The sequence below is a fragment of the Thermococcus gammatolerans EJ3 genome (assembly GCF_000022365.1).
Lineage (GTDB): Archaea > Methanobacteriota_B > Thermococci > Thermococcales > Thermococcaceae > Thermococcus > Thermococcus gammatolerans.
In genome coordinates this window covers 938828-1154514 of record NC_012804.1, presented here as the reverse complement: position 1 = coordinate 1154514, position 215687 = coordinate 938828, and the positions used below count along the sequence as shown (strand labels likewise).

The following is a 215687-nucleotide window of genomic DNA, read 5'->3' as shown; positions in this document are numbered from 1 at the left end:
AAGGGCAAGGAGGCAGAGATTGCGGAGCGCGTCAAGGAGTTCGCTCCCCAGGTCACCGTCCTCCAGTTTGGCGGTGAGACTCCGATAGAGGAAACCAAGGAGGTATTCGTCGAGACCCTCAGGCAGTTCGCCGAGAAGGACGTTCCCGGTGCTTTCGTCATCCACGTCAGGATTTTCGCCGCTGGAGGTCTTGCCGAGGCCCTCAAGGACGAGAAGATTAGGGAGTACCTGAGCAAGAAGGACCTCTTCGTCTACACCGTTGGCTTCGACGAGGGCAAGGTCTACGTCAACAAGATACTCCTCGACGGCGAGGAGCTCAAGCTCGAGAAGCTCGCCGAGTACCAGGTCACCCTTGAACACGCCGACCTGCTCAACCGCTCGCTGAAGGACAGGAGCGTTACCTTCGCCTGATTTCTCGGCTTTTTACTCCCCATTTTTGTCCCATAAGGCCTTTAAACGCATAACGGTACTCTTCTCGGTGTTGCTATGAAGGTTAAAATGAAAATCTTCAAAGTGCCGAGGGAGCCAGGGGCGGGAGGAACGATAATCCTTGCCATGATTGGTGGCTTACTCCTCAGCGGTGCCGACCTGAGGGGCTGGCTAATCGGTCTCGCCGTCGCTCTGTTAACGTTCTTCACCTTCGACTACGCCTTTGACTCCTATCGAGCATGGAAGATGAAGGACATGGCCATCGCGCTGGGACTCAACGGTCTGGCGTACCTCCTCCCCGCGCTCTACTGGGGGACGGTTAATGAGCTCCTAATTCCCCTCACCATCGTCGGCGTCCTCTTCACCCTTCACTTCGCTTTCTCCCGCGCCAAGGGCTGGAAGAACCCGGTAACGTATGCGCTCGGCAACCTCCTACCTGCTGTCCCGGCCCTCTTCGCTCCGGCCGTGGCGGGCAAGCCTTTCACTGACAGGGTCCTCGTCTTCTGGTTCCTCCTGGCTTACTACGAGGCCATCGGAGCGGCCTACGTCGAGACGAAGCTTGCCTTCAGGAAGTTCCCGCGAAAGTACCCCCTCATGGCGTGGCTTCCTGCATTCATTGTGGTTCTCTACAACCCCTACCTTGCAATAGCCCTCATCGAGCCAACGGTCAGGCTCGTGAGAAACCTGAAGGACACCACCTACGTGGCCAGGATAGAGGACATCAAAAAGCTTGGTTGGAGCGTCTTCAGGAGCGTGATGCTCCTCTACGTCCTAACGCTGGCGGTACTCTACCTGACGTGAGGGCCATGCCCTTCAATCCTGCCTTTGCAGAGGCTCTAGGTGGTGCCCCAAGTCAGAGTGCAGTCCGCCGGAAGAGGAAAAGAAGATTCCGCAGAGGAGCTGATTGACTCTCGAGGGTGCGGTTTTCTACTGCCTCGGGATTCTTCGGTCTGTGCAAGGATATTCTGAAAACCAAAGCCCCTCTTTTCGCGTGAAAATCTTTTTATTCGGAAAACCGAACTAAAACCGGTGATAGTCATGGTAAAGACCAGAGTTGAGAAGCTCTGCACTGACCCCGAAATTTACATCATCAGGGTCGATGATGACGAGATTAAGTACTTCGAGGCGGCCTGGTACATCCCCGAGGGGATAACCTATAACGCGTACCTCGTCAAGCTCGACGGGGCCAACGTCCTCGTTGACCTGACGAAGGCCGATTACACCGACCTTTTCCTCGAAGAGCTTAAGAAGCTCGTGGACCCCAAGGAAATAACCCACGTCATCCTCAACCACACAGAGCCCGACCACAGCGGCGCCCTTCCAGCGTTCCTTGAAGCAAACGGCCACAGGGCCCAGCTCATAGGGACGGCCTTCGCGAGGAACCTCGTTGAGGGCTTCTACGGAAAAGAGGCCGTCAAGAACTTCAAGGTCGTCAAGGACGGGGAAGAGCTCAGCATCGGTGGAAAGACCTTCCGCTTCATAACGATTCCCTGGGTTCACTGGCCCGACAGCATGATAACCTACCTCGTCGAGGACAAAATCATCTTCGGTTGCGACGCTGGCGGCGGTTACTCAATTCCAGAGACGATAGACGACAGCGACGAGGAGGTCGTAAAGCGCTACCTGCCCTACGTTACCAAGTACATCGTCACGGTTATCGGTCACTACCACAAGTACATCGTCCAGAGCATTAACAAGCTCAAGAAGCTCGGCATAGTCGAGGAGGCCAAGATGATTCTCCCAGGACACGGCCTGGCCTGGTGCAAGAACCCCAAAAGGATATTCGAGTTCTACGAACGCGTTGGGGCCGGAGTCCCGGAGAAGGACAAAGTTCTCGTCATCTACGACTCGATGTACGGCTTCGTCGAGAGGAGAATGAAAATCGTTATTGACGAGCTGAAGAAGCTCGGAAAGAAGCCCGTCGTTTACCGCTTCACCGATAAGGAGGCTCCAGCGGTGAGCGACATTCTCGGCGAGGTTCCGAGTGCGGAGGCACTGGTAATAGGCGCCTCGACCTACGAGGCTGAGATACACCCCACGATACGCTACGCCCTCCTCGAGATACTCGACAAGGCCAACTACGAGAAGCCCGTCCTAATCGTCGGTGCCTACGGCTGGGGTGGCGTCGCTGGAAGGAAGATAGAAACCCTTATAACGAGGAGCAAGTTCGACCACGTGGCGACAATAGAGAGCAAGGGGATGCCGACCGAGGAGGACGAGGCAAAGCTGAGGGAAGCCGTCAGGAAGCTCGTCGAGTGGAGTTCCTAGTTTCATCTTCTCTTCTTTTCTTGGTTTGTACTTCAAACATAGGCCATCATCAGCAAGAAAATACAGAGACTTGCAAGTTATCACTTAGCGATGTGTGGCCGGATGAAAAAGAAAAAGCTCAAAGCTCCACCTTTATCCCAGTTTCTTCTTCAACCTCCTCAAAGCCCTCCTTCATGTACTTCGCGAGCTCCTCGTCAACGGCGAAGAGAACCGCCAGGAACTCCCCGAAGTGCTCCTTCTCCTCGTTTGCTACATCAAGGAAGACGTGCCTTATCTTTTCATCCTCGATGTGCTCCGCCAGCTGCTCATAGAAACTTATCGCGTCAAGCTCGGCCTCGATGGCCCAGCGTAGGGCCTGGGCGATTTCCCTTTTGCTCAACGGCCTATCCTTCGGCAACTCAAACGGATATTTGGCCAACATGGTATCACCTCATTTCAAATCCTTAAAATCTGCTAAAAAGAAAGCGTCAATCAACCTCAAGGCTGAAGTCCTGGTAGTCCATCCAGATGCCCGTCTTCATGACCGCGTCGTACTGGGCTTTGAGTAGCTCGTAGTGGGCCTTCTCTATCCTCGCCAGCTCCTCGAAGAGCCTCCTAACTGAATCGTGCCTTGCTTCCTTCGCGGCCCTCTCGTAGAACTCCCACGTGAGCTTTTCCTGTTCCATTCCAATCCTCACGGCATCGACTTCGCTTTCAATCTCCTCAGCCTTGACGAGGAGCTTTTCGAGGAGCTCTTCGCTTACGGCTGGCAACTTGCACTCCTCGGCAACGCGCTCGAGGAACCTCTCCTCGAACTGTTCCCAGTGGTCGGCCTCTTCCTTGGCGAGGAAAAGGAACATCTTCTTAGCTTTCTCGTCCTTCGTCCGCCTTGCGAGATCGAGATAAAAGCGCATCTCTGCCTTCTCAACCTCCAGGGCTAAAGCTAAAGCCTCAAGCTCGTCCATAAAAGCACCCCCTCTATTCTTTGCCGATTAGGCCTTTGGCCACTTCCAAAACTTTCGCCGCGTGACCCTTCGCGCGGACGTTGCGCTTCTCCCAGACTATCTTCCCGTTGGGATCCAGTATAAAGGTGCTCCTAATCGCTCCCTCGTACTCCCTTCCGTAGCGCTTCTTCTTGCCCCACACCCCCAAAGCCCTGTGGAGCTCAGCGTTCGGATCGCTAATGAGCCTTACCTTCAGATTGTGCTTCTCCTTGAAGCGAGCGTGGCTTTTTGGCAAATCCCTTGAGACGCCAATCACCTGAAAGCCGAGCTTTTCGAACTCGTCTATGAGCTCGGTGAACTCCCTTGCCTCGGTCGTACAGCCGGGCGTGTTATCCTTGGGATAGAAGTAGAGAACCGTCCACCTGCCGAGAACCAGATCCTTCAGGGGCTTCTCGGTTCCGTCTTCGTCGAAGACCGCAATATTTAGATAGTTCATCCGATCACCGTTTTAATTAGGTCGCCCTAATTGATAAACCTTTCGCCACAAGCGTTAGAATCCCGATTCATTATCGGGTATCAGGGGAAGACCACGAAGATTAAGAGGGTCTCCAACCCTTTGAGTGCGGAGGAACTTCTCAGCCTTTCAAAGGACGTCCAGCAGATCATTAAGGACCGCCCTGGGTTGATAACGGCCGGCTGAGGCGCGGGGGCATAGATCTTGGTACCGGTTTCGTGAGCATCGAGAAGCTTAAGGGTATATTTGATGGCCCCCTCTCGTTGACGTTACCGTTATAGACAGGGACGAATCTTGTGGGCTTTTTAAGGAGGAAGGAAAAAGAGGCAACGTTCTGGCTCAGGTTTGGCCGGAAGTACATCTCATTAAGTATGTCCCCTCATTGACAAAAACGGAAACTACCTGGGAACCCTGAAGATTACTGGGGGCATCGGAGAGTATAAAAGGATAGAGGGCGAGAAGAGACTACTTGATTGGAGGGATTGGTATGAGGGGTAACCCCGAGATTTTCAAGAAACGAGTTGAGCGCTTTCAAGAGCTTTTGAGAAAGAACGAGATAGATGGTGCCGTCATCAGGACGCTCTCCAGTTTCATATATTTCACCGGAACCAAGTGGCTCAGGCCGAGCCTTCTGATTCCTTCCGAGGGAGAGCCGGTAGTTTTCGTCGTTAAGGAGGAGGCGGAACTCTTCAGGGAAAGAAGCTGGATTGAAAACGTGGTTGAGTACCAGCGCGTTGAGGATCTGATGGGTGGCGTCGTGGGCTGGATTCACAGGAACGGCATGGAGAGGGTTGGTCTGGAGTTCGGCGTCGAGAGGGACGCTTACCTTCTCTTCCTCAAGCTCTTCCAGAGGCTTAACCCGACGGTGGAGGTGGTTGATGTACTCGACCTCACGATGGGCCTGAGGATGATAAAGGACGACTGGGAGCTTGAGAACATTCGGAAGGCGGGGGAGATAGCGCGGAAGGGAATGAGCGTCGCCGAGGACGTGATAAAACCGGGCCTCAGCGAGCTTGAGATAGCGGCTGAGGTGATGAGGGAGCTCATGCTCCTTGGAAGTGAGGAGCCAAAGGTCTACGTCTCGACGACTCCAAGGGTTCACGCCGAACCGTTCCGCGATCTAAAGGTCCCGGAGAACGGTGTTGTTACCGTCGTTATAGGGACCGACTGGAACCACTACCACGCCAATATCGCGAGAACGTTCACCGTTGGTGAACCCGGCGGGAGGGTCAGGGAGGCGATGGACGTCAAGAAGGAAGCTTACGAACTCGCCCTACGGGAGACGAAGGTTGGCGTTGTATTGAACACCGTTGAGAGAAAGCTAGCTAGCTTCTTCAGGGAGAGGGGATTCGGCGATGCTTACATAGCCGGTTACACCCACAGCGTCGGCCTTCTAATCGAGGAACTCCCGATGCCCACGATAGTTGTGCCCACGAGGGCAGAAAAGGTTCGCGAGAACATGGTTCTGAGCATCGTCCACTCCCCGCTAATGATTCCTGAGGGTGCTATAAAGCACGAGGATACTTACATCGTCAAAAAGGACGGGCTGGAGAAGGTGACCTGACACAAAAGATTTAGGGAGAAAGGCCAACTCTTCACGGTGGTTGCTATGATAGGAATAGACCTCTCGGGCAGGCTGGCCTTCACAACGGCGTCGAGCAAGGGAATCGGCTTTGGGGTTGCGAGAGTCTTAGCGAGAGCCGGTGCGGACGTCATACTGCTCTCGCGCAGCGAGGAGAACCTCAAAAAGGCGCGGGAGAAGATAATGAGCGAGAGCAGCGTTGACGTGAGCTACATCATCGCCGATCTGACCAAGAGGGAAGACCTTGAGCGAACTGTGAGGGAACTCTCCGAGATAGGAGAGCCCGACGTGTTCTTCTTCTCGACGGGCGGGCCGAAGCCGGGTTACTTCATGGAGATGAGCATGGAAGACTGGGAAAAGGCCGTGAGGCTGCTCCTGTACCCGGCAGTTTACCTCACGAGGGCCATCGTTCCGGCTATGGAGCGTAAGGGATTCGGGAGAATCATTTACTCGACGAGCGTCGCTATAAAGGAGCCAATTCCGAACATAGCCCTGAGCAACGTCGTCAGAATTTCGATGGCTGGTCTCGTGAGAACCCTCGCGAAGGAGCTCGGTCCAAAGGGCATAACGGTGAACGGAATAATGCCCGGCATAATAAGAACCGACAGGGTGATTCAGCTCGCGGAGGACAGGGCGAAGAGGGAAGGAAAGACCATCGAAGAGGCCCTTGCGGAGTACGCGAAGCCCATACCAGCTGGAAGGCTTGGGGAGCCGGAGGAAATAGGATACCTCGTTGCGTTCCTCGCCAGCGACCTCGGTTCTTACATCAACGGGGCCATGATTCCGGTGGACGGAGGAAGGCTGAATTCCGTCTTTTGAACTTTCTTTATCTTGAACAAAAATCTTTTAAGTTCTAATCTCGAATTTAAAAGTAGAAAAATAGAACTGAGGTGAGGAGATGCCCTACGCAGGATTCGCGAGAACGACGGAGGGACCTTTAAAAACCTTTGAGAGAATAATGGAGGAACTGAAAAAGCGGGGCTTTGAGGTGAGCTTTGCCAAGCACCACTGGGCCGGTGACATGCCCTTCGGCCTCATAATAGCCGAGACGAATAAGGGCCCGCTGGTGATCAGGTGGAGCCTTGGAAAGAGGTTCGAGCTCAGGATCGAGGAGATCGACGAGGATGCCTTTGAGGATCTTATAGATGAGACCCTAGACTACATCGGTGGTGACTGAAGTATTAAACAAAACTCGAAAAAGTTAATTGCTCAATTACATAATACTGCAATTGAAGGTTTTGTTTTTCCACTTCACGGGTTTGAACCACAAACCTTATAAGGCCGAATAAACAACATAAGTTCGATGCTAAGACATTGAAAAGTGGAGGTGGTTGAGATGCTTAGCGGAACCATAAAGAGTGGAGACTGGAAGGGGGAGAAGCACGTCCCCGTTATAGAGTACGAGAAGGACGGCGACCTCGTCAAGGTCGAGGTCAGCGTTGGAAAGGAGATACCGCACCCGAACACGCCCGAGCACCACATAGCGTGGATAGAGCTCTGGTTCCACCCTGAGGAGGAGAACTTCCCCGTTCTCGTTGGCAGGGCTGAGTTCAGCAACCACAGCGACCCGCTGACCGAGCCTAGGGCGGTCTTCTTCTTCAAGACCCAGAAAAAGGGCAAGCTCTACGCGCTCAGCTACTGCAACATCCACGGCCTCTGGGAGAACGAGGTTCAGCTTGAGTGAGGTTGAAATCCTTTCCCTCTTTTGCGTTTTACGCTATTCCGGTGGAAAGGTTTAAAGGCTCGACACCGTTTGTTTTAGAGATGAGCGCTTATGCTGGAGTACAATCTACTTATGTCTATAACCGGTCCGCTGGTGCTGGTTGGAATAATCCTCATGTGGGATCTAACCCGGAAGGTCGAGAAGCTCAGACTGGGAACGCGAGGGCTATCCCTCCTTATTCTGATCGGAGGAATCCTAACGGCTATAGGCTTCGTGGCCTACGCCTGCAGGACAACACACTCATGGGAGGCCTTTCTCGTAATGTTTGGTCCCGTTCTTATAGCGTACACTCTCTCGGAGAGCGGTCTGGTTCAGCCTAAGCTCGAGATGCTCGTTCAGGCGACGGTAATGGTGGCTTCGATCGGGATAAGCGCCCGTAAGTCCCATTACGCCATCATGATGTTCTCGGCCCTCTCAATCCTGCTGATGATAGACGCGGTCGCCTTTTACCGCTATATTCCCCAGCCGCACGGAAAGATAGCGAGGATCTCCGCATGGCTCTTTGTGGCATTTACCCTCGTCAACGCTGTAAACTACGGCAGTTTAATCGCGTTCGCGATGTACTTCCTCTCCATTGTCCTCTGGGTCGGAACGCTCCTCGGCCTCGAGCTTTATCTCACGCGCATTGACGTGGACAGATCTGGCCAAAAAGCCTTATAACTGCCCTCTCAAACTCCCTCCGGTGAGAACATGAAGATCTACACCCCGGATAGAAAGTGGCCCGAGCCATATAAGGCCGTCATCGAGGAGCTGAGGAAGATAACCGATCCCGTTACCGGCGGCGATATTCTCGATTCTGGAGTTATAGCCGGCCTTGAGGTGAGCGACGACACGCTCAAGATCTGGCTCCGGTTTGAGAGTCATGCCGAATACAACATTATCGGAGAGACCCCGATAGCCTACTCCAAGATAATCGGGGATATAATGGAGCGCTTCGCCCTCATCAAGTTCAACAACGTCTACGTCTACGACCTCGGCAACAACATCGTTGGGAAGTTTGAAAACAAGAAAGGTTACAAACCGGAAGACCTCAGTCCTGAAAAGGTGTGATAGATGGGATTACTGAGCTTTCTGCGGTCCAGAAAACAGAAAGTAACAGGATCAAAGAAATATCTGCCCGGGGAAGTCAGGAAGGTCGTTCGAATCCTTGAGGACATTGATGACCCTGAAACCGGTCTGAACGTGGTTGAGGAGGGACTCGTTTACGGCCTCACAGTTGAAGGGAAACGCGTCGAGGTCTTTCTCCTAATGGCTCGCTCCACCCCCGAATGCCATTTCTGTCGAATGCTCGCCATAAACGTTCAGAACAGGATCCTGAGGGACGTTGTGGAGGCCCTAAAGAAAGAGGGCTTTGAGAGGGTTAAAGTGTACAACGAACTGGGCCTCCTGCTCGCGGAGGGGTGATCACTCCTCCAAGTAGGGTACCCTCGGCTTTCGGAACAGCTCATCTAGCTCTGCCCTTCTTTTCCTGACCTTCTCGTAGAGCTCTCCGACTCGGGGATCATCGACTTTTGACTTCAGTGCGAGCAATATGCCCTCGAGGAAGCCGAGTACGGAAACCTCTATGAACTCCTTTCCCTTTTTGCTCTCCAGACCCTCATTTAACACCAGGAACGAGTCTATGGCATTCACCAGTCCGAACTCTCCGAGTTCCTCCAGGAGTGCCTTAACCTCTTCAACCTCCGGAACCTCTATCATTCCCCTCACCCCAACTCAAAGAATCTGAGGACGTTCTCCTCGGTTATTCTCTCAACCTCCTCGAAGGTCAGAGCCCTCAGCTCGGCTATCCGCCTGATGGCGTACTCCACGTTCCACGGGTAGTTTTTCTGTCCCTTGTACGGGCTTATGTAGGGTGAATCTGTCTCAACCAGGATGTTCTCAAGTGGAACAACTTCCGCGGCCTTTCTTACCTCTGGAATGAAATCTATCCCAGTGTTTATCCCCACGAAGTGTCCGGCCCGCGCTATTTCAAGGGCCAGCTCCTCCGGCCCGCTGTAGGAGTGAAAGTAAGCATTAACGCCCGCTTTTTCGATTGCCTCGAAGACTTCCTTCTCGGCGTCCCTCGCGTGCAGAACAACGGGGAGCTCGAGCTCAACTGCTAAGCCCAGAAAGTGGGCGAAGATTTCCCTCTGGTTCCTCCTCTCGGCCTCTGTCCTCGCGTAGTAAAAGTCCAGCCCGATCTCGCCGATTGCCACGATCTCGCCGGCGTGCTCCCGTATAAACTCCTCAACCCGTTTCACTTTCTCCCAGTTTCCCCTCCTCGCCTCGTTCGGTGCGTAGCCGAGGGTTGGCTGAATGAAACCGAAGTATGGCTTTAAAGCGTCCCAGCTTTTCCAGACGTGGAACTTCCGATACTCCGTTATGGAGTCGACTATGAGCTTCAGCCTTTTCCGGCTCTCCTCAACGACCTCTGGAATCTTCCCCTTGAACATCTCAACGTGAGCATGAGCGTCGATCATCACCATCCCCATCGAAGGTTCGCCATCCATAGAAAAGCTTTTCTTCAATACGGAAGATTAAGAAAACGGTGAAGGCATTGGTAAGCTTTAATAGGGAGAGACTGGAGAGTTATCTCAGTGAGGTTGTCGATAAGCTGAAATCGCTCTCCTTCAAGGAGGCCCTGAGCTACGCGATCTTCAACGAAGAGGACGAGGCAAAATATTACGCAGAGCTGGCCCAGAAAGCCAAAAGGCCAAGCGTTAGGGCGCTCTTTCTCCAGATGAGTGATGAGAGCCTTGGGCACAAAGAAAGGCTTTACAAGCTCTTCAAAAAGCTCTTTCCCGACGAGGAGCCGGTTAAGGTAGATGCTCCCCCCGTAGAGGTTGCGCCCTTCTATCCTGAGTTTGAAAAGGTTGAAGACTACCTCCACGCCCTTGAGTATTGCATGGAGAGTGAACTCTTTGCGAAGAGGACCTACGAGATACTCTCGACCAAAGCAGAGGACGAGGAGGCCAGGGCTTTATTCGCACAGCTCGCACTCATGGAGGAGGAGCACTACGAAAGAATAAGGAAGGTCTACGAACTCGTCTCAAAGATGAAGAGGAGGAAAATATCCTTGGAAGCCCTGGAACCAGGGGGTTACCTTTTTGAGGACAGGGCGAAGGCACGCTACACATTCCTCGACGTAATCGGAGAAGATAGGGGGCTTGTGATAACACGGGAGCACCCGAAGAAGATCCGCTCGTGGATGAAAATTGACGTCCCAGTTCTCTGGCTCTCTGAGAGTGCAATGAAGATGAGCGGTGTCAGAACCCTCCCCCCCAAGCTCCTCCTTGACAAGGCAGAAGACATAGCCGAATGTGTCTCGTCGGAAAATCTCAGAGCCGTCCTCCTTGAAAGCGCCGAGTACTTACTCTTGGAAACAACTGAGAAAGACCTGATAAAGTTCCTCCTTGATTTGAGGGATCTGGCGATAGAGAGGGGTTTTTACCTTATAGTCTCCGCAGAAAAGGAAGCGTTTACACCCACGAGCTGGGCCATATTGAGGGCCAACATGGAAAGGATAGAGTGACTATTGCTTCCGCCTTCTTTTCTCCCACACCACCTTTCCGTTCCCCTTCACGACTCTGATGATGCGGTGATAGGGAATCTGTGTTTCTCCAATGAAGAAGTAGCCGTGTCCAAGCTCGATCATCTCGACCGGGATCTTCTTCTCGTTACCGTAAGCTCCCCGGTGCTCGATAACGATGTAGTAGTCCCGCTCATCCTCCCGGGGGTCGTGCTTGATCTTCGCCAGAACCTCCTTTAGAGAGCCCTTCCTCATCATACCAGCCCCAGGACTTTTTCCAAGTTCCTCCTCCACTCGGTTATTGGCCTTCCATGACCCGGCAGGCCGAAGTCCACTTCAAACTCGAGAAGCCGCTCAAGGCTCTCCCTGAGCTCCCATCCGTTCCCGGTTGGAAGGTCAACCCTTCCGACCGTTCCGTTAAAGACGGTATCGCCCGTGAACATTATTTTGGTATTCCCTTCCTCAAGGTAGAGGCAGGCACTCCCTGCCGTGTGACCCGGCGTGTGGATAAGGCGGAGTTCAAGGGAGCCGATTTTGATCCTGTCCCCCTCGTTAAGCTTCATCTCAACCGGCTGGGGCTCAAAGGGCCTGCCGTAGGCGTAGCCGAGGATCACGTAGTCGTCCCCCCGCTCGAGGGTTCTGGCGGTTATCTCGTGGGCCGCGAAGAGAACTTTAATACCGAGACCTTCCAGCCACTCTCTGAAGGCCCTGTTCCCGCCAACGTGGTCGAAGTGCTCGTGCGTGTTGAAGATCACCGCCCGCTTTATTCCCCGGAGGTAGCCGTTTTTCGTCCAGATTTCAGCATAGACGTGCCAGTTGACGCCGGTTCCGGTGTCCACTATGAGAGCCTCTTCACCACTCCTGACGAGGTAGACGTTGGAGTCCCAGCCTATGCCCCGGAGTATAACCACGCTGGGCGGTATCTCAATCGGGATTATGTCGCGAGGAAACTCTTCTATTGAGCTTATTCTCAAACCGCTCATCATACTTGATTGGAGACGCGGTTTATAGCATTGACCCTCCAAAGGATAACCAGCCAAAATATTTATTAGGGGGAGTGTCCATGTTTTACTCCAGCCGTAATAAAAGCGATGGTGATGGCTGTGAGGAAGGCTTACCTTGGCCTGATTCTGGTTCTCATCCTGCTCGTGGGGTACGTTTCCATCGGCCGTAACCCATCGAAACCTCCCAGCAGTTCCAGGGAAAAGCCTTCGATTTTCTTAAAGATCTTTACCGACTATGAAACCAACTCAACCATCAACAGAGCGATCAACGGAAACCACCTCTGGGACAAGCTCGATCCCAACCCCTGCAACGGGACAATCACCACCAACGCAACGGTTCTCAACCAAACCGCCCGGGAGAACATCGAGCTCTTCAGAAATCTCTCCGCGAGGGAGGAATCGAGGCGCGACCTGATCGGGGTTCTCCTCCTCAACGACCTGAGGGAAGACGTCGGGGGCATGATAATAAAGAAGAAATGGGCCCTCATAGGGCTGAGAGATGATATCTGCGCGCTGAACGAGCGCCTCAGGAACTTTGATGCCTACAAAGAGAAGGCCCTTGAGGTGTACGGGGAGCCAAAGTTTTCCTACGAGGATCTGTACAACCTCAGCATGGAGCTGAAGGCAATTGTTTCAGATACTTACCGGCCGTTCTCGGGATCGTGGGTTGTCGATACGAGATCGGCCCTGCTCCACTTCCTCTACCGGGGCATATCCAACGGATCGATACCTGACTACCTCTTTGCAAACTACAGCCCGGAGAAGAGCGCCGCGACGCTGAAGCGCGTTTACAATGAAATCCGGGCCGATCCCTATGCCGAGGCCCTATTCGGACCCTCGCTGGCATACCTCGCGGCGTGGTGGAAGTACGAGGACATGCACACGACAAACCACGAGGCAGTGGACGATAAGTATCTCAGGCTGTTCTGGGCCTGGTACAACCTCGTGAGGCCAGAACGCTTCGGCTGCGGATAACGAAGATGAGTACGGGTGATATGCGGTGATCCGCCACGCTCTGAAGATCCTCATCAAAAAGAGGAGCCTCGGCTTCCTGTTGGGAATGGTCTTCATAATCTCCCTCATCATGCTGAACCTCGTCTCTCAGGTCGGAACGCTCGTCGACGCGAACCTCGAATACGGCTTCAAGGAATACCGCCCCCACTCAGTTTACAGGGTTATGCTGGACTTCGGGAGAAACTCGACGAACCTGACGGAAGAGCTGAGAACTGCCATCGAGGATCTCAGGGCAGGAACTTCAAACAACAGCACGGAAAGCGGCGTTCTGATAGCGTTTTCGTGGTCCCTGCTAAAGCCCGTGAGGATTGACAACCACACGGTGAACGTCGTTGTGTACCTCTTTGAGACCCCCAAAGATCTGAGGGCGTTCGGCTTTGGAGGAAACTTCTCCAGCTCCTCCATAGTTCTGCTGAAGGAGAGGCTGAACGGAAATATCTCAGCCGGGGACGTGATCTCAAGGGTTTTCAACGGAAGTGTAGAGCTGAGGAAAGCGTACGGCATCTTTAAGGAGTATCCCCTGCTCGAGAACAAGGAGGTTGAGTACGTTCAGGTGGCGGCCCCGCTGAGGGAATGGGCCGTCAACGCCTGCATCAGGCGCGGAAACTCGCTTTTGATAAACTCAAGCGGCTACGTACTTCCCGTCTACATCGCCGTCAACTTTCGGAGCATACACCGCGATCCCAGCGTTTTGGAGAAGGCCCTAAAGAAGGAGATCCCCGACAGGATAATAAACTCAACGGTGAAGTTTTATCAAGAAGAGAGATGCAGGAACAGGCCGATGATAGTTTTTGGGGATGATTGGGCCTACCTAAACGGGACGTGGCTCTCCATAACCCCCAAGGAGCTGGAGTACAAACTAAGCCAGATCCTTTTGGAGAACAGGAAAAAGTGGTGCATGATGGGGAAGCTCATAGGACCGGAGCTTGAGAAGTCGGATATACTCACCATTGTGAAGAACTCAGGGAGCCAGACTTTGAAGTTCTTCGGCCTCTTCGGCGGACTGCTCGTTGTGTTCTACCTGCCGCTCTTCCTCATGCTGATCTACTCCGGAGCGAGCATGTTCTCCGACCTGAGAAAAGACCTCGAAGTGCTCTCCCTCCGGGGGATCAGTAGTAAAGTAACGCTAATTCAGAAAACGGCCGTCTTTCTGCTCACAATCGGAGTTTCCCTAGCTGCCTACAGGATCTTCGAGGAAACAACTGGCAGGGGCTTACCGGTTTCCGCGGAGCTTGCGGTGGTGATCCTCGTTCTGGTTTCCGTGGCGATCTCGGATAGGGCGGCCTCTTTCAACCTGTCGTCAAAGGTAATCGCTTCGGCTATAGCGTTCATGGGAGTGCTCATCGCCCTCGGATACGCGAGGATAAACGAGACCGTCCTCTTGGCCAGAGGTTACGGGGGACTCTCGATCTTTCTCGCGATGCTGACGGCGTTGATCCCGCTGCTCGGCCTGTTCGTTGGATCGCTCTTTCAGAGGATGTGCGTGTGGGGCCTCTCTTTGCTGGAGCGGCCCTTTGATACGAGATACTACTTCAGGTGGCTGAAGAACTACGGACAGGTGATAACGTTCTCCGCCTACTCCCTCTCAATCGCACTGATCCCGAGGATCACCTCAATCCACAGGGTTCTGGAGGAGATATACAGGAACGAGTACTTGGCAGTCGTTGGATATCCGGAAACTGTCTCCCTCGATATCTTCGGGAGATACCTCAGCGCACTGGGAACGTGGTTCGCGCTTTTCGGCTTGCTCTCCATCGCGGTTCTTGCGGCGCTTTCATTCAGACAATACCTCAGGATTAGCTTGTATTCGGGCATCAGGGGAATGGAAAAAACGGAAGTAAGGGGGTCGTTTCTGAAGTTCATGACGTCTCAGCTCATCTTTGTGGTCGTGCTGAGTCTGCTCATCACTGCGTTTTTGGTGGCCTTCGTGGATGCTTACATCGGGCTTGTCTACACTCGCGCCGAGATAACCTTTACGGGAGGCAAGTTCATTGTTGAGTCGCTTTTCCGGCCGCCGCACATATGGGGGTGGTGAAATGACCGTTGTCGAGTTTAAGGACGTTTTTGTAAAGTACGAAACCTACACGGGTGGAGTTTTGGCGTTAAGGGGAGTCACCTTCAGCTTGAATGATAGAGAAGTACTCCTCATCATGGGGCCATCTGGAAGCGGGAAGACAACAATCCTCAAAGCAATCCTCGGCTTAGTCCAGCCAATACACGGAACAGTCAAAGTTTTCGGGCTTAAACCAAAGGACGAGAAACGCGCTTTAGCGATCAGGCGGAGGATTGGCTACCTCACGCAGGAGGGCAGGATGATAAACGAGCTGACCGTGTGGGAGAACATCATCTTCTACGCAAAAGGCAGGGGAAGAAGCCTTAATGAAAGTTTAGTGCGAGAGCTCGCGGAGGAACTCAACATTAAAACCATCCTCGATAAGCATCCGGACCAGCTGAGTGGGGGTGAGCTAAAGAGGGCTGAGTTGTTGATGGTGCTTTCTGATGATCCGGGTCTCTTGCTCCTCGACGAGCCGACTTCGATGCTTGACGCGGAGAATTCGGAGGCTGTTGTTAATGTTCTCTCAGCGCTCAAGGGGAGGGTTCCAATGATAATCACCTCCCACGATCCAAGACTACAAAAAATCACCAACAAAACACTAGAAATAATCGGAGGAGAACTAAAAGGGGCTCGAGGGGGGACCGCGTCTTCATCTCGGGGGGAGCGAGTCCCCGTCAGGAGGGATGAATCTCTTCATCGCCCGGGTTAGCTCACTCCCATCATTGATAGACTTTTTGGTTTTCGATTCTGTATCGCCGTGTGGAAAAAGTTTTATACGATCGTGATGATTTAAGCACACCGTAAAATGGAGGGGTGTTGAAGATGGTTAAGATACTCGCTTCAAAGCTCAGGGACGTCGAGCTTATCACGGACACGGGAATCAGGCTTGGATGGGTTTACGATCTCAGCTTCGACGAGAAAACCGGGGAACTCCTCGTTATAGTCGCGGAACCGGACGAGGATCTTGACACGAGCGAGTTCGTCACTGACCATGAGGGTCTTCTTCTAATCCCAGTGAGTGCGGTACGGAGCATCGGTGAGGTCATAATCATCGATTCCAGCAAGCTGGCAGTAAAATCGAAGCTCCGGGGAATAAGACACCGTTAATAACCCTCGAAGAGCCTATTGGCCAGAAACATCGGCAGACCCGCCTCTATTATCTTTCTGGCGGCTTCTTCTACATCATACTCCACACGGTGGAACTCGATGTTGTCCGGTGGTTCTCTTTCCGTATCGATTATCGCATAGCTAGCCCTCCAGTTCCCGTCCCTCGGCTGGCCCACCGATCCGGGGTTTATTATCCTCCTTCCCTCGATCACCTTCAGCATTGGCACGTGAGTGTGGCCGACTAGGAGGTCGTCCTGACGGACGTAGCTCAAAACTGCTTTAAACTCACTCTCAGGGAGCCAGGGGAAGAGGTACTCGTCCAGGGGAGCCCTCGGGGAGCCGTGAATGAGGATGTAGCTCCTTCCTGTGTCGTCCTCAAAAAGCTGTCTCACCGGCAGTCGCCGGAGAAACTCGAGGTTTTCTATCGTCATGACCCGCTGATGCCACCGTACAGCCTGCCTCGCGTAGGGGTTGAAGCCCCAGTCCGCCCCGAAGGCAATCGCGTTGTCGTGGTTTCCGCGGACGCAGAGGAAGGTTCTCCTCTCCATCTGTCGCCTCACAAAGTCAACGACCTCGTTTGGACTAGCCCCGTAACCGATCAAGTCACCCATGCAGAGGAAAGCGTCGGCATCCTTGATCTCATTCCAGACAGCTTCGAGCGCCTCCAGGTTCGAGTGGATGTCGCTGATGAGCGCTATGATCAATGCCACCACCGAAGGAAAATGGGGGAAGGGACTTAAAACTTCATCCCGTAAGCGAAGAGGGCGATGCCCGCGAGCATGAGGCCGAGCCCGAGGGGAAGCTGGTACTCCGGGGAGCCGCTGGCCCGGCAGGCTTCTAAGGTTTCGTTGTAGTGCTCAACGCAGTTTTTAAACCTGAGGTAAGGGGCAGGGTTATCGTAAACGACCATTTCCCTGACCAGCGTCCCGTTCTTCACGAGTATTCCCTCAAGGGACCTCTGGTAGAGTACATCCCCCAGATGGAGGGTGCCGTTGAGGTAAGTGGCCTCATACGTCCCAAAATTCTCCGCGAGGGAGAGTTCGAGCCTTGTCGTGACCCTTGGGTTCACCCTGCCCGAGATCCTCATGTAGAACTCCCTGAGGGGCAGGCTGTAATCGCCTAGGAAGAGGTAGCCCCCAATATCGTATGTGACGTTTGGGCGGGTAACGTTGGAGAGGTACGTTTTGACAGTGTAGACCGTCAGGTTTCCCCTGCATCCGGGAACGTAAAAGGCCTCAAAGTGTTCCATTCTGTCAGCGACGTAAACCGGCCCTTTTCTCTGGAACCTTACGTTTCCCTTGTTAGAGAAAACGCTGTGGACTTTACCGCTACAGTTCCCTTCAAAGGCAAGAACGTAGGCGTCAACGCTTCCACCGTTTTCCACTCTGTACTCCGAGAGCTCGAGGACGGGAAAACCGGGGGACGTACAGGCGATCCCCGAACAGTTAGGTCGGCTGTACGTTGCCGTGAGAAGGAGGCCGATTAGAAAAACAAGAACACCCATGATCCTCAGGTGACCCGCCATACAGACACCCTAATGGGTTACGCCAAAGCGGTATAAAAAGGTTTTGAAAAACAGGGGAAATCATCTCCCCCTGGCCTTCCACCTGCTCCAGCGGTAGAGCGCTGCCAGAGCCTTTATGGCCCTCTCCGGCTCCGGATAGGCTGGGATTCCCTCCTCGTTGAGCCTGTCGATGGCTTCCTTGGCCTCGATTCCACCGACGATGGCAACGACGAGCGGCTTCTTTCTTCCGCTGGCGTTGTACTCACGGATGACTATGTCGGCCAAATCCCTCGGGTCAAGAACTGCCGTCTGACAGTAGAGGACGGCTATGCTGTGCATCTCCGGGTGCTCGAGGGCCGCTTTAATTGCCCCCTCGTAGCTCTCGGCACCGGCCATACCTGTAAGGTCAACGGGGTTCTTGTAGGAACCAAAGGGAGGCATATAGTTTGAGAATACCTTGAGCTCATCGAGGTCGTCGTAGAGGTGCAGGCCTGCTTCCTCGGCCGCGTCGGTGGCCATGACGCCTATTCCACCGCCGTTTGTGAGTATGACGAGGTTCTCCCCGGCTGGCTCGGGCAGATTGCTGAGGGTTCTCGCGTAGTCGAAGGCCTCTCCTATTGTAAGGGCCCTTATAATTCCGGCCTGCTTGAAGGCGGCGTCATAAATCTTGTCACTTCCAGCCAGAGAGCCTGTGTGGGAAGCGGCAGCCTTGGCACCGCGCTCGCTCCTCCCCGCCTTAATAATGACGATCGGCTTGACCTTGCTGACCTTCTTCGCAACCTCCATAAAGCGCCTTCCGTCCTTGACACCCTCCATATAGATGAGTATGGCCTTTGTGTTCTCATCAGTTTCGAAGTACTCGAGCAGGTCTGCATCGTCGATGTCGCTCTTGTTTCCTATGCTAACGACCGCCGAAAGGCCGACTTTCTCCAGGATAGTCCAGCCCATAAGGGCTATTCCCAGAGCACCGCTCTGGCTGATGAGGGCCAGCTTTCCGGGCATTACGTCGGTTGGCCCAAAGGTTGCGTTGAGCTTCTCGGGGGTGTACACAACCCCGAAGATGTTCGGGCCGAGGATCCTCATTCCATACTTGTGGGCAGTCTCAACGAGCTGCTGCTCGATCTTCTTGCCCTCAGGACCTAGCTCGCCGAAACCGGAACTTATAATCGGGAGAACCTTGACGCCTTTCTTTCCGCACTCCTCAACGACCTGGGGGACGAACTTGGCTGGAACGACTATAACCGCCATATCCACCTCATCGGGGACATCGAGGATGCTCTTGTAGGACTTGAAGACGCGGTTGCCAATCTTTATCTCAACGCCCTTGATGTTGACGGGGTATATTTTGCCCTCGTAGCCGTACTCCACGAGGTTTTTCATAATCGCGTAGCCTATCTTTCCCGGTTTCTCCGAAGCGCCTATGACGGCGATGCTCTTCGGCTTGAAAAGGGCCTCGATGTTCGGGTCAACCATTTTTATCACCTCGAATGACACTTACAGTTTTACGTCTGTAAAAGCCGTTAAAACCTTTCTCCTCTCTTTTTGCCGATGTTCAACTCGACGGACGTTAAAAAACCGCAGGTTTGAAACGGAACGTTCAGGGCCTTCCAGAGGGGAGATTAGGCTTTCAGATAACTTTTAGATTCTCCGAAAAGTTTTTAGAATAATCAATCACCTTTAGGTGGGTGTGCGGATGGTAAGGAGACATCACGACATCGGCACCTTTGAAAACCTTCTGCTCAAGTGGCTCGGCATGCTCTTTGACATGGTAGTCATAGGTCTCGCAACGATAACTATGGGCTATGTAGTCTACATGATGTTCCATCTGGTAACCGATACCATCCATGCCCTCCATGTCGAAGATGTTTTGCACCAGATAGTCCTCGTCATAATCTTCCTTGAAATCTTCGAACTGCTGACCATGTACGTCAAGGAGCATCACGTCAGCATGAGAAACGTCGTTGAGCTCGGTGTTCTGGCGATGGTGAGGAAGATCATAATAACCCCCGACTACAATCAGCTCGGCTGGCAGACGCTCTTTGGCATGGCGGCTTTAATATTCGTGATGGGCTGGATCTACGTCCAGGAGAGACAGAGAAGGACAAAGCACGAGGAGTTCCTCATCACTCATGGAATTAAGAAAGTTTAGCCGATGACGACCCTTCCCCTCCCTGAGATGTGATGAGAACCCGGTAGACGGAGGCAAACCCTAAAATACCCCTTTCCCAACTTTTCTTGGGTGGTGAAGATGGGTGTCCAGATAGGCGAGCTGGTTCCGAGGAAGGAGATCGAGCTCGAGAACCTCTATGGTAAAAAGGTCGCGATAGATGCGTTCAACGCCATGTACCAGTTTCTCTCAACAATAAGGCAGCGCGATGGAACGCCGCTCATGGATTCAAAGGGCAGGATAACCTCTCACCTGAGCGGGTTCTTCTACAGGACGATCAACCTGATGGAGGCTGGCATAAAGCCGGCCTATGTCTTCGATGGCGAACCACCCGCTTTCAAGAAAAAAGAGCTCGAAAAAAGACGCGAAGCTCGCGAAGAGGCCGAGGAGAAGTGGCACGAGGCCCTTGAGAGGGGCGAGATTGAGGAAGCCAAGAAGTACGCCATGAGGGCGACAAAGCTGAATGAAACCCTCATCGAGGACGCCAAGAAGCTCCTTGGGCTCATGGGCGTCCCAGTCGTGCAGGCCCCGAGCGAGGGTGAGGCCCAGGCAGCCTATATGGCCGCCAAGAAGAGGGTTTACGCCTCCGCGAGCCAGGACTACGATTCACTTCTCTTTGGCGCGCCAAGACTGGTCAGAAACCTCACGATAACGGGGAGGAGAAAGCTCCCGGGAAAGAACGTCTACGTGGAGGTCAAGCCGGAGCTGATAGTCCTTGAGGAAGTGCTCAGGGAGCTGGGAATTGACAGGGAGAAGTTAATCGAGCTGGCCATTCTGGTCGGTACTGACTACAACCCCGGCGGAATCAAGGGAATAGGTCCAAAAAAAGCCCTGACCATCGTCAAGCGCTCAAAGGATCCGCTGAAGAAGTATCAAAAAGATAGCGACGTTGATCTGTACGCGATAAAGGAGTTCTTCCTCAACCCGCCGGTTACGGACGACTACGAGCTTAAGTGGCGCGAGCCGGACGAGGAGGGCATCCTCAAGTTCCTCTGCGACGAGCACGACTTCAGCGAGGAACGCGTTAAAAACGGACTTGAGAGGCTGAAGAAAGCCGTAAAGGCAGGAAAACAGAGAACACTCGAGAGCTGGTTCCGGTGATCAGCTTATCGGAACCTTGAGGTTGAGCTTCTCTATTAGCTCTTTGTACCTGTTTCTTACCGTTACCTCTGTAACGCGCGCGACTTCCGCCACCTCGCGCTGGGTTCTTCTCTCCCCTTCCATTATGCCGGCTATGTAGAGTGCCGCTGCAACGAGGCCGGCTGGACTCTTTCCGCTCGTGAGGCCCTTTTCGTAGGCCTCCTCCAGCAGTTCTATTGCCCTCCGTCTGACCTTTTCACTCAGGCCCAGCTCGTCAGCGAACTTGCTCACGTAGTCGGTCGGCTTGACGAAGAGCTTCTTGGGGGTAAGGTTGAGGTGTCTCGCTATGAAGCGGAAGCTCCTGCCGATCTCCTTCTTATCGACGCGGGAAACCTCTGCTATCTCGTCGAGGGTCCTCGGGATCTTGAGCAGCCTGCAGGCGGCGTAAACACACGCCGCTATGACGCTTTCAATGGAGCGACCCCTTATGAGGCCTTTCCTGACCGCTTCTCTGTAGAGTCTTGCAGCCTCCTCTTCAACGTGCCTTGGAAGGCGGAGATTGCTGGCGAGTCTGTCAAGCTCGCTTAAGGCGAAGGCGAGGTTACGCTCGGCGGCATCGCTGACTCTTAGGCGTGACTGCCACTTTCTCAGACGGTACATCTTCTCCCTCATCAGACCGGTGAGGGAGCGGTCTATGCCTATGTCGGTTGACAGGCCTTTATCATGGAGGAGTATACTCTCGGGGGCGCCTGCACGGGCCCTCTTCTCCCTCTGGCTCGCGTCAAAGGCCCTCCATTCGGGCCCCATATCGACAACGTTTTCCTCGATGACGTAGCCGCAGACTTTACAAACGACCTCTCCCCTGCTGGGGTCGTAAATGAACTCTGTGGAACCACAGATGGGGCAGACCCTCTTCTTACTCACCCAAACACCCCCACGGCGGGCCCTATACGAGTGCCTCTTATAAATGTTCCCACTTACTTCCCGCCCTTCTTGGCAGGAACGTAGCGGAGTATCCATGCGAGGTCTTCCCTCTTGAAGGTTATTCTCTCAAGAACCCTGACGTCCTCGTCCCCATCGTTGACGACGTTTGCGTATATCCACAGGAACACGGGATCATCGTCACTGCCAAGGTGGAGGTTACGGTAAAGTATGTCAACGGTCCCGTCCCGGTTGTTCTTAACTGAGATCGCCTTCCATGTCTCGAGGCTTACCTCACCCTTCTCGTCGAGGATCTCAATTATCCTCTTGATCTCCATCTCTTCACCGTCCGCTACCACTTAATCCTGAACTCCCTTCTCGTCCTCGCGTCGATCTGAGCCAGTATCTTCTTCAACTTGGCATCGTCTATGGGTTCCCTTATCTGGCCTGCCTGGTAAAGCTGAACGAGGACGAGCTCAACCTGCCTCGCGAGCTCGGGCTTGACGAGCTTAACGCGCCCGAGCCTCTCCCTCGCGTCGGGGGTCAGGATTTTTCTCATTATGGCGTCAATCTGGGCCTGGAGCTCCATCTCCCGCTTTATTGCCTCCTCCTGGGCCTTCTGCTGTTCGAGGTACCTCTTCTGAAGTTCCATGAGCTTGCGCTTCCTGATCTCCTCTATGTCCTCCGCCATGCTCCTCACCTCCGTTTCAGGCTCAGAAGTGGAAGTTAAAAAGGTATTGGGTGGATGTGAGAAAAGGGGAGCTCAGTACTTCTTGAGCTCCGGAATCTGCTCCTCAAGCTCCTTCTTGAGCTCGGTGGCGATCTTGTCGAGGAAGCTCTGGCCCTTCGGGGTTATGACCCTTCCCTCTCCCGGAACCTTCTGGACGAAGCCAGCCGCCTCAAGCTGCTGGAGGGCCTTCCTTATGATGCTTCCGCCAGCCTTGTAGAAGTGCTCCGGGGCGTGTCCGCGGTTCTTCCTGCCTCCATACCAGGTCCTGAGCCTCTCAATTCCAACCGGGCCGTCGATGTAGACCTTTCTGAGTATGCTGGCAACCCTGTAGTACCACCAGTCCTCCTGCTCGGGAAGCCTCTCCTTGTGCCTTCCGGTCTTGACGAAGGGCGCCCACTCCGGGGGCTTTATCTCCTCAATCTCCTTGAGCTTCTGGGCGACCCTCTCGACGAGCAGGTCACCGGGAACGTCATAGACAGTCGCCATCTTTCAATCCCTCCCCTTTCTAAACTTCTTCCTGAAGTTAGCGATGTCGAGCCTGACTTTACGGACGGGCTTCTCCCGCCTCTCGGCCGACGCCTTTCTTTCAAGGCGCCTTAAATACCTTTCCCAGCCTTCCCTCGGTTTGAACAATATAAACCTTTTGCCCCTGACGTCTATCAGCTCGCTGTCGGTGAGCTCGGCTACCTTCTCCGCTATGGCCTTCCTGTCCATTCCGGTCGAGATGAGCGCTCCCTTCCTTATCTCAACCTTAAGGACACCGTCCTTCTCAAGCTGGGTGTTTATCTCCTCAATCACGCTCTCGGCGAGACCCTTCTTACCAATCCACGCTCGCGGTTCGATGTCGTAGTATCTCGCGCGGAGCGACCTTCTCACCTTACCGGGTAAGCGTTTCTCCATCTCTCTCACCACTAACCTCTCGCTGGGAATGGCCTTAAAAAGGTTGGCCTTTTAAAGCTATCTTGGATCAGCTTAATAAAGCCCCACCCATCGAAAGCCGGTGATAGCTATGAAAGTCCACCACCTCTACTCCGGCGGAAAGGACTCAAGCCTGGCCGCGTGGATTCTAAGCCAGCTCGGCTACGAGGTCGAGCTCGTAACGGTCACCTTCGGCCTGCTCGACAACTGGAGGTACGCGAGGGAGACCGCTGAAAGGCTCGGCTTTCCCCATCGAGTTCTGGAGCTTCCCCGTGAAATCCTCGAAAAAGCCGGGGAGATTGCCATAAGCGACGGCCACCCGAACAACGCGATACAGTTCATCCACGAGAGGGCTTTGGAGGCCTTAGCGTCCCTTCCCGAAGTGGAAAGGGTGAGCGATGGAACCCGGAGGGACGACAGGGTTCCGCTCCTCGATTTGCCTAAAGCGAGGTCGCTGGAGGACAGGTTTGGCGTTGCCTACATAAGGCCCCTCCTCGGCCTAGGCTACAAGACGATACGGGAACTTACGGGAAGGCTCTTCGTCGTGGAAATCCGGGAGAGCGAGGAGCTACAAAAGGCGGACTACGAGGTCGAGCTGAGGCACCTCCTCAGAGAGAGGGGTATCGACCCACTCGAAATTTTCCCGAAGAGTCACTACCAGTCGAGGGTTTTGGGGTGGAGGGAGGACGTTGATAGACCTTGAAAAAACGGCGAAGGAAATGATACGCAACGGCACCTGGGCCTTCAGGGACGGCACCTTTTATCAGGCACTGAGGCTTGGCGGCGGGAAGGCCAGAGTGGTCGCCTACGACGGGGACTTCCACTTTCCCGAGGACTGGGGAAGGAAGGAGAGGAAGGAAGCGAAGGAAAAGGTAACCTTCGTTCTCGGCCTTGACACGGATTTGGACTCCTTCTACGCCGAGATAAGCGACTCACCCTTCTCGTTCCTCATCGAGGAGTTCTACGGCCTAACGATGCCCGCATCGCCGAGCCCCTACCAGGCCCTCGTCGAGGTGATAGCCCAGCAGCAGGTGAACTTCGACTTCGCCCAGCGGACAATAGCAAATCTCGTCAAACTCGCCGGAGAACCCGTTGGCGAGCTCTACGCCTTTCCCACCGCCGGGAAGATTGCCTCCCTAGGCCTGGAAGAACTTAAAAAGGCCAGACTCGGCTACAGGGCGGGCTACATAAAATCCCTCACGGAATCCTACCTGAAGGGCGAGCTGAACCTCGAACTCTGGGACTGGGACATTGATGAGGCCATCAAATACCTCACGAAGTTCCGCGGGATAGGGAAGTGGACGGCGGAGCTGTTTTTGGCCTATGGCCTGAGGAAAAACGTCTATCCAGCGGGAGACCTGGGCCTGAGAAGGGGGATAGCGAAGATTTTTGATAAAAAGCCGAAAGAAGTTAGAGAAAGGGACGTTAGGGAAATCATCGAGCCCTATGGGAAGTGGAAGGGTTTGCTGGCGTTTTACATCACCTGCTACGACAGGAAGACCGAGATGGAGAGGAGGAAGAGATGAGCGATGTTGTGATTGTCCTTCCCCGCGAGAAGTTCAAATCCCTGAAGGGAAAAGACATTAGGGCCCTAATCGAGAGGAACCTGCCCAAAGTCGAGGAAACCCTCAGGGCCGAGAGGGAGGAGTTCCTTCGGGAGAAAATTGGAAAGCTCGAGGAGAAGCTCCGGGAAATGGAGGGTCAGCTCAACGAGCTGAGGGAGTTCTACAAGAAGGCCCTGAGAGACAAGGAGCTGATGATGGCGGAGCGCGATAAGCTGAGAAAGGAGAACGAGGAGCTCAGGAAAAGGCTTGATGAGAAGAGAAGTTCAGGAATAGTGAACGACTCGTTCACAGAGCGTGAACGAAGATGAAGCTCACAATCAAACCCGATAGAGGCTTTGGGAAGATTGAGATCGAAATTGACGAGGCTCTATGGGCCGAGATTGAGAGACTCGCGGAGCGATACAGAGTCCCCCCTGAGAGGGTCGCTGAAATCGCCCTTATAGGGGAGTTCGGGGAGTCAAAGGGAGAGCTTGAAGAGCTCGAGAGAAAGGCAGAAGAGCTTGAAAAAAGGGTCTGGAAGCTTGAAAAGGAATACGCCCCGCTCCGATACAAGGCCTACGGACTGAGCGAGGACAACAAAATCCTTGCAATCGAGCTCTCTGGCCTGATAGCTGAGAACAACCAGCTGAGACGCTTCTTGAGGCTCCCCCTGAACAGGAACATCGAGCTGAGAAAGCTTATATCCTACTACCTTCAAGGTTGAAGCGCGGATGATGACAGCGAATTGCACTGATGTTGATGACGAGGACTGGCCCTGACGCCGTCCCGGGCCGGCCGTGAGGAATCCAAGACGGGATGAGCGAAGGCGATGATATACCCTATGAGCGCCGAGCCGGTCCGGGGCGTTAAACTGCCCCAACCTTCTCAAGAACGCGCGGTATTTCAACCGGCTCAAGGGCGCTCTCGACGATGTAGCCCTTCTCCACGAGGATTCTCGAAACGAGCTCCTCTCGCGTGAAGCCGTCCAGTGTTCTGTCGCCGTAGAACATCAGCTCGGGAAGCAGGATAAGGCCAAGGTCGACCTCTGGAAGCTTTTCAACGGTTCTGAGAACGTCCCTGCCCGTGAGCAGGCCCGCCGTCCCTATGTTCCCGCCGAAGAACTCGTTTTTAACCGCCACGACGGGAATCCTTGGGAAGATTCTTCTGAGTTCTGGATAGGCCAGCTCGCCCGTCAGTATGTACGTCGGCATCTCTGGCTCGATTTCAAAGGGCCCGATGTCAAGCCTGAACTCCCCAAGCAAAGCCTTGAAGATAGGCGGAATCACGACCCTTATTCCCGTCTCCCGCCCGACGTCGAGGGCCGTCTCCTTAACGAAGATTAGCTCGTCCCTCGTTAGAGGTCTAACGTCCCTGTTGTATCGCGTCACGCCGACGGGAAAGAGCCTGACCTCGGCAACACCCATCGAGGCCAAATCTTCTATTATCTCGCCGATGTCATCGACGTTGTAGCCGGGCGTCAGGATTATGTCCGCTATGACCCTGAATGTCTCGGCGACGAGTGGGAGGAGGTCTATCAGCCTCCCCGCGAGCGGGCTCCTCATGAGGGCGATTCGCCTCTCCTTCTTCGTCGTGTGGACGGAAATCTGCATCTCGTCGAGGCCCGCTTTCCAGAGGCTCTCAATCCTTTTCTTGTCCAGCCCGACGTTTCCAGCCGTGTCGGTAACCCGAATCCACAGCTCGGGATAGTGCTCGCTCACGTAGGCAATCCTCCTCTCGAGCTCCGGGTCGTTCAGGGTGTCGTGGAAGGAAACCTTGTAAATCATCTCGGGCGGATTCTGGCGGAGGTAGCAGAAGAGGCAGTAGCTCCCGCACGGGCCCGCTTTGCTCGACGGAGGGATAACCACCAAATCGTCCCGCTCATCGACGCCGTCCAGCTCGTACTTTGTGATTCGCCTGAGCTTGAAGTCCTCGGTGAACTCGTACATGCTCGAAACTCGGGCTGGGTTTTTAAAAGCTTAGGGTGAACCAAGTACGGTGGTGGCATGATAATCGCGGTAACCGGGACACCCGGGGTGGGGAAGACGACGGTTTCAAAGCTTTTGGCGGAAAAGCTCGGCTACGAGTACGTTAGCTTAAGGGACTATGCGATAGAGAAGGGCATCGGCGAGATGAAGGGGGACGAGCTCGAAGTCGAGGTTGATGAGTTAACTTACAACTTCGAGCGAGACTTCAAGGGGAAGAACGTCGTCGTTGACGGGCATCTTAGTCATTTCCTCAACGCAGACCTCGTGGTTGTACTTAGGGCGCACCCGAGACTAATCGGCGAGAGGTTAACCGAGAGGGGCTATTCGAGGGAGAAAGTTGGAGAAAACGTCGAGGCCGAGCTTGTCGATGTAATCCTCGTGGAAGCGCTTGAGGAGAACGAGAACGTCATAGAGGTCGACACGACAGGAAAGACGCCGGAAGAGGTTGTGAATGAGATTTTAGAGCTGATTGAGAAAGGTGTTAAAAAGAGGGTCGGCGTCGTGGACTGGAGCGAGGTTTACGACGAGGTGATTCCCTACCTGAGGCTCTGACTCCTTTTTCTTTGAAACTACCGCATTCAGACCATGTACAAACCTATTCAGGCCCTAACTGCACAGGATAATCCGCACAAGCTTTATAATAGACTTTTTTTGGATAACAGTTCACCAATGGCATAGAGGTGGGGATGATGAAATTTAGAGCACTGTTTGTAGCATTTTTGTTCCTTAGCGCCCTCCTGTGGATACCAACAACGGGGGCCAGCGCCTCAAATCTAAGCGGGTACACCATCTGCGTTGATGCCGGCCACGGTGGGAAAGACCCTGGTGCAGTCGGATACGTGGTGGAGAAGGACGTGAACCTGGCGATAGCTCTCAAAGTTGCCCAAGTCCTGGAAAGGGACGGTGCGAGGGTAGTCCTTACAAGGAACGGGGACTACTTCGTCACGCTCTCAGGAAGGGTACAGATAGCGAACTCAGCCGACTGTGATATCTTCATCAGTATACACGCCAACGCCGGGCCGAGCTCGGCGAGCGGATTCGAGGTCTACCACTACTACACCTCCAGCAGGGGAAAGACCCTAGCGACGTACGTTGACGAGGAGATATCAAAACTCATCCCCCTCAGGAACAGGGGCGTTAAGAGCGCTGGCTTCTACGTTATCAAATACACCAGGATGCCCGCCATACTCATCGAGACCGGCTTCGTGACGAACTCCTATGATGCAAGCATAATAAGCGATGAGGCCTATCAGTGGAAATATGCCTACGCCATTCTCCACGGCGTCCAGAGGTACTTCGGAGTTCCCGTTCATGACCCGGTTCCAGTGGTAACTGGTGTGAGGTTCGCGGACCACGGAAGCTACTTCAGGGTCGTTCTGGACGTTAGCGAGAAGGCCAGCTACCACGTTTACTACACCTATTACTCCAACGGCTACCACCTCGTCATCCAGGTGGACAACGCCCAGCTGGCGAACCTTGGATGGGCGAGCTACAACGGATGGTACTACACATACACCGGCTCGGGCACTGCCCCGCTGATATACGCCACCCAGAGCGGAAACACAGTTTTTATCGTTGTCGAGCTCAACAGCCCGTATTTGCCATACAGCGACTTCGTCCTCTCAAACCCGGACAGAATAGTCGTGGACATCTATCCCTGATCTTGTCCTTTCTTTCTCCGCTTTTTTCTCCGCCTTCTCTTTGGGATCAACCTCACAGGGCTCCCGCAGTCGGGGCAGACTCCTCCAGGGGGCATCTCAGAAAACCGCTTTCCACAGCCGATGCAGACGTAGTTCCAGCGTATCACGCGCTTAATTCCGCGCTTGAGGGTCTTGAAGGGAATCCCGAGGGTTTTTGCAATGTTCTGGAGGTTGTAGTCGTCAGTGAGGAGGGTAGCTTTGAGCTCATAAGCCAGGGCGAGAACCTCAATATCAGCTTCGCTAAGCTCGTTGAGCTCACCCGTTTTCCTTGCGGCTTCCATAACCACCTCAACGCTCTCCTTTGATGGAACGAGCACCTTAACCTTTCCCGCGCTTATCAGGCTCTCCAGGAAGAGCCTCGACTCCGGGTCCTTGACCTCTTCAACGACCTTCGGCGTCGTGAAGCCCTCGACGTCTATCCCCTGGATGAAGATGGCGGTGTCTATTACCTGCATGGTTCAAGCTCCGGGAAAGGCTTTTTTAGATTTCCGTCGAAATGAAACCGGTGGGAGCATGAGGGTTGATTTGAACTCCGACCTTGGGGAGAGCTTCGGGCGGTACACGTTGGGCCTCGACGAGGAGGTCATGAAGTACATAACCAGCGCCAACGTCGCTACCGGCTGGCACGCCGGCGACCCGATTGTCATGAGAAAGACCGTCAGGCTCGCGAAGGAGAAAGGAGTCGCCGTCGGCGCGCACCCAGGTTATCCCGATTTGATGGGCTTCGGGAGGAGGTACATGAAGCTCACGCCAGAGGAAGCTCGCAATTATGTCCTCTACCAGATTGGAGCGCTCTACGCGTTCACGAGGGCTGAAGGCCTCGAACTCCAGCACGTCAAACCGCACGGGGCACTTTACAACGCCCTCGTTAAAGAGGAAGAGCTCGCAAGGGCCGTCATAGAGGGAATAGCCGATTTCGACAGGAACCTGATATTCGTGGCTCTCTCAGGCTCAAAACCGGCCCAGATAGCGGAGGAGATGGGCATTAAGGTGGCCCACGAGGTCTTCGCTGACAGGGCATACAACCCGGACGGAACCCTCGTCCCCCGTTCGAAGCCCGGAGCGGTTATCCATGATAAGGAAGAAATAGCGGAGCGCGTGGTCTCGATGGTCAAGGACGGCGGGGTTAGAGCAATCAACGGCGAGTGGATTGAGCTCAGGGCAGATACAATCTGCGTCCACGGCGACAATCCGAAGGCCGTTGAGATAGCGAGGCAGGTCAGGGAGGTCCTTGAGCGGGAGGGGGTTAAGGTAGTGCCGATGGGGGAATTTCTGAGATGAACACTCAGAAGAAAGCCCCGAAGAAAGAAAACATGGAAGAGTTTCTGAGAGACCTTAACTCGGCGTTTGGAGCATTTACGGAGGACTTTGACCCTAGGAAGATTCGAAAGGAATGGGAGCGTGAATGGGTGAGACCATGAACTTCAAGCCCCTTGGAGACTCGGGGTTGCTCATCTCCTTCGGAGAGGTCATTGACGAAGAGACCAACGACCGCGTTCACGCCCTCGCGGGGGCGATAGAGAAAGCGGGCTTTGAGTGGCTCGTCGAAGTCGTTCCCTCTTACTCCTCCCTCGCCGTAATCTACGATGCCAAGCTCATAGACTTCGAAGGAGTCAAGCAGGCAATCGAAAGAATTGAGTTCTCGGCTGAGAGGTTCGAGGGAAGGCTCGTTGAGATTCCCGTTCTTTACGGCGGTGAGCACGGCCCGGATTTGGAGTTCGTAGCGGAATACAACGGCCTGACTCCGGAGGAGGTCATCGAGATACACTCCAGGCCCATCTACCGCGTCTACTTCCTCGGCTTTCTCCCGGGATTCGCCTATCTCGGTGGGATGGACGAGAGAATAGCAACGCCCCGGCTGGAAAAGCCCCGCCTGAAAGTTCCGGCGGGTTCGGTGGGGATAGCCGGAGAGCAGACTGGGATTTATCCAATCGAGAGCCCCGGCGGCTGGAGGCTCATCGGCAGAACCCCGCTGAGGCTCTTCAACCCATCGAGGAAACCGCCAACGCTCCTGAGGCCCGGCGACAGGGTAAAGTTCGTGCCGATTGATGAGGAGGAGTTCAAGGAGCTCTACAAAGCCGAATGGGGGCACGAAAATGATTGAACTCCTCCGAGTTCCCTCTTTGCTGACGGTTCAAGACTCCGGCAGGAAGGGCTACCGAAAGCTTGGCGTCCCGGTTTCAGGCTACATGGACGATTACTCAGCAAGGATAGCTAACTACCTCGTCGGAAACCCCTGCGATGCTCCCCTCCTCGAGTTCCTCCTGATGGGGCCAACTATTAAGTTCAACGCTTCAGCGGTCTTCGCCGTTGCCGGTGACGTCGATGTGAAGCTCAACGGGGCTCCAGTTGATCCTTGGACTAGTTACTGGGCAAAGAGGGGCGACGTTCTCGAAGTAGGGGTGCTGAAGAGCGGTCTTTATGGCTACATAGCCTTTGCCGGAGGAATAAAGTGCGAGAAGCTTCTGGGTAGTTGCTCGACCTACGCCAGAGCTAACCTTGGACGGCCGTTGAGTGAGGGCGATAAACTTACCCTCGGCTACGCAATATTGACTGGCAAAGAGGGGTGCAGACTTCCCGAGGAGCTGAGGCCGGACTACTCGGCGGAGGAGATAACCGTCGGCGTCGTTCTCGGCCCGGATTTGGACCATTTCACAGAGGAGGGCGTGAGAATGTTCCTCAGCGAGGCCTACACAATAACGCCGGAATCGGACAGGATGGGCTACCGCCTCGACGGAAGGACGATAGAACATTCCGAGAAAGGGGCTGGGATAGTCACCGGCCCGCTCGTCCCCGGGACTGTTCAAGTTCCCCCTAACGGAAAGCCAATCGTGATGATGCGCGACGCTCAAACCACCGGCGGTTACGCGAGGATTGGCGTCGTTTCGAATGCATATCTGCACCGCCTCGCCCAGCTGAGGCCCAGTTTTAAAGTGCGCTTTAGGGAGATGAGCGTCGAAGATGCCAGAAACGAGCTCTTTAAGAAGGAGAAGACGCTTGAGGCGATAAGGCTTTTCCTTGAGGGAAGACTAAGGGCCTACAGAATAAAAGCAGGAGAAAAAAGTCTCATTGCCTTAGCCGGAAAGGTTTAATACAACCGTCCCCTTTCTCCGCTGGTGAAGGAAAATGGGGAAAATAAAAGCCATATCACTCGATATAGACGGCACGATAACCTATCGCGACAGAACCCTAAGCATCGACGCCCTGAAGGCGATAAGGCTGGCTGAAAGACTTGGCGTCCCGGTGATGCTCGTTACTGGCAATTCCGTTCCGTTTGCGGAGGCCGCGGCGGTTTTTATCGGAACCAGCGGGCCCGTCATAGCGGAGGACGGGGGCGCACTCTCCCTGAAAGGGGAGGGAACTATGAGGAAGCGCGTTTTTCTGACTGACATGGACGAGGAGTGGATACTCTGGAGTGAGCTCAAGAGGCGCTATCCCGAGGCGAAGCTGAGCTACTCCACGATGGAAAGGAAGGCCGGGCTGGTGGTTCTGAGAACGGTTCCCGTTGAAGCGGTGCGGGAGATCATCGAGGAGCTTGGGCTCAACCTCGTCGCCGTCGATTCTGGCTTTGCAATCCACGTGAAGAAGCCCTGGATAAACAAGGGCGCAGGCATAGAAAAGGCCTGTGAGTACCTGGGTATTAAACCGAGCGAGGTCGCCCATGTTGGAGATGGGGAGAACGATTTGGACGCCTTCCGCGTCGTTGGATACCGGGTGGCAATCGCCCAGGCCCCAGAGAGCCTCAAGGAGAAAGCCGACTACGTAACCGAGAAACCGTACGGCGACGGTGGGGCTGAGGCGATAGTCCATATTCTAAGGAAGTTCGGCTATCTCGGTGAGGGCGATGAGGGTTCGTCTGGCAACCCTTGAGGACGTTCACGAGATAGTTGAGGTTCACACTGCCGACGAGAACCTCAGCGGCGGCATTTACGACCGCTACATTCGGGGCGGCCCGTGGATGGCCACTGAGACGCTCGCGATTCACCTCAACAACCTCCTGCTCGACGACCAGCTTGTAGCCGTCGCAGAGCTTGACGGAAAGATCGTAGGGGAAGTCGAGGTTCTCTTTTCAGAAGAGCCCATCGGGGGAAAAGTTCGAAGAATCGCCCACATTGACGTCATTGAAGTCCATCCTGATTACCGGGGCAGGGGAATTGGGAGAGCGCTTATGGAGTTCGTTGAGGGCTTGGCCAGAGAAAGGGGAGCCGAGATGTCGACGACCCAGCCAGATGAGGATGCAAAGGGCTTCTACGAGAGGCTGGGCTTTGATGTTGAGGTCTTCGGGGGCAGGACGGTGTGGATTCCTGCGGGTAAGAGAGCCGATGATGCGAACATACGGCCACTTGAGTTTAGCTGGGAGGAGGTTAAAAACCTCCAACTGGTTGCCGGCCGTTTCCAAAGCTCTTACAGCATGTACTTTTCGGCGTTTAAGGACAACATAGCGGGAATTCACTACACCGTTGAAAGCGGAAAAGCCGGCGAGTCCTTCTACGCCTTCAGAAACCTGCCGGGAAGAGACGGTGTTGCACTCCTCCTCTGGGGCAGAATTGACGATTTGGGGACAGTTCTCGGCAGGGCTAAGGCTCTGGGCTTCGAGAGGGTACTGACCGTGCTCGCGGAGGATTTAGAAGTAGCAGACACGAGAGAGGTTGGAAGAATAGAGATACTCGCGAAGGAACTCACCTGAGGAACTCAAGGGCCAGGGCAACTTCCATCGCAGTTCCAAGGTGGAGGACGTCCTCGTCGACGTCAAACTTTGGATGGTGGTGCGGGTAGATAATGCCCTTCTCCTCGTTCCTTATTCCCAGGGCCAAAAACGCTCCCGGAACCCTCTGGAGGTAGAACGAGAAGTCCTCAGCTCCCATCGTGGGCGGAACTTCGCCGTACTTCAGGCCGTATTTTTCCGCGACCTTCCGCGCGAACCCTGCCATCTCGGGGTCGTTGATCGTGGGAGGGGTTAGTTCATCGATGCTGAGCTCGTACTCAAGGTTGTGGGCAATGGCCACACCCCTGGCAATTTCGTCCATCCTCCTCTTTATCAGCTCGCCGACCTCCCCCTTGAAGAACCGGAAGGTGCCCTTGAACTCGGCCTTTTCTGGAATGACATTGAAGGCCGTTCCCGCGTGAACCGAAGTAACGCTTACTACTCCGGTCTCGATCGGATCGACGTTCCTGCTAACTATGGTCTGATAGGCAAGGATAAGCTCTGCAAGCGCGGGCAGGGGATCCCTCGCCTCGTGGGGTGCCGCTCCATGACCCCCCTTTCCTACAAGCTTCCCGCTGAATATGCCAGCACCCGCCAAGAACGGCCCTTCTCTTATCCCTATAACACCGCTCGGAAGGTCCATCCAGACGTGAAAGCCGAAGATCGCGTTAACGCCCTCCAGAGCACCGCCTTCGATCATTTTAACAGCCCCGTTTCCTCCCTCCTCCGCCGGCTGAAAGATAAGCCTTACCCTGCCGTTGAACTCCTCGGCGTGCTCCGCTATTATCTTGCCCGCTCCAAGCAACATTGCCGTGTGGGCGTCGTGACCGCAGGCGTGCATCTTTCCGGGGATGCGGGACTTATAGGGGACGTCGTTCTCCTCCTGGATTGGCAACGCGTCCATATCGGCGCGAAGGGCGATGGTTTTCTCGCCGTCGCCGATATCCGCTATAATTCCGGTTCCAACACGCTTGATTGAGTAGCCCCACTCCCTGAGGTGCTCCTCAACGATCTTTGAGGTTCTCTCCTCCTCGTACTTGAGCTCCGGGTACATGTGAAAGTCACGTCTCCACGAGATTATCAGATCCTTGATTTTTTCCGCCTCAAAAACGGGGTTAAACGTCATGGAAACCACCAGAGGGGATTGTAACAAGGAAAATATTAACCTTTCGATAGGCATCTCATCTACCGTGCCTCTCGTACCATCCCCACTCCTTCTTAGGCCCGAAAGCTCTAACTCCCTTCTTAGCAAGCGTTATCCTGAGCTCCTTCGCGATTTCGGGCGTTATCTCACCCCTACTCTCCATCCAGTTGATTATCTCCAGCGCCTCATCGTCGGTCTCGCATCTTCTGAGGAAATCTATTACCGTTGGGTTGTAGCCGGCGAAGTTTCTCGGCTCGGCTAGCTCCTCACCCTCCTCAACGGAGCTGCGGTAAGCGTCTATTCCGATGCCCTTACCCTCTTCGAGTTCCTTTGCGAGTGCTGGAAACATCTTCCTGAACTCATCCCTGTCATATTCCTGCCACGCGAAGTCGTCAACGGGTTTTCTCTTTTCCCGGTCTTCGTCCATATCTAACACCTAACGTGATATTGAGCCTGAAGTTTATAAACCCTCAGTGGAAGGTGAGGAGTATGAAGGGCTCTTACCTCCTCATCATCCGGCTTGGAGAGGGGAAAACGGTTCGCACCAAGGGGAGAACCTTTGAACTCGAGCCGGGTTACTACGTCTACGTCGGCTCGGCCATGAACTCCCTCGAAAAGCGCGTCGCGAGGCACTTTCGGCGGGAGAAGAAGCTTCACTGGCACATTGATTACCTTCTCAGTGAGGCAGAGCTCCTGAGGGCCTACCTCATTCCGAGCGAGGTGAAGCTTGAGGAGGACCTCTCGCGCGAGGTTTCCCGCTTTGGCGAAGCAATCCCTGGCTTTGGGGCGGGCGATGTTAAGGTGAGCACCAACCTCTACCGCTTTGAGGACGAACCCGATGAAATTCTAAGAAGAATCCTCGAGGAGCTCGGACTGAGCTGGAAAATCGTTAAAAGCCAAGAAGAAATAATGGAAATACGGTGGTAACATGGGAACGGTCATCGAGGCCGTCTACGACGGCACGACGTTCAGGCCCCCGAAGAAGGTTAACCTCCATAAGAGGGCAAAAGTTAAGGTAATCGTTGGAGAGACGATATGGGACCTGCTCGAGGAGATTGAGGGAATCCCCGTCGAGGTAAACGTCGAGGAAGTGCTTGAGGATGTCAGGGAACGAAAGCGGTTCTGATTTCATAACGTTCACTGTGATGATTAAAGAATTTTTGGAGGGATAAAAATGCTTGAAATTGGAAAGGTTGAGCGCTACATTCACGAGAAGCTGAAGAAGGAGAAGCTCCACTTCGTTCTCCTCGACCCGGACGACGTTTCGCCGGAAACGGCCGGAAAGATAGCAGAGATGAGCGAGGCTATAGGCGTTGACGCGATAATGGTCGGCGGTTCAACAGGGGCCGAGGGAGAGGTCCTCGACAGCGTTGTGAGGGCTATAAAGGAGTCCTCCAGCCTGCCAGTAATTCTCTTCCCAGGCTCGCACGGCGGGATAAGCAGGTACGCGGACGCGATATTCTTCATGAGCCTCCTCAACTCGCGGAATCCGTTCTTCATAACGGGCTCCCAGGCGTTGGGAGCATTCACCGTCAAGCGCTATGGGATAGAGCCTATTCCGATGGCCTACCTGATAATCGAGCCCGGCGAAACCGTCGGCTGGGTCGGCGATGCGAAGCCAATACCGAGACACAAGCCGAAGATCGCCGCCGCGTACGCCTTAGCCGGCCAGTACCTCGGCATGCGCCTCGTTTACCTTGAAGCGGGTAGCGGTGCCCCACAGCCGGTTCCGCCCGAGATGATTGCCCTCGTTAGGAAGGTCATAGACGTTCCGCTCATCGTTGGGGGTGGAATCCGGACGAAGGAACAGGCGAGGAGGGCGGTTGAAGCGGGGGCCGACATCATCGTTACAGGAACTGCGGTAGAAAAGGCTGGCTCGATTGAGAAGGCAAGGAAAAAGCTTGAGGAGTTAAACTCGGGGGTCAAAATCTAAGGAGAAAGCCTTTAGGCTTCCGAAAGCACCTTGAATGATAACTTTCCGATCTTTACAACTTTTCTAAGCTCCTGAACGAGCTCTTTACCACCAATCAGTTCCATCCTGATCTCGGACATACCGGTTGCATCGGGCGGAAGGAAGTGTATGTCCTTAATCCTGCCGGAGACCTTGGAAAGGAGGCGGCTCAGCACGCTTCCCCTTTCTCGATAGGGGAGTTTGATGTCAACTTCGAGAATTTGCATAGCCATCACCGTTTTATTTTAAAGAAGAAGGCCTATAAAACCTTTTTCATGAGCCAAAATTATTGTTCCCCGTTAAAAATATTCTCAGCAGTTATCGAAAATCGACCGAGTGTCGTCAGTATGGCTTTTATAAAGGTTCGGAGAGAATTCATTGTGAAAAACAGCAGAAGTAAACCTATGATTAATGCCAGGGGGTGGCACCATGAAGAGGATGTTCGTCTTCGTGGGGCTCCTCCTCATCTTAGGGACCCTGATTCCTGCGGGAAAGGTGATTGCAGAAGAAAACACTCACTGGGCCAAAACATACAGAGGGGAATGTGAAGATACGGCTCGCGCGGTTGCTATTGCTCCAAACGGAGACATTATAGTCGCAGGCTATACTGAAAGCTTCGGAGCTGGTTATGGCGACGTTTGGGTTCTCAGGCTCGATAGCGAGGGTAATGTTAAGTGGCAGAAGACTTACGGTGGAAGTGACAAGGATTGGGCTGCTGCGGTTGCAGTCGCGGATAACGGTGACGTTATAGTGGCAGGCGGGACTGAAAGCTTTGGAGCCGGTAAAGCTGACGTTTGGGTTCTCAGGCTTGACGAGAACGGCAACGTGAAATGGCAGAAAACCTACGGCGGTAAAGGTTATGATGTAGCTCGCTCGGTTGCCATTGCAGAAAATGGAGACATCATCGTGGTAGGTGGAACTGAAAGCTTCGGGGCTGGTAAAGCTGACGTTTGGGTTCTTCGCCTAGACGAGAATGGGAATGTCAAATGGCAGAAGACTTACGGTGGAAGTAGTTATGATTGGGGTCATGCGGTTGCCATTACAGACAACGGTGACGTTATAGTAGCAGGCTCCACGGACAGCTTCGGTACTCACGAAGATGTTTTGGTTCTTAGGCTTGATACCAATGGTAACGTGAAATGGCAGAAAACCTATGGCGGAATTAGAGGTGATATAGCTTTCGCGGTTGCCATTGCACCGAACGGGGACATCATAGTAACAGGTCACACTAAAAGCTTTGGTGATTGGGATAGTGACGTTTGGGTTCTCCGCCTGGATGGGAATGGTAACGTGAAATGGCAGAAAACCTACGGCGGGAGTAGTGATGATGATGCTTATTCGGTTGCAATTGCACCAAACGGGGATATCATAGTGGTGGGTCGGACTTGGAGCTTCGGCGCTGGTGAAGATGACGTTTGGGTTCTTAGGCTTGACGAGAACGGTAACGTGGAATGGCAAAAAACATACGGCGGGAGTGACGAGGAGGAGGCTTATGCAGTTGCCGTTGCACCAAACGGGGATATCATAGTGGCAGGCTGGAACTTTGGCGCTGATCTTGCTGACGTTTGGGTTCTCAGGCTCCCCCCAGATGGTTCACTCTCAAACTTGCCGAGAGACTCCAATGCCCCTGTTGGAGATACGACTGTTCAACCCGGTGATTTCAATGCAAGTGTTAAAGATTCCCAAGCGCAGGTGATGGATTCGCAAGCGGTAGTACAAGACTCTGACGCTACTGTCACGACAGTGATGAGTTCGGAAACAACTTCCTCAACTACCACTACGACGTCCCCAAGCCAAATAACTACAACCACTACCATAACAGCCACTCACAGGACAACTACGACTACCACCCACCAAACAACGACAACCCACGAAACCACCACGACGAGCAAACCGACTACAACGAGCAGCAAGACTACCACAACCCCCACAACCTCCACAGCCCCAATCCACACCGGAACTACAACCCACAAGACTACAACAACCACAACGACTTCTGAGGGCGGTGGAGGCACCCATATCTGCGGTCCAGCAACAATAGTCGGTCTCGTGGTTATTACCGCGGCCGTAAGCAAAATCCGGCGCAGAAAACACCAGTAAAGGCCATGTTGCTCCAATTAATTTCTTTCCCTCGTCTTCTTGCTTTTAAACTACTTAAGAGGTGGATTTTAGGTGGATGCCCAATGGCGTTCATATTTGAAGAAAAGTGCTGGGTGAAGTTTATATATCATCTTTCCATTTTTCCAGTTAGGTGTCGAGTATGCCATACATAGAGAAGATTGAAATGAAAGGCTTCAAATCTTACGGTAACAGGAAGGTTGTCGTTCCACTTTCCAAGGGGTTCACCGCCATCGTCGGTGCCAACGGTTCTGGAAAGAGCAACATCGGTGATGCGGTTCTCTTCGTTCTGGGGGGCCTCTCTGCCAAGGCAATGAGGGCAACGAGGATAAGTGACCTGATCTTTGCAGGAAACAGGGCTGAACCACCTGCGAAGTACGCCGAAGTGGCGATGTACTTCAACAACGAGGACCGGGGCTTTCCAATCGATGAGGACGAGGTCGTGATAAAGAGGAGGGTTTACCCAGACGGCAGGAGCACGTACTGGCTGAACGGTAAAAGGGCCACGAGAAGCGAGATACTCGACCTCCTGAGCGCGGCCATGATCTCGCCTGAGGGTTACAACCTCGTCCTGCAGGGTGACATAACGAAGTTCATCAAGATGTCGCCCACCGAGAGGAGGCTCATCATAGACGAGATATCCGGCATAGCGGAGTACGATGCGAAGAAAGAAAAAGCGCTTGATGAGCTGAAAAAGGCAGAAGAAAACCTTGCCAGAGTGGATCTTCTGATCAAGGAGGTAAAGAAACAGCTCGACAAGCTGGAAAAGGAGAGAAACGACGCTCTCCGGTACCTTGACCTCAAAGAGAAGGTGGAACGTGCAAGGGTGGCCCTGCTCCTCGGCGAGATAAAGAGGCTCGAACTTCTCCTGGAGGAGAGCATGAACAAGGATTCCAGCATTGAAGGGGAGATAGAGAAAGTAGAGGCCGAGCTGAAGGCGCTGGTGAAAGAGATAATCGCCAAAGAGAGGGAGCTCAGCGGGGTGGAGCGCGAGCTTGAGGAGAAGAGCGAGGACGGAATCCTTGAGGTCACGAGGAGAATAAGCGAGGTCAAATCAAGGATTGAGATGGCTAAGAGGAACATAGAGAACGCCCGCCGCGAGATAGAGGAGGACCAGAGGAGACTTTCAAAGGCGAAGGAAGAGCTAAGGAAGGTCTCGGAGGAGATCGAGAAGAGCAAAAACGCGATAGTTCGGTGGAAAAAGAGGCGGGAAAAGCTTCTCGCCGAGATCAAGGAAAAAGAAACCGTGAGGAACGGCCTCATTGTTAGGCTCGGGGAGATAGACAGGAGTTACGCCGTTGCAAGGGAGGACTTCGACAGAGTCGTTAAGGAGCTCGAAGAGGCAAAGAAGGAAATGTACACCCGGGAGGCCGAGCTCGAAAAGTTTCGGGAGGAGATAGAGAGACAGAGATCGCTGATAACGAGGGCAAACCTCCGCAGAAACGCGCTCAAGGAGTCCATAGCGAAGTTGAAGTCGGAGATAGACGAAAAGCGGTCAGAACTTTCGAACATCGACGGAAAGATGGCCCGGATCGAGGCGAGGATACGGAAGGCGGAGAAGGAGCTGGAAGAGAAGAACGCGAAGCTCAAAAAGATCGATCCCGAGCTTGCCAAGGCAAGGGAGGAGCTCATAAAGGCCGAGGCGCAGAGGGAGGCAAGGGGGAACCGCGCCGTTGAGTTCCTAAAGAAGAGCAAGATCCCGGGTCTGTACGGCACCCTCGGTGAGCTGATAACGGTGAGGGACAGGAAATACGCCTTAGCTGTGGAGGTGGCCCTCGGCGGAAACTACGACAACGTGGTTGTGGAGGACGATCGGGTCGCCGAGAAGGCAATAAAGCTCCTTAAGGAGAAGAAGCTCGGAAGGCTCACCTTCCTCCCGCTCAACAAGATAAAGCCCCGCTCGATGAGGGAAAGGCCCTCCCTTGGAGTCCCGGCTATGGACGTCGTTCAGTATGACCCGCGCTTCAAAAACGCCGTCGCTTACGCCCTCGGCGACACGCTCATCGTTGAGGACATGGACGAGGCGAGGAGCGTCGGCATAGGGAAGGTGAGAATGGTAACGCTCGGCGGCGAGTTGCTTGAGAGGAGCGGGGCCATAACCGGCGGTCACTACAGGCCGAGGGGCAGGCTTGGGATCAACGTCGATGAGCTCAAGGCGAAGGTTGAGAGGCTCGAGCGCGAGAGGGAGGCCCTCGAAGCGGCCGTTAACTCTCTTAAGGTTGAGGTGAACGGTCTCAGGAACGAGCTTTTCGAGCTCCGCATGAGGAGGAGCGAGCTCTCAAAGGATCTTCAGGTCGCGCAGAGGGAGATGGAGAGACTCCTTGCGGAGGACAGGGCACTGGGGGAGGAGATCGAAACAGCAGAGGAGACGATAAAGAAACTCGAAGGCAGAATCGAGGAGTACAGGGGTGAGATCGCGAAGCTTCGCGGAAGGATCGAGAGACTCGAGAGGAAGAGGGAGAAGCTCAAGCGGGCGCTCGAAAACCCGGAGGCAAGGGAGCTCAACGCCAAGATCAGGGAAGTGGAGGGCCAGATCGCGAAGCTCAAGGAGGAACTCAGCAGGGTGGAGAGCAAGCTCGAAAGCCTCGATAGCAGGATAAACGAGGAACTGCTCCCGAGAAAGGCCGACCTCGAGGAGGAAATCGAAGGTTTAATCAACAGGATAAACGCCCTCCAGGCCAACATAAAGGAGAACGAAGAGGCAATAAAGCGCTTTGAGAGTGAGCTGGAGGAGCTCAAGAAGGCAGAGGAGAGCGTGAAGGACGAGCTGAAAGAGCTACGCGAGAGGCGCGAGAGGCTGAGGAACGAGATAGCTGAGCTGAGAGAGAAGAAGGACGAGCTGAGCTCTAAACTCCAAGAGCTCAGAATAGAAGCCAACACACTCAAGATAAGGATTGGACAGTATGAAGCCGAGCTCGAGGAGAAGAGGGCGGAGCTGAAACACCACGATCCAAAGCTCGTTAAATCGATAAAGCCAAACGAGATCCCCGAGCCAGAAAAACTCGAAGAACTCAAGGAAAGGATCGAGGCTATGGAGGAGGAGATACGCTCCCTCGAGCCCGTGAACATGAAGGCAATCGAGGACTTTGAGGTCGTGGAGAGGCGGTACCTTGAACTGAGCAGCAAGCGCGAGCAGGTTCTGGCCGAGAAAGAGAGCATAGAGGAGTTCATAGCCGAGATAGAAGGGCAGAAGAGAGAAGTCTTCATGAAGACACTTGAGGCAATAGCGAAGAACTTTTCGGAGCTCTTCGCCAAACTCTCACCCGGCGGGAGTGCAAAACTCATCCTTGAGAACCCGGAGGATCCGTTCTCAGGAGGTCTGGAAATAGAGGCCAAGCCCGCCGGAAAGGACGTCAAGCGCATCGAGGCAATGAGCGGCGGCGAGAAGGCTTTGACGGCTTTAGCGTTCGTCTTCGCAATACAGCGCTACAAACCGGCCCCGTTCTACCTCTTCGACGAGATAGACGCACATCTCGACGACGCAAACGTCAAGCGCGTCGCGGATTTAATAAAAGAATCCTCCCAGTCGAGCCAGTTCATAGTAATAACCCTCAGGGACGTCATGATGGCCAATGCCGACAAGATCATAGGCGTCAGCATGAGGAACGGAATAAGCAGGGTCGTCTCGCTCAGCCTTGAGAAGGCCATGAAGATACTCGAAGAGGCCAGAAGACGGAGCGACGAGGAGCACAGGGAAATGTTCGGCCATCTGGAGGGCTGAGGATGGAATCGAGGTTTGAAACCGAGATAACGCCCGTCGATATCCTCCTCCAGCTCGTCAAGATGGGGAAGGTTGACCCCTGGAACATCGACATCGTTGATCTGACCGAGAAGTACATAAAGATGCTGCGCGAGATGAGGGAGCTCGACCTCAGGGTTTCTGCGAGGGCTATCCTAGCCGCCTCAATCCTCGTCAGGATGAAGACGGAGGCTCTGCTGAGCGAGGACGAGGGGGAGGAAGAGGAGAAAAGCGAGGAAAGGATCCGGGTTGAGGTTGAACCCCTCGCACCGCCAATAAGGAGATCGGAGCGCTACTATACCTTCGACGACCTCATTGAGGCACTCATGGATGCGCTGGAGGAAGCTGAGAGGAGGAAGCCCAGGAAGAGGAAAAAGGATAACATAGAGGAGCAGGTGTTCGTTGTCGACGACTTCCGCGTCGACATAGAGAAACACGTCCACCGACTGCACGGCATAGTGGTGAAGCTCTACCGTGAAACGGGGAAGCCAATAAGGTTCTGGGATCTCGTCTTCGACCCAAGCCCGAAGATAGTGGCGAGGACGTTCCTCTACCTGCTCTTCCTCTCGAACATGGGGAAGGTCGACCTCATTCAGGAGGAGCCCTTCGGGGAGATACTCGTCCTTCCTCTCGAGGAAGATCGCAGCCGGCCAGCGTGAGGGAAGATAAAACCCTCTCGGCTTCTTTTTCACATATTTTCCCCTCTTCAATCGCCTTCTGAAGAAGGTATTCGATCATAAAGCACTGCGCCGGAAGAAGGGGATTCCTCGTCAGGGCGTAGCTCTGCTCCCTCTTGAACATGAAGTGCCAGTCAAGTTCCGCCAGGAGCATGAAACCGACGACTGCAAGGGCGTAGGTAACCCCGACAAACTCCCGGAAACTGAACCCCAAGGCAATCCATGGAACGGAATATAGCTCCTTGGCAAACACAAAAAGTATCATAAAGCTGTTCGCTATGCTGAGGTAACTCGCAGCCCGCGTTATCTTAAGTTTCCACAGAACTATTCTGTCCCGGGCTTTAATGAGGCTCTTGGTTTTTATCATCGTCCTCATTACCAGCTGCACTCTCAAGACTGGCGATAAAGTTTTCTGAAAGAGCCCTTTCCTCCCTCTTCGCAGGCCTCAGCGTTATCGCGAGTAGGGGCTCCTCGCTACCGATGTAAAGGCTCCGCTTTTCCCTGTTAAGGTAGAAGCAGTAAACACCGTCTGGAATTTCAGAGAGAAATTTAACTGGAACGGTTTCCCTCGCGAGCCTCCTGTCCGGAAAGACGCACCGGTAAGTCCCCTCCAGACCCTCAACGCGCTCCCTAATTTCATCCAGTGAAAGCCTCTCACAGTCGAGTTTGGCGCAGACGAGGCTCTTTCTCCCGTCGGTAAAGATTACGACGCGCTCGTTGACATCAATCCTCCGTGAGCGGTCGAGGAACGCCCAGAGTTCTAAATAAACTCGCTTAATGTTTCTCCGCTTGGTTAGTCTCTTCACGAGCCTTTCCTCGGCGTGCCTCGTCAGGAGCATGTTCCACCCTCCACGCCCCATTGAAAAAACCATTGTGCACATGCACATGTACCTACATATGTATGTTCTGACTAACAAAAAAAGTATTTAAGGATTCAAAGGAAAAACCGAGCGATGAAGGCACGAACCTACCTGCTCCTCTTCATACTGCTCGCACTCGTTGATGCGCTCACAACGTGGTTTGGGGTTAGAATGGGCTTTGTCGAAGCCAACGGAGTAATAGCTGAAAGGCTCGGGAGCCCCACGCTCTTCTTCGGCAGCTACGCCTTCTTCACGGCACTCGGCGCGGGGGTTATAGCCGTTTCAATCAAGCTGGAAAAGCTCAACCCGGCCTTCAAGCTCGTGGCTGTTGGAATGGTAGTTCTCAAGGCGATTCCCGCGGTGAACAACGTTCTCCTCCTTGCTGGCATCTCAAAGTCAAGCGTCTTTCTCACGACAGTCGAGCCGCTGTTGAAACTGGCCTCAGGGTGACAATCTGAATTGCCAATACTGGCTCGGAAAGCTTTTATGGTTCCCCGCCGAAGGGCCCAATATGTCCTATCTCCGCCGCGATTTAATCGAGCCCCGCGTTTACCAGGAGGTTATCTACGCCCGCTGTAAGGAGCGGAACTGCCTCGTCGTCCTGCCGACGGGCTTAGGAAAGACGCTCATAGCGATGCTCATAGCCGACTACAGGCTCTCGAAGTACGGGGGAAAAGTCCTCTTCTTGGCTCCGACCAAACCGCTGGCGATGCAGCACGCGGAGAGCTTCAGGCGACTCTTCAACCTTCCGCCCGAGAAGATTAACGTCCTCACCGGTGAGCTTTCCCCGGAGAAGCGCGCCGAGCTCTGGAGGAAGAGCGTGGTAGTAACCGCGACGCCCCAGACGGTTGAAAACGACATTCTGACTGGCAGGATTTCGCTTGAGGATGTCGTCCTGCTCGTTGTTGATGAGGCCCACAGAGCGGTGGGTAACTACGCCTACGTCTTCATAGCGAGGGAGTACCTCAAAACTGCAAAGCACCCGCTCGTTCTCGGCCTGACGGCCTCGCCGGGCAGTGACGAGGAGAAGATACGCGAGATAGTTGAGAACCTCGGGATAGAGCGCATCGAGGTTAGAACAGAGAGCTCACCCGATGTTAAGCCTTACGTCCATAGAATAGCCTTCGAGTGGGTTAGGGTTGAGCTCCCCGGAATCTACAGGGAGGTTCGAAAAATCCTGCGCGAGATGCTGAAGGATTCGTTAAAGCCCCTCGCCGATGCAGGCTTGGTCAGTTCTCCCTCGCCCGATATCTCGAAAAAGGAAGTCCTACAAGCGGGCTCGAAGATAAACCAGGCGATGGCCAAGGGGGACTACTCCGCCGGCTACCTCAAGAAGCACCAGGCCAAGGCCATGAAGCTCCACCACGCGATTGAACTCCTCGAAACGCAGGGGCTAACTGCACTCAGGAACTACCTCAAGAAGCTCCGCGAGGACCGCTCCAAGTCAAGCAGAGAGCTTATGGAAGACCCGCGTATGAGGAAGGTCATCTACCTACTCGTCCAGGCGAAGGAGCTCGGCCTCGACCATCCAAAGATGGAAAAGCTGAAGGACCTCATCAAAAAACAGCTTGAGCGGAAGCCCGACTCAAAGATAATCGTTTTTACAAACTACCGTGACACCGGTAAAAAGATAGTCGAGGAGCTCAGAAACCTAGGGGTTTCGGCGGAGCGCTTCATAGGGCAGGCGAGCAGGGGAACGGATAGGGGAATGAGTCAAAAGGAGCAGAAAGAAGTTTTAGATAGGTTCTCGCGCGGTGAGTTCAACGTTCTGGTTGCCACGAGCGTCGGGGAGGAAGGTTTGGACGTTCCGGAGGTTGATTTGGTCGTCTTCTACGAGCCCGTGCCGTCTGCAATAAGGAGCATACAGCGCCGTGGAAGAACAGGTCGTCACAGGCCCGGAAAAGTGGTAATTCTCATGGCTAAGGGAACGCGCGACGAGGCCTACTACTGGAGCTCCCGGAGGAAGGAAAAGGGCATGTTTGATGCAATAAAGCGCGTGGCAAGGGAACTCGAAAAGGCCCAGCAAAAGCGTGGTAAAATAAGGGAAAGGACCAAGGAGCGTGTTGAGATGCCCTCAAGGAGTAAGATAACCTCCCTCGATGCGTTCCTGAAGGTTGGGAAAGCCAAGAAAGCCGGAGGCGAAGTTAAGGAGACCAAAGAATCGGAGAAAAAGAACGAATCGCAGACACCGCAGATTCAAGAGAAGAGAACAGCGGAGAACAGGGACAAGGAAATCCCCATTAAGCCAATCTTTGTGAAGAAGCCGAAGGGGATAGTGATTTACGTTGACTCGCGCGAGCTGAGGAGCGGAGTGCCGAAGATTCTGAAGGAGCTCGGGGCGGAGATTGAGGTCAAAACATTAGACGTCGCCGATTACGTTGTCAGCGAGGAGGTGGGAATAGAGCGGAAAAGCGCCAACGACTTCATACAGTCAATCATAGACGGCAGGCTCTTCGACCAGGTTGAGAGGCTCAAGAGGGCCTACGAGAAGCCCGTGATAATCATCGAGGGCGAGCTCTACGGCATCAGGAACGTCCACCCCAACGCGATTAGGGGAGCCATAGCCTCTGTAACCGTTGACTGGGGTGTTCCAGTACTCTTCTCCTCGGGGAAGGAGGAAACGGCCCAGTTCATTTACCTCCTCGCCAAGCGCGAGCAGGAGGAGCGGAAGAAGGAAGTAAGGCTGAGGAGCGAGAAGAAAGCCCTAACCTTAGCTGAGAGACAGCGCCTCATCGTTGAAGGTCTCCCTAACGTCTCTTCAACCCTCGCCAAGCGCCTGCTGAGGCACTTCGGCAACGTCGAAAAGGTCTTCACCGCAACGGAGGAGGAGCTCAAAGAGGTCGAGGGCATTGGTGAGAAAAAGGCGAGGGAGATAAGGAAGGTTATCACTGCCCCCTATGTTGAGGACGAAGGGTGAAGAACTATCCGGACTAAGCGGCCGTGCACTCCCAAATTAAGCTGATGCAACTTGACATCAAATAGGACTTTGTCAAAAAGGGTTGTAGCTGTGCCCCCGGGGAGCGAAGGGGAATCACAGCTCGCCGAAGCGCTCATCCCCCGCGGTTTCCCGGGGGCGGGAGAATATACACCCACGTGCTTAAATCCCTTTTCACTCGGCAAAAGTTTAATAACTATTTAGAGTTTCTCACTACATGCGAGCCGGGGCCAAGGGAGAACTAACCTACGTGGGAGCTACCTACATAGGAAACTTCATGGATAAAGAGCTCATATTTGACATCTTCGACAGGGTAAACCGCTATTTGGTCCGGAGCGATCTTCCCGTCAGGTTTCTCTACCTCGGAAAACTCGAGGTTGGCCCCGGTTACCTCATCAACATTCCTGTGGGAGATACGCACGTCAAGGGCTATCCCCTAGAGGCCGTAATTGAGGCCCTCTATGCCCGCCTTCTCCAGGAACTCAACAAGGACGAGACCTTTCCTATGAGACGCATCTTCGGCCTGACCACGTTCCCCCTCGTCTCGAGGAACAGGTACTTCCATATGTACGACAAGTTCCTCGGTTTTCAGCAGGAGATACTCGGCATGAAGATAATGGTCCTCTCCATGAAACCCTTTGAGTCGAACAACCGTGAACTGATGGTCGAGAGGATATTCAAGGGCGTCCTCCACGAGTTAGGTCACAGCTTTGATCTCGACCACTGCACCGGGGAGTGCGTTATGAACCCCCCAGCAACGCTTCGCGAATGGGATGAAAGGCCCCCCGCATACTGTCCCTCCTGCATGAGGAAACTTCAGGGGGCGGTCTCGGCGGAAATAGTGCTCAAAAAGGGAAGGGGTCGGTAACGGCAGGGCTCTTCATCGGAGCCTCAGATAGCGAAATTCTCGTCATTCCCCTCTTCTTCACTTCAGCCTCTGATATGCGACGTAAAACCTCTGGACGACGGTTATCCACGCGAGTATTCCGACGATGTAGACGCCATATCTAACGTATTCTGCCCCGAGGAACGAAAATAGCATGAGGATTATCAGCCTCTCCGCCCTCTCGGCTATGCCAACGGCGAGCTTTCCGGAGCCAGCTAACTCGGCCCTGCAGCGCTCGTAGCTGACGAGGTAGCTTCCCATGAACGTCAGGAAGGCAGCGCGCCAGTCGGCGAGGCTTCCGAGCGCGATTCCAAAGAGCACCGTGCCGTCGCTTATCCTGTCGAAGGTCGAGTCGAGAAATGCCCCGAAGCGGCTCGTCTTCCCGGTCAGCCTCGCCAGCGTTCCGTCGAGGGCGTCAACGAGCGAGCCTATGAGGAGCGTTAAAGCCGCTAACCTCGGCTCGCGGAGGTAGTAGAGGTAAGCCGAGAGCAGGCTTAGTAGGAGGCCTATCACAGTAACCGCGTTCGGCGTTAGCCCGGCCTTTGCGAGGGGTTTAACTATCGCCTCAAGGTAGCCCCTGACGTTCTCCCGATACCTGTTGAGGACCATTTCCTTCACCCGTCGAGCTGGATTACCCTCTTCCCCCTTTCCTGCGGAATGATTTTGAGCTTTGCCCCCTCGAACTCCTTCCTGAGGCCCTCGCCGTCGAGGAGCCTGTCGAGGAAAACCGCCAGAGCGGCAACCTCACTGTGGGGCTGGTTGCCAATTGCCACGTTGTAGTGGGCCAGTTCGTAAACGTCTCTCGGAACCTTCTCGGCACCGACGACGATGAGGAAGTCCTTTCCGGCCTTCAGCTCCTCCTTAAGCTTCGGCATTGCGTCGTCTATGTGCACCCCGTACATCGTCAGGTGGACTATAACGCCCCTCTCGCGCCACTCCCTCAGGATTTTCTTCCAGCTGGGGTTAAACTCTATCTCAAACGGCCCTCCCCATCTCCTCACAACGTCCTCGACGCTCTCCCTGACGTGCTCGTCCTCGTCCGCCGAGATAATAATTTTATCAGCCCCGAAGGCCCTCGCCGTTAGGGCGACGTGGGTTGTGATCCTCTTGTCTCTCTCAGGCCTGTGACCGAGTCTTAAAACGACTATCATCTCAACCCCCGCAACCTCTTAAAGGGTTGCCAATAAATCCTTTCCGGTGATGTGGATGATAACTCTAACAACGGACTTCGGGCTCAGCTCCCCATACGTCGGCGAGATGAAGGTCGCGATGCTCCGGGTTAATCCCGACGCAAAGCTCGTTGATGTTACCCACGCGGTGACGAGGCACTCGATACTCGAGGGCTCCTTCGTCATGGAGCAGGTGGTTAAGTACTCGCCTCCCGGAACGGTTCACGTTGGAGTCATTGATCCGGGCGTCGGGACCGAGAGGAAGGCGGTTGTAATCGAGGGCGACCAGTGGCTGGTCGTTCCCGACAACGGATTGGCTACCCTCCCGCTCAAGCACATAAACCCGAGACGCGCCTGGGGGATAGACTTTGGGAGGATTAAGCGCTTTACCGGGTGGAGGATAAGCTCGACCTTTCACGGGAGAGATGTTTTCGGACCGGCCGGCGCGCTCATAGAGAAGGGAGTTTCTCCAGAGGAGTTCGCGGAAGAGATTCCCCTCGATTCGCTGGTCAAGCTCGACATTGAGCCGAGGAAGGAAGGCGACCTCTGGGTTCTGAAGGTAATCTACATTGATGACTTCGGCAACGTCATCCTCAACCTCGAGGACTACGGGAAGCCGGAGGCGGTTGAGCTACTCGACTTTGGACTTAAGATTCCCTACAGAGAGACCTACGGCCAAGTGGAGCCCGGAGAACTGCTTGCACTCCCGGGAAGCCACGACTACCTTGAGATTGCCGTCAACCAGGGAAGCGCGAGCGAGAGGCTCGACTTGGGTGTTGGGGATGTTGTTAGGGTGAAGCTGATTGGAGGTGATTGAATGAAGCGCGGTCTATTCGTCGGCCGTTTCCAGCCCGTCCACAACGGGCACATGAAAGCTTTGGAGTTCGTCTTCTCGCAAGTTGACGAGGTCATCATCGGAATCGGGAGCGCACAGGCAAGCCACACCCTCAAGAACCCCTTCACGACGAGCGAGAGGATGGAGATGCTGATAAGGGCCCTTGATGAAGCTGAGTTCCCCAAGAAGCGCTACTACTTGATTCCGCTCCCGGACATCAACTTCAACGCCATCTGGGCGACCTATGTGGTCAGCATGGTGCCGAGGTTTGACGTCGTCTTCACAGGGAACTCTCTGGTTGCCCAGCTCTTCCGCGAGAAAGGCTACGAAGTGATAGTCCAGCCGATGTTCAGGAAGGACATCCTCTCGGCGACCGAGATAAGGAAGCGCATGGTCGAGGGCAAGCCATGGGAGGAGCTCGTACCGAGGAGCGTCGCCGAGTTCATACGGGAAATCAAGGGTTGCGAGAGGATTCGTATGCTCGCGACCAATCTCGAGAAGAACGAGAAGGAGTTGCAGGCGCCGATAAGGATTCCGGAGTTTTAAGAGGGACTCGGTGCTCCCCTCTCTCTTTTTCTGCTCAGCTTCGCAAACATAGCCCCGGCCATTAAAAACAGCCCGAAGCTTACAGCGTAGGGCAGCGTTGGATGAATGCTCGCCAAAGCCCCGGCAACGAAGGGTGCGAAGAGGCCGAAGAGCTTTCGATAACTTGATATAGCCGCGTGGAACTCGCTGGCCTTCTCCTTTGGAATCAGCTTGAACATCCAGGAGCGGTAGAACGGGAACCAGAATGTGTTCCCGAAGTCGCCGACTGCGTAAACAACAAGAGCGAGCCAAAATGGAGGAGACAGGGCCATAACCAGAGCGTAGAAGGCGTTAATCAGCATGCCGACCCCTATCGCCTGGAATCCTTTCCCCTTCGGAACCCTCTCGCTGGCGTAGGTTCCTATTATCGATGCCAAACTGCTCGCGCAGGCTATCAGAGTTACCTCGAAGACGGTCTTGTGGAGCACGAAGACGACGTAGTTTATCAGCACGATTTCCGGAGCTAAGAACCAGGCGAGTGTGAAGAGCGTTTCGAACGCTATGAGGAGCTTGAACTCGCCAGCCTTGAAAGTGAAACCCTCGGGCGTTATCCTCTCCTTCCTACCGACCGAGGGCAGAAAGAACCAGATGTAGGCCACTGTGACGGCCGAAAAGAGGCCGAAGAGCAGAAAAACCCGGCGGTAGCTTTCAGGCCCAGGATAGACGTAGCCGAGAAGGTAACCCATAATCGGAAAAGTAATCAGCCTCGATATCTCGGGCAGACGGAGGTGCCAGGCGAAGATTTCCTCGTATTTGTCCTCCGGGTAAATTATCTGCTCGTAGGCGCGGTAGAGGGGATAGAGAACCGTCGAGAGCTTTTCGATGGCCCTACCTGCGAAGAGCATAATAGGGGCTATGGCTCCCTTCGCGAGGCCGTACATTACGTAGGCAACCCCATCGAGTATGTCTATCGCGATTAGGCCCTTTTTGATATCCCAGCGGTTGAAGAGCCTGCCGAAGAGGTAAGTTAGCGGAATCGTGGCGATGTTGACCGCTGTGAAGAACGCCCCAACTTCTAAAATTGAATAGCCGGTTTCCATGAGGTAGAGCGGGAAGAGCGCCCAGATTATCAGGCCAGGGGTTATTAGTGTGTGGTAGAGGATGTAGGCTTTCGCTCCCCTCGGAATCTCGCTCCAGCGCATCTGAAGCCCCGTTCAGATTCCATGCCGTGTTTAAAAATATTGGCTTGGCGGGGGAGTAACGCTTGAGGTAAGGTTTATAAATTTGGTCATCCAAATGACCAAATAGGTGGGATTATGGTTCAACCAGATGACTTTATTGTACAGCACCTCGTGAACATCCGAAACTTGCTCGGTGCCTACAACAAGCCCCACAAAAGGATGTCGTACGGTGATCTCTCATCAAAACTTACGGCGTACCTTGAGATGGGAGCCCCCGATACAGTTCTCCTGCTCGGAATACGGGGAGTTGGGAAGACTACCCTTCTCGCCCAGCTGTACTTTGAAGCCATTAAGAGAACGAGCCCGAACAACGTTCTTTACTTGTCCTTAGATAGGTTGAGGGCCCTAGGCCTGGAACTGCTGGAGGTAATCAACGCCTACAGACGGCTCGTCCAGCCCAAGAAGGCGGTGATCCTGCTCGATGAAGTTCAGTACGAAAGGGACTGGGACTTAAAGCTGAAACTCCTCCACGATGAGAAGCGGTTCCTCATAATTGCAACGGGCTCATCGGCAATCAAGCTCAGGGAGAGCCCCGACCTCGCGAGGAGAGCACTGCACAGGGAGCTCTTCCCGATGACGTTTAGGGAGTATTACCTTCTCAAAACCGGTCGTGAAATTCCTGAGCTCATGGGGAGAATCCTACGGGGACAGGAAGTTCCGATGCCTCCAGTAACGGAAGACGTTGAACTCTACGTTAGGGCCGGGTCAATGCCCATGATCCTGGAAATGGATGAGCGAGAGGTTTACGAAAGACTGAGCACCATGCTCGACAGGGTCATCTACCGTGACCTGAGGGACGTGCATGAGTTCGACACTGAAACGCTCGATCGGGCCTTCGACCTGCTTCACCTGCTTGCAACACCGAAGGGAGAGCGCTTCAGCTACGAGAAACTTTCGAAAACCCTTGGACTGGCAAAGGGGACGGTTATTAAGCTGGTGGACGCCCTTGAGAAAGCTGGGCTCGTGCAGAGAATTTCCCCCTGCGGTTCGCTCTCAAAAGCGAGGAGAAAAAGTCCAAAAATCAAGTTTATCGCCGTTCCAATCAAGTCGGCCCTACTCTTCGGTTCCGGCTTCAGCCTCGGAAAAAAAGATGTATTCGCCTCATTGTTGGAGGACACCGTAGCGTTCTATCTGTTCCTCCTCGCAAAGTCTAGAAACGGCAAGCTCTGCTACGAACCCGGCAAAGGGGGGGCTGACTTCGTCCTTGAGCTTGGCGGGGAGAAAATCGTTATCGAGGTCGGCCTTGGCAAGATCCAGAGAAAGCAGGTTGAGAGGAGCATGGACCGCCTGAATGCAAGGAGGGGCTTAGTGCTGGGCGGAAAGTACGAGTTGGGCGAGAGGATAGTGTTTTACCCCTGGCAGACATTCATTGCAGGGTTTTAGATTTCATTTTCTGATGCATTTGCATTTTACGTAAACAAGCGCCGGCTCACCCCACTCAGGATACGGGTCTATCAGCGCGATTCTCACGAAGCGCCTCGTTTCATCGTAGGGCCTGTAACTTAAATCGCCCGGCGTCTTGACCAACAGTAACTCAAAGCCCCTCTCCCTCGCCCAGTCCTCAATGAAGTTGAGGAGTTTAGTTCCGATCCCCCGTCCTCTAAGCTCCCTCCTAACTGCATCCAGAGGATTTCAAGGGCTTTTTCATTAATGGGCTTCAAGGTTATGAAGCCTAGAACCTTGCTCTCCTCAAGGGCGACGAAAGTTCTTTCCACTCTCAAATCCCGCTCAATAGCCTGAGGCCTGCCTCGTTGAACCACTCCGGCAAAGCCCTAGCCGTCTCAATGCATTCGAGCACCTCTGTTTCTGAGCGGAGCTCCTTGATGGTTATCATATTTCAAGTTCGGAGCTTCCTTTTAAAATCTGTCGAATCGTTCGGGGAAATTTTGTCGGATTTGATGAATTTTTAGTCAAGAAAAAGTATTTTAGCCAAAAAGTTGTAGAAAATTTGAGGGTTATCCATGAGGTGGCTCGCACCGCTCGTAGCCCTGATGTTGATGCTCTCCTCAACCTTTGCTTCAGCCTTGGAATTTCAGTACACGATCAAAGGGAGCTCAATGGATTCCTTTGACCCCTATTACACGCTCTACTCAGACAACCGGGTACTAATTGCAGGTATCTACAGCAAAGGGCTGAAGAATCACCTCGCGCTAATCGAAGTGACTCCCGACGGAACGGCCTTTGGGGGTGAGATGCTGTCCATATCCGTTGAGGACGGCGAGACAATAAACGTGAACCCCCTTGCCCTGCATCCGATCCTGCTGAAAGCTCCCACCGGCTACTATCTGATCGTCGAAGCCCACTCAAAGAAGACTGAAGGCTTTGACGGCATCTTGATCCTCAGGCTCGATGACGACCTGAACGTCCGCTGGGGAGAGCTGATTTCAGCCTACGTGAACAAAACCTACGGGGGAACTTCAAAACTGGTTCGGGCCCACATCTACCCGAGGGACGCCGTGCTCGATGGTAAGTACCTCTACATCCTCGCAAAGCTTGGAAAATGGGCAGTCGTCCTGAAAGTCTCGGTGGATGAAAATGTGAAACCCCTCTATGGGAAGGTTCTGTGGGCCAGGGGCATCAAAGTAACCTTTGGCCTTGAGCCGAAGGAGATGCTCGTCGATGGAAACCGGCTGTATTTCATCTCAACCAACGCCGAGACCGCAATAGGCGGGGCAAGGATAATTCTCACCGAGATGCTGACCAACGGGACGGTGCTCAGCGTTCTCAGCTACTCCCACCACCGCTCCCAGGAGGGAGGGCACTTACTCTACGCCAGCGGGATAGCCAGGGGAGGAGACGGTTTCTACATAATCGGCACGTACGAAACCGAAATCAACAGGACTTCCGTTAAGTTCCCGGCGGTGATAGAGATAGCCCGGAACGAGAGCCCCGTCTGGGGAAAGATCGTCAAAGAACCGGGCCTTGTGACAAACCGCTTCACCGTCTCCGGAAATTCCCTCTACCTCGGTGAAATAGGCACCTGGGTTGCAGGAGCGAAGAGGTTCATGGGCAGCGTCGTCCTCATCGAGATGGACGGTTCCGGATGGATAAAGCGGGCGCTCGCGTACGAGCCCGCTACATTCCGATCAATCAGTCTCGTCAGAGATATCTGGGCGAAAGAGGATACTGTGATCGGGACGATCGGACTGACCGGTTCCCGGAGCGTGATTCTCTTTGCTGTAAACGGAGACGACCCCTGCTGGAAGAACGCCGAGCTCAGCGAGGAGGATTTCGAGCTGAACTTCCATTCTGTCGATCCTAGATATTACGAGATTTCCGACGTTGCGTTTCAGGTTCTGTCAGGAGTAAGGGCAGAGAAAACAGAACTGGAGCTTAAAGCCTCGCAACTCTGCACGGGCCAGAACAAAGAAACGGATACAATGAGTGAAACAAGAACACAGACTTCCACCACTCACAGCCAGCACTCGACAACCTCAAAGAGGCACTCCTCAAGCTCTAGCACTTCTGTGACAACGACAACTTCAGCGACGTCGCTATCTGGATCCTCATCGAGCACTGAATCAGAAACTTCAAAGGGATCAGAGGGCATCTGCGGACCGGCCGCGTTCCTGTTGCTCCTTCCCTTCCTTCTGGGTAGGAGAAGGAATTAGCATTTTTATTCTTGCCCGCCCGTTTTTCTCAAGCCACGTCAACAGTTCCCTCGCGAACTCGAACTTCTTGCGCTTGCTCTCCCATACCGGTGAGTGCCTCCTAAGATAGGGCTTACTCCACTTTCCAACGATTTCGCCAAAGTCAAAGCCGACAAGGACGATTTCTCTCGCTCCAAGTTCCTCAGCTAAAAAAGCGGCCCTATCTCCATCGGTGAAGCCGCCGAAGTTGTAGATTATATCGAGGGGCTCGGCTTGAGTCGTTCCGAGAATTCTCGACAGGAACGGAACGTATGAGACGAGCTTATCTTTGTTGTCTCCGTGTGCGTGAACCACGAGGAGAGAACCCCGATCGTTGGCGAGCTTTATATCAGGAATCCTCCCGTCGAGGTCGGTAACGATTACGTCCGGAATAAGCCCGAATTCGAGTAAAGCCGTCGTCGCCCCATCGGCAGATATGAGCGTCCCGTCCGAGAAGTCGAACTCCCCTAAAGCGTTCTCAAGGCTCGGGCCCGCTCCAAAGACGTAAGCTTTCCGCCCGATTACCGCCTCAAGCTCCTCGCGGAGGATGTACTCATCTCCCTCAAGGAGTAACTCACGGAGTAGCTCGGCCGACTTCCGGTCTTCCTCGATTGAGTAGCCCATCTCCCTCACTATCCTCAGGTAAAAAGGTTTCCAGTCTTCCCACTTCATCGGGGATCCCTCAGCCTTCTATCTATTTTCAGCATCTCCCTCCACTGTTTTCCAGGCCAGTAGATTTGTCCACAGTTTTCGCAGACGTAGAACTCGTTGTAATTCTCGTAGACCTTTGAAGGAACCTTACCTTTAACGACCTCCTTTGGGACGGCCCTTATCGGCCCGTTGCATTTCGGACATCGTGCATTCGCTGGAAAGAGTTCTTTAAATTCAACGCCGAGGCGCTTCAGCTCTTCAACCTGCTCCTCAAGTGAGTTGGAGCGGAGGAGGAAGACCTTGACGCCGAGCTTTTCAGCTTTACGGGCAAGGGCCACGTCCTTGGTGAGGATTACCCTACCCTCTTTCCGGGCAACCTCGATTATCTCATCATCGTTCTCGATTCCGTAGAGGGTGTCGTGGCCGTAGAGGCGCAACCAGCGCGCTAATCTGCCAAGCATCATGTCGGCGATGAACTTCATCATCGAAAGGTATTAATGGGAAGCAGTTAAAGTGCTTCCGGTGGTGAGATGCACTACGAGGAGGTTGAGACACTTTTGAGGCGCTCCGGGGATTATCTTGAGCTGGCAAACGAGGCGTTTGAGCGTGAAAAGTATGATACTGCAGTGTTTTTGGCGGAACAGGCTCTCCAACTCTACCTAAAGGCACTCATCGTGAAATACTCCGGTGTGCGGCTCAGGACGCACTCAATAAGGGAACTGCTCAAAGGGGTGGGCGAGGCACTGGGCGCGGAGGACGAGGTGGTCGAGTTCGTGAGACAGAACAGGGGACTCCTCAGGGAACTGGAGGAGGCTTATACGGGCGCCCGCTACGAGCCGAGAATTTACTGTGAGGAAGACGCCAGAGATTTGATGGAGTTCGTCCTGAAGGTCATGGACTTCGTGGAGGGTCTCGTTGATGCGTTCGAAAGAAGAAGTGAGGAGTAGGCTAATCAGGCGGGGGAGAGAGCGCTACCTCATGATTAAGAACTACCGGAAGTATCTCCCAGCAATAAAGCGGGCGTGTGAGAAGGTGTTTGGTGAGTGCGAGCTCTACGTCTTCGGAAGCGTTCTCACCGGAAAGTTCACCGCAGGAAGCGACGTGGATTTGCTCATTAAGGTGAGGGAAGCCCCTCAGAGTCTGCGTGAGAGGGTAAAACTTGAGGTCAGAATCGAGGAACTCGCCGGCCTGCCGGAATATCATCCATTCGAGTTCCACATCGTTGATGAGAAGGGTTTCAGGCGATACGTCAATGTTCTAAAAGTTAAACCGGTTAAGGTCGAGCAACTTTTATAAGCGCGCATCCTATTTCACAACCATAAAATAATGGAGCTGGTCATCATGCTCGTTTACTTCATCGGCACCGGCGGGAGCGAGGGGATTCCGGCCCACCTCTGCACCTGCTCGACCTGCACCGAGGCGAGAAAGTTTGGCTTCGCCCAGAGAAGGCCCTCAACGCTCGCGGTAATCACAGACAACCGAAAAGCCGTTCTCTTCGACGTTGGAACCGACATCAGGGACTTTCTCAACGTCCCGCTCGAAGCGATTTTCTTGACGCACTGGCACCACGACCACATCTACGGACTCTACAAGCTCCGCTGGATGGCGAGGGGAACGGTTCTCTACGCGCCTAAGGGGAGCGCCGACGCGCTAATCCTGCAGGACCCGAAGAACCTCCGCCCGAGAATTTTAAAGCCCTTCGACACTCTCGAGGTTGATACATTAAAGATAACCACGCTAAAGCTGAATCATGGCGTTGAAACGCTCGGCTACCTCATCGAAGAGGATGGGAAGAGCGTGGCCCTGCTCTACGACACCAAAGGCCTTCCGGAGGAGACGCAGGAGTTTCTGGAAGAGAGGGCCCCGCTCAGGCTAGCGATTGTAGATGCGACCTATCCTCCGGGCTTTGACGACCCCTACCACAACAACGTTGACGAAGCGGCCGAACTTGGACTTAGATTGGCGGAGAGAACCGTTCTCAGCCACATCTCCCACAAGAACCTGCCGTTCCTTGAGCTGACCGACTACGTGAGAAAGAGATGGGGCACCCGGGTTCTGGTTGCATATGACGGTATGGTGTTTTACGTATAAGCAAAGATAAAAGAGCGAAAGGGTTTCAAACCTTTATCCCACCCATGACGAGGGCCATAACAGCTTTCTGGGCGTGCAAACGATTCTCGGCCTGGTCGAAGACGACGCTGTTCGGGCTGTCTATGACGTCGTCGGTGACCTCCTCTCCCCTGTGGGCCGGGAGGCAGTGCATGAAGATGTAGTCCGGCTTGGCGTGCTTCACGAGCTCCTTGTTGACCTGGAAGGGCTTAAATATCTTTCTCCTCTCCTCGGCCTCGGTTTCCTGCCCCATGCTCGCCCAGACGTCGGTGTAGATGACATCAGCATCTTTAACGGCCTTGACGGGGTCGTGGAGGAGCTCAAAGCTTCCGCCGCTCTCGGCCGCGTTCTGCTCCGCCCACTTGATGACCCTCTCGTCCGGCTCGTAGCCCTCCGGAGTTGCAACGACGACGTTCGCTCCAAGCTTGGTTCCGGCTATCATGAGGGAATGAGCCACGTTGTTTCCGTCCCCGACGTAGACGACCTTGAGGCCCTGAATCCTGCCCTTCTTCTCGAGTATGGTCTGGTAGTCAGCTAAAGCCTGGCACGGGTGGGAGAAGTCGCTCAGACCGTTGATGACCGGGACGCTCGCGTACTTGGCGAGGTCCTCGACATCCTTGTGGGCGTAGACCCTGGCCATTATCCCATCCACGTACCTGCTGAGAACCCTTGCCGTGTCGGCTATGGTCTCACCGCGCCTGAGCTGTAAATCGTTGGCGTTGAGGTAGAGGCCGTAGCCGCCGAGCTGGTAGATTCCAACCTCGAATGAAATCCTCGTCCTGGTCGAGGGCTTCTGGAAAATCATGGCTAGGGTTTTGCCCTCAAGAACGCGGTGCGGCTTGCCTATTTTGTTCCAGATTTTCATCATCTCAGCCGTCTTGAGAATAGTCTCGATCTCCTCCCTCGTGAAGTCCTGAAGGCAGAGAAGATCCCTTCCAGCGAGGCTAACCACCATGTGCATCACCGTTTAAGGCTGTTCCCAGAATTTAATAACCCTTTCGTCGAAGGAAATGCCGACTTTCAAAATGCATTGAGGAGAGACACCAGAAAAGTTTTCCAAATGTAACATCAAAATGACGAGAAGCTGATGATGAATGGGTCGAGTGGCATTCGTTAAAGCCTTCCTATGACACTCCGGCAAACTGGGAGGACAAACCGATATAAGCATCGTCCACCGCTTGAGTGAGGGGAAATCAACAATGGAAGGAATAAGAGTTAGACTTGTCAATTATACAAAAAAACCCCTCGAAACTGTCACCTGGGCAGCCCTCATAAGTTATTGGGACGAGTGGGAGAGCAAGGCCTTCGAGCGGATGACCGAGAATGACGTTGAGATGCACCTGCCAAGGGTTCTCGGATACGGCCACGAGAGCATTTTGGAGCACGCGGTTCTGACGTTCTCGATTGAAGGCTGTTCTCGTGTGTGTAGTCACCAGCTTGTAAGGCACCGTCTGGCGAGCTACACCCAGCAGTCAATGCGCTACATCAAGCTCAACACTGATGATGTGGAGGAGACATTTCTCATCCCTGGGAGTGTTAAAGAGAATCCAGAACTCTACGAAAAGTGGAGGGAACTGATGAGAAAGACCCTGGAACTCTACGAGGAGAGCATCAATGCAGGAGTTCACCAGGAGGACGCGCGCTTCATCCTTCCGCAGGCAGTCAGAACGAAGATAGTCGTCACCATGAACCTGCGCGAGCTTAAGCACTTCTTCGGCCTGAGGCTCTGCGAGAGGGCCCAATGGGAGATTCGCGAGGTGGCATGGAGGATGCTGGAAGAGATTGCCAAGAACGACGAACTCAGGCCGATTATAAGGTGGGCGAAGCTCGGGCCGAGGTGCATTCAGCTCGGTTACTGTCCCGAGAGGGAACTCATGCCCCCCGGCTGCTGGAAAAGGACGAAAGAAAAGTGGGAAGGGCTGGTTTCAAATAGATCCGATGATTCGTCGAAGTAACGAAATTTTTCCGCTCTTTTCTTCAGAATTGACAAAATTACAGCTCCATTGTGAAAAGATTGATAAAGACAAAGGATCAATCTGTCAATGGTGGGAAAATGGAAGGAGTCTTTGATGTTGAAATCCTTATCAGTGTCACAAACTTCGAGTTGATGTGTACCAAACTGGAAAAATGGTGGCAAAAAGAAGTTGGGGATTGCTAAAGGTAGGGCTCCGTGTAGAGAGGCCTGAGGAACAGCTCAAAGCCCGCAACGGGCATCTCGATTCCCCACTTTTCTAAAACAGATGGGTGGATTTCGCCGATTACGCCGATGGCTTTTCCTTTCACGATTACCTTTCCAACCCTGCCGGGGATGAAGCTCGGGTGCTCGACCTCCTCAAGCTCGTACTCGAAGCCGAGGTGGCGCATAACACTGTCAAGGATTTCCTTTGTGTCAGTGAAGGTAACCCTCGGCTGGGCCAGCACGACGGCAAGCTTGCTCTCGCTGACGGTCTTCGTTTCCCTGCTCTCGTCTATCAAAGTGGCCTTACCGACCTCGAAGAGCCTCTGCGGGTACTCTTCGTGGGTGTTCTGGCTCAGGAAGTCGAGTAAGCTTGGAAGGAGCCAGTTTCTAAGGGCGGACCACTTCGGGCTTATCGGGTTCTCTATCTCGACGAGCTCAGCGGGGGGATTGTTGAAGTAGTCCCTCCCGTATTCGAGGTTCATCTTTCCATACTGGGCTTCCCTGTTGGTCAGGTTGAAGGTCATAACCTCCTGGAGACCAAAGCCGACCATGAGCTCCCTAACCGCGTCCTCGAACTCGATAAACTTGTCGCCCCTGCCCTGAACCGCTAACTTAGGCTCCTCGGGCTCAATCTCGTTGTAGCCGTAGGCGATTAGGACGTCCTCTAAAACGTCCCTGGCGTGCATTATGTCGTCGCGGAATGCCGGATAGAGGAGCTTTGCTTTACCGTCCTCAAGGGTCACGTCGTACATCATCCTCTCAAGGAGGTCCTTGATTTCACCGTCGCTCAAGTCGAGGCCCGCAAGCTTCCTTATGTAGTCCAGCTCGACCTCGAAGGACTTGGGAGTTAAATTGGGCGTTTCAATCTCAAAGTCTGGATAAACGACTTTAACGCTCTTAATCCTTCCTCCGCGCTCCGCCAAAGCTGTGACAACGACATTAAGGGCAAGCATGACCTTGTTCAAATCCCAGCCGGTGACGTCGACGAAGACGTTCCTCGTTTCGGTCGTTACCCTTCCGGTCGTTTCGGAGTTGATTATCGGGGGCATCGAGAGGACTTTACCTTCGGAATCAACGAGGAGCGGATAGTAAGGCTTGTCCTTAATCAAATGCCCGTACTCCCTGCCCTTCTCGTGCTTTTCGAGGATTTCCTCCAGCGTAAGCTCCTCCTCGAAGCCGAGCGGGACGAACTTCTCGGTTTTCTCTGCCGCACGGTAGTATATTGGGGGCTTCACCTTGTCGAAGTCGAAGATACCGATGGCAACCTCTCTCCTTCTCCTCCCGAAGGTCAGAGCGACCTTCTCCTGGAGGTTAATCATCTGCTTGAGAGCCTCTTCGTCAAGCTTGAGGCATTCAACGATTGCGTAAACACCGTAGGGGCGGATGTCTTTCAGCTTCTCGTCAACGTAAACGGTAACGTCGCTTTTCTCGACCTCGTATTCTGGCAGGCCCCTCCTGAAGCCGAGCGCCCAGCGTATCTGCCTTGCTATGCCCTCGGCGCTCCAGAGGTCGGGCCTGTTGGTGTCCTTGGAGTCCGCTTTGAAGTAGATTTCACCGTTCTCCTCCCAGACGTCGTCGAGCTCGCATTTGGCGTAGAGGAAGAGGTCTTCCCACTCCTCGACAGTGAATTCTTTGCCAACGAGCCTCTCCAAATCCCGCTTTGACACGTCGAACTTTGGCATCTCCCATCACCACACCAGCTTCGCTTCCCTCAGCCAGCGGAGGTCGTAGCTGAAGAGGTAGCGGATGTCGTCTATCCCGAGCTTGAACATAGCTAACCTGTCGATTCCGATTCCCCACGCGATGACCGGGACCTCTATGCCCAGAGCTTTGGTCATCTCCTCGCGGAAGATTCCGGCACCGCCGAACTCGACCCAGCCGAGTTCAGGGTGGTAGGCGCTCATCTGGACGCTCGGCTCGGTGAACGGATAGTAGTCGGGCAGGAACTTGACTTTCTTCGCTCCAGCGATTTCCACCGCGAAGCGCTTCAGGATTCCGAGGAGGTGCCTGAAGTTGAGCTCTTCTCCAACTACAAAGCCGTCAATCTGGTTGAACTCGATGAGGTGCGTCCTGTCGAGGACGTCCGGTCTGAAAACGCGCTGGATTGTGAAGTACTTCCCTGGGATTTCGACGCCCTTGGCGAGCTGTCTACCGCTTAGAGCAGTGCCGTGTGCCCTCGGCATGAGGAGCATGGCTCTCTCTGGAGACCAGACATAGCCCCAGCCGCGCGAGCCTGCCAAACCGCGCTCGTGGGCGGTCTTAACCCTCTCAACGAGCTCCTCCTCTGGCAGGAATCCGCTCTTCGGGTACTTGAGCTGATAGGTGTCCGTCCACTCCCTCGCCGGGTGGTTCTGGGGCTGGAAGAGGGCGTCGAAGTTCCAGAACTGAGTCTCGATGAGTGAATCGACCGTCATCTCGATGAAGCCCATCTCGATGAGCCTTCTCCTTATCTTGTCGAGGAAAGCGCGGTACGGCTGCTTCTTGCCCGGGTAAATCCTCCTCACGGGGGCCTTTATATCAAAGCGTCTGAACTCTACCTCGCGCCATTTGCCTGACTTTATGAGTTCCGGCGTTAGGACGGAAACTTCCCTCTTTAGCTCTACCTTCGGAGCCAGCTCCTCGCCTGCCGGTGTAATCTCGACGGTTCTCTCGGTTACGGTTTCCTCCTCCCCGATTTTCCTCCTCTTGAGCTCCTTGACAGGAATGAGCTTCTCAATTTCCTTGACTGGGACAACGTTTTTCTCGGCGAGGAGTTTTAGGGCCCTGTCAATGGGCCTCTCCTCAGCTTCAAGCCCCTTCTCGGTTATTTCGAGGATTAGCTTGCCGTCCTCCTTCCTAACGCTTGCCCAGCCCTCCTTCCTGAGGAGGCCGACTATCGGTTTAAGCTCGTCGTCGCTGAGGACTTCTCTGAGGTCGTCGAGCGTAACCTTTCCCCTCTCGCGGAGGAGCTTTAGGGCCCTCCACTCGGGGAGGCCGATTTCAGCGTATTTCTTTCCCGTCTCGGTGAGCTTAACGACTTTCTCGCTCCTCTCGTGGAGTTTCGCCAGGCCCTTCGCCTGCAGGCCGAGGACAGCCCTCATGACCGCTACCTGCTCGAGTCCAGTAGCTTTAACGAGCTCCTCAAATTTAGCCCTTTTCAGTTCGTTAAGCTTGATAAGGGTGAGCTTCTCCTGATAGCTCAGCTCCATTCCGACACCTCCGCTTGAAATGAGGAAGGGTTTACTTAAGAATTGCGGTGGAAGAAAAGGAAGAAAAATCACTCCTTCGGGAAGAAGACGACCTTACCGGTCTTGCCAGCGCGCATGAGCTCGAAAGCTTCCTCATACTTGTCGAAGCCCTTGTACCTGTGGGTGATAATCGGGTCGAGGTTGAGCTTCCCGCTCTGGATGAGACTTGAGACGGTGTACCAGGTCTCCCAGAGGTGTCTTCCGGTGATGCCGTGGATTTCCAGGGCCTTGAAGATTATGAGGTTGTTGAAGTCGAGCGTGACATCGCGTGGGAAGAGGCCGAGAAGCGAGACCCTCCCCCCTGGAGTCGTCGCCTTAAGGCCCTGCTCAAGGGCCTTGGGAGCGCCGCTGAACTCCAGGAAGACCTCGACACCAGCACCGTCGGTTATGCTCATGACGACCTCGACTGGGTCTTCCTCGAAGGGGTTGACGACGTAGTCTGCTCCAACCTTTTTGGCGAGCTTTCTCCTGAAGTCGCTGGGCTCGGAGACTATGACCGGATAAGCACCACTTGCCTTGGCCACTGCTATTCCGAGCAGCCCGAGTGGGCCGGCACCTGTTATGAGCGTGCTTCTCCCCGCTATCGGGCCGGCCAGAACGGTATCAACCGCGTTTCCGAGGGGCTCTTGGAGGGCCGCGTATTCGGGCTTCATGTCCTTCGGGTTCTTCCAGGCGTTCTTGGCGGGAACTATTGCGTAGGTCGCAAAGACACCGTCCATGTCAACGCCAAAAATCTTGGTGTTCTGGCAGACGTGGTAGCGGTTGTGCTTGCAGGCGTAGCACTTGCCGCAGACGAGGTGGGTTTCAACGCTGATGTAGTCGCCTTCCTGAAGGTCCTCAACGCCGGGGCCGACTTCAACAACCTCTCCAGCCACTTCATGACCCATAATCTGGGGCGGCTTAATCCTGCTCTGCGCCCACTCGTTCCACTCGTAGATGTGCAGGTCGGTTCCGCATATGCTCGTCGCGAGAACCCTGATGAGAACCTCGCCCGGTCCGGGCTTGGGAACGTCAACCTCAACGAGCTCGGCGCCGTAAGCGGGTTTAGTTTTCATAATAGCGGGCATTTTCTCTGTCATGGCAACCATCCCCTACAGATTTTCGTAGATGTGCTTAGATATAAACTTTTTCTGGTAGAATGCAACCTAAATGAGTGCCCGAAGATGTCCCACTGGAGAGCCGCAATGTTGATACGTGTTCAACCGTGGAAAAGTTAATAAAAAGGAATTTCAAAAACTCCCGGGTGGAGGGAATAAAATGGCAGTGATCGTAATGACGGGCAGAGGTGGTGCCGGAAAGACCACGACCACCGCTAACCTGAGCACTTTTCTGGCGGGGAGGGAGTACAGGGTTCTGGCAATAGACGGTGACCTCTACCTTCCAAACCTCGGCTTCCACTTCGGAATGGACAACGTCAAATACACCGTTCACTCGCTTCTCAAGGACCCTAGCCTCGATCCGGAGTGGGCAATCTACAAGCACAGGGAAACGGGAGTTTACGTGATGCCAGGAAGCTCGAACCTTCACGATGTGATCGGCATTTCCCCCCAGGGCCTGAGGGATCTCGTTGAGAGGGTTAAGTACAAGTTCGGTGTTGTTTTCGTCGATTCCCCCACCGGTGTTCCCTTTGATACCCTTCCAACCTTCGAGGTGGCGGATTATCAGATAATCGTCGTGGAGATAGAACGTTCACCGATATACTCCTTTGAGACGATGGTCGAGAACGAGGTAAACAAGCTCAAGGCCCTCGGCGAGGAGTACGGCCTTAGGATCGGCGTTGTCCTTAACAAAGTTCGCGAGAGCGCCGATGTCGTAGACAAGATAATAGACGTGATAGAGAACGAGGTCGGCGTTCCGGTTCTCAGCTGGGTGCCCTTTGACGATGCGGTTCCAGAGTCGATAAACGTCGGTATCCCTGTACTGGCATACAAACCGAAGAGCGACGCCGCTTTAGCCTTTGCCGAGGCCGGAGAAGTACTTGAGGAATGGATTTTCGGCTGATTCTGGGGGTGTTGAAATGGAGTTTGAGGAGCTCGTTGAGAAGGTCGTTAAGGGAGAGGTAAAGCTCCACCAGGTTGAGAAGTACACGGACAAGAGAACCGCAACGGAAATAAGGAGGAAGGCCCTCGAGAAGAAGCTCGGCGTGAAACTTGAGCACATCGGACACTACAGCATAGACCCGGAGCAGGTTATCGGCAGGAACATCGAGAACATGATAGGCGTCGTCCAGATACCGATGGGAGTAGCAGGACCGCTCAAAATCAACGGCGAGTATGCGAAGGGCGAATTTTACATACCCCTTGCCACCACCGAGGGTGCGCTCGTTGCGAGCGTTAACAGGGGTTGTTCTGCCCTCACAGAGGCAGGAGGCGTTAAGACTACCCTCATAGACGACAAGATGACCCGCGCACCGCTTCTCAAGTGCCCCGACGCGAGGAGAGCCAGAGAAGTTGCCGAGTGGGTGAAGGAGAACATAGACTACCTTCAGGAGAAGGCCGTCAGCAAGGTCACCAGGCACGGAAAGCTCAGGGACGTTAAGCCCTTCATAGTGGGCAACAACCTCTACCTAAGGTTTGAGTTCGAGACCGGCGACGCGATGGGCATGAACATGGTAACGATAGCGAGCGAGGAGATAATGAAGGTCATCGAAGAGGAGTTCCCGGACGTGAAGTATCTGGCGCTCTCGGGCAACCTCTGCGTTGACAAGAAGCCCAACGCCATGAACTTCATCAATGGGCGCGGTAAGACCGTCATAGCTGAAGCGATAGTCCCGCGCGAGATAGTCGAGAGGAAGCTGAAGACGACGCCGGAACTAATAGCTGAGGTAAACTACCGCAAGAACCTCGTGGGTTCTGCCCAGGCTGGTTCCTACGGCTTCAACGCCCACTTTGGCAACATAGTCGGGGCAATCTTCCTCGCCACCGGACAGGACGAGGCTCAGATTACCGAAGGTTCACACGGCATAACCCTTGCGGAGGTTACGCCTGAGGGGGACCTCTACATCAGCATAACAATGCCGAGCCTTGAAATCGGAACCGTCGGAGGAGGAACGCGCGTCCCGACCCAGAGGGAGGCGCTCTCAATTATGGGCGTCGCTGGAGGAGGCGACCCACCGGGAACCAACGCCAAGAAGTTCGCGGAGATAGTTGCGGGAGCGGTTTTGGCTGGGGAACTCTCGCTCCTCGCGGCGATAGCGGCGAAGCACCTCGCGAAGGCTCACAAGGAGCTGGGTCGTTGAGGGTTTATTCCTTCGTCCTTTCTATTCTCCACTACTGCCTCCCAGGACAGCGGAACAGGTCATAGTCACCGGTTATCTGGGCTTTAAAGGCCATTCTTGCAATCTGAAGGAGGCGCCCATCTTCAGAAGGCCTCAGTTCTGTTAGCGGAAGGAGTGATGCTCCAGTTAGTGAGAGGGTCAGCTCAACCTCGGCGCCAAAGGTCTCGCATAACTCCATCGGATCGTTGAAGTCCACACGCCCGATGATCCAAATCGAGGTGTAATCATCCAGGGGTTCTGCCAGAACATAACTGTAGTACCCCCTTTCCGGCGTGAAAACCCGGTGGAGACCGTAGCCAATATCCAAAAGATCCTCCTTGGCCAGCGTAAAGGCAGAGGGGATCGCGGGCAGGCTCCTAAGGGTGATCCACTCGGCGAGCTTGGCTATGAAGAGCTCCATATCGTCAAGCGTCAATGTACCTCTTAAATCAGTCCAGTCGTTCAGGCCCGCGATTAGGAGAACATCCCACTTGAAGAACTGCCTCAGAAAGGCAACAACCTCGTGACTGTAGGCCTCCCACCACCAGCTCCTTGGGTTTGGATGGAGTTCAATGACCGAGAGCCAGCCTGCCCGGTAGATTGTGAAGTCCATACTGGTTATTTCCCTTCCGTTGTTTTGACGCGATAGTTCGGAAAGAGCACGCCGGAATAGACCCCAACGGGAGCGGGTAGTTTTATCCCGTGCCTGTACCATTCTCGGACTATTCTCTGCCTCACTTTTTCCTCAAACTCCCAGTCTATGGGCTTAAACTCCACAGCACTGGCCTTTTTAAGGATATTGATATCCTCCAGCAACTTAATGACTAAACAGGAAGTAAATGTAGTTCTCAACGCCCATCTTCCCCCACCTGCGCCCTGAAGAACTCTTCGGCCCTTTTTAGAAGGAACTCATCCTCAATCCTCCTTCCAATGCGCTTGAAGATAACCCCAACGATTTCCAAGCTGAACCATGCTCTGTCCTCCAAAAGTTCGAGATAGCACTCCTCATCCGTTAGATCAATCTCCTTCACCGCAACGAGTATTTTGTAGTCCCCAAGACTCTTTACCAGCACGTACTCCTTTTCTTCTCTCCCAGGCCTTTCAATAAGCTCGTAGAGACCATTCTCCAAGTCTAAGAGTTCTTTCCTAATTGCCGTGAGGGCTGAGGGTAGGGTTTCGAGTTTTCCGGTTTTAATTGCCTTGGGAAGCCAGTTTATGAACAGGTAGGACATGTTGTGCTCGAAGCCGAGTTTCGTCAGGTCTGTATCATCCCGGTAGCCGCATATTAGGAGTGGCTCCCCCTTCATGAACTGTTTTAGGAGTCTGATAACTTCCGAACTGAGGACGAACCACCACCTGCTCCTCAGAACGGGGTGAATTTCGAGGATTGTGTAACCCTCGACAGTGTAAATATAGAAGTCTGCATTGGTTATAGTCTCTCCTCCATCAGTCCTCAGGGGAGGGTCAAAAAGCAGTTCGCCTGAGACAACGAGCTGAAAATCCTCTCCCAAGAGGCCCTTTTCCTTGAGGTAATCTATCCAAGGATCATCCCACTCCCTGTCCCGAACAGCAACTTCAAACTCCCTCTTAAGGAAGCCTTCAACCTCCTTCGGCTCCTTATCAAACACGAAGTAAATGTAATTATCAACACCCATAGCTATCACCAAGAGCCTCAAGCGCTATTCCGTCAATTCTCCTCTTTCAATTTCATGTCACTCTTCGGAAGATCGCCGCTCTTCCTCACAACCAGAACCTTGACCTTCCTCTTTTCCTCCACTGTTTTAACACCTTTGAGGCTTAGAACGGACAGAGGATACTCAAGGAGAAAGAGCACAGCGAAGAGAACGAGCAGTCCAACTAGGAACTGGGCGAAGGCTCCAAACCTCTCCCCCAGTGCAGAGCTTAGAAAGCCAGCGAGCATGCTCACTACGAAGCTCGCAGCCGAACGGTAGGCGTGGCGCTTGGTTATCTTTCCCCGACAGATATAGCCGACCAGCGCCTCAAGGCCTGCTCTCTTCGTGACCATGAACCTGAGCTCGAACTCCGGCCTGAGGTTTTTGAACTCCATCTTCGAGAGCGCGGGAACCACGTAGAATACTTTTCCAGTGTCTCCCCTTATCTCGATGAGAAGAACGCTCTCCCCGAAATGCTCCGCAACGTACGCCGTAAGCGAGTAGCAGTCGGGATCAACGAGGCGGTTGTACCGGATCTCCATCCTAGAAAGGGCGTTCTCGATCTCCCTGGACAGCTCAGAGGGGTTGCCCCGAAAGAGAACGTAGGTCAGCCACGTGCCGGTATCGAAGTAGGTCGTGGCCGTCAGGATTTTCTTTCTCATAGTGAGTAACTCCGCAACGATGCTTTAAGTTTTATCATCCGAAACCCTTTTAAATGCTCAACTCTGTACCACATAGACTATATAGACTATAGAGAGGTGATGGAATGATCGAGGTCACCGCAGCGGCGTTCTTCATGGCGTGGGCAATAGGAGCGAACGACAGCGCAAAAGCCGTTGGAACCGCCGTTGGCTCCGGTGTCGTAGGCTTCAGGCGTGCGGTGCTGATAGTTGCGGTGTTCACAACCCTCGGGGCAGTTATCGGTCACTCCGCCGTTTCAGGAACGATAACAGAACTGGCCAGAGGCCTCTCCCCGGGAGAAGTCGCTTTGGCGCTCTTCAGCGCGGCATCTGCCGTTACAATCGCGAGCCTGTGGGGACGGCCAATCTCAACGACCCAGTCAATAATCGGTGCGCTCATAGGTTCCTCCCTTGCCCTTGGTCTCTCAGTCGACTGGTGGACGATAGGTAAAATCGTCTCGGCGTGGTTCTTTTCTCCAGTTCTTGCTTCTTTCCTTGCCATAGCGGTGTACAGGCTCTATAAACCCCTCCTTCGCAGGATAAAGTGTCTAAAGAACCTCGAACTCACCCAGAAGTGGCTCGTCTTCCTCGCCTCTGCCTTCTCGGCCTTCAACCTCGGCACGAACGAGGTCTCGAACGTTATAGGCCTTGCAAAGGCCGGCGGAATGTCCGACCCAAACGCCTTCCTCGCCCTTGTGATGGCCTTCGGGACGCTCACCTTCAGCTATGAAGTCATGATGACGATAGGAAAGGACATAGCACCCCTCGGTCCGACTTCGGCATTTTCGAGTCAGTTCGGGGCCTCGATAGCGGTCAGCACCGCAAACCTCTTCGGCCTGCCCGTCAGCTCGGGCCAGGCGATAGTTGGGGCGATAAGCGGGCTGAGCGCCTACAAGGGCGAGCACGTGAACAAAAAGCTCCTCGTGGACATCGTGAAGAGCTGGGTTCGCGCGCCGCTCTTCGCCGGAATCCTCGCGTTTCTTCTCGTCAAGCTCTTCTCGGCAGGCTTTTAAGGTCGAAGTGTTAGGCCCTTGAGAGGTGAGAGCATGGAGTTCAGGTTCGAGGTTAAGGCGCGCGACGCGGCCGGAAGAATAGGGAAGCTCACCGTTAACGGCAAGAGCATCGAGACACCAGCGATAATGCCCGTCATTAACCCGAAACAGCTCATCGTAACGCCGAAGGAGCTCGAGGAGATGGGCTTTGGAATGATAATCACAAACTCCTACATCATCTACAAGACGCCGGAATTGAAGGAAAAGGCCCTTGAGCTGGGCATTCACAGGCTCCTTGACTACGACGGGATAATCGAGGTAGATTCCGGCTCATTCCAGCTCATGCGCTACGGCGAGGTCGAGGTTACCAACAGGGAGATAATCGAGTTCCAGGAGAAAATCGGCGTCGATATAGGCACCTTCCTCGACATTCCGACCCCTCCCGACGCGCCGAGGGAGAAGGCCGAGGAAGACCTCAGGATAACCCTCGAGCGGGCGAAGGAAGCCGAAAGCATAAAGAACATCGCTATGAACGCTGCTGTCCAGGGTTCAACTTATCCGGACTTAAGAACCCACGCCGCTCAGGAGCTCAGCAAGATGAACTTTGAAATCCACCCGATCGGTGCAGTCGTTCCGCTCATGGAGAGCTACCGCTACCGCGATTTAGTGGACGTTGTGGTGGCTTCCAAGCTCGGTCTAAGACCGGACAGGCCGGTTCACCTCTTTGGAGCGGGCCACCCGATGATTTTCGCCTTAGCCGTTGCTATGGGCGTTGACCTCTTCGACTCGGCGAGCTATGCCTTGTACGCTAAAGACGACCGCTATTTGACGCCCGAGGGGACGAAAAGGCTCGAAGAGCTTGAGTACTTCCCCTGCTCCTGTCCCGTGTGCTCCCGCTACACCCCGCAAGAGTTGCGTGAGATGCCGAAGGAAGAAAGGACGAGGCTTTTGGCCATCCACAACCTCTGGGTGATACGCGAGGAGCTCAATAGGGTCAAGCAGGCGATAAAGGAGGGTGAACTCTGGCGCCTCGTTGACGAGAGGGCAAGGAGCCACCCGAAGCTTTACTCAGCTTACAAGAGGCTGCTTGAGTACCGAGACTACCTTGAGAAGAACGAGCCGATAACCAAGGCGAGTGCCTTCTTCAAGGTGAGCGAGGAAGCAATGAGATGGCCCATCGTTTACCGCGCCAAGGAGAGGGCCGAGCGGGTGGCCAAAAAGTTCCCCGAGAGGATTAGACACCCGATATTCGGAGAGATTCCAAAGTATCTGAGTTTGAGCTACCCCTTCGCCCAGAGCGAGGGCGAGGAGGACTTCACGATAGAGAAGCCGAGGAAAGGGGAAGCGAGAAAGTACGTCATGGCCGTCGCGGAGTACCAGTTCGGCGAAGGGGCGGGCGAGGCCTTCAAGGACGCTTTCGTGGAGCTCTCGCGGAAGACTGGCATGCCGAGGCAGGTAAAGGCGAAGGGCAAGCACCTCGCGACCTTCAGGGCGGAGGACGGCCTGTTAACGCTCGGCATCGAGGGGGCAAAGAGACTTCACGCGCTCCTGCCGTTCCCGAAGATGCGCGTCGTGGTCAACGAAGATGCCGAACCCTTCGCGAAGCGCGGAAAAAACGTCTTCGCCAAGTTCGTGGTCGATGCCGACCCCTCAATCAGGCCCTACGACGAAGTTTTGGTAGTGAACGAAAAGGATGAACTCCTCGCGACAGGGCAGACCCTTCTGAACGGCGAGGAGCTGAAGGTCTTCCAGAGCGGACTGGCCGTGAAGGTTAGGAGGGGAATAGAGAAGGGTTAAACAACCTTCCAGAGCTCGTCGCTGAGCGGTCTGGGGAGCGGTACTTCGTCTCCTCCCTTTATCATGATTCTCTTTTTCTCGGCGAGAAATTCCCCGATGATAGCTGCGTTTATGCCCCTAGCCAGGAGTTTCTCGACGACGAACCTCGCGTTGTCCCTAGGAACCGCCGCCAGCAGGGAGCCCGAGCTTATCAGGGCCAGGGGATTGAGGCCATAGAAGTTGCATATCCGTTCAGTTTCCTCCCTGATGGGTATCCTCTCGACGAAGATTCTGAGCCCCAGCCCGGAGGCATCGGCCATCTCGTGGAGACCGTTGAGTACTCCCCCTTCAGTCGGATCGTGCATGGCGTTTGCGAAGTCCCTCAGGAGCATTGCCTCAGGGACAACGCTTAGGTACTCGATCAGGCTCTTGGCCCTTTCAACGAGGGAGTCACCGAAAACTCCCCTGAGTTCCTCCTCCCTTTCGCTCGCTATTATTGCCGTTCCCTCGAGACCGGCCCATTTCGTCAAAATGATAGCGTCACCCGGTCTGGCTCCATTCGGCAGGACTAGTCTATCCCGCTCCACCTCGCCGAGCATCGTCCCGATGACTATCGGCCTGTCCAGGCCGGGAGTAACTTCGGTGTGTCCGCCAACGATCAACACGCCGAGCCTTCTCGCGGTTTCAGACATCTCTTTCATTATCTCTAAGAGCAGGCTCTCCTCAGTATTTTCGGGCAGGAGAACCGTCGCGAGGAACCATTGGGGCTTGGCACCAAAGGTTGCAACGTCGTTGGCGTTAACGTGAACCGAGTAAAAACCGATCCTCTTCTCGGCTCCCGTTATCGGGTCGGTGGAGGCAACGAGTACAGTTTCACCGAAGTCTATGGCCGCGGCATCGATGCCCTGTCCCGGTCCGATTATGAGCCTTCCTTTTCCCCCGCCAACGAACCTGAACACGAGCTCCTCCAGCTTTTCGGGAGGTAACTTGCCCGGTGGGAGCATGGCATCACCGAAAGAATTTGGGGAAGGAAAAGAAAAGCCTTTAGGTCCTTTAGGTGTAGTAGTACTCTCCCCTCTCCTTCTGCTCCCTGTCCTTTACGGAGCCTTCCTTGTTGGCCCTCGGTCTGCCCGTATCGGGGTCCCTGCGGAAGGTTACCCCGACTGATGCCAAGAACCTGTTCATGCCCTCGCGCATGCCCATCGGCTTGCTAGCCTTTCCGAATCTGCCGGGCTGGCCCTCGAAGACTATGAGCCTGTCGCTCAGGTAGTCCACCATCATGACGTCGTGCTCGACTATGAGAGCAGTCTTCTCGTTCTTGGCCATCAGCGAGCGGATTGCCTTCGAGACAGCTAACCTCTGCTCGACGTCGAGATGCGCTGAGGGCTCGTCGAGGAGGTAGAGGTCAGCATCGCGGAGCAGGCAGGCGGTTATGGCGACGCGTTGAAGCTCACCACCGGAAAGGTCGTTGACGTTCTTGTCGTAGAGCTCGGGAATCCCGAGCGGGTTCAGGAGCTCGCTCTTGTAAAAACTGCTCATGAGCTTGCCTGCGTCAATCTTGCTGAGGAGCTCGTAGACGGTGCCCTCGTAGTCTGTCTTGATGTACTGGGGCTTGTAACTGACGGTCAGCGACCAGTCTATCTCGCCTTCGGTGGGCTTCTCGACGCCGGCGAGCATCTTCACGAAGGTCGTCTTACCGATTCCGTTCGGGCCGACGATTCCTACCACCTCGCCGATGTAGAGCTCTCCCCCCTCGGCCTCAAGCCTGAAGGAGCCGTAGTCCTTCACAAGCGGCGGGTACTCCACGAGAATTTCTCCCTCCTGGCTTTTGCGCTCGCTCTTCTTGCTGAAGTTTATCTCGTAGGGCCTGAAGCGGACGTTTTCATCGCGGAGGTAGCCTCTGAGAAACTCGTTTATGCCGTTGCGCGTTGATTTCGGCTGGGAGAAAATACCGTAGGCGCCGGGCTTACCGTAGACGACGTGAATTATGTCGCTCATGTAGTCGAGGATAGCAAGGTCGTGCTCGACCGCCAGAACGTTCTTGCCCGACTCGGCGAGCTTCCTTATGATTTTCGCAATCCTGAGCCTCTGCCTTATGTCGAGGTAGCTCGACGGCTCATCGAAGAAGTAGAACTCGGCGTTTCTCAGGAGGGCCGCGGCTATGGCAACGCGCTGGAGCTCACCGCCCGAGAGGTGCCTTATATCTCTATCAAGGACGTTTTCGAGCTCAAGCTCCTTAACAACCTCGTCGAACCTTCCGCTCTCGTCGGCCTTCCTGAGCAGGTCGCGGACCTTCCCCCTGACGGCCTTGGGAATCAGGTCAACGTACTGGGGCTTGACGACGGGGCGAATCTCCTTGTTCTTCAGCCTCTCGAAGTACGTCTGGAGCTCGTTTCCGCGGAAGGCCTTAATCACGTTGTCCCAGGAGTCGTTATCACCGCAGAGGTTCGGCAGGAGCTGGCCGGAGAGGATTTTAACGGCGGTCGTCTTACCCGTTCCGTTGGGCCCGAGGATTCCGACGACCATGCCCTCCTTGACGACGGGGAGGCGGTAGAGGACGAAGCCGTTGATTCCGTAGCGGTGGACGCAGTCCTCGTCGAGCTGTTCTGGCAGGTTTACTATGGTTATCGCGTTGAAGGGGCACTTGTGGACGCAGATTCCACAGCCGGTACAGCTGGCCTCCTGTATGATGGGACGGTAGTTCTCCTCGTCTATGATTATCGCCTCACCGCCCATTCGGTTGACGGGGCAGACTCGCTCGCAGAGGAAGTGACCACACTTGTTCGGGTTGCACTTGTCGTAGTCGATGACAGCTATCCTCGCCATTCTCACCACCGGGCTAAGCTGAGGAAGAGGATTTTAAAGGGTTGCGGGGAAAAGTTGGGGGCTCAAGGGGTGTGCCGATAGCCGTCACGTAGGCCTTCAAAGTATCACCTCCACTCAAGAACACACTTGGAAGTTCATGGACAAATGGGCCGCGATTAGGGCTGGGGAGGTTTTGGAAAGCAAAGGAGAGGGCATCACTGAAAATTAAACTTCCTGACCGCCTCCTTGAGAAGGAGGTTCTCAACCCAGTACCTCTTTCCACCGAGCGAGCGGATCCGGTCTTTTTCAAGTTTAAGGTATTTGTAGACGTGCTGTACTCTTTTGGGAGCGAGGCCAGGGACTTTAGTCTCCGATAGACCTCTGCCCCCCTGAGTGCGCTTGGGCAGCCTCCACCAGCACTCTAAGAATCCCAATGTAAACCCCGTGTTTCTACGGTGAAAGTTACCAGCGCTCCATCTCGTAAGCTTCAATTATGCCCGCGTTCTCAATTGCAAGACTTGCCGCGTCGCTGTGGTGGGGGCCTTGATTCTCTCGATGAAGGCCTTGGCCTCTTCCTCAGTGTTTGCTGGAGAAGCATAGCCTATAAAGACGGACTTCTTTATCACGAACCTGGCAGTGCCGACGCCTTTCAGGGTTTTGTAGTCTATGACTACCTCCTCAGCGTCGCTATCAGCTTCTTCTCGTCGAGGAGCATCTCCATCGCGTCCCTCACGTCGGTGACGACAACATCGCTCGCAAGGAGCGCATCAACTGCTGCACCTTCCTTCCCGATTACACAGAAAGCCAACTCCGCCTTTTCAAGCATGGCAACGTCGTTGTTCCCGTTACCGATGGCAACGTAGGGCCTGTACCCTTCCGCGATCTCGGCCTTCTCTGCCCCGCTTGAAACCCTTTCAATTCGGACAGGAAGCCCTTTGAACTCCTCTTCCAGAGTCCCGAAGGTATCAGCGCTCAGAATGACAACGGTGCACCGGCTGGCCAGCCTTGTGAGGAGCCCCTTGACGTCCTCCGGAACCCTTCCCTCAACCCCCAGAGTGCCGTTCAGGTCGAAGAGGATGGCATTGAATTCGATTCGTCCGTGACCAGGAACGTCAACCTCCATTTAACTCACCGGTGGAAGTTGAACGCTGGCAAGAAAAACCTTTGGTTTTATTTCAACTCCAGTGGCGGAAAAAGTGAAAAGTTTAAATAGGGTATCCCATTACTCATAGCCGGTGGGGGAGTCCGATGAAACGACAATCAGTCAGGGATATTGTGGAGTCCCTCAACGACCACGACGTGCTTATACGGCTCAACACTTTTCTCCTGCTGTACTTCGGGTGGATAGGGTTTACAGTTCTCTACGATCACCTCAAATCCCACAGCAGGGACGTTACGTATCTCCTCCTTAAACTCCCCTTCACTTCATATCACTTCGTCGTCTCCACCCTTGACCTCACGAGAGAAGTCTTCCCGCTTTACCTCCTCATGAAGGGTATCTACTACATCGGATTCTCGGGCTCGATAGCGTTAACTGTCCTCTTCGTTCTCCTGTACAAGAGGGATCTCCAGAAGGCCGATGAGCTGGCACTGGGGTACCTCATTACATACTCCATCTGCGGTACAGTCTACACCTTTGCCCACGTTTATGCGCCCCACTACGTCTACCATTTACCCGGGTTCTACCCGGACAGGACTTACCTGACCCAGCAGGAATTTGTTCTGCCTTCCCTTCACAACACCGTGGCGGCCTTTAACATAATCATCCTGTGGAAATACCGGCGGGAGCTCAAGGCCAAGCTCATCATAGCCCTCAACTCACTCGTTCCTTTCGCCACCCTCCTTCTCGGTCACCACTGGATCTACGACGCCCTCTCAGGCATAGCACTGGCGATGGTAGTTGGTAAGATGGTCGAGGGAAGAAAAATCCATGTTCCATCAGCTTTCAGGAACGTTAACGTCTCCATAATCAAACATGCCACGATGCTCGGCTTCCTCGCCGGAGGCTTTCTCCTGATACTTGCCATGACGATGCCCAAGCCGTAGCGGAAAACTTATAAACCTCTCCTACTTTTTCTCCTCCGGTGCCGGGGTAGCCTAGCTCGGCAGGGCGGGGGACTCGTAATCCCCAGGTCCCGGGTTCAAATCCCGGTCCCGGCTCCACCACGTTTTTATACCCCTTTTGCGAAGAACTTTGGGTGGTTCCGTGCACCCCCTCGAGAGCGTGCTCAGGGTTAAGGGAAGCGGAAAGTTTTCAAAGAGCGAGCTCGTGGGACTGCTTACCTTCAAGCTCAGGATCATGAGCGTTGGTGAGGCCAAAGAAGCTATCTCAAAGTGGGTCGAAGAAGGCCTGCTCGTCGAGGAAGGGAATTTGCTGAGAATAAATCTCGAGGCGTTAACACAAAAAGAAGGGGAGGAGGATCTCTTCAGGGAGATGCTGTCCTTTGTGGCCTCCCAGCTGGACCTCGATGAATCAGAGGTTTTGGAAGAGCTTGAGAAGTTCTCGGGAAGGTACGGCAACCTCGACAGGAGGCTGGTTCTCTACCTCTTCGGCGTTGAGAAGGGCCTCGACATGTCCCGCTTCAGGGAGAGGCTTGAGGTTTGAGGGAGTGCCGGGGAACTTCTTCAGCTTCTGATGACAAGGATTTAAAGTCGAACGTCGATAATTCATCGGTGATGGACATGCCGGAGGAAGCCCTCATCGTTGTGGACATGCAGAGGGATTTCATGCCCGGAGGGGCCCTTCCGGTTCCAGAGGGGGACAAGATAATCCCTATCGTAAACGAGTGCGTGAGAAAATTCAGGGAGAGGGGTGCATTGATAGTCGCCACCAGGGACTGGCACCCGGAGAACCACATCAGCTTCAGAGAGCAGGGCGGCCCCTGGCCGAGGCACTGCGTCCAGAACACACCCGGCGCAGAATTCGTCGTGGAGCTGCCCGAAGACGCGGTCATAATTTCGAAGGCAACGGAACCTGATAAAGAGGCATATTCGGGTTTTGAGGGCACGAATCTGGCTGAGATACTCATGGAGAAGGGTGTTAAGCGCGTCTACGTCTGTGGGGTTGCCACAGAGTACTGCGTAAAGGCCACAGCCCTAGATGCCGTAAAACACGGCTTTGAGACTTACCTGCTGACGGACGCCATCAAGGGGATCAACCCGGAGGACGAGAGAAAAGCCCTTGAAGAGCTCCAGCGCGCCGGGGTAAAGCTAACCAGCTGCTCCTCTATCTGAGGTTCTCTTTTTCCACTCCTTCAGCAGAACTAGGGCGATGCTCAGTATTACAGGACCCAGTAAAAGGCCCTTCAGCCCAAAGGCCCAGGTACCCCCGAGCATGCCTATGAAAACAAGCGTCTCGTCCAATTCTGCATCTTTGGCAACGAGCATCGGCCGTACAGTGTAATCCGGCAGGGGCGAGACGAGGACGGCACCGTAAACCGCGATTCCTATCGCCCCGAGCAGGGATCCTTTCATGTAGAGGTAGATCGCACCCGCAACCCAGAGCATCCACCCCTCCAGGAGGGGCACGAAGCTAAAGAGGAACGTTAGAAAACCAGCTATTATCGCGGTGTAAACGTCCCCAACCCCAAAGATGATGTACCCGATGGTCATCAGAAAGCCCTTGGCGACGTTCAAGAGGAGCCATGCCCTGACAAGTGCGTCGAGGGTCTTGTCCGTTCTGTTCAAGATCTCAACTATGAACGGAGCCTGATTCTCTGGAACAAGGGACAGGATAAATTCCCTAAGCTTCTCGCCATAGACGAGGGCGTAGTAGAATGCGAAGAGGAAAACGATGAGCTGAAGGAGGTACTTGGGGACGGAGAATGTGAAAGACGAGACGTAATCCGTGAGTTTTGGCACTATCTGAGACTGCACCTGCCCAAAGAAAGTCTGGAGTGTTCCCGAGAACTGGAGCGAGGAGAGCCACGCCAAAACGTCCTTCACATTCATGTAAAATCGATTTACAAGCTTTATTGAGAGCAGAGTGAAAAACACGAGAAGGATCGTGCCCAGCCCTATCATGATCGCGGTCAGGATTAGAGCGGACTCGTGGGCCGAGAACCTCCTCCTGAGGCGCATATGGAGGGGATAGGCTATGTAAGCCAGCAGAACCCCGAAGAAGAGGGGCGTAACGAGAGGCCTAACCGTCCTCCATGAGAGGTAAAGGATTATTAGACTCACAACAGTCCAGACGACCAGCTCGATCCTTCCCCTCATACTCTCCGGGTATAAGCCCAATGGGTTATAAATGTTGACGTGGAATCAGGCGACGGTGATGAAGGTGGGGGTATTGGAGGAACTCCTCCGTGAGGCTGAGGAGCTCTTAAAGACGGGAGACACTAAGAGGGCTATGGACGTACTTCTAACAGCCTGGGCGTACCGGGAAAGCGGGATGTTAATGGCCCCAGAAGAGGCCCTCGACTATCTGAGGATCAGGTTCCCGGAGAGCGGGGAGCTTGCCTCAATCGAAGGGGGAGAAAATATAAGTACCGTAGCAAGAAGGATTTACGAAATGCTGGGAATGAAGAGTTTGCCGAGTGCTGAGCTGTGATGACTCAAACCCTCTGACCCTGAACGACCTCTATGAGGCCATCCTTCTCCTTTCTTTTCAGATCTGAGAGGTCTATCGCGCTCCGTAACGTTGGTTCCATATCCCTCGCTCCCCTCAGGAAAACGCCGACGACACCGTTCACCATCTCGTAGGAACCGTGCGGCTCTATGAGTATGTAAAGGTCATCTCCCTCGGAGAACACCGAAACCCTGCTCGTGTCCGCGAGGATTCTGATCCCGTTCTCGCCGCCCCTGCCCCAGATAGTGTATATCTCCAGGAAACCGTCGGAGTAGAATATCGACACGTACTCCGTGCACTCAACGGGACTTATAACGTACACCCTTTCATCATGTTCGACGAACACGAACCCCTTGGCCGACCCCAAGTATATCGAGCCCGAAAGGCTGTCCAGATAATGTCCCAAAATTTCATAAGCTGCCCCGTCCATACCCCATCACATCCATTCATAGGGTGGAGATGATCATAGGTAATTGGTCGTTACCGGAGGTGATGTTATGAGGATAGTCTCAGCGGACACCGGCGGGGCCCTGCTGACGGAGGACTACGAGCCGATAGGGCTCATTGCAACGGCGGCAGTGCTGGTCGAGAAGCCATACAGGACGGCGACGCTCAGCAGGGTGAAGTACGCGGATCCCTTCGACTACGACATGAGCGGGAGGCAAGCTATTAGGGACGAGGCATTGCTCGCGGTGGAGCTCGCAAGGGAAGTCAGGCCGGACATCATCCATCTCGACTCAACCATCGGCGGGATAGAGGTGAGAAAGCTCGACGAGCCGACGATTGACGCTTTAACGATAACCGACCGCGGGAAGGAAGTCTGGAAAGATCTCGCGAAGGATCTCCAGCCCTTAGCAAAGAAGTTCTGGGAGGAGACGGGAATAGAGATAATTGCCATTGGCAAGTCGAGCGTCCCTGTTAGAATAGCGGAAATCTACGCCGGCCTGTACACCGCCAAGTGGGCGATTGACTATGCGAGGAAGGAAGGGAAAGCTATCGTCGGCCTCCCGCGCTACATGGAGGTCGAGATAAGGCCCGGAAAAATCTACGGGGAGAGCCTCGACCCGCGCGAGGGCGGCCTCTTCGGGGAAATCGAGGCAGACACAGAGGGAATCGGCTGGGAGCTGTATCCAAACCCGCTCGTTAGGCGCTTCATGGTTCTCGAGGTTTGGAGGGAGTGAGGGAATACTGAACAACGTCGTTGAGGTCAAATGCGAGAAAGCCCTCTTTCCTGAGTTCTTCCTTACCCTTGAGTTCCCTCGCTACGATGCCAAACCTGTAATCCCCTTTGAGCGGGAGGAGTTCAGCCTTTCTTTCAAGGGACTTCAAAACCTTCCTCGCGTCCCTCAGGCTCAAATCCTTCCACTTCACCTCGAAGAGAATAATGTTCTTCCGGTCGTAGGTGAGGACGTCTATTTCTTCTCCTCCCCGCCACCACCTGCCGACGCGCTCCGGTTCAAAGCCAAGGTCGAGCTTTCTCACGAAGTCCAGGGCTATTCTCTCGTAGGTTTTGCCAACGAAGGCTGGAAATTCAGCTTTAAAGCGCTCAAAGGCCTTCTCAGGATTTTCTTCAAGAGTGGTATAGTTGTGGTAAACGAAGCGGAACCAGAAGTTGAAGAACTCGTCGCTTATGCGATAGGCGACTTTCCTAGTCTTCAGAGGGTTCTCGGTGGCGGGAACTTCTCTCGTCAGGTACTCGAAGTGGTTCGTCAGCTCGCTGAGGTACTTGCCGACGGTGAGTAGCTTCATACCCGTTTTGTTGCTTATCTCCTTGGGCGTAACGTAGCCGAGGCTGACCGCTTCGAGGATTGAGAAGTGAGCGCGGTAGAACCTGCCGAACTCCAGCTTAAGGACGTTTAAACCTTCTTCCCTCAGAGGGGCGAACTCGTCGAAGAACAGCGCCTTTAGGGTTTTGAGGGAGTCTCCACGATAATACCGCGGGACGTAGAGGAGGTACCTTGGCATTCCGCCCAGTGCTGAATACAGCTCAACGAAGTCCTTTGGTGAAACATCAACCAGAGAGCGCACGAAGTTAAATGAAGTCCAGAAGTCGAAGGGCTTGAGCTTGACCCACTCGTCCACCCTGCCGAAGAGGGGCTCTTTTCTATCCATGAAGATGCGCTTAATCATGCCGACGTACGAGCCAACTGCGATGAGCATGAGGTTTGAGGTCTCCTTTTTCTCGTCCCAGAGCCTCTGGAGGGAGGAGAAGAATGAAGGTTTAACCGTCCTGAAGTTCTGGAATTCATCAAAGACCACAACAAGCTTCCTCTCCTGCGAGAAGTCGAGCAGGAACTCAACCAGCTCCTCTAGGGAGCCGAACTTTGGCTTCACATATGGGGGAAGGTGGTGGGAAAGCTTTTCCTCAATCTCGCGCGAGTACTCCTCGAGGAGCAGAGCCTCGTCCTTCTCGCCAACGAAGAAGTATAGGCCTGGCTTATCCCTTAGGAACTCCCTGGCCAAGGCAGTCTTTCCAACCCTCCGCCTGCCGTAAATCACGAGGAAGCTTGAGCCTGGAAAGGAGTAAACCTCGTTGAGCTTCTCAAGCTCGCGCCACCTGTCGTAGAACATATTACCCACCGAGTATATTACTGAACGAGTAATATTTAAGGATTGCGGGGGAAAGAGAAAACTGATTAAGCCCCCCTCTCCAGCTCGCTCGGGAACTTTATCGCGTCGAAGGGGCACGTCTGGTTGCAGACACCACAGCCCGTGCAGAGCAGGCTGTCTATGCGTACCTTGTTCGTTTCGGGGTCGTAGACGAGCGCCGGACAGCCGGTCAGGAGTATGCACGCCTTACAGCCGGTGCACTTGTCCTCGATGACAACGGGGAGCTCACCTATTTCCCCGCGCCTTATGACGGGAATGACGCACTCACGCTTAGCTATTATCACGGCCGGCCCCTCAACCTGCATGGCCTCCTTTATGGCTTCTCTCGTGGCCTTGAGGTCGTAGGGGTCGACGGTCTTGACGTACTTCACTCCAAGAGCCTTGACCAATGCCTCGATGTCGATCTCGTTGAACTTCCTGCCGGTTTCGCTACCCCCGGTTCCGGGGTGGGGCTGGTGGCCGGTCATGGCGGTGGTTCTGTTGTCGAGTATCATCACCAGAACGTTCAGGTTCTTGTAGACGGCATCGATGAGGGGCTGGATTCCGTTGTGGAAGAAAGTCGAGTCACCGATTGTCGCGATTATCTTCTTGTCCGTGACGATGCTCTGCCCGTTCGCTAAACTTATGCTCGCGCCCATGACGTACTCGGTCCAGATGGCTTCGAGCGGTGGGAGGAGCGAGAGGGCGTAACAGCCTATGTCGCCATGTATTGGGACCTTGTAACGGCCGAGCTTGAGATCCCTCAGCGCGTCCAGCACGGCGCGGTAAGAGCCCCTGTGCGGACAGCCGGGGCACATAACCGGCGGTCTCTTCGGGGCGAGGCTCTCTGCCAGCTTTACCCCCTCTGGCTTCTCGTAGGTCTCTTCACTTTCTCCGATGAGCCTGAGGAGGGCGTTTCTGACGAGGGAAGGCGTTAGCTCGCCCTCAAGGGGCAGATGGCCTGTTCTCTTGCCGTAGATTGGAACGCTCAAGCCGGCCTCGTAGGCGGCTATCTTGACCTCCTCCTCGAGGAGAGGCGCGCCGTCCTCGATTACAATGGCGTAGTCCACATCCTTGAGGAAGTCGGTGACCAACTTCTTCGGTAGCGGGTGGGGCGTTGAGAGCTTGAGAACTTTAAAGTCCGCGTTGATTCTCGGGAGAACCTCCTTCACGTAGTTGTAGGGCGCGCCCTCGACGATTATTCCGATTTTACCGCTCCCCTCGACCCAGTTGAAGGGCATCGAGTTGAACTCCTCCTCAATCTTGGCGAGTGTCTCGTTGAGCCAGCGGTGCCTCTTCCTGTTGCCCTCCATGCTGGCCCTCACGTAGCGCTCGATGTCCTTCTTGAAGACGGGCTTCCTGTCGAGTTCGATGAACTCGCCGACCTCCACGTCGGCGGTCGTGTGGTTAACCCTCGTGGTTGTCCTGAAGATGACCGGGACTTTATAGCGCTCGCTCAGCTCGTAGGCGTACTTGATGAGGTCGTGGGCCTCTTGAGGATCTGCAGGTTCAAGGACGGGCAGGAGCGAGATCTTACCGTAGTAGCGGTCGTCCTGCTCCGTTTGAGATGTGTGCGGGCCTGGGTCATCAGCCACGAGGATCACGAGACCTCCCTCGACGCCTGAATATGCGAGGCTCATAAGAGGGTCCGCTGCCACGTTTAAACCGACGCACTTCATGGTTACGAGCGCCCTCAAGCCCGTGTAGGCAACTCCCGCCGCTTCCTCAAGGGCAACCTTTTCGTTGGGAGCCCACTCGGCAAAAACTTCCGGCTTGAGCCTTGCTATCGTCTCGATGACCTCGGTCGAGGGCGTTCCGGGGTAACCGGTTGCAAAAACGACGCCGCTCTCAAGGGCGCCGTAGGCTATCGCCTCGTTTCCCATGAGAAGCTTCTTCTCTCGCCTTTCACCTTTAACCTCGGTCGAATCAGAAGGGTAAGCCTTAACCGTCTCCATACAACCACCTTTCAAAGGTTGGAGGAAGGATATAAAACTTGTAGCTCGAAAAAATGCCCCAAAACCCAAAGGATTTTCACAGAATCCTCAGCGTTTCTTTCCGTAGTTTGGATCATAGAAGTACTTTCCGTGAGCCTTGGCCTGAGCATCGAGGACGCGTCTCTGGACGAGGAAAGCATAAAGGGCGTAGCCAAGGATTACTATTAACCCGACGGTTCCGAACATTTTGAGCAGCGTATAGGCCCAGAACCCAACGAATGCTATGATGCCTATAACTACCGCCGCGAAAATCCCCAGAAGTATCTTGTACCCATACCTCTCCATAAAGAGGGCAAAGTCCATGCCCACCACCGTTATAAATTCTTTTCACCGGTTGATATAAGCGTTTTGGCACGAGGACAAGGTTATTAAGGAAAACACTGAGGTCTTTCCATGAAGGTGGGAGAGCTCCTTGAACTCGTTGAGGAGGCGATCGGGGACATTAAGGTCGCGATAGTGGCCAACCAGATGAGGTCTTTTGAGAGCCCATATACAAGTCTGGAGTTCACCCAGAGGGCCGTAGAGCTCCAGGAGGATCTCAACGAGCTTGTAAGACTGCGGGATCGATTGCTAGCCCTCGATCCCGAGACGGACGCTGAGGAAGTCTTCGGGCAGGATGACCTTGAGAAACTTCTCGAGTACTTCAAACTGCTCCGGGAGAGCAAGAGCCACCTGTACTGAGGGATGGAGATGAAGTTTGGGGAGCTAAAAGTCACGATGTTCGTGCTGAGCCTTCAGGGCCTTCTAGCTTTATATCAGGGGACGAAGTTTCCTGCCGTTTACCTTCCCTTCGCCCTACTTGACTTCCTTCTCGCGTGGGGGGTTTATTCCCGCAAAAACACCGCCGTCAAGGTTTCCCTGGTGTACCTCGCCCTTGACCTCTTTCTTGCGATATTCTACCTCATCTCCGGGGTTCTGCTGAAAGGAGTTATAGCCCTCCTGGACTTTCTGGCCATCCACGACATGGTGTCCTACGTCGAGGAACTCTACCGCGAGGAGCAAAGCTTATAAGGATGTAAAGGAAGCTTTACGTAAAGGAAACTTTACATGGTGGAGGCTATGAAAGAAATCCTCCTGAACCTCATCGTGTGGACGCTCCTGGTTATCCTCGGGAGTGCGCTTTTAATCCTAGCCTCCCGCAAATCGGAGGAACCCGAGAGAAAGAGGGCAATGATTCCGGCATACGTTCTCGTCCTCACGATGGGCTACTTCCTCGGCTGGGCGACGAGCAGTAAAAAACTTCCCCTTGCCTTTGCCGTCTTTGTTTCCGGCGCGGTTCTCCTCTGGCTGTATTATAGGCACCTGGAGAAGAAAGGACACGTCCTCGAGGACGAGAGAACGTTGAGGATAGAGGAAATCGCCTCCAGAAGAACCCTTCAGGTAGCGATGATAGTCCTGGCCTTCACGACGATTTACCTCTCGATAGCCCAAGTGGAAAAGCCCGAGCTCAGGCCCGCCTTTAAGCTAACCTCCGGCCTCTTGGCGATTCTGCTACTCCTCCACTGGGGACTCATCAACTATTATTCCCGGAGGATGTAGAGATGAAGAACCGCCTGCGCGAGCTCAGGGAGGCGAAAGGGCTCACACAGGAGGAGCTCGCAAAAGCCTTGGGAGTTACGAGGCAGACGATTATTGCGATTGAAAAAGGGAAGTACGACCCCTCCCTAAGGCTGGCTTTCAAGATTGCCCGGTTCTTCGGCCTTAAAATTGAAGACGTGTTCATCTACGAGGGTGATTGAGGTGAACGGTAGGAAGGTTGCGGGCTTCGCACTGTATTTCCTCGGCATAGCCCTAGGGATAGCCAGACCGCCCGTTGAAAGGCTCGCATGCATGAAGCTCCCGAGCGGAGAGGTCTCTAAGGGGATAAACACGCCACTGCTTCTCATCGAGGTCAGCCTCATAATGGTGGGTGCACTCTTCGTGGGGCTGGGGCACCGATTCAAAAACAGACATGAACTTAACGGCTGGCTCGGAGTGGCTACTGGTCTCGGCATAGCTTTTGTGGGGGGATACGCAAGAATAACGGAGCTTTTCGCGTTTGGCGTTGTTCTCACCACCCTTGGACTTTTCGTTTACAAAATCGGGGGGCGTGAGGATGCTCGTTGAGGTTGAGAACCTTGAGAAGGATTATGGCAAGGTCAAAGCGCTGAAGGGGATAAGCTTCTCCGTCAGGGAAGGAGAGGTATTCGGTCTCATCGGGCCGAACGGGGCTGGAAAGAGCACGACCCTCAAAATCCTCGCCACCCTGCTGAGGCCAACCAAAGGAACGGCGAGGATAGCAGGCCATGATGTTGTTACGGAAGCTGACAAAGTTAGGGCCCTGATCAGCTACCTTCCCGAGGAGGCGGGAGCCTACAAAAACCTAACCGGAAGGGAGTACCTGGAGTTCATGGCGAGGCTTTACGCCAAAGACGAGCAAAAGGCCAGAAAGATGCTCCAGCTCGGCGTTGAGCTCGCCGGCCTTGGGGAGAGGCTCGACGACAAGGTCTCAACGTATTCCAAGGGAATGACGCGCAAGCTTCTCATTGCGAGGGCCCTCATGGTGAAGCCAAGGCTTGCCATTCTTGACGAGCCGGCAAGCGGACTCGACATAGTGAACGCCTACGAGATTAGAAAAACGATAAGGCGCTTCGCGAGGAGCGAAGGGACAACGTTCCTGATTTCGAGCCACAACATGTTAGAGGTTGAGTTTCTCTGCGACCGCGTTGCCATGATTGCCGATGGAAGAATCGTCGAGATCGGAACGCCGGGGGAGCTGAAAGCCAAATACGAGGCCGAGAACCTCGAGGAGGTCTTCATGAGGGCCATCGGGGTTAGTATTCCCGAGCCAGTTGGGGGTGAGGGCTCGTGAGCGATTTCCTTGTTCTGGCAAAGAAGGAGATAAAGAACCTCATGAGGGACAAAAAACTGATATTTGGCCTCATAATTGTCCCCCTCATCGTCTATCCAGCCCTCGGCAAGATGATGCAGTTCGGCTTCGAGAGCGCGACGAAGGAAACGCACGTTGCGATAGTTAACTTCGACGACGGAAAGTACGGAGAGCTTCTCATAAAAGCCCTCAACGCGAGCCCTAACGTGAGTGTAACCGTTATCACAGCCCCATCCGTAGAAGAAGCCCTAAAGCGAGCACTTCAGGAAAATCAAAACGTCCTGGTAGTGATTCCGCATAACTTCAGCGGGAGTATAGAATCCGACAGGATCGCGACCGTTGAGATATACGGCGTTTTCAAAGGGTTGAGCTCTGGGATGAGGGAGAGCGTGAGCGAGGGCAGAATCAACGCGGTTATAGCCGTTCTCTCGGAGGAGATAGCAAGGTTGAAGGTCAAGTCCCTCGGTGCGGGGAATCCTGAGGCGATACTCCATCCTATCCGGGCGGAGAGCAGATCGTACTTCATGGGCAGGATAGTTAACGTCTCTCCAACGGTTATTTCACAGGTCTTAGCTTCCCAATCCTACGGACTGCCCCTCATAGTCTTCCTAATGGTCATGATCACGTCGCAGATGGCGGCCGGAACGGTGGCGGCCGAGAAGGAAAATAAGACCCTTGAAACGCTCCTGACTCTTCCGGTGAGGAGAACCACGATAGTTGCCTCAAAGATAACGGGAACGGCCGTGATGGGCGTCATAGCTGCATTAGCTTACATGGTTGGCCTCAAGCAGTATATGGCAAGCTTTGGAACCCAGACGGGGGTCTCGCTGAGCGAGCTCGGCCTGTCGGTAACGCCCTCGGGACTGGCCCTCTTCGGCGTCGTGGTCTTCCTGACCATAGCCTTTTCGCTGAGCTTGTCGATGCTCTTAGCTGTCTTCGCCGAAGACGTGCAGAGCGCCAACACCGTCGTCAGCTCGGTTATACTGCCCCTCGCTTTCCCGGCGTTCCTGCTGATGTTCATCGACCTAACCCAGCTGCCCCCAGTTGCCCGCTACATCCTTCTGGCAATACCGTTCACACACCCGATAGTCGGCTACAGGTACGCTGTGACAGGCGAATACTCCCCAATGCTCTTCAGTGTTGCCTACTTAGGAGCCATCGCCCTCGTGACTCTCTACCTGACGGCAAGAATCTTCTCCAGTGAGAAAGTACTGACTGCAAAGATCAGCTGGGGCAAAAGAAAGCGCTGAGAGATTAGAATTGGAGAAAACGGCAGTTTGGTAGCGGGGGGAGGATTTGAACCTCCGACCTCCGGGTTATGAGCCCGGCGGGCACTCCTAGCTGCCCCACCCCGCTGCTTGACCCATTAGTTAGTGAAAGGGAGGAGGTTTATAAATCTTTCGGGCTGGGTTTATATTCCCTGAGCGCTAATCGGGACGGTGGGTCCGATGTACCTGACGAAGGAAGAGGAGCTCGTTTTGGCCGGTGAGTACGGCTACGCCCTCCAGAAAGCCATGGAGATCCTCGTAGCCCTCGGAGAGATCTATGGGGCGGACAGGCTAATCCCGATCAAGAGTGCCCAGATAGCGGGGGTCTCATACAAGAACCTCGGCGAAGCCGGCGTTGAATTCCTGAGGGACTTTCTGGAGGCAGGGGCAAAGGTTAGCGTCTACACAACTTTAAATCCGGCCGGAATAGGAGACGAAGAGTTTATGGAGAAGCAGCGTGAAGTGCTCGAGATTTACAGGAAAATGGGAGTTGAGGTGACATCAACCTGCACGCCTTACTATGGAGCGAACCTGCCGAAGTTCGGCGATCACCTGGCCTGGAGCGAGAGCTCCGCCGTAAGCTTTGCAAACTCCATCCTAGGCGCGAGGACGAACAGGGAGGGCGGCCCATCGAGTTTGGCCTCAGCCATAATCGGGAAAACTCCCAACTACGGCCTTCATCTCGATGAAAACAGGAAGGCAACCGTCCTTGTGAAGGTTGAGGCAAGACTTAAGACTTTCGTCGATTACTCCACCCTCGGCTACCATCTCGGTCGGGTTCTTGGAAACGATGTGCCCTACATAACCAACCTCAAACCGGAAAGCGTCGATTACCTCAAAGAACTCGGGGCTTCAATGGCGGCAACCGGTTCAATAGCGCTCTACCACGTCGAGGGCGAGACCCCCGAATACAGAACCGCAGTTGTTGACAAGGTGGAAGAGATTGCCGTTGAAGATGCCGACCTCAGGGCAGTGAGGGAGGAATTCTCAGACGACTGGAGCGAGATTGACATGATACTCATCGGCTGTCCTCACGCTTCCTTGAGAGAGATTAAAGAGGTCGCTGAGCTCCTCACCATGCGCGGAAAGCCGCTAAAAATACCGCTCTTCATCACTGCGAGCAGGGCTGTAAAGGCTTTAGCCGACTCACTCGGTTACACGGAGATCATAGAGCGCTATAACGGGCGGATTATAGCGGATTCCTGCTTCGTCGTGTCGCCGATTAAGGGCTGGTACAACGGCATCGCCACCAACAGCGGAAAGAGTGCCTTCTACTTCCGCTCCTTTGGCTTTAAGGTCAGGCTCGACGATGCAGAGAGGCTCATAAAAGAAGCCCCGTGAGGTGGTAGGATGAAGCTGAGGGGAAGAAAGGTCGTCGGCGGGAAGGCAGAGGGAGAGCTGATAGTCTCGAAAAAACCACTCTCCTTCCTCGGCGGGGTTGACCCCGAGACCGGAATCGTCACCGACGCGGAGAGCGACATAAGAGGCCAGAGCATAGCGGGCAAAATCCTCGCCTTCCCACGCGGGAAGGGTTCAACGGTTGGCTCCTACGTAATCTACGCCCTTAAGAAGAACGGGAAGGCTCCAAAGGCAATAATCGTCGGTGAAGCCGAGACGATTGTCGCAACCGGGGCCATAATAGCAGGGATTCCAATGGTCCAAGGAATAGACGTGTCCAAGCTCAAAACTGGCCAGAGGGTGAGGATCAACGCCGATGAAGGGGAGGTCGAAGTTCTCGACGGGTAGATTTTTAACCCTTCGTTCCCTCTTTTATCGGGGGAGAGCATGCCAAAGGGAATTTACGAGTGTGTTAACTGCGGTCACAGAGAGATAATCGAGTCAAACGAGCCCATCCTCGAGGGAGCGTGCCCCCAATGCGGCGGAGACATGGTTCTGGTGGGGTTCAGCATTGAAGCCGAAGAACCGGGAGTTGAGATCCAAGTTCTCCCCGGGGTTGAGGAGCTTGTATCGAGGTTCTACCGGGCGGAGTTCGTTGAAAAGCGTGGAGAGGTATACATCTTCAGGGTTAGTGAGATACTCGAGCGGGACTTTGAGGCCGTTCTCAGGGAGTTTGAAGCTAACGGTTACTGGGCAGCACTGAAGAGGGCAGGGGGAGAGATCGTTCTGTACGTCTTTCCGGCCGGCGAGATCAAACAGGACAATCCTAAGATAGGGATAGCGCTCTTCATTCTCACTCTTATCTCCACGCTCTGGGCGGGTTACGGCCTTGCCATTAATTACATAGCGACGCTCGATCAGTTTGGTTTACCCGGCTACAGGAATCCCTACCTCATAGCCGTTGCCTTCTCCCTGAGCGTTCTGGCGATTCTAGGCACCCACGAGATGGGCCACAAGATAGCCGCCACAATGCACAACGTTAAGGCGACCTTCCCCTACTTCATCCCGTTTCCCAATCTGCTCGGCACGCTCGGGGCAGTGATAAGGGTAAAGTCCCCGATCCCAACTAGAAACGCCGCCATCGATCTCGGGGTCAGCGGACCCCTCGCAGGCATTCTGGTAGCGATTCCAGTTACCATCATCGGGCTCCGGCTTTCGCAGGTTGTTCCGGCTTCTCTAGTACCAAGCTCAGGCAAAGGCCTCTACCTCGGCACGAACCTCTTCTTCACGATTCTCGAGAGGGCCATACTGGATGGAAAGATCGCCGGCAACGATTACGTGGTGTTTCTCCATCCGGTCGCCATAGCGGGCTGGGTGGGAATTCTCGTCACTTTCTTGAACCTCATCCCAGCGGCACAGCTCGACGGGGGGCACATAGCAAGGGCATTTATGAACGAGAGACTTCACCGGTACTTCACAATGGGGATAGGACTGACCCTCATACTTATGAGCTACCTCTGGACCGGGTGGATGATCTGGGGACTGCTAGTGCTCTTCATGGGCAGCGCCGGGAACCCGGGGGCGCTGGATGAAGTAAGCCCGATTTCGTGGAGCAGAAAGGGCCTGGCAATTCTTGCCCTGATAATCTTCGTGCTTACAGCCACTCCGGTGCCCTTCTTCGTCAAGTGATTACTTTTTCTCCTTCAGTATCTGCTGGATGTCGTAGTAAATCGTATCCCTCGAAACGCCAAAGACCCTTGCGAGTTCAGATATGTTGAGGACTTTGGGGTTGTATTCAAAAAGCGAGAGCACGTGGGCCAGAAGTTTTCTCCTGTCGGCCGTATCGCTTATCTGGGTCGCGGGCTTCATGGGAAGATTGTAGGCAACGACACCCACCGCATAGGTTCGCCTCGTTACTGGTGTTGTGTACGTCCCGAACTTAAAGGCAACGACCTCGGCGTTTTCTATGAGCGGATTTATCTCCGCGAGAACACCTTCAATGGCCTTTTCCCTGCTCCTTCCCGTGGAGTACTTCGCCACGACCCTACCACCGGGGGTCGATGGGTCAACCAGGAGCCCAGCGGAAAGGTGCATAAATGCACCGAACGTTAGGTTAAGCTCGGCTGATTTTATGTAACATCCAGAACCGGATAGAACTTTATCTATTCTCGAAGTGAACTCCTCAATGCAGTCCTCAACGCTTGCTGACTCACAGGAGACGTGGAACAGCCGCATGCTCCTCCCCAGGAGCTATGTATGGGCATAAAATATATAAACCCTTCCTCTTCAGGCTTTTCTGTCCGTTAAAATACAGTAGTAAAACAACGGGGAATGCATCCCTTCAAATTCGATTTGTATTAATTTCAATGTTGGCAGGGTTATTTTGTGATGTATTCAATACATTTACAGTGCCGTTAAGGCTTCCAAATTTTCCCCAATTTTGCTTAGGAGATCCGGCAAAATTATGGAGAAACCTATTTAAAGGATTTCAAGCTAAATACTTTGACAAGACCTCCCGGAGGTGATGTGAATGATGAGGAAGGCCCAGGGTGCAATCGAGTACCTGTTTATGATTGCGGCAGCGCTTATCATCGTTGCCATTGCTATCAAGTACCTAAAGAGCTCTGGAAAGAGCACCGGTGAGACAATCCAGCAGGGTCAGCAACAGATAAACAACGCAGTGAACAGCGAGCTTAGCGAGGCTCTTAGTTCATGATTTCTGCTATTTCTTTCTTCTTGCGGGAGGTAAGGCTATGGGCAGACTAAGGGCCCAAGGGGCTGTTGAGTACCTGCTTATGGTGGCGCTGGTTCTGATTATCATTGTTTGGGGCTTTCATTACATAAGAATAATTAAAAGTGAGCACGAAAAGCTCGCCGATTCTTTATCCCGTGCCGACAGTAATTTAAACGAAAAAATAAGGAGCGAAGTATCTTCAAATCTTAACTCCGGCTGATTTTTATCATCCCTTTATCCTAACCCCGATGCACTGTACAGTTATCCCGGAGGGGGTTATCCTCTTCACGGTTCCATTGCTCTCAACTGAAAAGCTCCCCCCCGAATAAAACGCCGTAAAGTCGCCGGGAGTTCCATTTTTGACGAGCTTCCCGTCCCGGAGGAACACGACTCTCTCTTTGAACTCAACCGTCAGGTTCACCTCAACCGGAAAAGACAGAGTTAGAGAATCCTCATCCAACTTTAAATGGCCTATGATCGAGTCTCCATCACTTGAATAATAGACAAGTTCGTACCCCCCGCTGGGCTTCCTCTCAACAACGGTTCTCCAAGTGTAGCTCACGTTGCCGATTGAGGGGTAAATGTATGCCACTTCACTACCGTTCACCCATAACTGAAGCTTTCCGGAGAAAGACGAGAAGCCGACTGCATGGGACCGATTTTCGGAGTTCCTGAAGAGCTCTATGACGTCTCCCTTGCCGTAGCTCTCGGCGTAAAGAAGGGATCCGTTAACAACGGCGTGTTCCTTAAGTTTCCCAAAGGTCTCCTCAAAGACCTTTGACTCCCTGCCGATGGCGTACATCCAAGTGCTGAAGAGCAAATAGTCGCTTTCGTTTATGGCCTCCCAGAGCCGGCTGGAGTTCCCCATATACACTATCCCAAACGTATCGAGGTAATAGGGGTCAATCCTGAGGTTTAGGTAATAGGCGTTAAAGGGGTTGACGGAGAGAAAAGTTCCGGTGAGGTTCATTCCCCCGATGTACATGCTCAGGTCATCTCGGAGGTCTTTGCTGTGGCCTGCCCAGGGAATGAGAAGTTTTCCCTCCCGGTAACTGCAAACCATCCCATAATCGGCCGCCCCAAAAACCAAGACGGCCGCAAAGACCAAGGCCACGAGCTTTCTTCCCTCCAGTCTTTCCAAGATCGACTCAAAAAACGCCAGATAGGCAGTTAGAACCATCGGATAGAGGAACCTCATGTTTGGAATGATTGGGAACAGTAGAAGGTACGTAACGAAAGACGTTATGAAAAGGGGCCCCATGACAGACGGCTCCCTAAGCTTCTCCCCGCGGCTGAAGTAAAAGAGGAGGAGGGTGAACATAAAGATAAGCGGAAGATAAAAAACAACGAAATCAGGTTTTTCAGCCCCAAATTTCTCAAAGAGATTTGCGAGAAGGTCAAAAACCCCTGCTAGGGGAGCGTACCTGGAACTCTGAGCCAGATATGTCTGGTTGAGGTAGTCCCTGCTTACACCCAGCCCGAGAGCACCTTCTATCAGGACTTTCGGAAGCAGGAATACCAGGAGATACTGAAGGGCTGTTTTGAGGTTTTTAAGGACTAAATGAAGTGAGCGTACCAGTTTTCGGAGATAGGAAACCCTGAAGACATAGAGAGTCAGGAAGCCCCAGATTATCAAGAAAATTCCAGCGGAGATGATGTGCCCGACGAGTCCTATCCTGTGAACGCCTGGTAAGATAAAGAGGCGTCTCAGTCCATCGGAGGGGTAAATCAGTATCGTGTCCACAATTAGAAGGGACATGATGCCGTAGGCGGCGAGAACCAGAAAAACCTGAACCCTGTTGAGCAGAAGCCTGCCCAGGCGCTCAAGGTAAGATTCGGTTTCCAGGTCGACGAGAAGTACCAGGACAACGTATAGGGCCACAGCATAAGGGATTATCGTGAACTTCGACGTACTGCCAACTCCAGTCCAAAAAAGCGACCAGAGGGCGTCTTTCCTGTTCCTGAGCTTCACGTACCTGACGAAGTGGTACAAGGAAAGCAGGGTAAAAAGCTCAATTGTAGTTTCATGAAACACGAGGCCGTTCATGTGAACCATTATGGGATCCATAACCACGACCGCCGAAAAGAGGACTCCAGTTTTCCAGTCGTGAAGCTCTCTGCCGACAAAGTAGGCAACCAAAACCGCCAGCAGGCCCAGAAAAACCGAGAGTAGTCTTCCAACAACGTAACTATCCCCAAAGAGGCGCAGCCAGAGGGCCAGAAGGTAGTAGTAAAGCGGGGGGTGAACTGCGAAGACGTCCCTATACGGGAGAACGCCATGGTTAATCAGCCTCGCGATCATCAGGTAAGTTCCCTCATCGTAGTCGAAGTACTCGTTCATTGTTCCCGACATGTTCCATAGGCGGGTCAGCAGGTAATACAGGATTAACACCGAGAGCGACAGGATTTTTTTGGTTTCAGCCTTCATGTTACCCCCCCATTATGGAAACCTGAGATCACGTGAGGATTCTAAGATGACAAATAATAAACCTTTCCGAGCTCAAGATCGGGGAAGCAGTTTAATGAACCGCACGAAGAGAGGACCCTTCTCTGAGGACATGGATAAGAAGACAACCCTGTCCTTTTGAAGTTCAGCTGGGATATTGAGCCTGTTTTCTCCTGCATCAAGCTTAAACTCCCCCACCAGTTTCCCGTTTACAGTAACGTTCAGAGACTGGCTCTGGGGAGAATAGAGGTCTATAACGAAACCTCCGTATTCCCTGCATGGAGCGAATCCTATCACTCCCTTTCTGCCCTTTATCCAGGCGTAATCTAAACCCTCAAGGTACATCCTCCTTATGCCAAAGTACTTCTTTCCAAAGCCGTAGACAAAGTATCTTCCGTACCTCTCGGTATTGCCGGGGATCAAATCGCTGCAGACCCTCAGGGCGGCGGCAGCTTTTCTCTCGTTCGTCGATGTGTCCTTAGAAGAAAGGTCAAAAACCCAGTTGTTCCCGTTCGTCTTCAGGAGCTTGTACTCCTGAAAGAGCTCCAGCGGATTGAGACTGGGGGCGTTGGTATCGATGTAGGCGATGTAACCTGGAAGGACAGCGCTTTCGTTCAGCAACCTCTCCAAAAAGATGGATGGGGTAATGTTACCTATCCTACACCTCTTAATCCTGCTGTTGAACATTACCTTCACACCACTGGAAGGCTCGAAGAAGGGCATCCACTGTGCAGAGTCCAATGTGCAGGAGTTCAGGATGGTAACGTTAGGGAAATGGGTGGAGATCCAGTGGAAGTCATCAAGGTTGTCAGCCCTGACGTAGAAGTTCGCCTCCGCTGAGAGGAGGTCGTAGGCCGTCCCCAAGGCAGGGGTCAGGAAGAACGCTCCAACAACGCTCAGATAGAAGAGCTTCTTACTCACTTCCCGCACCGGCAGTCCGAACACGAGCTCGCGGAACCATAGGAGCCCAGTCCCGGCGAAAACGGGAAGCACGGGGACCAGCCAGAGGAACATCCTCTCTATTGCGGCCGTGCTGTAGAATGGTACGGAGACGTTTACCGTCAGCCTGTCAAGGATTAGGAGGAGGACGAAGGCGGAAAAAACTACGAGTGAGGCCCCTTTTCTCCGATACTCCCTTTTATATAGGAGGAAAACCCCACCGAGAAACGTGAATATTGTTCCGAGGTAGTTGTCGTTCCTCACCGTTGCCCATTTTGTAAAGAGTTCAAAATACCACCAAGTGTCCCTAGATCCTTTACCATGGAAGAGGGAGAGCTTGGACAAAGCAACCCCTATATAAGAGGCCCAAGGGTACTCAATTTTTATGTGGACCAGGGAAGGAAACCAGAAGTAGGGATCAACAATGGCGTGGACGAAAAGGGGAACCGCAAAAAATGTGATGGCCTGTTTTAAAAATGAGGTTAAGTTACGGGTGCTCAAGCCATCGAAGAGGAGCTTAAGGCCGAGGTAAACCGCGGCCACAAAGACGTAGTTCTGATAGCTGTAGGGGTGAACCAGGATGGCACCCACACTCGTGAGAACCAGAAGGGGATATTTTCGCTTATCGGGCCTTTTGTACACCTCGACGAAAATGGCGAGGAGAACTGCAAAGAAGTAGAATCCAAGAAAGTTTGGAGCTATATAAACCAAGAGGTAGTAGTGGAGTATGTTCACCCCTAACATAGTCAGAAGAGTGTAGTTTGCAACTTTCTTCCCGAACCATGTGTAGGAGAGGGCGTAAAGACCCATGGCCAGAAAGACCCACTCCCAGAGCCTGAGTTCCAGCATGACCTTGGGTATCACCCTTTCCCCGCTCAGGAGCATTATGAAAGATGCGAGGGAGTGATAGCCGGCGGGATAAGTTAGGATGTTAAAGATTGGAACAACCTTGGGATAGGTGGTATCGTACCTGAGCATGTACTCGATTTTAGTCGCGTGGAAGAAGTTGTCAACGTTGTCGGTGGGGTACGTGTAAACCGCCCAGTGGATCATCACCATGACCAGTATGGGAACGCCCCACTTGAGAAGGTCGTCCCTCTCACGGGGAAGAGTTTTCAATAACCCGCTTAACTCCTGCCATGAGATAACCAGCAGTACAAAGGTCAACACAACGAGAAAAACCGCTCCGACCGTTATTCCAATCCCCAATAGACTGAAAAGATGGAAAACAATAGCCAAAATCGAGATCCCCACTGCTGGGGCTATTGAAAGCTTAACTGCCAGTGAAGAATTGGGAAAGGCAAGGTTCACCAGAGGGAGGCCAAGTAGCCAGACTAAGACAACAGCCCAGCAGGGGCAGAGGGAGCGGGATAGGATCACTAGAGAGATCACTAAGAGGGAGCTAATAGCAAACGGTCTAAGGAAAGCTCTTTCCAATACTCTAGGCATGAACATGGCGTATGATTAAGGGGGGAGAAGTTTTTAAGTGTTGACGTTGAAGCACTCAAATGGTGAAACACCATGGCATTCTTCTCATTCGGATCAAAAAAGGGTAAAGTCAAAAAGATGCTCGAGAGCGATCAGATCCAGATGGTCGTTGAGGACGCGGCTAGGGACAAAAAGGTTCGTGAGGCACTGTTTGAGCTCCTCCAAGACTCCAATCCCGGTATTGTTGGTGATGCCCTTCTCACCCTAACGATGGTCATGGACAGCAACCCCGACGTGATAAAGCCCCATCTCAATGAAGAAACCGTTAAAAGGCTTCTGGGCCTCGTGGAGTCACGCAATCCCTACGTTCGCGAGAACGCAATGATACTCCTCTACCGCCTCGCAAAGGATCTTCCCGACGTTACAAGAAAGTACTGGGAACTGTTCATGAAGGAAGCGGAGCGCGTTCTGAGGGAGGGAGATCTGAACCAAAAGGGCTTCATGCTGGTTCTCATCGGCGAGTTTGGGATAAAGGAGCTTGAAGGCCTCGTGAAGGAGTTTGTTAACGTTGAGGACAAGGTTATATTACCCTTCGAGGGAAAGAGGTGGGTAAAACTCGGTGATATAGCAAAGGAAACTCTTGAAAAACTGGTTTAACCGTTTTTCTCTTTCATTAACTCTGTATAAAGCCGGGGCTCAACGTCGTTTTCATCGAGTCCCAACTTTCTTGCGGACTCCCATATCTTCTCCCTGGCCTCCTTGGGATTCTCGGAAATCACCTCAATGTCCAGAAACTCTCCTATTCCCTCAACCCGGTTGAGCTCGAAGGTAACATCGCCAAGCCGGTAAACGAGACGGTGCTTCCTTATCAGCACGTCCTCCTGGAGGCCGAGACGCCTCAGTATCTTCCTCATTTCTTCAAAACCCGAGACTTCGACTTCGATTTCATCGAACTCTTCGTTTCTGCCGGGATCCACGATGAGCTTGTGGGTCAGGTAAGTCTTCCCGAGATTTCTGATCCTCCTTATTCTCAACAGTTCGTTCGGTGGAAGGGAGAAATAGAGATCTTCCTGCTCTTCCGTTCTGAGCAATCGGGCCCCGAGGACTTCCAGCTTTTTCTTGGCTTCCTCAAAATTCACGCGAAATTTAACCTCGATTTCCATTCCCTGGTTACACCTCCACGAGGAAGCCCACGAGCTCTTCACCCTTCTTCACATCATCTACCGGATAGACGTTAACCGATTTAAGCGTTGGCAGGGTTCTTATGTTCTCGTCGATGAAAGCGTTGAGCTTCTCCTCGTTCTCGTCACCTAGCAGGGCAATGACGGTGTCCCTACCGCTTTTAGCGACGAGGAGGACGTTGGGGAGCATTGAAAGGGTCTTCATGATGTGGTTCACGTAGCGCTCGAGGAAGTCCTCAATTATGGGGGTCTCAACTTGGAGAATAACTAACGCCGTCCGCTTGGGCCTTAGCTCAGGTCCAAGGAGTATGGTGTAGTGGTCTATAACCCCCCTCTCGATGAGTTTTTTGATTCTGAAATGAACTGTGGATTCGGGCCTGTTAAGAGCTTCGGCTATCTCTGAGATCGTGAGCCTCGCGTCCTTTTTGAGCAACCTGAGTATAGCCCTATCGAGGTCGTCGAGCTGTATCATGGCCCCTCACCCCATCTTGGATAGTTTACATTCACACCTATCTGATCTAGGACTCTCCATATTATAAAGTTTACCATATCATCCAATGTTTTGGGCTTTGTATAAAAACCTGGAGATGCCGGCATAACTATCGCCCCCGCCCTCGAAACGCGCAACATGTTCTCGATGTGTATCACGTTCAGCGGCGTCTCCCGAATGAGGAGCACGAGCCTTCTTCTCTCCTTGAGGGCCACATCGGCGGCTCTGGTTATCAAGTTGTCAGTTATGCCGTTGGCTATTGAGGCAAGAGTTTTCATGGAGCATGGAGCTATGACCATTGCGTCAAAGCGATAGGAACCCGAGGCAGGGGGAGCAAAGAGATCGTCTTCGTTATAATCCGGCTTTAACTCGATCCCGAGTTCATGCCTTGCAACCGCCATCCCGCTCTTCGAGGCGAGGGTTATAACCTCATGACCAAGCATCCTGAGGGTCTCAATAAGCCTTACCCCATAAACGCTGCCACTCGCTCCCGTTATCGCGACCACGATCCTCAACTTTTCCCCCATTCCTCTCCCCCCATTTATACAAGTTCACCCTTTTTAAGCTTACCTAATTCCCTGCGAGGATCTCCAGTTGGTAACAAAAATTTTAAATAATTCAACGGGAAGATTCCCATAAGGGTCGAAAAAATGACAATTCACGTCCTTAGTGAGGCGGCAGTTGCCGTTGCTGAGAAGATAAAGTCCCGGATAATAGTCTTCTTGGAGACCCCACCAAAGGAAGTCGAATCAGCACTCCTCCTCAACACCAAACTGACCGTCGTCATCGTGGGGCCGGTTTTCGATGTGCGCAACAGACGTTTACTCCGTCTCAGTATCCCCCCAACCCTTGACAGGGAGAGCGTTCTCAACCTCGTCTCGGCCTTCCTGATCGAGCAGGGTCTCATAAAAGAGGGGGAATCCTTCGTCTACGTCTCGAGTTCCGAGCTCGGCATCAAATCCGTCAAAAAGAACCTGTTCGCCGTTAACGGCTTCTTCTCACACTCTCAATCCGTAGTCCAGAGGCTCCTTGAGATAGCAATTGAACTGAGCATCGAGGGAAGGGAGGGACACCCAATCGGTACGCTCTTCGTTGTCGGTGACGTCAAGAACGTCATGAAGCACTCCCACAGTATGCTCCCAAATCCCTTCAAAGGGCACAAGATAAACGTTCTCGACAGAAAAAGCAAGGAGATCATCAAGGAGTTCGCCCAGCTCGATGGAGCTTTCATAGTAAGCTCACGGGGAAGAATTCTGGCCGCGGGAGTTTATCTGGAAGTTGACCCAAAGAGCCTCAACCTCAGACTTCCCCCCGGTCTGGGAAGCAGGCACATAGCCGCGGCGGGTATAACCAAACTGACCAAGGCAACGGCGATAAGCCTGTCTGAGAGCGGGACGATAAGGATCTTCAAGAACGGGATGATGCTCCTCGAGTACAACCCGAGGATGAAATATTGAAAAGTTCAGAAGAGCCACTGGTTCTCAATGCACTCGTCGCACGGCGGCTTCTCGCCGGCTATCGCCTTGAACTTCTTGTAGATACACTCCGGAAGGCCGAGCGGGCAGCGGTCGGGATACTGGCCGGGCCTGACCTTCGTCGGGTCAAGCTTTATCTTGATGTAGGCCTCGTATTCCTCAACCTTCTTCCAGGGCAGTATCTTGGCGCCGTAGATCACGAGATCGTCCTTTATCTTGGCGTAGTCGCCAACGACAGCGTTCTCCTTTATGATAACGTTTCTGCCCACTACGACACCTTCGCCGAGTATGGTGTCCTTCAGCTCGGCGCGCTCCTTGATTATATCGTTTCCTATGAGGACAGAGCGCTTGATGTAGGCCTTATCCTCTATTACAGTGTTCGGGCCGATGTAGGAGTAGGCCTTGATCTTGACGCCGTGTCCTACTTTGACGCCCTCGTCTATGTAAACCGGTCCCTGAATTTCGACGTCCTCCGGAACCTCGGCGCTCTCTGCTATGTAGAAGTATCCGTTCTCCCTCGCCATCTCGTCGAGGGCTATCTGGTGTGCGTAGAAGAAGTCCTCTGGAGTTCCGAGGTCAACCCAGTAGGTTCCCTTTGGCATCCTGTAAGCGTAAACCTGACCGCGCTCGACGAACCTCGGAAGAACTTCGCGCTCAAAGTAGACCTCCTTGCCCTTTGGAATCTCCTCGAGGACCTTCTTGTTCACAACGTAAATTCCCGCATCAACGAGGTTGGTCTTGGGCCTCTTGGGTTTCTCTTCAAAGTGTAGTACCTTTCCGCTCTCGTCCATCTCCAGGACTCCGAAGCGCTCGGGGTCGTAGACCTTGGTTGCCGCGACAGTTATCAGCCCGTCGTTCTCCTCGTGGGCCTTTATGAGCTCGCGGTAGTCGAAGTTCGTGAAGACGTCGCCGTAAATCACGAGGAAGTCATCGCTCACGTACTCCTCAACGTTCTTAAGAGCACCGCCTGTCTCAAGGGGCATCGGATCGTTGACGAAGCGGATTTCCTTGGGATAATCTGCCATCTTCTCGTCTATGAACTCCCTTATCTCACCCCTCATGTAGTGGACGGAGAGAATTACCTCGTCTATCTCAGGAACCTTCTCGAGTGCCTCGAGGATGTACTGGAGGTTTGGCTTCCCGAGAACTGGAATCATTGGCTTTGGTCTCGTTGATGAGAGTGGCCTGAGTCTCGTTCCAAATCCACCGGCGAGAATAACCGCTTTCATGGTATCACCATCACCATATAGGGCGGGAAGCTTAAATATTTTACGGGCGTAAAATAAAAGCAAAAAGTCAGACGTTCATTTCGTGAATTCCCTTTCCCGAACTCCAAAGCTTGGCTTAAGCACCTTCACCCTCGGCACGAGGCACTTCCCGTAGCAGATTTTCCTGAGCGGACAGGTTTCGCAGGCGGGCCCCTGCTCAATCTCCTCAATGTAGCCGAGGCTCTTGAGGAGCTCTATGATTCCCTCGACTTCCTCGACCGTAGTTCCAAGCTCCTCGGCAATCTCCTGCGGAAACCGCTTGCCCTCGTTGATGAGCCTCAGCACTTCCTCCATCTTGCCCATCTTCACAACCCCAGCGCCGTTCCAACGTGCCATATCAGGATTCCGAGGAGCGAGGCAACGGTTATCATGTACACCGTGACCGCGAGCGCCCACTTCCAGTTGCTCTCCGCCCTTACGGCACCGATGGTGGCTATGCACGGTATGTAGAGCGTGGTAACGACGGCCAGGACGAAGCCCTGGAGCGGGCTCATGGCGGACATCATCGCCTCCCTCAGGGCGTCGCCGCTCAGACCACCGTAGAGGATGCTGTAGGTTGAGATGACGTTCTCCTTGGCAATTATTCCAAAGATTAAGCTAACGCCCGCCTTCCAGTCGAGCCCCATGAGGTTGAGATAGGGCGCGACAAGATGGCCGAGTCTCTCGGCGTAGCTCTTCCCGGTTCCTATAGGTACCGGGTAGTTGCTGAGGTACCATATGATTATCGAGCCAACGAGGATTACCGTTCCTGCCTTCTGGACGAACTCCTTGCTTCTCTCCCACGAGTGCAGGAGCAGGCTCTTCCAGCTTGGAAGGAGGAACTCTGGGAGCTCGATGACGAACGGGCTCTCCTCGCCCGAGACGAACCTGCTGACGAGCTTTGCCGAAAGTAACGCCACCGCGAATGCGAGCAGGTAGATTGCCAGAGCGACGAGGGCGTCTCCGCCAAAGAACGCCCCGACGAGGAAGCTGATGACGCTCAAGCGGGCGGAGCAGGGGATGAACGGATTGACGAACATGGCAACGAGCCTGTCCTTCTCCTCGTCGAGCGTCCTCGTGGCCATAACAGCTGGAACGTTGCAGCCGAGGCCGAGGATGAGGGGTATTATCGCCTTTCCAGGCAGGCCGAACTTCCTGAGGATGCCCTCCATTAGCACCGCTACCCTCGCCATGTAGCCAAGGTCTTCGAGGAAGGACAGCGCGAGGAACAGAAGGAAGACGAGCGGGAAGAAGCTCAGCACCGCGCCGACGCCGCCTATTATACCGTCCACGAGGAGACCGCGAAGGGTCTCGTCCGCTATGTGGGGAGCAAGCCACTCGCCGAACCTGCCGAAGGCATCGTCCAGAATCCCCTGAAGGGGCATTCCAAAGGCGAAGACGAACTTGAAGACGATGTAGAAGACGAATGCCATCGCTATGAAGCCGTAAACCGGGTGGACGAGGATTCTATCGAGCTGGTCTGTGAGCGTCTCCTTTGCCTTCCAGTGCCCCATGAACTCGTGGGTCAGGTCATCTATAAACTCGTACTTCTGGCCGGCTATGATTAGATCCATCGCCCGTCCGTAGCGTTCCTCAGCCTCTCCAATATGGGTCATTATCTCCTTCAGCTTCTCCTCGCCGAGGTGTCTAAGAACGAGCTTCATGACCTCGTCGTCGCGCTGGAGGAGCTTTATCGCCAGCCAGCGAAGTGGATAGCGGTCGGCCAGCTCGGTTCCCTCAAGGCACTTGGAGATGTGCTCGATTTCCCTCTCGACCTCGGGGTCGTAGCGCGGTAAAACGGGGTTCGTCTTTATCATCCCGTGCGCCATCTCCCAGATTTTCTCCTTGAGCTCTTCGATTCCGGCCCCTTCCTTCGCGTTGAGCGGGACGACCGGGACGCCGAGGGCCTTTGACATTTTAACGGGGTCTATCTTTATGCCCTTCTTCTCAGCAAGGTCAACCTTGTTGAGGGCTATGATTACGTTCTTCAGCCCCATCTCGAAGATTTCCATCGTGAGGTAGAGGTTCCTCAGAACGGCGGTGGCATCAACGACGTCCACGACGACATCGGGATTCCCGTTGAGGAGGAAGTTCCTCGCCACGAGCTCGTCAACTGAGTGGGCTGTGAGTGAATAAGTTCCGGGCAAATCAACGACGAGAAATCGCTCTCCCTTATGTTCAAAAACGCCCTCCTTCTTCTCGACGGTGACGCCGGGCCAGTTGCCGACGTGCTGGCGCATCCCAGTCAGGTCGTTGAATATTGTGGTCTTCCCCACGTTGGGATTCCCGGCTAGGGCGACAACCCTCATCGCCATGCTACCACCTCAGAGCTTCCTCACAAAGACCCTCGATGCCATTCCCTTGCCGAGCGCCAGTCTCGTCCCGCCCACCTCTAGTATGATGGGTCCCCTGGGATAGCTCTCAAGAACCCTGACGATGGCTCCTGGAGCAAGTCCCATCGCGTAGAGCCTGCTCCTGAAGTTGGGCCCTCCCCTCAGATCAACGACAACGCCCCGTTCCCCTGGCACCAGTGAGAGTAAAGGCACAATCATGTTCATCACCGTTAGGTTTTCCTAATTCCACTTGATGTTGGCGAAGTCCTTAATAAATCTTTGGTGGGCCTAACAAAACTCAGAGGTTCGAATTGGGCTCTTTAAGGTTCAAACTTCGAGAGGAGAGGGTATATAAAGGTGAACGCCTTATTCACCCCAAAACGTTGGAGTGTGGTGTCTTATGGGAACAATCGATGTTGGCGAAGCCCTTCGGAGGCCTCTTGAGATTATGACTGACAACTACGGCTTTTTCATTCCGCCAGCAATTCCTGCGGCTGTGGACCTCGTTTCGAGCCTGACCGCTGGAAAGCCAGAAGTGGGATTTGGTATTTCCACAACGGCTGCCCTGCTGTCCCTTATTTCGTTCATCCTCTCGATTATAGCGAGCGGTGCCCTCGTCCATATGGCAGATGAAGAGCTTAAAGGCCACCCTGCGAGTTACATGGAAGGGCTTAATGCGGCCTTCGGAAAAATCATTGACCTGACCATAGCATCCCTCATAATAGGGATAGGATTTTTCATTGGCCTGTTCCTGCTGGTAATTCCTGGACTTCTCTGGCTGATGCTCACGGCCTTCGTAATTCCGTTAATAATGATTGAGAACCTCGGTGCGATAGATGCAATAAAAGAGAGCATAAACCTGACAACCGGCAGATTCGGGGAAGTTCTCGTTTACCTTATCGTGCTGGTAATAATCGTCGGGCTTGTGTGGGTTATTCTCAGCTTCATTCCCTACATAGGTTCGGCCCTCGCAACAATAGTCCTTACCCCATACGCGGCGATTTCAATAACAATCGCCTACCGCCATCTCACGGAGAGTGAATCCGGGGAAACCTCTGCAGAGGCTTTTTAACCCCCTTACCTATTTTTTTACATGCTTGAGGAGACGATATCAGAAATCAGAAGCTTTGTCAGGGAAACAAGTCTCACAGACAAGAGAATTCTCGTCCTCTTTTCAGGCGGAAAGGACAGTTCTCTAACCCTTTACCTTCTCAAAGAGGCTGGTCTCGACGTTTCAGCCCTGACCTTCTTCCACCGCTGGAGCTGGCACGAGACACTGAGGTGGGCGATGAAATTTACCCGAAAACTGGGTGTCGAACACTACCTCGTCGACATTACCGATGGACTGCTCCGGGAAGCCGTTGGCAGGAAGGGGCCCGTTTGCATTCACTGCAAGAGGGTTATGTTATGGAACGCCAAATGGTTCGCCCTTAACAATGGCTTTGAGATCCTGGCCAAGGGTGACAACGCCAACGACAAGATAATTGGGGCGCTGCTCGACCAGTGTAAGGGCGATATAAGGCTCTGCAGGATACCGAGGATTGGACTTCCTATCCTCCGCCCCTTGATAAAGTACACGGCCGAGGAAGTTGAGAGGCTTGCAGAAGAAGCCGACGTAAGGCCCTACCGCATGTACGAACACTCGAGAAGGAGGCAGTGGCGCGAGGGCTGCCCGCTCCAATACATAGATAAGGAAGAAACGATAAAACCGGAACTAATGGACATGGCTTATCGGGTAAACTACGAGGTGAGCAAAATCGCGAGGAGGAGAAGGGTAAGGGTGAGCGTTCGCGTTCCCAGTTTTGAGATCATGTGCTGGGACTGCGATGAGGAAACCCTCCGGGAAATCAAGTCACTGCTGGAGGAGGTGCGTGGAAGATGAAGCTTCCACCCGGAAAGCTCAGGAACGATGTCCTCAGGAAAACCGTCCTCCCCTACCTGGGTGTTAAGGACGAGAAGGTCGTTTACGGGCCAAAAGAAGGCTTTGATTCGGCGGTTCTCGAGTACGACGGGGAGAACTACCTCGTCGTTGCAACGGATCCCGTGATTGGCGTTCCCAAAGAAGCCTTCGGGTTCTTCGCATACCACTTTGCGGCCAGCGACGTTGCGGTTTTCGGTGCCGAACCAAGATGGCTCGTGCTGAACCTTCTATTTCCGGAGGGCACATCAGAGGAATACGTCAGGGAGGTAATGGCCGACGTAAACGAGGAGTGTCTCAAGTACGGGGGGTCTGTTATAGGGGGACACACTGGGGTTTACCCTTCCGTCCTCGAACCAACGGGCACCTCAGCGGTTGCAGGAATAGTGCGGAAGGACAAGCTCAGGTTGCCGATAGCGAGACCGGGCGATAGAATAGTCGTGACGGCCAAGGTAGGCCTTGAGTTCGCGGTCTCTGCCGCATACTTCAGGGGGAGGGAACTCCTCGGCGTGCTGACCAAAAAGGAATTGATGAGACTAAAGCGCTCCTTTTACTTCGAAACTGTCGTTCCGGATGCCCTGATAGCGAGGCCCTTCGTCAGGGGAATGCACGACGCCACTGAAGGAGGCCTGACTGCTCTCCATGAGATAGCCGACAACTCAGGAGTCGGCTTCAGGGTCTACGCGGATAAGCTCCACCTCGATCCCCTCGTCAGGAAGGTTCTCGATTTCTACGGGCTTGAACCCTGGAGTGTGTCCTCAACGGGCACCCTGATAGCCATTACACCGCCCGAGAAAAGTGAGGCTTTAATTGTTGAATTACTTAAAAATGGAATTCTGGCATTTGAGCTCGGCGAGTTCACGGAGGAGAAGGAGAGGGTTCTCGTCGAGGGCGGCGATGAAAAACCCTTCCCCGAGTTCAAGGGCGACCCCTACGTGGAGCTATATGACAAACGATAAATAGGAGGAGGGTGTAGTATCACCCATGAGCTCGGAGCTTATCCGCGATGTAATTTTGAGAGTGTCCCGCGAACTGGGTCTTGAAGTCGATGAGGTAATCCTCTTCGGCTCCCGTGCCAGGGGAGATTTTAGAGCCAACAGTGACTGGGACGTTTTGGTCGTTCTGTCGGAGCCGGTAGAAAGGAAAAGGGAACTCGAAGCCTACAAACGAATGCACCGGGAGCTTCTGTTGAAGGGAATTAAGGCGGATATCATCTTCATCTCAAGGGACGAGCTGGAGAAAGTCAAAGATGACACGAGCTTTGTTTACTACTACGCCCTGAGGGAGGGTGTGAAAATTTGAGCTTCAGGGAGTGGCTCCAGAAGGCTGAGAAAGACCTAATACTGGCTAAAAACAGCCTTTCCCTCGAATTCTACGATTACGCAACTTTTCACGCCCAGCAGTGCGCAGAAAAGGCTCTAAAAGCGTTTTTAGTATCGAGGGGAATGCCCATCAAGAGAACCCACGACATTGGAGAGCTCATACTCCTATGTGCTGAAGTGGATTCAGAATTCCTAAAGCTCTTCGATGATGATGTTGACGTTCTAACCGCCTACGCCGTTGAGGCGAGGTATCCAACCCTCCACGAGCCAGATAAAGAGGAGGCAGAGAACGCAATAAGGCTCGCCGAACTCGCCCTCTCATTTGTGCGCTCCAGGCTCACTTCACCCTGAACCTCAGCAGAGCCGCTAGACCGCCCAGAGCCTTCAACTTCTCACCGCCCTCGTGCTCCGAGCTGACGATGACCACTTCGCCCCTCGCGTACCTCACGGCGTCCATGAGCTCCTCTATCCTCTCCCTGTGTTCGCCCTTCAACAGCTCGTCGAGAACGAGGAGCGTCTCAACCGCGCCGTAGTTTACAGCTTCCTCGACCTCCCTGAGGCCGTAGGTGGCCAACCCCGTGTTCCTTGCGACATGTTCGAGGACTTTCTCAACTAGCTGAACCTCCTTGGCAACCCTGTTCTCGTGGTAAACCCTGTCAACGGTTCCGCGCTTGATGACCTCGTAGATGCCCGTCCTTCCGGTTACGCTCGTATCTTCGATGACTACCTTCTTCGCCAGCTCAGGATAGTTCTCGCGCAGGAACTTGTGGAAGTCCTCCTTGACAAAGCCGGGGCCCGCGACGATAGCCTTCTCTATTTTCTCCCTCTCCATCAGCTCGGCCATCGTCTTGGCCAGGTCGTGGAAAAAGCGCTTCTCCTCGCTTTCTCTATCCGTGTTGTAGCGCTTCCCGCCGAGGTTCCGCCTTATGCTCGCCACCATCTCGACGCCGTACTCGCGGACGAGTGCTATGTCAGCTTCCCCCTCGTCGATGACGACAATCATTACCTTGGCCCTCTTCGAGGCCTCTATCGCCTCTTTAAGGCGCTCGATGTGGTGCTCCTTCCAGCGGGGCTTCTGGATTGTTACGACGGTTCCTTCCTCAATCGTTATCGTGTGGTACTTGCCGAGGGGAACATCGTCCCTGCTTGCGTAGACTATCGGCCCGGTAACGCGAACCTGATTTGCAAACTTGTGAAAGTTTATCTTTTCCGCCTTAACACCAAGGTAAACCGGAATGACCTCGACCTTCTCGGCCCTAAGCGAGTCAGAGCGTTGGGCCTGCTTCCTCAGTGTTTTAGCATAAACTACATCACCGGGATCTATGACGTGGTAGAGGTGCCAGAGATCGTCCAGCGTTTCGGCCTTTACCTTCACTATACCCTCCTTGGGCTTCTCTTCGAGTATCTGCATGAGCATCACCCGATGTTCCTGTAAACCTCATCCCTCTTCCCGATTCTTACAACGTACACGGTCTTCGAGTTCTCATCAACGCTGTAGATTACACGATAATCCCCGACCCTTATGCGGTAGAAAGGATAGCCCCTGAGCTTTTTATACTGAGTGAACCATGGGTTCTGACCGAGTTTAAGAAGGGCATCCTTTATCCGACTCCTGTCAGCCGGAGGCAGTTTCTTGAGAAATTTCAAAGCGTTTCGCGAAAGAATGACCTCATAGCTCATGGAGAACCTCCTCTAACTTCACGCCGTTTTTCTTGGCATCCTCCAGTTCTCTCATCAGCTCCCGAAGCTCGCCTTCATCGGCTTCGAAATAGCCCGCAAAGTTGTCAATCTTCGAGTTGAGTGCCTTAAGCTCCTCCTTGATCTCGCGAAGTTCTTGGAGGATGAGCTTTTCAACGCTTTCCATCGTCATCACCGCTCAATGGTAGTGTGTAGATGTGAATAAAAAAGTTTGGGGATTAGATTAGCTCCCTCTCCGTCTTGGTAAGCCTCCTGGCACCGTTCTCGGTGATGACTATCGTGTCCTCTATCCTGACCCCGCCGAACTTGGGGATGTAGATTCCGGGCTCTACCGTTATTACCATGCCCGGCTTTAGAACCGTCTCGTCGCTCTGGTTAACGCCCGGCCACTCGTGTATCTCTAAACCGACACCGTGTCCCGTCGAGTGGATGAAGTAGTCGCCGTAGCCGTACTCCTTGATTACGTCCCTAACGATTGTGTCGAGCTCCTTCGCCGTTATTCCAGGCCTCGCCATCTCAACGCCTTTCTTCTGGGCTTCAAGAACCGCCTGATAGATGTCCTTCTGCTTTTCGTTGGGACTGCCAACGACTATCGTCCTCGTCGTGTCGGAGTTGTAGTGGTTGTAGAGCGCGCCTTCGTCGATGACGACGAGCTCTCCCCTCTCTATCCTCTTGTCGCTTGCAACGCCATGAGGTAAAGCGGAGCGCCATCCGCTGGCTATTATCGTGTCGAAGGCCGGCTTCTCGGCCCCCTTCATCTTCATGACGTACTCCATCTTGGCAGCTATTTCCCTCTCGCGCTTGCCCTCGCTGATTTCCTCTATCGCGGTAAGCATCGCCTGGTCAGCTATCTCGCACGCGGCCTGGATGACCTCGAGTTCTTCCTTCGTCTTAATCATTCTCAGCTCTTTGATGACGTCATCAACAGTAACGAATTCCTCAACGCCGAGCTTCTCGCGGTAGCTCTGGACAGTTGAGTAGGCGGTTCTCCCCTCGATTCCGAGCTTCTTTAGCCTGAAGGACTTGAGCCTCTCGAAGAGCTCCGGGCCGCGCTTGAAGGCCTCAACCGGAACGCGTGAGGTTTCTCTGGCTTCTTCATACTCCAGCTGGGGAACGAGGAACAAAGCATCGTCGGCAGTTATGATCAGGTAGCCGCCGAGAACGGGAGCGGAACCCGTGAAGTAGTAGATGTTTGGCCTGTGGGTTATTATCACGCCGTCCAGTTCCTTTTCTGCGATAAATTCGCGAAGCCTTTCGATTCTCATCTGAATCACCAGACGTGTATCAGAGAGTGTCAATAAAATCCTTTCGTCGGCAAAAGTTTTATACCGTTCTGCATATTCTCACCGGCTGAAACCATGTACCGCAAAATCGACGAGTTCATTGGACAGGGAACTATCACAAAGAAGGAACAGGAAACAAGGAAGAAAAAGAAACGCCTAAGGGAGACGAGACTGGACTTGTTTCTACCTGAAGAGCACGTGGATTACTTCAAGAGCCTTAGAATAGGCTCCAAGAAGATAAGAAACGCAAGGATAGAGGAGTTATAGCTCTTCCGCGATGATCGCCTTTCTCCCCAGCTGGAAGACGAAGGCCCTTCTCTCCCCATTCAGCCCTGCCTCTACCTTTCTGCGGAAGCGCCAGTACTCCCGGTCGGGCAGGCTTATCCTGAGGGTTGCCCTGCCAAAGCCCTCTCTCCTCAGGAAGTCGTTGATCCGGACCGGATGGAAGGGCAGAACGGCCACGACGGAGTAAACCCTCTTGAAGTAGTCGCTTCTGATCTCGTCGTCTCCGGTTGCTAAAACGCGCCTCTTTTCCCGGAGAAGCATTTTCATCTCGCCCTCTACCGCGTGGAATAGCTCGTTTATCAAGTCGGCGTAGTCTATGCTCTGCGGGATCTCGTAGAGGTACTGGCCCGGCTTTTCCGTCCACTCAACTATGTTCTCGAGATCCGGATTGCTCTCAAGCCGCGCACCCTTTGGAAGCGTCACGGCACTCCTCTCGGCCCTCGCAAGGGGCTCAAAGTAGAAGGTCAGCCGGTTTATCGCCCCGAAGAGATCGATGTACTCGAATTCTCCACTCCAAGGAACCTTTTCACGCCTCATCTGGGGAGGAAGGTCAAAGATGAAGGCGTTTACCTTTGACCGATAGGCCTCGTAAACCCTGAGTGGACTGGGCAGGAGCCCCTCAAGCGTTCTCTCCGGGGCTTCCGGAGGTCTTGCCGGATCTGAGAAGACTACCTCCGCGTCTATTCTCCTGATTGTCTCCTCTGAGAGCGAATCCCCGTTTATGAACTCGATGTTGCTCACTCTGTATTTCTCGGCGTTTCTCCGCGCGAACTCTATCTTAACAGGGTCAATGTCAATCCCGTAGGCCCTCTCAACCTTCATCGCGTAGAAGATTAACTGTATCCCTATCCCGCACGAGACGTCTGCTATGCTCTTCACCCCGAAGTTCGCCAGCCTTTTCGCCCGGTACCTTGCAACGATCTCGTGGGTTGCGTAACGAAGCCCCTCGAGATCCATCCACAGATCCTGCCTGGAAAACTTGTCTTTTGCCCGTAATCTGGCCTTGGCTACCTCAACCAGCTCTTTCCAGTAAGGACCAAGCTTTGAGCGGAGCTTTCTCTCGTCCAGACCTCTCTTCACCAGCTCCACCGCGAGTTCAACCTGATCCTCGGTGACTTCGTTAACCCAGCTCATCGGCACTAATTGGGGGGAGCGTTTAAAAAGTTGAGGCATGGAGAAGCTTAAAAGGGGATAAACCCAATATCGGCGGGTGGTAGGATGGTAACGATGAGGCAGGTAAAATTAGTTCTGTTCATTCTTTTCGCGGCCGGCATGATCGGGGCCTCGCTGTGGTACGCTTTTGACACAGCCTCGCGGGCTGATCTCAACGATTACGTGGGCGACGAGGTCTGGTACGTCCCGGCATCGAGGAACATGCTCCACCGGTTGGGGCTTGAGGCCCACTACGTCCACAACGGGTACGAGGGCGTGAACGTCATCTTCTCGAACGACGATGAAAAGGCGGAGTACGAGCACGTTGTGGACGAAGCCATCATAATGTACGAGGGAAACATGTCCGCCACCGTAAACTACCAGAAGTTCCCGGGGATCTACGTCGAGATCCCGAGGGAGAAGCTGGATGACTTCATGGGCTACCTCCAAAACAACATCCCGGAGAACGCTTACTACACCGTAACGGGCTTCAGGTATCCCGATAAGGACAACATCCAGAACTACCTGAACCTCGAGCATCCTCTCCTTGGCAAAGACTTCATAATGCTCTCCATGCTCATCCTAGGTGATAAACCCTTCTACTGGCGCGTTCCGGGGCTGATCCTCTACGGCTTCCTTCAGATCCTCGTCCTCCTCACAGCTTACAGGATAACAAAGAGCTACCTCGCCTCCCTCATAGCCCTATTCTTCGTCGCGGTCGACCCGACCCTTCAGGCGACCGCAGTAACCGCGATGCTGGACATATACGTCGGCGTCTTCGTCGCTCTCTTCACGTTCCTCCTAACCTACGGCTGGAGGAACTGGTCAGGTTTTGGGATTGGTTTGGCGGGTGCAACGAAGCTGAGCGGTGCCTTTGGCTACCCCGTCCTGTTCCTCCGCCTACTTGCCGATGCCAAGGAGAAAGCCGGATGGAGGAAAGCTATCCGGATGGTAGTTATACTGATTCTACTCGGCCTCACCGTAGTTGCTTACTCCGAGTACCTGGCCGACTACTGGGACGCCAAGTACTTCCAGATACTGGCAATTCTGACGGTTCTGGCGGTTGCGGAGTTCACCTACTCAAGCAGGGAGGCCCTTGAGCCCCTTTTGGCTTTCCTGACGGCCGGCTTATCCCTTCCCCTACTCGGCTTCCTCCTGCCGGAGATCCCGGCAATAAAGGTGGTGGGCTTTAACGACTGGCTACGGAACTTCCTTGGGAGCTTCAAGTGGCACCTCAGCTACAAGGGTCCCAACCCGTGGACGGCACCGTTCTGGGAGTGGTTCTACAACGGCAACTCCTTCCACTTCCACTTCAACCCCGACATAGTTGCGGACACCAACCCAACGCTCCTGCTGTTCATGGTAGTGGCCATCTTTGCGGTCCCCTACGTCTGGAAGAGGAGAAACCTTATCCTCGTTCCATTCGGCATATTCTGGAGCACCGTTGGTTTTTTCGCCCTCCAGTATGCCCTCGGTGGAAAGACCCAGTTCAGCTTCTACGCCACGGCCCTCGTTCCCGAAGCGGCGGTTACTATGGGCGTGGTCGTCTACGAGATAGTCAACTGGGACGCCTTCAGGGAGTCACTGCTCGACTACCTCTACTGGATTGGCAGGGGACTCCGGATCAGGAGGTTTGTTGAATACGTGGAGGAGAAGAGAAAGAAATCGGAGGAGGCCGAGAGAGCTGAAGAGCCCGGACTGATCCCGGCGATACCCCTTCCACCGACCGTTTACGTGGAGCATAGGGGGCTTCCAAAGAAGGTTTCCCTCGCGAGGGGCAGGAGGGAGAGAAAGTCAAGACCCGGTGGCCTTCCAAAGAAGTACGTAACAGATGAAAGTTCTCAGACAACGAACGAATCAAGGGTTAGCTGAGATCCTTTTCTCTCCGATTCCAGCTTTTTTCGTATCTTTTCCACTGTTTTCCACGTTCTCCTCACGATGGGCGGAAAGTCGCCGTGTTCGCGGTAGTACCTCTCCAAGAAGTCCCTCGTTCTCGGATCGCTGGGATAACCGGATCCGATCTCCCCGTACTCTTCCTTGAGTTTTTCAATTGCCCTGTCCCTCACCACCTTCGCGAGGATTGAGGCGGCTGAAACCGGAACAAACTTATCGTCCGCCCTGTGCTCGGCAACTATCTCCGCTTTAAACTTGAGCAACTTGCCTATGGCCTCCCCGAAGCGCCCCTCCTTGACGTCGGCCGCGTCGATATAGACAACGTCCGGTTTAACCTTCAGTGAGTTCAGGGCCTTCGAGAAGTTCTCAACCTCGAACTCGTTGAGCGTTACCTCCCTGGAGTCTATCTCTTCTGGCCATAATTCAATGATTACATAATCATCCAATTGCGCAATTATTTCATCAAAGAGCCGCTCCCTCCTCCCAGGGGTGAGCTTTTTTGAGTCCCTTACCCCCAGCTCCTCCAGACTTTTCAGCTTCTCCTCATCAACGACCACAGCCGCTATGACCATCGGGCCAATGACCGGTCCCCTCCCGGCCTCGTCTATCCCGGCTATCTTCCTCCCCATTCCGATCACTTCCTGACCAGCAGGATCCCGTAGACTATACCGAGGATTATCGTTGCTATTCCACTCGGGGGAATGGAGGTGAAATAAGCTATGATCACGGAGGAGAGCTGAACAGTCAGCGTGACGAGCAGGCTCGTCAGAACGACCTTCTTTAAGTTGTCGCTTACCATAAGTCCTATCGCCCCCGGCAGAACCGCGACCACCTGAAGGGTAACGAGACCGACGCTCTGAACTATGAGGGAACCAACCAGGCCAACGAGGACGTAGAGGAGAACGAGATAGAACCTGGCCCTCCCCCCGTAGCTCTCAACGCCCTCCATGTCGAAGCTTATGTACAGGAAGTCCCTGTAAAACAGAAGGAGCACGAGGAGTATTGCAAACCCGAGACCCGTTAGAGTCAGGAGGTTCTCCCGGGTTATCAGAAAGAGCTCGCCGGTTAGATAGGAAACCACGTTCTCGGTGAGCGGGAAGTACGGCCTGCCGGCCATGAGCTTGTAGAGCACGCCAAAGCCGAGAACCGTTAAGCCCGCCACAAAACTGGCCACAATTCCCACCGCTGAATCGGAGGAGAAGCCGAGGCGTTCAAGTTCCGCTATCGTCAGCACTATGAGAACCGTTATCAAGGTCGCCACTGCCATAACGAGGGAGAGGTTGTTGAACACCAGCCCGAGTATCATGCCCAGCACGGCACCGAAGAGGAGGGCGTGGAAGAGTGCGTGGGTGAGGAACGCGAGGCCCTTCATGTTTATCAAAGGACTCAACAGGCCCAGGAGGACGCTTATTGTGATGCTTGCGAGTATGGCCCGGAGCATGAACTCGGGGATCACTTCCTATCCCTCCTAACGTGAATGTGGAAGTCTCCCGTTATGCAGTAGAGGCGCTCTTCAACCTTTATCGCCCTCGCCATTGGGCCGTAGACGCTCTTGATTATCTCGTCGGTCAGGGCCTCGTCAGGTTTTCCAAAGGCGATCATCCGCCTGTTGATGAGCATGACCTTGTCGCCTATCTCGAGGAGAGGGTTTATATCGTGGGTCGTTATTATCATGGCTATGTTCTTCTTTTTCTTTATCCTGTCCAAGACAGACGTTACCTCGGCCCTCGCCGATGGATCCAGGGCCGAGAGCGGCTCGTCTAGGAGGAGCAGCTTGGGATCGCTGACGAGTGCCCTTGCCAGAAGAACCCTCTGCTTCTGTCCCCCGCTGAGGTTCCTGAAGAGTTTGTTGGCAACGTTCTCAAGACCCACAAAACTGAGCACATTTAGGGCCCGTTCTTCGATCTCGGGGGGAATCTTCCGGTGTATCAGACCCCTCTTGTAGATCGCGCCCATGGCCACTACCTCCAGGGCAGTCAGGGGAACGTTCTCGTTTAGAGAATGGCTCTGAGGGACGTAGGACACCAGCTCCTTGGCTTCCTCTGGCTTTTTCCCGAATATCAAAAGTTCGCCCGTGTATTGAGTGTGAAAGCCGGCTATGGTTCTGAGGAGGGTCGTCTTTCCAGCGCCGTTTGGTCCGAGCAGGAGCAGTGTTTCCGAGGCTCCGAGCTGGAAGGTCACGTCGCTGAGGGCCACCTGTTTTCCGTAGTATATCGTCAGGTTCCTCGCCTCAACTGAAGCCTTCATCTTCACCATCCATTCCACTAAAGATCCCCCACACCTTTTAAACCTGTGCTTGAACCAAAAGCGATATTAACACGGTGGTGCAAAAACACACCGATAGTTTCCCAAAATTGATCCAAAGTTAGTGACAAAACCTTAAAAGTGAAGGGCAAGAATGATGCAGGGGTGAAGGCTTATGAGAAAGACCGCCGCTTTCCTTGTTGTCTTCCTGGTTCTGTTTAGCGTCGTGGCCGCCGGGTGTATCGGCGGTGGAGGAGGGAGCACCAGCTCAAGCGAGAGCCCCACCAAATCCACGACTTCTTCGGCATCACAGACGACTACTAGCAATGAGTACACTGTATCTCCCTCGGAAACGACGACCTCAACCCAGGGCGAGACAACAACTTCCCAGACCCAGACAACTACTTCCCCCACTCAGACGACCACCACTGCCCCCCAGACCACCACAACGGTAACCCACACCACAACAACCCCCCAGCAGGGTAACGTCGAGCTCATAATCCTTACCAGGCACGACACGACGATTCAGAGTTTAGCCAAGGAGTACTTCCTCAAGAGCGATATCGCCAAGGAGTACCACATCACCAAAATCCGCTTTATCAAGGCAACCGAGTCCCAGTGGGTTGAGTTCATCAAGAGGGGCGTTGCCGACGTCGGATGGGGTGGAGGTCCGACCCTCTTCGACACCCTCTACACCGAGGGTTACCTCGCCCCAATAACCGACGAGAAGATACTCTCACTCCTTGGCACGAACATCTCCGAGACCATAGCGGGAATGCCCATGGTCAGGAAGGATAACGACGGCAAGGTTTACTGGATTGCCGCTGCACTATCGTCTTTCGGATTCACCGAGAACAAGAAGGCCCTTCAGAAGTGGGGTCTTCCAGAGCCCAAGAAGTGGGAGGACATAGCGAGCGAGGCATGGGCAAGAGACCCGCCCCAGTACGGTATAGCCGATCCAACGAGGAGCACCTCCAACACGAGGATCTACCAGATTATCCTCCAGGCCTTCGGCTGGGATCAGGGATGGAGGATCCTCACCCTCATAGCGGCCAACTCAAGGATCTACGATGCGAGCGATGCCGTTAGAGAGGCCGTTATCGCCGGGGACATAGCGGCAGGAAACACAATTGACTTCTACGGCTACACCGCGATGCAGCTCAACCCGGACTGTGTCTACATCATCCCCGAGGGGGAGAGCATCATAAACGGCGACCCCATAGCGCTCCTCAAGTCCTCCAAGCACCCGGAGGCCGCTCAGGCCTTCATCTACTGGGTTCTCACCGAGGGTCAGAAGATATGGCTGAACAAGGAGGTTAACAGGCTTCCGGTTAACCCGTCGATCTTCAACACACCGGAGGGACAGCAGAGACAAGACCTCAGGACGGCTTACTACCTCGCCCTTCACACGCGGGGAATACAGTTCGATGATGAGAGGGCCCTCAAGACGATCTACGCAATGCAGCAGTACTTCAAAGCCACACTCGTCGACACCAACGAGGAGCTCCACAGGGCATGGATGGCTATCGTGAACGCCCACAAGTCCGGCAAGATAGACGACCAGACCTTTGAGAGGCTCAAGGACGAGCTGACCGCTCCGATCCAGTTCAAGGACCCCGAAACCGGAGAGACCGTCACTTTCACCGAAGAGTACGCCGAGAAGATCAACGACAAGATCCTCAAGGATCCGAACTTCAAGGACACTATAGTGCAGGAGTGGCGCGACGCCGCCAAGGCCAAGTACCAGAAGGTTCTCCAGGAGGTGAATGGATGAGCTCTAAGTGGATCGAGAGGCTCTTCGGCATCCCCAAGCCGGAGCCTCTCGTCATCTCTTCCTATCTTTTCCCCCTGCTCTACCTCGTGTTCTTCCTGATAATCCCAGTTCTGGCCATGCTGGCCATCGCGTTCACCTACAACGGGAGTGTATCCCTCCACTGGTTTAGGGAGATATTCACGTGGAACTCGGACTATATGAAGCTTCCTTCCTCCTGGCATCTCATCCAGAGCGTTAAGATGCCTGGTACGGGTGAGACCCTGTACATAATTGAGGGGCTCGATTTTGGAATAATCCTGAACTCAATAATCGTGGCGGCCATCGTTACCCTGCTGGCTTCAATAATGGGTACGATCTTCGCCTTTGTGATGGCGCGCTACGAGTTCCCGGGTAAGAACGTCTTCAGGATCCTCCTCTTCATACCCCTGCTCGTTACCCCCTTTGTGAGCGCCTACGTCGTCCAGCAGCTCTTCAGCGAGTACGGTCTCGTCAGTTCGATACTCCATGCCCTCTTCAACTTCAGGGTCAGGATAGACGGCTTAGCCGGCGTAACGCTCGCCCAGGCGATAACGTACTACCCGATCGTTTACCTGAACGCCTACGCGAGCTTCATCAACATCGACCCCAGCCTTGAGGAACAGGCTGAAAACCTCGGGAGCAGGGGCTTCCACCTTTTCAGGACGGTTACGTTCCCGCTCGCCCTTCCGGGAATAGCCGCTGGGGCCACGCTCGTCTTCATATTCAGTCTCGAGGATCTCGCCGCGCCAATCGTCTTCCACAGCAACAACCTCGCCAAGAAGATAATCTCCTACCAGGTGTTCAGCAAGTTCCTCTACGGAACCGGCGAGAGGAGCCCGCTCATAGCGGCCCTGGCCATAGTCATGCTTGCCCTGGCCATTCTAGCTTTCCTCGGGATCAGGAAGTACGTTGGTCTTAGGCAGTACGCGATGCTCAGCAAGGGCGGAAGGTGGTCCCCGAGGGTGAGGAAGCCCAGACTCGGACAGGCCCTCATAATATACCTCGTCCTCCTCCCACTCCTCGTGTTCACGATAACGCCGCAGGCCGGTGTTGTAAAGCTCGCCTTCACTCAGGAGCAGAGGGTAGTCACAAACGTGACAGACATAAACGCCCAGATCATCGGAACCATTTACCCCGACTTCAACGTCCAGCTACCTGAAAACGGCGTCGTGGAGACGTCCAAAAACGGGTGGTTCTTCCAGGGCAAGGTTCACGGTTACTCCAACCTGATCGGCGAGATAAACGGCACTCTAAACGGCTTCATCGTTGGCAATGTGAGCATAAAAGATGGAACGTTCACCGTAGATGGCAAAATCATCTACGCCGACTTCCAGGGCAAAGCCAGCAAGTACAATGGAACGATACACACCCAGATGCTCGGCCCTATAACCGGGAGCGGTACTGTAAGTGCGGGCATGCTCAACCTGAACTCCTCCACCTTCAAGGCGACGATGTTCAACATTCCAGCGGGCAAAAAGACCGAGATAACAGCAAAGTACGTGAAGAAAATGATCCTGGATCCAGACGTCAGGAGGTACATCGTGAACAGCCTCACCTATTCAGCTGCAGCGGTCGTGCTCATAGTTCTCCTGGCTATAACATCGTCCTACGCAACGAGCAGGTTCAAGGGGGCACTAACGCCGGTCCTCGAGAGCATAGTCATCCTGCCCATGGCGGTTCCGGGAATAGTCGTGGCAATGGGATACTTCTACTTCTTCCACCAGATCTTCCCGGGAACACCGCTCGATCCAATAGATCCCAAGCACTTCAACCCTGCCTACGTCCTCATCCTGGCGTACTCGATAAGGCGCCTTCCCTTCGCAGCGAGGTCAGTCTACGCGGGCCTTCAGCAGGTGCACGTGTCACTTGAGGAGGCCGCGATGAACCTCGGTGCCAGCAGGTGGAAGACCATAACGAGCATAATACTGCCTCTCATCTCGCTCAACGTCTTCGGAGGAGCAATGCTGAGCTTCGTTTACTCCATGAGTGAAACCAGCGTGGGCATTACCCTGGGTTCCCTCAAAATGGCCAACGCGCCGATAACAGCCTACATGAAGGAGATCATGATGTCAGCCGTTGGAAGCGTGAACATAGCGGCTGCCCTGGGTGTGCTACTCATTACGGTGCAGATAATCTCAATAGTGCTCGTGAACGTGATAACCAAGCAGAAGTACTCCTTCATAGGCCTCTCGTGAGGTGGTAAGATGGTTGAGGTCAGACTTGAGAACGTCGTTAAGGAGTTTGGTGATACCGTCGCCCTCAAGGGCATAAACCTTCACATAAAGCACGGGGAGCTCTTCACGCTCCTCGGACCGAGCGGCTGCGGCAAATCAACAACGCTGAGGATCATAGCCGGCCTGGACTATCCGACGTCGGGTAAGGTGTGGTTCGACGATCAGGACGTGACGAACCTCAGCTCAAGCGAAAGGGGAGCTGTGCTTGTCTTCCAGAACTACGCCCTGTGGCCCCACATGAAGGTCTACGACAACGTGGCCTACGGCCTCAGGCTGAAAAAGCTCCCCAAGGAGGAGATAGACAGAAGGGTGAAGTGGGCCCTTGAGCTTGTGAAGCTCCAAGGCTTCGAGGACCGCTACCCAACCCAGCTGAGCGGCGGTCAGCAGCAGCGTGTAGCGATAGCGAGGGCCCTGGTCGTTGAGCCCAAGCTGCTCCTCCTCGACGAACCGCTGAGCAACCTCGATGCAAAGCTTCGCCTTGAGATGCGTTCGGAGATAAGGAGGATCCAGCGCGAGCTCGGTATCACCGTTATCTACGTTACCCACGACCAGGAGGAGGCAATGGCGATAAGTGACAGGATAGCCGTGATGAACGTCGGAACGGTGGAGCAAGTGGGGACGCCGAGGGAGATCTACGAGAGGCCTAGGACGGAGTTCGTTGCGAGCTTCATGGGCAAGACAAACGTTATTCACGCCAAAGTCGTCGAGAGGAACGGGGACCGCGTTACGGTTGAGTTCGGAAGCTTCCGCTTTGAGGGGCTCCACTACACCGGGGAAAAGGACGACGTTGCACTTGTCATAAGGCCCGAGAGGATTCACCTCAAGCCCGTTGAGGACGCCGTCGAGATGGAGGGCAAGGTCGACCTGGTGGAGTACTACGGCTTCTTCGTCGAGGTCGTTGGTATCTTCGACGACACGAGGCTCATAGCGAGGAGCATAAGCACCAAAGACGTCGAGAACCTCAGGCCAACCATGCCAGTGAAGTTCTACATAAAGAGGGAAGACATCCTCGTCCTTCCCAAACAGCTCTGACGGTGTTTCCATGTTTTCCCTTCTAAAATTTCTCCTTGAGGGCCAGGTCTATGAGGTTCTCCTCGTGACGAGGAACAACGTTGCACCGGTCGGCGTCGTCAGGAAAGGCTCAAAGCTCCACTTCCGGCTTTTCGGGGGAAAGAGCGCCGAGGAGATAAAGGAACATCCCCACGTTTCAATTCAGTTTACCAACGACGCCGGTTTGATCGTTCGGCTTGCACTAAACATCCCACCCGAGGAGGAGCTTGGGTTCGTTGAGGCAGGCAAATACCGGTGGGTGAAGGGGCTTCCCGGCCTCTACGGAGATGTTGAGTGGGAAACAAAGGAGCACTCTGATGAAATCGGGACGACGAGTGTCCTCGATGCAACCATGACCCCCGTCGGGGAGATAGAGGGCTCGCTCTCCCCCAGGCCGATGAGCCGTGCGGACTGCGCGCTGATTGAGATGGCGGTTGATTTCACGAGGCTCGGGGTTGCGCGGGGAAAAAAGGCCTTGGAACTCTACCGCAGGATGCTGAGAAACTACCGCCTCTACGGGCGTCTTGGGGGAAGAGACCCGATCGCAAAAAAGATGGTGGAGTGGGCCTCAGAGCTCGGCCTCTCCAAGGAACTCGAGGAGATCGAGTAGTCTCCTATCCTCGACCTTTTCGAGGACCTTCTTGAGCTCTTCCTCCTTCACTTTACCGTCCTTGAAGAGGGCCAGATACTTGACCCCCTCAAAGAACGCTCCGAAATCCGGAAAGGCGCGGATGAACATGTCGGCGTTGTTGTATATCCTCTCGAAGTCGTCCTCGAGGAAGAGCTGCCAGAAGACATCAACGAGGGCATCGAAGGCGACGTCGTAGTACTCGGTTCCCCGGGCCCAGAGCATCGAGTACAGGCACTCCTGCAGGGCGGCGTCGTAGTTATCCTCCTCTTCAAACATCTCCTCAAAGCTCAGGTGAACCTCGGTGAGAAGCCTCCTGTCTCCAATCTCCATAATGCGCGGCAACAGTTCAGCCAGCATAGCCTTGGCCTCGTAGGTGTCTCCCATCTCGAACTTCACGTAGGCCTTGTAAATAAGGACGTGGAGCAGTTTTTCCTCATCCCCCAGCTCGCGGTAGTTCTTTTCGGCCTTCTCAAGCAGTTCGTAGGCCTTTTCGTAGTCCTGGAGCTCCTCCTCGATGAGGGCCATGTTGTGGTAGATCTCCGCCACGTGCTCGAGGTTGCCCTTCGTGATCTCCTCTTCAATGAGCCCCTGATACATCGCGAGGCTCTTCTCCAGCTCTCCGATGAGGAAGTAAAGGTCCGCTAAATGGAACTTTGCCTCAAAGGTGCCCTCCTTCTCGGCAAGCTCCTCGAACTCGCTTATCTTGTCAACCTCCAGGAACTCGTGGTAGTAGTAGACGACCAGCTTGTAGAGCTCGTAGTCCTTCTTCTCCAGCGCGAGCTTTTCGGCCTTTTCCAGAACCTCCTCAAGCTGCTCATCGCTGAGCTCGTCGATCTTGTAGTAGAGCAGACTTGCCACTTTTTTCGTGTCCTTCTCCTCCAAAGCCTTCAGAAGGTCTTCCATTCGCTTCACCGCCTTAACTACGTCGCTGGGGTTTTAATCCTTTCCTCATGCAAAGGCTTATAAACGATATGTCCAGCGATATGTCGAATACAGACATGCATGGTGGTCTTATGGAAGCTGAGGACTGGAGGGTTTACCACGAGAGGATGAAGGAAACGGCCCCTCTGACGATACACTACCCCCTGTGCGGCGGAGGGGAAGAGTGCATCTCCGCCTGTCCCTTCGGGGAGGAGATATGGGAGGTCGTGCCGATGAGAGTTAGTCTCTTCGGCCTCGGATACAAGGTCAGGCTGAGGCCCTACATGGCCCATCCCGAGAAGTGCAGGAAATGCTACATCTGCGTTGAAGCCTGCCCCACAGGGGCCCTCACACCAGTGGATAGACCCGTCAGGCATCCTGCCTTCGTTTTCATCTACAATGCCCTTAAACTCCCCTTCAAGAAAAGGTACGGAGTGAAGTTCGTGTTCCGAAGAGAGCATGTTGAGAAGTTCAAGCGAAACAACTGGCCGAAGGGTTAGCTATTTAACCACTCCGCGAGAGCTACCAACATGCTCCAGGTGATTTTTCTCGGTAGCGGCGGGATAATGCCAACGCGCGAGAGGAACGTTCCCGCTATAGCCCTCCGCTATAAGGGCGAGATCATCCTGTTTGATGTAGGCGAGGGCACGATAAGGCAGATGAACAGCGCGAAGCTCAGCCCCATGAGGGTAGAGAAGATTTTCATCACGCACTTTCACGGTGACCACTACCTCGGGCTCGGCGGGCTTATTCAAACGATGAACCTCTGGAACCGCGAAAAGCCCCTCCACATCTACGGCCCGAAGTACACCTTCGAGTTCGTCCAGAACTTCCTCAACAGCGGTTTCTTCAGGCCGGGCTTTGAGGTGCACGTCCACGAGCTCGGCGAAACGAGGTTGAAGTTCAAGGACTACGAAATCTGGAGCTTCAAGGTCGAGCACGGGATTCCTGCTCTGGGCTACGTCTTCAAGGAGAAGGACAAGAGGGGAAAGTTCCTGCCTGAGAAGCTCGCACAGTACGGCCTAAGGCCAGGGCCCATCCTCGGGAAGCTTGAGAAGGATGGCAAAATCGAGTGGAACGGACAGGTAATCCGTCTCGAGGACGTTACAGGGCCGAGGAGGCGTGGTGTTAAGGTAGTCTACACCGGCGACACCGAACCCTGCGAAAGGGTGAGGCTCTTTGCCGAGAGGGCCGATTTGCTGATTCACGACGCAACTTACCTCAGCGATGGAGACAGGGGCGATAGCTATCATTCAACGGTTGAGGAAGCCTGCGAGACCGCGAGGAGAGCGAAGGTTAAGCTTCTTGCCCTCTTCCACAGGGCCTTTCGCTACACCTACGACGAATATCTGAGCGGGGCTTCGAAAATCTGCCAAGAGACCGGAGTAAACTTCGTCATTCCAAGGGACTTTGATGTTTTAACTTACAAATCGGGTGAATGGAAACGCGAAAATCTGCTGGAGGAAGGAAAATGAGCTATCTCCGCTACGTCAGGCTCATAGGCACGATGCACGTCTCGCCGAGGAGCAGAGAGGAGGTCAGGAGAGAGATAGAGAGGGTTAGACCGAACGCCATAGCGGTCGAACTAGACCCGCTCAGGTTTCAGGGCCTTTTAAGCGGGAAGCGGGCAGACCTGAGGGAGAGCCTTACCCTTGGAAGGGCCGGAATCGTGAGCTATCTGCTGACGAAGTTTGAGGAGAAACTGGGCGAAGAGTTTGGAATGGCACCGGGAGGCGAGATGCTGGCGGCCATAGAGAGCGCGGGGATTTTGGGAGTGCCGCTTATCCTCATAGACGAAGACATCAGGGTGATAATGGGCAAGATCCTGCAGGCTCCCCTCAGAGAGAGGATTCTTCTGGCCCTTGAGGCCTCCCTCTTCTTCATCCCTGGGGTGGGAGAGGAGGTTGCCGGGGACTCCGACGTGCTGGCGTCTTACGAGGACATGATGCGGGAGTTCAGGCTCAGGTATCCTTACCTCTACCGCGTTCTGGTTGAGGAGAGGAACGAGATAATGGCGATGAACCTCAAGAGGGCAGTTGACGACATGCTCCTGCGTGGGGTGAAAAAGCCCAAGATCGTGGCGGTCGTTGGTATGGGACACAAGAGGGGCATCGAAAGGATTCTCAACTCATGGAGACCAAAGCGGAGGTTTATTTATCCACCCGGAGCTGGGCAACCTTTATAACCGGGAAACCGGTAGAATCTGAGGGAGAGGCCATGACAGACACCCTTGAAAGACTCAGAAAGATGCTTAACGTCGAGATCCTCGAAGTCGAGTATGATGGCGACACTATAGTTGTCTACGTTCCCAAGGATCAGGTCAGAATAGCAGTTGGAACAGGGGGAGCGGCAGTCAAGGCAGCGGAGCTGGTGCTCGGCCGGAAGATAGAGGTGAGAGCTAGATGAATTCCCAGGAGCTGGAGGATCTCCTCCTGTCTTTTCTGGTTCTCTTGCTACTCTTTTCGAACTTCGAGATAAAGCTCATGCCCCTAGTTGCACCGGCAATATTAACGGCATTCGTATTCCACGAGCTCGCCCACCGCTGGACTGCTGAAAGGTACGGTTACCGAGCGTTCTACAAGAGGTGGGACACGGGCATAGTGATTGCCCTCGTTCTGGGTCTCCTAACCCGGGTTCTTACCGGAAACGCATGGATCTTCGCGGCCCTCGGTGCGGTGCGGATATACGCCCCCTACATGCTCGCCGACAGAGAGGCTTTCGGAAAGATAGCCCTCGCTGGCCCGCTAACCAACATAGCGGTTGGCGTCATTGCCCTCGTCGGTTCACAGCTCGTTTCCGGAACGTTCTACCAGATTCTTGAACTGACGGCGAGCGTAAACCTGTGGCTGGCGTTCTTCAACCTCTGGCCAATTCCCCCGTTGGACGGATACAAGGTTCTTCGCTGGAGCGCCGGTTATTGGGCCATAAGCATCGGCGTTGCATACTCCCTCAACATCCTTACATAACACTCCCGGTGATACAGAAGGGAAAAGTTAAATAGCGGTTCTCCAACTCTCACCGGTGATTGTGCATGGAGTACAAGAGGCCGTTTGGTGTTAAGATCGATCTCGAAACGGGTGTCATCCCCGGTGCCAAGAGGATCGTCAGGAAACTGAGCGACATGAGGGGCTACTTCGTGGATGAGGAAGCCTATGAGAAGCTCCTCAGGGAGGACCCCGTTGTCTACGAGGTCTACGCCATCGAGCAGGAAGAGCGCGAGGGTGACCTCAACTTCGCTACCACTGTCCTCTACCCGGGTAAAGTCGGAAAGGAATTCTTCTTCACCAAGGGACACTACCACGCCAAGGCGGACAGGGCTGAGATCTACTACGCCCTCAAGGGGAAGGGTGGAATGCTCCTCCAGACGCCAGAGGGTGAGGCCGAGTGGATACCCATGGAGCCCGGGACAGTTGTCTACGTACCCCCCTACTGGGCCCACAGAACCGTCAACACAGGCGGTGAACCCTTCGTTTTCCTGGCGATATATCCAGCGGATGCGGGCCACGACTACGGGAGCATAAAGGAGAAGGGCTTCTCCAAGATAGTGATCGATGAAGGGGGAGAGGTCAAGATCGTCGATAACCCGCGCTGGAGTGTCTGACCTTTCTTTTCTACTCATGGAAAGGTTTTTATGAAATGTCTCTCAACATTTGAACGGTGATCGTAATGATTCGTCCGTCCGAGAGGGCGATGGGCGTTGAGTACGCCATCAGGGACGTTGTTCTCCCCGCGAGGGAGCTTGAGAAGAAAGGAATAAAGGTCATCCGGCTCAATATCGGTGACCCCGGAAAGTACGATTTTCAACCGCCAGAGCACATGAAAGAAGCCTACTGTCGGGCCATAAAGGAGGGCCACAACTACTATGGGCCCAGCGAAGGTTTGCCCGAGATGAGGGAGGCTGTCGTTAAGAGGGAAAAGCGGAAGAACGGCGTTGACATCACCCCCGATGACGTTCGCGTCACGACGGCCGTAACCGAGGCACTTCAGCTAATCTTCGGAGCCCTTCTCAGCCCTAGTGACAACATACTCGTCCCAAGCCCCAGCTACCCGCCATACGTCGGCCTCGTAAAGTTCTACGGTGCTGAGCCTAGAGAGTACTTAACCGTCGAGGAGAACGGCTGGCAGCCGGACATAGACGATATGAGGAAGCTAATAGACGAGAGGACGAAGGCAATCGCGGTCATCAATCCCAACAACCCGACGGGAGCACTCTACGAGAAGAAGACTGTCAAGGAAATCCTTGATCTGGCGGGTGAGTACGACTTGCCCGTCATAAGCGATGAGATATACGACCTCATGACCTACGAGGGCAAGCACGTTTCGCCGGGCTCCCTCACGAAGGACGTTCCGGTAATAGTGATGAACGGTCTCTCGAAGGTTTACTTCGCGACAGGCTGGCGTCTGGGCTACTTCTACTACGTTGATCCGGAAGGAAAGCTCATGGAGCTCAGGGAGGCGATAGACAAGCTCATGCGCATAAGGATATGTCCGAGCACCCCTGCTCAGTTCGCGGCCATAGCGGGCCTCACCGGCCCAATGGACTACCTGGAGGAGTACATGAAAAAGCTCCGCGAGAGGAGGGACTACATCTACAAGCGCTTAACCGAGATCCCGGGGGTCAGCACGGTCAAACCTCAGGGGGCCTTCTATATCTTCCCGCGCATTGAAGAGCGCTCGAAGTGGAAGAACGACAAGGAGTTTGTCTTAGATGTTCTCCACGAGGCACACGTTCTCTTCGTCCACGGCTCGGGCTTTGGCAAGGCCGGAAACTGGCACTTCAGGATAGTCTTCCTCCCACCGGTTGATGTACTCGAGGAGGCAATGGACAGGTTTGAGGAGTTCATGAGAAAGAGATTGGGCTGATTTTCTTTCTTCCCTCTGTCCCGAGGCCTCAGGAGTGGTGGCCCTCCACACCTTCTCGGTGCCGGGCCAACCGCTCATCATCGGCCGTTCTCTAAACCTCCAGAAAAGCTTTTATGGTTGTCGGTGGAGATTAGTTCTGGAGGGTTGGGAATGGAACCTCATGAGTTCAAGCTCACGGAGGAGGGTATCAAGGCCGTTCTTCCTCCCCTCGAGGCGGAGATAATGGAGTACATGTGGAAGGTCAAAGTGGCAACCGCGGGTGAAGTCTACGAGCACATGAAGAAGAGCCATCCGGAGATGAGGCGCTCCACCGTCAGCATACTGATGAACCGCCTCTGCGAGAAGGGCCTTCTCTCAAGGAGCGTGGACTATGGAAGGGGGGGTATGAGGTACGTTTACTCAATAACGACAACCAGGGAGGAGTTCGAGGAGAGGGTTGTCCAGCGCATCCTCGACGCACTCATGAGCAACTTCAGAGAGGCCACCTACGCTTACCTCTCCCGGATCAGGAAGGAGTGAGGGGTAGGAAATGATGTTGTTCATCCCCCTCGCGTTGATGCTTTTACTTACCTACGTCGCCTCGGGTTACTTCGGGCTGATCCTGGCGGGTCTTCTCTTCACCGGCCTCCTGATCCTCGGGAGGCTCTCCCTCAGTGGAAAGTGTCAGAACTGTCACCCTATAGCCCGGGCAGCTTCTGCGGAGCTCATCAAAAAACTCTACTCCATCCTGGAGCGGGCTAACCTCCGGGACGTTGAGATATACGCCCTCGAGGAGTACATCCCCAACGCCTATTCCTACGGCAGAAGGGTCGTCCTCTCGCTCGGTCTCTTTGAGATACTGGACGACGAAGAGATAGCCGCGGTGGTAGCCCATGAGCTCGGACACATTAAAAACAGGGACACTATCTTCTTTCCACTCGTTGCTTACGTCAGGATATTTGCGTTCCTGATGCCCTTCCTCATCCTGGTCTTGACCCAGAGCTTCTGGATAGCGATAGGGAGCTTTGCCCTGTACCTGTGGTTCGAGCTGGAGAGGTCAAAATTCCTGAGGAGCAGGGAGTTTAAGGCGGACGATGTTGCCCTCAGGCTTCTTGACAGACCCCTCTCCCTGAAGGAGGCACTGGAGGAGCTGAAGTACTACGAAGACCTGAGGGCCAGGGTTAAGAACCAAGCCCTGCCCGGGATAGAGCCCACCATAGACAGGCCGTCCCAGGAGAAGCGGAACTACTGGAGGCCGAGCTTCCTGATATTCCCCACCCACCCCTCCTACGAGGAGAGGATATTCAGAATAGTGGCATACTCCATCATCTCCTCGTGAGGGGGTGTAACCTTGGGCGTCGAGATTTCCCTTGACAGGGCGAGGGCCGAGCGAATAAAGAAGATTCGCCCAACGAAGGATGAGTACTTCATGCTCATAGCGAAGCTCGTCTCGTTGAGGGCCACCTGTCCGAGGCTAAGGGTTGGGGCAGTCGCCGTTAAGGACGGCTACATTTTGGCCACTGGCTACAACGGTGCACCAAGGGGGATGGACCACTGCATCGACGTGGGTTGCCTTATCGTTGACGGCCACTGCCACAGGGCGGTTCATGCCGAGCAGAACGTCATAGCAATGGCAGCGAGGAAGGGGATAAGCCTTGAGGGAGCCACCCTTTACGTTACGCACTTTCCCTGCGACACCTGCTTCAAGCTGGTCATAAACGCGGGGATCAAGGAGATCGTCTACGAGGAGATGTATCCCAACGAGGCGACGGAGATACTGCTGAAGGAGGCACAGGAGAAGGGAATAGTAAAGATAAGGCAGTTCAAACTGCCCAAGGACAGGGTAAGGCTCTTTCTGGAGGAACTGTTTGGGGACGACTTTTAGCGCTCTTCAAGCTTTTTAAGCCGTTCGTTTATTTCCTCCAGTTCTATCGCAACTTTCCTCGTGAGTTCAGTTATCTCCCTCTTAGTCCTGTCGATCTCGACGTAGAGCTGGAACATAAGCAGAAATATCAAACCTATCGAGACCACGAAGAGCGCATCAAGACCCCTGCCGAGTCCCAGCAGACCCTTTATCTCCAGGGAAATTCTGACCGGGAAGACCGCGATAACTGCGAAAATGCCGAATATCATGAGCCACGAAACGAAGCCGTACCAGTCTATCCTTCCCCGCCTGTAGTCGTTGATTATCCTCACGAGGAGGTAAACTATCGCCGCGAGGGCTATTATCTGAACCGCATACATCCCCATCACCTCAGTTTGTCAAACAGCAGGTTTAGTGCGATTTTTACGCCTTCAAGAACGTTGGTTCCCTTTTTCATGGAGTACTCGGTGTAGACCGCTTTGATTGGAACCTCAACGATTCTGCAACCATGCTTTGCGGCCTCTATTATTATCTCGCTCGAAACCGCGTACCGATCACAGGTTATGCGGATCTTCGATGCACACTCCCTGTTGAGGCACCTCAACCCGCTCTGACTGTCGCTCACGTACTTTCTCGCGAAGATGGCCGTTATTGCATCCAGAACGAAGTTCCCGAACTTCTTGACGAAGGGCATCTCGCTGGTGTCGCCCTTGAGCCTTGAGCCAACGGCGAAGTCGGCCTTTCCCTCGGCCACTGGTCTCATAACCCTGAGGGCATCGCTCAGCAGATGCTGGCCGTCGGCATCGAAGGTGATAATGAGCTCTGCCCCCCTTCTGACCGCGAACGCTATTCCCGTGCCGAGAGCCCCGCCGAGTCCCCTGTTGACGAGATGGTTCAGCACGTGAACCCCGTAGGATTCCGCTATCTCCCTCGTCCTGTCCCTGGATCCATCGTTCACCACTACTATCTCCTCCCTTCGAAAGTAACGGAGCAGGTCGTTGAGAACCGCTGGAAGGGCCCTTTCTTCGTTGTACGCAGGAACGACGACGTAAGTTGAGAAGAGCCTCTCGAGCAGGCCCTTAAGCCCCCTCAGATCGGAAACCTCAAAGTCGGGCTCGGCTTCCACGGAGAAGCTCATCCTCCCTGAATCATGACCTGTTACGAGCACGCTCAGCGTTCCTGCCTTCCTCGACGCCAGGACATCGTAGCCGTGATCACCGACGGCTATAGCTTTCTCGGGGGGGACGTTGAGCTCGGAGAGGGCTTTTAGAATCTGCCCGGGGTTTGGCTTCAACTCCTCTGGCTGAACGTCCTCCCTCGCAACGATTGAATCAAAGTACTCCGCTATGCCGTTCTTTTCCAAAGCGAATTCAGCCGCCTTCCGCGAACTCCTCGTTACGAGACCTATTTTAACTCCTTTCCCCCGGAGGTATTCAAGAACGTCCAAAGCACCCTCAAAGAGGAAACTCTCCCTCATGCGTTCCGTTTCTAGTTCGACCTGAATTGAGTGAAGCCTTTCGAAGTCAATCCCAGTTTTCTCCGAGACTTTCAGGAGGGTTTCGTACATGGGGGTTAGATCGCCCAGGAGGTTCTCCTCTATTCCCATCTCCAGCAGACGCTCTCTGAGGCGCTCTTTTATCTCGGAGAAGGGTGTGGGGGCCCCTACAAGTGTGCCGTCGAGGTCAAATATAACCGCCCTTACGTCCATGGAAACTTCCCCTCTTGCCGGTGGTCACCCAGCACTCCTTGAGTGAATCGTATATCGTGCCCCACTCGATGTACTCGAGGAGCGAGCCAAGGGAACCTTTTAACCTTCCAGCGAACCTTTTCATCTCGTCCATGTCCTCGAACTCCGCTATTATCAGGACCTGCGTTCTTCCGGTGGTTCTATAGACAGCTTGAACGTTGTCAAGAGCGGCGAACTTGGAGAGTACCCTGTCCACATCGGGATCCTCCGCCTTGAGCTTGAGGAGCATAAACACCTTCACGTATCGCTCGAGGAAAGAGGGGTCGATGACCGCCGAAAACCCCCTGATCGCCCCGAGTTCCTTCAGCTTGTCAATGCGGTTCTTGACGCTGGCCGGGGAGAGACCAAGCCTTCTCCCCAGCTCCGTGAGCGTTATCCTGCCTTCCTTTCGGAGCGTTTCGAGGATCTCCCTGTCCTTTTCGTCGAAGCGAACCATCCCTTCCACCGATCGTTAGCGGGTAATCTTGACCTCCCTCATGAGCTCGAGCGGCTCGGGATGCTTCTCGAAGTACTCCCTTACGGGCTTGAGAAGCTCGATGAGGTATTCTGCCACCGCGTTCTTGAGGTCGAGCGGGTGGAGCTTTCCTTCCGCGAAGTCCCTCTTGAGCTCCTCGGAGGTAGTGTAGGTGACGTCGCCGCCGAACTTGGCCGGGCGGTGGATTGTGAACTCAGTCGGCTCCTCGCGGAAGATTATGTACTCAGCCCAGTCGAGGACGGGGTTGTACCTGACTTCCCTCGCGGGGCAGAAGGCCTTCCTGAGCTTCTGCCTTATCTCCTCTGGGCTGTCGTGGATGAAAACTGCCGAATACGGCTTGCTCTTGCTCATCTTCATCTGGGTCTTCAGTTCTTTGAACTGCTCCTCGCTCTCTATCGGCCAGACGGGCGGTTCCTGCAGGCCGAGGAGGAGGTGGTGGTGTAAAGCGACCGGCTTGAGCTTCTCGCCCTTCCACTCGAGCGGGTGGTACTTCAGCTTCTGGGCAACTTCAATCGCTATGACGTGGGCCTTCCTCTGGTCCATTCCAGCGTGGGCTATGGTGACGCCCTGGTAGAAGATGTCGGCGACCTGCATCGCCGGGTAAATCAGCTTGGCGAAGTCTATGGATTCGCCCATCTGGCGCCCCATTATCGTTATCGAACGCATCATCCTCGCTAAAGTCACGTTCTTGGATATGTCTATCACCGTCTGCCAGTAGTCGCCCTTCTCCAGTATCTCGCTGGCCAAAACGAACTCGACCTTGTCCGGGTCTCCGCCCATAACCTTTATGCTCTGCTTCATGCCCTCCTTAAAGTAGGTGAGCGCGACCTTCTGAATGGTTTCCAAGTCACCGCCGAGCTTGTCGTTTATCCAGCTGTGCCAGTCGGCTAAGAAAATCCTCGTCTTTATCCCGGCCTTCTGGAGGTCGGCTATCTTGGCTCCGGCCATGAGTCCGGTTCCGAGGTGAATGTAACCGCTGATTTCGAAACCGATGTAGTGCTGCATCGGAATTCCAACCTCGAAGAGGTGCCTCAGGTTCTCCTCGGTGAGGAGCTCCTCCGTGGGTTTTTTCTTTATCAGCTCTATCTTCTTTTCCACGTCCATTCGCTCCACCTACCCTAAAAACGAAGATCGGTTTAAGGGCTTTGCGGCCGAAATTTTAAATAGGAGCCAGTGAAATTAACTCCGGTGATGAGGATGAAGGTGCTGTTCTTGAGTGCCAACGATTTCGAGGACGTTGAGCTGATATACCCCCTCCACAGGATAAGGGAGGAGGGCCATGAGGTCTACATAGCGAGCTTCGAACGCGGCAGGATAACTGGCAAGCACGGCTACTCCGTTGAAGTTCACCTGAGGTTTGATGAGGTGGATCCCGACGAGTTCGACGCCCTCGTCCTTCCTGGAGGGAGGGCACCTGAGAGGATCAGGCTCAATGAGAAGGCCGTTGCCATAGCAAAAAAGATGTTTGAGGATGGAAAGCCCGTTGCAACGATCTGTCACGGGCCGCAGATCCTCATCTCGGCAGGGGTTCTCAAAGGCAGAAAGGGGACAAGCTACGCCGGGATAAAGGACGATATGATAAACGCCGGCGTTAAGTGGGTTGATGAACCGGTAGTTGTCGATGGGAACTGGGTGAGCTCAAGGCATCCGGAAGATCTCTACGCATGGATGCGGGAGTTCGTGAGGCTTCTTCGCTAAGTGTTTTTCATTTTATCCCCAATAATTGAGTGTTCTGTGGATCTTTGAATACACTCCAACGGTGTACCCTTCTGTGGTGTCTCTCAACGTCCATTAATGTACAGAAAGAAACATTTATAAGTACTAAACGCCTATTATGTACGAACAACTCCCTGGGGTGCCTAAAATGAAGAGGTTGATGGCAATACTGACGGTTGTTGTTGCCATGTCCATGGTTCTCCAGCCGGTGGGAGCCTTTGGAAGCAAGAGCGGAGCCCCCTACAGCCACCCGTATCCCACAGGCCTCAAACCCGGTGATATCGTTATCGGACACAACCCCATAAGCGATCTCTTCATCCCAGGCTACTGGACCCACACCGGTATGATCGTTGGCTATGATTCATCCGCCGGAGAGTACATTGTCATCGAGGCCTGGGACGACCCCAGCGAAGTCAGGCTGGTCTACCTCTCGGACTTCCTCCAGAGGTACGACACAGTGGCAGTTCTCCGCGTGGCAACCTCAGACTACGTGAGGATGAACGCTGTGTACTTCGCTCTCCAGCAGCTTGGAAAGCCCTATGACTGGGCCTGGTACACCAAGCATGTCTACGGGGACAAATACTACTGCTCCGAGCTGGTTTGGGCTTCCTATAAGGCCGTTGGAGGGCCTGACATAGATGCTCACCCCGGCTTCAGCTGGAAGTACCTCTACGGCGTCGCCCCGCAGGAAGTCTACGACGACGGCGATACCTACGTCATATACTACGATTCCGCCTGAGGGCTTTTCAAACTTTTTTGCATTTTCATAAATTTTCACAATTCCAAATCACTTTCAAGTTTTTGGGTTTTCTCTAACAGCATTTGGATTTTTTGCAATTTTTATCATTAAGCGATGGAATAAATCCAAGATTTTACCAAAAATTTTGGAAAATCTTTAAATAGGATGAGGGAGCAATGAGTATCGGTGATGAAGATGAGGGTATGGGAAGGCATAAGGCTGTTCGAAAACATCGTTTGCAAATCTCCAGAGGATCTGTTCCTGCTCATTCAAGAGGCCCTGAGGCTTGGAAGGGGAGTCTTGGTTAGAATTTTTTCAAAGAATGAGAGAAGCGCCTACGTCCACCTGCTGTTCGATGAGGAGAAGCTCCTCCTTGCGGAGGTCGTTTTCATACGAACCGGTGGTAGGCTCACGGGTGAATTGGCGGTTAGGTATCTCCTGGACGTTCTAAGTTTTCCCGTGATTGCTGACGTGTACTCATTGGGTGATGAGGAAGTCAAGAAAACCGTGCTCTCCAACCTTGAGTTATACGATGAAACTCCCAACGTTCTACTCTTCGAGCTGTTCTCACCGAAACTCTGGCGGTCCTCCCCCACCTCCCTCAAATCAGACTCCCTGGTGCACTCGCTTGAATAAGGGGCTTAAATAAGCTTTTCTAACAGTATACTCAAGCGAGTCCTTGATACCTCGAAATTTTTAAATACTCCCTGTGGTAATTGGGGTTGGATGGTGAACGGGATGACCGAGGTCAGCAAGAGGTTGAAGAGGTCAAAAACGAACAGGATGCTCCTTGGTGTCCTGGGGGGACTGGCGGAGTACCTGAACGTTGATCCGACGATCCTTAGGTTGATCTTTGTGGTTCTGCTCGTCTTCAATCCGGTCACGATGGCACTCCTATACTTCCTGGCAGCCCTTGTGATACCCGAGGAGGAAGGGACGGAGAAGCCCCTGAGCGAGAGCATCGGGGATCTGGGGGAGGAGGTAAACCGTGTTGTGTCGAGTGATGAGGGTTTAATAAAGGCCGTGATAGCGGTCGTCGTTGTAATCGCCGCAGTGTACCTCATCACTTTCTTCCTGCCCCTCATGCTAGTCTTTCCATCGAGGACGGTCGTGACGGTATCTTTCCCCCTCGGGCTCCTCCTGGCGGCGCTTGTCCTGCTGTTGCTCATCAAGCGGTGATAGCGATGGAGAGATGGAGTATCGTGAAGGCTTTCCTGCTCGGGTCCCTCCTGGAGGCTACCATACCAAAACCCGGAAACGTTAGCAGGCATAGGGATTTTGAGGATCTGAGCATCTACCATTTTCTCTTCGGGAACACCGCCCTCGTTCCCATTTACCATGAGGCCGTGAAGGTTGGTGAGCTGGTGCGAAAAGGGATCCTCTCCCCCTCAGAGGCCGGCCTTGGGGATCTGATAAGAAGGGGAACTGAAGCGGTAAGGCGAGTGCAGGACGCCAACCCAAACTTTGGCGTTATTGCCCTCTCGATCCCACTGATGGCTGGCCTCGCAATGGGAAGGAACGTTCTTGAAGGCAGGGAAAAAGCTACTCTTCTCCTCCGTGAGTCCACTGTTAGGGACACGATGGAACTTTACCGGGCAATCAGGACGCTTAACCCAAAGGGAATAGGGAAGGCAGAGAGGTACGACGTGTACAGCGACGAGTCATTCCGGGAGCTCTTCGAGGACAGGGTGAACCTCTGGAAGCTCGGGGAGATAAGCTGTGAGAGAGAGCTGATCTTTTGCGAGTGGATCAGCGGCTATTCCCTGACATACTCAACCGCCGACAGGCTCGTGGAGCTACTCTCGCGGGAGCCACTTGAGGAGGCCGTTAAAAAGGCCTTCGTTGAGCTTCTCGCCGAGAGGAGGGACACCCTCATAGAGAGGAAGGCCGGAAGGAAGGAGGCAGAGCTCGTGCGGAAAAGGGCCAGGGAACTCCTGGAGGGGCGGATAAGCACCGAGGAGTTCGAATCCTTCATGGCCGAGAAGGGCGACCTGCGGAACCCCGGCAGTCTGGCCGATGTAATGGCCGTCTCCCTAAGCCTTCTGGCCCTCTCGGGGCTGAGAATAGAGATGAGAAACGGGAGAGTTTTTGGGGTTATTGGACGATCCTGAGCCTCTTTGCAGCGGGGGCGTAGCCGAGGGCCTTCGTGTCTATAACCACCGCATCGCCGCCGAGCTCTTCGAGGAGCCTTATCTTAAGTCCTGAAAGCTCCAGTATCTCTTCATCTCCCCCGAACTCCTCCTTCACCTGCTCCTTTATGAACTCGTAGGCCTCCAAGCCGACCAGAACGACGTCCGGCTCGTAGCCGTCGAGCTTCAGCTCGTTGGCCTTCTCCTCTATATCGCTCAGAACGCGTATCAGATCACCGCGCATTTTGGACACCGAAAAAAGTGGGGAGGGGGACTTAAAAGGGTTGCTCACCCGGCCGAGAAAACCTCAACGTAGGGTTTTAGGGTTTCCTCCTCTCCCATTGCCATGAAAACCCTGAGCAGACCGCGACCCTTTACCTCTGCCACCTCGACGTAGAGGTACCTGCTACCTTTCCTGTAAAGTCCAGCCATCAGCGGCTTGAAGCAGTCGTTTTCCCTCGGTGTCCTCCAGAGGGCACCTCTTCAAAACCAGCAGCCTTTATAGACGCTTTAAGGGCCTCAATCAGCCCCTCGCTTCCACAGGAGCAGACGGCAGTGAGATTTGTCACCCTGCCACCCTGTATACCGCCCGTCTTCAGGAAATTGGTTCCGTTGCCGATGGGGATGTTCTCGTAGACGGTCCAGCTTGAGTTCTTGACCGGGACAACGTAGCTCGCCAGATAGACCTTTCCAGGTGGTAACTTGGCCGACCTCTTCAGGGAATGACAGGGAGGCTTAAAATCAGCATCGACTTCTGCCTCGCTTACCGAGATGAAGGCATCTCCCACCAGAGGGCAGGGCGGCTTTATACCGAGTTCCGCCGGCCAGTCAACCCACAGCGACTTACCGTAGCTCTTCATCTCGCTGAGGTTCACCTTTGGAGTGATCTCAATGTCCTTGCCGTAGGCTGTCCTCCCTGTTCCGTCTTTTATCCACCATCCCACGACCCCATTTATCGGCTCAAAGCTCGTGTTTGAGATGAGGGTACAGGAGGGAACCTCAGGTTTTTCAGTTTCGATCGGAGTTGAGTCCTTAGGGTTGGTTCCTGTGGAGGGCATATCCTCCGTCATCGCTTTCTTTCCGGATCCTCCCTTAAATTGGATGGCCACCACTCCCGAGAAAAGGGCAAAAACCAGAAGGGCGGCAAGGATCTGGACTTTTTTCATGGACAGCACCTCCCAAACTTTAACCTGAGGAGAAGACCCCCGAGACAGCTTTCACCATTCCCTCGTCTCCTAAAGCGATGAAAACCCTGGTGGCGTTCATGCCTTTTATGCCAGCCACCTCAAGGTACAGGTACCCGCTTGGCCTCCTGTAGGTGAGCCGGTGAACCTCGGAGAACACGTCGTTTCCATTGGTCCCGTTGGAAGACACCTGCTCGAATCCCGCCCCCTCGATCCGCTCCCTGAGGTATGAGAGAACGGCTTCAATGCCACAGTGACAGGGGACCGTGAAGTTCTTGACGACTTTCTCAGGGTGGCCGCAGGTTCCAAGGAAATTCTCCACCCGGGAGCAGTAGACGTGATCCCACCTGTCCCACGAAGCGTTTCCAGTGGGCACGATGTACATTGCCAGGCTGACCCTGCCGGCCGGGAGCTCCACCCTTCCGAGGAGGGTTTTTAATTCCTCACATGGAGAGTACATCAGGTTTGTCTCGGAGGAGTTGGACGTGCAGAGTGTGACATGATAGAACACCCTGGCCGTGGAGTTCGTTTCAAACACGACCTCTCCCCCCTGGACGTAGCAGGGGGGCTTAATGTTCATTCCGGACGTCCAGTTCTCGATGTAAAGCCTGCCGTAGCTATTGGAAGCCCTGAGGTCCACCTTTGGGATGAGGGCGAACACCTCTGTGAACCTCACCCAGTGGTCCTCAAACCTCTCAGCGACGGCCAACCAGCCGAAGGAGTTCGAAGGGGCTTTAAACTCACCTGTGCAGTTGAAAGAACCGGAGGTCTCATGAGAACTACCGTTTACTGGGATCCCATAAGGACCATCGTTCATAAGCCAGGCTCCTGCGAGAAGACCGACGAGGATAAGGATAGCGGGAACAAGTACCCTCCAAAAGGTAAATCCCATTGAGATCCCCCAACACGGCTAATGTTGTCGTGTTAGGTTCCGCATTTATGGTATTTAAGGATTTCTCTCTTAGAGGAGGGTAAATTCAAAAACCAGTAGGAGGGACATTTTTTATCAACCCGGGGAGCTCACAGTCCAAAAGCCCCCTTGATCCCGTTGATTATCATCTGAACTGCCATCGACGTGAGTATGAGGCCCATCATCCTCGTCATAACTTTGATGCCCACACGGCCGAGGGCGCGCTTTATCCTGTTGGCCGAACATAGGGTGGCCCACACCGTCATGCCGATGGCGAGTATAACGAGGATCAGCACCGCTCGCTCGGTCATTGTATTCGTGTTCGCCATGTAGAGCATAACCGTAGTTATGGCACCCGGGCCGGAGATCAGGGGAATTGCGAGGGGAATCACCGCCACCTCTTCAAGGGTTACCGTTTCATCGTCCAGCTCTTCGGTGTCGTCCCTGCTTATCTTAACCGACGACAGCTTTCCCGAGAGCATCTCCATTGCCATCCTGAAGAGGAGTATGCCCCCTGCTATAGCGAAGGCGTCGGTCGTCGACCCAAAGAACCGGAATATCCACTGGCCTATGAGGGCGAAGATTATAAGGGTTACCACGACGGTTACGGCAGACTTAGTGGCTATTTCCCTTCTTTCCCTCCACGAGAGATCATGGGTGACGCTGAGGAACACTGGAACCGCTCCAACGGGGTTCGTTATCGCAAAGAGACCACCGTACAGGATCACGAACGTCTTGAGGAGCTCAATCATGAAACTTCACCGGCCCCGGATAAGGTGGGAACTTAAAAATCTACCGCCCCGGGATGATCTCAAGGGAGTACGTGACCTCCGCACCGCTGAGCTTCATATGGGCAGAGGCTGAGCAGTACTTGTCCTGGCTGAGCTCTATGGCTCTCTTCGCCTTTTCCTCCCTCACGTTGCCGTGAATGCGGTAGTGCAGGTGAACCCGGCGGTAAACCTTCGGGTGTTCCTCACTTCTCTCACCGGAGATCTCAACCTCCAGGCCCTCGATAGGTTCGCGCATCTTCTTGAGGATCATAACCACGTCGTAGGCAGTACAGCCAGCGACACTCAGGAGAAGAAGCTTCATGGGGCTTATACCCCCTTCCCCTAGAATCACGGAACATTTGTCGCCCTCTATTCTGCCGATGAACTGGTAATCCCTGAACCACTCGACCCTTCCCTTAACAGGTCCGCTCATTCCAGTATCACCGTAGTGGTATCGATAGGGGTTTTAAGGTGTTTTCGTATTCCCAACCATGAGCTACATCCGTCCCTTCGACCCATGGAAGTCCAAGCTCTGCACCTGCCCCTTCAAGTACACCCTGAACGTCTACACGGGTTGCGACCACGCGTGTGTTTACTGTTACATAACGAGCTATATTCCCAACGCTTTCCGTGTCAGAACCAAGGAGAACCTCCTACCAAAGCTGGAGCGCGAGCTCAGAAAGTTCGATGGGCGCCACATCATAGCCCTCTCCTACTCCTCAGACCCGTACCCAACCATCGAACGCGAGCTCGGAATAACTCGGAAGGTTCTTGAGCTCTTCAGGCGCTATGACGTCCGCTGTTTGCTCCTGACGAAATCCGACATCTTTGAGCGCGATATAGACGTTTTGAGCGAGCTCCGCTGTGCAGTTGGAATTACCGTGACGACAGTTGATGAAAGGAAGGCAAGGCTCCTCGAGCCCAATGCTCCCTCCCCGAAGGAGAGGATAAGGGCCCTCAAAAAAGCCAAAAAGGCCGGAATCCCCGTCTACGCAAGAATAGATCCAATAATTCCCTTCTACACATGGGATGATTTTGAAAAAACTGTCGAGGCCCTGAATTTTGTCAGTCATGTCACTGTCTCCACACTCAAACTGAGGCCAGATTCAAAGAGGAGGATGTTCGCCAAGTTCCCAGACCTTATGGAGAAGTTGTGGCCCCTCTACGAGAGAGGTGAGCGGATCGGAGGTTACCACTATTTGCCACGGGAGGTTAGATTCGAGATCCTCAGGAAGGCTGAGAGGGAGATAACAAAGAGGGGAATGACCTTTGGCTCATGCAGGGAAGGTTATCACTCGTACCCGAGCTGCGATGGATCTCATCTGGTTCCTTAACCTTCGGCCTCAACCTCAATCTGTTCCCTCTCGATTCTCCTCTTCTGGCTTTCCTTTGCCGCCTTGACGAAGGCCTCGTAGAGAGAGATCATCTCGGGGAGGAACTGGGGGTTCCACTGAACCCCTATGTAAAAGCCCTCGTCGGATTCAACGGCCTCTGCGATGCCGTCTATTGAAAACGCCACGGCCCTAAATCCTTCCCCAACCCGTTTTATACCCTGGTGGTGAAAGCTGTTGACGTGGATGAACACCTCGTTGGTGCTGGCAACGTCCAGTCTATCTTTGAGAATATCATAAAGCTTTGAAGACGTTTTCAGCCTTATGCTGTGAAGTCTCTGGCCCGGATCCACAGTCAGTGGATCCCAATCGTGCTTTATCGCCTTGGGAATCTCCCTCTGAAGATCCTGATAGAGAGTTCCATTGGTCGCTACGTTCATAATCTGCATTCCCCTGCCCACACCGAGAACCGGAATATCCCTGCTTCGGGCTCGGCGGAAGAGCTCTATCTCAAACTTGTCCCTGCTATAATCGACGTTCTTAATGCTCGGGGAGGGGTCATCACCGTAGAAATAGGGGTGTATGTCCGGCCCCTCGGTTAGCAGGATCCCATCCGCTATCTCAACGACGTCCCCGGGATCACCGAGGGCAGTGTATATCACCGGGATCCCTCCGGCGCGGCTAATTGCCTGCGAGTGATGGAGGATCCATTTTGATTTAATGTCGTTGAAACTGCCCGCTATTATCACGATCACAGGTTTCATAAGCACCACCCACAGGACTACAAAAGAGAAAGGGGTTATAAAAAAGTTCTGGAGGGCTCAGACTTTTCTGAGCTCTTCCTCAATGGTCTCTGCGAGCCTCTTGACACCTTCCCTGATGGTGTCCTCAGGAACGTAAGTGAAGTTCAGCCTGAGGGTGTTCTTGACGTCGCGGTGAGCGAAGAAGGCCTCACCCGGGACGTAGGCGACGCCCTTGGCGACGGCCTTCTCCATCATGAGCTTGGTGTCTATTCCTTCCGGCAGGGTGACCCAGACAAACATTCCTCCGTCTGGTCTGGTCCACTCAACTCCATCGGGCATGAACTCCTCGAGGGCCTCAAGCATTGCATCTCTGCGCGGCCTGTAGAACTCGATTATCTTTGGTATGTGTTCATCGAGATGGCCCTCCTCGACGTACTTCCACGCTATAACCTGACCGAAGGGGTTTGCACAGAGGTCAACGGCCTGCTTCGCTATCTCCATCTTCCTTATGAAGTGCGGGTGGGCTGAAACCCATCCGAGGCGGAAGCCAGGGGCGAATATCTTTGAGAACGTCCCGAGGTAGATAACCCTGCCCTCGTCGTCGTAGTGCTTTATTGGCGGAATCGGCTCGCCCGAGTAGCGGAGTTCGCTGTAGGGGTTGTCCTCGACGATGAGGAAGTCGTACTCCTTGGCGAGCTCTATGAGTTTCTTTCTCCTCTCGAGACTCATCGTGACACCCATCGGGTTCTGGAAGGTTGAAACGGTGTAGACGAACTTAACACGCTTTCCTTCCTTCTTCAGCTCCTCAAGCTTCTCCTCGAGGATGTCAATCCTCATTCCGTCGTGGTCCATTGGAATGCTCACGAACTCGGGCTCGTAGTACTTGAAGGCGTTTAACGCGGCAAGATAGGTCGGGGCCTCAACTATGACGACGTCGCCGGGGTTTATGAAGACCCTCCCGATGAGGTCGAGGGCCTGCTGTGAGCCCGCCACTATCATTATCTCGACCTTGCTCATCGGAATTCCGTAGCGCTTCTCCATCCACCTCGCGAGTGCCAGGCGGAGGGGGGTGAAACCCTTCGTCGTTCCGTACTGCAGGGCCTTGTCTGCGTGTTCCGTAAGAACCTCTTGGGCAATCTTCTTGATGACATCAACTGGAAATGTCTCGGGGGCCGGCAATCCACCCGCTAAGCTGATAACATCGCTCGTCTCGACGAGCTTGAGAAGCTCCCTAATCTCCGAGGCCTTCATCTGGAGTGCCTTCTCGGAGAAGAAGGACTCAAAGTTGAGGGGCTCGGACGCGAGCTTTTTTTCAAGTTTTTTGTGCATACCCACCACCTCAATGATCATTCAAGTTCATTAGTACGGAGCTGTACATAGATTCCTCGGCTCCAAGGGTTATAAACTTTTTCTTCAAAAAGGCGACCTGGTCTTTCCATTTGTAAAGCAAAGACCGGAAATAATTTTAAGAGCACCAATGAGCGATCAAATTCCCCACAACCCGGAAAAAGTCAACAATGGACAATTTATGACACAATGCAAAGTATCAAAAGTCCATACAGGCGGGGGAGAAGGAGTTTGGCGCCGGGGCAGGGATTTGAACCCTGGCGGGCTAACGCCCACGGACTCTCCAGGCCCGCGCCTTCCCAGGCTAGGCTACCCCGGCGCATAAAGGAAATCAGGAGATGAGCTCGATCTCAATGGTAACATCTTCAGGAACGCGGATGCGCATAATCTGGCGCATGGCCCTCTCGTCGGCCTCGATGTCCACGAGCCTCTTGTGAACACGGAGCTCAAAGCGGTCAAAGGTAGCTGTACCCTCTCCGTCCGGGCTCTTCCTGGTGGTGATCCTTATCCTCTTGGTCGGGAGCGGTATCGGGCCACTCATCCTGACGCCGGTCCTCTCGGCGATCTGTTTAATCTGGTCGGTGACCTCGTTGAGGGCCTTGATGTTCGTGCTCGCGAGCTTAATCCTTGCCTTCTGCATTTCCGTCCCTCCTAAAAGTTAAGGAGTATAGGAAAAGTCAGAGAAGGCCTTCACTCGGCCTTCTGGATGGAGATAACCATACCGGCAGCAACGGTCTGGCCCATGTCACGGATGGCAAAGCGACCCATCTGCGGGATCTCCTTGACCGGCTCGATGACCATAGCCTTGGTCGGCCTGAGGATGACGATGGCTGAGTCACCGGTCTTGATGAACTGCGGGTTCTCCTCGACGATGTTACCGGTCCTCGGGTCGAGCTTGGCCAGGAGCTGCTCGAACCTGACGGCGACCTGGGTGGTGTGGGCGTGAAGCACCGGGGTGTATCCGACGGTGATGGCAGTCGGGTGGTTGAGGACGATGATCTGGGCCTTGAAGGTGTCCTTCGGCCTGACGACGGTCGGTGGGTTGGTGGTGTGTCCGGCAACGTCACCGCGCTTTATGTCGTTCTTACCAACGCCACGAACGTTGAATCCGATGTTGTCGCCGGGGTAAGCCTCCTGGAGGGGCTCGTGGTGCATCTCGATGGACTTAACCTCACCCTGGATGGGCTTGTGGAAGATCGTGCTGGCAGGCTCGAAGATAACGACGTCACCGACGCGGAGGACGCCGGTTTCGACACGGCCAACCGGGACGGTACCGACACCCTTGATGGAGTAGACGTCCTGGATCGGAATGCGGAGCGGCTTGTCGATCGGCTTCGGCGGCTCGGGTATCTGGTCGAGGGCCTCGATGAGGGTCGGACCCTTGTACCAGGGCATCTTGTCGCTCTTCTTAACGACGTTGTCGCCCTCCCAAGCGCTGATCGGGATGACCGGGAAGTCCTTGTAGCCGAGCATCTTGAGGAGCTTCTCAACCTGGGCCTTGACCTTCTCGAAGACCTTCTGGTCGTAGTTCACCATGTCCATCTTGTTGATAGCGACGATTATGTGGTTGATACCGAGAGTCCTGGCAAGGAAGGCGTGCTCCTTGGTCTGCGGCATGACACCGTCGGTGGCGGCGACGACGAGAACGGCGGCGTCGGCCTGGCTGGCACCGGTGATCATGTTCTTAACGAAGTCCCTGTGACCCGGAGCGTCGATGATGGTGATGTACCTGTGCGGGGTCTCGAACTTGGTGTGGGCGACGTCAATGGTGATACCCCTCTCGCGCTCCTCCTTGAGCCTGTCCATGACCCAAGCGAACTTGAAGGACTTGCCCTTCTCACCCATCTCCTCGAACTTCTTGATGATGTTCTCCGGAATGTTGGCGGTGTCGAAGAGCAGTCTTCCGATGGTGGTGCTCTTTCCGTGGTCGACGTGGCCTATAAAGACTATATTAACGTGCGGCTTCTCCTTAGCCATTTTCAAACACCTCCATATTTTGGTCTAGTCTCGTTGACTAGGATGGCTTTTTAAATCTTTCGAACCTCGGTCCCCTCGGGCGGGAAACCCGCCTTTTTCGGGGGGACCTCACGAGTTCCGTCCATAACTTAAGGAGCGGGTTTAAAAAGTTAACTAATCGGGTTTGGACTTGAATTTGTCAATTCTGAGTGATGCAAAAGAGGAGAACTCTTCAGTGCCCCACAATAGCAAACCCATCAATGACCAAAACGTCCAGCCCTGCCCTTCTAAAGGTTCTCAGCGCGTCCTCCGGCGAGCAGACTATCGGCTCGCCGTGCATGTTGAAGCTCGTGTTCAGAACAGCCCTGATGCCAGTTCTCCTCTCGAAGGTCTTAATGACTTCGTAGTAGCTCGGATTCACCTCTTTTCTCACCGCCTGGGGCCTCGTCGTGCCGTCCACGTGAATTACAGCCGGAGCTATTTCTCTGAAGGTCTCGCTCGCGGTGTAGCTCATCGTCATGAACTCGTTCGGCCTGCCTCCAAGGTCTTCGAGATATTCCCCGGCCTTCTCCCAGAGCAAAGAGGGCGCGAAGGGCTGGAAGACGTCCCTTTTGAGCGCCAGATTAAGCCGCTCCTTGACGCTCTCGTCGGATGGGTTGGCCAGAATCGAGCGGTTGCCTAAAGCCCTCGGCCCAAACTCCATCGCCCCCTGGAAGAAGCCGACGAGCTTCCCCTCGCTCAGAACGTCGACAACGAACTTTTCGTCAACCTCCTCAAACTCGAGACTCTCTTTCCTCAGAAACTCCTCAATGTACGCCTTATCGTAGGACGGGCCAAGGTAGACGTGTTCAAGCTTGAAGGGCTTCCATTTTCCGTCGAGCCTCTCGAGCTGGGCTTTGGCGAAGATTGCCGCGCCAAACGCTAATCCCCCGTCGTCCATCGCGGGGAAGACCCACAGGTTATCGTCCCCGAAGATTTTTCTCAAAACCGCGTTGGCCTTGACGTTTTGGGCCACACCACCTGCGTAAGCTAAAGGAAGGCCCCTAGAGCGGAGCTTAACGCCGAGCTCCTCGAGGAGCTTCTCAAGGTGTTTCTGCGCGCTCGCCGCTATCTCGATGGCCTTCCTCTGGAGCTTCCCGTCGAGGTCGCCCCTCTTCATCCTCATGGCGATGTCCCTTGCGTGCCTTAAGGGATACCTGAAGAACTCGGCCAGCTTTTTAGTTGCTTCAACGCCGATTACCTTGAGGTGGTTCTCAAAGCTCAGCCCGTTGAGCTCGATTATCGCGCTCAGGTCGTAGCTCGGCCGCCCGTAGGCCGCTAAGCTCATCACCTTCCCCTCGTGGCGCATCGGCTTAAATCCTAAAAGCTCCGTAACCGAGGCGTAGAAGTCGCCGAGGGAGTCAATGTAGGTGCTCTGAGCTATCCTAATCATCTCGCCGCCCCTCGCCACGTAAATCGAGGAGCTCAGGCCGTCTCCAGCCGCGTCTATGCTAACCGCTAAAGCCTCGCGCCAGCCAGAGGTGTAGTAAGCTGATGCGGAATGAGCTAAGTGGTGCTCGACGAAGAGTACTTTCCTCTTGAACTCCGGGCCCAAGATGGCCTTCAGCCTCTCCTCAAGCTCGATGAGACGCTTCTGTTTCCTGAAAATTCCAGCAACGGCTATTACTTCAACGTCCTCTGGGCTTGCCCCAGCCATTTCGAGAACGGTTTTGATGCTGAGCTCTGGAAAGCCCCTGTACTTCTTGACACGGTTTAGGCGCTCCTCGTTGACAGCGAAAATCCTCTCGCTGTCTATCAGAACCGCCCCGGCGTCGTGGCCGTCGTGAACCCCGAGGATCATTTTAGCACCTCCATATCTTCGAGATCCCACACGAAGCCAAGCTCCCTCAGCTCTTCTTTTGATTCCACTCTCCTGGCGATTATTCCGAAGTGGAGCTCCCATCCGTCCAGGCCTATGAGCTTTGACTTTCTATCGAGTTCTTCAAAGACCTTCCTGGCGTCCCTCTCACTCAGGTGCCTCCACTTAACCTCTATCAGGAGGGCCTTCTTCTCAACCTCATCCATCGCAACGAGGTCAATCTCCTCGCCCTTCCGCCACCACCTGCCAACCCTCGTCGGCTTCAGCGGAAGTTTGTCCTTAATTTTCAGCAGAAACTGTCTGGCAACGTCTTCAAAAATCCTTCCGACGTGTTCATCCAAATCCTTCATGACGAGCCTCGTGAGCATGTCGCCGTTTCCGGTCTCGATTAAATCGGCGTTGGGGTGGACGTATCGGAACCAGAACGAAAAGTAGGGATCGTCGATGTAGTACCGCCCCTTTCTGCTCTTTTTGCTCTCAGTTACCGGGACTTCCCGCCTCACGATTCCGAGGTTCATCAGAACCGAAAGGTACTTCCCGACCGTTCCCCTCTCGAGGCCTGTCTCGTTCATTATCTCGCCGAGGGTCGTTCTTCCCCGCGCAATCGCCTCGAGAACGGCAAAGTAGAGCCTCGGCCTCTCAAGCTCTTCCCTCAGGACGAACTCGACGTCGCCGTAGAGGAGACCCTCCTGTCTGAAGTAGTTCTCGGTGAGGTTCTCCTCAACGCTGAGCCCATCGTCGAACTCAAGAAGGTACGCGGGGGTTCCGCCGAGAATTGAATAGGCCCTCACGAAATCCTCCATTGAAAAACGGGGGAGGAATTCTCTCGCGCTGAAGAAGTCGAGGGGCTCTACCTTCAGCTGGCCGGTTCTCCTGCCGTAGAGCGGACTCTTGTATCCGAGAAGCCCCTCCATCATTGAAACGCTTGAGCCGCTTATTAGCAGGTAAAGCTTCCCCTCTGAGAACTTGGTATCCCAGTACTCCTGGAGAATGGATGGGAGGCTTTTGTTTGAAAGGACGAGGTATGGGAACTCGTCTATTGCCACGATTAACCTTTCTTCCCTGCTTTTTTGATGGAGGTACTCAAAGAGGGCATCCCAGTTGCGGAATGGATTTTTGAGAAGGACGTCGTCTCCGAAGTAAGCGGCAATCCTCTCCGAGAACCGCCTGAGGTTCTCAAGCTCGCTCGTTTCCCTCGCGAGGAGGTACATACCCCCGTGTCTCCTCAAAAACTCGGTTATTAGGGCAGTCTTCCCCACCCTTCTCCTTCCGTAGATTACCACGAACTCTGCACTCTCGCTCTCAAGTCTCTTCTCAAGGAGCCCGATTTCCCGCTCCCTATCTATGAACCTGCGAGACAATTTACCCACCAGTAATTTACTTTGCAGTAAATTGTTTAAAAGAGTAGCGGAGGGAAAAAGAATCAGTAGGTCCTCGCGAACCTCGCGATGAACTTCGCTTCCCTTCCGCAGACCGGGCACTTCTTGCCTTCGATGCCTTCTCTGGCTTTCTCCTCAGGATAAGGCGTTCCGAGCATCTTTGCGTCGAGCTCCTCCTCCATTTTAAGCCCGCACTCCTCGTCACCGCACCAGGGAATCTCGACTATACCCCGCCTGTCCTCGAAGACTGCCTTGGCTTCCTCAATCGTGTCAACGCGCTTGATGTGGCTCTCAAGGAACTCCTTTGCCCTCTGATAGAGGTTCTCGTGAATCGCGTCGAGGGTCTTCTTCACTTCCTCGACGATGGCATCGCGCTCGACGGTTACCTTCTCGAAGGTGTCGCGCCTCGCGAGGACGGCTTTCCTTCCCTCGACGTCCCTCGGGCCGACCTCTATCCTCAGGGGAACGCCCTTCAGCTCCCAGTCGTAGTACTTCCTTCCAGGCCTTATGTCGCGCTCGTCAACGTGGACACGGAAGCCAGCCTTCCCCAGCTCTTCAGCAATTTCCCTCGCGTAGGCGAAGACGTCAACATTAGCGTCTTTCTTCGGAATGGGTACGATAACGACCTGAATCGGCGCTATCGTCGGCGGGAGAACCATTCCGCTGTCGTCGCCGTGAACCGCTATAACTGCCGCGAGAAGCCTTTCGCTCATTCCGAAGGTCGTCTGGTGGACGTACTCATGGTCGCCCGTCTCGGTCTCGTACTGGATGTTATAAGCTTTGGCAAAGTTCTGCTTGTAGTTGTGCATCGTGCCTATCTGGAGCGTCCTCCCGTCGGGCATCATTATCTCCGCTCCCAGCGAGTAGAAGGCACCGGGGAACTTGTCCCAGTCGGGTCTCCTGGAGATTACGTAGGGCAAAGCAAGGAACTTCGCGAGGCGGTCGAATATCTCGAGGTCTTCCTTTATCTGCCTCTCGGCGTCCTCAAAGTCAACGTGAGCTGTATGCGCCTCGAAGAACCTGCTGATTTCCCTAACGCGGATGAGGGGCCTCGTGTGCTTGGTCTCGTAGCGGTAGACGTTGACTATCTGGTAGACCTTGAAGGGCAAATCCGCGTGGGAGCGAATCCAGAGGGAGAACATCGAGTACATCGCGGTTTCACTCGTTGGGCGGAGGATGAGCCTCACATCGAGCGGGTCGAGGCCCGCATGCGTTACCCAGTAGACCTCGTCCTCGAAGCCCTTTATGTGCTCGGCCTCCTTCTGGAACTCGGTCTCAGGGATGAGCGCTGGAAACAGAACCTCCTCGTGGCCAGTTCGGGCCATCTCGGAGTGGATGAACTTTTCGATGTTGCGCATGATTTTCAGCCCGTACGGAAGCCAGACGTTCATTCCCTTGACGGGGTAGCGCTTGTCGATTATTCCTGCGGTCTCAAGGAGCTCGTTGTACCACTCGCTGAACTCGTTGCTCCACTTCTCACGCTTTACCTTGGCCATAATCACCACCCGGGCTGAAATGGAAAAGCTCCTTTTAAGGTTTTCAGGTGTCCGAGGGAAATAAGAAGAAGGGATCAGAACTTGAGAACCCTCGCGAGGACTACCAGCGGGTCCCAAACGGGAGCGAAGGGCGGTGCGTAGGCCAGATCCGTGAAGAATGCGTCCTTCGTGGTAAACCCGGCGGTGAGCATCGCCGCTGCCGTGTCAATTCTCGGCAGTATCTCAGCGCCAACGGCTTGAACCCCGAGCAGCCTGTTGGTCTCGTTATCAACAACTCCCTTCAGCCATATCGGCTTTGCTCCCGGGTAGTAGTGGGGCCTCGTGGTGGCCTTGATGAAGGCCGTCCTGACATCGTAGCCTTCCCTTATCGCCTCGGCCTCGGTCAGGCCGGTCTTGCCTATCTCAACGTCGAAGAACTTCGTAACGCTCGTTCCAAGGACACCGGGGAAGTGAAGCTCTTTGCCCGCTATGTTGCTTCCGGCAACGTAGCCCATCTTGTTTCCTGCCGGAGCGAGCGGAATCCAGACGCGCCTTCCCGTGATAAGGTGCCTCGTTTCCGCGACGTCTCCAGCGGCATAGACGTTCTCAACGCTAGTCTGCATTTTCTCGTTCGTCCATATCGCCCCGGTCTCGCCTATCCTGACGCCTATCTCTTTGGCTAGCTCAACGTTGGGCTTTATTCCAGTGGCGAGGATCACTAGGTCGGCCTTGTATTCCCCAGCGTCTGTGATTACCTTCTCAACCCTCTCGCTACCTTCGATCTTGAGGACTATCTCTTGGGTCCTGAGGTCTATCCTCTTCCTCATCTCCTCCTCGAGGACGTCGGTGATTTCTCTATCAAAGGCCTTGGACATTACTCTCTCGTTGCGCTCGATGAGGGTGACGTTCTTGCCTTGGGCCGAGAAAGCTTCAGCCATCTCAACGCCTATGTAGCCACCTCCTATGATAACGACATCTTCAACGCGGTTTTTCTCTATGTACTCCTTTATGGCGACGGCATCGGGTGGAAGGTCTGCCTTAAAGACGCCGGGAAGAGTGACACCCTCAACGGCCGGAATCCTCGGAGAGGCGCCGTTTGCAAACACGAGGTAGTCCCACTCGTAGCTCTTTTCACCGTCGCCTTCCCTGACCCTCACGTAGCCCTGACCGACCTCGATGACTTCTGCTTTAAGGTGGAGGTCTATACCGCGCTTCTTGATGAAGACCTCGGGCGGGTAGTGCATGAGCTTTTCAGTCGGGGAGATGCCCTCAACAACGTACGGAATGCCGCAGGGGGCGTGACTGACCCACTCGGTAGCTTCAAACACCTTGACGTCCCATTCAGGCTTTAGCCTCTTGACTCGTGAGGCCGTGCTCATTCCAGCGGCTCCACCACCGATGATGACTACCTTCTTTCCCATTTCCGAATCACCGGGGAAGGTTCAAAACCTTAGGTTAAAAATCTGTCTCAGGTCTTTCTAAGTATAACCTCGTATGTTTTGTCGTCCTTCATAATCCCCAGTACGAGGCTTTTGTCATAGTCTATGAACTTCGCCCCGGTGAGTGAGTAACCCTCCTTTTCCAGAAACTCCCTTATTTTGAGACCGAGATCGCCAAAGAGCTCAGCCGCAAGTGTGGCCAGGCTTGGTTCTTCTATCCTAAGCTCCCGGTGGTATCTCCTCGCCAGCTCAAAAACGTCCAGTTTCTCCATAACCATCACCATAGAACGATCGTTGCAAAGGTTTTTATTTCCTTCCCATATACCACCCCAAGCGGGGGTGAGAGAATGAAGTTCTGCCCGAAGTGCGGTAATCTCATGCTCCCGGACAGAAAGAGGAAGGTGTGGGTCTGCCGCTCATGTGGCTACGAAGAGCCCTTCGACGAAGAGAAAGACAGAGAAAAAACCCGGATAACTCAGAAGGTGGAGCATAAGCCAGACGAGGGCATCATCGTAGTTGAGCAGGACCTGAAAACGCTCCCGACGACTAAGGTAACCTGTCCGAAGTGCGGCAATGACACGGCCTACTGGTGGGAGCTCCAGACGAGGGCGGGCGATGAACCGAGCACGATATTCTACAAGTGCACCAAGTGCGGCTACGTCTGGAGGTCTTACGAGTGAACGAGCTCGAGCGTGAGGTCGTGAAGAGACTGGCGGAGAAGGCCCTGAAGGAGCTTGAGGAAGCCTACCGCAGGGTGCCCGACGTGGACAATGGAAAAGCTTATCTATTCCGGGGAAAAGAAAGGGTTAGGCTCATGCTCGAGATACTCAATAAGGAGGTGTAAAGATGCCGTTTGAGATCGTTTTTGACGGAGCGAAGGAGTTTGCGGACCTAATAGCAACCGCCAGCAACCTCATTGATGAGGCGGCCTTTAAGATCACCGAGGAAGGGGTCAGCATGCGCGCTATGGACCCAAGCAGAGTCGTTCTCATAGACCTCAACCTCCCGGAGAGTATATTCTCCAAGTACGAAGTAGAGGAGCCCGAAACGATAGGGATCAACATGGACCACTTCAAGAAGATCCTCAAAAGGGGCAAGAGCAAGGACACGCTCATACTCAGGAAGGGAGACGAGAACTTCCTCGAGATAACCTTCGAAGGAACGGCCAAGAGAACCTTCCGCCTTCCGCTCATTGACGTCGAGGAGCTTGAGCTCGAACTTCCTGAGCTTCCATTCACCGCAAAAGTCGTCCTCCTCGGTGAGGTTCTGAAGGAGGCCATCAAGGACGCTTCCCTCGTCAGCGACTCACTGAAGTTCATAGCCAAAGAGGATGAGTTCACAATGAAGGCCGAAGGGGAGACCAACGAGGTAGAGATCAAGCTCACGCTGGAGGATGAGGGCCTGCTCGACCTCGAGGTCGAGGAGGAAACGAGGAGCGCCTACGGAATAAGCTATCTGGCGGACATGGTTAAGGGCATAGGGAAGGCCGATGAGGTCACGCTGAGGTTCGGGACAGAGATGCCCCTCCAGATGGACTACTTCATAAGGGACGAGGGCAAGCTGACGTTCCTTCTCGCTCCCCGCGTTGAGGAGTGACCCCCTTTCTATTTCTTAAGGTGTTGCCCATGGACATCGTTAAACTCAGGGAGATGCTCGAGGCCGAGCTCTCAAACCCCGAACTCGCCCCGATCGACGATAGTTTTTATTCCGACTACGACAGCCTTCTCAAAGTCCTCCGCCTTGGTGCCGAGAGCTCAAGGGAGCGGGGTGAAAACGTCGAGGAAATGCTTTACCTTGAGCAGCTTAAGATAGCAGAAAGTCTCATGCGTGAAATCCTGAGAATAAGGCTCCATAAACTCGTCGATATGGCGTTTTCGGGGGCACCTGTCAGTGATCTCGTCAAGGAGGAGAAATCAATTTTTCTCATCCTACGGGAGTTCATAGAGAGGGGCGAAGTTCCTGCTCAGCCGGCAAAATCTCCGGAATCATCACCCGAAGAAATCACGGAGGAGAAAACCGGGCTCGATCAGGATGTGGGGCCAAAGCAGCCGGTTTCCGAAGCTTATCTCGTGTCCATTGACCTGCCAAGAATAGTCGACGAGAAGCTGAGGGAGTACGGGCCAATTAAGGCGGGTGATATAGCAGTTCTGCCAAAGAGCGTGGGAGACGTTCTGCTGAAGAGGGGCGTTGCACATAGAATTCGCATAACCTTCTAACTTTCAACACGTCGACAAAACTAAATGAAAGAAAAGAAGGAAAGTTCACGGCGTACTAAACTTGTCCAGGAACACGCTCAGGATCCTGTTCGCCCTCTTCTCCGTGAGGTAGGCCTTCTTCATGAGGTACGCTGCCCTTACCGGGTTGCTGTTCAGTTCATCGTATGCCTTCTCCGCGTAGTACGCTGCCCTGTTGTGGTATCTGCCCGCGACGAGGAGAGCTATTGTTCTGTATGGGTCCGTGAGGTTTGAGTTAACTGCCTGGACGAGCTGGTTGTACGTGGCTACCTCCTCCTGGTACAGGGATTCATAGTACCTGAACTCGGCACCCTGATCGAGCTCTGAGAGTGTGAACGTCTTCTCGGTGTCCTGGTACTCCGGGTTGATGACCTTTACCCTGAGGACATCGTTCAGGCTCTTCGGGGTGAAGTAGAACTCAACGACGCCGTTGTCGGTGTAGTAGACCTGACCGTTGATGATGACCTTGCTTTCACCGTAAACCGGCATCATCGTGACGGCATCGAGCAGGTTTATCCTGACCTTAACGGGCTCGCCGATCGTTATCGGGGTCTCTGGATAGGCTATAATTGTCATTCTAGGCATGCCGACTTGGACGAATACGGGCGCGTAATCGAGGATCTCTCCCGTTGAAGCGTCGCTTACACTGACCACACCGAGGTAGGTGCCCTCATCGTAGGCCCTGATGTTAAGGTACGTTGAGGTTACCTGGTCATTTGAAACGACCAAGTTGCTCGGGGTTGCCGTAACGTCCCCGTTGTCACTGAGGAGCTGGTAGTAGAAGAGGTAGTGTATCGGGTCGTAGCCAGCGGTGTCGTAACCGTAAACTGCGATGAGGTAGTAGCCCGGCTCTGGCAGGAACTTCTCGAACTCTTCGTACGAGGTTGGTCCAATCTGATCTGTGTACAGCACGTAGTTCTGGAAGTTCATGAGATCCTCGTAGGTCTTGAAGTAGAACACGTATAGGTCAAGGTCTGCGTAGGGATCCTCTGGCTCAGTTATGCCAACTCTGAGGTAGTAGTCACTTGAGGTAACTGGAATGTAGCCGATGACGTCAAACTCATCCTGGCTGACGTTTCTGATCATGCCGTACGCTACGTCAAGCCTGCCCATTCCAAGTCCGGAGACCTTGGCCATGAAGGTTCCGTAGTTGCTGTTCCTGACGGATATCGGAACGTGAATGACTCCACCAGTCTCGCGGTCAACCTGGATCTTCTCGGGCTGTATGGTTACGGAGACGGCTTTGACGGAGATCTGGTAGTGGGACTCATCGTAACCGGTTCTGGGCTTGGTGAACGTGCTCGTGTAAGCCGTTATCTCCCAGTTGCCGGGTTCTGGGTCACTGATGACCCAGGTGTACTCGGGCAGGCCTGGACCGACGAACCAGTAGTTCGGCACGTAGGCAGCAACGACCTCTCCGTTTGGCTTGGCAATCATGAGGGTCGTCCTGCCCATCGGGGTGCCGTTCTCGTCGAGCGGTACCCTTAGGGTAACGCGAAGCTCCTTGGTTCCCGGGGCAACCTGGAAGAAGTAGTGCTTGGCAACGCCCGGAAGGGCGGTGTCGCTGAGGCTCGCCTCGCTCTCGCCGTTCGGGTTCAGCGGCATGTCGATGATGACCGGAATGAATCCGTCGATCTGCTCGGTGTCAGGATCGTCGATGTAAACGAAGCCAACATATACCTTACCGGGTTCGAGCTTGGAGTAGTCTATCTGGATGCTGAATGAACCAATCGTAACACCGCCCCTACCCCATCCACCGGCGACGACCTCATCGGTGTTGGGTATAATCCAGTCAACGTTGGTGCTGATTCTGTACGCCTTCTCGCTCTCAGTGTACCAGAGGCCCCAGTCATTATAGTACACAAGCGGATAGAAGTACAGCGGCACTCCAGCCGGCCTCTCGTTCCTTATGTAAACGCCGCGGTAGAGGTACGGAAGTCCAAACTCAGCATAGAAGTAGCTGTTGAACTCAACGTAAGCTGGGCTGAGCGGTATCTTCTTCTTTCCAAGGAGGTCCCTGAATCCAGTGTAGGTTGTTCCTCCGTAGATGTATATCGTCTGCTCCTGGCTGAGGTTCTGGAGAACATTTATGGCGTCTTCAACCTGGATGAGACCAAAGCCCTGGTCTATCATGGTCGCACCCTCAACTGGCTTGGCGCTGAGCTCGAGGGCGCGCCTGAGCATGAGCGGGTTGTAGGTGAGGTTGTACTCCTTTGCGTAGCTTATTAGCAGGGCAACGGCTCCGCTGACGTGTGGCGTGGCCATCGAGGTTCCGCTCCAGATGCCGTAGTACCTGTAGGGGTTGTCGTACATGACTGTGTACCAGAGCGGGAGGCTTGAGAAGATGTCCTCACCCGGAGCGATAACGTCCGGGTCGAGCATACCGTCCATCCTTGGGCCCCTGCTGGAGAAGCTGGCCACGGTATCGGCAACGCCGTCGACTCCCCAGAACATCTGCCACCTGAGGCTTGAGCGGTAGGCGCCAACGGTTATTGCAAGGTCGCTGTCACCCGGTGATCCAACGGTGTTTGTGGTCGGGCCCTCGTTTCCTGCGGCTATAACGAAGGTGACCCCATACCAGTCAGTTAGAAGGTTAACGTAGAATATCTCGGGGTTCTCAAGACCGTCGTTGTAGATTGGAGACGAGCCAAGGGACATGCTTATGACGTCTGCCCCCATGTAAACTGCATCGATCATTCCGTAGATTATCCAGCTCAGCCTTCCAAATCCAAGCTCACCCGGAAGAACTTTGAGCTCTATGAGCTGGGCGTTGGGGGCCATTCCGTAGGTTTCGTTGAAGACGGGATCGGTTGGCAGGCCAACACCCGCTATTGTTCCGCTGACGTGGGTTCCGTGGCCGTGGGCATCCCACATGAAGACAACGTATCCGTACTCAGGCACAACGTCAGCGAGGGCTATGTCAACCTTGGTGGTGGGCACCTGGATGTAGGCCCCGGTCTCGTCGTAGAGCGTAAGCGGCTGGTCGTTTGTGAAGTCGTTGTCGAGGTTCAAGTCAATGTACACGGTGTAGGTTCCGTTCTTCTCGACGACGAGAACAGGATAAACGTCGCTGAGGTCTCCGAAGAGACCGAGGTCGTATGGATCGTAGGGCTCGCCGTTGAAGTTGTTGAGGTCGAAGTACCTCTCGGGGAGAAGGCCAACGTAGTACATATCTCCCTGTATGTCCCCAACGTAGTACTGGGTCATGTTATACTCAGTGAATGGCTGGTGGCCGTAGTATATTGAATAAACACCCCAGTACACCTGGACGGTCTCGTTAACGACGATGTATCCGTCTTCGGTTGTGTTGGTGCTGTAATAGAGGTCGGCTATTCCTTCATCGCTCTCATCGTAGACTTTTATGATCTTCCTCCTTCCGTCGAGGGTGGTCTGTAGGAAGGGATGTCCAACGTCAACTCCAGTGTCAAGGACGGCGACAGTGACGTTGTCTCCCAGAATCCCGAGGTCCACCCACGTGTCATAGGCCTGGGTTGTGTAAACGCTCAGGAACATGTCGGGTTTTGGAACGTCGGAACCGATGATCGCGGGCTGGTCGGGCTCTTTAACGGGTTCTGGGAGTTTGACCATCCTGTCCTCCCAGATCCCGACTATGCCCTCAATTGACTTCAACTTTTCAAGGTTCTCCCTTGGAATCGTCGCGACGATAAAGCAGTCCTGGGGTCTACTTATTGGGTCTATCTTGCCTATCTTGGCTATTTCATTGTAAACATCCATAGCCTTGTCCTTAGTCGGTGCAATGATTAGCCTTACTTCCTTATCGTTGCCGTTTAGAAGTTTCTCAATCTGCTTGTCAACGGGGAGAAGCTTTCCACCCTGAGTCGTCTGGGAAATAGTGGAAACACTGGTAGCTGAAACCGGCGCTGAGGTCACTGGAACGATGGCCAGGGCCATAATTAAAACAATCAAGACACTTAGAGTCTTTCTGCTCATGACTCGAGACACCTCCATGCAATATTATGCAGTGATGTATACACGCAGGGATTATTAAATTTTTCCCGTTGGCTTGGCCGCTCTCCAAATACTTCCCAATTGATCCAGATTACTTACCGCACCCATTGTGAGCGGCATAGAACCCATATCCACAGAACTACTATATCCATTAGCGTCGATAGTAATTCATCAATCCCCTAAAATTTGACGCAGAACTCGTGGATACAAAAGAGCAGGCACGGGTAGTTAGATTTACCTAAGATTTTTCCAATGAGTTCTTCAATCGCTTTAAAAAGATATCCCCAGCCCTCGTTGGGGGTTAATTTTAAATAGGGTTTCCGTATATCACCACCGGTAAGTACCTGAAGGAGGGAAACGCCATGAGCGAATACAGGTTTATAAAGTGGTTCGAGGAGCTCAGCAAGAAGGATGTCCCCCTTGTCGGAGGCAAGGGTGCCAACCTTGGTGAGCTTACCAACGCGGGAATACCCGTCCCGCCCGGATTCTGCGTCACCGCTGAGGCCTACAAGTACTTCGTTGAGAACGTCAAGGTTGAGGACGGTAGGACCCTCCAGGAGTGGATTATGGACATCATCAGCAAGACCAACGTCGACGACTCCAAGCAGCTCCAGGAGAACACAGCCAAGATAAGGCAGAAGATAATCGAGCTCCCGATGCTCCCCGAGATTGCCGAGGAGATTGAGAGGGCCTACAAGGAGCTCAGCGCCAGGTTTAACAAGGACGCCGTTTACGTCGCCGTCCGCTCTTCCGCCACCGCCGAGGACCTTCCAGAGGCGAGCTTCGCCGGCCAGCAGGAGACCTACCTCGACGTCTACGGCGTTGAGGACGTCATAGACAAGGTCAAGAAGTGCTGGGCCTCACTCTGGACCGCCAGGGCTACCTTCTACAGGGCCAAGCAGGGCTTCGACCACAGCAAGGTTTACCTCAGCGCCGTCGTCCAGAAGATGGTCAACAGTGAGAAGAGCGGTGTCATGTTCACCGCCAACCCGGTCACCAACGACAGGAACGAGATAATGATTAACGCCAGCTGGGGCCTCGGTGAGGCCGTCGTCAGCGGAAGCGTCACCCCCGACGAGTACATCGTCGAGAAGGGCACCTGGAAGATAAAGGAGAAGTTCATCGCCAAGAAAGAAGTTATGGTCGTCAGGAACCCCGAGACCGGCAAGGGCACCGTCTACGTCAAGGTTGCTGAATACCTCGGCCCCGAGTGGGTTGAGAAGCAGGTCCTCACCGACGAGCAGATTGTCGAGGTCGCCAAGATGGGCGCCAAGATCGAGGAGCACTACGGCTGGCCGCAGGACATCGAGTGGGCCTACGACAAGGACGACGGCAAGCTCTACATCGTCCAGAGCAGGCCGATTACCACCCTCAAGGAAGCCAAGAGCGAGGAGAAGGCAGAGGTTACCGAGGAGGCCGAGGTCATCCTCAAGGGTCTCGGTGCTTCACCTGGCATCGGCGCCGGTAGGGTCGTCGTCATCTTCGACGCCAGCGAGATCGACAAGGTCAAGGAGGGCGACGTTCTCGTCACCACCATGACCAACCCGGACATGGTTCCGGCCATGAAGAGGGCTTCCGCTATCATCACCGACGAGGGTGGAAGGACCAGCCACGCCGCCATCGTCAGCAGGGAGCTCGGTATCCCGGCCGTCGTCGGTACCAAGGTCGCCACCAAGGTCCTCAAGACCGGCGACTACGTCACCGTTGATGGAACCAGGGGTGTCGTCTACAAGGGCATAGTCAAGAGCCTCGTCGAGAAGAAGGAGGAAGAGAAGGCCGCCGGCGGACAGGTCGTCGTTGCGGGAGCACCGCTCATCACCGCCACCAAGGTCAAGGTCAACGTCTCAATGCCAGAGGTCGCTGAGCGCGCTGCAGCCACCGGCGCCGACGGTGTTGGACTCCTCAGGGCCGAGCACATGATACTCAGCATCGGCCAGCACCCGGTCAAGTTCATCAAGGAGGGCAAGGAGGAGGAGCTCGTCGAGAAGCTCGCCGAGGGCATCAGGACCGTCGCAGCTGCCTTCTACCCGAGGCCGGTCTGGTACAGGACCCTCGACGCCCCAACCAACGAGTTCAAGGAGATGCCCGGAGGAGAAGACGAGCCGGACGAGAGGAACCCGATGCTCGGCTGGCGCGGAATCAGGAGGAGCCTTGACCAGCCTGAACTCCTCAGGGCCGAGTTCAAGGCCATCAAGAAGGTCGTCGAGGAGGGCTACGACAACATCGGCGTCATGCTCCCGCTCGTTGGCCACCCAGAGCAGATAAGGAAGGCCAAGGAAATCGCCCGCTCAGTTGGCCTCGAGCCGCACAAGGACGTCGAGTGGGGCATCATGATTGAGGTTCCCGCGGCCGCGCTTATCATCGAGGACCTCATCAAGGAGGGCCTTGACTTCGTCAGCTTCGGCACCAACGACCTCACCCAGTACACCCTCGCCATCGACAGGGACAACGACAGGATTGCCTACCTCTACGACGAGAAGCACCCGGCAGTCCTCAAGCTCATCAAGCACGTCATCAAGGTCGCCAAGAAGTACGGCGTCGAGACCAGCATCTGTGGACAGGCTGGTAGCGACCCGAAGATGGCCAGGATTCTCGTCAGGCTCGGCATCGACAGCATCAGCGCCAACCCAGACGCGGTTGAGCTCATCAGGAAGACCGTTGCCCAGGAGGAACAGAAGCTCATCCTCGAGGCCGCTCGCAAGAGGCTCTTCGAGGATGAGGACGAGCTCGACTTCTGATTTCCTTCCTTTTCTCCTCTCTTAGTTTCTCTTGCAACTCCCCGGTTTTGTGGCACAAAGTTTATTTAATGCCATCTCTTATCCCCAAATGGTGATAGAATGTCCTCGGTGGAAGTTAAGAAAATCGACTCTCAGGGAAGGCTCGTTATACCAAAGTCATGGCGCGAGAGGTGGGGGAACGAAGTTATCCTCATAGAACTTGACGACAGGATAGAGATAATCCCCCGAAAACGACCGCGCCTCTCAAGGTTCTTTGACATAATCGATGCAGATGTTAAAGGGGAGGACATCGAAAAAGAACTGCTTGAAGGTCTCTACTGAGGTGTTCTTATGAGGTTCATAGACGCAAACGTCTTCCTGTACGCCCTGCTAAAGCTAAAGCCGAACCTACCAAAAGAGGTTATTGAAAAGAAGAAGCAGGCAAGGGAAATCCTGAGACGAATTGAAAACGGAGAGGAAGTTGCAACAACCATCGTACATTTAAGCGAGGTCGCCAACATAATAGAGGCCAAGGTTAACCTCTCCATGGCGATAGATTTCATTGAAGAACTCTTAACGGCCGAAAACGTTCGGATTCTTTCGGTCACCCCAGAGGACTACATTAAGGCAACCATCGTCGCGTCTGAGAAAAGAGTGAGTATAAACGATGCCCTCGCATACCTGAAAATGATTGAACTTGGCATTAGCGAAATCTACACGTTTGACAGGCATTTTTTGAATCTCAACGTTCGCGTTCTTCCATAAGTGGCTCCTTTATCCACCCTAAAGTTTTTATACCAACGTTTCGATGGGTATCTGATAGCTCATGGACGGCGGGAAAATCCAGAGAATGCGCGAGCAGGTACTCAGTGGCCCCGTTGTGAAGACACTCATCCTGTTAGCTTATCCCCTAATCATAAACCAGCTCGTGCAGGTCCTTTACAACCTCACCGACACCTTCTGGCTCGGCAAGCTCGGAAGGGAGGAGTTAGCGGCACCTGGAACGGCGTGGCCCCTCGTCTGGTTCTTCATGTCCATCGGAATGGGCTTTGCAACGGCCGGGTTTGCCTTCGTGAGCCAGTACGTCGGAGCTGGAAACTACGAAAAGGCCAACCGCTCTGCAGGAGCGCTATACTCCCTCATGATGCTCTTCGCCATCGGCGTTGGAGCCTTCGGCGTGGTCTCTGCCCCTTACCTCCTGAGGTTCATGGGGGTAAGCGAGACGATATACCCGTACGCATTAGCTTACACCCGCGTCATCTTCGGGGGAATTCCGTTTGCATTTACCCTCTTCGCCTTTAACTTCCTTCTTAGGGCGATAGGCGACACCAGAACGCCTGTTAAGATAAACGTAGCGACGGTACTGCTCAACCTCGTCCTCGACCCGTTCTTCATCTTTGGCTGGGGGCCGTTTCCGAGGCTCGGCGTCGTCGGGGCGGCCGTCGCTACTATGCTCTCCAACAGCCTCGGCTCAATAGTCGGCGGTTACCTGCTCTTCACCGGTAAGGTCGGCATTCACCTAACGCTCAAAAACCTCAAGCCCGACCCCTACTTCTACTCCCGCATCTTCCGCGTCGGCCTTCCAGCGAGCGTTGGAACCTCAACGACCGCTCTGGGCTTTGTAATCCTCACGAGAATCATCTTCACAATCGGAGAGCTCTACGGGCAGACTCACGGGATAAAGGGCTTTGAAGACGTTGCCTTCGCGACCTATTCAATAACCAACAGGCTGACCAACTTCATGTTTGCCTTTTCAGATGGAATAAGCATGGCGATGGGAACGATGGTCGGACAGGCCATCGGGGCGAAGCTCTACGAGAGGGCCAAGGAGATAGCTGAGAAGGCGATGGCAATCAACTTCACAATCCTCGGTGTTGGAACGCTCCTTTTCGCCCTCTTCCGCGTCCAGATTTTCAGCTTCTTCATCAACGACCCGGCGATAATAGCGGAGAGCGCGAAGGTTGTGGAGTACTTCTCCGCCTCGCTCCCGTTCTTCGGAATCTTTTCAGCGGTTAACAACGTCTTCCAGAGCTCGGGCCACACTAAGAAGAGTATGATCCTCAGCATGTTCCGCCTCTGGGGGCTGAGGCTCCCGCTGAGCTACGGCCTCGGCGTTTTGACGAAGGACACAGCGGGGCTGTGGCTCGGTATGGGGCTAAGCAACGTCCTCGGCGCGCTGGTAGCGCTCGCGTGGTTCCTCCGCGGTAGTTGGATGAAGGCAATAATCGAGGAGGAGTAAGTTTTTATAGGCACGTTTCGATAATGATCTCACTGTGGTGCCCATGGAAAGGGGAAAGGTTCAGCGAATGCGCGAGGAGATACTCACAGGCCCGATAGAGAGAACGTTGCTCCGCTTAGCTTACCCCCTCATAGTGAGCAACCTCATTCAGGTTCTCTATAACATAACCGATACATTCTGGCTTGGCAAGATAGGGAGGGAAGCCCTAGCGGCCCCCGGAACGAGCTGGCCGATAATAGGGACTCTGATGGCCCTTGGCATGGGATTCGCTATGGCTGGGTTTGCCTTGGTCGGTCAGTACATTGGAGCGGGGAGGTATGAGAAGGCCAACCGCTCCGCTGGAGCACTCTACTCCCTCATGCTGATCTTCTCCACGCTGACCGCTATAATAAGCCTCGCCGTCCTTCCCTACGCGCTTCACTTCATGAAGGTGACACCCAACGTTTATCCCCACGCCAAGGCCTACGCCACCGTTGTCTTTGCGGGGGTTCCTTTATCGTTCTCATTCATGGCTTTCTCTGCCCTGATGAGGGCAGCTGGAGATACGAAAACACCTGTCAAGGTCAGCATGCTGACTGTTTTTATGAACATCGTCCTCGATCCTGTCTTCATATTTCTACTCGACCTCGGAGTTGAAGGGGCCGCAATAGCTACGGTTCTGTCCAACGGGACGGGTGCCCTTATAGGACTCAGGCTGCTCACCAGCGGGCGTACGGGGCTTTACCTGACCAAGGAAACCCTAAAACCGGACTTAGAGTTCTACTCCAAGATATTCCGGGTTGGTCTGCCTTCGGCCGTTGGTCAGTCCGCCAACAACTTCGGGTTCGTCGTCCTTACGAGAATCATCTACGGCTACGGCGACGTAGTCTACGCGGCCTACATTATAACCACCCGACTCGTCAACTTCATAACCAGCATCTCCCGGGGAATAAGCATGGCGATGGGAACGATGATAGCCCAGAACGTCGGCGCTGAAAACTACGAAAGGGCCAAGAGGATAGCGGAGCGAACCATGATGGTTAATTTCCTCATAGCATCCTTCGCGATCCTCATCATCGGAATATTCAGGGTGCCGATCTTCAAGGTCTTCCTGAACGATCCCGCGGTCATAGCCCAGAGCGAGTACGTGCTCAAGTACTTCCTGATATCCGTTCCGTTCTTCAACGGGATCTTTGTCGTCGTGACGAGAACCTTCAGCTCGGCGGGCCACACCAAAAAGAGCATGATCCTCAGCATGCTTCGCCTCTGGGGCTTGAGGATTCCCCTAAGCTACGCTTTCGGCTACGTTCCGGCGATAATGATCTCGGAGGTTATACTCGACCACGAGATCAGCATAAGGATCCCGCTGGCAGAGCTTTTTGGGATGAGCAGCAGGGGCGTGTTCTTCGGGATGGGAATGAGCAACTTTTTGGCCGCTCTCGTTGCCCTCCTGTGGTTCCTCAGGGGAAGCTGGATGAAGAGGATAATAGAGGAGGAAGAATGAGTCAAGCCAGAGTCCTGAGCACGAAGGCGAGCAAATCGGTCAGTTCTCTCGCCCTCGTCTCTGGGGAAGCGCCCATGTGCCCGCTCTTGATCTCGACGCGGAGGTAAACGTCCCTACTAACTTCTTTCAGCTTCAGGAAGAACTTTATGGCGTGGGCAGGGTGCACGCGGTCGTCGTGTAAGCCCGTGTAGATAAGCGTCGGAGGGTATTTTGCTGGCTTCACGTTGTGGTAGGGGCTGTACTTCAGCAGGAACTCCCTCTCCTTCGGGTCGTCGGGGTTGCCGTATTCCGGAACCCACACGCTGCCGATGTAGAGCCTGTGGAAGCGGAGCATGTCGATGACGGGGTAGCCTATCAAAGCGGAATCCATGACGTCCGGCCTCTGGACAAGCGTGGCGGACACCAAGAGGCCTCCATTGCTCCTGCCCCACGCCGCTACCCTGTATCCTTCGCGCTTGAGCTTCTCAAGGACGGCTATGAAGTCATCGAAGACGTTCTGCTTGTTCTCCCTCATTCCAGCGCGATGCCACTCCTCGCCGTACTCGCTTCCACCGCGCAGGTTCGCCATTCCGAAGGTTCCCCCGCGCTTTATGAAGGGAATCGCCTGTGGGAAGAAGCGCGGAGTTAGCGAGATGTTGAAGCCTCCGTATCCGAAGACCCAGGCCTTCTTCTCGTCCCTCTCGCCCTTCACGAGGAAGTAGTGGATTTTGGTTCCGTCCTTCGAGACCGCGAAGTCCTCTTCAACATTGAAGCTCCCCTCGATTTCTTGCCTCTCGACGAGCTTGAGCTCTCCATTGAACTCGTAGAGCCTGTAAGGGACTGTGAAGCTCTCGTAGCGGAGTAAAACCTTCTTCCCATCGGTGTCGAGCGGATAGACGCTCCCAGGGAGGTCGAAGGTTATCTCCCCGAGTTTCTCTCCGCTGAGGGAGTAAACCTCAAGTATGTGGCTCGCGTGCACGAGCCTGCCCGCGAGGATTTTGTCTCCAACCAGAACGGCCCACTCCAGCGGAAACTCGCCCTCCGGGATTATCTCCATGAGTTCTCCGTCCATTACGGCAATGAGCTTTCCACGACCCTTTCCTTCCTTCGTTAAGAGGTAGAGCGTGCCGTCGCGAACGTCAACCGGCTCAACCGGAACTTCTGCTGAGTAAACTTTCTCCCACTTCTCCGGTTCATCTATCGGGCCGACGTAGATTTCCGCGCTGTTCCAGCCAAAGGTAACTGTTACCATCGCCGTTTTGCTGTCTGTGCTCTTCCCCAGCGAGATGAAGTAGCCGGAACCGAGCCCTTCGCCAAAGACAATCTTTTCCCCACTTTCGTCCTTCCAGAAGAGTCTTTCAGCAGGAGCTTTAACCCCGTCGGGCGTTTCGCCGTGCCTGTAAAAGCGGGCGAAGTAGTAGCCGTTCTCAAGAAATGTGACGTTCCACACGGAAGGTTTGAATTCCTCAAGGAGTTCGCCGGTTTCGAGGTCTACTATCCTTGTTATCCCCTCATCTGCACCGCCTATCGAGAAGCTGTAGGCTAAGAATCTACCCTTTCTATCTGCCGTGAAGCCTTGAAGGAGAACTTCGTCGTTAAGTTCTTTCTCAAGCTCCTTTGAGTCAACTATGGCATCCCCGCCGAGCCATCTGATAACCTGCCCCTCCCCCTCGCGGTACATCCCTATGATGCCCCTCTCCGTTAGCTTCACCTGGTGAAGCGTTGGAATTGAGTAGTACTCCCAGACCTCGGGGAAGAGCTCGTCGCTCAGCTCGCCCACGAACTCTCTAAAGCGCTTGTTCTCCTCCTCGACGAGCTTCAGAACGCGCTCATCCTTCAGGTTCTCCGCCCAGATGTAGGGATCCTCCATGAAAATCACCGTCTTAACGTTAGTACAGAAGATATAAAAGGGTTGCTCAGAGGCGCATCAAAGATACGCGTGTTTCCTCAATCTCCACAAGGGCGTAGTAGCCCCTGAATAGAGGTCCGGGGTTGACCACAAGGCTCCCGTTCACCTTGTCCACCCCCCTCGCCTCGTGGATGTGCCCGGTAATAACTAAGGGTGGCTTGTTTTCCCAGATGAACTTCCTCAAGGCTTTGCTCCCCACGTGAATGCCGGAACGGGTTAGATCCACCTTAGTCCCATATGGCGGGACGTGGGACAGGATTACATCTCCAGCCCGATAGTTCCTCCTCAGGATTGCCTCGATCTCCTCCTCGCTCAGCTCCCAGATCGTGTGAAAAGGTGTTATATTTGACCCGCCGATGCCCACCACCCCAATCCCCCTGACTTCAACCCGCCTATCGTGGGCTGAGATCCCGAGCTCCTCAAGGTACTCTGGAACGTCCCTGCCATCACAGTTGCCGTGAACTGCCACGATCGGTATTCCCAGCTCAAGCAGAGGTCTTAGAACTTTCTCCGCAACGCTGGCACTCCCAAAGTTAGTGATGTCCCCGGCTATAAATATTGCATCTGGTTCCCTTTCCATCTTCACTATCCTCTCGGCGAGCTCTTCCGCGGCCTTTGAATCCCCGTGGACGTCTGTTACGGCCACCACAAGCATTCCCATCCCCCAAATTCGCTCCATAGTCCACAACCCTTTTATATTTTTGGAACGTTTTAATTCCAGTCTGTTCGAAGGGAGGGATTGAAATGAGAAAGATGTCAACCCTGATGGCCCTCTTAATAACCGGATACATCCTGGGAGTGCTGAACTTTCTTCTGATGCCGAAGTACTACATCGCCTTCGGTCTCAAGGGCTTTGTCCTGTCTCTCGTGGCACTCGGCGTTGGGCTGATCCTGATCTACGGCGAGCTTGAGGCAACGCGGAAAACGCGCTACCTCATTCACGAGTTCATGGTGAAGGTCTCAAGGCTCCCCGCGATCACCATAATCCTGCTGATGTTCTTGATGCTCTTTGGGGCAATAAACCTGTACTACTCCGGTTTTGCCCTCATCAAGCTCTTCGACCTGGGCCCCACTATGCTCATTCTACTCCTCCTGGTAATCGTAACGCTGATATGGCTGTTCCTGATAATACTGAGGGGCCGCTCCGTGGAGTTCATAGGAATACTTGCGGTGCTCTTCATAGTGTTTGCCTTCGTCTCCCTTTTCCTGATGAGGGCTCAAGTTTACGACTTCGTTAGAAGTGAAACCGCACTGAACTACCTAAACTCCTACAGGCACGCGGTGTTATCCTTTGATCACCCTCTAACTGCAAGGGGCACGATAATGATGCTGATCACGGTTCTGCTCAGCCTCGGTCTCGGAGCGGGTGTTTACTACGTCCTCGGAAGCTTTGCCCCATCAGACCTCGATTTCAGGAAGCTCCTCGCTGTCGTGCTTCTCCTCCAGATACTGCTGAGCTTCACTGCCGCTTTCACGACCGTTTACGCGATTGGGGCCGCGTACCAGAGTTATGAGACCGCCTTTAACAACCCCCAAATCCCCTCGGAGAAGTCGATGAAGCTCTTTATGGACTTCCACAAGCTTGAAGACTACGGAGGCAAAAGTAACCAAAGCCCGATTAAGGCCATCGAGACCTTCTATCTCATCCCCGACATAATCCGCGAGAGTGGCATCGGTGGAAGCTCGGCCATAATCTTCCTCCTTATGGGATCGCTCTTCCTCGCAGGGTTCACGACGCTCATAGTGCTCGTTGAGATAGGCGCCCAGATCTCGGCGGAGATGTTTCAGATGAAGAGGAACACGAGCGTCTCCTTCGTCAGCGGGATAGTCTTAATTCTCTCCGCTGCCATGATGGTAAGCGGGATCAAGGTGATGTTCCTAGCGGCCCTCTTAGGCGTAGGTGGGTTGATAATAGCCCTCGAGGGTGCACCTCTGCTGGTAGGCGTCTCCCCCGTTGATCGGAGACTCATCGGAGTCGGAGTGCTGGCCTCAGCGGTGATAGGCCTCATATCCCTGAGGACTATGCTGAGCTTCAAGGGTTCCTACATACCGCTGGGCATACTGGTGGGCCTGCTGCTCTTCCTACCGATGCTCTTTAACAACTATCTGATGGCAGGCTCCAGAAGGGGCCGCTGAGCCCTTCAAAAATTTTTTAAATGGCCCTTCCGAGTTGGAATAGAACGCTTACGGGAGGTATGAGAGATGGGAGACAAGACCAAGGTTCAGGTCAGCAAGCTCAAGCCCGGGAGGTACATAATCATCGACGGCGAACCCTGCAGGATCGTGAACATAACGGTCTCTTCCCCTGGAAAGCACGGGTCCGCCAAGGCCAGGATTGAGGCCGTTGGAATCTTCGACGGAAAGGTCAGGAGCATCGTTAAGCCGACCAGCGCGGAAGTTGACGTTCCGATCATCGACAAGCGCGTCGGTCAGGTCATCGCGATAACCCCCGACACCGTCCAGATCATGGACATGGAGACCTACGAGCTCTACGACGTCCCGATCGAGACCGGTGTCGAGGACGAGGTCAAGGACCAGCTCAAGGAGGGCATAACCGTCGAGTACTGGGAGACCCTCGGCAGGATTCAGATTAAAAAGGTCAGGGGCGAGTGAGCCCCTCTTTCTCGCTTCTTCGGAAAGCCTTAAATATCAATTCTTCTTTTATCGTTTAGATCGACATGGAAGAGAACCTCCGGAGGAAACTGTGGTCCCTCGCGTGGCCAGCGATACTGGGGAACATCTCCCAAACTCTGCTCAACTTAGTCGATACTCTGATGGTGGGCCACGTCAGCGCCATAGCGGTCGGTGCCGTCGGTCTTGGGGGCCAGATAAGCTGGTTCATGTTCCCGATAATGATGTCGGTTTCCGTTGGGACGCTCGCACTCGTTGCCAGGTTTGTGGGGGCAAAGGACTTTGAAAAGGCGGAGCTCGTTCTGGAACAGAGCCTCTACCTTGCCTTCCTCCTCGGCATTCCGGTGTTCCTGTTCGGCTGGTTTCTCGGCGATGATGTGCTGCGGATCATGGGGGCAAGGGGAGAGACCTTCAGCTTGGCCTACTCCTACCTCAGGGTTCTCTTCCTGTTCTACCCCATAAGGTTCGTTGGGTTCACGTTCTTCTCCGCACTAAGGGGGGCTGGGGACACCAAAACACCGATGAAGCTCGGCATTATGATGAACATCATAAACGCGACCCTCGATTACCTCCTGATCTACGGTAAACTTGGCTTCCCCAGGCTCGGCCCAGTTGGCGCGGCGTGGGCATCCGGGATCGGAATAACGGTTTCTTTCCTCATCGGCTTCTACCTTCTCCTAACGGGGAGGCTCGTACTCCGTTTGAGACCCAGCTGGCGGTTCGACCTGTCCCTCATCGAGAGGATCGTGAGGATAGGGATTCCAGCCCTCGTGGAGCGCGGTCTCTTCAGCTTCTACAACTTCCTCTACATGACGATAGTCACGAGGTTCGGGAGCATAGCCCTCAGCGCCCACCAGATAGGTCTGAGGATAGAGAGCATCGCCTACATGCCGGCTTTCGGATTCAACGTGGCTTCGTCAGCCCTCGTCGGCCAGAGCCTCGGTGCAAAAAGACCAGACCTGGCCGAGAAAACGGTGAAGGAAGCCCTCAAAATGATAACTGCCTTCATGAGTATAATGGCCATCATCCTTATACTCTTCCCGCGCTACCTCGTCATGCCCTTCCTCGATCCAAGTGATCCGCACTACAGTGAGGTGCTGAGGCTTGCGAGCATATACCTCATAATAGTGGGGATAAGCGAGATCCCCCTCGGCTGGGTCTTCGTCCTCAGCGGGGCTTTAAGAGGTGCCGGCGATACCAAGAGCCCGATGTACGTTACAGCCGTAAGCAAACTGCTCTTCAGGATTCTTCCCGCATATCTCCTCGGCTTCGGTTTTGAGGTACCCAGCTTCAAAGTTCTGGGCTTTACCTTCCCGGGCTTTACCTTCAGGGGGATGGGAGTCATAGCCGCGTGGATAGCGATGAGCCTCGAGACATTCACGAGTGCCGCGATGTACTGGTGGATATTCAGAAGGGGACGGTGGAAGTACGTCAAGGTCTGAAGGCCCGCAGAATCCTCTCGAATATCTCCCTCTCGGCTCCTCTCCTCTTCCGGGCAAGCCTCTCCACTATGAGCTCCGGGGTGCTTCTCCCTATCCTTCCGAAGCGCGGCTGTCTGTCCACGATGAGGTTCAGGCTCTCGTCAAGTCCCTTGGTCTCTATCCCGTCCACCCTCGCAAAGGGCAGTTCATTTTTCAGATCCTCACCGAGATGGGACACAATAACCACGTAAAAGCCCTTCCCGTGGGCTATCCGCAGGAGTTCACCTATTATCTTCACCGCCGCACCTGGCTCTGTTATAGCCTCGAACTCATCTATGAGGATTAGCTTTCTTCCCTCTCCCCTGAGCGCCCGAACAAAGGAGCGGAGCGCGGTCTCAAAGGCCCCGGCACCATAGATACTCCTCTTCCTCCTGAAGAAGAAAACCTCGTCTAGGGGTTCGAGCCATGCTCTCTCAGCTGGAACAGGGAAACCCATGTGGAAGAGCACCTCGATCTGCGTTATCAGCTCGAGCAGGCTCGTCTTCCCGCCGCTGTTGGCTCCCGTGAGGATGACGACCCTCTCGTCGGCTATATTCTCAGAGCCGGGAACGCTGAAGTTCACCGGTTTGGTGCCAACAACGTAGCTGACAGGCTGAGGGTTCTCGATGAAAAGGTGCCTCCCGTTTACGAAGGCGATGCCACCACTCCAGAGCTCTGGAAACGAGAAACCTCTCGTGAAATCCTTAACGGCCCTCAAAAAGTCGAGCTCTTTAACCGATTCGAGCTCCTTTTTGAGCCCGGGAAGGAGATGGGCTATTCTCTCAAGTATCCCCCTGCTCTTCAGGTAGAGTTCCACCTTTAGCTCCCTTTCGAGTTCCTGGTAAAGGGCCTCAACCCGCTCTGGAGCGGCCCGAACGGGATACATCTCGTCCCGCGGGAAGAGTTCAACGGCAACGCCAAGCCTCTCACCCAGCTCGCTCTCGGCCTCGTTGATTAGGTCGAGGATCTCCCCCTCGATTCCACCGAAGTGTCTGAAGATTGCATCGTAGTTGCCAGCCCTCAGCTCGCTCAGGAACTCGACAAGCTCCTTCCCGGTGAGGGTCAGGCTAAAGCGCTCCAGCTTCTCGGAGATCTTCTCGTTTAGTTCCCTCTCCTTCTCCGCCACGAGTTCGTCGAGGCTCTCAAGAACTCTTCTCCTTTCCATGACCTCCTTGAGCGGGGCGAGCTCGCGCAGGATTTCCCGGGCGACGCTCTTCCTTCCGAGGCTCTCCCCTATCCTCGCCAGGGCCTCCAACGTTTCCCGGTTCTCCCAGAGGGGCAGGACGTAAAGTTCCGGTGCTATCTGCGCGGGACTTAACTCAACGTCGATGCCGTAACCAACGGTGCTGAGAACAAGGGGGTACTCTGAGGGATCAACGGACTCGGTAGAGACCTCACAGAGCCCAAAAGAACTTGCCCTCTCGAATTCGCTCTCATCGACTATCAGCACCCTGTCGTGGAGGTACTCCCTCCTAAAACGGATCGGCTTCACCCGGGCTATGTACTCCCCGATACCCTCCTTGACGAGGGGGAGCTTTTCTCGGAAGTACTCCTGTCTCCTCCGTATCTCCCCAGGATCGGAGGTGGGCTCGAATTTCTCAAGAAGGGTCGAACTCTCTGGGAGGACCGTTCTTCTCCTTATCTCCTCCTTTATCGCCCGCAATATTGCCCTGGCTTCTGAGTTGAGTTTCAGCTTCATCGTTAAAAGGACGGGAAAAGGGATAAAAAGTTTATCCGCCGAAGAGCCAGGTTACGGCCTCACCAAAGTGCTTCCCCCAGTAAAGCTCGTTGTGTTCTCCTTTCTCCTCGACGACCACCTTGAGGTTCTGTCCCTCGACGTATCCCTTTTCCTTCAGGATCTCAACAATCTTGAGGTTGTCCTCTGCTATTTTCTCCGGGTTGCTCCCTTCGGAGGTTCCCCAGTAGATGTAGATTTTCTCCGGGCCACTAGGAGCGTTCCTTACGAAATCGTAGATCTCCGGATTGAACCAGAAGGCTGAGCTCATCGCCCCAACGTACTTAAAGATATCCGGATGTCTGAAGCCGGCGTAGATTGCCATCAGGCCGCCGAGCGAAGAGCCCATTATCCCAGTTTCCTCCCGCTCCGTTCTATAGAGGGCATCAATATACGGCTTGAGGTTCTCCACTATGAAATCGAGCGTTGCGTTGCCCAGGCCACCCCTTCCGTACTCGGCGTTTACCCAGGGTGCGTATTCGTCTATCCTCCTCTCCCCACCGTTGTCAATTCCAACCACTATTATCGAGAACCCCGTTTTGTTGTAGAGATATTCAAGGGTCTCGTCAACCCCCCATTCTCCTGCGAAGGCCGTTGCGTTGTCGAAAAGGTTCTGACCGTCGAGCATGTAGAGAACGGGGTACCTCTTCTTCTCGTTTTTGCCGTAGTCCGGTGGAAGGTAGACCCAGACGCGAACCGTCCTGTTGAGCTGTGAGGAGAACATCTTGAATACCTTCACGTTGCCGCTTATGGTGTGAGCGACCCTTTCAACGTGGTCGTGCCAGTTATAGACCCTGAGCTCGTACACACCTCCTTTCCTGAAAATGAAGTGCCTGCTCGGGATTTCCTCGCCGGAGGGTCCAACTTCCACACTCTCCCATGAGCCCCGCGTAAACTTGAAGTTTATAACCGTCCCGTACGGGAAGGTGAGGTTTATCGCCCACCTCCCGTCTTGGAGCTTCTGTAGTCTGAAACGTTCATCCTTTGGATTCCAGCCGTTGAAGTCGCCCGCAATGTAAACGCTGGCGTTCTGGGGCGTGTATTCCGGCACGGAGACGACGAAAGTTACGGTTACGTTTTTCTCACCCTGTGGAGGACGCCAGATTGTTGTTTCGACGCTTGAGGTGCTCGAGCCCACACTCGAGGTCATTGGTGTAGTGGTCTTTGGGGGCGAGGATGTTCCCTCTGAGGAGGTCGTGGATGAAGCTCCAGTACCGTTCGAGCCTCCGATGCATCCAAGGGACGCGATAAGAAGGATCACGATGAACAGCGTGAGGGCTTTCGTGTTCCTCAACTTCACCACCGCTCACAGATTGCCAAAGTTGTTTATAGCGTTAACCCAAAGGTTTTAGTCGAATCATATGGAACCAATTTGGGTGATAGAATGGAGCTGACCCACGTCGATGAGCGGGGAGTTAAGATGGTTGAGGTTGGCCACAAGGACGTCGTTTTTCGAAAGGCCGTTGCCAAGGGCAGGATAAAGCTAAAACCGGAGACGATAGAGCTGATTAAGGCAGGGAAGACGAAGAAGGGAAACGTCATAGCGACGGCCCAGATAGCGGGGATTCTGGCGGTGAAGAAGACGCCCGAGCTGATCCCCCTCTGCCACCCGATACCACTGACCGGCGTTGACATAACCTTCGAGTTTGGAAAGGACTACATCGAGGCCACCTGCGAGGTTCGCGCATACTACAAAACCGGAGTCGAGATGGAAGCCTTAACCGGCGTAACCGTCGCGTTGCTCACGATATGGGACATGGTTAAAGCCGTCGAGAAGGACGAAAACGGCCAGTACCCGGTGACGAGAATCGAGGACGTCCACGTCGTTGAGAAGATTAAACAGAAATGACCAGTTAGGGTTATAAATGTCCATACCCAGTTGGGCCGGTGGTTTGGATGTACGAGGTCAAAAAGAGCAACTCCAGCTACATCTTTGACCTGCCCCGTGAGAGAATAGCCTTCATGTTCTTGAGGGACGGAACCTACATGATGTTCCACGACGAGGAGTTCCTCTGCTACTCACCAAAGCCCGTCGAGGTCTCAAAGGAGGAACTTGAGCACTTCGAGAAAACCGGTGAGATGCCCGAGCTCGTGAAAAGGATCAAGGCCCACGACTTCCCGAGCGAGTGCGTCGTCAAGAGACTGCCCCCAATCGACGAGGATTTGAAGCCCTTTAACCCCAACAGGAAGTGTGTGGTGATCTTCACCGGCTTCTGGGACACGGTAATAGACTACATTGAAAGGGCCGGAATCACATACGCGGTCGCGAGGCTCGTGGACGAGCCCGACAAGGTTTGCCGGTTCGCTGGAAAGGGCAACTACAAGGTCGCGGCCGTGAGACTGAAGAGAAACCAGCCATGTCTCGACAGGGAAGAGTTCAGGAAGGTCCTCCCCAAAGGCGTTTGATTTTTAAGCCCTCTCTCTTTTCTCCAACCATGCTCCTCCACATCGGAATAGACGACACGGACTCACCCAACGGCATGTGCACGACCTACCTCGGGGCGCTCCTCTACCGCGAGATTTCCCGCTTAGCTGAACCCACCGACCTTCCGAGGCTGATAAGGCTGAACCCGAACATCCCCTACAAGACGCGCGGGAACGGAGCGGTTGCGATGACCTTTGAGGTCGATGAGGAGGCTGTTCCGGAAGTTAAGGACCTCGTGCTGTTCTACGTCAACCAGCTGGCAGACTTCACCCACGAGAACACCAACCCAGGCGTCGTCTTTTTCGAGGGCGAAATCCCCGAAGAGCTTCAAGAGTTTTCGCTCAAAGCTTTAAGGGAGCACGTAACCATCGAAGAGGCTGAAAGAGTCGCGAGGGAAGTTGGTGCGGAGTTCTTCAAGTTCAAGCTCGGCAGGGGAATAATAGGCGCGCTCGCTTCAATTGGCTATCCCCTTGAGCGCTTCACCTACGAGCTTTTAGCTTACCGCGAGCCGGAGAACTGGGGGACGCCAAGGAAGGTTGATGCAGAGAGCGTGTTTTTAGCAGACAGGTGGAGCTATCCTTTCACTTACGACAACGTTGACCCCTACAAGAGAACCATCTTAATAGCGCCTCACGGCAAAGACCCCGTTCTAGTCGGACTCAGGGGAATTGACCGGGGAAGGGTTCTCCAGACCTTTGAGATGGTCCGCTTTGGGGAGCCCGTTGCCTTCTACCAGCTCTACAAGACGAACCAGAACACCGACGATCACCTTACCCCAAAGAAAATCGGCGAGCTGAAGCTATACGACAGCGCGGTCGTCAGGGGAAGGGTTTCCAAGCCATACTGGGAGCGCGGGAGGCACGTTTTCTTCGAGCTTGAGGACGAGACAGGGAAGATACGTGTCGCGGCCTTCGAGCCGACGAAAAAGTTCAGGAACTACGTTCGGAAGCTCCTGCCCGGCGATGAAATCATTGCCGCTGGAGGGGTTAAGGAGCACGAGGGCGTTCTAACGCTCAACCTCGAAAAGTTCTATCCAGTGAAACTCGTCCCGAAAATCGAATACAGAAAGCCCAAGTGCCCGCGCTGTGGGGGAACGATGAAGAGCAAGGGCGACTACCTCAAGTGCAAGCGCTGTGGCTACAGAATGCCGAAAAAGCTGATTCCGGTTGAAGTCCCTCGCGAGCTGGAGAGGAAGATTTATGAGGTTCCTCCTGACGCGAGGAAGCATCTGTCGAGGCCGCTGGTGCTGCCGGGTGGGGAAGAGAGAGTTTTAGAAGCCCTAGGGAACTCGGGATGATAATCAGGATTATCATAATCGCGATTATCATTCGGGCCAATAGAGGTCAAGTCGGATGAGGCCATGAAGCGAGCGGAGGAGGACTTACTCAACCGGCTCGACAAACTCCTCGAAAACCCGGAGGAGAACGCGCTTGAGATAGCCTACACGGTTAAGCTCCTCAGGCTGGTTCAGTGGAGGGACGTGAAGGGGATAAGGGAATTTGCTAAGTGAGGTTGTAAAGGAATCCCGGAACCTCCGGGCCCTTCAGGATTCTAACGTCCCTCGGATACCTCCCCCTTCTCTCCCCCGACTTCACCTCGACCTTCAGGTTTCCAGCGATTGCATCAACCTCGTAGGAGTTCCTGTAATAGTAAACCTCCCCGAACTTCCTGTACAGGTGCTCCTGGACGAGCCACTCGTAGAGAACCGCTTTATCAATCCTCCTCCTCGTCCAGAGCTCCATGGCCCTCACGATGAGCGGGTCGCGGAGGATTAGCTTCCTCTCCTTCCGCGGATAGACCTTCCCGTCGCCTCCAAGGTAGAGAACCTGCAGGAGGACGTGGAAGGCCTCGAAGAGCTCAACATAATCCCTCGCGGTGTGGGGGGAGATTCCAACTACCTTCGCTATCGCGTTGAAGGATGTAGGTGAGGGAGCCTTATCAAGTATCGCACCCATAACGTCCCTCGCAAGGTCGGTCGAGCGGTCTAAAGCTTTCAAGTCGGCCTTCAGGAAGCCCACGAGCTCCTCGACCTTAAGGGTGCCGTTCATGTATGCCAAGTATCCTCCGGTCTCAATGTAGTTCTCGAAGACCTCTTCCCCCATTGAGGGGAAGAACTCGTCGTAGAAAAGGTTGTAGTGTTCATAGAAGCTCAGCGGCATGACCTCGATTGTTTTTCCGTTCCCCCTTCTGCCGCCGAAGGTCTCAAAATGCCTGCCTACCGTCAGGGAAATCGAGCCGGTCACCGTGATGACGTCGCTCCTCAACTCGCCTCTGTCTATGAGGAACTTCAAGGCACGCCACCAGTCATCCACGAGGCTGACCTCGTCGAGGAATATAAAGGCCGTTTTAACGCTTTTTCGTCTCTTCAGCCTTAGGTACTCGTTTAGAACCTCTAAAAGCTCTTTGTAGTCCTCAAGCACGTCACAGCTGAAGTAAAAGACGGCGTAGGGAGTGTGGACTTTTTTGAGGAGTTCCCTAATGAGGAGCTTTATTCCCATGGTCTTCCCGACCCTTCTCGGGCCGACGACGAAGTTGAGGGAGAAGGGCCTCAACGAGAGCTCATCAAGCCATTTCGGCCTGACCCTGTAGGTGAGCTTTTCAAAGAGCTCCCAGTCCCTGTCGGGTTCACCAATCCACCATGGGTTCTGTACCTCAAGCATGTGCATTTATAGTGCAAAGGTATTTATAAAGATTTTGCACTCTTATTGCAAATCATTTTTAAATCTCTTTGCAGTGGAAGTGCAAACTATTCCCTCATAAATCGAAACAGAACCCTCAGAGCAGCCTTCCCATGAACTCCTCCCACAGCCTTCTGAAGTCCTCGTGCTTCTCCCCGCTCGGCTCGAAGACCCTCTCCACCATAGGTTTCTCCCACGCGCTCAGGACGTCACTTCCCTCGGCAACCGCGCGTGCTATCATGAAGGTTCCCTGCGCGGAGCCGTTGAGCTCCACCGGCCGAACTATTCTCTTCCCGCTGAAGTCGGCTATCAACTGCAGGAGCGGGTCGATCTGCGAAGCGCCCCCGTCGGAGGTCAGGGAGCCAATCTCAACCCCGGTTCCCGATTCCATGGCGGCTATAACCTCCGCGACCCTCATCGCTATCCCCGCTATGAGCGCCTTGATGATGTCTTCCTTCCTTACGCTGAAGGACAGGTTGAGGAGCGCTCCCCTGAACTCAGGCTTCAGATAGGGCGTCGAGAGGCCGGCGAAGGCGGGTATGAAGAGCACCCTTGGAAGGGTGGGATCTTTAAACGCAGCGCTGATCTCAGAGTAGTCCTTGATGAGGCCAACGCTCAGGAGCCAGTCAACGGCCGAGCCGGAGGCGTTTATTATTCCCTCGAGGAGGTAGAGCGTCTTTTTCCTGGTTTTAAGGGCGACCATCGGGTAGAGGCCTGGCGACGCTGGCTTCGGCTTCTCGCCTACGTTCAGGTCAATGAACGTCCCCGTTCCGTGGGTCATCTTCGCGCTCCCCGGCTCAACACCCGCACGGTAAAGGGCCGCCTGCTGATCCGCCACCATCGTGAGGAGGGGCACACCGTAGTCCGTTTCCCCCACTGGGAGGTCGTTCGGCTGGAGGGCGGGAAGAATTTTCTTGGGAATTCCCACGATGCCCATGATGTTGTCGCTCCACTTGAGGTAGAACGGGTCAAAGAGGCCCGTCGCGGATGCGTTCGTGTAGTCCGTCACATGCTTCCCCGTCAGGTTCCACGCTATCCAGCTGTCCATCGTGCCGAACTTCGCAGTTCCATCCTCGACGGCCTTCCTGACTTCTGGCACGTTGTCCATTAGCCAGCGTAGGTGCATCGAGGAGTGGGAAGTGCCGAAGCCCACGTGGGCCAGGGTGATTATATAGGCTCCCTTTGGTAGGCTGGCTATTCCGGGAACGATGCGGGAGAGTCCGTAGAAGACCTTTCCGAGAGCCCTACCAAAGCGAACGAGGAAGTTGCGGGAAAAGGCCTCCACGATATCTTTGGTCCTCGTGTCCTGCCAGGTTATCATGTTGTGGAGCGCTCCTTCGTCGTCCCACACGACGGTGGAGCTCCGCTGGTTGGTGATGGCCATTCCCTTTGGCATCCCAAGGGAAGAGGTAACCCCGTCTATGAGCCGCCTGACCGTTTCAATGAGCTCTTCGGGGTCGAGTTCGGCCCAGCCAGGCTCCGGATAAACGGGCCGTGTTCTCATGCTCTTCTTCAGGAGCACCTCCCCCTCCTCGGAAAAAGCGTAGGCCTTGACGTTCGTAGTCCCAACGTCCAGGATGAGGTAGTAACTCATCCAACCGCCTCCATATCGCGCTCCGCAATCACATCAACACCGGTTCCAGCAACATCCTTCACGATAACCTGGCCGCGCCGAACCGGGGCCTTCACGACAACCCCCTTGAGGGCCTCTATAACGTCCCGGATTTTGTCCTTGGGCACGGGTTCTGCCGTTCTCACCGGAAGGCGCGGATAGCGGGCGTTGAGTATCCTAACGGTCGTCGTGACAATCCGCCTCGGGTTCCTCACTTCCTCCTCCCCGAATCTCTTGCCCTCAAGGCAGGCGAAGCCCGAGACGTGGACCTCGTTCCCCTCGACCGTGATCCTCAGCCTGCACCCCTTGGGACACCGGATGCAGAGAACCTCATACTCTCGCGACATCCACATACACCTCTTCCGCCCCGCTGATAGCTTCACGGGGGATTTCAATCCGCTCAAGCGTCGATGGCCTCACGTACTGCCGGAACTCCTTCTTCAGAATCTCTCCATTCCCGCCCCTGACGATTATCCATGCGCGACCTTCGACGGCAGGCCTGAGGAAAGCAACCACCGGTCTCTCGTCCTTCCATTCCAGCCGGTGGGGCGTCAGCGTCCGGACGTTGCTCCCGGGCTTGAAGGGTACTGGGTTATCAAGCCGCTTCTCGCCTTTCAAGTACTTCTCAACGCCGTCTGCCGCGATGTAAGCGCTCTCAACGGCGTCGTCAACGTAGTCGAATATCTGGACGAGGTTGCCGGCGGCAAAGACCCCCCGCACGGTCGTCTCGAAGAACTCGTTCACGACCGGCCCTCTGGTTCTCGGGTCTATCTCGGCCCCAATTGCCCTCAACTTCTTGGCATAGGGCACGAGGCCAACGGAGAATATCACCGTGTCGCAGGGGTAGAACTCCTCGGTGCCGGGTATGGGCCTCCAGTTCTCGTCGACCTTCACGAGGATAGCTCCCTCAACGCGCTCCTTCCCCACCATCTCCTTCACCACCGTCCTCGGCCTGAAAGGTATGTTGAAGTCGAGGATGCACTGCTGGACGTTCCTCGGGAGACCAACGAAGAACTCCTCCGGAAAGACGACGGTTATAGACTCAACCCCTTCCAGGTAAAGATGCCTGGCGACGATCATGCCAACGTCCCCGCCGCCGACTATGAGGACTCTCCTCCCGGGTAGGATTCCGTAGAGGTTCACGAGCCTCTGCACCATTCCGGCCGTGTAAACACCAGCGGGCCTCGTCCCACCGACCTTTATCTCGAAGGGGTGCCTCTCCCTGCAGCCTATGGCGTACACTATCGAGCGGGCCTTTATGCGCTCGACACCTCGCGGGCTCACCGTCACAAGCTCCTTGACGTCTCCCCCGGCGTTTACGGATTTGACGTACGTGTTCAGGTGCACATCAAGGCCGAGTTTGCTAACCTCATCCATAAAGTGGCCCGCAAACTCCGGCCCGGAGAGGGCCTTTCCGAATATTTTGGTCCCGAAGCCGTCGTGGATGCACTGGTCGAGGATACCTCCGAGTTCTTCCTTTCGTTCGATGAGCGCGACATCGTAGCCCTTACCGGCGAGCTTAACCGCCGCGGCCATCCCGCTCGGCCCTCCGCCGATCACAACGACGTCCTTCACGGTTCCTCACCCCTGACTGCACCGTTGAAGAGCCTCCCACCGTTCTCCTTGACGACCTGGGAGATCGGGATTCCCAGCTCCCTTGAGAGAATCTCCGCCGCCTTCAGCGTGCAGTAACCGCCCTGGCACGTCCCCATCCCAAGCCTCGTACGTCTCTTGATGGCGTCAAGGGTTCTCGCGCCCCGGCGTATCGCCTCCACTATTTCAGCCTCCGAGACCATCTCGCAGGTGCACACGATGTTGCCCCAGCGCGGATCTTCCTTTATCCTCCTATCGAGTTCCTCAAGGCTCATCTCGCTCGCACGAGGGATCGGTTCCCTGTGCGGGTTGAAGTCGGGCTTCGGCTCCAGAATGAGTCCCATCGAGCGCAGCTGCTCGACGGCGTACTCCGCTATCGCAGGTGCTGACGCGAGCCCGGGAGACTGTATCCCAGCGACGTGGAGGAGGTTCTTCACCCACTTGGCGGGCCTTATTATGAAGTCCTCAGTGAAGGTCGGCGCCCTGACCCCGGCAAAGTAGCGGATTATCCTGTGCCTCGGAAAGTCCGGGTATATCTCCCTGTAGCGCTCGAGTATCTCTTCGATCTCCTCGGGATGGACTGACGTGTCGGTTTTATCCGGCACTTCCACTGCAGTCGGCCCCCAGAGGATGTTTCCGTGAACGGTGGGGTTTATGCCACCCCCCTTGGTGTGGGCCGGCGCAGGAAACCTGAGCTCGGTGACGCAGTGGTTCACCCATCCCTCAAGCTCTTTGTCGAAGAGAAGGATCACGCCCTTCCTCGGGTGTATGGTGTACTCCCTCGAGCCGGCGAGCTCGGCTATCTCATCAGCGAAAACGCCGGCGGCGTTCACGACGTACCTCGCCAGAAAAGTCCCCCTGTTCGTAACGACGCCCTTAATGGTCTCCCCTTCCCTGATGAAGCCCACCACCTCTGTCTCGAGGTGTATTTCAACCCCGTTGGCAATCGCGTTTTCTGCCAGGGCCACGACGAGGTCATAGGGGTCAAGTATTCCCGTTGACGGCACGTAAACCGCGGCCCAGGCCTCCCTCGTGGCCTTGGGTTCCAGTTTCCATATCTCCTCGCCTCTGATTATGCGTATTCCCTTAACGCCGTTCAGCATGCCCTTGAGCTTCACGAGGTACGGGAAGATGTAGGCCGAGACGAATTTGTAGAACGGGCCCGGGAGGTATCTCCTGTACTTCTGGAGTGTCCGCGGGGTTATCAGCCAGAGGCTTCCGACGCGCTTGAACTTGACCCCCAAATCCCTTGCAAGCTCATCATACATCGCGTTTCCCCTGACGTTGAGTTTGGCCTTGAGCGTGCCGCGCTTCGGAGCCACTCCGGGGTGTATCATCCCGTTGTTCGCCTTTGATGCCCCCACAGAAACGTCGGTGGCCTTTTCGAGGAGGGCGACCTTCAGACGGTACTTTGAGAGCTCCCTCGCTATCGCCGTCCCGGTAACACCGCCCCCGATTATGACGACGTCGTACTCGCCGATAATTCTACCCTTGTTTTTCTCGTAGAGCTTCCTCCTCCGCTCTTCCTTACGCCTGAGCTCCTCCTCCGGGTAGTCCTTCCATTTTATCCTGTTCACCACGCCCTCAACGCCCTTAATGTTCCCCACTGCAAGCCCGATCTCGACCCATTCCTCGTAAGCCTCCACTTCCCCGTCGAGGAAGACCACGCCGTCCCTGATCTCGAAGGTAATTTCGTAAGGAAACCTTCCAAGGACCTTCCGAACCTTTGATTCGAGGCTCATTCTTCCATCATCTCCAGCAGGAACTCGACTATATCGAGAACCTCCAGACCATCACCGTTGAGTGCCAGTTCACAGCTCGGGCAGGCCGTCACGACTCTGGCCGCGCCGTCCCTGAGCTGCTCCCTCCTCTCCGCGGCAATTTCCTTGGCGAGCTCCGGCTTCAGTCTTGAGACGGCACTCCCACCGTGACCGCAGCAGAAGAGCTCCCTGCGCGGCTCCCTGATTTCAAGCCCTTCCACGTTCTCCAGTAGGCTCTTGAGGAGCCCCCTCCGCCCGAGATGCATCGCGAGCCTGCAGGGGTTGTGGTAGGTCACCGTTCCAGCTCCCTTCAGCTTCAGACCGCCGATGACCTCGCCAAGGAGCTCCGTTATGTGTAGAACCTGAGGTTTGAGCTTTATCCCGTATTTGGGGTAGAGAACGCGGAAGGTGTAGGCACAAGAGGGGCACGAGGTGACTATCAGCTCTGCACCGGTTGCGTTGAGCTTCTCCGCGGTTCTCTTGGCGACCTTCTTAAACAGCTCCGTATTGCCAAGGTTGTACGCTGGGAGGCCGCAGCAGGTCTCGCTTATGGTGAAGGCTTCATAACCGAGCTTATCGAGGAGGGTCAGGGTCTTTTCGGCCAGTTCTGGCCTCTCGTTCCTCACGGTGCAGCCTCTGAAGTAGAGGACTTTCCCCGAACCGTCCGCACCCGAATCAGCGTTCCCGTAGATGTCTCCCGACGTTTCGAGGTTTTCAAAAACTTTCCTGAACTCTTCGAACACCACGCCCCTACTCACGGCCTCTTCCTTCACCGGCCGGATGAGGTCGGCGACCGAGAACTCGAACGGGCAGTAGAGGGTGCACAGGTCGCAGCCGAGGCAGGTGTACAGGGGCTCCAGGTTGTCGAGGTTCAGTTCGAGCCGTCCCTCGCGTATCATGAGCGCGATCCGCGCCTTTCCCGCGGGGGAGGTCGTTTCGCGCCCTTCAACTATCGAAACTGGACAGGCGTGGCGGCACATGTTGGGACAGAGGGCGCACTTGGTCAGGTCATCCGCCGAGAGCTTCCCCTGAACGACCTTGAAGATCATCCTTCCGCCTGTAAGAAGGTTCGAGAAGCCGATTTCGTCCTTGAGCCAGTCCCACTTTCCAGGCATTCACATCACCATGTTACCGGGGTTCATAACATCCTTCTCATCTATCGCGAGCTTAACCTTCCTCAGCACCTCGTAGGCATCTCCCAGCTCCTCCGCGAGCCATCCCCGCCTGTGACGGCCTATCCCGTGGTGGTGGCTTATCGTGCCTCCACTATCGAGCGTGGCCCTCATTGCGGCATCCCAGACCGCGTTGTAGAACTCCCCCGCGCTTCTGCCCCTCGGGGGAACGCCCGCAAAGGTGAAGTAGAAGCAGACCCCCTGGTCGTAAAAGTGCGAAGCGTGGGCGGAAGCCATCAGCGTGCCCTTCACGGACTTCATGGCCCTGATGACGTTCTCATAAAGTTCCGCAGCCCTGCTCCAGTTTACCGCAACCTCTATCGTGTCTATGACCACGCCGATCGGCGCGAACTCGGATATCTCCTTCACGTTGAACCTCGTCTCCAGCCAGTGCCTCACGGGTTCCTCCCCGGCAGGCACCCCTTTGAACTCCCTCTCGACGATTTCTTTCTCGGCCCTTGCCAGCCTGGAGTCCCCCTCGACTATGATGACCGTCCCTATCTTTCCGTACAGCTCTTCGAATTTGTAGAAGTGCCTCTTCGTTTCGACCCGGTCGTATATCCTCACCACTGCCGGCCTCGCACCGCGGTGGAGTATCCGCCTGACTGAGTCCAGAGCCTCCTCAAGGCTCTCCGATGCAAAGGAGAGCAGAAAGCGCTCCTCAGGGTAGGGACGAACTTTGAGCCACACCCTCGTCACGATGCCGAATATTCCCTCGCTCCCAACGAAGAGCTTCCGCAGGTCCGGGCCCGTTGCCGTCCTTGGGTGTGGTTTGAGCTCGATGAGCTTCCCCGGCGGAATTACCGCCCTCAGGCCAAGCACCATATCCTCGATGCCGCCGTATCTGGTCGAGAACTGGCCTATAGCCTTGGTGGCAACCCAGCCGCCCACCGTTGAGGGATAGAGCGACTGCGGAAAGTGGCCGAGTGTGTAGCCCCGTCTGTTGAGGTACTCCTCGATGTAATACCCGTTGACTCCAGCCCCGGCCTCGACCATAAGGTCATCCTCATAAAGCCGCAAATCCCTGAGGCGCTTCAGGTCAACCACTATGCCCCCGTACTCCGGCACTGTTCCCCCCAGAACTCCAGAGCCGCCGCCGTATGGGTAGAGAGGAACGCCCTTTTCGTGAGCCACCCTAACTGCGTTCACAACGTCCTCCTCGCTCTCCGGAAACACCACCGCATCAGGAAGCGCTGGAACTTTACCCTTCAGCAACCAGTGGAAGGTTATGAGCCAGTAGTCGTGGCTGTACGAAAAGAGGTCAGCCGGCTTGGTCGAAACCTTGTCCCCAAGAAGATTTTTGAGTTCGGCGATGGCTTCATCAACGCTGCCCCTTTTGGGGCGCTTAAGGACTTCATCAAACGTCAGCGTCAAGATTCCACCCCTGATGCACATATTGCATGCACAAATAAAAGCATTTTGGAGCACTTGGGGAGCCACAGTGCAGACAAGAAGGAAGGTCAGAGAGATTGGAAAGAAAAGGGCATCAGCTCCTCATAACCTTCCACACCAGCAGGGGGAAGACCAGCGTCGCGTCGGCCCAGATTTCTACGTAGTCAGCCTTCGCCCTTATCTTGCCCCAGCTTACACCTTCACTCGGAGGTGCACCGCTGAGCGAGCCGTCCCAGGGGATTGCGGTGGTCACGTAAATCGCGTAATCGGTTCCGCCCCTGAAGAGGTTGGCGTTTATTATCGCGTGCTTCGGCAGAGAGCCGCCGAGAATTATCGAGGCGGTCTCCTTGGCGGTAACCGCTAAGTTGTTGAGCTTCACGATGTCATTGGCTATGTCAATTATCAGCTCTCTATCTCCGCGCTCCTCCTTGAAGAAGTAGAGCATGTCACCTATCGAGCCGTCGGTGATGGCCGGGCAGAAAATTGGGACGTTTCTCTTGTAGGCCCAGTAGATAACGCTCTTCTCCTTCTCCTTCCCGAGCTTCTCGTCCATGAAGCGGCCCATCTCGTAGATGAACTCGCTCGCCGTCAAGGGCTTTCCGCGCTCCTTCTCAATCTCAAGAACCCGCTCGAAGAAGGGAATCATGTACTTCTCGAACTCAATGTAGCGGTCGTTGGGCACGAAGATGTTACCGATTCTGTTTATGCCCTTCTCGCGCATTAAAGCATCGTTCACGTTCCAGTCGCCAAGGATAAAGGGCTTCAGGGCCTTTATGAAGTCCTCCTCGATTCCGCCGGCGGTAGTTACGATGACATCAACCTTGCCTTCTTTGACCAGCCACGCGATTATCTCTCGCAATCCCGAGGAGATTATGTTGGAGGTGTATCCGAGGAAGACGCGGACCTCTTCGCCCCTAGCGCGCTTCTCCTCGACTTTCTTCCATATTTCAATGGCCTTTCCAAGGTGCGTCGCCTGAAAGCCTATGCGCTCGTAATAATCGAGAACTTCCTCAAGACTGGAAACCTCGTCCAACCAGGGCCCCTCAATTGGAGTTCCCTCAACTTCTTCGCTCTCCTTCAGCACTATGTCCTTCGGCTCAGTCATGGAAGGAGGTTGGGAAGGGGGCGTTTAAAGCTTTCGTCAGCACTTCCCGCTCAGGACCGAGCCTATCAGCCTGGTCGTAACGGGGACGGGGAAGACCTTTTTCGGCGCCTTCTTTGTGAGCCACTCCTCTATCTCCTTCGCCCTTGCCCTTCCCTCGCGCATCGCGGTTCCGATGTTCCTCGGCGCGACGACGTCTCCCGCGAAGAAAATCCCTGCCTCCTTAAGGATTTTCTCGTTGGCACAGACTACCTCGCGAATCGGGCTCGTCGGCAGCTGGCCGATGGCATAGGCGACGATATCAGCGTCAACGATGAACCTTTCGTCCGTTGTCACAACGGTTCCCTCGACGATTCTCGTCCTCGCGAACTCAACCCCTTCGGCCCTGCTTTCGCCGATGATTCTTACTGGGGTGGCCATCTCGATGAACTCAAGCCCTTCCTCTATGAGCTTCCTGATTTCGACCTTTGCGTAGCTCTGCTCAAGGGAGCGGCGGTAGACCATAGTGACCTTTTCAGCGCCGAGGAGTCTCGATTCAATTGCGACGTCAACGGCAGTGTAGCCCGCTCCAATTATGACGACGTGCCTGCCCTTCAAATCGGGAACCTTCTCCCAGGGGTAGTAGCCTATCCTCGCCATCTTTATGTGGTGGAGCAACTTAAGCGCGTCGTAAACGCCCGGCAAATCAACGCCCGGAACCTTCAGCTTCCTCGGACGCCAGGCGCCCGTTGCAATGAGAAGGGCGTCGAACTCAGCGAGGAGCCTTTCCAGAGATACGAAGTGCTCGGCCCACTCGTCTCCGAGCTCCCGCGGGGAGTCGTAGACGACCTTCGTCCTGAAGTGGAAGTTCACGCCGAGCCTTTCGAGGTCTTTAACGCCTTCCCTTACGGTTTTTATCGGTATTCTAACCTCTGGAATCGCGAAGGCGACCATCCCCCCGCCCTCTGGCATCTTGTCGTAGACGTGAACCTCGTAGCCCCTGCACGCGAGGTAGCCCGCCGCTGTAAGCCCCGCTGGACCTGCGCCGATGATTGCGACCTTGAAGGGCTTTGGCCCGCTCTTCTCCCTGCAGACGTAGAACTTCACTTTATCACCCCCAAAATTTTTAGAAAAACCTGTTGAAAACCGAAGGTTTTGCACTTTAAGTTTCTTTTCCCAAAAACCTTGCCATAGTGACGGAGATTCCCCAAATTCGGGAAGCCTAATTCGTCAGGGGGACAAAGGTTATTAGTCGCTGGGGAAAGGTGCTACCATGATTGAGGTCGACCTTGGGGGAATGGGCGTAATAGTGACGGCATCCTCGCGCGGGATAGGCTTCAACGTCGCGAGGGAGCTTTTGAAGAGGAACGCGAGGGTTGTTATAAGCTCCAGAAACGAGGAGAACCTGAGAAAGGCCCTCGACGAGCTCTTGAGCTACGGCGAGGTTTACTCCGTTGAGGCCAATCTTTTTGACCAGAAGAACCTTGAGAACCTCGTGAAAGAAAGCTGGGAGCTCCTCGGGGGAGTTGACGCTCTCGTCTGGAACGCCGGAAACGTCCGCTGTGAGCCGTGCCTTCTCCACGAAGCCACTTACCTTGACTGGATTGAGGCTTCCGCTCTGCACACAGTTGCACCTGGCTACCTGACGACGCTTCTCATCAGAGAATGGCTCGAGAGGAAGCGGAAAGGCGTTCTCGTCTATCTGAACTCTGTCTCGATAAAGGAGCCCATGCCACCGCTCGTTTTAGCAGATGTAACGCGCGCCGGACTGGTTCAGCTGGCGAAGAGCGTTTCGAGAACCTACGGGAGCAAAGGAATTCGGGCCTACTCCGTTCTGCTCGGCAGCTTCGACACGCCCGGTGCGCGAGAGAACCTCAAGGCGGTTGCCGAGGCGAGGGGAAAGTCCTTCGAAGAAACCTGGGAGAGGGAAGTCCTCTCAAGAACACCCCTGCGCAGAACGGGAAGATGGAGCGAACTCGGCTCGCTCGTGGCCTTTCTGCTCAGCGATGAGGCCGAATACATGCTCGGCTCCACCGTAGTCATAGACGGCGCGATGACGAGGAGCGTTGACCTCTGAGAAAAGTTTATTTTGGCAGTTAAGGTCTTCGAGGAACTTCCGCTTTACGTCCAGATTAAGGTCATTGGGAATCACGTTGTAATCTATGGAGATGAGCTTGAGCTTTCGGAATACTTCTACCAGTTCAGAAAGCTGTGGAAGGACATGGAGCACAGGATTAGGGAGAACCGATTTGAAAGTGAAGGGAAAAAGCAAAGCTCAGGAGGAGCGCCCGTGAGAAGGCAAAGGTACTTAGAGAGAAGCTTGAGAAGTTTGAAGAAAAGTATGAAAAGCTGGAAAGCTGAAATCACCAATCCGCCTTGTGAATAAGCTCTCCCTCCACGAAGACGTGCGTCAGACAATTCTAAGGGGTATGAAGTTTGGACTTAAACCCCGGTTCCAAAACATAAGGTTTCCAAAATTTTTATATTGCTAAAACTTCCATTTATTTGGGGTGACTCCCATGAAAAAGATATTTGCCTCTCTGTTAGTTTTTGTCTTGGTGCTTGGGTTAGTTGGAAGTGGATGCATAGGCGGCGGGGGCAGCAGTACTTCGAGCTCGTCCTCAAGCAGAAGTGAAACCCAGATAAGCGGAACGATTTACTTCTACACTTCCATTCCAAAGGACATAGCCGTCAAGATAGCAGACGAGTTCCAGAAGAAATATCCAAACGTTAAGGTTGAGGTTTACAGAAGCGGGGCCTCCAAGGTCATGACCAAACTAAACGCCGAAATCGAGTCGGGGAAGATCATTGCCGATGTCGTATGGCTTGCTGACCCCGGAAACACTATCTACTTGAAAAACAAAGGTGTTCTGATGAAATATACACCCAAAGACGCTGACAAGGTTCCCGACTTCGCCAAGGATCCCGACGGCTACTGGATCGCCGGGAGGTTTATTGCCCCGGTCATAGCGTACAATACTAACATAGTTAAAAACCCACCCAAGAAGTGGACGGACCTCACAGATCCCAACTACAAAGCTTCCCTCCCCAGCCCGTGGAACAAAGCTGAGGGATGGGTGGCCATTCCGAACCCCCTCTACTCCGGCGCGGCCACGGCATGGGTTTACGGCATCAGCCAGAAGTACGGATGGGACTACTTCAAAAACGCCAGATCAATGGGAATCGTGGTTCTGAAGAGCAACGGCGCGGTTAAAAACGCGATAATAGAAGGCCAAGACCCCATTGGCGTGACGCTGGACTACATGGTTAGACAATCAATGGAGGAGGGGGCACCTATAAACTACGTCTACCCCGAGGATGGAACCGTTGTGATACCGAGCCCAATAGCGATAATGAAGAGCACGAAGAATCCAGATGCGGCTAAAGCCTTTGTAGACTTCCTGCTCTCAAAGGATGTTCAGGAGTTACTGGTTCAATACGGCATAATCCCGGCCAGAACTGACGTTACACCACCGAAAGGAACGCCCAACGTGAGTGACATACCCAAAATCGACATCGATTGGGAGAAGCTCTCCTCCCAGCTCGAGGACGTCAGGAATCAGTTCTCCCAGATTATGGGCTGATTTCCTTTTTATTTCTTGGAGGGAGCTAAAATGGAGAGGAAGATAACGTTCACCCAGGCAATGTGGCTGTTCTCACTGGTGGTTCTCCTCGTAACGATAGCCTATCCCCTCGTGGCGCTGATATACAAGAGTCTCTTCGGTGAGAAGGGCTTTGGGTACGCCTATAAGGTCATAGCCTCAGACCCGAACACGTGGGTTTATACTCTCAACACGCTCAAACTTGCGGTTATAGTGACCTTCTTTGCGGTTATCATAGGAGTCCCGTTAGCCTTCCTCGTTGTCAGGACGAATCTGCCCGGGAGAAAGGTGGTTCGCTTTCTTGCAGTCCTGCCCTTCATCCTGCCACCCTACGTCAGCGCCATAGCTTGGATCCAGCTCGCGGCGCCCTACGTTGGATACATAAACAGGATCTGGAACGGGCTGGGGGGAAGCGGCAACATAGTTAACATATACTCCTTCCCGGGCCTCGTTCTCGTCATGACGCTCAAGTTCTACGTTTACGTTTTCCTCACAGTTGCTGCGGCCCTTGAGCAGATGGATCCATCGCTTGAAGAGGCCGCAAGGATGAGCGGCTCTGGGCCATTCAAAGTCGCAAAGGACATCACAATACCCCTGGTGATGCCCAGTATAGCCTCGGGAGCGCTCCTGGCCTTTGTTGCCACGTGTGCGAACTTCGGCATTCCAGCTCTCATCGGGGACAGGGCCCACTACTACGTCCTGACAACGAGGATTTACAGCACTCTTTCGATTCCCGATATAGACCGCGCCATAGCCTACTCCCTGATCCTCGTTATCATAACCGGACTCGCCCTGCTCATTCAGAAGAGATCCTTTGGACAGAAGAGGTACACGACCCTCACTGGAAAGACCGTAAGGCCAGCGGTGATAGCACTCGGCCGGCGTAAGGGGCTCGTGGCACTTTTCGTCTTCCTGTTCCTGGCCTTAACCTCCGTGATCCCGCTTTTCTCACTGTTCTTCAGCGCGTTCCTTAAAAACCTGTACTCACCGCTTACCAGCCTTTCCTCCTTCACCCTCAGCAACTTCAAGTTCGTCCTGATGGAAGACGAAACAACGACTGCGGCGCTGAAGACCAGCGTTTTCTCGGCATTTACTGCCTCAACGATAGTTACGCTCTTCGGAGCCCTGCTGGCATACATGATCGTAAAAACCAACGTGAAGGGTCGTCTCTTCATGGACTGGCTCTCCTCGGTTCCCTATGCCCTTCCAGGAACTGTGGTCGGCGTGGCCATAATCCTCGCCTTCATCAAGACACCTATCTTCAACACACTGTGGATAATACCCTTCGCTTACTTCATCAGGTACCTTTCCTACGGTGTCAGGACAACGGTCGGTTCCCTGCTCCAGATAGACAGAACTCTCGAAGAGGCCTCCCTGATGTGTGGTGCAAACTGGCTCACGACGATGAAGAACATAGTCCTCCCCCTCATTAAACCCGGCCTCATAGCGGCATGGATACTGGTCTTCATGCCTACTCTCAGTGAACTGACGGTCTCGATAATAATCTATCCTCCGAACCACCCCACGATTGGTGTTGCCACCTACAACCTCATGGAGGAGGGTCAGTACACCGCAGCGTATGCCCTCTCCGCCGTTGTTGCGGTGGTTGTTATTTTGGTCCAGCTCGCGGTTAATAAGATCACAGGAAAAATTGGAGCAAGGGGGTTGTGAAATTGGCGGGAATACGGCTCGTTAATCTGGTTAAGAAGTTTGGAGAGGTTACCGCCGTCAGGGGGATAAACCTCGACATTAAGGATGGGGAGTTCATGACCCTTCTCGGTCCAAGCGGCTGCGGAAAAACCACGACGCTCAGAATGATAGCCGGTCTGGAGGAGCCCACCAACGGTGAGATTTACATAGGCGACAAACTCGTGTCCTCCCCGGCCAAGGGAGTCTTCGTGCCACCAGAAAAGAGGAACATAGGAATGGTTTTTCAGAACTATGCGGTCTGGCCACATATGACAGTGTTTGACAACGTTGCGTACCCGCTGAAGATCAGAAAGCTGCCCAGAGAGGAAATAGAGAGAAGGGTTAAACACGCACTTGAAATGGTTCGGTTGAGGGGTTTCGAGAAGCGCTATCCCCATCAGCTGTCCGGTGGTCAGCAGCAGCGCGTCGCCCTCGCAAGGGCGCTCGTTATGGAGCCCGAGGTTATGCTACTCGACGAACCTCTAAGTAACTTGGACGCCAAGTTAAGAGAGGAGATGCGCTTCGAGATAAAGGAGCTCCAGAAAAGGATAGGCATCACGATAGTCTACGTTACACACGACCAGGCCGAGGCTATGGCCATGAGCGACAGAATCGCCGTTATGAAAAGCGGGGTAATACACCAGACGGGTTCACCATGGGAGATTTACAAGAGACCGGCCGATTCATTCGTTGCCGGGTTCATCGGTCTGGCCAATTTTCTGAAGTTCGACAAGGTCAGGATTGAGGAGAATAAGGCCGAAGTCGTGCTCTTCGGGGGCAAGGTGAGGGTTACCTGCGCCCCACCGCTGAAAAAACAGGGAAAGCTAATATTTGTCGTAAGGCCCTCGGAGATAGAGCTCCTTGAAAGCCCGGCGGAAAACACTGTTGAGGGTACGGTAAAAAGGGCAACATTCCTCGGGGATATAGTTGATTACCTCGTCGAGGTCGAGGGTAAGAACATAAGAGTGCAGACCAAAGCGACGAAGATCCACCCAGAAGGAAGCAAAGTTTACTTGAAGATAACTCACGGCGTGCTCGTGAGGCTCTCGTGACCCTTTCATTATTTAATTATCCACTTATGTTACTAATGAGCCAAAACATGTGGAAGGGGGAAGAATCAGAAGTTGGGGACGTAGCCCATCTCCTCGGCTATCTTCCTGAGCCTTTCAATCCTCTTCTCGGTCGGCGGGTGGGTTGAGAACAGCTCGGCGATGCTCATTCCCCTGAACGGGTTGACGATGAACATATGGGCCGTTGCCGGGTTGCCCTCACGCATCGGCCTGTAGCGAACGGCCTGCTCTATCTTCATCAGTGCACTCGCCAGCGCCCAAGGCTTTCCGCTTATCCTAGCACCTCCCTCGTCGGCAAGGAACTCCCTCGAACGGCTTATCGCTGCCTGAATCAGCATCGCCGCGATTGGCGCCAGGACAGCCACGAGGATTGCCGCTAAAACGTTTCCTCCGTCATCCCTGTCGTCGTAGGAGCCGAAGATGGCTATCCATCTTGCCCAGTAGGCGAGCTGCATTATTGCCCCGGCCATTGCGGCTGCCACAGTTCCGATGAGGATGTCCCTGTTCTTGATGTGGGTCAGCTCGTGGCCGATTACACCTTCAAGCTCGTCCCTGTTGAGAATCCTGAGGAGTCCTTGAGTTACGGCCACCACTGCGTGCTTCGGGTCCCTTCCTGTTGCGAACGCGTTCGGAGTCTCGGTCGGGATTATCGCCACCCTTGGCGTTGGAAGTCCCGCCCGCTCGGCGAGGCTCCTGACTATGGCGTAGAGCTCTGGTGCCTCCATCTCGTCAACTATCCTCGCGTTGTACCAGCTCAGCACAATTCTGTCACTGTACCAGTAGGTGATGAAGTTGAAGAGCATGGCGAATAGGAACATAATGAAAGCTATCTGTGGCCCGCCGAAGAGGTAGCCTATTCCCATGAGCAGTCCCGTGAGGATTGCCATCAGAAGACCAGTTCGGAGCCACATCTCAAGCCCCATCGTCTCACCCCTAAGAATGTGGAAGAAGTGGAAAATAAAACCTTTTGGTCAGAAATGAGTAGAAAAGGGCATCACATGCCCATGTCCATGCCGCCCATGCCGCCGGGCATTCCCCCGCCCTGACTTCCCTCGGACTTGCTGGGCTTTGCCGCTATGACGTCGTCGATTCTGAGTATCATTATTGCGGCCTCGCTGGCGCTCTTGATGGCCTGCTTGGTGACCCTGAGCGGAGCGATGACACCCTTCTCGAGCATGTCAGCTGGCTTGCCCTCGAAAACGTCTATGCCGATTCCAAGGCCCTTGTTCTTGTGCTCACTGATAACCTTGACCATTACGTCAACCGGGTCGAGACCGGCGTTCTCGGCGAGGGTCTTCGGGATTATCTTGAGGGCCTCTGCGAAGGCCTCAATGGCGAGCGCCTCCTTGCCACCGACCTGCTTGGCGAACTCGTCGAGCCTGATGCTGAGCTCAATCTCGGGAGCACCACCAGCGGGGAGGATTGCGCTATCCTCCATGACGTCCTTGACTACTTTGATAGCGTCCTCAAGGGCGCGCTCGACCTCGTCAACGACGTGCTCGGTTCCGCCCCTGATGAGTATTGTCACGGCCTTCGGGTTCTTGCAGCCCTCAACGAATATCATGTTCTCTCCAGCAACCTTCCTCTGCTCGACAAGCTCGGCCTCACCGAGGTCTTCAGGAGTCAAATCCTTAACGTTGGTGACTATCTTCGCCCCAGTGGCCTTGGCGAGCTTCTCCATGTCGCTCTTCTTGACTCTGCGAACGGCCATTATGCCGTACTTGGCGAGGTAGTGCTGGGCGAGGTCATCGATGCCCTTCTGGACGAAGACAACGTTCGCTCCGGTCTTGGCTATGGCCTCGACCATCTCCTTGAGCATCTTCTCCTCCTGCTCTATGAAGTCAAAGAGCTGGTCCGGGCTGGTGATGTTTATCTTGGCGTCTGTCTCGGTCTTTTTGACCTCTAAGGCGTCTCCTATGAGTGCAATCTTGGCGTTCTCAACCCTCTTGGGCATCCTCGGGTGAACGACCTCCTTGTCGATGACGACACCCCTGATGAGCTCGCTCTCCTCAACGCTCTCGCCGGGCTTCTTCTCAATCTTGATGTTGTCGATGTCAACCTTGTACTTTCCGTCCTCCTTCTCGGCGACCTGCCTGACTGCCTCAACGGCCAGCTTCGCTAAAAGCTCGCGGTGGGCCTCGGCACTCTTTCCGGTGATGGAGGTGCCCGCTATCTTGAGGAGGGTCTCCTCGTCGTCCGGATCAACGGTTATGGCTATCTCATCGAGTATTTCCTGGGACTTCTCTGCCGCCATAGTGTAGCCCTTGACGATTATGCTCGGGTGAATGTTCTGGTCGAGCAGTTCCTCAGCCTTCTTGAGAAGCTCGCCAGCAATGACGACGGCAGTGGTGGTACCATCACCGGCCTCCTTGTCCTGAGTCTTCGCAACCTCAACCATCATCTTGGCAGCAGGGTGCTGAAGGTCAATCTTGTCGAGGATGGTTGCTCCATCGTTCGTAACGACGATGTCGCCGAGGCTGTCGACGAGCATCTTGTCCATACCCTTCGGGCCGAGGGTCGTTCTAACGGTTTCGGCAATAATCCTCGCCGCGAGGATGTTGAGCCTCTGGGCGTCCTTTCCGACGTACCTCTGGGTTCCCTCCGGCAGAATAACGACCGGCTGTCCGCTCATACTCATTTTGACATTCCTCCAAACGTTTTGCTTTTTTGCAGAATCCATTCGTCAGCACTCTATATAAATTTTTGGTTCAAATTGTTCAAATTTTCGGCTAATTTTTGGTCAATCGACAGGAAAATTCGGGGGAGGTTATGGAAAGGGCTAAAACTACAACCGAGAGCTAAAATCGGTGGTGTGATGAAACTCATAGCCCAGGGAGCCGAAGCAAAAATCTACGAGGGAACCTTTGAAGAGGTCTTCGGCGTTGACCTGCTGAAGGAGAAGGTAATCGTGAAGCACAGGGTTCCTAAGAGGTACAGGATCCGGGAGATAGACGTTAAGCTGAGGAAGGAGCGAACCGTTAGGGAGGCGAGAATCCTCCACAGGGCAAAGGCCTTTGGTGTGAACTGCCCCCACGTCTACGAGGTGAACCTGCGCGATATGACAATCGTCATGGAGTTCATAGAGGGAAAACGCCTGAAGGAGCATCTGGAAGAAGTCCCAATGGAAGAACGCTTAAACCTCTGCCGGGAAATCGGGAAACAGGTGGCAAGACTCCATAAGGCGGGAATAGTTCACGGCGACTTAACAACGAGCAACATGATTCTCCGCGAGGGGAAGGTCTACCTTATAGACTTTGGTTTGGCTGACTTCGACTCAACGCTTGAGGCGAGGGGCGTTGATTTGCACCTTCTCAAGAGGGCAATGGAGAGCACACACTACACCTGGTTCGGGGAGGGCTTTAAGGCAGTTCTCGAGGGCTATGCTGAAGTTCTCGGCGATGAAACGAGGAAGGAAATCGAGGAGAAAATAGAGGAGATAGAGAGCAGGGGGAGGTACAGGGAGAGGAGCTGGACAGGCTGAACGTTTTTGAAGACCCCCAAGATTTCCGGAGTTATTTCAATTTTAAACGAAAATTCTGGAAAAATTTCACGAAATCTTGGAACAATACAAAAATTGATCGAGCTCTAAGCTGGGTGGGGGAAGGTTTTTAAAGGAATGGTAATGAGGCGTGAGTGGTGATGGGCTTGAAGTTCAGGGGAAGGGCCTTCGGCAGCACCGCGAGGATAGAGTTCGACATAATGACCCTCGGCGAGCTCAGGGTAGATGACATACGCGATTTTGACGTCGATTCCCTCCGGCTGGAGTTCAGGCCGACCTCTTCTGGTATAAAGATAGTTGGTATATGGGAGGGACCTGTTGAGAGAGCGGGAGAGGGAATTAAGAAGGCCCTTGAGGAGAGCGCCAAGCTTCGCGAGAGGATTATGAATCGGATAAAGGCCAAAACTGCTTCAATAAGGAGCACCATGCTCCAGATGGGATTCAAGGAGGAAGTTGTAGGATACGGTAATGCCCTACGCTTCATAAAGCGGGTCGGTGAGTACGAGATAGTGGTTGTGGTCTCCACGACCGACAACGTCGTCAGGGTCGAGGTGTACGGCAACGAGGGCAAGATCCTCGGGCCCGAAATCCAGAGCGTCTTTGGGGACGTTGAGGTTGAAGAGCTCGAAGTTTACGACCTTGAAGATGAGAGGGACGAGAGGCTGGTCATAAACCTCGAAATACCGAAGGACGACGAGAGGCCGGACAGGAGGATAGCCGAAGCAATAAAGATAATCGAGAATATGCTCATGACTTGAACATGTTGGTGCATTCTTCTTAATTTGATCGTCGTTTATTCACAATCTTTTTAGGCAGAAAAAACTAATATTCAAAGGGGGTCCACATGGCGGGTGATTATGAGGAGGAATTCCCCGTCGACCAGTTCATGAAAAACTTCATCCCTGGATCCATCCTCGCTATCATCTATGAGACATACTCGAACGTCTGGGAGCTTCCGTTCGTTATGGCAAAGGAGTTCGTGGAGCGTGACTGGGCAGTGGTTATTACCAACTACATCAGACCCGTTGAATACCTCCTCCGGGACCTCAAGCTGACTGGTCTTAACGCCGAGGAAAGCCTCAACGAGGACAGGCTCTTCATCATCGACGTTTTTGGATCCCGTTACGGGCTGAGAAATGACAAAAAGAACGTTTTCTATCTTGATTCAGTTGATCCCGAAACCCTTAACCCCAAGATACTCCGGATATATCAAGATAAGATAATCCCCAAACTCCAAGGAAAACGGTTGCTGCGCATCGTTTACCCCCTCCATGGAGTGACCCAGATAGCCGGTGAGGAGGCCACCGTAAAGATGTTTGGCCAGCTCATGGCCCAGTACTCAAAGCTTCAAGTTGAGAGCTTTATGGTGCTTCCACTGAACAAGGACACGGTCTCTAAGAGCTTTACCGCCTGGATCGTTGAGCTGAGCGACTACGTTCTCCTCTCAAAGGTTTTCATAGGGAGAAATCAGATCGAGGAGCACCTATATTTCCTCAAGGCACCGCTCCGCGACTTCAAGCCGGAGGAATACCTCCTCATTAAGACTGGAAAAACAGGAAGGGAGAGATTTGGGATAAGGAAAATCAAGGGCTTCAGCCCCTGAACTTGGGCCTCCTGCTGAGGAGAAGCGGTAACGGCCTCGGCTTGTAGGGGAAGCCCTCGGTCTTCTGCCTGATTTCCCTGATGAGGTCTTCCAACTGCATCTCGACCTGCTTGCCGTCCTCCCTCCTCCTGACGGTGACTGTGTTCTGCTCTTTCTCGTTCTTGCCGACGACGATGATGTAGGGAACCCACTCCTTCTCGGCCTTCCTTATCTTCTTGTTGAGCCTGTCGTTGGTGTCGTCAACGTCCACCCTTATTTTCGCGCCTTCAAGCTTGCCGGCGACGTAGAGCGCGTAGTCGAGAACGTCATCGCTGACCGGAATCACTCTAACCTGTATCGGGCTGAGCCAGAGCGGGAACATCGGCTTCTTGCCCTGGGCCTGCAGTTTCGCCTGCTTCTCAAGGATTGCGTACATAACGCGCTCGATGGCTCCGCTCGGCGAGCAGTGGAGTATGAGCGGGTAGCGCTCCTTGCCTTCCTCGTCGTAGTAGGTTATGCCGAACCTTTCGGCGTTCTCGACGTCAATCTGGACGGTACTTAGAGCGGCCGCCTTGTCGAGGTTGTCAACGAAGTTGAACTCGAACTTGAGGATGAAGTAGAAGAACCTCTGGTCCCACATCTCGATGAGGACGGGCTTGCCGATTATCTTAGCCAGCTCGACGATGAAGTCCTTATTAGCTTCCCAGAAGTCGTGGGTGAACCTTATGGCAACCTCGTAGTCGTCAGGAGTGAGACCGACTCCCCTGAGAACCTCCATGCTGAGCTTGTACTGCTTCTTGAACTCGTCCATCGCCTGCTTGAGGTCCTTGGCGACGGTGTGCATATCTGGCATCGTGAAGGCCCTGAGACGCCTCAGGCCTGAGAGCTCACCGCTCTTCTCGCGCCTGAAGGAGTACCTTGTGAGCTCGTACATCCTGAGCGGGAGGTTGCGGTAGCTTATAATGGCGTCCTTCTTGATGAGGAACTGGCCGAAGCAGGCGGCAAACCTTAAGAAGAACTTCTTGTCACCGCTCTTGACGATGTACTGCCTGGCGGGGAAGCGGTTGAGGTACTTCTCGAGAGCAGGGTGCTCGAAGTCGTACATGATGGGGGTCTCAACTTCCATCGCTCCGTACTCGACGACCTTCTCGGTGACGTACTGCTCAAGGAGGCCCTTTATCAGCCTGCCCTTTGGATAATACCGGAGGTTTCCGGCGTCGCTTCCCGGTTCGTAGTCAACGAGCTCGTGCTCGAGCATGAGCCTGACGTGAGGCGGCTCCCTGTCGGCAATCCTATTCTTGGCTATCTCGTAGTTGACGAACTTCCTCAGGTTCTCGTGGCCGGTGAAGTCGAACTTGTCAACCTCTATGAGCTCTCCCTCGGGGGTGAGGATGTACCAGTAGCTGACTAACTCTTTCTCCTCCTTCTCGAGGGCTATGTTGCGCTCCTCCTTGCTGACTCCTTCCTCCGGGACTATCGTCCTGCTGAGCTCGGCCAGCGGGTGCCCCTTACAGCTCAGCTTGAAGGCCTTGTAGTAGCCGAAGGGAGCGCGCTTGACCTCGTAGCCCTTCTCCTTGAGCTTCTCCTCTATCTTTTTGAGCACTTCGAGGGCAACGTCAGGTTTCGCCAGTTCACTGCTGAGGTGGGCGAATGGGTAAACGAATATCCTCTCGGCCTTGACCTGCTTCGCAACGTCCTCTATCTCGGCTACCGCCTTCCCGACGACCTCTTCGGGGTTTGCCTCGTCAACCTTCTCGACGCTTATGAAAACCGCCAGAACTTCGTCGAGCCTGCCCTTCCTCTGCTCGTCGCTTATCGGCTCGGGATTTTTCAGGGCCTTGTCCCTGACCTCGTACTCGAGGTAGTCGGCGTGTATCAGAAGCATTCTCATTCCTACCACCACCCTTCCCTAGCTTTGAATTACTAAAACTTTTCCCCACCTCTTATAAAAGTGTTTGAGGAATCGGAATCCTCGAGCTTTATCCGTATCGGTTCCGGGAACCAGTTGACCCTCTGGGGGAACGGGATCTCTATGCCGGCATCGTCGAGCGCGCGCTTTATTCTCTCCACAATCTCAGTTCTGACGTCAAACCACTTATCGCTCGGAACCCACGCCCTGACGGAGAGGTTCACGCTGCTGTCCCCCAGCTCGGTAACGTAAATCCAGGGCTCCGGCTCGGCCAGTACGAGCGGCATCTCATCCAGAGTCCGCCTGATGACATCTATTGCCCTCGAGGTGTCCTCCTTGTACGCGATTCCGACGACGATGTCCACCCTCCTGACCGGGAACTTCTGGAGGTTTATTATGTTGCTGTTGAACAGCTTCTCGTTTGGAACCCTCACGAGGGTTCCGTCCCACTGCCTTATCCGGGTGGAGAGTATCCTTATGTCCTCGACGACACCCTCGACAACGTTGCCCTCTACCTCAAGCCGTATCGCCTGGCCTATCTCAAGGGGTTTGTCGGAGTAAAGAAAGAGACCGGAGATGAAGTTCGCTATGACCGTCTGGGAGGCAAAACCGAGGACGATACCCGTTATGCCAGCGGCCGCGATTATCGTGGTGAGCCTTCCGGTGAGTCCGGCTATGTTGAGGGCTATGAAGAACGCTATCGTTATGAGGGTGTAGTAGAGGATCTTGGCCTTTATCTGAACCTCTGGAAGCTCGGAGGGTGCCGCGTGCATGATGAGGTAATCCTTGGACTTCTTGGCCAGAACGTAGACAGAATAGAAGACCACGAGAGCGCTCAGGATCTCGCTGACAGAGGACCCGCCAACCTTGTAGTCGAGCAACCCGAGCACCTTAAGGGCGTAGAAGAGAGCTATGAGAACCACCATGTTGTGGACGGTCTTGGCGGTGTCCTCGTTGATTATCCACACGTGCTTCACGCTGGAGGAGAGCTCAACTATGTGGTGCCTCAGGAGCCTCGCAACAACAAAGCCCAAGAGGAGTATCAGTGCCGCCTCGAAGACCGACCAGAGGCCTATCGTTATCTTCGTCGGACCGAGGCTTATCGTTATGTTGGTCGCGTTGCTGAGGTTCGAAAACACGGTCACCACCTCATGATAAAATTGGGGAGTGTCTTGACGCTTCCAACCCTTACGAGGTCGTCCTCAGGTGCCATACCGGTGTTGTTTATCTCTGGGAAACCGTTGCCGAGTTTGACCGTGATGAGGGGATAGTATGCCCTTCCCTCCCTGTAGTACATGGTGCTGCCTTTTATGGGAAACACCACCTTGTCAATGGCCTTCCACTCTGTGGAAGCGTTTACGACGCTCAGCTTAACAACACAAACGCTTTCGGGTTCTTTTTCTGAAAACTCCGAGACCCAGTAACGGGCTATGGCGCCGGCCTCTATCGTGCCGTAGAGGGCATACTTTTCCCGGGTAAGGGAGAACCTGTCTATTGAGAGCCCCCCCACAAGAACGTCGAGCTCAACGGGGGCACTGACGTAGCCCTCTACCTTTTCTCCAGGGGGGACGACGAGTGGGCTCTTAAGCCTGATCATGAGAAGACCAACCCCATAACCGACGGCGGGGGCGGGGAGAAGGATTATTCTACCACCAGAGCTTTTTTTGATCGTCCTCGTGACATCACCCCTGCGGTACCTTACGAACTCGCCCTCCTCAAGCAGGTGAATCTTTGTCCCGGGAACCTTTATGAACTGGGTTTTCAGCTCGTAGGATCCAAACATGGTCTCTAATTGGCAGGGAACGATTTAAGGTTATCGGGCTGGCAAAGACTTAAAAGATCTTTGGGGGAATTCCAACGGAGGTGGGGGAATGGAGGCTAAAAAACCGGCCAAAGAAGGAGAGCTTGTTCTCCCGGGGGATTATCTGGGTGTAATCGAGGAGTACCTGCCCGGCGAGGGTGTTAAAGAGGAGAACGGAAACCTCATCGCAACTCGGGCCGGGAGGGTCAAGATAAACAGGGAGAAAATGGAGATAAGCGTTGAACCGGTGACCGACACGCCACCGCTTCCAGAGGTGGGGGACACTGTCCTAGCTCAGGTTTTGGAGGTAAAACCCCAGGTAGTTATAGTCCAGCTCCTTAGAATCGAGGGGAAGGGGAGCAGGGAGATAGCGACGTCCAAGCTCGCGGGTATACACGTTTCCCAGGTAAAGAACGGCTTCGTTGAGGATATGAGCAGGGAGTTCAAAGTTGGTGATATAGTTCGGGCGAGGGTCATCTCAAACGAGAAGAGCCCGATCCAGCTCACTACCCGGGCCCCCGACCTTGGTGTGGTTTACGCCTTCTGCTCGCGCTGCAGGACGCCGCTCATACGGCGCGGGGACAAGCTCATATGTCCCAAGTGCGGCAACGTCGAGACGAGAAAGCTTTCAACTCTCTACCGCAAGATGGTGATCTGAATGAGGGCAAAGCGCGTCATCACGATACACGTGCGCGACGACAGGGAGAAGGAGGAGTTCATGAAAGAACTCCAGAGGCTCTCACTTCCGGCGTTCATATACGTCCACGGCAAGCTCGACTCCATAAAGGTGAACGTCCAGGGCACAAAGGAGGAGATACGGGAGGCAATAGCCAAAATCAGGGCCATACACAACAGGGTGAGGGCAAAGCTCTACCCGGACAGGCGCGGCCTCTACCACTACTCCCCCGACGACGTATTCCGAGAGGCGGGAACGAGCGTGTCCCTCCCGATTATACTTAAAACCCTCGAGCTGCTGGGAGAGAGGGCGGAAGTGGATGAGGCCAAAGGCGAACTGGTGACCTCCCTACCCTGGGACGAGATTGTCGAGCTCGTGCGCAGGCTGGGTCTCACGCTGTCGGAGATAGCACTTCAGACGACAAGACAGATCAGGGAAGTCGTCCTTCCGGTCTCGGTAGCGTTCGATATGGATCCCCAGGAAGTTCTGGAGCTTCTCGTTGATCTCGGCTTGGCCGAGTGGAAAGAGGATAAGTTTAAATACGAACTCGTGAAGAACAAGGAGCAGGCTCTGGAGGAGGTATTAAAGCGTCTCAGGGGTGATGCTGATGAGGATTGAGGTCATCAAGAGGGAAGGTAACACCTTCGAGTTCTACCTTGAAGGGGAAGACCACACGTTCGCGAACCTTCTGGTTGAAACACTCCACGAGGACAAGCACGTCAAGTTCGCGGCCTACTCAATCGACCATCCGATTCTCATGGCCAGAAAGCCGCGCTTCAAGATCGTGACCGACGGAAAGGAGAGCCCGGAGGAGGCACTTGAAAAGGCCGCTCAGAGGGTCTTTGACCGGGCGAGGGCGGTACTTGAGGCGTGGAAATCCGCGATTGAGGGATAACCTTTTAAAGAGTTTTCCTCTTGTCCTCTTTATGAGGGTAAAGTTAAGCGACAGCCAAAAAAAGTTCATCATACTCATCGTGGCAATAGTAGTCTCCAAGCTCGTGCTGTTGGCTGGTGCTGACTTTGAGATCGAAAAGTTCTGTATGAGGTGGGACGGGGAGCATTTCATAAAAATAGCGGATGAAGGTTACTATGACATACATGAGCTGGCGTTTGGCCCCCTTTTTCCCGCCACGATAAGGCTTCTTTCCCTATTGGGTATAGAAACGTGGCTTGCGGCGTTCATTATCGTAAACCTGCTGAGCGTAGTCCCGCCCCTCATCGTCTTCAGGAGATGGGGCCTCAAGCCCGCCCTCTTCCTGGCCCTGAACCCTGCCTACGTCCTCTTCACCACCGCACCGTACAGCGAGGCAATGGCACTCTCCCTCGCCCTTTTGGCCTATGATCTCAGGGAGAAGAGACCGGAGTTATCGGGGATTTTCCTCGGGCTTGCTGTTCTCGCCAAGTATACAATGGGCCTTCTGATCTTCGCTTTCCTGCTGGATGGGAAGAGGATCAGGTTTCTCATCCCGTTTTCAGCCTTTGGTCTTGTCCTCCTGCTCTTTTTCAATTCAGTCGGTGGCAGTCCCTGGGTTTATTTTGACATCGAAAAGCAGTGGGATGCAAAGATGAGGGGGCCGGTAGCCCAGATAAAATGGATGATGGACAGCTGGTTCACTAACCAGCCCTGGAGGATAAGGGACTTCCACCTCAGGGGCATACACTGGGTTGTTCATTCATGGGCATTTCTCCTCACCTACACGGCCGGACTCCTCATCCTGCTAAAGGAGAAGCGGGTCAAAGAGTTTCTCTTTTCGGCTCCCTTCGTGATTCTCCAGTATCTCGTTACAGGGGTTCCCTCCATAAGTACACCGAGACTCCTCCTTCCGGCAGTGCCGGCTTGGACCGTGCTTGGAGAGAAGATGAACCGCGTGATATTCTCGATCATAGCTCTTATCCTGCTGATTTCGACCTACTATGTCGGCCTCTGGCACATGCAAGCTTTCTTCGGGTGATCCAAATGAAGTACGTTCGTGATTTCAAGGACAAAGGCCTTTCGACCCTCGGCGATTCCCTCATCAACTTCATCTACTCCCTCGCACTGAGTGAGTTTACGGGCCGGCCAACGGGGGGAAGGGTTCCGAACTCATCACTGGCCATCGCGATAGAACGGGCGAAGCTGAGGCACCTCGTCCCGCCGAGGACTGACAAACACGGAAAGGGTGACATAGCGGAGGCAATAATAGCGTACGCATGGCTGGAGGGAGCGTTCACGATAGAGGAAGCCGTTGAAGTGCTCAGAGCAAACTTCACCGAGGACGTCCTCCACCCGTACAGGAGCAAAGAGGCCCTCGGTGTGGCCCTCGGGGAACTGCTGAGGCTCATCGGGAAGAGGCTGTCCCTTTAAACCTTCGACCCCATGATTCCCTTCTTTTTCAGCTCTTCGTAGGCCCTTCTAAGTGCGTCCCTTATCAAGTAGCGCTTGTTGAGACCGCCAAGTCTGTAGGCCGCTTTCCTCAGGCTCCCGGTCTTGAGGAAGAGCTCTATCAGTTTTCTATCCTCCTCGGGCAGGTCGAGGTACTTCAAAGCCTTCTCCGCTATCTCAACCGGCAGGTTGCCCTCGTAGGCGTAGTCGGAGCTCATCACGGGTTTGTCAAACTTCTCCACAAGGCGAAATACTACCACGTGGGCCTTGGAGTCGTCGTTTACGTACTTGTAGTGCTCCTTCAGGGCTTCAATCAGCTCCTCCCTGCTGGAAAAGCCGTCGAGGAAGGCATCCTCATCGGTGAGCTCCTTCACGGTCTTACTTTCGACCCTCTCTATTACGGCCTTTCCGAGGGCGTAGCCACCTGCGTGGATTAGAACGGTATCGCCTTCCCTGAGGTTGGGCCTTCTGCCCAGCCTGACGGTTGCCCTCTTCTTCCCCTTCAGTATCGCCTCCGCGTATCTTCCGTCGAATTCGAGGTGCTTCATCTTTCCTCACCGACGAGCTTGAACTTTATGGCTATCACGCCGTAGCGGTTCTCCTTCCACTTGGGGTAGAGGTTGTGGAACCGCTTTACGGCTCTCTCAAAACTCGGCTCGTCGGGAAAGATTTTCTTTATGGGTTCCTCGCGCAGAACCTGCCTAAATGTCTCGTAGCGCTTGACTTCTGTAACAACTGCCGGAATCGAGTCGTTGAAGATGAGCTTGTCCCCCGGCTGGATTCTCCTGAGCTGTGGGTAGGCGACGCGAACCTCTATCCTCTTCTCACCCGACTTTATGAAGTCGAGGTACTCATCGCGAACGAACAGTCTGTAAACCTTCATCTTGGCCCCCGGAAAGAGTTTTGGGGAAACTTTTAAATCTAATGATCCCGAAATAGAAGTGGAGGCGAGAGCATGAGGAGAGCCCAGACAGCTCTGGAGTACCTGTTCATGCTTGCGGCCGCGCTGATACTCGTGGCAATAGCCCTTAGAACAGTTCTCGACACGACAAAACAGCTCCAGCAGACGGTTTCGAGCTACGCAAAGGCCGTCCGCAAGAACGTTCTGGAGGACCTGTGAGGGGTTGCCGATGGATCCCCTTACGATTCTTATACTGCTAGTTGGATCATTCATGGGAATCCTCACCTCTTACACCGACCTCAAGACCGGCTTCATATTTGACAACCACGTTTTTCCCCTCCTCGCTCTGGTCGAAAGGCTCAGGGGTCTTGAGGAAGAAGAGGAAGTGCCCCTTAATCCAGTTCTAACGAAGATACCAGTTCCCGCCGTTGAGGCGGGGATACTCATCTACCTATACCTCGGCCTGAAATCGGGTAATCCCCTGGTAGCTCTCGCCGGGATAATAGGCTTTTTCGTTGGCCTGGTTCTCGGTTTGATCCTCTACTACGCCGGGGCCTGGGCTTCAGGCGACGTTCTCGTTTTGGCCGGCTTTTCGGCCCTCCTGCCGTACCCGCTCCATTATGCCCGTGTTGTCGCACCGTACGAAGTCAGATACCCGCTCTACCCGATTGCAGTACTCTTCAACAGCATCCTCGCGGTCTTTCCCTTTCTCTTCGCCTACGCCCTCGGTGTGCTGATAGCGAGGAAAAAGACCAAAAAACTCAGACAGGTTCTCTTTGAGAAGGCAAACCTCTCCGTTGAAGTGGCGCTCTGGCTCATGGCCGGAGTAGCGGTCTCAGTTCTTCTCCAGAGGGCAGGGTGGACTCTTCCCGCCCCCGTGCGCTACCTTCTAACGATAGTCACCATCCTCATCTTTGGAAAGTACCGGCGCGTCGGTGATGGCATCGGTCTGGCTTCCCTCGCCTACCTCACGTACCTCCTCGGACTTGATGCAGCTTACGGCTTCCTAAAGCTCGCCGTCGTGCTTTACCTGTTCAAGGTCTTCTTCTCCGTCGTCAGGGTTCTCCGCGAGGAGGCCCTCGTGGAGGAGGTAACGGTTGAGGAGCTGGGGGAGTGGGACATCCTCGGGGAGACCATCTACATCGAGAACGGTGAGGTCAGGAGAGAGCGCTCCGGCTTTTTTGAACTGCTCGTGAGGGCCATTAAGGAGGGAGATCTAAGCGTGCTCACGTCCCCGGTGAGGGGTGAAGTGATCGCGTCCCCTACGGCCGAGGGGCTCTCGCGCGAGCAGATAGAGAAGCTTAAGGCCCTCGTGGAGGAGGGAAAGATCGAGAACAGGTTCCTCAGGAAAAAGGCCATGCCCTTCGCCCCGAGCATCTTCATCGGTTTCCTCATAGCCTTCTTCTGGGGCGATGTGTTCTGGTGGCTCGTGCTGAAGACGGCCGGACTTTGAGGGTCAGGGAAGGGCGTGCTCATCACCGCTCGGCAAAGCAAAAGGTCATCATCCCCTGTAGGCCCGACCGGAACCCCCGCATCACCCCTCAGCGGAGAGGGCGGGCAGCCGGGCCCACAGAGGGTTGGGGATCGGCCTTAAAAACCTCACTCCTCCTCAAGCAGTCCTTCAATTATCTCCCTGACCTCGTGGAGGCTCTCGACCACGTGATCCCCTTCGACGCCCTCGTGGGGGTTTATCGCTATGCTGACATCGGCCTCACGGAACATCGCCAGATCGTTGTAGCCATCCCCAACCGCAACCGTGAGTTCTGGTTTAAGCTCTTCCTTGAGTCTGCGGAGGATTGTCCCCTTTCCCTCGAAGTCCACGTGTGGTGTTACTTTCCCCGTTATTCTCCCCTCTTCGTCAAATTCAAGCTCGTTGGCAAAGACGTAATCGACCCCGAGTTCCTTCCCCACCTTCTCGGCGAGGCACATGAGCCCGCTGCTCAGTATCGCGATCTTGAAGTCCTTCTCCCTAAGAAACTCGATCAGTTCAAAGGCCCCGTCCATGTACTCAACGCTCTCCACCCACTCCATTATCTCCTCCCGCCTGCGCCCCCGCCAGAGGGAAGCGTCGAGATCCGCCCACGTGGGGTAGTCTATCTCACCCCGAAAGAACATCTCGGCGTACTCCTTACCCTTTTCCCACGTCCCAAAGCGCTTGTGGAGCTCGACCCATCCCGAAACTGATTTCACGAGCGTCCCCTCTAGGTCAAAGGCTATCAACCTGACGGACATTCTCTCACCCCCTAACCAGTTGAGGTTTGGTGTTATAAATCGAGCGGAGCTTAAGCTTAAATACGTGGAGTGCGTATCTCAAACCGGTGACGTGAATTGTACGTGGGTGAGATCCTTAAGAGCCTTGACCGCGTTCCCTCGGGAGTTCCGGGCCTTGACGACATAATAGGAGGGGGCTTTCTGCCCGGCAGGGTTTACCTGATAACAGGCCCCCCCGGAAGCGGAAAGACCACGATGGGGGTTCAGTTTCTGGTCGAGGGCGCAAGAAACGGGGAGAAGGGTGTTTTCGTGTCCCTCGTCGAGGATCCGAGGATAATCCTTCAGGACATGCTGAGGTACAACTTCGGCCTGCTCGGCTATACCAAGTCGAAGATGATAACCTTCCACGACCTCGGCAGGATCCTCCTCAGGGCCGAGTACCGCCTAACCTGGAACGAGCTCTTCAACAGCATCCTCCAGATCATAAGCGAGGAGGGAATAAAGAGGGCCGTAATCGACTCATTTACCTCAATGGAACACCTTGTCAAGGATCCCGAGAACAAGCGCTGGGCCCTGGGAAGATTCATAAGGGCCCTCCAGGAGCTCGAAACAACAACACTGATAACCTCAGAGATGCTCCAGGGCGAGAGGTACACCGACGAGCACTACCTCGTGGACGGCGTTCTTGTGATCCACCACTTCATGCGCAACTATCAGATGATCCGAGCGATGCAGGTGCTGAAGATGAGGGGCGTTCCCCACGACAGCAACCTCAAGCGGATACGCTTTACGGACGAGGGAATAAAGGTGTACAACGAGGCGCCTTTCTGAGGTGGTAACATGGGGAAGAGCGAAAACAACGGGAAGGCCGAGATAAAGAAGCTCCTGCAGGAGGCCTACGAGTTCGGCTATTTCATCGGTTACAGGGGCCACAGCGAGTGGATATCGTGGGTGAGGGACAGGAAGGAGGAACTCTACCGGAGGGCAAAGGAACTTGGGGTCTACGAGCTCATCAAGAGTGCCTACAACAGGGGAAAGGTTGAGGGCTCAAACAGAAGGCAGGAGGAGATAAACCTCGGCCTGATCGAGAAGGGCAAGTTAACAGAGGAGAAGGTTAAGCCCAGGGTTGAAATGAGGAGGGCCGAGGAAAGAACTGGAGAGGGTAAAGGGCTCGAGGTCGAGTTTGCCCGCTTTCTCCAGACAACCAGGCTCGTCCTTCCCCCCGAGTTTTTGGACACCCTCAAGCACCTCGAAATACCGAGGATGCTCAAGTTGGGGGAGGAATGAGGTATGGGAATCATGCCGTTTCTCAGGGAGTCGGAGGTTTTAAGCTCCGAACGGATTCTCCACGACATCGTTGAGATAAGCCAGTTCCACCGGATACAGGGTTCAAAAGAGCTCGTTGAGGCCGTTAGATACATTGAGGAAGAGCTTTCTGCCTGGGGAGTTTCGAGCAGGCTTATCAGGGAGAAATACGATGGAGAGAGCTGGTACCTCACGCTGAGGTCTCCAATAGCGTGGGATCTCGTGGGGGCCGAGATCGAGTTCGACGGGCACAGACTGAACTCCTCAAGGACTCCCCTCGTGGCGATGGCCCACAGTCCCCCCGGAGAGGGAGAGGGTGAGGTTCTGCCGATAATCAGGGAGGAGGACTGGGAGAGGGCCGAGGGCAAGGTAGTTCTCGTGGGAGAGAACTGGAGAAAAGCCTACAGACGGGCCAATGAGAGCGGTGCAGCTGCGTTCCTCGCCTACAGGAGGGGAACCGGAAGCGCGGTTCCGTACATAGGCCTGTTCCTCTCGAAGGACGATCTCAAATGGGCCCGGATTCCAGCCCTGGCCGTCCCTGAGACGTGGGCAGAGGAGGCGATACGAAAGCACCTCTCCGGGAAGTCTCCAAAGGTTAAGTTCCGGGTTGAGGTAGAGGTGAGGGAAAGGGAGACCCTTCCGATACTCTACGCTGAGATAGGAGAGCCGCCTTACATACTGTTCACCGCCCACATCTGCCATCCAAGGCCGGGCGCCAACGACAACGCCTCCGGGAGCGCAATGCTAATGGAGCTCGCGAGGGTTCTGAGCCGCGTCTGGAACGGTTCCTTCCGCTTTGGCTTCGCCTTCCTCTGGATCCCTGAGTACTACGGCACCCAGGCCTTTGTGAAGGAACACGCGAGGATGGAGGATTACTACGCCGTTATAAACCTCGATATGGTCGGCGGAAGCGTGGACCGCTCCGGCTCAACGGTAATGGTCGTCAGAACTCCCCTCTCGAACTTCTCAGTCCTGTCGGGCATCATCGAGGCCTCACTTTCCCTGGCAAACATGAGGGGCGGAAAGAGCTTTTCGGGCTCTCCGATGCCTTTGCTCCCGGTGAAGGCTTATCCTTACGAAATGGGGAGCGACCACGATGTCTTCAACTTCTTTGGCGTCCCCGCCGTGATGCCCATAACGTGGCCGGACAGGTTCTACCACTCCAGTGAGGACAGCCCGGAGAAGGTAAGCAGGGCGACACTGGATGTAATCGGACGGGGTGTCCTCTCAGCTGTCCTCTTCCTGGCCAGGGGAGAGAAAAACGACCTTCAACGCGTTTCTAGGGGCTATGCAATGAAGTACCTCGGGGAGCTGGCGATGGAGACCGAAACCGAGGTTGCCGAGAGACTCGTGATGAACGGACTCGCGAGGGATTCGAGGTTCCTTGGAATTGATCTTGGCCACAGCTTTGAGGAAAAGCCGTGGCTCAAGTGGAGCGCCCGCGGCAGGATCTCGGTGGAGTTCATAAGGGGCAGAAACACCTCCCTGGCGGAGGAGTTTGAGAAGCTAACTGAGGATAGAAGGGTCATAACCCATCTCCACGAACTGGTGATGCTCGGGGAGAAACTACCTGAGGAAAAGGCTTACAAAGCCCTCAGGGAGGAGTACAGCGATATCAACGAGGAGAAGCTTGAAAGGCTTGAAAGACTCGTGGGAATACTCCTTGAGACGGGTATCGTGGAGGGGACTTAGTCCGAAATCTCCTTCTCTATTTCGTTTATCCTCTGTATTATGCTCTCCTTTATGCGTTCTATGAGCTCCTTCGGGGAGGCGGCGGTGTAAACGTAGCCGAGCCAGCCCTGTTCGATCAGAGTTCTCTTAAGAACTCCCTTCCGGTAAAGGTTGAGAACGTGCTCCCTAACCGAGCGCTCGCTGAGACCCAACTCCCTCTGTATCTCCGTGATTCTCATGGGCCTTTTCTTCTCGAGCAGAAGCTTGTACACCCTGAGCTCCGTTTTCTTGAAACCGAGGCTCCTGAGCAGTCCTTCCAGCTTCTCGTAGACCTCGTCCCTTGCAACCATGCATTCACCTCTATGAAGTTTTTACTTCATGGCCCTTAAAAGGCTTACGGACTTAAGGGTTTTTGTGGAAAGAGTTGAGAAAAGGCACAAAGTTACTGAAAAAGATTTCAATTTTTAGGAGTTTCCCCGAAAATTGTCTGAGTGTGGGCCGGGCACAGAGGCCCGAGCTCACCGCTCGCACGGGTGGATGCTCCCGGCCCTGTGGGCTCGGCGTGAGCACGCTCCGTTCATCGAACCCGAGCACCTCACGGAGGCGGGTAGACCGAGCCCGTGCGAGGGGTATTGTCCCCCCGCTGTCGGCGATAGTGATTACCAGCCGGGGGTTTAAAAGATTGTGGGCTCCTCAATTGGCAGCTCGCTGCTCTCCTTGTGAACCTTTAAGACGACCATCGTATGGGTCGATTCAACGCCCTCTATATCCCCTATCGCGTCGAGGAAACGGTTGAGCTCATCGCTGTCCCTGGCCCTTATTTTAACTATCATGTCGTAATCTCCGGTAGTCTCGTAGACCTCTACTATCTTGGGGTACTTGCTGAGCTCTTCCGCAACCTTGGCATACATCCCCGCTTTCGTCTTTATCAGAACGAAGGCGAGCATTCCCAGGCCGAGAGCTTCAGGATTCAGAAGAACGGTAAAGCGCCTGATTATCCCCCTCTCCCTCATCTTCTTGATTCTCTCGTAAACGGTCGATTCCGCGAGGCCAACTTCCTTGGAAATCTCCCTCAGGGAGGATCGGCTGTTTTTCTGCAGGATCATGAGTATCTTCCGGTCTATCTCATCCATTCTACCGCGCATGGGAACCACCCCTAAAAAATTTTCGAAAGGATATATAAAGTTGCCGATCATCAAAAGGCCATACTTTTATAAAATCGCCCTCGCCCATAATCCCGGGAGGGATAGAATGCCAACGAACGTGACAGCGGAGTACCTCGCTGCCGAGGAGGAATACAGGAACGCAAAGACAATTCCCGAGAAGATCCGAGCCCTCGAAAAGATGTACGCAACGGTTCCAAAGCACAAGGGAACCGAGAAGCTCCGCCTCCAGATAAAGCGAAGGTTAGCGGAGCTCAGGAAGGAGCTTGAGAAGCAGAGGCAGATGCGCAAGAGCGGTGGCGGGCCCTCGATGGCCGTCAGAAAGGAGGGCGCGGCGCAGATAGTCCTTGCCGGTTTACCGAACGTTGGCAAAAGCTCCCTCCTTCGTGCCCTCACAAACGTCGATGTGGACGTTGCTGACTATGCTTTTACAACGGTTAAGCCAATTCCCGGAATGATGCATCACAAGGACGTTCAAATTCAGCTGGTAGAGGTTCCCGGTCTCGTTGAGGGCGCCGCCTTGGGTAAAGGAATGGGGCCCCAGCTCCTGAGCGTGGTAAGGAACGCCGATGCCATAGCGATAGTCGTTGACCTCTCCCAGGATCCGATCAGGCAGATGGAGGTTCTCCTGAGGGAGTTCGAGAGGGCAGGAATAAAGGTCAACAAGAGGAGGCCGAGGGTCGAAATCAAGAGGACAGCGATGGGCGGAATCGTCATCAACGGTCAGGAGAACATAAAGGGCGACATTCAGGAAGTCATGAAGATGCTCCGCGAGGAGCGCATACACTCGGCGGAGATAACGGTCAAGGAGCCCGTGACGCTTGAAGAGTTCGCCGATGCCATAGACGAGAGCCTAGTCTGGAGGAGGGCGATAATCATAGCCAACAAGGGCGACGCTCCCGGCAGTAGGGAGAACTACGAGAGGCTCGTTAAGGCCTACGGCGACCGCTTCAAGATAATCCCGATATCGGCGAAGAAGGGCATAAACCTTGAGAAGCTGAAGGACGAGCTCTACGATTTGGCCGGAATCATCCGCGTCTTCACCAAGAGCCCCGGAGAGGAGCCGGCTTATCCTCCGGTCGCCCTCAAGAAAGGTTCAACCGTCATGGATTTGGCCGAGAGGATTCACAAGGACTTCGCCAAGAACTTCCGCTATGCGAGGGTCTGGGGCAAGAGCGTCAAGTTCCCCGGCCAGAGGGTCGGAGCAGATCACGTTTTGGAAGACGGGGACATAGTGGAGATTCACGCGAGGTAAGTTCCCTCAAACGTTCTCGTACTCGATGACGGGGCTGTAGTCTATGCCGTAGAGGAAGCGGGGAACCTCTCTCCCGCCGAGCACGATGACGTCCTTTGGATACCTGCCGCCCCTTTTCCCGGACTTTACCTCGACCCTCATCCCAGGAACAACGGCGTCGATCTCGTATTCGCCAGTTCTAAAGTAATAAACCTCCCTGAACTTCCGGTAGAGGTGCTCCTGAACGACCCACTCGTAGAGCACCGAGTCCTCGATCCTAACCCTGCTCCACTCGGCGAAGGCCCTCGCCATCAGCGGGTCCCTGATGGCAAACTTCCTGTTCTTCTTCGGGACGACTTCCTTTCCCCACTGGGAGAAGGGAATTTCTAAGAGTACTTTGAGCTCCGAAAGAACGGAAACGTAGCTCCTCACGGTGTCCCTGTTGACTCCGGCTTCCTCACCGATCTCGCGGTACGAGAGCGGGCTGGGCGCTTTGGATATGATGGCCCCCAGTATCTCCCTCGCTATCTCGGGGTCTTTCTCCTTCTCCAGGCTCCTCAGGTCGGCCTTTAGCGAGCCGACTATGTCCCCCTTTCTGATCCTCCTGTTCAGGTAAGCGGCGTAGCCGCCGGTCTGGAGGTAGCTTTCGAAGGCGTCCTGGCCTTTCCCGTCGAAGTAGTCCTCAACGCCTGTAACCAGCTTATAGTAGTCCCTGAAGCCGAGGGGCATTACCTCAAGGACTCTCCCGTTACCCCTCCTCCCCGCGAAACGGCCAACCGCCCGGTCGAGGTTGACGGAGACGGAGCCCATAACGGTGACGACGTCGTTCCTGAGCTTTCTCCTGTTTATCAGGTCTATTATCGCCTTCCACCAGTTCCTGACCGAGGTAACCTCGTCGAGAAATATGAGGGAGCCCTTTATCCCCTTGGCGTCTCTGAGCTTCAGGTACTCCCTGAGAACGGCGGAGAGGTCGTTCTGGTCGTCGAGCATCGTGCAGTCGAAGTAAAAGATTTCGTATGGGTTCTCCCTCTCACGGAGGAGCTCTTTTATGAGGAGCTTCACCCCAAGGGTTTTGCCGACCCTCCTCGGCCCGACGAGGAAGTTCACCGAGAAGGGTTCGAGCGAGAGGTCATTTATCCACGAGGGGACGTAGCGGTACTCTAAGTCCCTCCACTCCTCGACGTCTGGGTCTTCCTCGTGCACCCACCAGGGGTTGTACTCTTCAAGGTCAACCATGGGATCACGTACGCCCCGTGATTTATATACCTTGCGGAACGTCGTTCGGCAAGGGTTTATAAATAAGTAGCGATTGTCATTCGACAAGACTTTATAAACTCTTGCCGGTTCTCGACCGGCAACAAAGAGCGGCGGGTTTTCGTTTTATACCTGACGGGTATAATACCCGTGGGGTATAACTATGATTCGGTTATTGCGGCAGGATGCACAGGGGAGAATCACGGAGGGGCCGAAAACCTCTTATCATGAAGTGCCGTAGTAGGCCGGGTGGTGTGCTGTGAATAAGGGGTCGCTGCTCCTTATCATCCTGCTCCTAACGGCCTCCTTGGAGTGGGTTCTCCCGCCGTTAAAGCGGACGATGGCGGGCCCTGGTGGGTTAAGAGTTATGGCGGTAAAGATTATGATGTGGCTTCCGCGGTTGCCGTTGCGGAGAACGGGGACGTTATTGTTACAGGTTCTTTCACTATGAGACTTGATGCAAGTGGAAACGTGATCTGGGCAAAAAACGTTGGCGGTAATGCGGTTGCGATAGCTGAGAATGGGGACGTTATAGTTGCAGGCTACACTTGGAGCTTCGGCGCTGGGAAAAGTGACGCTTGGGTTCTCAGGCTTGACGAGAACGGTAACGTGAAGTGGCAGAAGACTTACGGCGGGAGTGAGCGGGATTATGCTACCGCGGTTGCGATAGCTGATAACGGGGACGTGATAGTAGCAGGCTACACGAGAAGCTTCGGCGCTGGTAGTAGAGACGTTTGGGTTCTTCGTTTGGACGAGAATGGGAACGTTAAATGGCAGAAGACTTACGGCGGGAGTTATTGGGAGGAGGCTAACGCGGTTGCCGTTGCGGAGAACGGGGACGTTATAGTGGCTGGCTACACTGAGAGCTTCGGCGCTGGTGATGATGACTTTTGGGTTCTCAGGCTTCCGTCAGATGGAAACCTGCCGGGGTGTGAGTTCTGCAATGATTCAAACGCCCAGGTTGAGAATACAAACGCTCAAGTGGAATCAACGAACGCAGAAGTCCACGATACCAACGCAGAAATACATGACACCAACGCTCAGATCCAGGACACAAATGCGGAGGTAAAGACTCAATATTACAAGAAAGCCAGCAGTGGAATTAACCCCCTCTACATCGCCGCCGTCATCGGCCTCCTCCTCGTTGGAGGCATCGCCGCTAAAGCCAAAGGCGGAAAACCAAAACCCCAGAAACCAGCGCCGAAGGAAAACGACCTCGAAAGACTCCTCACCGGGGCGGAAACCCTCGACCCAATTGAAAAGGCCATAGCCCTCGCGGAAGCCCTCCCGATGGCCGGAAAGACCTCGCCCGAAAAAGAGGCAGAGATCAGGGCGAACCTCACAAGTACCCTCGACGAGGCCGAGGGACTCCTCCTCGCAATGGCTGGAGAAAGGCCGGAGGAGGCGTTAGAAAACCTTAACCGGCTCAAAAAGGCACTGAGCAGAGCGGGAATGGAGAAGCGCGCCCGCAGGATCGAAGAAAACCTCATCCTCAAGCTCGAAAACCAACTCAAAGAGATAACAGCCAAAATCGAGAGCCTAGCCGCCCAGGGCAGGGTTGGGGAGGCAAAAGGAAAGTACAGGAAAGCCCTCCGGATAGCGAACTCCCATCCCTCCCTCAGGGAGGAGCTCAACAACGCGGTGAACTCTGTGATCTCCAAGTTCCTTGAGGAGGGGGACGCACTGGCCTCAAGCGGACAGTACGACCGGGCCGTCTCCACCTACCTGAAGGCCATGCCCCTAGCCGAACTCCTCGGAAAGGAGAAAGAGGTCAGGGAGAGAATTGACAGGGTGAAAGCCCAGAAAGAGATCGCCAGAAACCTTGAAAAGCTTTCAGAACTCATAAGCAAGGCGAAAGAGCTCATCGAGAGGAGATCCTACGGCGAGGCTGTCTCGGTCATCAACGAGGCGATGGTCCTTGCCCCGGCCCTCGGAAGGGCGGAGGAGGTGGAGTCGCTCCTCGACTCCCTCCGGACGCGCATGGACAACCTCGTCTCGCAGGGGGACGGGGCCCTCGAAGAGAACGACCTCACGAGGGCCCAGAAACTCTACACCGAGGCGCTTGAGATAGCGCAGGCAATAGGCGAGGGAGAAGAGGCCATAAGGGAGCGCCTCTCAAAGCTCGAAGAGAAGAGGAAGCTCGAACTCCTCAGGGAGAGCGTCAGGATCACCGTTCCCGAGGAGATGCTCCACAAGGCCGAGAACGAGGTCTCGATAATAGTAACCAACAAGTTCTCTGATCCGCTGGGCTTAACAGTTGACCTGAGCGAGAACACCGACTACTTCGAGCTGAGCGAGGAAAGGGTGGAGTTCCCGAGGATAAGGCCCGGCAAGACGATAGGCGAGAGCGTGACCGTTAAGCCCAGGTTCCTCGGTGACTTCGACTTCACGGTGAAGGTCGAGTCGGAGAAGGGCTCGCTCTCCCACACCTTCCCGGTGAGGGTGAGCAGGACCGCCAGGGTTTCCGCGAGAACCCCAACGCCGTTAACGAGCACGCCCATCCTCAACCCGGTCGAGGCTCTCCAGGAGCTCTACTCCGACTTCCAGTACATTGGAGAGGGCGGCTTCGCGAGGGTTTACAAAGCAAAGAGGAAGGACGGCAGAGTCATCGCCCTCAAGATCCCGAAGACCCTCGATCCTGCCATTGGAAGGGCTTTCGTGCGCGAGATAACCAACTGGCTCCACTTAAAGCACCCGAACATCGTCGAGCTCTACGACGTTAACGTCCTGCCAGTCCCGTACCTTGAGATGGAGTACTGCGAAAGTTCTCTCGCAAAACTCCGGAAGCCCCTGCCGGTGGATGAAGCTTCGCTGATCGTCTTCAACATCGCCGAAGGCCTGAAGTACGCACACTCCAAGAAGATCGTTCACCGTGACCTTAAGCCGAGCAACGTTCTCCTGAAGAACGGTTTACCAAAGATCAGCGATTGGGGGCTGAGCAAGGTTCTCGAGGAGAGCATGAGCGCGACGACGACAACGAGCTTTACCCCCTTCTACGCCGCCCCGGAGCAGATCGACAAGAAGTTCGGCCACACGGACGAGAGGACTGACATCTGGCAGCTCGGCGTCATCTTCTACGAGCTCGTCACCGGAAGGCTCCCCTTCGAGGGCTCGCTCAGTCAGGTTATGATGGGCATTCTCAGGGACGATCCGGTTCCGCCGGGCCAGATTAACCCCGAGGCCAAGGAGGTTGAGCCGATAATAATGAAGATGCTGGCGAAGAGGAAGGAGGAGCGCTACCAGTCGGTTGAGGAGCTCCAGCGCGACCTCGCGAGGGTTCTCAACATGACTTACTCAGAGGGCCTGAGGAAGAGCAAGACCCTCGGAGACAGGAGGAGGGCGGCCTACTACCTGACGGAGCTACTCCTCATCAACCTGAAGACCAACAACGCCGGAGAGGCCTACAAGTACGCAAGCGATTTAGCGTTCTACGTTGGGGGCGAGCTGAAGGATGAGGTTCGGAGGCTCGCGGATCAGATCAAGTTCAGGCTGGAGGAGGGCCTCGAAATACCGCCCGAGCTCGTTGAGAAGGCCGAGATAATAGTCCACAGGGTCAGGGTCGGCTTTGAGAAGCCCTGAGCCGTTTTTACTTTTTGAGTTTCTTGAGTCCAGTTAAACTCGCAACGTTCCCGCCGGATTTTTAGTCGGGATCTTGTGTACACTATTGAACATCTCCGCTAGATTTCGTGTTAAAATGCCCGGAGAGGACTGATCCAACCGGTGAGGAGCAAAAACCATTTATCCTTTGATGCCATAACATCCAGCAATCCCACCGGCTCGTCATGAGTAGAGGGCATTGCCCAAATTTAAATGTAGTGCCAAAATCCCACAACTTAATATCTCCGAAATGGAGAAAAGTTTAAATAGGATAAACGACAAATAAATGGCAGTGGTGCGTATGGGATATATCCTCTTTGTCGCGTACGATAACGACGCCGAGAGGAAGCGCATCGATTACCTCCTCGACAAATGGTCATCCAGAGCAACCGTCAAGAAGCCGAGGGGCATGGTTTTCTACCTCG

General features: G+C 54.3%; 241 protein-coding genes, 3 tRNA genes and 1 pseudogene (2 of these 245 running past the window's edge). 134 read left to right on the top strand and 111 right to left on the bottom strand.

Annotated elements, in window-relative coordinates:
* The 3 genes from TGAM_RS06210 to TGAM_RS06200 form a co-directional block, all read left to right on the top strand.
* Positions 1-411: the 3' portion of a hypothetical protein gene (locus tag TGAM_RS06210; RefSeq protein WP_015858839.1), read on the top strand. It extends 201 nt beyond the left edge of the window; the window shows 411 of its 612 coding nt (coding positions 202-612); its start codon lies beyond the left edge, outside the window; it ends in the stop codon at positions 409-411.
* A 75-nt stretch (positions 412-486) separates the two neighbouring features.
* The gene (locus TGAM_RS06205; RefSeq protein WP_015858838.1) at positions 487-1230 is read left to right on the top strand and encodes a hypothetical protein; all 744 of its coding nucleotides are present in this window, start codon (positions 487-489) and stop codon (positions 1228-1230) included.
* 237 nt (positions 1231-1467) lie between these two features.
* Positions 1468-2697 carry an FprA family A-type flavoprotein gene (locus TGAM_RS06200; RefSeq protein ID WP_015858837.1) on the top strand — a complete coding sequence of 410 codons (1230 nt, stop codon included), beginning with the start codon at positions 1468-1470 and terminating at the stop codon, positions 2695-2697.
* 118 nt (positions 2698-2815) lie between these two features.
* On the opposite strand, the gene TGAM_RS06195 is transcribed toward TGAM_RS06200, so the two are convergent.
* Genes TGAM_RS06195 through TGAM_RS06185 form a run of 3 tightly spaced genes read right to left on the bottom strand, consistent with a single transcriptional unit; the run spans position 2816 to position 4116 of the window.
* The gene (locus TGAM_RS06195) at positions 2816-3118 is read right to left on the bottom strand and encodes a ferritin family protein (RefSeq protein ID WP_015858836.1); all 303 of its coding nucleotides are present in this window, start codon (positions 3116-3118) and stop codon (positions 2816-2818) included.
* Between the two features lie 46 nt (positions 3119-3164).
* Positions 3165-3641: a ferritin-like domain-containing protein gene (locus tag TGAM_RS06190; RefSeq protein WP_015858835.1), complete on the bottom strand. Its 477-nt coding sequence runs from the start codon at positions 3639-3641 to the stop codon at positions 3165-3167.
* A 13-nt stretch (positions 3642-3654) separates the two neighbouring features.
* The gene (locus TGAM_RS06185) at positions 3655-4116 is read right to left on the bottom strand and encodes a peroxiredoxin (protein ID WP_015858834.1); all 462 of its coding nucleotides are present in this window, start codon (positions 4114-4116) and stop codon (positions 3655-3657) included.
* 505 nt (positions 4117-4621) lie between these two features.
* On the opposite strand from TGAM_RS06185, the gene TGAM_RS06180 reads away from it, so the two are divergent.
* The 7 genes from TGAM_RS06180 (at position 4622) to TGAM_RS06150 (ending at position 8843) form a co-directional block, all read left to right on the top strand.
* The gene (locus tag TGAM_RS06180; protein WP_048811210.1) at positions 4622-5698 is read left to right on the top strand and encodes a M24 family metallopeptidase; all 1077 of its coding nucleotides are present in this window, start codon (positions 4622-4624) and stop codon (positions 5696-5698) included.
* A gap of 45 nt (positions 5699-5743) precedes the next feature.
* A complete protein-coding gene (locus tag TGAM_RS06175) occupies positions 5744-6535 on the top strand; it encodes an SDR family oxidoreductase (RefSeq protein ID WP_015858832.1) in 792 nt (263 codons plus the stop codon).
* Positions 6536-6614: 79 nt separating this feature from the next.
* Positions 6615-6893: a hypothetical protein gene (locus TGAM_RS06170; protein WP_015858831.1), complete on the top strand. Its 279-nt coding sequence runs from the start codon at positions 6615-6617 to the stop codon at positions 6891-6893.
* Between the two features lie 159 nt (positions 6894-7052).
* Positions 7053-7400 (top strand): class II SORL domain-containing protein, encoded by a 348-nt coding sequence (locus TGAM_RS06165; protein ID WP_048811209.1) that lies wholly within the window; start codon positions 7053-7055, stop codon positions 7398-7400.
* Between the two features lie 90 nt (positions 7401-7490).
* Positions 7491-8099 (top strand): hypothetical protein, encoded by a 609-nt coding sequence (locus tag TGAM_RS06160; protein WP_015858829.1) that lies wholly within the window; start codon positions 7491-7493, stop codon positions 8097-8099.
* A 30-nt stretch (positions 8100-8129) separates the two neighbouring features.
* The gene (locus tag TGAM_RS06155; protein ID WP_015858828.1) at positions 8130-8489 is read left to right on the top strand and encodes an iron-sulfur cluster assembly protein; all 360 of its coding nucleotides are present in this window, start codon (positions 8130-8132) and stop codon (positions 8487-8489) included.
* A 3-nt stretch (positions 8490-8492) separates the two neighbouring features.
* Complete coding sequence (locus tag TGAM_RS06150) at positions 8493-8843, top strand: iron-sulfur cluster assembly protein (protein WP_015858827.1); 351 nt, start codon at positions 8493-8495, stop codon at positions 8841-8843.
* Here TGAM_RS06150 and TGAM_RS06145 read toward each other — a convergent pair whose 3' ends face one another.
* A complete protein-coding gene (locus TGAM_RS06145) occupies positions 8844-9137 on the bottom strand; it encodes a DUF3216 domain-containing protein (protein ID WP_048811208.1) in 294 nt (97 codons plus the stop codon). It lies immediately after the preceding gene.
* A gap of 5 nt (positions 9138-9142) precedes the next feature.
* Positions 9143-9898 (bottom strand): YchF/TatD family DNA exonuclease, encoded by a 756-nt coding sequence (locus tag TGAM_RS06140; protein ID WP_015858825.1) that lies wholly within the window; start codon positions 9896-9898, stop codon positions 9143-9145.
* Between the two features lie 68 nt (positions 9899-9966).
* Between TGAM_RS06140 and TGAM_RS06135 the strand changes: the two genes are divergently transcribed.
* The gene (locus tag TGAM_RS06135) at positions 9967-10950 is read left to right on the top strand and encodes a ferritin family protein (RefSeq protein WP_015858824.1); all 984 of its coding nucleotides are present in this window, start codon (positions 9967-9969) and stop codon (positions 10948-10950) included.
* Here TGAM_RS06135 and TGAM_RS06130 read toward each other — a convergent pair whose 3' ends face one another.
* The gene (locus TGAM_RS06130; protein ID WP_015858823.1) at positions 10951-11202 is read right to left on the bottom strand and encodes a DUF504 domain-containing protein; all 252 of its coding nucleotides are present in this window, start codon (positions 11200-11202) and stop codon (positions 10951-10953) included. It lies immediately after the preceding gene.
* Positions 11202-11930: an MBL fold metallo-hydrolase gene (locus TGAM_RS06125; RefSeq protein ID WP_238516186.1), complete on the bottom strand. Its 729-nt coding sequence runs from the start codon at positions 11928-11930 to the stop codon at positions 11202-11204. The genes TGAM_RS06130 and TGAM_RS06125 overlap by 1 nt, the downstream gene beginning before the upstream one ends.
* Before the next feature lie 114 nt (positions 11931-12044).
* On the opposite strand from TGAM_RS06125, the gene TGAM_RS06120 reads away from it, so the two are divergent.
* The 4 genes from TGAM_RS06120 (at position 12045) to TGAM_RS06105 (ending at position 16128) form a co-directional block, all read left to right on the top strand.
* Complete coding sequence (locus TGAM_RS06120; protein WP_238516185.1) at positions 12045-12926, top strand: hypothetical protein; 882 nt, start codon at positions 12045-12047, stop codon at positions 12924-12926.
* A 25-nt stretch (positions 12927-12951) separates the two neighbouring features.
* A complete protein-coding gene (locus tag TGAM_RS06115) occupies positions 12952-15000 on the top strand; it encodes a hypothetical protein (RefSeq protein ID WP_015858820.1) in 2049 nt (682 codons plus the stop codon).
* 1 nt (position 15001) lies between these two features.
* A complete protein-coding gene (locus tag TGAM_RS06110; protein WP_015858819.1) occupies positions 15002-15730 on the top strand; it encodes an ATP-binding cassette domain-containing protein in 729 nt (242 codons plus the stop codon).
* Positions 15731-15843: 113 nt separating this feature from the next.
* The gene (locus tag TGAM_RS06105) at positions 15844-16128 is read left to right on the top strand and encodes a PRC-barrel domain-containing protein (RefSeq protein WP_014121781.1); all 285 of its coding nucleotides are present in this window, start codon (positions 15844-15846) and stop codon (positions 16126-16128) included.
* Here the strand turns inward: TGAM_RS06105 and TGAM_RS06100 are convergent.
* From TGAM_RS06100 to acs, 3 genes are read right to left on the bottom strand one after another with little or no spacing between them, the layout of a single operon-like run.
* On the bottom strand, positions 16125-16832 hold the full coding sequence (locus TGAM_RS06100) for a metallophosphoesterase family protein (protein ID WP_048811207.1): 708 nt from the start codon (positions 16830-16832) through the stop codon (positions 16125-16127). The two genes, TGAM_RS06105 and TGAM_RS06100, sit on opposite strands and share 4 nt — an antisense overlap.
* A gap of 32 nt (positions 16833-16864) precedes the next feature.
* On the bottom strand, positions 16865-17653 hold the full coding sequence (locus tag TGAM_RS06095; RefSeq protein ID WP_015858817.1) for a hypothetical protein: 789 nt from the start codon (positions 17651-17653) through the stop codon (positions 16865-16867).
* 60 nt (positions 17654-17713) lie between these two features.
* Positions 17714-19105 carry an acetate--CoA ligase alpha subunit gene (gene acs, locus TGAM_RS06090; RefSeq protein WP_015858816.1) on the bottom strand — a complete coding sequence of 464 codons (1392 nt, stop codon included), beginning with the start codon at positions 19103-19105 and terminating at the stop codon, positions 17714-17716.
* A gap of 220 nt (positions 19106-19325) precedes the next feature.
* Between acs and TGAM_RS06085 the strand changes: the two genes are divergently transcribed.
* Entirely contained in the window at positions 19326-19781 is a 456-nt protein-coding gene (locus TGAM_RS06085) for a phosphate-starvation-inducible PsiE family protein (protein ID WP_048811206.1), read from the top strand.
* A gap of 99 nt (positions 19782-19880) precedes the next feature.
* Positions 19881-20900: a flap endonuclease-1 gene (gene fen, locus TGAM_RS06080; RefSeq protein ID WP_015858814.1), complete on the top strand. Its 1020-nt coding sequence runs from the start codon at positions 19881-19883 to the stop codon at positions 20898-20900.
* On the opposite strand, the gene TGAM_RS06075 is transcribed toward fen, so the two are convergent.
* From TGAM_RS06075 to TGAM_RS06055, 5 genes are all read right to left on the bottom strand, one after another.
* Positions 20901-21803, bottom strand: a complete 903-nt coding sequence (locus TGAM_RS06075) for a transcription initiation factor IIB (RefSeq protein WP_015858813.1) — start codon at positions 21801-21803, stop codon at positions 20901-20903. It lies immediately after the preceding gene.
* Between the two features lie 53 nt (positions 21804-21856).
* Positions 21857-22138: a hypothetical protein gene (locus TGAM_RS06070; RefSeq protein WP_048811205.1), complete on the bottom strand. Its 282-nt coding sequence runs from the start codon at positions 22136-22138 to the stop codon at positions 21857-21859.
* A gap of 14 nt (positions 22139-22152) precedes the next feature.
* The gene (locus TGAM_RS06065; protein WP_015858811.1) at positions 22153-22491 is read right to left on the bottom strand and encodes a DNA-binding protein; all 339 of its coding nucleotides are present in this window, start codon (positions 22489-22491) and stop codon (positions 22153-22155) included.
* A gap of 72 nt (positions 22492-22563) precedes the next feature.
* Positions 22564-23016 (bottom strand): 30S ribosomal protein S19e, encoded by a 453-nt coding sequence (locus TGAM_RS06060; RefSeq protein ID WP_015858810.1) that lies wholly within the window; start codon positions 23014-23016, stop codon positions 22564-22566.
* Between the two features lie 3 nt (positions 23017-23019).
* On the bottom strand, positions 23020-23430 hold the full coding sequence (locus tag TGAM_RS06055) for a YhbY family RNA-binding protein (RefSeq protein WP_048811204.1): 411 nt from the start codon (positions 23428-23430) through the stop codon (positions 23020-23022).
* A 109-nt stretch (positions 23431-23539) separates the two neighbouring features.
* Between TGAM_RS06055 and TGAM_RS06050 the strand changes: the two genes are divergently transcribed.
* From TGAM_RS06050 to TGAM_RS06035, 4 genes are read left to right on the top strand one after another with little or no spacing between them, the layout of a single operon-like run.
* Positions 23540-24151, top strand: a complete 612-nt coding sequence (locus TGAM_RS06050; RefSeq protein WP_048811203.1) for a DUF7411 family protein — start codon at positions 23540-23542, stop codon at positions 24149-24151.
* Positions 24138-24974, top strand: coding sequence for a DNA-3-methyladenine glycosylase family protein (locus tag TGAM_RS06045; RefSeq protein ID WP_015858807.1), 837 nt, complete (start codon positions 24138-24140; stop codon positions 24972-24974). The genes TGAM_RS06050 and TGAM_RS06045 overlap by 14 nt, the downstream gene beginning before the upstream one ends.
* Positions 24971-25321, top strand: coding sequence for a hypothetical protein (locus tag TGAM_RS06040; protein ID WP_048811202.1), 351 nt, complete (start codon positions 24971-24973; stop codon positions 25319-25321). Before TGAM_RS06045 ends, TGAM_RS06040 begins: the two co-directional genes overlap by 4 nt.
* A complete protein-coding gene (locus TGAM_RS06035; protein WP_015858805.1) occupies positions 25318-25716 on the top strand; it encodes a hypothetical protein in 399 nt (132 codons plus the stop codon). Before TGAM_RS06040 ends, TGAM_RS06035 begins: the two co-directional genes overlap by 4 nt.
* Before the next feature lie 142 nt (positions 25717-25858).
* On the opposite strand, the gene TGAM_RS06030 is transcribed toward TGAM_RS06035, so the two are convergent.
* Positions 25859-26938 (bottom strand): DUF512 domain-containing protein, encoded by a 1080-nt coding sequence (locus tag TGAM_RS06030; protein WP_015858804.1) that lies wholly within the window; start codon positions 26936-26938, stop codon positions 25859-25861.
* A gap of 57 nt (positions 26939-26995) precedes the next feature.
* Here TGAM_RS06030 and TGAM_RS06025 point away from each other — a divergent pair, with 57 nt between their 5' ends.
* Complete coding sequence (locus TGAM_RS06025; protein ID WP_015858803.1) at positions 26996-27529, top strand: adenylate kinase family protein; 534 nt, start codon at positions 26996-26998, stop codon at positions 27527-27529.
* A gap of 137 nt (positions 27530-27666) precedes the next feature.
* Positions 27667-28638 carry an N-acetylmuramoyl-L-alanine amidase gene (locus tag TGAM_RS06020; protein WP_238516184.1) on the top strand — a complete coding sequence of 324 codons (972 nt, stop codon included), beginning with the start codon at positions 27667-27669 and terminating at the stop codon, positions 28636-28638.
* Here TGAM_RS06020 and TGAM_RS06015 read toward each other — a convergent pair.
* Positions 28629-29132, bottom strand: coding sequence for a type II toxin-antitoxin system VapC family toxin (locus TGAM_RS06015; RefSeq protein WP_015858801.1), 504 nt, complete (start codon positions 29130-29132; stop codon positions 28629-28631). The two genes, TGAM_RS06020 and TGAM_RS06015, sit on opposite strands and share 10 nt — an antisense overlap.
* A 58-nt stretch (positions 29133-29190) precedes the next feature.
* On the opposite strand from TGAM_RS06015, the gene TGAM_RS06010 reads away from it, so the two are divergent.
* From TGAM_RS06010 to TGAM_RS05990, 5 genes are all read left to right on the top strand, one after another.
* Positions 29191-29958 carry a LamB/YcsF family protein gene (locus TGAM_RS06010; protein ID WP_048811200.1) on the top strand — a complete coding sequence of 256 codons (768 nt, stop codon included), beginning with the start codon at positions 29191-29193 and terminating at the stop codon, positions 29956-29958.
* Between the two features lie 136 nt (positions 29959-30094).
* Positions 30095-30781: a 5-oxoprolinase subunit PxpB gene (gene pxpB, locus TGAM_RS06005; protein ID WP_048811199.1), complete on the top strand. Its 687-nt coding sequence runs from the start codon at positions 30095-30097 to the stop codon at positions 30779-30781.
* A complete protein-coding gene (locus TGAM_RS06000; RefSeq protein ID WP_048811198.1) occupies positions 30774-31769 on the top strand; it encodes a 5-oxoprolinase subunit C family protein in 996 nt (331 codons plus the stop codon). Before pxpB ends, TGAM_RS06000 begins: the two co-directional genes overlap by 8 nt.
* Before the next feature lie 34 nt (positions 31770-31803).
* Entirely contained in the window at positions 31804-32547 is a 744-nt protein-coding gene (locus TGAM_RS05995; RefSeq protein WP_015858796.1) for a phosphoglycolate phosphatase, read from the top strand.
* Positions 32522-33364: a GNAT family N-acetyltransferase gene (locus tag TGAM_RS05990; protein WP_015858795.1), complete on the top strand. Its 843-nt coding sequence runs from the start codon at positions 32522-32524 to the stop codon at positions 33362-33364. Before TGAM_RS05995 ends, TGAM_RS05990 begins: the two co-directional genes overlap by 26 nt.
* Here the strand turns inward: TGAM_RS05990 and TGAM_RS05985 are convergent.
* Positions 33357-34508 carry a M20 metallopeptidase family protein gene (locus TGAM_RS05985; protein WP_048811197.1) on the bottom strand — a complete coding sequence of 384 codons (1152 nt, stop codon included), beginning with the start codon at positions 34506-34508 and terminating at the stop codon, positions 33357-33359. The two genes, TGAM_RS05990 and TGAM_RS05985, sit on opposite strands and share 8 nt — an antisense overlap.
* A gap of 55 nt (positions 34509-34563) precedes the next feature.
* Positions 34564-34953 carry a DUF2095 family protein gene (locus TGAM_RS05980; RefSeq protein ID WP_048811196.1) on the bottom strand — a complete coding sequence of 130 codons (390 nt, stop codon included), beginning with the start codon at positions 34951-34953 and terminating at the stop codon, positions 34564-34566.
* Between the two features lie 62 nt (positions 34954-35015).
* On the opposite strand from TGAM_RS05980, the gene TGAM_RS05975 reads away from it, so the two are divergent.
* The 3 genes from TGAM_RS05975 to TGAM_RS05965 are packed head-to-tail and all read left to right on the top strand — an operon-like array spanning position 35016 to position 36459.
* Positions 35016-35453 (top strand): GIY-YIG nuclease family protein, encoded by a 438-nt coding sequence (locus TGAM_RS05975; protein ID WP_015858792.1) that lies wholly within the window; start codon positions 35016-35018, stop codon positions 35451-35453.
* 1 nt (position 35454) lies between these two features.
* Entirely contained in the window at positions 35455-35652 is a 198-nt protein-coding gene (locus tag TGAM_RS05970; RefSeq protein ID WP_015858791.1) for an antitoxin family protein, read from the top strand.
* 48 nt (positions 35653-35700) lie between these two features.
* Positions 35701-36459, top strand: coding sequence for a geranylgeranylglyceryl/heptaprenylglyceryl phosphate synthase (locus TGAM_RS05965; RefSeq protein ID WP_015858790.1), 759 nt, complete (start codon positions 35701-35703; stop codon positions 36457-36459).
* An 11-nt stretch (positions 36460-36470) separates the two neighbouring features.
* Here the strand turns inward: TGAM_RS05965 and TGAM_RS05960 are convergent, their stop codons facing one another.
* Positions 36471-36704, bottom strand: coding sequence for a hypothetical protein (locus TGAM_RS05960; protein ID WP_048811195.1), 234 nt, complete (start codon positions 36702-36704; stop codon positions 36471-36473).
* Positions 36705-36906: 202 nt separating this feature from the next.
* Here TGAM_RS05960 and TGAM_RS05955 point away from each other — a divergent pair, with 202 nt between their 5' ends.
* From TGAM_RS05955 to TGAM_RS05945, 3 genes are all read left to right on the top strand, one after another.
* Positions 36907-38577, top strand: a complete 1671-nt coding sequence (locus TGAM_RS05955) for an NHL repeat-containing protein (RefSeq protein ID WP_148206273.1) — start codon at positions 36907-36909, stop codon at positions 38575-38577.
* 160 nt (positions 38578-38737) lie between these two features.
* Positions 38738-42316: a chromosome segregation protein SMC gene (gene smc, locus TGAM_RS05950; RefSeq protein WP_015858787.1), complete on the top strand. Its 3579-nt coding sequence runs from the start codon at positions 38738-38740 to the stop codon at positions 42314-42316.
* 2 nt (positions 42317-42318) lie between these two features.
* On the top strand, positions 42319-42993 hold the full coding sequence (locus TGAM_RS05945) for a segregation and condensation protein A (protein WP_015858786.1): 675 nt from the start codon (positions 42319-42321) through the stop codon (positions 42991-42993).
* Here TGAM_RS05945 and TGAM_RS05940 read toward each other — a convergent pair.
* Positions 42923-43387, bottom strand: coding sequence for a hypothetical protein (locus tag TGAM_RS05940; protein ID WP_238516183.1), 465 nt, complete (start codon positions 43385-43387; stop codon positions 42923-42925). The genes TGAM_RS05945 and TGAM_RS05940 overlap by 71 nt on opposite strands.
* A complete protein-coding gene (locus tag TGAM_RS05935) occupies positions 43353-43850 on the bottom strand; it encodes a hypothetical protein (protein ID WP_048811193.1) in 498 nt (165 codons plus the stop codon). The genes TGAM_RS05940 and TGAM_RS05935 overlap by 35 nt, the downstream gene beginning before the upstream one ends.
* Positions 43851-43964: 114 nt before the next feature.
* Between TGAM_RS05935 and TGAM_RS05930 the strand changes: the two genes are divergently transcribed.
* From TGAM_RS05930 to TGAM_RS05920, 3 genes are all read left to right on the top strand, one after another.
* Positions 43965-44321 (top strand): DUF5658 family protein, encoded by a 357-nt coding sequence (locus tag TGAM_RS05930; RefSeq protein ID WP_015858783.1) that lies wholly within the window; start codon positions 43965-43967, stop codon positions 44319-44321.
* 61 nt (positions 44322-44382) lie between these two features.
* Positions 44383-46788 carry a DEAD/DEAH box helicase gene (locus tag TGAM_RS05925; protein ID WP_015858782.1) on the top strand — a complete coding sequence of 802 codons (2406 nt, stop codon included), beginning with the start codon at positions 44383-44385 and terminating at the stop codon, positions 46786-46788.
* A gap of 235 nt (positions 46789-47023) precedes the next feature.
* Positions 47024-47674 (top strand): zinc metalloprotease, encoded by a 651-nt coding sequence (locus TGAM_RS05920; RefSeq protein ID WP_048811192.1) that lies wholly within the window; start codon positions 47024-47026, stop codon positions 47672-47674.
* A gap of 57 nt (positions 47675-47731) precedes the next feature.
* Here the strand turns inward: TGAM_RS05920 and pgsA are convergent, their stop codons facing one another.
* Positions 47732-48301, bottom strand: coding sequence for an archaetidylinositol phosphate synthase (gene pgsA, locus TGAM_RS05915; RefSeq protein ID WP_015858780.1), 570 nt, complete (start codon positions 48299-48301; stop codon positions 47732-47734).
* A 5-nt stretch (positions 48302-48306) separates the two neighbouring features.
* Complete coding sequence (locus TGAM_RS05910) at positions 48307-48843, bottom strand: tRNA (cytidine(56)-2'-O)-methyltransferase (protein WP_015858779.1); 537 nt, start codon at positions 48841-48843, stop codon at positions 48307-48309.
* Between the two features lie 55 nt (positions 48844-48898).
* Between TGAM_RS05910 and TGAM_RS05905 the strand changes: the two genes are divergently transcribed.
* Both TGAM_RS05905 and TGAM_RS05900 read left to right on the top strand, forming a co-directional pair.
* On the top strand, positions 48899-49678 hold the full coding sequence (locus tag TGAM_RS05905) for an SAM hydrolase/SAM-dependent halogenase family protein (RefSeq protein WP_015858778.1): 780 nt from the start codon (positions 48899-48901) through the stop codon (positions 49676-49678).
* The gene (locus TGAM_RS05900; protein ID WP_015858777.1) at positions 49679-50242 is read left to right on the top strand and encodes a nicotinamide-nucleotide adenylyltransferase; all 564 of its coding nucleotides are present in this window, start codon (positions 49679-49681) and stop codon (positions 50240-50242) included.
* On the opposite strand, the gene TGAM_RS05895 is transcribed toward TGAM_RS05900, so the two are convergent.
* Entirely contained in the window at positions 50239-51423 is a 1185-nt protein-coding gene (locus TGAM_RS05895; protein ID WP_015858776.1) for an MFS transporter, read from the bottom strand. The genes TGAM_RS05900 and TGAM_RS05895 overlap by 4 nt on opposite strands.
* Positions 51424-51537: 114 nt before the next feature.
* Between TGAM_RS05895 and TGAM_RS05890 the strand changes: the two genes are divergently transcribed.
* Positions 51538-52845 carry an ATP-binding protein gene (locus TGAM_RS05890; protein ID WP_015858775.1) on the top strand — a complete coding sequence of 436 codons (1308 nt, stop codon included), beginning with the start codon at positions 51538-51540 and terminating at the stop codon, positions 52843-52845.
* 3 nt (positions 52846-52848) lie between these two features.
* Here the strand turns inward: TGAM_RS05890 and TGAM_RS11355 are convergent, their stop codons facing one another.
* Positions 52849-52989 carry a hypothetical protein gene (locus tag TGAM_RS11355; RefSeq protein ID WP_238516182.1) on the bottom strand — a complete coding sequence of 47 codons (141 nt, stop codon included), beginning with the start codon at positions 52987-52989 and terminating at the stop codon, positions 52849-52851.
* A gap of 434 nt (positions 52990-53423) precedes the next feature.
* On the opposite strand from TGAM_RS11355, the gene TGAM_RS05885 reads away from it, so the two are divergent.
* Positions 53424-55073: a hypothetical protein gene (locus tag TGAM_RS05885; RefSeq protein WP_015858773.1), complete on the top strand. Its 1650-nt coding sequence runs from the start codon at positions 53424-53426 to the stop codon at positions 55071-55073.
* On the opposite strand, the gene TGAM_RS05880 is transcribed toward TGAM_RS05885, so the two are convergent.
* Positions 55002-55763 (bottom strand): 6-hydroxymethylpterin diphosphokinase MptE-like protein, encoded by a 762-nt coding sequence (locus TGAM_RS05880; RefSeq protein ID WP_015858772.1) that lies wholly within the window; start codon positions 55761-55763, stop codon positions 55002-55004. The two genes, TGAM_RS05885 and TGAM_RS05880, sit on opposite strands and share 72 nt — an antisense overlap.
* Entirely contained in the window at positions 55760-56224 is a 465-nt protein-coding gene (locus TGAM_RS05875; protein WP_015858771.1) for a DUF5615 family PIN-like protein, read from the bottom strand. The genes TGAM_RS05880 and TGAM_RS05875 overlap by 4 nt, the downstream gene beginning before the upstream one ends.
* Positions 56225-56272: 48 nt before the next feature.
* On the opposite strand from TGAM_RS05875, the gene TGAM_RS05870 reads away from it, so the two are divergent.
* From TGAM_RS05870 to TGAM_RS05860, 3 genes are read left to right on the top strand one after another with little or no spacing between them, the layout of a single operon-like run.
* Positions 56273-56689 (top strand): HEPN domain-containing protein, encoded by a 417-nt coding sequence (locus tag TGAM_RS05870; RefSeq protein WP_015858770.1) that lies wholly within the window; start codon positions 56273-56275, stop codon positions 56687-56689.
* Entirely contained in the window at positions 56661-57038 is a 378-nt protein-coding gene (locus tag TGAM_RS05865; protein ID WP_015858769.1) for a nucleotidyltransferase domain-containing protein, read from the top strand. The genes TGAM_RS05870 and TGAM_RS05865 overlap by 29 nt, the downstream gene beginning before the upstream one ends.
* Before the next feature lie 45 nt (positions 57039-57083).
* On the top strand, positions 57084-57833 hold the full coding sequence (locus TGAM_RS05860; RefSeq protein ID WP_015858768.1) for an MBL fold metallo-hydrolase: 750 nt from the start codon (positions 57084-57086) through the stop codon (positions 57831-57833).
* Between the two features lie 25 nt (positions 57834-57858).
* Here TGAM_RS05860 and argF read toward each other — a convergent pair whose 3' ends face one another.
* Complete coding sequence (gene argF, locus TGAM_RS05855) at positions 57859-58806, bottom strand: ornithine carbamoyltransferase (protein ID WP_015858767.1); 948 nt, start codon at positions 58804-58806, stop codon at positions 57859-57861.
* Positions 58807-59050: 244 nt separating this feature from the next.
* Between argF and thyX the strand changes: the two genes are divergently transcribed.
* Positions 59051-59806 carry an FAD-dependent thymidylate synthase gene (gene thyX, locus TGAM_RS05850; RefSeq protein ID WP_015858766.1) on the top strand — a complete coding sequence of 252 codons (756 nt, stop codon included), beginning with the start codon at positions 59051-59053 and terminating at the stop codon, positions 59804-59806.
* Positions 59807-60005: 199 nt separating this feature from the next.
* On the opposite strand, the gene pheT is transcribed toward thyX, so the two are convergent.
* The 3 genes from pheT to tdh form a co-directional block, all read right to left on the bottom strand.
* On the bottom strand, positions 60006-61712 hold the full coding sequence (pheT, locus tag TGAM_RS05845; RefSeq protein ID WP_015858765.1) for a phenylalanine--tRNA ligase subunit beta: 1707 nt from the start codon (positions 61710-61712) through the stop codon (positions 60006-60008).
* Positions 61713-61718: 6 nt separating this feature from the next.
* On the bottom strand, positions 61719-63218 hold the full coding sequence (gene pheS / locus TGAM_RS05840) for a phenylalanine--tRNA ligase subunit alpha (RefSeq protein WP_015858764.1): 1500 nt from the start codon (positions 63216-63218) through the stop codon (positions 61719-61721).
* A gap of 68 nt (positions 63219-63286) precedes the next feature.
* A complete protein-coding gene (tdh, locus tag TGAM_RS05835) occupies positions 63287-64336 on the bottom strand; it encodes an L-threonine 3-dehydrogenase (protein ID WP_015858763.1) in 1050 nt (349 codons plus the stop codon).
* 178 nt (positions 64337-64514) lie between these two features.
* Here tdh and TGAM_RS05830 point away from each other — a divergent pair, with 178 nt between their 5' ends.
* Positions 64515-65258, top strand: coding sequence for a MinD/ParA family ATP-binding protein (locus tag TGAM_RS05830; protein ID WP_015858762.1), 744 nt, complete (start codon positions 64515-64517; stop codon positions 65256-65258).
* Between the two features lie 16 nt (positions 65259-65274).
* Complete coding sequence (gene hmgA, locus TGAM_RS05825) at positions 65275-66495, top strand: hydroxymethylglutaryl-CoA reductase (NADPH) (RefSeq protein WP_015858761.1); 1221 nt, start codon at positions 65275-65277, stop codon at positions 66493-66495.
* A gap of 31 nt (positions 66496-66526) precedes the next feature.
* On the opposite strand, the gene TGAM_RS05820 is transcribed toward hmgA, so the two are convergent.
* From TGAM_RS05820 to TGAM_RS05810, 4 genes are all read right to left on the bottom strand, one after another.
* Positions 66527-67126: a hypothetical protein gene (locus TGAM_RS05820; protein ID WP_193777116.1), complete on the bottom strand. Its 600-nt coding sequence runs from the start codon at positions 67124-67126 to the stop codon at positions 66527-66529.
* A gap of 5 nt (positions 67127-67131) precedes the next feature.
* A complete protein-coding gene (locus tag TGAM_RS11265; protein WP_014121631.1) occupies positions 67132-67290 on the bottom strand; it encodes a hypothetical protein in 159 nt (52 codons plus the stop codon).
* A 71-nt stretch (positions 67291-67361) separates the two neighbouring features.
* Complete coding sequence (locus TGAM_RS05815) at positions 67362-68168, bottom strand: hypothetical protein (RefSeq protein ID WP_048811191.1); 807 nt, start codon at positions 68166-68168, stop codon at positions 67362-67364.
* A gap of 32 nt (positions 68169-68200) precedes the next feature.
* Entirely contained in the window at positions 68201-68848 is a 648-nt protein-coding gene (locus tag TGAM_RS05810) for a hypothetical protein (RefSeq protein ID WP_015858758.1), read from the bottom strand.
* A 104-nt stretch (positions 68849-68952) separates the two neighbouring features.
* On the opposite strand from TGAM_RS05810, the gene TGAM_RS05805 reads away from it, so the two are divergent.
* Positions 68953-69879 carry an inorganic phosphate transporter gene (locus TGAM_RS05805; RefSeq protein ID WP_015858757.1) on the top strand — a complete coding sequence of 309 codons (927 nt, stop codon included), beginning with the start codon at positions 68953-68955 and terminating at the stop codon, positions 69877-69879.
* Between the two features lie 33 nt (positions 69880-69912).
* Positions 69913-71655 (top strand): tRNA guanosine(15) transglycosylase TgtA, encoded by a 1743-nt coding sequence (tgtA, locus tag TGAM_RS05800; protein ID WP_048811190.1) that lies wholly within the window; start codon positions 69913-69915, stop codon positions 71653-71655.
* Here the strand turns inward: tgtA and TGAM_RS05795 are convergent.
* The 5 genes and pseudogenes from TGAM_RS05795 to TGAM_RS05780 all read right to left on the bottom strand — a co-directional run bounded on the left by TGAM_RS05795 (position 71652) and on the right by TGAM_RS05780 (position 75562).
* Positions 71652-72638 (bottom strand): AIR synthase family protein, encoded by a 987-nt coding sequence (locus TGAM_RS05795; RefSeq protein WP_015858755.1) that lies wholly within the window; start codon positions 72636-72638, stop codon positions 71652-71654. The two genes, tgtA and TGAM_RS05795, sit on opposite strands and share 4 nt — an antisense overlap.
* A 49-nt stretch (positions 72639-72687) precedes the next feature.
* Positions 72688-74460: a ribosome biogenesis/translation initiation ATPase RLI gene (locus TGAM_RS05790; RefSeq protein ID WP_015858754.1), complete on the bottom strand. Its 1773-nt coding sequence runs from the start codon at positions 74458-74460 to the stop codon at positions 72688-72690.
* 194 nt (positions 74461-74654) lie between these two features.
* Positions 74655-74873: a hypothetical protein gene (locus TGAM_RS05785; RefSeq protein WP_048811189.1), complete on the bottom strand. Its 219-nt coding sequence runs from the start codon at positions 74871-74873 to the stop codon at positions 74655-74657.
* 88 nt (positions 74874-74961) lie between these two features.
* A pseudogene (locus TGAM_RS11425) lies at positions 74962-75107 on the bottom strand (YigZ family protein); the annotation flags it as partial.
* 2 nt (positions 75108-75109) lie between these two features.
* A complete protein-coding gene (locus TGAM_RS05780; protein WP_015858753.1) occupies positions 75110-75562 on the bottom strand; it encodes an HAD family hydrolase in 453 nt (150 codons plus the stop codon).
* A gap of 125 nt (positions 75563-75687) precedes the next feature.
* Here TGAM_RS05780 and TGAM_RS05775 point away from each other — a divergent pair, with 125 nt between their 5' ends.
* The 4 genes from TGAM_RS05775 (at position 75688) to TGAM_RS05760 (ending at position 77673) form a co-directional block, all read left to right on the top strand.
* A complete protein-coding gene (locus TGAM_RS05775) occupies positions 75688-76485 on the top strand; it encodes a phosphatase PAP2 family protein (protein ID WP_015858752.1) in 798 nt (265 codons plus the stop codon).
* 40 nt (positions 76486-76525) lie between these two features.
* Positions 76526-76602, top strand: a tRNA-Thr gene (locus TGAM_RS05770).
* A gap of 43 nt (positions 76603-76645) precedes the next feature.
* The gene (locus TGAM_RS05765; RefSeq protein ID WP_048811188.1) at positions 76646-77044 is read left to right on the top strand and encodes a DUF2240 family protein; all 399 of its coding nucleotides are present in this window, start codon (positions 76646-76648) and stop codon (positions 77042-77044) included.
* A gap of 77 nt (positions 77045-77121) precedes the next feature.
* Entirely contained in the window at positions 77122-77673 is a 552-nt protein-coding gene (locus TGAM_RS05760; RefSeq protein WP_015858750.1) for a nicotinamidase, read from the top strand.
* Here the strand turns inward: TGAM_RS05760 and TGAM_RS05755 are convergent.
* A complete protein-coding gene (locus TGAM_RS05755) occupies positions 77650-78657 on the bottom strand; it encodes an AI-2E family transporter (protein ID WP_015858749.1) in 1008 nt (335 codons plus the stop codon). The genes TGAM_RS05760 and TGAM_RS05755 overlap by 24 nt on opposite strands.
* Before the next feature lie 58 nt (positions 78658-78715).
* Here TGAM_RS05755 and TGAM_RS05750 point away from each other — a divergent pair, with 58 nt between their 5' ends.
* On the top strand, positions 78716-78991 hold the full coding sequence (locus tag TGAM_RS05750; protein ID WP_238516269.1) for a hypothetical protein: 276 nt from the start codon (positions 78716-78718) through the stop codon (positions 78989-78991).
* Positions 78992-78995: 4 nt separating this feature from the next.
* Here TGAM_RS05750 and TGAM_RS05745 read toward each other — a convergent pair whose 3' ends face one another.
* Complete coding sequence (locus tag TGAM_RS05745) at positions 78996-79439, bottom strand: hypothetical protein (RefSeq protein WP_015858747.1); 444 nt, start codon at positions 79437-79439, stop codon at positions 78996-78998.
* A gap of 67 nt (positions 79440-79506) precedes the next feature.
* On the opposite strand from TGAM_RS05745, the gene TGAM_RS05740 reads away from it, so the two are divergent.
* Positions 79507-80190, top strand: coding sequence for a DUF4152 family protein (locus TGAM_RS05740; RefSeq protein WP_015858746.1), 684 nt, complete (start codon positions 79507-79509; stop codon positions 80188-80190).
* On the opposite strand, the gene TGAM_RS05735 is transcribed toward TGAM_RS05740, so the two are convergent.
* The 3 genes from TGAM_RS05735 to TGAM_RS05725 form a co-directional block, all read right to left on the bottom strand.
* On the bottom strand, positions 80162-81580 hold the full coding sequence (locus tag TGAM_RS05735; RefSeq protein WP_015858745.1) for an ATP-binding protein: 1419 nt from the start codon (positions 81578-81580) through the stop codon (positions 80162-80164). The genes TGAM_RS05740 and TGAM_RS05735 overlap by 29 nt on opposite strands.
* 65 nt (positions 81581-81645) lie before the next feature.
* On the bottom strand, positions 81646-83553 hold the full coding sequence (gene iorA / locus TGAM_RS05730; protein WP_048811187.1) for an indolepyruvate ferredoxin oxidoreductase subunit alpha: 1908 nt from the start codon (positions 83551-83553) through the stop codon (positions 81646-81648).
* Positions 83554-83640: 87 nt separating this feature from the next.
* Complete coding sequence (locus TGAM_RS05725) at positions 83641-83895, bottom strand: hypothetical protein (protein WP_015858743.1); 255 nt, start codon at positions 83893-83895, stop codon at positions 83641-83643.
* A gap of 90 nt (positions 83896-83985) precedes the next feature.
* Here TGAM_RS05725 and TGAM_RS05720 point away from each other — a divergent pair, with 90 nt between their 5' ends.
* The 7 genes from TGAM_RS05720 to TGAM_RS05690 are packed head-to-tail and all read left to right on the top strand — an operon-like array spanning position 83986 to position 87711.
* Positions 83986-84273, top strand: coding sequence for a hypothetical protein (locus TGAM_RS05720; protein ID WP_015858742.1), 288 nt, complete (start codon positions 83986-83988; stop codon positions 84271-84273).
* A gap of 9 nt (positions 84274-84282) precedes the next feature.
* Positions 84283-84603 (top strand): hypothetical protein, encoded by a 321-nt coding sequence (locus tag TGAM_RS05715; RefSeq protein ID WP_015858741.1) that lies wholly within the window; start codon positions 84283-84285, stop codon positions 84601-84603.
* A gap of 36 nt (positions 84604-84639) precedes the next feature.
* Positions 84640-85131 carry a DUF2178 domain-containing protein gene (locus TGAM_RS05710; protein ID WP_015858740.1) on the top strand — a complete coding sequence of 164 codons (492 nt, stop codon included), beginning with the start codon at positions 84640-84642 and terminating at the stop codon, positions 85129-85131.
* Between the two features lie 2 nt (positions 85132-85133).
* Positions 85134-85331: a helix-turn-helix transcriptional regulator gene (locus TGAM_RS05705; RefSeq protein WP_015858739.1), complete on the top strand. Its 198-nt coding sequence runs from the start codon at positions 85134-85136 to the stop codon at positions 85329-85331.
* A gap of 1 nt (position 85332) precedes the next feature.
* Positions 85333-85698 carry a hypothetical protein gene (locus tag TGAM_RS05700; RefSeq protein WP_048811185.1) on the top strand — a complete coding sequence of 122 codons (366 nt, stop codon included), beginning with the start codon at positions 85333-85335 and terminating at the stop codon, positions 85696-85698.
* Positions 85688-86443, top strand: coding sequence for an ABC transporter ATP-binding protein (locus tag TGAM_RS05695; protein WP_015858737.1), 756 nt, complete (start codon positions 85688-85690; stop codon positions 86441-86443). The genes TGAM_RS05700 and TGAM_RS05695 overlap by 11 nt, the downstream gene beginning before the upstream one ends.
* Positions 86440-87711 (top strand): ABC transporter permease, encoded by a 1272-nt coding sequence (locus TGAM_RS05690; RefSeq protein WP_015858736.1) that lies wholly within the window; start codon positions 86440-86442, stop codon positions 87709-87711. Before TGAM_RS05695 ends, TGAM_RS05690 begins: the two co-directional genes overlap by 4 nt.
* A 28-nt stretch (positions 87712-87739) precedes the next feature.
* On the opposite strand, the gene TGAM_RS05685 is transcribed toward TGAM_RS05690, so the two are convergent.
* Positions 87740-87817: transfer RNA gene (locus tag TGAM_RS05685), tRNA-Met, on the bottom strand.
* 92 nt (positions 87818-87909) lie between these two features.
* On the opposite strand from TGAM_RS05685, the gene TGAM_RS05680 reads away from it, so the two are divergent.
* Genes TGAM_RS05680 through TGAM_RS05670 form a run of 3 tightly spaced genes read left to right on the top strand, consistent with a single transcriptional unit; the run spans position 87910 to position 90756 of the window.
* Entirely contained in the window at positions 87910-89070 is a 1161-nt protein-coding gene (locus tag TGAM_RS05680; protein ID WP_048811184.1) for an aconitase X catalytic domain-containing protein, read from the top strand.
* A gap of 9 nt (positions 89071-89079) precedes the next feature.
* On the top strand, positions 89080-89475 hold the full coding sequence (locus TGAM_RS05675) for a DUF126 domain-containing protein (RefSeq protein ID WP_015858734.1): 396 nt from the start codon (positions 89080-89082) through the stop codon (positions 89473-89475).
* A 39-nt stretch (positions 89476-89514) separates the two neighbouring features.
* Positions 89515-90756 carry a site-2 protease family protein gene (locus tag TGAM_RS05670; RefSeq protein WP_015858733.1) on the top strand — a complete coding sequence of 414 codons (1242 nt, stop codon included), beginning with the start codon at positions 89515-89517 and terminating at the stop codon, positions 90754-90756.
* Here the strand turns inward: TGAM_RS05670 and TGAM_RS05665 are convergent, their stop codons facing one another.
* On the bottom strand, positions 90757-91302 hold the full coding sequence (locus TGAM_RS05665; RefSeq protein ID WP_015858732.1) for an HTH domain-containing protein: 546 nt from the start codon (positions 91300-91302) through the stop codon (positions 90757-90759). It abuts the gene before it with no gap.
* A gap of 295 nt (positions 91303-91597) precedes the next feature.
* Between TGAM_RS05665 and TGAM_RS05660 the strand changes: the two genes are divergently transcribed.
* Positions 91598-91783, top strand: a complete 186-nt coding sequence (locus TGAM_RS05660; RefSeq protein ID WP_015858731.1) for a class III signal peptide-containing protein — start codon at positions 91598-91600, stop codon at positions 91781-91783.
* A gap of 37 nt (positions 91784-91820) precedes the next feature.
* The gene (locus TGAM_RS05655; protein ID WP_015858730.1) at positions 91821-92021 is read left to right on the top strand and encodes a class III signal peptide-containing protein; all 201 of its coding nucleotides are present in this window, start codon (positions 91821-91823) and stop codon (positions 92019-92021) included.
* A 6-nt stretch (positions 92022-92027) separates the two neighbouring features.
* Here TGAM_RS05655 and TGAM_RS05650 read toward each other — a convergent pair whose 3' ends face one another.
* Positions 92028-94229, bottom strand: coding sequence for a glycosyltransferase family 39 protein (locus TGAM_RS05650; RefSeq protein WP_015858729.1), 2202 nt, complete (start codon positions 94227-94229; stop codon positions 92028-92030).
* Positions 94230-94301: 72 nt separating this feature from the next.
* Positions 94302-96239, bottom strand: coding sequence for a DUF6541 family protein (locus tag TGAM_RS05645; protein WP_148206272.1), 1938 nt, complete (start codon positions 96237-96239; stop codon positions 94302-94304).
* Between the two features lie 4 nt (positions 96240-96243).
* Between TGAM_RS05645 and TGAM_RS11420 the strand changes: the two genes are divergently transcribed.
* Positions 96244-96654, top strand: coding sequence for a hypothetical protein (locus tag TGAM_RS11420; RefSeq protein ID WP_148206271.1), 411 nt, complete (start codon positions 96244-96246; stop codon positions 96652-96654).
* 53 nt (positions 96655-96707) lie between these two features.
* Positions 96708-97271: a hypothetical protein gene (locus tag TGAM_RS05640; RefSeq protein WP_015858727.1), complete on the top strand. Its 564-nt coding sequence runs from the start codon at positions 96708-96710 to the stop codon at positions 97269-97271.
* Here TGAM_RS05640 and cyaB read toward each other — a convergent pair.
* The 3 genes from cyaB to TGAM_RS05625 are packed head-to-tail and all read right to left on the bottom strand — an operon-like array spanning position 97268 to position 98800.
* A complete protein-coding gene (gene cyaB / locus TGAM_RS05635) occupies positions 97268-97777 on the bottom strand; it encodes a class IV adenylate cyclase (protein WP_015858726.1) in 510 nt (169 codons plus the stop codon). The two genes, TGAM_RS05640 and cyaB, sit on opposite strands and share 4 nt — an antisense overlap.
* Positions 97778-97784: 7 nt before the next feature.
* Entirely contained in the window at positions 97785-98267 is a 483-nt protein-coding gene (locus TGAM_RS05630; protein WP_015858725.1) for an Lrp/AsnC family transcriptional regulator, read from the bottom strand.
* Positions 98264-98800 (bottom strand): UbiX family flavin prenyltransferase, encoded by a 537-nt coding sequence (locus TGAM_RS05625; RefSeq protein WP_015858724.1) that lies wholly within the window; start codon positions 98798-98800, stop codon positions 98264-98266. The genes TGAM_RS05630 and TGAM_RS05625 overlap by 4 nt, the downstream gene beginning before the upstream one ends.
* Positions 98801-98935: 135 nt before the next feature.
* On the opposite strand from TGAM_RS05625, the gene TGAM_RS05620 reads away from it, so the two are divergent.
* Positions 98936-99742 (top strand): DNA integrity scanning protein DisA nucleotide-binding domain protein, encoded by an 807-nt coding sequence (locus TGAM_RS05620; protein ID WP_015858723.1) that lies wholly within the window; start codon positions 98936-98938, stop codon positions 99740-99742.
* Between the two features lie 5 nt (positions 99743-99747).
* On the opposite strand, the gene TGAM_RS05615 is transcribed toward TGAM_RS05620, so the two are convergent.
* The 4 genes from TGAM_RS05615 to TGAM_RS05600 all read right to left on the bottom strand — a co-directional run bounded on the left by TGAM_RS05615 (position 99748) and on the right by TGAM_RS05600 (position 103559).
* Positions 99748-100989: a sugar phosphate nucleotidyltransferase gene (locus TGAM_RS05615; RefSeq protein ID WP_015858722.1), complete on the bottom strand. Its 1242-nt coding sequence runs from the start codon at positions 100987-100989 to the stop codon at positions 99748-99750.
* A gap of 75 nt (positions 100990-101064) precedes the next feature.
* Complete coding sequence (locus TGAM_RS05610) at positions 101065-101331, bottom strand: DNA-binding protein (RefSeq protein WP_015858721.1); 267 nt, start codon at positions 101329-101331, stop codon at positions 101065-101067.
* A 2-nt stretch (positions 101332-101333) separates the two neighbouring features.
* Positions 101334-103322, bottom strand: coding sequence for a ferrous iron transport protein B (gene feoB / locus TGAM_RS05605; protein WP_015858720.1), 1989 nt, complete (start codon positions 103320-103322; stop codon positions 101334-101336).
* Positions 103323-103331: 9 nt separating this feature from the next.
* Positions 103332-103559 carry a FeoA family protein gene (locus TGAM_RS05600; RefSeq protein WP_048811182.1) on the bottom strand — a complete coding sequence of 76 codons (228 nt, stop codon included), beginning with the start codon at positions 103557-103559 and terminating at the stop codon, positions 103332-103334.
* 181 nt (positions 103560-103740) lie between these two features.
* On the opposite strand from TGAM_RS05600, the gene TGAM_RS05595 reads away from it, so the two are divergent.
* From TGAM_RS05595 to TGAM_RS05575, 5 genes are read left to right on the top strand one after another with little or no spacing between them, the layout of a single operon-like run.
* The gene (locus TGAM_RS05595; protein WP_015858718.1) at positions 103741-104412 is read left to right on the top strand and encodes a hypothetical protein; all 672 of its coding nucleotides are present in this window, start codon (positions 103741-103743) and stop codon (positions 104410-104412) included.
* 21 nt (positions 104413-104433) lie between these two features.
* The gene (locus TGAM_RS05590) at positions 104434-105222 is read left to right on the top strand and encodes a DUF7411 family protein (RefSeq protein WP_015858717.1); all 789 of its coding nucleotides are present in this window, start codon (positions 104434-104436) and stop codon (positions 105220-105222) included.
* A complete protein-coding gene (locus TGAM_RS05585; RefSeq protein WP_015858716.1) occupies positions 105219-106217 on the top strand; it encodes an AIR synthase family protein in 999 nt (332 codons plus the stop codon). The genes TGAM_RS05590 and TGAM_RS05585 overlap by 4 nt, the downstream gene beginning before the upstream one ends.
* Positions 106218-106242: 25 nt before the next feature.
* Positions 106243-106560 (top strand): nucleotidyltransferase domain-containing protein, encoded by a 318-nt coding sequence (locus tag TGAM_RS05580; protein WP_015858715.1) that lies wholly within the window; start codon positions 106243-106245, stop codon positions 106558-106560.
* Positions 106557-106931: a HEPN domain-containing protein gene (locus tag TGAM_RS05575; RefSeq protein ID WP_015858714.1), complete on the top strand. Its 375-nt coding sequence runs from the start codon at positions 106557-106559 to the stop codon at positions 106929-106931. Before TGAM_RS05580 ends, TGAM_RS05575 begins: the two co-directional genes overlap by 4 nt.
* Here TGAM_RS05575 and TGAM_RS05570 read toward each other — a convergent pair.
* Genes TGAM_RS05570 through pepQ form a run of 4 tightly spaced genes read right to left on the bottom strand, consistent with a single transcriptional unit; the run spans position 106918 to position 109549 of the window.
* Positions 106918-107991 carry an mRNA surveillance protein pelota gene (locus TGAM_RS05570; RefSeq protein WP_015858713.1) on the bottom strand — a complete coding sequence of 358 codons (1074 nt, stop codon included), beginning with the start codon at positions 107989-107991 and terminating at the stop codon, positions 106918-106920. The genes TGAM_RS05575 and TGAM_RS05570 overlap by 14 nt on opposite strands.
* 5 nt (positions 107992-107996) lie before the next feature.
* On the bottom strand, positions 107997-108260 hold the full coding sequence (locus TGAM_RS05565; protein ID WP_015858712.1) for a type II toxin-antitoxin system RelE family toxin: 264 nt from the start codon (positions 108258-108260) through the stop codon (positions 107997-107999).
* Complete coding sequence (locus tag TGAM_RS05560) at positions 108250-108450, bottom strand: hypothetical protein (protein ID WP_238516181.1); 201 nt, start codon at positions 108448-108450, stop codon at positions 108250-108252. The genes TGAM_RS05565 and TGAM_RS05560 overlap by 11 nt, the downstream gene beginning before the upstream one ends.
* Before the next feature lie 46 nt (positions 108451-108496).
* Positions 108497-109549 carry a Xaa-Pro dipeptidase PepQ gene (pepQ, locus tag TGAM_RS05555; protein ID WP_193777125.1) on the bottom strand — a complete coding sequence of 351 codons (1053 nt, stop codon included), beginning with the start codon at positions 109547-109549 and terminating at the stop codon, positions 108497-108499.
* An 87-nt stretch (positions 109550-109636) separates the two neighbouring features.
* Here pepQ and TGAM_RS05550 point away from each other — a divergent pair, with 87 nt between their 5' ends.
* Positions 109637-109828, top strand: coding sequence for a PCNA-inhibitor (locus TGAM_RS05550; protein WP_015858709.1), 192 nt, complete (start codon positions 109637-109639; stop codon positions 109826-109828).
* On the opposite strand, the gene TGAM_RS05545 is transcribed toward TGAM_RS05550, so the two are convergent.
* Positions 109823-110980, bottom strand: coding sequence for a class I SAM-dependent methyltransferase (locus tag TGAM_RS05545; protein ID WP_015858708.1), 1158 nt, complete (start codon positions 110978-110980; stop codon positions 109823-109825). The genes TGAM_RS05550 and TGAM_RS05545 overlap by 6 nt on opposite strands.
* Before the next feature lie 84 nt (positions 110981-111064).
* On the opposite strand from TGAM_RS05545, the gene TGAM_RS05540 reads away from it, so the two are divergent.
* Positions 111065-112870 (top strand): membrane protein, encoded by a 1806-nt coding sequence (locus tag TGAM_RS05540; protein WP_015858707.1) that lies wholly within the window; start codon positions 111065-111067, stop codon positions 112868-112870.
* Here the strand turns inward: TGAM_RS05540 and rnhB are convergent.
* From rnhB to TGAM_RS05525, 3 genes are read right to left on the bottom strand one after another with little or no spacing between them, the layout of a single operon-like run.
* Positions 112840-113520 (bottom strand): ribonuclease HII, encoded by a 681-nt coding sequence (rnhB, locus tag TGAM_RS05535; RefSeq protein WP_015858706.1) that lies wholly within the window; start codon positions 113518-113520, stop codon positions 112840-112842. The two genes, TGAM_RS05540 and rnhB, sit on opposite strands and share 31 nt — an antisense overlap.
* A 5-nt stretch (positions 113521-113525) precedes the next feature.
* Positions 113526-114347: a metal ABC transporter permease gene (locus TGAM_RS05530; protein WP_015858705.1), complete on the bottom strand. Its 822-nt coding sequence runs from the start codon at positions 114345-114347 to the stop codon at positions 113526-113528.
* Positions 114344-115138, bottom strand: a complete 795-nt coding sequence (locus tag TGAM_RS05525) for a metal ABC transporter ATP-binding protein (protein WP_015858704.1) — start codon at positions 115136-115138, stop codon at positions 114344-114346. Before TGAM_RS05525 ends, TGAM_RS05530 begins: the two co-directional genes overlap by 4 nt.
* 172 nt (positions 115139-115310) lie before the next feature.
* Here TGAM_RS05525 and TGAM_RS05520 point away from each other — a divergent pair, with 172 nt between their 5' ends.
* The 4 genes from TGAM_RS05520 to TGAM_RS05505 are packed head-to-tail and all read left to right on the top strand — an operon-like array spanning position 115311 to position 120821.
* Positions 115311-116909, top strand: coding sequence for an ABC transporter substrate-binding protein (locus TGAM_RS05520; protein WP_048811179.1), 1599 nt, complete (start codon positions 115311-115313; stop codon positions 116907-116909).
* On the top strand, positions 116906-119122 hold the full coding sequence (locus TGAM_RS05515; protein WP_015858702.1) for an ABC transporter permease: 2217 nt from the start codon (positions 116906-116908) through the stop codon (positions 119120-119122). Before TGAM_RS05520 ends, TGAM_RS05515 begins: the two co-directional genes overlap by 4 nt.
* A gap of 9 nt (positions 119123-119131) precedes the next feature.
* Positions 119132-120193: an ABC transporter ATP-binding protein gene (locus TGAM_RS05510; RefSeq protein WP_015858701.1), complete on the top strand. Its 1062-nt coding sequence runs from the start codon at positions 119132-119134 to the stop codon at positions 120191-120193.
* A gap of 10 nt (positions 120194-120203) precedes the next feature.
* Positions 120204-120821 carry a DUF447 domain-containing protein gene (locus TGAM_RS05505; RefSeq protein WP_015858700.1) on the top strand — a complete coding sequence of 206 codons (618 nt, stop codon included), beginning with the start codon at positions 120204-120206 and terminating at the stop codon, positions 120819-120821.
* Here TGAM_RS05505 and TGAM_RS05500 read toward each other — a convergent pair.
* A complete protein-coding gene (locus TGAM_RS05500; RefSeq protein WP_048811178.1) occupies positions 120780-121745 on the bottom strand; it encodes a tetratricopeptide repeat protein in 966 nt (321 codons plus the stop codon). The genes TGAM_RS05505 and TGAM_RS05500 overlap by 42 nt on opposite strands.
* Before the next feature lie 68 nt (positions 121746-121813).
* Between TGAM_RS05500 and TGAM_RS05495 the strand changes: the two genes are divergently transcribed.
* The 10 genes from TGAM_RS05495 (at position 121814) to TGAM_RS05450 (ending at position 128490) form a co-directional block, all read left to right on the top strand.
* Positions 121814-122263, top strand: coding sequence for a 4Fe-4S dicluster domain-containing protein (locus TGAM_RS05495; protein WP_238516180.1), 450 nt, complete (start codon positions 121814-121816; stop codon positions 122261-122263).
* A gap of 30 nt (positions 122264-122293) precedes the next feature.
* Positions 122294-123238 carry a ribonuclease Z gene (locus TGAM_RS05490; protein WP_015858697.1) on the top strand — a complete coding sequence of 315 codons (945 nt, stop codon included), beginning with the start codon at positions 122294-122296 and terminating at the stop codon, positions 123236-123238.
* Positions 123235-123948 carry a TraB domain-containing protein gene (locus TGAM_RS05485; protein ID WP_015858696.1) on the top strand — a complete coding sequence of 238 codons (714 nt, stop codon included), beginning with the start codon at positions 123235-123237 and terminating at the stop codon, positions 123946-123948. Before TGAM_RS05490 ends, TGAM_RS05485 begins: the two co-directional genes overlap by 4 nt.
* A 32-nt stretch (positions 123949-123980) precedes the next feature.
* On the top strand, positions 123981-124169 hold the full coding sequence (locus TGAM_RS05480; protein WP_015858695.1) for a KH domain-containing protein: 189 nt from the start codon (positions 123981-123983) through the stop codon (positions 124167-124169).
* Positions 124166-124729 carry a site-2 protease family protein gene (locus TGAM_RS05475; protein WP_015858694.1) on the top strand — a complete coding sequence of 188 codons (564 nt, stop codon included), beginning with the start codon at positions 124166-124168 and terminating at the stop codon, positions 124727-124729. The genes TGAM_RS05480 and TGAM_RS05475 overlap by 4 nt, the downstream gene beginning before the upstream one ends.
* A gap of 65 nt (positions 124730-124794) precedes the next feature.
* Positions 124795-125364, top strand: a complete 570-nt coding sequence (gene pgiA / locus TGAM_RS05470; RefSeq protein WP_015858693.1) for a glucose-6-phosphate isomerase — start codon at positions 124795-124797, stop codon at positions 125362-125364.
* Between the two features lie 65 nt (positions 125365-125429).
* Complete coding sequence (locus TGAM_RS05465) at positions 125430-126626, top strand: pyridoxal phosphate-dependent aminotransferase (protein WP_015858692.1); 1197 nt, start codon at positions 125430-125432, stop codon at positions 126624-126626.
* A gap of 150 nt (positions 126627-126776) precedes the next feature.
* Positions 126777-127145, top strand: a complete 369-nt coding sequence (locus TGAM_RS05460; protein WP_015858691.1) for a BlaI/MecI/CopY family transcriptional regulator — start codon at positions 126777-126779, stop codon at positions 127143-127145.
* Positions 127146-127155: 10 nt separating this feature from the next.
* Positions 127156-127944, top strand: a complete 789-nt coding sequence (locus TGAM_RS05455) for a M48 family metallopeptidase (protein ID WP_015858690.1) — start codon at positions 127156-127158, stop codon at positions 127942-127944.
* A 12-nt stretch (positions 127945-127956) separates the two neighbouring features.
* Positions 127957-128490 carry a deoxycytidylate deaminase gene (locus tag TGAM_RS05450; RefSeq protein ID WP_015858689.1) on the top strand — a complete coding sequence of 178 codons (534 nt, stop codon included), beginning with the start codon at positions 127957-127959 and terminating at the stop codon, positions 128488-128490.
* Here the strand turns inward: TGAM_RS05450 and TGAM_RS05445 are convergent.
* The 4 genes from TGAM_RS05445 to TGAM_RS05430 are packed head-to-tail and all read right to left on the bottom strand — an operon-like array spanning position 128487 to position 131795.
* A complete protein-coding gene (locus TGAM_RS05445; protein ID WP_048811177.1) occupies positions 128487-128849 on the bottom strand; it encodes a DUF2304 domain-containing protein in 363 nt (120 codons plus the stop codon). The genes TGAM_RS05450 and TGAM_RS05445 overlap by 4 nt on opposite strands.
* Before the next feature lie 5 nt (positions 128850-128854).
* Complete coding sequence (locus TGAM_RS05440) at positions 128855-130177, bottom strand: HAD hydrolase-like protein (protein WP_015858687.1); 1323 nt, start codon at positions 130175-130177, stop codon at positions 128855-128857.
* Positions 130152-130652 carry an Lrp/AsnC family transcriptional regulator gene (locus TGAM_RS05435; RefSeq protein ID WP_048811176.1) on the bottom strand — a complete coding sequence of 167 codons (501 nt, stop codon included), beginning with the start codon at positions 130650-130652 and terminating at the stop codon, positions 130152-130154. Before TGAM_RS05435 ends, TGAM_RS05440 begins: the two co-directional genes overlap by 26 nt.
* A 15-nt stretch (positions 130653-130667) precedes the next feature.
* A complete protein-coding gene (locus TGAM_RS05430; RefSeq protein WP_015858685.1) occupies positions 130668-131795 on the bottom strand; it encodes a tyrosine--tRNA ligase in 1128 nt (375 codons plus the stop codon).
* A gap of 93 nt (positions 131796-131888) precedes the next feature.
* Between TGAM_RS05430 and pfpI the strand changes: the two genes are divergently transcribed.
* From pfpI to TGAM_RS05405, 5 genes are all read left to right on the top strand, one after another.
* Positions 131889-132389: a deglycase PfpI gene (gene pfpI, locus TGAM_RS05425; protein WP_015858684.1), complete on the top strand. Its 501-nt coding sequence runs from the start codon at positions 131889-131891 to the stop codon at positions 132387-132389.
* A 166-nt stretch (positions 132390-132555) separates the two neighbouring features.
* Complete coding sequence (locus tag TGAM_RS05420; RefSeq protein WP_048811175.1) at positions 132556-133146, top strand: YiiX/YebB-like N1pC/P60 family cysteine hydrolase; 591 nt, start codon at positions 132556-132558, stop codon at positions 133144-133146.
* Between the two features lie 189 nt (positions 133147-133335).
* Positions 133336-133782, top strand: coding sequence for a hypothetical protein (locus TGAM_RS05415; RefSeq protein ID WP_238516268.1), 447 nt, complete (start codon positions 133336-133338; stop codon positions 133780-133782).
* 102 nt (positions 133783-133884) lie between these two features.
* Positions 133885-134325 carry a PspC domain-containing protein gene (locus tag TGAM_RS05410; RefSeq protein WP_015858681.1) on the top strand — a complete coding sequence of 147 codons (441 nt, stop codon included), beginning with the start codon at positions 133885-133887 and terminating at the stop codon, positions 134323-134325.
* 5 nt (positions 134326-134330) lie between these two features.
* A complete protein-coding gene (locus TGAM_RS05405) occupies positions 134331-135257 on the top strand; it encodes a triphosphoribosyl-dephospho-CoA synthase (RefSeq protein WP_048811173.1) in 927 nt (308 codons plus the stop codon).
* Here the strand turns inward: TGAM_RS05405 and TGAM_RS05400 are convergent.
* The 6 genes from TGAM_RS05400 to TGAM_RS05380 form a co-directional block, all read right to left on the bottom strand.
* A complete protein-coding gene (locus TGAM_RS05400) occupies positions 135241-135519 on the bottom strand; it encodes a family 4A encapsulin nanocompartment shell protein (protein ID WP_048811172.1) in 279 nt (92 codons plus the stop codon). The two genes, TGAM_RS05405 and TGAM_RS05400, sit on opposite strands and share 17 nt — an antisense overlap.
* Before the next feature lie 44 nt (positions 135520-135563).
* Positions 135564-135707 carry a hypothetical protein gene (locus TGAM_RS11260; protein ID WP_015858678.1) on the bottom strand — a complete coding sequence of 48 codons (144 nt, stop codon included), beginning with the start codon at positions 135705-135707 and terminating at the stop codon, positions 135564-135566.
* Positions 135707-136441, bottom strand: coding sequence for a hypothetical protein (locus TGAM_RS05395; protein WP_048811171.1), 735 nt, complete (start codon positions 136439-136441; stop codon positions 135707-135709). Before TGAM_RS05395 ends, TGAM_RS11260 begins: the two co-directional genes overlap by 1 nt.
* Positions 136442-136460: 19 nt before the next feature.
* Positions 136461-137351, bottom strand: a complete 891-nt coding sequence (locus TGAM_RS05390; protein ID WP_015858676.1) for a hypothetical protein — start codon at positions 137349-137351, stop codon at positions 136461-136463.
* Positions 137352-137479: 128 nt separating this feature from the next.
* Positions 137480-138121, bottom strand: a complete 642-nt coding sequence (gene snatA / locus TGAM_RS05385; RefSeq protein WP_015858675.1) for a neutral amino acid NAAT transporter SnatA — start codon at positions 138119-138121, stop codon at positions 137480-137482.
* 40 nt (positions 138122-138161) lie between these two features.
* A complete protein-coding gene (locus TGAM_RS05380; protein ID WP_015858674.1) occupies positions 138162-138572 on the bottom strand; it encodes an OsmC family protein in 411 nt (136 codons plus the stop codon).
* Between the two features lie 58 nt (positions 138573-138630).
* Here TGAM_RS05380 and TGAM_RS05375 point away from each other — a divergent pair, with 58 nt between their 5' ends.
* The gene (locus TGAM_RS05375; RefSeq protein ID WP_015858673.1) at positions 138631-139473 is read left to right on the top strand and encodes an SPL family radical SAM protein; all 843 of its coding nucleotides are present in this window, start codon (positions 138631-138633) and stop codon (positions 139471-139473) included.
* On the opposite strand, the gene TGAM_RS05370 is transcribed toward TGAM_RS05375, so the two are convergent.
* The 10 genes from TGAM_RS05370 to TGAM_RS05325 form a co-directional block, all read right to left on the bottom strand.
* Entirely contained in the window at positions 139470-140234 is a 765-nt protein-coding gene (locus TGAM_RS05370) for a gamma-glutamyl-gamma-aminobutyrate hydrolase family protein (RefSeq protein WP_015858672.1), read from the bottom strand. The two genes, TGAM_RS05375 and TGAM_RS05370, sit on opposite strands and share 4 nt — an antisense overlap.
* 57 nt (positions 140235-140291) lie before the next feature.
* On the bottom strand, positions 140292-141542 hold the full coding sequence (locus TGAM_RS05365) for an aminotransferase-like domain-containing protein (RefSeq protein WP_015858671.1): 1251 nt from the start codon (positions 141540-141542) through the stop codon (positions 140292-140294).
* A gap of 250 nt (positions 141543-141792) precedes the next feature.
* Positions 141793-141879, bottom strand: a tRNA-Ser gene (locus tag TGAM_RS05360).
* Between the two features lie 12 nt (positions 141880-141891).
* On the bottom strand, positions 141892-142200 hold the full coding sequence (rpsJ, locus tag TGAM_RS05355) for a 30S ribosomal protein S10 (RefSeq protein ID WP_012571711.1): 309 nt from the start codon (positions 142198-142200) through the stop codon (positions 141892-141894).
* Positions 142201-142250: 50 nt separating this feature from the next.
* Entirely contained in the window at positions 142251-143537 is a 1287-nt protein-coding gene (gene tuf, locus TGAM_RS05350) for a translation elongation factor EF-1 subunit alpha (RefSeq protein ID WP_015858670.1), read from the bottom strand.
* A gap of 211 nt (positions 143538-143748) precedes the next feature.
* The gene (locus TGAM_RS05345) at positions 143749-145356 is read right to left on the bottom strand and encodes a carbamoyltransferase family protein (RefSeq protein ID WP_015858669.1); all 1608 of its coding nucleotides are present in this window, start codon (positions 145354-145356) and stop codon (positions 143749-143751) included.
* Complete coding sequence (locus tag TGAM_RS05340; RefSeq protein ID WP_015858668.1) at positions 145353-146735, bottom strand: ATP-binding protein; 1383 nt, start codon at positions 146733-146735, stop codon at positions 145353-145355. The genes TGAM_RS05345 and TGAM_RS05340 overlap by 4 nt, the downstream gene beginning before the upstream one ends.
* A gap of 62 nt (positions 146736-146797) precedes the next feature.
* Positions 146798-148249 (bottom strand): proline--tRNA ligase, encoded by a 1452-nt coding sequence (gene proS, locus TGAM_RS05335; RefSeq protein ID WP_015858667.1) that lies wholly within the window; start codon positions 148247-148249, stop codon positions 146798-146800.
* A gap of 74 nt (positions 148250-148323) precedes the next feature.
* The gene (gene cdr, locus TGAM_RS05330; RefSeq protein ID WP_015858666.1) at positions 148324-149649 is read right to left on the bottom strand and encodes a CoA-disulfide reductase; all 1326 of its coding nucleotides are present in this window, start codon (positions 149647-149649) and stop codon (positions 148324-148326) included.
* A gap of 47 nt (positions 149650-149696) precedes the next feature.
* Positions 149697-149951: a hypothetical protein gene (locus TGAM_RS05325; protein ID WP_015858665.1), complete on the bottom strand. Its 255-nt coding sequence runs from the start codon at positions 149949-149951 to the stop codon at positions 149697-149699.
* A gap of 63 nt (positions 149952-150014) precedes the next feature.
* Here TGAM_RS05325 and TGAM_RS05320 point away from each other — a divergent pair, with 63 nt between their 5' ends.
* The 4 genes from TGAM_RS05320 to TGAM_RS05310 are packed head-to-tail and all read left to right on the top strand — an operon-like array spanning position 150015 to position 151883.
* On the top strand, positions 150015-150347 hold the full coding sequence (locus TGAM_RS05320; RefSeq protein WP_015858664.1) for a transcription factor S: 333 nt from the start codon (positions 150015-150017) through the stop codon (positions 150345-150347).
* Entirely contained in the window at positions 150344-150511 is a 168-nt protein-coding gene (locus TGAM_RS11255) for a hypothetical protein (RefSeq protein WP_169302026.1), read from the top strand. The genes TGAM_RS05320 and TGAM_RS11255 overlap by 4 nt, the downstream gene beginning before the upstream one ends.
* 2 nt (positions 150512-150513) lie before the next feature.
* Positions 150514-151263 (top strand): DNA polymerase sliding clamp, encoded by a 750-nt coding sequence (locus TGAM_RS05315; protein WP_015858662.1) that lies wholly within the window; start codon positions 150514-150516, stop codon positions 151261-151263.
* 29 nt (positions 151264-151292) lie between these two features.
* Positions 151293-151883, top strand: a complete 591-nt coding sequence (locus tag TGAM_RS05310) for a DNA replication complex subunit Gins51 (protein WP_015858661.1) — start codon at positions 151293-151295, stop codon at positions 151881-151883.
* Positions 151884-151928: 45 nt separating this feature from the next.
* Here TGAM_RS05310 and TGAM_RS05305 read toward each other — a convergent pair whose 3' ends face one another.
* Positions 151929-155852, bottom strand: a complete 3924-nt coding sequence (locus TGAM_RS05305; RefSeq protein ID WP_048811170.1) for a S8 family serine peptidase — start codon at positions 155850-155852, stop codon at positions 151929-151931.
* Between the two features lie 380 nt (positions 155853-156232).
* On the opposite strand from TGAM_RS05305, the gene ppsA reads away from it, so the two are divergent.
* From ppsA to TGAM_RS05280, 5 genes are all read left to right on the top strand, one after another.
* Positions 156233-158608 carry a phosphoenolpyruvate synthase gene (gene ppsA, locus TGAM_RS05300; protein ID WP_015858659.1) on the top strand — a complete coding sequence of 792 codons (2376 nt, stop codon included), beginning with the start codon at positions 156233-156235 and terminating at the stop codon, positions 158606-158608.
* A 99-nt stretch (positions 158609-158707) separates the two neighbouring features.
* On the top strand, positions 158708-158929 hold the full coding sequence (locus TGAM_RS05295) for an AbrB/MazE/SpoVT family DNA-binding domain-containing protein (protein WP_015858658.1): 222 nt from the start codon (positions 158708-158710) through the stop codon (positions 158927-158929).
* Positions 158930-158938: 9 nt separating this feature from the next.
* Positions 158939-159352 carry a type II toxin-antitoxin system VapC family toxin gene (locus tag TGAM_RS05290; RefSeq protein WP_015858657.1) on the top strand — a complete coding sequence of 138 codons (414 nt, stop codon included), beginning with the start codon at positions 158939-158941 and terminating at the stop codon, positions 159350-159352.
* A gap of 61 nt (positions 159353-159413) precedes the next feature.
* Positions 159414-160826 carry an MATE family efflux transporter gene (locus TGAM_RS05285; protein WP_015858656.1) on the top strand — a complete coding sequence of 471 codons (1413 nt, stop codon included), beginning with the start codon at positions 159414-159416 and terminating at the stop codon, positions 160824-160826.
* A gap of 43 nt (positions 160827-160869) precedes the next feature.
* Positions 160870-162309: an MATE family efflux transporter gene (locus TGAM_RS05280; RefSeq protein WP_015858655.1), complete on the top strand. Its 1440-nt coding sequence runs from the start codon at positions 160870-160872 to the stop codon at positions 162307-162309.
* Between the two features lies 1 nt (position 162310).
* Here TGAM_RS05280 and TGAM_RS05275 read toward each other — a convergent pair whose 3' ends face one another.
* Together TGAM_RS05275 and TGAM_RS05270 are read right to left on the bottom strand one after the other, a co-directional pair.
* Positions 162311-164158, bottom strand: coding sequence for a prolyl oligopeptidase family serine peptidase (locus TGAM_RS05275; protein ID WP_015858654.1), 1848 nt, complete (start codon positions 164156-164158; stop codon positions 162311-162313).
* Between the two features lie 46 nt (positions 164159-164204).
* A complete protein-coding gene (locus tag TGAM_RS05270; RefSeq protein WP_015858653.1) occupies positions 164205-164852 on the bottom strand; it encodes a metallophosphoesterase in 648 nt (215 codons plus the stop codon).
* Between the two features lie 89 nt (positions 164853-164941).
* On the opposite strand from TGAM_RS05270, the gene TGAM_RS05265 reads away from it, so the two are divergent.
* The 3 genes from TGAM_RS05265 (at position 164942) to TGAM_RS05255 (ending at position 168270) form a co-directional block, all read left to right on the top strand.
* Positions 164942-166333, top strand: a complete 1392-nt coding sequence (locus tag TGAM_RS05265) for a sodium-dependent transporter (protein ID WP_015858652.1) — start codon at positions 164942-164944, stop codon at positions 166331-166333.
* A 66-nt stretch (positions 166334-166399) separates the two neighbouring features.
* The gene (locus TGAM_RS05260) at positions 166400-166810 is read left to right on the top strand and encodes a translation initiation factor IF-5A (RefSeq protein ID WP_015858651.1); all 411 of its coding nucleotides are present in this window, start codon (positions 166400-166402) and stop codon (positions 166808-166810) included.
* A 65-nt stretch (positions 166811-166875) separates the two neighbouring features.
* Positions 166876-168270, top strand: a complete 1395-nt coding sequence (locus tag TGAM_RS05255) for an MATE family efflux transporter (protein WP_015858650.1) — start codon at positions 166876-166878, stop codon at positions 168268-168270.
* Here the strand turns inward: TGAM_RS05255 and TGAM_RS05250 are convergent.
* Positions 168260-169987, bottom strand: coding sequence for a P-loop NTPase family protein (locus tag TGAM_RS05250; RefSeq protein ID WP_015858649.1), 1728 nt, complete (start codon positions 169985-169987; stop codon positions 168260-168262). The two genes, TGAM_RS05255 and TGAM_RS05250, sit on opposite strands and share 11 nt — an antisense overlap.
* A 31-nt stretch (positions 169988-170018) precedes the next feature.
* Positions 170019-171326 carry an alpha/beta hydrolase gene (locus tag TGAM_RS05245; protein ID WP_015858648.1) on the bottom strand — a complete coding sequence of 436 codons (1308 nt, stop codon included), beginning with the start codon at positions 171324-171326 and terminating at the stop codon, positions 170019-170021.
* Positions 171327-171407: 81 nt separating this feature from the next.
* Here TGAM_RS05245 and moaC point away from each other — a divergent pair, with 81 nt between their 5' ends.
* The 4 genes from moaC to TGAM_RS11250 all read left to right on the top strand — a co-directional run bounded on the left by moaC (position 171408) and on the right by TGAM_RS11250 (position 173958).
* Positions 171408-171872 (top strand): cyclic pyranopterin monophosphate synthase MoaC, encoded by a 465-nt coding sequence (gene moaC / locus TGAM_RS05240; RefSeq protein WP_048811169.1) that lies wholly within the window; start codon positions 171408-171410, stop codon positions 171870-171872.
* Between the two features lie 47 nt (positions 171873-171919).
* Positions 171920-172429 (top strand): hypothetical protein, encoded by a 510-nt coding sequence (locus tag TGAM_RS05235; protein WP_048811168.1) that lies wholly within the window; start codon positions 171920-171922, stop codon positions 172427-172429.
* Positions 172430-172458: 29 nt separating this feature from the next.
* On the top strand, positions 172459-173745 hold the full coding sequence (tiaS, locus tag TGAM_RS05230; protein WP_048811413.1) for a tRNA(Ile2) 2-agmatinylcytidine synthetase TiaS: 1287 nt from the start codon (positions 172459-172461) through the stop codon (positions 173743-173745).
* A 63-nt stretch (positions 173746-173808) separates the two neighbouring features.
* Complete coding sequence (locus TGAM_RS11250) at positions 173809-173958, top strand: hypothetical protein (RefSeq protein ID WP_015858644.1); 150 nt, start codon at positions 173809-173811, stop codon at positions 173956-173958.
* Here TGAM_RS11250 and TGAM_RS05225 read toward each other — a convergent pair.
* From TGAM_RS05225 to TGAM_RS05185, 9 genes are all read right to left on the bottom strand, one after another.
* Complete coding sequence (locus TGAM_RS05225; RefSeq protein WP_048811412.1) at positions 173951-175108, bottom strand: ATP-binding protein; 1158 nt, start codon at positions 175106-175108, stop codon at positions 173951-173953. The genes TGAM_RS11250 and TGAM_RS05225 overlap by 8 nt on opposite strands.
* Before the next feature lie 115 nt (positions 175109-175223).
* Positions 175224-176720 carry an FGGY family carbohydrate kinase gene (locus TGAM_RS05220; protein ID WP_015858642.1) on the bottom strand — a complete coding sequence of 499 codons (1497 nt, stop codon included), beginning with the start codon at positions 176718-176720 and terminating at the stop codon, positions 175224-175226.
* Positions 176717-177085 carry a DUF1667 domain-containing protein gene (locus TGAM_RS05215; protein ID WP_015858641.1) on the bottom strand — a complete coding sequence of 123 codons (369 nt, stop codon included), beginning with the start codon at positions 177083-177085 and terminating at the stop codon, positions 176717-176719. The genes TGAM_RS05220 and TGAM_RS05215 overlap by 4 nt, the downstream gene beginning before the upstream one ends.
* Positions 177069-178313 (bottom strand): NAD(P)/FAD-dependent oxidoreductase, encoded by a 1245-nt coding sequence (locus TGAM_RS05210; protein ID WP_015858640.1) that lies wholly within the window; start codon positions 178311-178313, stop codon positions 177069-177071. Before TGAM_RS05210 ends, TGAM_RS05215 begins: the two co-directional genes overlap by 17 nt.
* On the bottom strand, positions 178310-180073 hold the full coding sequence (locus tag TGAM_RS05205; RefSeq protein ID WP_048811167.1) for an FAD-dependent oxidoreductase: 1764 nt from the start codon (positions 180071-180073) through the stop codon (positions 178310-178312). Before TGAM_RS05205 ends, TGAM_RS05210 begins: the two co-directional genes overlap by 4 nt.
* Positions 180070-181206 (bottom strand): (Fe-S)-binding protein, encoded by a 1137-nt coding sequence (locus TGAM_RS05200; protein ID WP_015858638.1) that lies wholly within the window; start codon positions 181204-181206, stop codon positions 180070-180072. Before TGAM_RS05200 ends, TGAM_RS05205 begins: the two co-directional genes overlap by 4 nt.
* Positions 181207-182637, bottom strand: coding sequence for an FAD-binding oxidoreductase (locus TGAM_RS05195; protein ID WP_048811166.1), 1431 nt, complete (start codon positions 182635-182637; stop codon positions 181207-181209).
* Positions 182638-182749: 112 nt separating this feature from the next.
* Entirely contained in the window at positions 182750-183760 is a 1011-nt protein-coding gene (locus tag TGAM_RS05190; protein WP_015858636.1) for a deoxyhypusine synthase, read from the bottom strand.
* 36 nt (positions 183761-183796) lie between these two features.
* Positions 183797-184843: an FAD-dependent oxidoreductase gene (locus TGAM_RS05185; RefSeq protein WP_048811165.1), complete on the bottom strand. Its 1047-nt coding sequence runs from the start codon at positions 184841-184843 to the stop codon at positions 183797-183799.
* A 190-nt stretch (positions 184844-185033) separates the two neighbouring features.
* On the opposite strand from TGAM_RS05185, the gene TGAM_RS05180 reads away from it, so the two are divergent.
* From TGAM_RS05180 to TGAM_RS05160, 5 genes are all read left to right on the top strand, one after another.
* A complete protein-coding gene (locus TGAM_RS05180) occupies positions 185034-185813 on the top strand; it encodes an SDR family oxidoreductase (RefSeq protein ID WP_015858634.1) in 780 nt (259 codons plus the stop codon).
* A 12-nt stretch (positions 185814-185825) separates the two neighbouring features.
* Positions 185826-186122 carry a hypothetical protein gene (locus TGAM_RS05175; protein ID WP_015858633.1) on the top strand — a complete coding sequence of 99 codons (297 nt, stop codon included), beginning with the start codon at positions 185826-185828 and terminating at the stop codon, positions 186120-186122.
* 133 nt (positions 186123-186255) lie between these two features.
* On the top strand, positions 186256-187320 hold the full coding sequence (locus TGAM_RS05170; protein ID WP_048811164.1) for an ABC transporter substrate-binding protein: 1065 nt from the start codon (positions 186256-186258) through the stop codon (positions 187318-187320).
* Positions 187321-187350: 30 nt separating this feature from the next.
* Positions 187351-189009, top strand: a complete 1659-nt coding sequence (locus tag TGAM_RS05165) for an ABC transporter permease (RefSeq protein WP_048811163.1) — start codon at positions 187351-187353, stop codon at positions 189007-189009.
* Between the two features lie 2 nt (positions 189010-189011).
* The gene (locus TGAM_RS05160; protein ID WP_015858630.1) at positions 189012-190079 is read left to right on the top strand and encodes an ABC transporter ATP-binding protein; all 1068 of its coding nucleotides are present in this window, start codon (positions 189012-189014) and stop codon (positions 190077-190079) included.
* Positions 190080-190144: 65 nt separating this feature from the next.
* On the opposite strand, the gene TGAM_RS05155 is transcribed toward TGAM_RS05160, so the two are convergent.
* Both TGAM_RS05155 and thsB read right to left on the bottom strand, forming a co-directional pair.
* Positions 190145-191020, bottom strand: coding sequence for a zinc metalloprotease HtpX (locus TGAM_RS05155; protein ID WP_015858629.1), 876 nt, complete (start codon positions 191018-191020; stop codon positions 190145-190147).
* 71 nt (positions 191021-191091) lie between these two features.
* Entirely contained in the window at positions 191092-192735 is a 1644-nt protein-coding gene (gene thsB, locus TGAM_RS05150; protein ID WP_015858628.1) for a thermosome subunit beta, read from the bottom strand.
* A 177-nt stretch (positions 192736-192912) separates the two neighbouring features.
* On the opposite strand from thsB, the gene TGAM_RS05145 reads away from it, so the two are divergent.
* The 3 genes from TGAM_RS05145 to TGAM_RS05135 all read left to right on the top strand — a co-directional run bounded on the left by TGAM_RS05145 (position 192913) and on the right by TGAM_RS05135 (position 195199).
* Positions 192913-193578, top strand: coding sequence for a Kae1-associated kinase Bud32 (locus tag TGAM_RS05145; protein WP_015858627.1), 666 nt, complete (start codon positions 192913-192915; stop codon positions 193576-193578).
* Positions 193579-193742: 164 nt separating this feature from the next.
* Positions 193743-194354: a hypothetical protein gene (locus tag TGAM_RS05140; protein WP_015858626.1), complete on the top strand. Its 612-nt coding sequence runs from the start codon at positions 193743-193745 to the stop codon at positions 194352-194354.
* A gap of 86 nt (positions 194355-194440) precedes the next feature.
* Entirely contained in the window at positions 194441-195199 is a 759-nt protein-coding gene (locus tag TGAM_RS05135; RefSeq protein WP_015858625.1) for a hypothetical protein, read from the top strand.
* Here TGAM_RS05135 and TGAM_RS05130 read toward each other — a convergent pair.
* The 3 genes from TGAM_RS05130 to TGAM_RS05120 are packed head-to-tail and all read right to left on the bottom strand — an operon-like array spanning position 195189 to position 198870.
* Positions 195189-197069 carry a threonine--tRNA ligase gene (locus TGAM_RS05130; protein ID WP_015858624.1) on the bottom strand — a complete coding sequence of 627 codons (1881 nt, stop codon included), beginning with the start codon at positions 197067-197069 and terminating at the stop codon, positions 195189-195191. The two genes, TGAM_RS05135 and TGAM_RS05130, sit on opposite strands and share 11 nt — an antisense overlap.
* 32 nt (positions 197070-197101) lie before the next feature.
* Positions 197102-198226: a mechanosensitive ion channel family protein gene (locus TGAM_RS05125; protein ID WP_048811162.1), complete on the bottom strand. Its 1125-nt coding sequence runs from the start codon at positions 198224-198226 to the stop codon at positions 197102-197104.
* Positions 198227-198228: 2 nt separating this feature from the next.
* Positions 198229-198870, bottom strand: a complete 642-nt coding sequence (locus tag TGAM_RS05120) for a DUF432 domain-containing protein (RefSeq protein ID WP_015858622.1) — start codon at positions 198868-198870, stop codon at positions 198229-198231.
* An 88-nt stretch (positions 198871-198958) separates the two neighbouring features.
* On the opposite strand from TGAM_RS05120, the gene TGAM_RS05115 reads away from it, so the two are divergent.
* The 5 genes from TGAM_RS05115 to TGAM_RS05095 are packed head-to-tail and all read left to right on the top strand — an operon-like array spanning position 198959 to position 201908.
* A complete protein-coding gene (locus tag TGAM_RS05115) occupies positions 198959-199546 on the top strand; it encodes an exosome complex RNA-binding protein Csl4 (RefSeq protein ID WP_015858621.1) in 588 nt (195 codons plus the stop codon).
* The gene (locus tag TGAM_RS05110) at positions 199547-200182 is read left to right on the top strand and encodes a DUF2067 family protein (protein WP_015858620.1); all 636 of its coding nucleotides are present in this window, start codon (positions 199547-199549) and stop codon (positions 200180-200182) included.
* A complete protein-coding gene (locus tag TGAM_RS05105; protein WP_015858619.1) occupies positions 200172-200459 on the top strand; it encodes a DNA-directed RNA polymerase subunit L in 288 nt (95 codons plus the stop codon). Before TGAM_RS05110 ends, TGAM_RS05105 begins: the two co-directional genes overlap by 11 nt.
* Positions 200460-200490: 31 nt before the next feature.
* A complete protein-coding gene (locus TGAM_RS05100; protein ID WP_148206270.1) occupies positions 200491-201516 on the top strand; it encodes a mannosyltransferase family protein in 1026 nt (341 codons plus the stop codon).
* Between the two features lie 5 nt (positions 201517-201521).
* Positions 201522-201908, top strand: a complete 387-nt coding sequence (locus tag TGAM_RS05095) for a ribonuclease III family protein (RefSeq protein WP_048811161.1) — start codon at positions 201522-201524, stop codon at positions 201906-201908.
* Here TGAM_RS05095 and TGAM_RS05090 read toward each other — a convergent pair.
* The gene (locus TGAM_RS05090) at positions 201905-202474 is read right to left on the bottom strand and encodes an ASCH domain-containing protein (protein WP_015858616.1); all 570 of its coding nucleotides are present in this window, start codon (positions 202472-202474) and stop codon (positions 201905-201907) included. The genes TGAM_RS05095 and TGAM_RS05090 overlap by 4 nt on opposite strands.
* Positions 202471-202809, bottom strand: coding sequence for an ASCH domain-containing protein (locus tag TGAM_RS05085; RefSeq protein WP_015858615.1), 339 nt, complete (start codon positions 202807-202809; stop codon positions 202471-202473). Before TGAM_RS05085 ends, TGAM_RS05090 begins: the two co-directional genes overlap by 4 nt.
* Positions 202810-202881: 72 nt before the next feature.
* On the opposite strand from TGAM_RS05085, the gene TGAM_RS11035 reads away from it, so the two are divergent.
* Together TGAM_RS11035 and TGAM_RS05080 are read left to right on the top strand one after the other, a co-directional pair.
* Entirely contained in the window at positions 202882-203046 is a 165-nt protein-coding gene (locus TGAM_RS11035; protein WP_094745785.1) for a class III signal peptide-containing protein, read from the top strand.
* A 10-nt stretch (positions 203047-203056) separates the two neighbouring features.
* Positions 203057-204280, top strand: coding sequence for an A24 family peptidase C-terminal domain-containing protein (locus TGAM_RS05080; protein WP_015858614.1), 1224 nt, complete (start codon positions 203057-203059; stop codon positions 204278-204280).
* Positions 204281-204426: 146 nt separating this feature from the next.
* Here the strand turns inward: TGAM_RS05080 and TGAM_RS05075 are convergent, their stop codons facing one another.
* Positions 204427-205059 (bottom strand): HAD-IB family phosphatase, encoded by a 633-nt coding sequence (locus TGAM_RS05075; RefSeq protein WP_015858613.1) that lies wholly within the window; start codon positions 205057-205059, stop codon positions 204427-204429.
* Between the two features lie 96 nt (positions 205060-205155).
* On the opposite strand from TGAM_RS05075, the gene TGAM_RS05070 reads away from it, so the two are divergent.
* The 3 genes from TGAM_RS05070 to TGAM_RS05060 are packed head-to-tail and all read left to right on the top strand — an operon-like array spanning position 205156 to position 208035.
* Positions 205156-205869, top strand: coding sequence for an RAD55 family ATPase (locus TGAM_RS05070; RefSeq protein WP_048811160.1), 714 nt, complete (start codon positions 205156-205158; stop codon positions 205867-205869).
* Positions 205870-205878: 9 nt separating this feature from the next.
* On the top strand, positions 205879-206325 hold the full coding sequence (locus TGAM_RS05065) for a hypothetical protein (protein WP_015858611.1): 447 nt from the start codon (positions 205879-205881) through the stop codon (positions 206323-206325).
* A 3-nt stretch (positions 206326-206328) separates the two neighbouring features.
* On the top strand, positions 206329-208035 hold the full coding sequence (locus tag TGAM_RS05060; RefSeq protein WP_015858610.1) for a DUF4910 domain-containing protein: 1707 nt from the start codon (positions 206329-206331) through the stop codon (positions 208033-208035).
* On the opposite strand, the gene TGAM_RS05055 is transcribed toward TGAM_RS05060, so the two are convergent.
* On the bottom strand, positions 208032-208364 hold the full coding sequence (locus TGAM_RS05055) for a transcriptional regulator (RefSeq protein ID WP_015858609.1): 333 nt from the start codon (positions 208362-208364) through the stop codon (positions 208032-208034). The two genes, TGAM_RS05060 and TGAM_RS05055, sit on opposite strands and share 4 nt — an antisense overlap.
* A gap of 324 nt (positions 208365-208688) precedes the next feature.
* Positions 208689-209159 (bottom strand): Lrp/AsnC family transcriptional regulator, encoded by a 471-nt coding sequence (locus TGAM_RS05050; protein ID WP_048811159.1) that lies wholly within the window; start codon positions 209157-209159, stop codon positions 208689-208691.
* Positions 209160-209265: 106 nt separating this feature from the next.
* Here TGAM_RS05050 and TGAM_RS05045 point away from each other — a divergent pair, with 106 nt between their 5' ends.
* Positions 209266-210432, top strand: a complete 1167-nt coding sequence (locus tag TGAM_RS05045; RefSeq protein ID WP_015858607.1) for an OBG GTPase family GTP-binding protein — start codon at positions 209266-209268, stop codon at positions 210430-210432.
* Positions 210433-210438: 6 nt separating this feature from the next.
* Here the strand turns inward: TGAM_RS05045 and TGAM_RS05040 are convergent, their stop codons facing one another.
* On the bottom strand, positions 210439-211647 hold the full coding sequence (locus TGAM_RS05040) for an ATP-binding protein (RefSeq protein WP_048811158.1): 1209 nt from the start codon (positions 211645-211647) through the stop codon (positions 210439-210441).
* 465 nt (positions 211648-212112) lie between these two features.
* Here TGAM_RS05040 and TGAM_RS11345 point away from each other — a divergent pair, with 465 nt between their 5' ends.
* Positions 212113-215244: a protein kinase domain-containing protein gene (locus TGAM_RS11345; protein ID WP_449449424.1), complete on the top strand. Its 3132-nt coding sequence runs from the start codon at positions 212113-212115 to the stop codon at positions 215242-215244.
* Between the two features lie 319 nt (positions 215245-215563).
* A protein-coding gene (locus tag TGAM_RS05030) for a hypothetical protein (RefSeq protein WP_048811157.1) crosses the window boundary here: on the top strand, positions 215564-215687 show its 5' portion. The gene runs 392 nt beyond the window's last position; the window shows 124 of its 516 coding nt (coding positions 1-124); the start codon lies at positions 215564-215566; its stop codon lies off the right edge, out of view.

What these genes read in the sequence shown, in the direction of transcription:
- TGAM_RS06205 (WP_015858838.1), top strand. Translation starts at nt 487, where the DNA reads ATGAAGGTTAAAATGAAAATCTTCAAAGTGCCGAGGGAGCCAGGGGCG.
- TGAM_RS06200 (WP_015858837.1), top strand. Translation starts at nt 1,468, where the DNA reads ATGGTAAAGACCAGAGTTGAGAAGCTCTGCACTGACCCCGAAATTTAC.
- TGAM_RS06195 (WP_015858836.1), bottom strand. Translation starts at nt 3,118, where the DNA reads ATGTTGGCCAAATATCCGTTTGAGTTGCCGAAGGATAGGCCGTTGAGC.
- TGAM_RS06190 (WP_015858835.1), bottom strand. Translation starts at nt 3,641, where the DNA reads ATGGACGAGCTTGAGGCTTTAGCTTTAGCCCTGGAGGTTGAGAAGGCA.
- TGAM_RS06185 (WP_015858834.1), bottom strand. Translation starts at nt 4,116, where the DNA reads ATGAACTATCTAAATATTGCGGTCTTCGACGAAGACGGAACCGAGAAG.
- TGAM_RS06180 (WP_048811210.1), top strand. Translation starts at nt 4,622, where the DNA reads ATGAGGGGTAACCCCGAGATTTTCAAGAAACGAGTTGAGCGCTTTCAA.
- TGAM_RS06175 (WP_015858832.1), top strand. Translation starts at nt 5,744, where the DNA reads ATGATAGGAATAGACCTCTCGGGCAGGCTGGCCTTCACAACGGCGTCG.
- TGAM_RS06170 (WP_015858831.1), top strand. Translation starts at nt 6,615, where the DNA reads ATGCCCTACGCAGGATTCGCGAGAACGACGGAGGGACCTTTAAAAACC.
- TGAM_RS06165 (WP_048811209.1), top strand. Translation starts at nt 7,053, where the DNA reads ATGCTTAGCGGAACCATAAAGAGTGGAGACTGGAAGGGGGAGAAGCAC.
- TGAM_RS06160 (WP_015858829.1), top strand. Translation starts at nt 7,491, where the DNA reads ATGCTGGAGTACAATCTACTTATGTCTATAACCGGTCCGCTGGTGCTG.
- TGAM_RS06155 (WP_015858828.1), top strand. Translation starts at nt 8,130, where the DNA reads ATGAAGATCTACACCCCGGATAGAAAGTGGCCCGAGCCATATAAGGCC.
- TGAM_RS06150 (WP_015858827.1), top strand. Translation starts at nt 8,493, where the DNA reads ATGGGATTACTGAGCTTTCTGCGGTCCAGAAAACAGAAAGTAACAGGA.
- TGAM_RS06145 (WP_048811208.1), bottom strand. Translation starts at nt 9,137, where the DNA reads ATGATAGAGGTTCCGGAGGTTGAAGAGGTTAAGGCACTCCTGGAGGAA.
- TGAM_RS06140 (WP_015858825.1), bottom strand. Translation starts at nt 9,898, where the DNA reads ATGATCGACGCTCATGCTCACGTTGAGATGTTCAAGGGGAAGATTCCA.
- TGAM_RS06130 (WP_015858823.1), bottom strand. Translation starts at nt 11,202, where the DNA reads ATGAGGAAGGGCTCTCTAAAGGAGGTTCTGGCGAAGATCAAGCACGAC.
- TGAM_RS06125 (WP_238516186.1), bottom strand. Translation starts at nt 11,930, where the DNA reads ATGAGCGGTTTGAGAATAAGCTCAATAGAAGAGTTTCCTCGCGACATA.
- TGAM_RS06120 (WP_238516185.1), top strand. Translation starts at nt 12,045, where the DNA reads ATGGCTGTGAGGAAGGCTTACCTTGGCCTGATTCTGGTTCTCATCCTG.
- TGAM_RS06110 (WP_015858819.1), top strand. Translation starts at nt 15,002, where the DNA reads ATGACCGTTGTCGAGTTTAAGGACGTTTTTGTAAAGTACGAAACCTAC.
- TGAM_RS06105 (WP_014121781.1), top strand. Translation starts at nt 15,844, where the DNA reads ATGGTTAAGATACTCGCTTCAAAGCTCAGGGACGTCGAGCTTATCACG.
- TGAM_RS06095 (WP_015858817.1), bottom strand. Translation starts at nt 17,653, where the DNA reads ATGGCGGGTCACCTGAGGATCATGGGTGTTCTTGTTTTTCTAATCGGC.
- acs (WP_015858816.1), bottom strand. Translation starts at nt 19,105, where the DNA reads ATGGTTGACCCGAACATCGAGGCCCTTTTCAAGCCGAAGAGCATCGCC.
- TGAM_RS06085 (WP_048811206.1), top strand. Translation starts at nt 19,326, where the DNA reads ATGGTAAGGAGACATCACGACATCGGCACCTTTGAAAACCTTCTGCTC.
- fen (WP_015858814.1), top strand. Translation starts at nt 19,881, where the DNA reads ATGGGTGTCCAGATAGGCGAGCTGGTTCCGAGGAAGGAGATCGAGCTC.
- TGAM_RS06070 (WP_048811205.1), bottom strand. Translation starts at nt 22,138, where the DNA reads ATGGAGATCAAGAGGATAATTGAGATCCTCGACGAGAAGGGTGAGGTA.
- TGAM_RS06065 (WP_015858811.1), bottom strand. Translation starts at nt 22,491, where the DNA reads ATGGCGGAGGACATAGAGGAGATCAGGAAGCGCAAGCTCATGGAACTT.
- TGAM_RS06060 (WP_015858810.1), bottom strand. Translation starts at nt 23,016, where the DNA reads ATGGCGACTGTCTATGACGTTCCCGGTGACCTGCTCGTCGAGAGGGTC.
- TGAM_RS06055 (WP_048811204.1), bottom strand. Translation starts at nt 23,430, where the DNA reads ATGGAGAAACGCTTACCCGGTAAGGTGAGAAGGTCGCTCCGCGCGAGA.
- TGAM_RS06050 (WP_048811203.1), top strand. Translation starts at nt 23,540, where the DNA reads ATGAAAGTCCACCACCTCTACTCCGGCGGAAAGGACTCAAGCCTGGCC.
- TGAM_RS06040 (WP_048811202.1), top strand. Translation starts at nt 24,971, where the DNA reads ATGAGCGATGTTGTGATTGTCCTTCCCCGCGAGAAGTTCAAATCCCTG.
- TGAM_RS06035 (WP_015858805.1), top strand. Translation starts at nt 25,318, where the DNA reads ATGAAGCTCACAATCAAACCCGATAGAGGCTTTGGGAAGATTGAGATC.
- TGAM_RS06030 (WP_015858804.1), bottom strand. Translation starts at nt 26,938, where the DNA reads ATGTACGAGTTCACCGAGGACTTCAAGCTCAGGCGAATCACAAAGTAC.
- TGAM_RS06025 (WP_015858803.1), top strand. Translation starts at nt 26,996, where the DNA reads ATGATAATCGCGGTAACCGGGACACCCGGGGTGGGGAAGACGACGGTT.
- TGAM_RS06020 (WP_238516184.1), top strand. Translation starts at nt 27,667, where the DNA reads ATGAAATTTAGAGCACTGTTTGTAGCATTTTTGTTCCTTAGCGCCCTC.
- TGAM_RS06015 (WP_015858801.1), bottom strand. Translation starts at nt 29,132, where the DNA reads ATGCAGGTAATAGACACCGCCATCTTCATCCAGGGGATAGACGTCGAG.
- TGAM_RS06010 (WP_048811200.1), top strand. Translation starts at nt 29,191, where the DNA reads ATGAGGGTTGATTTGAACTCCGACCTTGGGGAGAGCTTCGGGCGGTAC.
- pxpB (WP_048811199.1), top strand. Translation starts at nt 30,095, where the DNA reads ATGAACTTCAAGCCCCTTGGAGACTCGGGGTTGCTCATCTCCTTCGGA.
- TGAM_RS06000 (WP_048811198.1), top strand. Translation starts at nt 30,774, where the DNA reads ATGATTGAACTCCTCCGAGTTCCCTCTTTGCTGACGGTTCAAGACTCC.
- TGAM_RS05995 (WP_015858796.1), top strand. Translation starts at nt 31,804, where the DNA reads ATGGGGAAAATAAAAGCCATATCACTCGATATAGACGGCACGATAACC.
- TGAM_RS05990 (WP_015858795.1), top strand. Translation starts at nt 32,522, where the DNA reads ATGAGGGTTCGTCTGGCAACCCTTGAGGACGTTCACGAGATAGTTGAG.
- TGAM_RS05985 (WP_048811197.1), bottom strand. Translation starts at nt 34,508, where the DNA reads ATGACGTTTAACCCCGTTTTTGAGGCGGAAAAAATCAAGGATCTGATA.
- TGAM_RS05980 (WP_048811196.1), bottom strand. Translation starts at nt 34,953, where the DNA reads ATGGACGAAGACCGGGAAAAGAGAAAACCCGTTGACGACTTCGCGTGG.
- TGAM_RS05975 (WP_015858792.1), top strand. Translation starts at nt 35,016, where the DNA reads ATGAAGGGCTCTTACCTCCTCATCATCCGGCTTGGAGAGGGGAAAACG.
- TGAM_RS05970 (WP_015858791.1), top strand. Translation starts at nt 35,455, where the DNA reads ATGGGAACGGTCATCGAGGCCGTCTACGACGGCACGACGTTCAGGCCC.
- TGAM_RS05965 (WP_015858790.1), top strand. Translation starts at nt 35,701, where the DNA reads ATGCTTGAAATTGGAAAGGTTGAGCGCTACATTCACGAGAAGCTGAAG.
- TGAM_RS05960 (WP_048811195.1), bottom strand. Translation starts at nt 36,704, where the DNA reads ATGCAAATTCTCGAAGTTGACATCAAACTCCCCTATCGAGAAAGGGGA.
- TGAM_RS05955 (WP_148206273.1), top strand. Translation starts at nt 36,907, where the DNA reads ATGAAGAGGATGTTCGTCTTCGTGGGGCTCCTCCTCATCTTAGGGACC.
- smc (WP_015858787.1), top strand. Translation starts at nt 38,738, where the DNA reads ATGCCATACATAGAGAAGATTGAAATGAAAGGCTTCAAATCTTACGGT.
- TGAM_RS05945 (WP_015858786.1), top strand. Translation starts at nt 42,319, where the DNA reads ATGGAATCGAGGTTTGAAACCGAGATAACGCCCGTCGATATCCTCCTC.
- TGAM_RS05940 (WP_238516183.1), bottom strand. Translation starts at nt 43,387, where the DNA reads ATGAGGACGATGATAAAAACCAAGAGCCTCATTAAAGCCCGGGACAGA.
- TGAM_RS05935 (WP_048811193.1), bottom strand. Translation starts at nt 43,850, where the DNA reads ATGCTCCTGACGAGGCACGCCGAGGAAAGGCTCGTGAAGAGACTAACC.
- TGAM_RS05930 (WP_015858783.1), top strand. Translation starts at nt 43,965, where the DNA reads ATGAAGGCACGAACCTACCTGCTCCTCTTCATACTGCTCGCACTCGTT.
- TGAM_RS05925 (WP_015858782.1), top strand. Translation starts at nt 44,383, where the DNA reads ATGTCCTATCTCCGCCGCGATTTAATCGAGCCCCGCGTTTACCAGGAG.
- TGAM_RS05920 (WP_048811192.1), top strand. Translation starts at nt 47,024, where the DNA reads ATGCGAGCCGGGGCCAAGGGAGAACTAACCTACGTGGGAGCTACCTAC.
- pgsA (WP_015858780.1), bottom strand. Translation starts at nt 48,301, where the DNA reads ATGGTCCTCAACAGGTATCGGGAGAACGTCAGGGGCTACCTTGAGGCG.
- TGAM_RS05910 (WP_015858779.1), bottom strand. Translation starts at nt 48,843, where the DNA reads ATGATAGTCGTTTTAAGACTCGGTCACAGGCCTGAGAGAGACAAGAGG.
- TGAM_RS05905 (WP_015858778.1), top strand. Translation starts at nt 48,899, where the DNA reads ATGATAACTCTAACAACGGACTTCGGGCTCAGCTCCCCATACGTCGGC.
- TGAM_RS05900 (WP_015858777.1), top strand. Translation starts at nt 49,679, where the DNA reads ATGAAGCGCGGTCTATTCGTCGGCCGTTTCCAGCCCGTCCACAACGGG.
- TGAM_RS05895 (WP_015858776.1), bottom strand. Translation starts at nt 51,423, where the DNA reads ATGCGCTGGAGCGAGATTCCGAGGGGAGCGAAAGCCTACATCCTCTAC.
- TGAM_RS05890 (WP_015858775.1), top strand. Translation starts at nt 51,538, where the DNA reads ATGGTTCAACCAGATGACTTTATTGTACAGCACCTCGTGAACATCCGA.
- TGAM_RS05885 (WP_015858773.1), top strand. Translation starts at nt 53,424, where the DNA reads ATGAGGTGGCTCGCACCGCTCGTAGCCCTGATGTTGATGCTCTCCTCA.
- TGAM_RS05880 (WP_015858772.1), bottom strand. Translation starts at nt 55,763, where the DNA reads ATGAAGTGGGAAGACTGGAAACCTTTTTACCTGAGGATAGTGAGGGAG.
- TGAM_RS05875 (WP_015858771.1), bottom strand. Translation starts at nt 56,224, where the DNA reads ATGAAGTTCATCGCCGACATGATGCTTGGCAGATTAGCGCGCTGGTTG.
- TGAM_RS05870 (WP_015858770.1), top strand. Translation starts at nt 56,273, where the DNA reads ATGCACTACGAGGAGGTTGAGACACTTTTGAGGCGCTCCGGGGATTAT.
- TGAM_RS05865 (WP_015858769.1), top strand. Translation starts at nt 56,661, where the DNA reads ATGCGTTCGAAAGAAGAAGTGAGGAGTAGGCTAATCAGGCGGGGGAGA.
- TGAM_RS05860 (WP_015858768.1), top strand. Translation starts at nt 57,084, where the DNA reads ATGCTCGTTTACTTCATCGGCACCGGCGGGAGCGAGGGGATTCCGGCC.
- argF (WP_015858767.1), bottom strand. Translation starts at nt 58,806, where the DNA reads ATGGTGGTTAGCCTCGCTGGAAGGGATCTTCTCTGCCTTCAGGACTTC.
- thyX (WP_015858766.1), top strand. Translation starts at nt 59,051, where the DNA reads ATGGAAGGAATAAGAGTTAGACTTGTCAATTATACAAAAAAACCCCTC.
- pheT (WP_015858765.1), bottom strand. Translation starts at nt 61,712, where the DNA reads ATGCCAAAGTTCGACGTGTCAAAGCGGGATTTGGAGAGGCTCGTTGGC.
- pheS (WP_015858764.1), bottom strand. Translation starts at nt 63,218, where the DNA reads ATGGAGCTGAGCTATCAGGAGAAGCTCACCCTTATCAAGCTTAACGAA.
- tdh (WP_015858763.1), bottom strand. Translation starts at nt 64,336, where the DNA reads ATGACAGAGAAAATGCCCGCTATTATGAAAACTAAACCCGCTTACGGC.
- TGAM_RS05830 (WP_015858762.1), top strand. Translation starts at nt 64,515, where the DNA reads ATGGCAGTGATCGTAATGACGGGCAGAGGTGGTGCCGGAAAGACCACG.
- hmgA (WP_015858761.1), top strand. Translation starts at nt 65,275, where the DNA reads ATGGAGTTTGAGGAGCTCGTTGAGAAGGTCGTTAAGGGAGAGGTAAAG.
- TGAM_RS05820 (WP_193777116.1), bottom strand. Translation starts at nt 67,126, where the DNA reads ATGGACTTCACAATCTACCGGGCAGGCTGGCTCTCGGTCATTGAACTC.
- TGAM_RS05815 (WP_048811191.1), bottom strand. Translation starts at nt 68,168, where the DNA reads ATGGGTGTTGATAATTACATTTACTTCGTGTTTGATAAGGAGCCGAAG.
- TGAM_RS05810 (WP_015858758.1), bottom strand. Translation starts at nt 68,848, where the DNA reads ATGAGAAAGAAAATCCTGACGGCCACGACCTACTTCGATACCGGCACG.
- TGAM_RS05805 (WP_015858757.1), top strand. Translation starts at nt 68,953, where the DNA reads ATGATCGAGGTCACCGCAGCGGCGTTCTTCATGGCGTGGGCAATAGGA.
- tgtA (WP_048811190.1), top strand. Translation starts at nt 69,913, where the DNA reads ATGGAGTTCAGGTTCGAGGTTAAGGCGCGCGACGCGGCCGGAAGAATA.
- TGAM_RS05795 (WP_015858755.1), bottom strand. Translation starts at nt 72,638, where the DNA reads ATGCTCCCACCGGGCAAGTTACCTCCCGAAAAGCTGGAGGAGCTCGTG.
- TGAM_RS05790 (WP_015858754.1), bottom strand. Translation starts at nt 74,460, where the DNA reads ATGGCGAGGATAGCTGTCATCGACTACGACAAGTGCAACCCGAACAAG.
- TGAM_RS05780 (WP_015858753.1), bottom strand. Translation starts at nt 75,562, where the DNA reads ATGGAGGTTGACGTTCCTGGTCACGGACGAATCGAATTCAATGCCATC.
- TGAM_RS05775 (WP_015858752.1), top strand. Translation starts at nt 75,688, where the DNA reads ATGAAACGACAATCAGTCAGGGATATTGTGGAGTCCCTCAACGACCAC.
- TGAM_RS05760 (WP_015858750.1), top strand. Translation starts at nt 77,122, where the DNA reads ATGCCGGAGGAAGCCCTCATCGTTGTGGACATGCAGAGGGATTTCATG.
- TGAM_RS05755 (WP_015858749.1), bottom strand. Translation starts at nt 78,657, where the DNA reads ATGAGGGGAAGGATCGAGCTGGTCGTCTGGACTGTTGTGAGTCTAATA.
- TGAM_RS05750 (WP_238516269.1), top strand. Translation starts at nt 78,716, where the DNA reads ATGAAGGTGGGGGTATTGGAGGAACTCCTCCGTGAGGCTGAGGAGCTC.
- TGAM_RS05745 (WP_015858747.1), bottom strand. Translation starts at nt 79,439, where the DNA reads ATGGACGGGGCAGCTTATGAAATTTTGGGACATTATCTGGACAGCCTT.
- TGAM_RS05740 (WP_015858746.1), top strand. Translation starts at nt 79,507, where the DNA reads ATGAGGATAGTCTCAGCGGACACCGGCGGGGCCCTGCTGACGGAGGAC.
- TGAM_RS05735 (WP_015858745.1), bottom strand. Translation starts at nt 81,580, where the DNA reads ATGTTCTACGACAGGTGGCGCGAGCTTGAGAAGCTCAACGAGGTTTAC.
- iorA (WP_048811187.1), bottom strand. Translation starts at nt 83,553, where the DNA reads ATGGAGACGGTTAAGGCTTACCCTTCTGATTCGACCGAGGTTAAAGGT.
- TGAM_RS05725 (WP_015858743.1), bottom strand. Translation starts at nt 83,895, where the DNA reads ATGGACTTTGCCCTCTTTATGGAGAGGTATGGGTACAAGATACTTCTG.
- TGAM_RS05720 (WP_015858742.1), top strand. Translation starts at nt 83,986, where the DNA reads ATGAAGGTGGGAGAGCTCCTTGAACTCGTTGAGGAGGCGATCGGGGAC.
- TGAM_RS05715 (WP_015858741.1), top strand. Translation starts at nt 84,283, where the DNA reads ATGAAGTTTGGGGAGCTAAAAGTCACGATGTTCGTGCTGAGCCTTCAG.
- TGAM_RS05710 (WP_015858740.1), top strand. Translation starts at nt 84,640, where the DNA reads ATGGTGGAGGCTATGAAAGAAATCCTCCTGAACCTCATCGTGTGGACG.
- TGAM_RS05705 (WP_015858739.1), top strand. Translation starts at nt 85,134, where the DNA reads ATGAAGAACCGCCTGCGCGAGCTCAGGGAGGCGAAAGGGCTCACACAG.
- TGAM_RS05695 (WP_015858737.1), top strand. Translation starts at nt 85,688, where the DNA reads ATGCTCGTTGAGGTTGAGAACCTTGAGAAGGATTATGGCAAGGTCAAA.
- TGAM_RS05680 (WP_048811184.1), top strand. Translation starts at nt 87,910, where the DNA reads ATGTACCTGACGAAGGAAGAGGAGCTCGTTTTGGCCGGTGAGTACGGC.
- TGAM_RS05675 (WP_015858734.1), top strand. Translation starts at nt 89,080, where the DNA reads ATGAAGCTGAGGGGAAGAAAGGTCGTCGGCGGGAAGGCAGAGGGAGAG.
- TGAM_RS05670 (WP_015858733.1), top strand. Translation starts at nt 89,515, where the DNA reads ATGCCAAAGGGAATTTACGAGTGTGTTAACTGCGGTCACAGAGAGATA.
- TGAM_RS05665 (WP_015858732.1), bottom strand. Translation starts at nt 91,302, where the DNA reads ATGCGGCTGTTCCACGTCTCCTGTGAGTCAGCAAGCGTTGAGGACTGC.
- TGAM_RS05660 (WP_015858731.1), top strand. Translation starts at nt 91,598, where the DNA reads ATGATGAGGAAGGCCCAGGGTGCAATCGAGTACCTGTTTATGATTGCG.
- TGAM_RS05655 (WP_015858730.1), top strand. Translation starts at nt 91,821, where the DNA reads ATGGGCAGACTAAGGGCCCAAGGGGCTGTTGAGTACCTGCTTATGGTG.
- TGAM_RS05650 (WP_015858729.1), bottom strand. Translation starts at nt 94,229, where the DNA reads ATGAAGGCTGAAACCAAAAAAATCCTGTCGCTCTCGGTGTTAATCCTG.
- TGAM_RS05645 (WP_148206272.1), bottom strand. Translation starts at nt 96,239, where the DNA reads ATGATCCACTGGGCGGTTTACACGTACCCCACCGACAACGTTGACAAC.
- TGAM_RS11420 (WP_148206271.1), top strand. Translation starts at nt 96,244, where the DNA reads ATGACCAGTATGGGAACGCCCCACTTGAGAAGGTCGTCCCTCTCACGG.
- TGAM_RS05640 (WP_015858727.1), top strand. Translation starts at nt 96,708, where the DNA reads ATGGCATTCTTCTCATTCGGATCAAAAAAGGGTAAAGTCAAAAAGATG.
- cyaB (WP_015858726.1), bottom strand. Translation starts at nt 97,777, where the DNA reads ATGGAAATCGAGGTTAAATTTCGCGTGAATTTTGAGGAAGCCAAGAAA.
- TGAM_RS05630 (WP_015858725.1), bottom strand. Translation starts at nt 98,267, where the DNA reads ATGATACAGCTCGACGACCTCGATAGGGCTATACTCAGGTTGCTCAAA.
- TGAM_RS05620 (WP_015858723.1), top strand. Translation starts at nt 98,936, where the DNA reads ATGACAATTCACGTCCTTAGTGAGGCGGCAGTTGCCGTTGCTGAGAAG.
- TGAM_RS05615 (WP_015858722.1), bottom strand. Translation starts at nt 100,989, where the DNA reads ATGAAAGCGGTTATTCTCGCCGGTGGATTTGGAACGAGACTCAGGCCA.
- TGAM_RS05610 (WP_015858721.1), bottom strand. Translation starts at nt 101,331, where the DNA reads ATGGGCAAGATGGAGGAAGTGCTGAGGCTCATCAACGAGGGCAAGCGG.
- feoB (WP_015858720.1), bottom strand. Translation starts at nt 103,322, where the DNA reads ATGGCGATGAGGGTTGTCGCCCTAGCCGGGAATCCCAACGTGGGGAAG.
- TGAM_RS05600 (WP_048811182.1), bottom strand. Translation starts at nt 103,559, where the DNA reads ATGATTGTGCCTTTACTCTCACTGGTGCCAGGGGAACGGGGCGTTGTC.
- TGAM_RS05595 (WP_015858718.1), top strand. Translation starts at nt 103,741, where the DNA reads ATGGGAACAATCGATGTTGGCGAAGCCCTTCGGAGGCCTCTTGAGATT.
- TGAM_RS05590 (WP_015858717.1), top strand. Translation starts at nt 104,434, where the DNA reads ATGCTTGAGGAGACGATATCAGAAATCAGAAGCTTTGTCAGGGAAACA.
- TGAM_RS05585 (WP_015858716.1), top strand. Translation starts at nt 105,219, where the DNA reads ATGAAGCTTCCACCCGGAAAGCTCAGGAACGATGTCCTCAGGAAAACC.
- TGAM_RS05580 (WP_015858715.1), top strand. Translation starts at nt 106,243, where the DNA reads ATGAGCTCGGAGCTTATCCGCGATGTAATTTTGAGAGTGTCCCGCGAA.
- TGAM_RS05570 (WP_015858713.1), bottom strand. Translation starts at nt 107,991, where the DNA reads ATGCAGATACTCGAAGAGAAGCCCAAGGAGGGTATAGTGAAGGTAAAG.
- TGAM_RS05565 (WP_015858712.1), bottom strand. Translation starts at nt 108,260, where the DNA reads ATGAGCTATGAGGTCATTCTTTCGCGAAACGCTTTGAAATTTCTCAAG.
- TGAM_RS05560 (WP_238516181.1), bottom strand. Translation starts at nt 108,450, where the DNA reads ATGACGATGGAAAGCGTTGAAAAGCTCATCCTCCAAGAACTTCGCGAG.
- TGAM_RS05550 (WP_015858709.1), top strand. Translation starts at nt 109,637, where the DNA reads ATGTACCGCAAAATCGACGAGTTCATTGGACAGGGAACTATCACAAAG.
- TGAM_RS05545 (WP_015858708.1), bottom strand. Translation starts at nt 110,980, where the DNA reads ATGAGCTGGGTTAACGAAGTCACCGAGGATCAGGTTGAACTCGCGGTG.
- TGAM_RS05540 (WP_015858707.1), top strand. Translation starts at nt 111,065, where the DNA reads ATGGTAACGATGAGGCAGGTAAAATTAGTTCTGTTCATTCTTTTCGCG.
- rnhB (WP_015858706.1), bottom strand. Translation starts at nt 113,520, where the DNA reads ATGGGGAGGAAGATAGCCGGGATAGACGAGGCCGGGAGGGGACCGGTC.
- TGAM_RS05525 (WP_015858704.1), bottom strand. Translation starts at nt 115,138, where the DNA reads ATGAAGGCTTCAGTTGAGGCGAGGAACCTGACGATATACTACGGAAAA.
- TGAM_RS05520 (WP_048811179.1), top strand. Translation starts at nt 115,311, where the DNA reads ATGAGAAAGACCGCCGCTTTCCTTGTTGTCTTCCTGGTTCTGTTTAGC.
- TGAM_RS05515 (WP_015858702.1), top strand. Translation starts at nt 116,906, where the DNA reads ATGAGCTCTAAGTGGATCGAGAGGCTCTTCGGCATCCCCAAGCCGGAG.
- TGAM_RS05510 (WP_015858701.1), top strand. Translation starts at nt 119,132, where the DNA reads ATGGTTGAGGTCAGACTTGAGAACGTCGTTAAGGAGTTTGGTGATACC.
- TGAM_RS05505 (WP_015858700.1), top strand. Translation starts at nt 120,204, where the DNA reads ATGTTTTCCCTTCTAAAATTTCTCCTTGAGGGCCAGGTCTATGAGGTT.
- TGAM_RS05500 (WP_048811178.1), bottom strand. Translation starts at nt 121,745, where the DNA reads ATGGAAGACCTTCTGAAGGCTTTGGAGGAGAAGGACACGAAAAAAGTG.
- TGAM_RS05495 (WP_238516180.1), top strand. Translation starts at nt 121,814, where the DNA reads ATGTCCAGCGATATGTCGAATACAGACATGCATGGTGGTCTTATGGAA.
- TGAM_RS05490 (WP_015858697.1), top strand. Translation starts at nt 122,294, where the DNA reads ATGCTCCAGGTGATTTTTCTCGGTAGCGGCGGGATAATGCCAACGCGC.
- TGAM_RS05485 (WP_015858696.1), top strand. Translation starts at nt 123,235, where the DNA reads ATGAGCTATCTCCGCTACGTCAGGCTCATAGGCACGATGCACGTCTCG.
- TGAM_RS05480 (WP_015858695.1), top strand. Translation starts at nt 123,981, where the DNA reads ATGACAGACACCCTTGAAAGACTCAGAAAGATGCTTAACGTCGAGATC.
- TGAM_RS05475 (WP_015858694.1), top strand. Translation starts at nt 124,166, where the DNA reads ATGAATTCCCAGGAGCTGGAGGATCTCCTCCTGTCTTTTCTGGTTCTC.
- pgiA (WP_015858693.1), top strand. Translation starts at nt 124,795, where the DNA reads ATGGAGTACAAGAGGCCGTTTGGTGTTAAGATCGATCTCGAAACGGGT.
- TGAM_RS05465 (WP_015858692.1), top strand. Translation starts at nt 125,430, where the DNA reads ATGATTCGTCCGTCCGAGAGGGCGATGGGCGTTGAGTACGCCATCAGG.
- TGAM_RS05460 (WP_015858691.1), top strand. Translation starts at nt 126,777, where the DNA reads ATGGAACCTCATGAGTTCAAGCTCACGGAGGAGGGTATCAAGGCCGTT.
- TGAM_RS05455 (WP_015858690.1), top strand. Translation starts at nt 127,156, where the DNA reads ATGATGTTGTTCATCCCCCTCGCGTTGATGCTTTTACTTACCTACGTC.
- TGAM_RS05445 (WP_048811177.1), bottom strand. Translation starts at nt 128,849, where the DNA reads ATGTATGCGGTTCAGATAATAGCCCTCGCGGCGATAGTTTACCTCCTC.
- TGAM_RS05440 (WP_015858687.1), bottom strand. Translation starts at nt 130,177, where the DNA reads ATGGACGTAAGGGCGGTTATATTTGACCTCGACGGCACACTTGTAGGG.
- TGAM_RS05435 (WP_048811176.1), bottom strand. Translation starts at nt 130,652, where the DNA reads ATGGTTCGCTTCGACGAAAAGGACAGGGAGATCCTCGAAACGCTCCGA.
- TGAM_RS05430 (WP_015858685.1), bottom strand. Translation starts at nt 131,795, where the DNA reads ATGGACGTGGAAAAGAAGATAGAGCTGATAAAGAAAAAACCCACGGAG.
- pfpI (WP_015858684.1), top strand. Translation starts at nt 131,889, where the DNA reads ATGAAGGTGCTGTTCTTGAGTGCCAACGATTTCGAGGACGTTGAGCTG.
- TGAM_RS05420 (WP_048811175.1), top strand. Translation starts at nt 132,556, where the DNA reads ATGAAGAGGTTGATGGCAATACTGACGGTTGTTGTTGCCATGTCCATG.
- TGAM_RS05415 (WP_238516268.1), top strand. Translation starts at nt 133,336, where the DNA reads ATGAAGATGAGGGTATGGGAAGGCATAAGGCTGTTCGAAAACATCGTT.
- TGAM_RS05410 (WP_015858681.1), top strand. Translation starts at nt 133,885, where the DNA reads ATGACCGAGGTCAGCAAGAGGTTGAAGAGGTCAAAAACGAACAGGATG.
- TGAM_RS05405 (WP_048811173.1), top strand. Translation starts at nt 134,331, where the DNA reads ATGGAGAGATGGAGTATCGTGAAGGCTTTCCTGCTCGGGTCCCTCCTG.
- TGAM_RS05400 (WP_048811172.1), bottom strand. Translation starts at nt 135,519, where the DNA reads ATGCGCGGTGATCTGATACGCGTTCTGAGCGATATAGAGGAGAAGGCC.
- TGAM_RS11260 (WP_015858678.1), bottom strand. Translation starts at nt 135,707, where the DNA reads ATGGCTGGACTTTACAGGAAAGGTAGCAGGTACCTCTACGTCGAGGTG.
- TGAM_RS05395 (WP_048811171.1), bottom strand. Translation starts at nt 136,441, where the DNA reads ATGAAAAAAGTCCAGATCCTTGCCGCCCTTCTGGTTTTTGCCCTTTTC.
- TGAM_RS05390 (WP_015858676.1), bottom strand. Translation starts at nt 137,351, where the DNA reads ATGGGATTTACCTTTTGGAGGGTACTTGTTCCCGCTATCCTTATCCTC.
- snatA (WP_015858675.1), bottom strand. Translation starts at nt 138,121, where the DNA reads ATGATTGAGCTCCTCAAGACGTTCGTGATCCTGTACGGTGGTCTCTTT.
- TGAM_RS05380 (WP_015858674.1), bottom strand. Translation starts at nt 138,572, where the DNA reads ATGAGCGGACCTGTTAAGGGAAGGGTCGAGTGGTTCAGGGATTACCAG.
- TGAM_RS05375 (WP_015858673.1), top strand. Translation starts at nt 138,631, where the DNA reads ATGAGCTACATCCGTCCCTTCGACCCATGGAAGTCCAAGCTCTGCACC.
- TGAM_RS05370 (WP_015858672.1), bottom strand. Translation starts at nt 140,234, where the DNA reads ATGAAACCTGTGATCGTGATAATAGCGGGCAGTTTCAACGACATTAAA.
- TGAM_RS05365 (WP_015858671.1), bottom strand. Translation starts at nt 141,542, where the DNA reads ATGCACAAAAAACTTGAAAAAAAGCTCGCGTCCGAGCCCCTCAACTTT.
- rpsJ (WP_012571711.1), bottom strand. Translation starts at nt 142,200, where the DNA reads ATGCAGAAGGCAAGGATTAAGCTCGCGAGCACGAACATCAAGGCCCTC.
- tuf (WP_015858670.1), bottom strand. Translation starts at nt 143,537, where the DNA reads ATGGCTAAGGAGAAGCCGCACGTTAATATAGTCTTTATAGGCCACGTC.
- TGAM_RS05345 (WP_015858669.1), bottom strand. Translation starts at nt 145,356, where the DNA reads ATGATCCTCGGGGTTCACGACGGCCACGACGCCGGGGCGGTTCTGATA.
- proS (WP_015858667.1), bottom strand. Translation starts at nt 148,249, where the DNA reads ATGGCCAAGGTAAAGCGTGAGAAGTGGAGCAACGAGTTCAGCGAGTGG.
- cdr (WP_015858666.1), bottom strand. Translation starts at nt 149,649, where the DNA reads ATGGGAAAGAAGGTAGTCATCATCGGTGGTGGAGCCGCTGGAATGAGC.
- TGAM_RS05325 (WP_015858665.1), bottom strand. Translation starts at nt 149,951, where the DNA reads ATGGTGATGGTTATGGAGAAACTGGACGTTTTTGAGCTGGCGAGGAGA.
- TGAM_RS05320 (WP_015858664.1), top strand. Translation starts at nt 150,015, where the DNA reads ATGAAGTTCTGCCCGAAGTGCGGTAATCTCATGCTCCCGGACAGAAAG.
- TGAM_RS05315 (WP_015858662.1), top strand. Translation starts at nt 150,514, where the DNA reads ATGCCGTTTGAGATCGTTTTTGACGGAGCGAAGGAGTTTGCGGACCTA.
- TGAM_RS05310 (WP_015858661.1), top strand. Translation starts at nt 151,293, where the DNA reads ATGGACATCGTTAAACTCAGGGAGATGCTCGAGGCCGAGCTCTCAAAC.
- TGAM_RS05305 (WP_048811170.1), bottom strand. Translation starts at nt 155,852, where the DNA reads ATGAGCAGAAAGACTCTAAGTGTCTTGATTGTTTTAATTATGGCCCTG.
- ppsA (WP_015858659.1), top strand. Translation starts at nt 156,233, where the DNA reads ATGAGCGAATACAGGTTTATAAAGTGGTTCGAGGAGCTCAGCAAGAAG.
- TGAM_RS05295 (WP_015858658.1), top strand. Translation starts at nt 158,708, where the DNA reads ATGTCCTCGGTGGAAGTTAAGAAAATCGACTCTCAGGGAAGGCTCGTT.
- TGAM_RS05290 (WP_015858657.1), top strand. Translation starts at nt 158,939, where the DNA reads ATGAGGTTCATAGACGCAAACGTCTTCCTGTACGCCCTGCTAAAGCTA.
- TGAM_RS05285 (WP_015858656.1), top strand. Translation starts at nt 159,414, where the DNA reads ATGGACGGCGGGAAAATCCAGAGAATGCGCGAGCAGGTACTCAGTGGC.
- TGAM_RS05280 (WP_015858655.1), top strand. Translation starts at nt 160,870, where the DNA reads ATGGAAAGGGGAAAGGTTCAGCGAATGCGCGAGGAGATACTCACAGGC.
- TGAM_RS05275 (WP_015858654.1), bottom strand. Translation starts at nt 164,158, where the DNA reads ATGGAGGATCCCTACATCTGGGCGGAGAACCTGAAGGATGAGCGCGTT.
- TGAM_RS05270 (WP_015858653.1), bottom strand. Translation starts at nt 164,852, where the DNA reads ATGCTTGTGGTGGCCGTAACAGACGTCCACGGGGATTCAAAGGCCGCG.
- TGAM_RS05265 (WP_015858652.1), top strand. Translation starts at nt 164,942, where the DNA reads ATGAGAAAGATGTCAACCCTGATGGCCCTCTTAATAACCGGATACATC.
- TGAM_RS05260 (WP_015858651.1), top strand. Translation starts at nt 166,400, where the DNA reads ATGGGAGACAAGACCAAGGTTCAGGTCAGCAAGCTCAAGCCCGGGAGG.
- TGAM_RS05255 (WP_015858650.1), top strand. Translation starts at nt 166,876, where the DNA reads ATGGAAGAGAACCTCCGGAGGAAACTGTGGTCCCTCGCGTGGCCAGCG.
- TGAM_RS05250 (WP_015858649.1), bottom strand. Translation starts at nt 169,987, where the DNA reads ATGAAGCTGAAACTCAACTCAGAAGCCAGGGCAATATTGCGGGCGATA.
- moaC (WP_048811169.1), top strand. Translation starts at nt 171,408, where the DNA reads ATGGAGCTGACCCACGTCGATGAGCGGGGAGTTAAGATGGTTGAGGTT.
- TGAM_RS05235 (WP_048811168.1), top strand. Translation starts at nt 171,920, where the DNA reads ATGTACGAGGTCAAAAAGAGCAACTCCAGCTACATCTTTGACCTGCCC.
- tiaS (WP_048811413.1), top strand. Translation starts at nt 172,459, where the DNA reads ATGCTCCTCCACATCGGAATAGACGACACGGACTCACCCAACGGCATG.
- TGAM_RS11250 (WP_015858644.1), top strand. Translation starts at nt 173,809, where the DNA reads ATGAAGCGAGCGGAGGAGGACTTACTCAACCGGCTCGACAAACTCCTC.
- TGAM_RS05225 (WP_048811412.1), bottom strand. Translation starts at nt 175,108, where the DNA reads ATGCTTGAGGTACAGAACCCATGGTGGATTGGTGAACCCGACAGGGAC.
- TGAM_RS05220 (WP_015858642.1), bottom strand. Translation starts at nt 176,720, where the DNA reads ATGAGTTACTACCTCATCCTGGACGTTGGGACTACGAACGTCAAGGCC.
- TGAM_RS05215 (WP_015858641.1), bottom strand. Translation starts at nt 177,085, where the DNA reads ATGTCGCGAGAGTATGAGGTTCTCTGCATCCGGTGTCCCAAGGGGTGC.
- TGAM_RS05205 (WP_048811167.1), bottom strand. Translation starts at nt 180,073, where the DNA reads ATGAGCCTCGAATCAAAGGTTCGGAAGGTCCTTGGAAGGTTTCCTTAC.
- TGAM_RS05200 (WP_015858638.1), bottom strand. Translation starts at nt 181,206, where the DNA reads ATGCCTGGAAAGTGGGACTGGCTCAAGGACGAAATCGGCTTCTCGAAC.
- TGAM_RS05190 (WP_015858636.1), bottom strand. Translation starts at nt 183,760, where the DNA reads ATGACTGAGCCGAAGGACATAGTGCTGAAGGAGAGCGAAGAAGTTGAG.
- TGAM_RS05180 (WP_015858634.1), top strand. Translation starts at nt 185,034, where the DNA reads ATGGGCGTAATAGTGACGGCATCCTCGCGCGGGATAGGCTTCAACGTC.
- TGAM_RS05170 (WP_048811164.1), top strand. Translation starts at nt 186,256, where the DNA reads ATGAAAAAGATATTTGCCTCTCTGTTAGTTTTTGTCTTGGTGCTTGGG.
- TGAM_RS05165 (WP_048811163.1), top strand. Translation starts at nt 187,351, where the DNA reads ATGGAGAGGAAGATAACGTTCACCCAGGCAATGTGGCTGTTCTCACTG.
- TGAM_RS05155 (WP_015858629.1), bottom strand. Translation starts at nt 191,020, where the DNA reads ATGGGGCTTGAGATGTGGCTCCGAACTGGTCTTCTGATGGCAATCCTC.
- thsB (WP_015858628.1), bottom strand. Translation starts at nt 192,735, where the DNA reads ATGAGTATGAGCGGACAGCCGGTCGTTATTCTGCCGGAGGGAACCCAG.
- TGAM_RS05145 (WP_015858627.1), top strand. Translation starts at nt 192,913, where the DNA reads ATGAAACTCATAGCCCAGGGAGCCGAAGCAAAAATCTACGAGGGAACC.
- TGAM_RS05135 (WP_015858625.1), top strand. Translation starts at nt 194,441, where the DNA reads ATGGCGGGTGATTATGAGGAGGAATTCCCCGTCGACCAGTTCATGAAA.
- TGAM_RS05130 (WP_015858624.1), bottom strand. Translation starts at nt 197,069, where the DNA reads ATGAGAATGCTTCTGATACACGCCGACTACCTCGAGTACGAGGTCAGG.
- TGAM_RS05120 (WP_015858622.1), bottom strand. Translation starts at nt 198,870, where the DNA reads ATGTTTGGATCCTACGAGCTGAAAACCCAGTTCATAAAGGTTCCCGGG.
- TGAM_RS05115 (WP_015858621.1), top strand. Translation starts at nt 198,959, where the DNA reads ATGGAGGCTAAAAAACCGGCCAAAGAAGGAGAGCTTGTTCTCCCGGGG.
- TGAM_RS05110 (WP_015858620.1), top strand. Translation starts at nt 199,547, where the DNA reads ATGAGGGCAAAGCGCGTCATCACGATACACGTGCGCGACGACAGGGAG.
- TGAM_RS05105 (WP_015858619.1), top strand. Translation starts at nt 200,172, where the DNA reads ATGAGGATTGAGGTCATCAAGAGGGAAGGTAACACCTTCGAGTTCTAC.
- TGAM_RS05100 (WP_148206270.1), top strand. Translation starts at nt 200,491, where the DNA reads ATGAGGGTAAAGTTAAGCGACAGCCAAAAAAAGTTCATCATACTCATC.
- TGAM_RS05095 (WP_048811161.1), top strand. Translation starts at nt 201,522, where the DNA reads ATGAAGTACGTTCGTGATTTCAAGGACAAAGGCCTTTCGACCCTCGGC.
- TGAM_RS05090 (WP_015858616.1), bottom strand. Translation starts at nt 202,474, where the DNA reads ATGAAGCACCTCGAATTCGACGGAAGATACGCGGAGGCGATACTGAAG.
- TGAM_RS05085 (WP_015858615.1), bottom strand. Translation starts at nt 202,809, where the DNA reads ATGAAGGTTTACAGACTGTTCGTTCGCGATGAGTACCTCGACTTCATA.
- TGAM_RS11035 (WP_094745785.1), top strand. Translation starts at nt 202,882, where the DNA reads ATGAGGAGAGCCCAGACAGCTCTGGAGTACCTGTTCATGCTTGCGGCC.
- TGAM_RS05080 (WP_015858614.1), top strand. Translation starts at nt 203,057, where the DNA reads ATGGATCCCCTTACGATTCTTATACTGCTAGTTGGATCATTCATGGGA.
- TGAM_RS05075 (WP_015858613.1), bottom strand. Translation starts at nt 205,059, where the DNA reads ATGTCCGTCAGGTTGATAGCCTTTGACCTAGAGGGGACGCTCGTGAAA.
- TGAM_RS05065 (WP_015858611.1), top strand. Translation starts at nt 205,879, where the DNA reads ATGGGGAAGAGCGAAAACAACGGGAAGGCCGAGATAAAGAAGCTCCTG.
- TGAM_RS05060 (WP_015858610.1), top strand. Translation starts at nt 206,329, where the DNA reads ATGGGAATCATGCCGTTTCTCAGGGAGTCGGAGGTTTTAAGCTCCGAA.
- TGAM_RS05055 (WP_015858609.1), bottom strand. Translation starts at nt 208,364, where the DNA reads ATGGTTGCAAGGGACGAGGTCTACGAGAAGCTGGAAGGACTGCTCAGG.
- TGAM_RS05050 (WP_048811159.1), bottom strand. Translation starts at nt 209,159, where the DNA reads ATGCGCGGTAGAATGGATGAGATAGACCGGAAGATACTCATGATCCTG.
- TGAM_RS05045 (WP_015858607.1), top strand. Translation starts at nt 209,266, where the DNA reads ATGCCAACGAACGTGACAGCGGAGTACCTCGCTGCCGAGGAGGAATAC.
- TGAM_RS05040 (WP_048811158.1), bottom strand. Translation starts at nt 211,647, where the DNA reads ATGGTTGACCTTGAAGAGTACAACCCCTGGTGGGTGCACGAGGAAGAC.
- TGAM_RS11345 (WP_449449424.1), top strand. Translation starts at nt 212,113, where the DNA reads ATGAGACTTGATGCAAGTGGAAACGTGATCTGGGCAAAAAACGTTGGC.